This window comes from Agromyces protaetiae (genome assembly GCF_030866785.1).
In the GTDB taxonomy this organism is placed as follows: domain Bacteria; phylum Actinomycetota; class Actinomycetes; order Actinomycetales; family Microbacteriaceae; genus Agromyces; species Agromyces silvae.
In genome coordinates, this window is the sequence record NZ_CP133018.1 from 2,623,881 (window position 1) to 2,854,566 (window position 230,686).

Sequence of the window (230,686 nt, forward strand, 5' to 3'; positions counted from 1 at the left end):
GGCGTGAGGCTCGGCGCGGCGGCGACCACGCCGGCCAGCAGGAGCCCGGCGGCCGCCGCGGACGCCCAGCTCGAGGCCGCGCCGATCGCGGCGAAGGCGAGCCAGCCGAGCAGGGCGTGTGCGATCACGGCGCCGGGCCGGCCGTCGGAGAGCGCGAGGATGAACGGGGGTGCGACGGCCCACGCGGCGGCGGCGAGGGCACGGAGCGAGCCGCGCTCGGTGAGCCGGGACGCCGTGAACCAGGCGCCCAGGGCGGCGACCGGCAGGGCGACCAGCCAGAGCAGCACGAGCGCGAACGAGGGCGACCAGAACGTGATCGAACCGAGCACCGCGAGCACGCCCGAGAACGGGTCGGCCGGTCCGACGAAACCGGTGCCCACGTCGCGCCAGCCGAACGCGGCGTTGCGCCAGAGTTCGTCGAGGCGGTCGGACAGCGGCAGCAGCGCGCCGCCGCCGATGCCCGGGGCGCTGAACAGCCACGAGGTGAGGGCGAGCGACACCGCGATCGAGGCCAGCAGCACCCAGCCGCCGCCGGTGCCGAGGAACTGCAGCTCCTCGGTCCGGCCCCGAGCGCGCGCCCGGCGGGCTTCTGCGGCGGCACGGCGGCGCCGACGCATCTCATCCGGTTGGACGCGGAGCGGGGCGATCGCCGACCAGCCCATGCTCTTCGCCCCGCGGAGGGTGCGCCGCGCGTGCGCGACGTGGCCGAGGCCGAACATGGCCTGCAGTGCCGCGGCGAACTCTCCGCCGATCGCGCCGGGGGCCTTCGTCAGCAACAACCAGATCGCACGCGCCACCGCGAGCGGGAGGAGGGCGAGCCAGTGCAGCGGCACCGTGGCTGCCGGTGCGTAGACGAGCCGCCGGTGCAGCTCAGCGGCACGCTCGAGCCGGTGCCGCCTGCGAGCGCGCCGGCCCCGGCCGGCTTCGGGCCCGGCGACGCCGCCCTCGCCGACCACGACGCGGGCGTGGGGCACCACACTCACGCGGTGTCCGGCGAGGCGCGCGCGGATGGAGAAGTCGAGGGCGTCGTCGACGACGGGCAGCCCCGGGTCGAACCCGTCGAGCGCCCGCCACACCGGGTGCCGCACCAGCAGGCCGGCCGGGTCGACGCCGAGCACGTCGCTGAGCTCGTCGTGCTGGCCCTGGTCGAGTTCGTCGGCGACGAGGTCGACGGCGCGGCCGAACCTCGTGATCGACCGGCCGAGGGCGACGATCCGGTCCGGTGCATCCCACGCCATGAGCTTGGGGCCGGCGATCGCGACGGACCGCTCGGTCTCGAGCGTGGCCCTCAGCCGCGCCAGCGTGTCGGGGGCGGGCGCCGAGTCCTCGGCCAGCAGCCAGAGCGCGTCGTCGTCACTGCTCGGCGGGGGCAGCACGCCCTCGGCGGAGCGGACGGCCTCGCCGAACGACACCCTGGTGGACAGGGAGACGATGTGGCTCGGCGCCGCGGCGGCGGCCTGGTCGCGTGCGGCAGCGTCGGCGTCGGTCAGGACGATGATGAGCTCGTCGGGCGCGCGGTGCTGCGCACGGATCGCCGCGAGCGTGCGGCTGAGGCGGTCGCCGCCGCGGTGCACGACGAGGACGGCGGTGACTCGAGGGAACATCGGGGACAGCCTAGGCTCCGCGTGCTGCGCAGGCCGTCACTGCGTCGGGCGTGCCGCGAACCTCGTCGTCTCGCGCGCCCATGGGCTCAGGAGGCTGTGCGGGTCAGCCTGCGCGCTTGCGGAGCTTGCGGCGCTCGCGTTCGGACAGCCCGCCCCAGATGCCGAAGCGCTCATCGTTCGCGAGGGCGTACTCGAGGCACTGGGCGCGGACCTCGCAGCCGGTGCAGATCTTCTTCGCGTCGCGCGTCGATCCGCCCTTCTCGGGGAAGAACGCTTCCGGATCGGTCTGCGCGCACAGCGCATCGCTCTGCCAGGCCAGTGCATCGTCGTCGTCGGCGTTCCCCCGAACGCCCGGCATGCCCAGTTCCGTCGGCTGACCCAGACGCACCGGATCGACGAACCAGTCCTCAGGTACGCCAGAACGATATTCGAGGTTTCCCATATCGTCTCCCACCCAGTTGTACCGACCGCCTCTCCGGCGTGTCAGCACAATTACACCGGTGTAATTCCGGTGCGTCAAGTCGCGGCGACCAAACTCTCAATCATGGCCTGAGGCTTCTGGCCAGGAACGACACGCCGGACGCGTGTCGCGGAAGCCGAAGTGTTACACCGGATCGGCTGCGTCGGCAGCGCGTCGTGCACGCCACGCACTCTCGACCATGTCGGCGATCGAATGCCGCATCCGCCAGTCGAGGTCACGCGCAGCGCGGTCGCCCGATGCGACGATGCGGGCCGGGTCGCCCGCCCGCCGCGGCGCGATCTCGGGCGTGAAGGCGATGCCGGTGACCTCGGCGATCGTCCGCATGATCTCACCGACCGAGACCCCCTCGCCCGATCCGAGGTTGTAGACGGGCGCGAGCCTGGCCTCGGCCATCAGCCGCTCGGCAGCGACGACGTGCGCGGCGGCGAGGTCCGAGACGTGGATGTAGTCGCGGACGCAGGTGCCGTCGGGCGTCGGGTAGTCCGCGCCGTTGATCCGCGGGGTCCGCCCGTCGAGCAGGGCGTCGAACACGAGCGGGAAGAGATTGTGCGGACTGACGTCGTACACGTCCTCGGTACCCGAACCGACCACGTTGAAGTAGCGCAGCGACGTGTGCGCGAGGCCGCTCGCGATGCCCTGGTCGGCGATCAGCCACTCCCCGACCAGCTTGGACTCGCCGTAGGGCGACTCCGGATGCTTCGGGGTGTCCTCGGTCACGAGATCGACGTCGGGCGTCCCGTAGACGGCCGCGCTCGAGGAGAAGACGAGGCGCGGCACGCCCGCGCTCTCCATCGCCGCGAGCAGGGTCGCGGTCGCGGTCACGTTCTGCTGGTAGGTGTGCAGCGGGCGGCCGACGGAGACCCCTGCGTACTTGAATCCGGCGAGATGCACGACGCCCTGCACGTTGTAGCGGGCGAGCGTCTCCTGCACGAGCCTGCCGTCAAGGAGCGAGCCGTGCACGAAGGTCGTTCCGGCCGGGACGAATCCACGACGGCCCGACGACAGGTCGTCGATGACGACGGTGTCAATGCCCTTGGCCTCGAATGCGCGGACGACGTGGGCCCCGATGTAGCCCGCTCCCCCGGTGACCAGCCAGCTCATCGGCAACCCTTCCGGCGCACAGACGGTCCGCACGCCTCCCCGATGGTACCGGGGAGGCGTGGGATCCGGATCAGGCCTGTGCGATGGGCGGTCCGCCCGCGTGCCTGACGCGGGCGGCGATCTCGGGACGGCCGTACCCGTCCCGGGCGAGGAGGCGAATCGTGCCGGCGATCCCCCAGAAGATGAGGGCGGCGACGAGGAGCAGCAGCAGGATGGTGGTCATGGCAGAAAATCTATGCCTTGCCATATCCTGCCGAAAGTGGCAGAGTTGCCATCAAACGACGCGTTCCTGCCAACGACGTACACGCCCATCGGAGGTCGCCATGCTGCACACCATCGCCTGCCTCGCCCTGCCCCAGATGGCCCCGTTCGAGTTCGGCGTGATCTGCGAGGTGTTCGGCATCGACCGCAGCGAGCAGGGCGGCCCGACGTTCGACTTCCACGTCATCACCGCCGACCCCGGCCCGGTCCGCACGAAGCTCGGGTTCGACCTGATGATCACCGAGGGCCTCGACGCCGCGGCCCACGCCGACCTCATCGCGGTGCCCGCGTCGCTCATCGACGAGGCACCCGACGAGCGCGTGCTCGATGTGATCCGCGATGCCGTGGCGCGTGGCGCCTGGGTGCTCAGCGTCTGCTCCGGGGCGTTCACCCTGGGCCGGGCCGGCGTGCTCGACGGGCGCAGGGCGACGACGCACTGGATGTACACCGATCGCATGGCCGAGATGTTCCCGGACACCGAAGTCGACCCCGACGTCTTGTTCGTGCAGGACGGCAAGGTCGTCACCGGCGCGGGCACCGCGGCCGGCATCGATGCCGCACTGCACGTCGTTCGCACGGAGCTGGGGCAGTCCGCCGCGAACATCATCGCGCGCCGCATGGTCGTCCCGCCGCAGCGCGACGGCGGGCAGTCGCAGTTCATCCAGACCCCCGTCGTCGAAGCGCGCAGCGACTCCTTCGCGCAGATCACGGAGTGGATGATCGAGCACCTCGACGAGGAGCTGACCGTCGACCGACTGGCCAGGAAGGCGCTCATGTCACCGCGGACCTTCGCGAGGAAGTTCCGTGCCGAGACCGGCACGACCCCGAACGCCTGGCTCAACCGTCAGCGACTGCTCCGCGCGCAGCAGCTCCTGGAGGAGACCGACCTCACGCTCGAGGAGATCGCGCGGGAGACCGGGTTCGGTGCGGCAGCGGTCATGCGGCATCACTTCCTGAAGGTGCTGCAGACCACGCCCACCGCGTACCGCCGCCTCTTCGGCACACCCGGTGACGCGACCGCGGCCGCGGCCCGGTCGGTCGCCGCGGTCGGCTGAGCGCCCGCGCCCGGCACTCGGGTCAGGCGGCGGATGCCTCGGACGCGACGCCGGTCGTCGCCACCCACGCGATCCCGGGGCCGGTGATCTCGAGCGTCGCCTCCTCGGGCGTGACGTAGACCGCGGCACCGCGCGCCAGCACGGTCTCGCCGGTCACGCCCGACACCCGCACCTCGTCGCGCTCGGCGAGCACGATGGCCGGTCCGGTGAGCGTGACGCGCGAGGCATCCGCCCCCGGTTCTGCCCGGTGCAGCACGAAGTCGGGAACGTCGGGCCGGAAGGTGCGCACGCCGTCGGCCGCGACCTCGGGCTCGAGCCGCGGCGGCGGCATGGGCGTCACATCGAGTACGTCGAGCAGCTCGCCGACGTCGATGTGCTTGGGGGTGAGCCCGCCGCGAAGCACATTGTCGCTCGAGGCCATCAGCTCGATGCCGAGTCCGTCGAGGTAGGCGTGGATGTTGCCGGCGCGCAGGTACAGCGCCTCCCCGCGAGTGAGCCGCACCCGGTTCAGCAGGAGCGAGATCACGATGCCGGGATCGCCGGGATACGCCTCGGCGAGCGCGGCCACCGTGGCGAACGAACGGGCGAAACCGGACGACGCGGCGATCTCGCTGGCCGAGAGCCGGACGACGCGCTCGACGACCCACGACGCCTCGCCGGTGTCGCCGCCGCGGCCGTCCCGGAGCAGCCACTCGACGGTCTGCTCGATCCCGCCCTCGCCCGCGAGGTGCGTCTCCAGCAGATCGAGCGCGCCCGGGTCGGGCTGCACGTCGGCCGCATCGGCGGCGCGGAGCGTGGCGAGCACGTCGCGCACCTCCGCCACCGGACGGAATCCCGAGAGGGCGTCGAACGTGTCGCTCAGCGCCACGATGAGCTCGGGCTTGTGGAACGTGTCCTTGTAGTTCCGGTCGTACGCGTCGACGGGAACCCCCTCGGCCTCCTCACGCGCGAACCCGGCCCGGGCCTGCGCGGGCGTCGGGTGCGCCTGCAGCGACAGCGGGCCGCCCGCGGCGAGCAGCTTGAGGAGGAACGGGAGCCGCGCGCCCTGCGCCGCGAGGTCAGCGCCCAGCGCGGTTTCGGGGTCAGCCTCGATCCACTCGGCGAGGTCCCGCGCGCCACCGGTCGCAGCCGGGTCGTCGATCTTCGCGGGCGATCCGGCGTGCGCGCCGAGCCACAGCTCGGCCTCGGGTCCACCAGATGGCCGGGTGCCCAGGAAGGCCGCGATGTGCTCTGACGAACCCCACGCGTAATCGCGTGGAGTGTTGTGGATGCCGACAAACATGCAGGAGTGTCCTTTCGGGCGCGTTGTCTCAAGCTACCAACGGCGTTGCCGCACCACGGCCACCCGGCCATAGGCTCGGCACACCCTTGCCGGAGCCCACCCTGGAGCGCCCATGTCCTTCGAACCGCTCGCCGCCGACTTCTACTCGTACGCCGACGTGCTCACCGATCGCGAGCGCGAGGCGCTCGCCCGGCTCCGCACGTGGCTCGAGACCGAGGTGACCCCGGTCATCGGCGGGTACTGGGAGCGCGCCGAGTTCCCGATGCGGCTGATCGCCCCGCTCGCCGAGCAGGGCGTCCTCTCCTACGCGTGGGAGGAGACCCGTCCGTTCGAGAACTCGGCGGTCTTCCGCGGCTTCGTCGCACTCGAACTCGCCCGGGTGGATGCCTCGGTCGGCACGTTCGTCGGCGTCCAGAACGGGCTCGCGACCGGGTCGATCGCGGTCGCCGGATCGGACGAGCAGCGTGCCGAATGGATCCCGAAGCTCGCCTCGGGCGAGGTGCTCGGCGCCTTCGGCCTCACCGAGCCCGACTCCGGATCGGATTCGGCCCGCGGCCTGCGCACGACCGCACGACGTGACGGCGACGAGTGGGTGCTGAACGGTGCGAAGCGGTGGATCGGCAATGCGACGTTCTCGGACATCACGATCATCTGGGCGAAGGACGAGGCCGACGGCCAGGTCAAGGGGTTCATCGTGCCGACGAGCACCCCGGGGTACGCCGCGACGAAGATCGAGGGCAAGATCAGCCTGCGTCCCGTGCAGAACGCCGACATCGTGCTCACCGACGTGCGCGTCCCCGAGGGACTCCGCTTGCAGCGTGCGAACTCCTTCCGCGACACGGCCGCCGTGCTGCGCGCCACGCGCGCCGAGGTGGCCTGGTCGGCCGTCGGCACCGCGATCGGCGCGTACGAGGCCGCGCTCGCCTACACCAAGGCTCGCGTGCAGTTCGGCAAGCCCATCGCCGCGCACCAGCTGATCCAGGACCACCTGGTGAAGTGCCTCGGCAACATCACCGCATCGCTCGGCATGGTCGTACGGGTCTCCGAGCTGCAGGATCGCGGCCTGCAGCGCGACGAGCACTCCGCCCTCGCCAAGGCGTATGCCACCGCGCGCATGCGCGAGACCGTCGCGTGGGCCCGCGAGGCCTGCGGCGGCAACGGCATCGTGCTCGAGCACCGCGTCGCCCGGTACTTCGCCGACGCCGAGGCGCTGTACTCCTATGAGGGCACGCGGGAGATGAACACCCTGATCGTCGGCCGGGCGATCACGGGTGAGGCGGCGTTCGTCTGAGCGCGTGTCCGCCATGCGAGCTGGGACACACGCCTGAGGCGTGCCCGCGGCGATAGCCTTGACGGCATGAACCCAGGACGCCGCTCCGCGCTCGTCGGCGCCTACGCGACGTTCGCCGTGTTCACGGTCCTCGCCGGGCAGTTCTGGCGCAACCTGCTCGGCTGGTGGGGGTTCGGCGCCGTCGTCGCGCTCGTCGTCGCCGGTGCGATCTGGCTCATCGTCGAGACCCGGCCCACCTGGACGTGGCGTCGGGTGCCGAAGTCGACACTGGCGTTCCTCGGCATCGCGACACTGTCGATCGCGTGGTCGGCATATCCCGCGTCGTCGGCGCTCGGCGTGGCCATCGTGCTGGTCACCGCGTTCGTCGCGATCGCGCTCGCGATCTGCCTGACCTGGAGCCGGCTCGTCACCGCGATCGCCGCGGCGGTGAAATGGGTGCTCGGGCTCTCGCTGGCCTTCGAGCTCGTCGTGGCGCTCTTCGTGCGCCAGCCCGTGCAGCCGCTGTTCCCCGACTACGACCCGAGCGACTACGAGCGCCTGCCGATGGCCTTCTACTGGTCACGGGCCCTGCTCTTCGACGGCGGGCCCGTCGAGGGCATCGTCGCCAGCCGGAACCTGCTCGCCATGGTCGCCCTCCTCGGCGTGATCGTGTTCGGGGCGCTGCTCGCCTCCGGCGCCATGCGGCGCGCGTCGGGCATCGGCTGGCTGATCGTCGCCGGCCTCACGCTCGCGCTCACGCGGTCGGCCACCGTGGTCCTGGTCGCCGTGCTCGTCGCCGTCGCGGTCGCGTTCGCGCTCTGGGCGCGCCGCGTCGGCCCCGACGGCCGTCGCCCCGTCTACCTGACGGGCGTCCTCGCGCTCGTGGCATCCGTCGTCGCGCTCGTGGCCCTCTGGGGGCCGCTCACCTCCCTCTTCGGCAAGAGCCAGGACGTCACCGGTCGCTTCGACATCTGGAACGCCGTGATCGGCCTCGCGGCCGAACGGCCGCTCTTCGGCTGGGGCTGGCTCGGCTACTGGACGCCGTGGGCCGAACCGCTCAACACGCTCTACACGCGCAACGGCGTCACCTACCTGCAGGCGCACAATGCCTGGCTCGACGTGTGGCTGCAGCTCGGCGTGCTCGGGCTCATCGCGTTCGCCTCGGTAGTCGTCGGCGCGCTCTGGCGGTCCTGGTTCCTCGCGGTCGACCGGCCGATGGATGCCTCGGGGCGGCTGCGGCCCCACACCGCGGCGTCGCTCGTGCCCTTCGCGCTGGTCGTCGCACTCATCGGCCAGAGCCTCGCCGAGAGCCGGCTGCTCATCGAGGGCGGTCTGCTGCTGCTGCTCGCGGTCGCCTGGTCCACGAAGCGGTACCAGTGGGCGCCGGAACCCTTGCCCGTCGAACCCGCGCGGACCCGGTTCGACCGCCGCCCGGCCACACGGGCGGCGTCCCCGCGATGACCGCTGAGCGAGGCGGCGCCGGCGCGTGGCCTGCCGTCCGCGCGGCGGTCGGTCAGGCCCGCTTCGCGCAGGCACTCGCGCTGATCGCGATCGGCCTCGCGTTCTCGACCGAGACGATCGTCGCCCTCATGGGCTGGCCAGGGCTGCTCGCCGCACTCGGCGGGCTGATCGTGCTCGCCGGGTTCTCACTCGTCGCGAGGTGGCCGGCGGTCGAGTGGTACGGCATCCTGCCGCTCACGATCCTCGTGTTCGTCGCGTGGTGCGCCGCATCGGTGATCTGGAGCAACACCACCTGGCTCAGCGCGGGCCGGGTCGCCTACCTCGTCGCGTTCGGCGTGCTCGGCGTGTACATCGCGCTCATGCGCGACACCATCCAGATCGTCCGCGCGTTCGGCGACGTCATGCGGGTGCTCCTCGGGGTCTCGCTCGCCCTCGAGGTGCTCTCGGGGATCCTGCTCGACCTGCCCATCGCGTTCCTCGGCATCAAGGGCGACCTCGCCAGCCTCGGCCCGATCCAGGGGATCTTCGGCACGCGCAACATGCTGGGCTTCGTGGCGCTCATCGCGCTGCTGACCTTCATCGTGGAGTGGCGCACGAAGATCTCCCAGCGCGGCAAGGCCGTGGGGTCGATGACCCTCGCGGGGCTGTGTCTCATCCTCGCGGGCTCACCGACGACCTGGGCGGCGCTCGTCGCCGCGCTCGTCGCACTCGCCGCCCTGTACGGACTCCGCCGCGCCGACCCACCGAGCCGCTGGCGGTGGCAGATCGCGCTCCTCGCCGCCGGCGTCGTCGCGCTCGTGGCCGCGTGGCTGCTCCGCATCAGGATCATCGAGCTGATCGACGCGCGTGCCGAGTTCGACGTCCGGCTCGAGGTGTGGCGCGAGGCCTCGCGGTATCTCGCGTCCAATCCGCTGCAGGGGTGGGGCTTCGTCGGCGAATGGCCGAGCGAGCTGGCGCCGTACACGTGGATCGAGCAGATGACGGGGCGCGCCCACGCGTCGGCGCTCAGCGCGTTCATCGACGCGTACTTCCAGGTCGGCGTGATCGGGCTGATCCTCTTCGGCGGGCTCATCGGCGTGGCCCTCGTCCGATCGTGGCTGCTCGCGTCCTCGAGACGCAGCCCGGTGTACCTCTGGCCCGCGCTCATGCTCGTCGTCATCGCGGTCACGAGCGTCACCGAGAGCTTCGCGCTCGTCGAAGGCGGCTGGATGCTGCTCGTGGTGTGCGCCGTGAAGGCCGCGCGCGACATGAGCTGGCGCGATGCGCTCTCGAGGCCGGCGCCCGCCGCACCCTCGTCGGAACGGCTCGGTTAGCCGGCCCGGCTGCGCGGCCCGACCTGCGCGGCTCGAACCGAGCGGGCCGCGAGCCGCGTGGCTCAGGCCGTTGCGGTCGCGGCGGTCGAGCGCCGGTCGGACGCGCGGACGCGGCCGAGCATGACGAGGTGGATTGCGACGCCCAGCAGGGGCCCGGACGCGAGCGCGATCGGGATGAGCACCTCGATCGGCGCCGGCAGGACGAGCACGACGACGGTCGCGATCGACGCGACCACCCAGCCGATCGCGTAGCCGGTGTGCAGGCCCCTGGCGAGGAGCGCGGGACCCGACACACACAGCGCCCCGATGCAGCCTGCCGCGAGGACCAGCAGTGCGAGCAATGTCGCGGGCAGCGCGAAGTCGGCACCGACGAACACGTCGAGCGCCCACTCCCCCGCGAGCCAGACGACCGCCGCGACGACCGCTGCGCCCGCAGCGACGACTACGAGCCACGTCGCGAGCAGCCGGCGTTCGTCGCCGCGACGCAGCGTGAACGCCGTCACGAGATAGCTCTGCAGCGCCATCAGGGGCACGAGCAACGGCGCGCGAGTGAGCGTGATCGCGAAGATGAGCGCACCGAGCAGCGCGGCGTCGAGGTCACGCGCGACCAGCGAGAGCACGAGTGGGAACCCGTTGATGAGCACCGCGGTCGCCGACGCGGCGACGACCGTCTGGGCCGAGTTGGCGGCGAGCCGACGGTAGCTCAGCCCGACGCGCCCGTCACGGAGGAAGCGACGGCCGCCGATGACGAAGAGTCCCGCGACCACGAGCACATACGGCGCGACGACGGCCCACGCGAGCGGGGCGGGCTCGGCGAGCACCGCGAGGACCACGCCGACGCACGCGAGCCGGAGCAGGCCGTCCGCGGCGATCACCAGCCCGAGCACCCGCCAGCGCTGGCGGCCCGCGAGCATCCCGCTCGCGACCGCGACGATCGCGCTGAGTCCCGATCCGATCGCCACCTGCACCGCGAGCCCCGAGTGCTCGCCGAGCGAAGGCGGCGCCCAGAGCAGCGCGGTCGCGAGCAGCACGATCACGACGAGCGCGCCGGCGCCCGCTGCGAACAGCCAGAGTGAGCCGCCGCGGCCACTGCGCGGGCCGTGCTCGGGGCCCGGTCCGGCGCCCTGACGGTTCGGCGCGCGCGCGACGACGACGCGCGTCGCCTCCTGCTGCAGGCCGAACAGGATGCCGACCACGAGGAACAGCGCCGACCAGAACACGCCGAACACGGCGTACTCGGCGGCCCCGACCGTGCGCGCGGTGAGCCACATCACCAGGTATCCGGCGATGCCGGTGACGATCGTGGCACCGAGCATCCAGAGCACGGACTGCCGTGCCTCCGCGGCCGGTTCCTGCTGACCCTCGACCACGGCCGGCTGTCCCTTCGGTTGATACACTGTCGGACAGCTTACGCGTCGGCCGGATGTCTCGACGCGCCCCCGTCTGGAGCAGTCGTGACCGATTCCGCCGTGCCGGGCGATGGCGAGGCGCCGTTCCTCGACGTCGTCATGCCGTTCTGGGGCGACCCCCTGCAGTTCCGGCTGGCCGTCGAGAGCGTACTCGCGCAAGACTCCGGTGGATGGCGGCTCACGATCCTCGACGACGCCTACCCCGACCGCGCGCCGGGCGAGTGGGCCGCGGGCCTCGCAGACCCGCGCGTGACCTACCTGCGCAGCCCGGAGAACCGCGGCGTCAACGGCAGCTTCCGCGAGGCGGTCCGGCTCGCGACCGCGCCGTACTCGGTGATCATGGGCTGCGACGACCTCATGCTGCCGGGCTACGCCCGCCGCATCCGTCAGCTGACCCAGGCGTTCCCGACCGCATCGTACGTGCAACCCGGTGTCGAGGTGATCGACGCCGAAGGCCGCGTGGCGCGGCCGCTCGCCGATCGGGTCAAGGCCGCCCTGCGGCCACGACTCGACGGTCACACGCGCGAGCTCGGCGGCGAAGCCCTCGCCGCGAGCCTGCTGCGCGCCAACTGGACGTACTTCCCGTCGATCGCGTGGCGGACCGACGCGCTCAAGCAGTTCGACTTCCGGCCCGACTACGAGGTCGTCCTCGACCTGGCCCTGCAGATCGAGATCGTCGAGTCCGGCGGCACGATGGTGCTCGACGACGTTCCCGCGTTCCGGTACCGGCGGCACGCCGCCAGCGTGTCGTCGTGGCGTGCCGCCGAGGGCTCGCGCTTCGCCGAGGAGCGCCGCTACCTCGCCGAGGCCGCGGCCGGCATGCGCCGCCGCGGCTGGACGCGCGCCGCCCGCGAGGCGTCGCTCCGGGCCACCTCGCGGCTCAATGCGCTGTCGGTGCTGCCGCGGGCGCTCGTCTCCCGCGACGGTGCGGGCACTCGCGCCCTCATTCGTCACGGGATCGGCCGCTGAGCCCTACGAGGTGCCGTGCATCCGCGCGACCACCAGGAACTCGTTGTAGGTGAAGACCTCGCCGAACAGCCGCGGCAGCGGGAACGACGAGGCCCGCTCCACCCGCGCGCCGAGCTGTTCGGCCCGCTCGCGAAGGCCGTCGAGATCGATGTACGTGACGTGGGTGGCATCGGAGCGGTACCCGCGGGGCTGCGGCGTGATGAAGCAGAGACGCCCGTCCTCCACCAGGTAGGGCACGTACTGGCGCACGAGGTCGACGCCCGCCTCGGAGGGCAGGTGTTCGAGCACGTGCGCGAAGAGGAGTGTGTCGAACGCGCCGGGCTCGGCCTCGGGCGCCGCGAAGAACTCGTCTGGTGTGTACGCCTGCAGCCCGCGCGCACGGGCGATGCGGATCGATTCCGCGTTGTGATCGACCCCGACCGATCCCGCGTCGAGCCCGACGAGATTTCGGCCGAGGCCGCAGCCGACGTCGAGCACCCGGCCCAACCGGAGCCGGCGGAGGTTCCATCGATAGGGCGCCTGCACGTCGATGAAGCGGCGGATCCCCCGTCGTTCGAGCGTCGCCAACCGGTCGGCGTATTCGCGTTTCGCGGTGGGCGGTGCGCTGAACTCCTCGGGATCGGGTGTGCTGGCCACTGAACCACCCTAGTCCGGCGCGATCGGGCGTGACGGACTCCGGCGATCGAGCCCGAGAGAGCCTCGGGCATAGAATCGAGGTCATGTCCACCCTTCCCGGCCGAACGCTGATCATCATGCCCGCGTTCAACGAGGAGGCAGCGATCCCGGCGGTCATCGCCGAGGTCAAGCGGACCCTGCCCGACGTCGACGTGCTCGTCGTGAACGACGGATCAGCGGACGCGACCTCGCAACGCGCTCGCGGTGCCGGGGCGATCGTGCTCGACCTGCCGTTCAACCTCGGCGTCGGCGGAGCCATGCGACTCGGGTTCAGGTACGCCGTCCGGCACGGATACGCCGCCGCCGTCCAGATCGATGCGGACGGCCAGCACGATCCGGCCAGCGTCCCCGAGCTGCTCGCCGTCTTGCACGGCACCGACGGCGGCGGCGGAGCGGACCTCGTGATCGGCGCCCGATTCGCTGGCAAGGGCGAGTACGAGGTCCGCGGGCCGCGAAAGTGGGCGATGCGGATGCTCGCCGTCGTGCTGAGCCGAACGGCGAAGACGAAGCTGACGGACACCACGTCGGGGTTGAAGGCCATCAATCGGCGCACGCTCGCGCTCTTCGCGCGGCACTACCCGGCCGAATACCTCGGCGACACGATCGAGGCGCTGGTCATCGCCTCGCGTTCGGGGCGAGTCATCCGGCAGGTCCCGGTGACCATGCGCAAACGCGCCGGCGGCGTCCCGTCGCAAAATCCGTGGAAGTCGGCCGTCTACCTGGGTCGCGCCGTGCTCGCCCTCGGCTTCGCTCTGACCAGGCCCCCCGCGTTCGAGCCTCAGGAGACTGCGCCATGAGCACGACCGCCTACATCTTCGGCATCATCGCCGCGCTCGTCACGCTCGCTGTCGTGGTACAGATGCTGCGGCACCGGCGCCTGCGCGAACGGCACGCGGTGTGGTGGCTCATCGCTGGCGTGGCCGCGCTCATCGTCGGACTCTTCCCCGGACTCCTCGACGGCGCGGCTGCACTCATCGGCGTGAGCGAACCCGCCAACCTGATCTTCTTCGTGAGCATCGCGATGCTCGTGCTCGTCTGCATCCAGCTCAGCTCGGAGCTGACGCGCCAGGAGACGCAGATCCGTGCGCTCGCGGAGGACGTCGCGCTGCTCGACGAACGCGTGACCGCGCTCGGATCACCCGCCCGGCCGGGAGTCGGCAGCGACTCGCCGGCTCACGACGACACGACCACCTCGTAGCCCGCGTCCGGGCACACCGCCCCGAGCTCATCGGCCAGCAGCGGGTCACCCGTCACGAGCCGGACGCCGCCGCCCCAGAGCTGCATCGCGTCGCACACGGACGTGGCGTCGAATGTGTCGAGCCCGTACGCGTAGGCGCGCACGGGGTCCGAGCTGTCCTCGGAGTGCGCCTGCAACAGCCACGCGTTCAAGAGCGCATCAGAGGCGGGGTCACCAGTGAGACGCACCGCGATCGTCGGGCCGCCGTCGGCGATCGCGAACAGCCGGTCGGCCGCGTCACCGCGCTTCGCGTACTCGGCGTCGGTCGCGAGCGCGACGGCCGCGGGCACGCGACGGATGCCTCCGAGCGGGAGGGATCCCGAGACGACAAGGCCGACGAGCGCGAGCGCCGCGATCGACGCGAGCGCGACACGGCGCGGCGAGCGAGCCGCGGATGCCACGGCGAGCAGCAGCCCGAGCACAACGATCAGCAGCAGCACACAGAGGAGCCAGGCGAATTTTGCCGGGTAGTAGCCCCACCAGCCGAGCCCCGCGCCGAGGCGCTGCAGGACAAGATAGCCGCCGCCGACGCCTCCTGCGCCGAGCAGGGCGAGGACTCCCACGGCATCGCGCCGCAGGCCGAGCGTTCGCGCACGCCTGAGCAGCACGAGCACGGTGGTGACGAGCGCGAGGGCCACGACCAGCGCCACGTCCCGCGGTTCGACCGGCGGCGCCGCGCCGTCCGCGGCGAGCGCGCCACCGGTCGTCCGGAGGTCGCCGAGTGTCACGACCACGCCGTAGACGACGAGCTGAGCGATGCCGACCACGAACACCGCGATCGCGAGCGCACGCCTCGCGACGAGTGCCTGCCAGAAGACCGGCAGCGCCATAGCCCCCAGCGCGAGCGGGACAAGTACCACGGGCGCCCAAGTCGCGAGCAGCAACGTCGCCGCGACGAGTAGGCCGGCCGCCGCCAGGATCGGCGACCGCGGAGCATCCGTCCAGCACACCCAGCACGCCAGTAGGAGGATGACCGCGATCGGCGCGTTGAGGAAGCCGAGCTCGGCCGTGAAACCGAGGACATACCAGCCCAGCACGAACGCCGAGCCCGTGACCCCGGCGAGCACGCGCACCACCGGGTGGGCCGCGCGGACCGATCGCGCCGCGACGAGGCCCGCCAGGACTGCGGCCGCGAGCGTGACGAGCAGTACGAGCTGGGCCTCACGCGCCACGTCATGCCTGAGCATCTCGGCGGCCGCATCTCGTCCGGGGATCATCCAGCTCGCGGCAAGGGCCGCGGTCGAGGGCGCGGGGTTCGGATGGGCGGCGGGGTCGATGCCACCGTCGACGACGATGAACCGCGCAGCCATGGTGTTCCACACGGCGTCGTTCGCGAGGATCCAGCCGACGCGCATCTGCGAGCCCCAGCCGAGTGCACCCACCCAATAGAACAACGACAACACGGGCACCGACAGGACGCCGATCGAGATCGGCAGGTCGGCGGCGGCCGGCAGTCGCAAACCCCGGCCCCTGGCGAGCAGCGCCGAGACCCCGACCGCGACGAGGCCGACGACGACGACCGCCGCTGTCGCGAAAGCGCCGTACTCCAAGCCGGCGACCGGCGCGAAGCGGGCGATCAGGGTGTGCACCCCCAGCAGCGTCAGGATCGCCACCGCGAAGGACAGCGTCCAGGAGGCACGCTGCGCGAAGGCGACCGTGAGCATGGCGATCGCGGCTCCCGCGAGCAACGCGGGGCTCGCGCCTGCGACGATCGCGATGGCTCCCCCTGCGAGGGTCGCCGAGCCGAGCGCGAGCACGCCGAGATCACGCCATCGGCGTGGTGATTCCAGGGGCATCGGGCTCCAGGGTCTGGGGGGCGAAACGCGAGCCGGACGGTGGGTATGACGAAGTCTAGCTTCCGGCAGCGGGAATCAGCGTGCGAGCCGCGGTCCACTCGGATCCGTGCGGCTAAGGTGGGAGCGCCCGCCAGACGCCGACAGGAGCCTCCACCAGCGATGAGCCGCCTCGAGCCCACCCCGATCGCAGCCTCCCCGGGCGATCGTCCGCCGCGTGAGCGCGTTCCACGCCGCGTGTTCGCGATCACTTGGGCGCTGGCTTCGCTCCTCGGCATCCTCTGGGCCATCGCGACGCCGGTCGGCGCGTCGCCCGACGAGCCGGCACATCTGGTGAAAGCCGCTTCGGTCGCACGCGGACAATTCGTGGGCGAGCCGTCGAGCGCCGGCAACATCGTGTCGGTTCCCGGATATGTCGCGGCGACCCACAGCGTCGTGTGCATCGTGTTCCAGCCCAACGTTGCGGCGGACTGCATCGACGACAACCCGGCCGATCCGTCGGGTCTCGTGCTCAGCACGACGACCGCGGGACTCTACAACCCCTTCTACTACGCCGTCGTGGGCTGGCCGAGCCTGCTCTTCGGCGATGTCAGCGGCATCTACGCGATGCGCATCGCGAGCGCCGTGCTTTCAGCCCTGTTCCTCGCCTTCGCAGCGAGCTTCGCGTTCGGGCTCGGCAGGCGCGCGCTCACGCTCGCCGCGATCGGCGTCGCGACGGTGCCGACGTTGCTGTTCATGAGCGGTGCCGTGAACCCGAACGCCGTCGAGGTGACGGCCACGATGGCGGCGTTCACCGCCATGCTGGCCGTCGTGCGACGCGGCGCCGAGGGCCGAATCGGAGGACCGCTCGCAGTCGCCGCCGTCTCGGCCGCCGTGGGTGCCCAGATGCGAGGACTCTCGCCGCTCTGGATCGCGCTCGCGCTCGCGGCACCCCTGCTGCTCGTCTCGTGGGCGCAGCTGCGCGCGCTCCTCGCGCGGCGTGTCGTCTGGGTCGCGATCGGCGCGATGCTGCTCGGTGCGCTGCTCGCCGTGCTCTGGACGCTCGGCAGCAGTTCGCTCACGGGCTCGCTCAGCGACGAGGAGCACTTCCAGCAGTACCCGGGGGTGGGCACGAGCCCGCTCACGGGCTTCGTCGTCACGTTCCTCGATACGTGGGACTACGGCGCGCAGATGATCGCTTCGTTCGGCTGGCTCGACACCCCGGCGCCGGCGGTGGTCTATTTCGTCTGGTCGGCATTCATCGGCACGCTCGTGCTCGCGGCCGTCGCCGTGCTCCGTGGGCGCCGGCTCGGCTTCGCGGCGGCGCTGCTGGCGGCACTGCTCCTGTTGCCACCACTCGTCCAGGCGGCGTACGTGACCGCCGGCGGGTACATCTGGCAGGGCCGGTACACCTTGCCCCTCTTCGCGATCGCGGTCATCGGCGTGGCCGTGGTGCTCGGCGAGCGTCCGGTCGCGCGTGCACGCACGCTTGCCGAGACTGATTCCGCGGAGGTCGGCCGTGCATCGACGCGCCTGTTCGCGGTCGTCTGGTTGGCCTGGGGCGCAGCCCAGTTCTATGCCTTCGCCGTCGCGATGAAGCGATACACCGTGGGCCTCGACGGGACCTGGGGTGCCGTGCTGCGCGCACCCGAATGGGCTCCTCCCGGCGGGACCGTCCTCCTGCTGGGATCCTTCGCCGTGCTCGCGCTCGGCACGGCGTTCATCGCGTGGTGGTCGACAGCCCGGCCGGTGAGGAGGCCGGCCGTGACCGCCGAACCGCTTCAGACCGGCTGAACCAGGTCACGCAGAACGTCCTGCGCACCCCGGCCGAATGCCGAGTACCGGCCGGTGCGCAGCTCCCGCATGACCGGGGCCACCCGGCCGAGCCGGCCGGGCGGGAGCGCGCTCCTGGCCGACTCGTGCGCAAGCTTCTCCGCGGCTTGGCGCAGAGCCCACGCGTCGTCGGGAATGAGACCGGGGAGTCGCGTGGCGAGGTCCCGGGCTCGCGCGAGGAGACGCATGTTCCGCTCGGTCCGCGGCGCACGCAGGCGGCCGAGCTTTCCGCCGAGCCCGAGCTCGGTCACGCCGATCTGGTTCGCACCGTGCTGCCGGTAGTCGATCAGGGGCTCGTCGACGACGCCGACACCGCCCGTCAGCGAGGCGACGATCGCCAGCCACTCGTCATGCACCCATGACGCCGGGAAGGGGACGGCCCGCTGCACAAGCGTCCGGCGCAGCATCATCGTCGCGCCGGTGAAGAGGTTGCGCTTCAGCAGCTCAGCCGGTGCGCCGCCCGCGCTGATCCGCGCAAGCACGCCTGCCGTGATGCCGAGCGTCTCGAACAACGAGGCCGGCAGCTCGTCGCCGCGCTCGTCGACGAGGCGCGCATTCGACGCGACGAGTTGAAGCTGTGGACGTGCCGCGAACGCGCGCACCGCGCGCTCGACACGATCTACGCGCCACACATCATCCTGGTCGGAGAGCGCGACGAGGTCGCCCGACGTGGCGCGAAGCGCCTGCTCGAAGTTCGCCGTGACGCCCAGTGCGGGCGCGTTGCGCATCACCACGAGCTCGATGTGCCGACCGGCCGAGCGGTGTTCCGCCACGAGTCGTTCGGCGAGCGCCACGGTGTCGTCGGACGAGGCATCGTCGGACACCACGATCTCCCGAACCGGATACGTCTGGGCGAGCACGCTCTCGAGCTGCGCCGCGAGATAGCGCGCGCCATTGTGCGTGCCGAGCGCGACCGACACGGACGTCGTGTCCGACGCGGCCGGACTGCCGGCCGAGGCATCCGTCATGCTCGCGTCGCGATCTCGTCGCGGAGAACCCGGACCAGTCTCTCGGCCGACGCGAGCTCACCAGCGGCGTATGCGCGGTCCACGGCCTCGGCGGTCTCGGCGCGCCCGCCGAGTCGCGTGCCCCCCACGACGTTGCCGCCGCGGACGCGCGCCGGATTGCCGTATGCCTTGGCGAACGGCGGGATGTCGCGCGTCACGGTCGAACTCATACCCACCATGGCCCCGTCACCCACCGATCTACGCTGATGCACCGACGTCCCGAGCCCGAGGTTCGCATGCGACCCGATCCGGACGTGCCCCGCGAGCAACACGCTCGACGCGAGCGTGACCCCGTCGCCGAGGCTGCAGTCGTGCGCGATGTAGACCTGGTTCATGATGAACGCGTCGTCGCCCACGACCGTCGGCGCCTCGGAACCCGCGTGTACCTGCGCGTACTCGCGCACCACGTTCCGCGATCCGAGGCGTACTCCGCGCCCCGCGCCGAGGGCGTCAGCGGGATGCGGTACCGAGCGGATCTCGGGGGTCGCGCCGATCACGACGCCCGCACCGATCCAGTTGTCGTCACCGAGCTCGACCTCGCCCATGAGCACCGCGAACGGGCCGATCGTGTTCCCCGAACCGAGGCGCACGCGCTCGCCGACGATCGCCGACGGATGGACCCTGTTGCTCATCGGACCGAGTCCGGCTCGGCGTCAGCGGTCTGCGTCCCGTGCTCGTAGCGAACCTCTTCGCGGAGGTAGTCGTACTGCTCGCGGCGCAAGCGCCGACGGAGCAGCAACACGAACCCGATCGCGATGCCGGCCGCGAGCAGGTCGCCGACCGTGAACATCGCCCGCGAGGCCAGGCTGATCGCCGTGGCCTCTGGGAGCGTGATGAGCGTACCCATCGCCGCGATCAGGATCGCCTCCCGAACGCCGATGCCGGACGGGAGGAAGAAGGCGAGCAGGCCGATCGTGAAGCCCAGGGCGATCGCGCCGGTGAGCAGGATGAGCGAGCCCAGGTCGGGATCGACGAGCGAGTTGAGCAGCAGCCACAGGTGCAGCCCGTAGGCGACGTACGACAGTAGCGACCAGCCGAGCCCCCCGAGGACGGTGCCGTACGAGACCCGGTGCTCGAGGGGCGGCCGACGGAAGAGCTTGAGGACGAACGAGGCGAGCGCGGTCATGATGCGCGGGTGCAGGCATACCAGGCCGATCGGCAGGAGCAGGAACAGCCAGAGGAGCCACTCGTGCCCCTCGACCACGACGGGCAACGCGAGCGCGCCGAGCATGAGGGAGGCTACGACGCCGATGCCGGCCGCATAGAGCGCGGTCACGAGCACGCGAGCGCGCAGGATGCCGTACTGCCGCCCGAGCTCCATCTGCATCACATACGACCACACCGACCCGGGCACGTACTTGCCGAGCTGGCCGACGAGCAGCACCTGCGACCCGCGCAGCAGCGGCACCTTCGGCCCGAGCCCATTCAAGATCGTCACCCAGCTGAGCGTGCCGAATGCGAGGCCCACGAGCACCAGGATCTGGGAGAGCACGACGGACTGCCACGACATCACCGAGAGCGCGTGCACGATGTCGTCCCATTGGGTCGCGAGGTAGTAGACCGCGAACGCGACGACCACGAGGACCAGGCCGTACCTGATCAGGTGAACCACCTTCGGAGGCAACGATGGCAGCTTTTTCATACACACTCTCTAGTCGTCGCGGTCCAGCGCGCCGGCACGTCCTCGGGCATGTCGCGCATTCGGGACGTGGGCGCGCGACCCATAGAATGTTGCGGGTGCGCCGGATACATCCACATCCCGCACTCGGAGAAACAGCCTTCATGATACCAATCACCGTTGTAGAGCTCGGGCCAGAAGTCGAACGTCTCGTCGTGGAGACTCTGAGGTCGGGCGGAATCGCGCAAGGGCGCCGTGTCGCCGAGCTCGAGACCCGGTTCGCCGACCTCGTCGGGGTCGAGCACGCCATCGCCGTGAATAACGGCACCACGTCACTGGTCGCAGCCCTCAGCGTGCTCGACCTCGAGCCGGGCGACGAGGTCGTCACCAGCCCGTTCACCTTCGTCGCGACGTTGAATGCGATCCTCGAGGCCGGCGCCACCGCCCGGTTCGCCGACATCTCCGAGGACGACTTCAACGTCACGGCGGCGTCCCTCGCCGAGCGTCTCACGCCGCGCACGCGCGCCCTCATGCCCGTGCACCTGTACGGCCAGATCGCCGCTATGGACGAGATCTCAGCCATCGCCGAGGCGAACGACCTCGCCATCGTCGAAGACGCCGCGCAGGCGCACGGCGCCCGCCTCGGTGACCGTGGCGCAGGCACGTACGGCACGGGCTCGTTCTCGTTCTACGCGACGAAGAACCTCACCACGGGCGAGGGCGGCATCATCACGACGAACGACGCCGCCGTCGCCGACCGGCTGCGGGTGCTCCGCAACCAGGGCATGCGAGATCGCTACCAGTATGTGGCGGCCGGTCACAACTGGCGCATGACCGACCTGCAGGCCGCCGTCGGCATCCCGCAGCTCGCGGGCTACGACGACGTGGTGGCGCGGCGGCAGGAGCACGCACGCCGACTGAGCGAGGGCCTCAGCGGGGTTCCGGGCATCGTGGTGCCGCGCGAACTCGCCGGCCGCCGCCATGTCTGGCACCAGTACACGATCCGGGTGACGGAGGCCGCCGCCGTCGGGCGCGACGAGTTCGTCACGAAGCTCGCCGAGCGCGGCGTGGGCGCGGGCATCTATTATCCGAAGCTCGTCCACGACTACGAGCCCTACCGCGATCGGCCCGACGTGATCGTCGAGGCGACCCCGGTGGCCGAGCGAGTCGTGCAGCAGGTCGTCTCGCTGCCCGTGCACACCCACCTCAGCCCCGACGACCTCGACCGCATCGTCGACGCGGTGGCGTCCGTCGTCGAGGGGCGCTGAGCCATGGCCGCAATTCGCGTCATGCTCATCGGGGCGGGCTTCATGGGCTCGCTCCACGCCCGGGTCATCACGCAGTCCCCGCTCACCGAGCTCGCGATCGTGGTCGAGGCGAACGAAGAGACCGGCCGGGCCGTCGCCGACCGCTACGGCGCTGCCTGGCAGGCCGAGCTCGACGGGCTCGACAGCGTGGACGCGGTCGTCGTCGCCGCCTCGACCGAGGCCCACTTCGAGCTCGCGATGCGGGTCGTCGAGGCCGGGCGCCCGGTCCTCGTCGAGAAGCCGCTGGCCGACAGCCTCGAGCGCACGACCGCGATCCTCGATGCGGCGGCGCGTCGCTCGGTCCCCGTCATGTGCGGTCTGCTCGAGCGGTTCAACCCGGCCGTGCTGACCGCACAGGCGCTCATCGAGGATCCGAAGTTCGTGACGGCGACGCGGCATTCGCCGTACGTCCCCCGCATCCGCACCGGCGTCGGCTGGGACCTCCTCGTGCACGACGTCGACCTCGCGAGCCGCCTGCTCGGCGGCGAACCCACGAGCATCACCGGCGCGCTCGGGCACTTCCACCCGCTCTCGGCGCCGGGCGCCGAGGATGTCGCCGAGGCCGTGCTCACGTTCGACGGCGGTCGCGTCGCTCACGTGTCGGCGAGTCGCGTCGGTCAGCGGAAGATCCGGTCGTTGAGCGTGCACGACCTCGACAAGCTCATCGAGATCGACCTGCTCCGGCGCGACGTCACGCTGTACCGTCACATCTCCGACCAGCCCGCCGATGCCGAGGGCCGCGGGTACCGTCAGCAGACCGTGATCGAGATCCCCGAGCTCGTCACCGCGCAGGAGCCGCTCGCCGCACAGCTCGAGCACTTCGTGGGCCTCATCGAAGGCCGGGTCGACGCAGAGGCCGAGCGCCGCTCGCTGCTACCGGCGCACCGCATCGTCGAGTCGATCACGGGCGTGGGCACCGTCTGACGCGGGACTCGGGCCGCGACCTACGGCGTGTCCGCCACGTCGCGGATGGTCGTCGGATGTCTCGGATCTGACAGGTCGACCTGGCCGACCACGCGCCCAGGGACGCCGACGACGACGCTTCGCGGCGGGACATCCGCCGTCACGACCGCGCCCGCCCCGATGATGGACTCGTCACCGATGGTGACCCCCATGTTCACGACCGCGTTCGCGCCGATGAACACCCGGTCGCCGATCGTGACCGGCGCGCGGTCGACGTCGGGGTACGCGCGCCCGCTGACGCAACGCATCGCGCTGGAATGGGTGTAGATGTGCACGCCCGACGAGATGTCGCAGCCCTCGCCGATCGTCAGTCCGCCCGAGCCGTCGATGAGCGTGAACGCCCCGATCCAGGTGCCGGAGCCGATCGCGGGCTCCCCGATGATCCACGCATACGCGTTGTAGGGGTTCTCGGGGAGCCCGGCGGTCATGATCAGGAGTTCCGGACCAGCGCGGTCATGCCCTCGCGGACCGGGATCGACGCCTCGAAGCCGAGCACGTCGCGCGCGCGGGTGATGTCGGCCGCACGGCGCGTGACGAGCACGGGGCGCGGGTTGAACTGCGGCTTGACGTCGACGCCGACGGCGTCGATGAGGATCTCCGCGAGCTCGGCGACGGTCGTGTCGATGCCCGTGCCGACGTTGATCGGGACGTTCGCCTGCTCGGACGTGAGCGAGAGCACCACGGCCCGGGCGATGTCCTTGACGTGGATGAAGTCCATCGACTGCTTGCCCTCGCCGTCGATGACCGGCGCTTCGCCGTTCTTGAGGCGATTGACGAAGTGGTTGATCACCGACGTGTAGTACGCGGTGGTCTTCTGGCCCTCGCCGTAGACGTTGAAGAACCGGAGCGCGATCCAGCTGAGGCCCTTGCTGCGGCCGTAGTAGCCGAGCAGATCCTCGTTCGTGCGCTTGCCGATGCAGTATGGCGTGAGCGGGTTCAACCGGTCGTCCTCGTGCATCGGGAGCTTCTCGGGGTCGCCGTACACCGACGCGCTCGAGGCCGCGACGATGCGCTTCACGCCGAGGTCGGCGGCTGCCGCGAACACGTTGTGCGAACCGACCATGTTGATGTCGACGGACGAGTAGGGGTCGGCGACGCTCTTATTGATCGAGTCGGCTGCGAGATGGATGACGTGGTCGTACCCCTTCATCGCCGAGTACACGGCCGCACCGTTGCGCGTGTCCTGGTCGACGACGTCGACCCGGCCGGTCGCGATCAGCTCGTTCGCACGGTCGCGGTCGCCGCGCACCATGTTGTCGAAGATCCGCACGTTCCAGTCGTCGGCGAGGAGCTGTTCGACCACGTGCAGTCCGATGAAGCCGGCACCGCCGACGACGAGGACGTTCTTCTCTGCCACAGATGATTCCTTCGGTTGATGGTCGAGCCGTCGGAGCGGCGGCCCGGCTGAGCTGATCGGCGCGTCAGCCGCGAGGCTGCGCGATGGCTGCGGCGAGCGTCTCGACGACGCGGTCGACCTGGGCCTCGGTGAGGTTCGCGTGCATGGGGATGGCCAGGTGCCGGCCGAACAGGTCGGCCGAGATCGGGAGTTCGCCTTCGAAGCCGTACACGGGCTGCACGTGCGACGCGTATGTGCCGAAATTGCACTGCACGCCGTGCTGGCGGAGATACCCCGCGATCGCCCCGCGGTCCAGCTCGGGGTCGAGCGTGACGACGTACGACTGCCACGGGTGCTCGCGGTCGTCGAGCGCGACCGGTGCGGTCACCCGCTCGAGCGGCGCGAGCCGCTCCTCGTACCACCGGGCCGCGCGGCGGCGGTTCTCGAGCAGGGTGGGCAGCCGGTCGACCTGCGCGAGCATGACGCCCGCCGCGAGGTCGGAGAGGCGGTAGTTGTACCCGGCCTCGTCGAACGTCGGAATCGGTAGGTCGGTGCTGCCCTCCCGCGAGATGGCCGGCGCGATGCCGTACGTGTGCAGCTTGCGGGCGTGCTCGGCGAGCGTGGCGTCGTCGGTCGTGAGTGCACCGCCTTCACCGGCCGTGATGCCCTTGCGCCCGTGGAAGCTGAACGTCGCGACATCGGCGAGACTGCCGGCCGGCCGGCCGTGATAGCTGGCACCGGCGGAGCACGCCGCATCCTCCATCAGCCAGAGCCCGTGGCGGTCGGCGATCTGCCTGAGCTCGTCGTAGTCGGCGGGCTGCCCGAACACGTCGACGGCGAGGATGCCGACGGTGCGCGGCGTGATCGCCGCCTCGACGGCGGCCGGGTCGGCGCTCCAGATGTCGGGGCGGATGTCGGCGAACACGGGCGTCGCGCCCGTCCACATGACCGAGTGGCCCGTGGCCGGGAACGTGTAGTCGCCGACGATGACCTCGTCGCCTGGGCCGGCGCCGAGCACCTGCAGACCGAGGTGCAGGGCGGAACCGCAGTTGCTCGTCGCCAATGCGTGCGCGGTGCCGGCGACCTCGGCGAAGCGGGACTCGAACCGCTGACAGGTCGGACCTGCCCCGGAGAGCCACCCGGACGCGAACACCTCCCGGATCGCTTCGAGCTCCTCGTCGCCGACGGTGGGCTGCCCGAGTGGGATCGTGTCGAGCAAAGTGGTCCTTCCTCACGGAGGTCTCGCATCGGGGGCCGGCGAGGCCTCATCTATAGTAGCCGAGGCTGCGTAAGCGGCCTCGCCGAGCGAGGGAGAAAGAGGGACATGCCCCAGCGCGTGATCATCATCGGAGGCGGCATCGTCGGACTCGCCGTCGCCGAGCGCGCATCGCGCAACGGCCATGCCGTCACCGTCCTCGAGAAGGAATCCGGGTGGGCCCGGCACCAGACCGGCCGCAACTCGGGCGTCATCCACGCGGGGCCGTACTATCGCCCCGGATCGCTGAAGGCCCGCATGTGCACCGCGGGCAACCGCTCGATGAAGGCGTTCGCCGACGAGCACGGCGTGCCGTGGCAGCTCACCGGCAAACTCATCGTCGCGACCGCCGACCGCGAGCTGCCCGCCCTCCGCGAATTGGCCCGCCGCGCCGCGGCGAACGGCGTCCCGTTCCGGGAGCTCGACGCCGCGGGCGCCGCCGAGTTCGAGCCGAACGTCGCGGCCGTCGCCGCGCTCCGCATCGAGTCGACCGGCATCATCGACTACGGTGCCGTCAGCCGGAAGCTCGCCGAGCTCGTGGCCGAGCGGGGCGGCGAGCTCCGCCCCTCGACCGAGGTCGTCGGCATCGAGAGCCGGCCCGATCGGGTTGTGGTGACCACGACGAAGGGCGAGGCGACCGGCGATCTGCTCGTGAACTGCGCGGGCCTCTACAGCGATACCGTCGCGCGCATGGCCGGGCTGCGCCCCCAGGCCCGGATCGTGCCGTTCCGCGGCGAGTACTTCGAGCTGAGCCCCGAGCGGAGCGACCTTGTCCGCGGACTCATCTACCCCGTGCCCGACCCCGAACTGCCCTTCCTGGGGGTCCACCTGACGCGCATGATGGACGGCTCGGTCCACGCGGGCCCCAACGCGGTCACGGCCCTCGGTCGTGAAGGCTACTCCTGGCGGGACATTAAGCTCGGCGAGGCCGTCAAAGACCTGACGTACGGCGGATTCCTGCGGATGGCCGCGCGCAATGTCGGCGTCGGCGTCACCGAGGTGCGACGTTCGTTCTCGAAGGCGCTGTTCGCAGCGAGCCTGTCTCGGCTCGTGCCCGGCATCTCGGCGAACGATCTCGTCAAGGCACCCGCGGGGGTCCGCGCCCAGGCGATCCGCCGCGACGGCACGCTCGTCGACGACTTCCTCATCGAACGGGCGCCGCGGCAGGTGCACGTGCTGAACGCGCCCTCGCCCGCGGCGACCGCGTCGCTGGAGATCGCGGCACAGATCTCGGAGACCGCCGGGCTCGAGTGAGCCACCTGGGCCGAGCTCAGCGGCGTGGCTGACGGACGAGCCCCTCGAGCGTCGTGAGGTGCGCCTCGGCGACGCGCTCGATCGCGAAGTGGTCCTCGACGAACCGCTGCGCCTTCGCGGACACGCGCTCGCGGGCGTTCGGGTCTTCAAGGATGCCGAGCACAACCTCGGCGAGCGCATCGGGATCGGCCTTTTCCTCGCTCGCGCTCACGAACGGCACGATGAAGAGCTGCTCCCCATCGTCGATCCGGAACTCGAGGAAGTTGTCGGGCCGCACAGCCGCGGCTACCGGAGTGCCTGCGGCGAGGGCTTCGAGGCTCGCGGTACCGAACCCCTCGCCTTCGAGCTCGTGCACCTCAAGGTCCGCCGCTGCCAGCAGATCAGGGATCTCGCGCTGCGGTCGGGCGCCGAGCGTCACAATCGCGTGCTCCACGCCCAGGCGTTCGGCGAGCTTCAGGAACTCGTCGTGATAAATGCCACCGACCACGACGACCCGAGCCTCCGGCGAGCGTTCGAGGATCCCCGGCAGGGCGTGCACGAGCGCGATGCGGCTGCGCTGCGGGATCACATGCCCCACCGAGAGGATCAGCGGCTGGGTGGGCAGCCCGAGCCTCGAGCGAGCAGCCTCACCGTCGCCGCCTCGCATGACGGTCGGGTCGACGCCTACGGGGATCGCGACGGTCCCGCTGATCGAGCGCCGGTACCGCTTCCGGATGTATCGGTCCATTAACACGTCCATCACGACGACCTTCGGTCGGTGCAACCGCATGAGCGGGGCCACGAGCAGGGTGTCGGCCATCGCGTACACCGCCGAGTTGAAGCGGCTAAGCGGACTCTCGAGCCTCGTGTGCACGCTGAGCAGCGTCGGCACGCGCCGCGACCTCGCCCACCAACCGGTGAGCCAGGTGAGATCGAAGAACTGCCCATGCTGGTGGATCACGTCGGGCGCGAACTCGTCGAGGAGCGTGAACACCCGGCGCTTCACGCGCGGCGAGATCGTGAAGCCGATGTCGAAGTTCGCGGCGAATCGCGTCTTCGGCAGCGTCCACGCGGGAATCCGGTTGATCCGGAACCCATCGCGTTCCTCGACGGCCGGCGCGTTCTGATACATCGCGGTCAGCACAAGCACCTCGTGCCCGGCGGCCGCGTAGGCCCGCGCGAGGTGGTCGGCGAGATGCGACGACCCGCCCGGCCGTGGAGGGAAGAAGTTGTTGACGACGGCGATTCTCATGAGCGCTCCACGTACTTTCGGTCAGAGCCCGATTGCCGTCATCACGCCGACTACGCCAAGCGCGGCGAAGACAAGCCTGACGCGACGCTGCTTCACGACACAGAGCAGAAGCAGCACGATGAGCGCGGCGAACGGCATGGAATAGCGTGAGGCGATCGGATGGTCGATACCGAAGTTCAGCGCATTCGAAACGCGGAGCGCCACCGGGTACAAGACCAGGGTGATCAGCGTGCCGACGACGACGAGATATGTCGCGTCGATCGAAAGCGTACCGGTTGGCCGGCGCGGTACCTCGGACAGGGCACGAACTGCGCTTCGGCGCTGGAAGTCGGCGGCGATCGCAGTGTACAGGAGCGCACCGAACACAGCCACCGTGATCCAAAGCGGCAGTCCGATCGCGACGCTTCTGAGCAAGCGCGAGTAGAACTCGGGGCCCGAGGGCATGGCGTAGCTCCAGTCGATCCAGGGAGTGTGCAGCGCGAGGAGTTCCTGAACGGCACCGATTCCAATCGTCGACCACCCTGAGAACTGATACGGGCCGTACACCTCAGCGTTGGTGACCGTCGCGGTCGCCGAAATGTACCTCCCCCACAGCACCACAGGGAGCAGCACGATCGCGGCGAGCACGATGAGCTGCCAGAGCTTCGGCGACCATCGCTCGGCCGTCGTCCAACCGCGCTTGTTCGCGATCCAGATCACGAGGACTGCGAACAGGAATCCGCCGAGCACGAGCGAGTTCACGACCGCCGTGGTCGCCGCGAACACCGCGGCCAGCGCGAGCCAGGTGAATCCCCGCCCGCGTCGGATCCAGAGCAAGCCCGTTCCGCCGACGAGTGCGCCCGCGAGGATGGATGTGGCGTTCGGCGTGATCATGCCGCCCATGACGGTGATGCTGGTCGCAGAGACAGGGAGCGACACAGCCGCGATGAGACCGAGCCGCCGCTGCCCGAGCACGAACGCGAAGACGCCCATCACGATGACACCCAGAGTCATCAGCAGCGCGCTGAACACACGGTAGACCGTGATGTCGTGCAGCTCGAACCCGAGCGAGTCCACGACCCATCTGAATCCCTCGGCACCGAGGAAGTAGGTCGGATAGTGAATGTACCCAGTCGTGAACTCGCCCGAGGTAACGTCGCGGACGTCGAGCGCGGGATCGCCGCACCCGTGGACGAGTCCGCCGGCCTCATGGCCGATGCCGCACGCCCACTCGTCCACGACGTCTTCTTCGTAGAGGGCGCCGCGGAACGAAAGCTCGCCTTCGTGGATCTTGAGCTGGGTATCGAGGTGGACGTGCTCGTCGAGGACGGAAAGAGGATGATCGTCGGCCGCGAGGGTCACCATCGCATAGCCGAAGATGAGCACGATCACGGTCGCCACTGCGACGCAGAGCCCGGTGGCTCGCTTCATCACCCATTCGCGCGGCGCGCGCAAACCATCCAACTCGCGACCATCTCCCAGATCAGTTGTGGCTGCTCGGATCGCGGGCAGCCTGACGCCGCGAATGCGGGCCCGGATCATGCTATCCGACGCGCCGCCGCGAACCGATTCAGTAGATGACCGCTCCCCCCTGCGCCGTCCACCTGATCGACCCGAAGTCGAAACCTTGAGTGCAGGGACCCCCCGCGCCGCTGCACGCCATCGCCGTGGCGGGGAAGCCGAGATGACCCGCTGCTCCGCCGCGGGAGAAGTACGCGGTGCGGATGTCACCCGTGACCGCCTGCGCCGCGCCGCCGTTCTTGGCGAAAAGTGAGCCGTTGATGAACGCCTGCCCGTGACCACCGCCGTTCTGCGGGATCACTATTGAGTCGCTCGTGCTCGCACCGAGCACGCCGGCGGGCCCGCCCGCGGCAGCGTACGCTTCGAAGAACTGCGCAGTGGTCACGCGGGCGACGTCGCCCGGCATCGAGAACACCGTGCCACCCGCGAACGCCTGCGAGCAGCCGCCCCCGGCGAGGCCGCAGGTCTCGGCTCCAGTCGGCCAGCCCAGCGGTCCAGCTGCGCCGCCAGACGCGAAGTACCGCGTGCGGATCGCGCCCGAGACCGCGAAGGTACCGGAGCTCGACGAGTACACCGAGCCATTCTGGTAGGCACGGGCGACGCCGCCGATGCCCTCGCGCACGAAGAGGTATCCGCTCGTCGGCGCACCCAGCTTGCCGGCACCGCCGGCGGCGGTGTATGCCTCGTCGATCTGTGGCGACGACCAGGAGGCACCTTCGGGCGCTGTCCGGAGGATCGCGTTCTGGAACCGCTGCGTGCACACGTTGCCCGAGCACTCTTGCTCGGCGATCGGCCAGCCGAAGGAACCGGTCGCGCCACCGAACGAGAAGTAGTAGCTCCGCATCGCGCCGAGCACCGAGTACGCATCCCCGCCGGCGCGCTGGTACACGGAGCCGTCGGAGAAGGCCTGCCCGGTGCCTCCACTCATGGCGATCGGGTTGCTCGCCGGCCAGCCGAGCGCGCCCGTCGCGTTGCCCCGGCTGGCGTAGTAACGCTCGAATCCGAGCACCGCCCAGGTGCCGGACCTCGACGAGTAGATCGCACCAGCCTGGAACGACTGGCCGGAGCCTCCGCCCTTGACCGTCGACGTGCTCAACTCGGCGGTCGGCCAGCCCAAGGGCCCGGCCGCACCGGCGTACGCCCAGTAGGTGTCGCGAATCGGTACATCGACCCGGAACGTGCCGAACCCGGAGGTGTATACGGAGCCGCCCTGGAACACCTGACCCGCGCCGCCGCCCTGCGCCGTGATCTGCTGGGTGGAGCTCGTCGGGTACCTCAGTGGGCCCGCCGCGCCGCGCCGCGCGAAGTAGTAGTCCTTGATCGGGCCGATGACGTACTGTGCCCCGGTCGCACTGGTCCAGTAGATGGAGCCGTTCGCGAACGCTTGACCGAGACCGCCGCCATGCTCGGCAATCGTGATGAATCCGCTCGTCGCCGCGCCGAGGACCCCGCTGGCGCCGCCGGTGGCATTCCACAACGCGGTGATCTCGTTGGCGCCCGGCATCGTGGTGGGCCCAAACCAGTTGTTGTAGAACACCCAGAAGTTGCGGTTGCCGTACGCGCTGCAGCCGTCGCCGGTTCCGCCGATGTTCGCGAGCGCCGCGGCGTTCGGCGTGTAGGGCGTGTAGTAGTAGAGCGCGGCCGTCGCACGGTTCTTGATGTGCACGCCCTTGGTGCCGCAGGCGGCGTTCGGGTGGTACCGGACCTGGTTGACCTGGCCCACCTTGATCGAGGTGAACGAGCCGGCGGGGTTGGTGTACCAGGTCAGCTGACGGCCGGCGGCGAAGATCTGGTTGAAGAAGCCGTAGTACGTCGAGTCGCAGGAGGACGTGTCCGGGCAGCCGTAACCCATCGCCTTCCGCATCACACCGTCTGACGGTGCGCGGTTGGTGACGAGGCTCTGCTCTTTCTGCAGCGTCACCAGGATCACCTTCGCGCTGAGGTTGCAGGCCTGCTGCACCTTGAAGATGATCCGGGCAGCCGACTCGTTCGCGGCGCCGTGATACGTCGAGCAGGTGCCGAACGACCAGGTACGGGTCGGCGTCGCGGTCCGATACGCCGCGAGGCAGTTCGCGTTGTCGCATCGTCCGCCGACGGCGCTCTCGAGGAAGCGCTGGATCTCCGCCTCCGACATCGCCGAACCGTTGTAGAAGTTCGCGTCGGAGATGATCGCGCCGGGGTCGAAGTCAGCGCCGGAGAGCGCTTGCGCCGGAGCGGCGGCCGTTCCGACGATCGACGCCGAGATCGCGACCAGCGCGACGGCGAGAGCGCCCACGAGTCGTTGCCACATGAGTACGCCGTCCCCCCGGTTCGATTGACACGCCGGAGGCGACCGTAGTCACCCGTCTCAACCCCCGGATGTCGCCACTATACCGATGTAGCGGCTACCGCCTCGATTATCCGTGCCATCGCCGGAGAATTTCCCTCCGAAAACCGTCGCGCCGAGTGACGTCCGTTGTCGGCGAGCTCGCGGCGGATCTCACCGTCGGAGAGCACCGAGTCGAGCGCGATGCGCAACGGGTCGGACTCCCCGTCGACGGGTGTGAGCGCGTTGTATCCATCGAGCACTTCGTAGCGCAGATGGTCGTTCGCGCCGGCGATGACCGCAGCACCGCCGGCCATGAATGCAAACACCGAGAGCGGCTGTTCCTCGACGAGGGACGAAACGATCACCCCAGGCCGTTCCTCCGCAATCCGCGCGAGCACCTCGTCGTCGACCCGATTCGTGCGCAGGTGGGTGACCCGAGCGCCGTGCAGGTCGGCGACGTCGTCGACGACCTCGCACCACCCCCCGTCGCCGACACAGCACACCCGCGAGGCATCCGGTTCGCCGACCGCCTCGAACGGGGCGACGGTCAGCGCGGGCACCAATCGGTGCGCGACCTCCCACGCCGCCTCGGCGCGCACCTGGTCCGCAGTCCAGCGGTTCGGGGCCACATAGTCGAACTCGGGACGGTACCCGGCCACGATCCGTGCCTGCAGCGCCGGGTCGTCGCCGTGTGTCAGCGTCTCCATGCCAGGCAGCAGATACAGCGGCTTGCCCCGGTGCAGCGACGACACCCATACGGTCTCGGCGACACGCCGGTCGGTCGCGATCTTGACGCTCTCACGCTCGGCGAGCTCGGCGACGATCGCCTCGTCGGCGAGATCCTCGGTATCCGAGGTGTGCACCCGCGCGTCGTACCCGAGCGCGACCATCGCGTCGGCCTGCTCATGCACGTATCGCGCCCAGAGCGGCTCGGCACGCGTGGACACGACATAGTCGAGCGCGGGCCGCGCCTCGAGGCGCCGGGTGAGGAAGAGCTGCTGCCAGCGCCGCCAGAAGTACCGCATCGACGCGAGCTCACGCGCCCCCTGGCTGTAGCCCCGAGTCGCGGATTCGTGGTGCACGAGCAGCGCGGCGGGCTCGTAGTAGCAACGAACGCCCGACTGCCACGCTCGCAACCCGTAGTCGACGTCTTCGAATCCGAGCCAGAACTGCTCGTCGAGCCCGCCGAGTTCGTCGTACACCGGCTTCTTGATGTAGACGCACGCACCCGAGATCGACCGGTTGTACCCGGGCACGTTCGCGGAGGGGCGGGTCGCTGGCGAGCCGACATGGAAGTGGCCGAACCACTGCGGCGCGAGCACTCGCGCATAGTACGTACCCGCGTACTGGATGCGCCCGTCGGGATAGACGAGCTTGGGCGAGACCATGCCGATGCGCTCGCTCGAATAGGCGCGCGCTTGCAGGGCGTCGAGCCAGCCCGCCTTGGCGACGATGTCACTGTTCAGCAGGACGATGTCGTACCTCGCCTCGCGCATGCCGACGTTGACGTTCCCCGCGAAGCCGAGCCGCCGGTCTTTCAGGATGACGCGCGTCCGTTCGTCCTGCAGCTCGAGGAGGCGACGCGTGTTCTCGGGTTCGATGTAGTCGTCGACGATGAGGACCTCGTACTCGAACCCCGCGCAAGTCTCGCGAATCGAGGCGAGACACGCCGTGAGATACGGCAGGTCGTTGTAGCTCGGGATCACGATGCTCACGGGTCGACGATCTTCGAACGCCGGAGGCGTGCCAAGACCGGCCGTGTTCTGCCGGTAGAGCTGCTCGACGTTCGCGGCGCCGAGTCGCTGCCGGGCGCCCTCGGGGAGTCGGCGGACGACGCGGCGGGCCACGGGCCCCAGTAGCTTGCGTGCGGACGGCATGATCTCCCTCGGGGCGGCTGCGGGTGCCCTACATGGTATCCAGATGGATGCTCCACCGGGACGGCGCCCGATCTGGGAGGTCCGAGGTCCGACGCGTGCGCACCCGACCGGTGTTAGTCGACCGCGCGGTAGAAGTCGGCGAGCTCGTCGAGGACCACCGGCCAGGCGTACCGCTCGGCCGTCCGCAGCCCACCCGCACGAAGCCGTTCCTGCAGCGCCTCGTCGGCGAGCAGACGCCGAATGGCCCCGGCGAGCGCAACGTCGTCGTCCTGAGGCACGATGAGACAGTTTTCGCCGTCGACGCAGAAGTCACGATTGCCGTGCGCGTCCGTGGTGATCACCGGACAGCCGCAGGCCATCGCCTCGAGGATCGGCAGGCCGAATCCTTCGTGGATCGAGGTCTGCACAAAGCACGTCGCGCGGTTGTAGAGGATCTGGACGCCGGCATCGTCGGGACGTACGACGTACTCGGACGGGGATTCCTCGACCAGGTCGGGCTCGTTGCCGTACATGAGCAGTTTCGGGCGGGCATCGCCGAGCCGATCCCAAGCCCGTCGCGTCATCGCGAAGTTCTTCTGGAAGAACGACCGACCGACCGCGAGCACGACGTCCCGCTCGCGGGACACCGCCTGGTCGACGAAGAATGTGGTCGGGTCGAACCCCACGGGGATCAGCGCCGCGTCGACCCCGAGCTCTGCGAGCTCGGCGCGCTGGAACTGCGCGGTCGTGAGCGTGAGCAGCTCAGGCCGGTAGCTCGTCGCGACCGCGGAGCGACTCCAAGGCTGATCCGGATAAAACCACGTCTCGAACTCCTGGACGAAGTTCACCGGGATCCCGTGGTTGACCGACGCGAGGAAGACCGGGTCGGAGGTCTCCCACCACGTCGCGACCTTGATGGCACGCTCGTTGCGCAGCGCCAGGAGCAGATCCTCGTACCTGCGGTAGCTCGTCACCGGCACGCTCGACTCGATCCAGCCGGGCGTGCCCTGCAGCGACCAGATCTCGACGTCGAAGCCGCGGGCGGCCAATCCCGCCGCCTCCGCGAACACGACCCGGATCCCGCCGCTCACGGAGGTGGCGTTGAGCACGAAGATCACCCGGCGCCGGCCGGCCGCGTTCGTCACCGTGCGGTGTTCCAGCCAGGTCCGATGCGCGTCGGTGAACGCGGGCGACACGGGCGGCTCGGTCACCGCGAGCACGACCGGGCTGAACGCGAGCGTCCGCCGATTCTGCTGCCAGGCGCGCCTGACGACGACGTTCAGCTGGTCGGTGAACGACGCTCCCTCGAGCTCGTCAGAGGGGAGGTCGACCGCGTCGATCGCATCGGCACGGAGCAGCGTGCCGTGCACGGTCGCGCCGAGCACGTAGCGCGGGATGCGGTACTGCAGGAACCGGTCATGGCGCTGCCGACCGCTCCAGCCACCGGCGGCACGGTCGTACTCCGGGCCCTGATAGACCGCCCGACCATCGGTCAGCGCAGGTTGCACGATGCCGATGGCAGCGTCCTCGTGATACTCGTGCGCCACGTGCTGCAGGTGCACGCCGGCCCAGTGGTCGGGCAGCGGATTCTTAGTGTCGAGCAACCAGACGTCGCAGGCCCGCCAGTGCCGTCGCACCCACATGAGCAGCGCCCGCAGATCGGTCTCCTCGGCGTGCCCAAGGAAGTCGCACCGGGTCGAGACGTCGTCGTTCGGGACGGCCTCCGACGCGAGCCGCTCCGATACCAGGATGTGGGCCCGAAGCACTTCGTGTGCGCGCAGGATCCAGTCCGAGTCACGCTCCGTCACGGGTCCGAGGAGCACGATGACCACGGGCCGGACCCGCTCGAGGTGCCAGAGCTTTGCTGCGGAGAGCGTGAACGCCGTGCTCACGCCGTTCGCATACGTCGCAGTCGACTCGCGCGCCACGGCGGCGCGCAGTCGTCGCGAGCGGAGTTGCGTCCAGAGTGCGCGCGCCCCCGGCAGGTCTGCAAGCAGCGGCCGGACCGCGCGCAGCATGCTGCGGGGGGCCGATCGAACTCGCCGGGCCAATTCGTCTCGCGAAGCCATCACTCCCCCATTGTCGTCGTAGGCTCATGCCAGGGGGGCCGGATCGATGGTCCCGACACACATTGGACGAGCTGGCCTGCCCGGCGCTCAGTGTGCCAGCATGAGGGATCCCCTGTCCCCTGCCCACCGGGTCTCGTCCGCGGCGGCCGGAACGGATCGGTGCCGAGCTGTCGGCCTCGTCCCGAGCCGGCGCGGTCCTCGCCCGCCTGGAGGTTGCCCTGTGAAACTGACGATGACCCTCATGGTCCGCGACGAAGCGGACATCGTCGGTGCGATGATCCGGCATCACGCGGCGCAGGGCGTGGACGCGTTCATCGTCACCGACAACGGGTCCGTCGACGGCACGACGCAGATCCTGGAAGAGCTCGCGCACGAGCTGCCGATCCGTCTGCTCCACGACTTCGAGCACCGCAAGCAGCAGGGCGAGACAGTGACCCGGATGGCACGGTCGGCAGCTGAGGACGGCGCGACCTGGGTCCTGAACGCGGATGCCGACGAGTTCTGGGTCGCCGCCGACCCGGAACTCACGCTCCGAGACGCCTTCGAGCGCATCGACGTCGGACTCGGCTCGTTCCCCGTTCCGGTGTACGACATGATCGGCGATCCCGCCGAGGCCGGGAGCGGGCTCCAGCGCCTGGTCTACCGCGACCTCCGGCCCGTCGCCCGCATGCAGGAGCTCGGCATCAACGACCACGCGACGCACGACGCCGCGCATGTCGGCGACCCCGAGGTGACGGTCTCGCAGGGAAACCACTTCGTGAGCATCCCGTCGCAGGGCACGCCGCCCCCCGGGGTCGCCGTCGAGGTGCTGCACTTCCCCTGGCGTTCGTGGTCGCAATTCGGGGGCAAGGTCGAGCGGTCCGGTCTCGCGTACGAGAGCTCGCCCCACCTCGAACCGAGCGCGAATCATCACGGGATGCGCGACTACCGGCGCCTCCGCGACGGCGTGCTGCTCGCGTCGTACGTCGCGCGGCATCCGGATCGCGCCGAGCTCGAGGCCGGCCTGGCCTCGGGTGCGCTGGTCGAAGATCTCCGGATCTCGCTGAGCGTGTCATCGCCGGTGGACGATGTCCCGCTCCCGGCCGACTCCGTCGCGCTCGAGCGCGCGCTGTGGGCGCGGCTCCAGCCGATCGAGCGCCGGTTGATCGGCCTCGAGAACGACCACCGGCGCGAGAGCGACGATGCGCGCGGGCTCCGTCATGAACTCGAACTCCGCCGGAACGAGCTGGACGAGACGAGAGCACGACTCGAGCGCGAGCTCAGCGGAGAACGCGCGGCGCTCGCCGCCGCGGAGACCGAGCTCGCGGCGGTGCGCGCCGAGCTCACGGCCATGCACGCCCGCCGCATGGTGCGGCTCGCGGACCGACTCGCCGGCGTCGTCCGACGCGGCCCACGCTGAGCATCGGCTCATGGATCGGCGGCTATGATCGTCGAGTTATGACTGCCCCGATGGATCCTTCGGCCGTGCGCCGTGCCCGCTTCGCGCGCCTGCACGACGCACCGCTGTTGCCGATCTCCGGGACGGTCAACGGCAGAGTGGCCAGCGCGACACCGATCCGGCGCATCCTGCAACAGCGGGAGATGCTCGGCCTGCTCGTCCGCCGGGACATCAAGGCTCGATACAAGGATTCCAGCCTGGGGCTGATCTGGACGCTGGTGCGTCCACTCACCCAGTTGGTCATCTACTACGTCGTGGTCGGCCAGTTCCTCGGCGCTGCTCGAGGCATCCCCGACTTCGCGATCTACGTTTTTGCCGGACTGACCATCTACGGGCTGTTCAGCGAGATCGTCATGGGCGGCGTCGGCTCCATCGTCGGCAACAGCGGTCTCGTCAAGAAGATCAACATGCCCCGCGAGATCTTCCCGCTCGCCTCGATCGGTTCCGCGATGTTCAATTTCGGCATCCAACTGGTCGTCCTCATCCTCGCAACGGTGGTGCTCGGCGTCGCGCCGCTCCACGCCGACCTCCTCTACGCGGTGCCGTCGATCCTGCTCATCCTCGTATACGGCTGTGCGTTCGCCCTGCTCCTGTCGGCGGCGAACGTCTACCTCCGCGACATCCAGTACCTCGTCGAGGTCGCCGTGATGCTCCTCATGTGGGCCTCGCCGATCGTGTACGCGTGGACGATGGTGCGCGACACGGTGGGCAACGGTCCACTGCTCGAGGTCTACACCAACAACCCGATCACGCTCGCCGTGCTCGGCTTCCAACGCGCCTTCTGGGTGTCGGGCGATGTGGCATCGGCCTATCCCCCCTTGCTCTGGCTGCGCATGGGCATCGCCCTCGTCATCGGCCTCGTGCTCGTCGTCGTGACGCACCAGGTGTTCCGGAAGCTGCAGGGCAACTTCGCGCAGGCGCTGTGAGCGACGCGAGAGACCGGCGCACCGGCGTGATCGTCGTCACGGTGCTGTACCGCTCGGGCGATGAGCTCGCGGGCTTCGTCGACTCCGCGAGGAGCTCGGCCGGGGACGTCGAGCTCGAGATCGTGGCAGTGAACAACAGCGCCGAGGACGCCGACGACGCGCGCCGGCGCGCCGAGGCCCTCGGCGTGCGGTTCGTCCAGGCCCCTGGCAACCTGGGTTACGGCGGCGGGATCAACCACGGCCTCGCCACGGTGCCGCACGCCGGCCGGCCCGTGCTCATCGCGAACCCCGACGTCCGATTCCTCGGTGACGCCATCCCGTCGATGCTCGACGGACTCCAGCACGCGGACTCCGACGTCGCCGCCGTCGGACCGAGGATCGTCGACGCCGACGGCATCGTGTATCCCTCGGCCCGGCGGCTCCCCTCGGTTTCGACGGGCGTCGGTCACGCGCTTCTCGGCTCGATCGCGCCGTCGAACCCGTGGACGCAGCGGTACCGGGCGATCGACGACTACACACGCGACCGAGACGTCGAGTGGCTCTCCGGCGCATGCCTGCTCATACGGGCCGCATGGTTCGACACGCTCGACGGATTCGACACATCGTATTTCATGTACTTCGAGGACGTCGATCTCGGTGCCCGCATCCAGTCCAACGGCGGGCGCAATCGCTTCGTCGCGGCGGCCACGGTGCAGCACACGGGCGCGCACTCGACCTCGACCAGCGCTGACGCGATGCTCCGCGCGCATCATCGAAGCGCCGCGCTGTTCCTCAGCCGCCGATACGGCCGCTGGTATCAGGCCCCCCTGCGCGCGGCGCTCCGTTGCGGCCTGTACCTGCGTTCCACGATCCTGACCCGGCCGGGCCGCCGGACCGTCAGCCGCACGTCAAAGAAAGCATCCAGATGACCCAGTCAACCGGCGCAGCCTCCTCCGAGCCCCCCGTCGTCGTTCGGGTCGACGACGTCTCCAAGCGGTTCAGCATCCGCAAGGACAACTCGCTGAAGGAGCGCATCGTCACGTTCGGCCGAGCCGGCCGCCAGCACCGTGAAGACTTCTGGGCACTGTCCGGCGTCTCGACCGAGATCCGGGCCGGCCAGACGATCGGGCTGATCGGACACAATGGGTCCGGCAAGAGCACCCTGCTGAAGGTCATCGGCGGCATCCTCGAACCCACGAGCGGCGGGGTCGAGTCACGCGGCCGGATCGCGGCGCTACTCGAGCTCGGCGCGGGCTTCCACCCCGATCTCACCGGCCGGGAGAACGTGTTCCTCAACGCCTCCGTACTCGGGCTGTCCCAGCGCGAGACCGAAGAGCGGTTCGACGACATCGTCGCGTTCTCGGAGATCGGCGACTTCATCGACACCCAGGTGAAGTTCTATTCCTCCGGCATGTACGTTCGCCTGGCGTTCGCGGTGGCCGTGCACACCGATCCGGACATCCTGATCGTCGACGAGGTGCTCGCCGTGGGCGACGAGGCGTTCCAGCGCAAGTGCATGAACAAGATCAAGTCGTTCCAGTCCGAGGGACGCACGATCATTCTCGTCACGCACTCCATGGGCCAGGTGCAAGAGCTGTGCGACCAGGTCGTCCTCCTCCATCACGGCCAGGTCGTGCAGGCCGGCGATCCGTGGGAGGCGGTCGCGGCGTTCCGCGACCTGCTGGAGGAGCGCCGGCAGGAGCACATCCAGGAAGAGGCGGCGCCAGACCCCGCGATGCAGAACGCCCAGATCGTCGACGCCCACGTGCGCGTCATAGGCCGGGCCGATGGCGAACGGGCGCAGCCTGGTGACGACATCGAGATCACCACCACGCTCAGCCATTCGTCTGGCCTGGACGACTGGATCTGCGGCATCCAGATCGACAATGTGGCCGGCCAAGCCGTCTACGGCACGACGACCAAGCGGGTCGGTCTCGTTCCCGGCCGACTGATCGGCGAGCGAACACTCACGTTGACCGTGCGCGACGCGATGTTCTCAGGCGGCAAGTACTTCGTGAACGTGTCGCTCATGGATCTCGACGGGCGCCACCTCTTCGACCTGCCGCAGGCGGCGTCGTTCTCGGTCACCGACCAGGACGACGCCACAGGCGTCGTGTATGCCCGGCCCGAGATCCAGCTCAGCGACGGATGACCAGGTGGCGCCGCCGGCCGCGGCGCCCGCTTACGGTGCGAGCAACCGCCGCAGATACGCCCCGTACCCGCTCTTGACGAGCGGGGCCGCGAGTTCGGCCAGCTGCGCGTCGTCGATCCACCCGGCGCGCCAGGCGATCTCTTCGAGGCATCCGATCTTGAAACCCTGTCGGTCCTCGATGACGCGGACGTACTCCGACGCCTGCATCATCGATTCGAAGGTGCCGGTGTCGAGCCAGGCCGTGCCTCGGTCGAGCACCTGCACCTGCAGCCGGCCGGCGTCGAGGTACCGCTCGTTGACGGTCGAGATCTCGAGCTCGCCGCGCGCGCTGGGTTCGATCGTCTTGGCGATCTGCACGACCGTGTTGTCATAGAAGTACAGGCCGGGGACGGCATAGTTGCTCTTCGGCGTGACCGGCTTCTCCTCGATCGACACCGCTTTCATGTCGTCATCGAACTCGACGACGCCGTAGGCCGTCGGGTTGGACACGTGGTACGCGAACACGAGGCCGCCGTCGATCTCGCCGTTGGCGCGCAGCGACGACCCGAGTCCGGTGCCGTGGAAGATGTTGTCGCCGAGCACCAAGGCGACGGACTCGTCGCCGATGAACTCCTCGCCGATGATGAACGCCTGCGCGAGACCGTCGGGCGAGGGCTGCACCGCGTACTCGAGCCTGATGCCGAGCTGCGATCCGTCACCGAGCAGCGCCTTGAACTGGTCGTTGTACTCGGGCGTCGTGATCACGAGGATCTCCTTGATGCCCGCCATCATGAGCGTCGACAGCGGGTAGTAGATCATCGGCTTGTCGTAGATGGGCATGAGCTGCTTGGAGATGCCCTTGGTGATCGGCCAGAGCCGCGTGCCGGAGCCGCCGGCGAGAATGATGCCGCGCATCGTCGATCAGTGTCCTTCGTTCAGGGAGGCGTAGTACGCGCGGGCCGCGTCCCACGTCGGGAGCAGGCCGGTCTCGGCCGCCTCGGCGAGGCTCGGCGCGTCGGTGTCTTTCGGCGAGAGCAGGAGGTCGTCTCGGTCCACCGGGAACTCCAGGCCGACGGTCGGGTCGAGCGGGTCGATGCCGTGCTCGCGCTCGGCGTTGAACGTCGAGGTCACGAGGTAGCTGACCGTCGCATCGTCGCTGAGCGCGATGAAGCAGTGCCCGAGCCCTTCGGCGATGTAGATCGCGCGTCGGTCCTGGTCATCGAGGAGCACCGAGTCCCACTGGCCGAACGTGGGCGAGCCGACGCGGATGTCGATCACGAAGTCGAGCACGGCGCCGTGCGTCGCCGTCACGTACTTGGCCTGGCTCGGCGGCACGTCGGCGAAGTGGATGCCTCGCACGACGCCCCGCTTGGAGACCGAGGTGTTGCCCTGGGCGAGCTGCAGCGGGTGGCCGATGGTCTCTTCGAGCCGGTCGAACCGGTACCACTCGAGGAACACCCCGCGGTCGTCCCCGAACTGCTTGGGTGTGATCTCGTAGCTGTCGGGGATCTTCAATTCGCGGATCTGCACCCCGAGAGTGTAGCAATCCCAGGTCAGCGGCCCGCGTGCCGGGCCGGTACGCCGCGACCTTCCAGCCTCGCCTCGCTAGGATGACCGGGTGTCAAATCTCCTCGTGACCGGCGGTGCCGGCTTCATCGGCTCCAACTTCGTCCACTACGTGATCGAGCACACCGACCACACGGTGACGGTGCTCGACAAGCTGACCTACGCCGGGAACCTCGCCTCGCTCGACGGCCTCCCCGACGACCGCTTCCGCTTCGTCAAGGGCGACATCGCCGACGCCCAGCTCGTCGACGGCCTGGTCGCCGAGACCGACGCCGTCGTGCACTACGCGGCCGAGAGCCACAACGACAACTCGCTCTCCGACCCGCGCCCGTTCCTCGACACGAACATCATCGGCACCTACACGCTGATCGAGGCGGCCCGCCGGCACGGCACACGCTTCCACCACATCTCGACCGACGAGGTCTACGGCGACCTCGAGCTCGACGACCCCGAGCGGTTCACCGAGCAGACGCCCTACAACCCTTCGAGCCCGTATTCGTCCACCAAGGCGGGCAGCGATCTGCTCGTGCGCGCGTGGGTGCGCTCGTTCGGCCTGCAGGCGACCATCTCGAACTGCTCGAACAACTACGGCCCCTACCAGCACGTCGAGAAGTTCATCCCGCGCCAGATCACGAACGTGCTGCGCGGCGAACGGCCGAAGCTGTACGGCAAGGGCGAGAACGTGCGCGACTGGATCCACGCGAACGACCACTCCTCCGCCGTGCTCACGATCCTCGAGAAGGGTGAGATCGGCGAGACCTACCTGATCGGCGCCGACGGCGAGAAGAACAACAAAGAGGTGGTGGAGCTCATCCTGACCGAGCTCGGGCAGCCGGCGGACGCGTACGACCACGTCGTCGACCGCCCCGGCCACGACCTGCGCTACGCGATCGACTCCACGAAGCTGCGCACCGAGCTCGGCTGGCAGCCGCAGTTCTCCGACTTCACGTCCGGACTGGCCGACACGATCGCGTGGTACCGCGACCACGAGGCCTGGTGGGCACCGCAGAAGGATCAGACCGAGGCCCGCTACCGCGAGCAGGGGCAGTGAGCGTGCGATACCTCGTCACCGGGGCATCCGGCATGCTCGGCCGCGACCTGCAGGACGCGCTCGCGGGTCGCGAGGTGACCGCGCTCGGTCGCGCGGATCTGGACGTGACGGATGCTTCCGCGACGCGCGATGCCGTCGCGGGTCATGATGTGGTGATCAACGCGGCCGCCTACACGAAGGTCGACGACGCCGAGTCGCACGAGGACGACGCCTACGCGGTGAACGCGACGGGCGCCGCCAACCTCGCGAGTGCGGCATCGCTCGCCGGCGCCCGTCTCGTGCAGGTGTCGACCGATTACGTGTTCGACGGCAGCGCCACCTCGCCCTATGCCGAAGACGAGCCGTACGGCCCGATCTCGGCCTACGGCCGCACGAAAGCCGCGGGCGAGCGCATGGCGCTCGAGGCGAACCCGGGCGCGACGTTCGTCGTGCGCACCGCGTGGCTGTACGGAGCCCACGGCCCGAACTTCGCGAAGACCATGCTGAAGCTCGCCGAGTCGAAGGACACCTGGGCCGTCGTCGACGACCAGGTGGGGCAGCCGACCTGGACGGGCGACCTCGCGCGGCAGATCGTGACGATGATCGACGCCGACGCCCCCGCCGGGATCTATCACGGCACGAACGGCGGTCAGGTGAGCTGGTACGGGTTCGCTCGCGCCGTGCTCGAGGAGGCCGGGCTCGACCCCGAGCGGATCACCACGACGGACAGCTCAGCGTTCGTGCGGCCCGCGCCTCGACCGGCGTACTCGGTGCTCGGACACGAGGCCTGGAACCGTGCCGGCGTCGCGCCCATGCGCGACTGGCGTGACGCTCTTCGGGCCGCCTCCGCCGAGGGCGTACTCGACGCGTGACCGCGCGCGAGCGTCACATCATCCTCGAGTAGAGCTCGGTCTGCATGCGGCGCGACCATCTCGATTGCAGCGTTGCGATGTCCGAGCCGAGGATTTTCGGATCGCGGGTCTTCGACTCGAAGTGGTACAGACGTGCCCACGGGCTCACCACCGCGCTCAAGCCGCGCTCGCGGACCTTCATGTTCAGGTCCACGTCGTTGTAGTTGCCGGGCAGCTCGAGCGTGAACCCGCCGAGCTCGAGGAAGAGATCGCGCGCAATCATCGCCGCGGCCGCCGTCACGCCAGAGACCTCGTGGTCGACCTTGGTGGAGGCGATCCCGTCGTCTTGACGACCGCGCCACCCGAATCCGGCGTGGCCAGCAACGCCCTGCAGGTAAATCTGCCCGGCGTGCTGGATCGTGCTGTCCTCGAAGTGGAGCTGAGCGCCGACGATGCCGACGCCAGGCTGCTGCGCGAGCCCCAGCATGGTGTCGATCCAATCGTCGGTGACGACCTCGACGTCGTCATTGAGCAGAAGGAGGTACTCCCCGCGGGCGGCGACGGCGCCGCGGTTCATCTTGGCGCTGAAGTTGAAGGGTGCATCCCAGGCCACGAGCCGGAGACGGTCGCCGCACAGCGCCTCGAGGTCGGCGATGACCGATTCGGGGGTGTCCCGGTCGGCGACCACGACGAATTCGAGGTTCCGGTAGGTGGTGCGATCGACGATTCCGCGGACCGCCTCGGTGACGAGCACCCGATCGTAGCCGGCGATCTCGGCGACACCGCCGCGCGTCGGGATCACGATCGAGACGAGCGGCTCGCCGTCGACGGCATAACGTACGCGCCGGACGAACGGTTCGATCTCCTCGACCTCGGCCTCGATGTGCTCCGCCGCGAGGTGCTCGCGCACGACGCGGGCCTGGGCCGCGCTCATTTCGAACGCGACCTCGCCGTCGAGGTCTTCGACCAGGTCCTCAATGGCCAGCGCGTCCGGGATGAGCTCGATCTCGAGACCGTGATCCGCGGCGCGGAGGAAGAGGTCGTAGATCGACGCACCGCGCGCATCGGCACGGAAGGGACTCAGCGTCCGGAGCGCCGCCGCGCGTGCGACGACGACGGGCCCGAGGTAGTCATTGCCGCGCAGCCGGATCGGCGAGAACCGCGGGCGCAGTAACGGCGCTCCGCCGGCCGTGCTCGAGTCACCGTAGGCCAGCGCGACCTGCGGGAACCGATCGAGGAATCCGACCGTGACAGGGGCGAGGCCCGGTACGACGGCAGCACGGCGAACGACGCACACGAACTCCGCCTCGGTCTGCATGAGGCGCTCGGTGAGCGCGGCCACATCCGTGAGCGTCTCGATGCCGAACTCGGCGCCGGGCGATTCAACGCCGACCTGGTTCGCATCGGACACGAATCGGATGCGATCGGCCTCGAAGCCGGCCGTCCGCAGCGCCGAGACGATCGTCGCGGTGCGCTCGGGCGGCGTGCCGGCCAGGTCGACCCAGATCTCCATACGGTGCGCCGGCGGCACTCCCACCATCATCGGAGAATTCGCCGCTTCGCGTAACGGAGCACGCGAACCGGCAGCATGACGGCGCGCCCGGCCCGCCACGTCGCCGAGCCGCGGATGCTCGCAAGGTTCCGCTCGGCGGCTACCGTTTCACTCGGCGAGAGGATCGCTGCGGCTTGCAGCTCTCTGACCTGCTGCTCGAGACCGATGATCCGGTCCACGTACTCGAGGCGCTGCTCGGCATCGAGTTCCGTATCGCCCGGCAGTGCGGACGGCCTCGAATCGAGCCAGGAGGCGTCGCGCTCGTGCGTCACAGTCGGTCTCTTCCCTCTCATCGGCGGACCTAAACTAGCCTAATGCCCCATTCGGAACGTCGTCGCGTCGCGGAGAGTGCAGGAGGTGCGATAGGCAGCGCACGCGAAGCGGATGCCCGCCCACGGGTCGCTGCGGTCGTACCGACATATCGCCCCGATGACGACGTCGTCGACCACATGCGCTCGCTCGCCGGGCAGGTCGACGTGCTCTACGTCGTGGACGACGGCTCCGGACCCGGCGCGGACGATGTGCTCACCCGCGTCGAGGCGGTCGGCGCCCGGATCATCAAGCTTGAGCGCAACCGGGGCATCGCCGCGGCTCTGAACGCCGGAGTGCGGCGCGCGCTGGCCGAGGGCGCGGAGTACGTCGTCAACACCGATCAGGACACGCTGCTGCCCCCTGGCTACGTCGATGCGTGCCTCGCGACCTTCGCGCGCGCGAATCGGGTCACCCACCTCGGCATCGTGTGCGCCGACGCCATCAACGGTCAGCCCTCCATCCCGACCTGGGTCTCGCCAGAGGGCATCGGGCTCGTGCCCGAGGCCATCCAGTCGGGGTTCGTCATCTCACGTGAGACGTTCGAACGGGCCGGGCTCTTCGACGAGCGACTCGTCATCGACTGCGTCGACACCGAGTACTGCATCCGGGTGCGCGATCGAGGGTTCCGGATCGCGATCGCCGAAGGCACCGACATCGCGCACGAGCTCGGCGAGATGGTGCCGTTCCGGCCGTTCGGCCTACGTCTGCCGAACCGCACCGGCGCATTCGAGTACCAGTACCACTCGCCGTTCCGCCAGTACTACATCGTGCGCAACAACATCGACCTCGTGTACCGGACCGTCCGGCGTCACCCGCGATGGGCGGCCGCGGTCGTGAAGCGGCAGATCGGGCCCGCGCTCGACGCCGTCGTCAGCGGACCGCAGCGCTGGCGGCATCTCATCGCCACGCTCGTCGGCGGAGTGCACGGGTTCTTCCGCATCCGCGGGCCGATCCCGGCCAAGCTCCGTGCTTACCTGACCCGGTCCTGACCCGCCGCCGCCGCGGCGACCAGCACGGCCACGTCGGAAGCCGTGTACGTGCGCCGGATCTGCCCGTCATTGCCGCCCGAGTAGGTGTTGTTCGACATCAGCGTCACGACCTGGCTGCCCTCGATCATCGGGAAATGCTGCTGCACGGGGGTGACCTGACGCGCCGGCGCACCGGCCGCCACGGCGCAGTGGTGCAGCCACACGTCGTCCGCGGCCGGGCAGCGCTCGAGGAACGCCGTGCCCTCCGCCTTCGCCTGCCGCAGCACCGATGGCGGATAGATCACCCCCGACACCCCTGTCGGGAAGTTGAGTGAGGTGGTGACGGTGTCGAGGCACGGATGCCACGACAGATAGGGCGCGATGCGGCCGTCTTCGATGCGGATGCGGTGGGCGCGATAGCAGTGCACCTGATCCGGTGCGGCGGCGGCAGCTGCGGCGAGACCTTCGAGCCAGCTCCGTGGGTAGACGATATCGTCGTCGGCGGTGACCAGGGGCGCTGCGGGTTCAGCGACCTGCAGCAGGTACGGGTAGTACTTCGTGTGCGGCCCGTACGGATCGGATCTGCCGATCGTGAGTCCGCGCCGCTGCAGACGGCGCAGGCTCCGAGGCAGTGTGGCGAGCCGCTCCGGGTCGTCGATCCAGAGGTACAGCGCGCGCGGCTTGACCTCGCCCCGCGCGATGGACTCGATCGCCAGATGCACGGTCGAGAGACGTTCGCCATAACTGGTCAGCGAGACATCCGGCCCGCTGCCGGTGACCCGGGCCAGGCTGAACCGGTTCGCGAACCGCAGCCGGCGCTCGTCGGGGATCTCGATGTGGGGATCGACGGTAGCCCGGACCCGGTCGACGCGCCCGGAGATCCAGGCGCCCGCTGCGTGGAGCCGCGGGCGAGCCCGCCGCACAAGAGCGCGCGCAACTCGCGAAGGCGTCAGACGTCGCCAGTCCAACGGGCCCGCCTTTCGTCGTGTCGGCCGCAGGAGCGGCACGCCTGAAGATGCTACCCGAGCATCTTGGCGACGCCGGGCGACGCCGACCGCGGACCATCCCAGCCGGGTTCGTTAGGGTGTCTCCGACAGGAGCAGATGCCAGTGACCACTCTTCGTTTCATAGTCGACCCGATCGTCGCGCCCATGCCCGGCGCACTCGGCCGCTACACCGGCGATCTCGCGCGGGCGGTCGTGGCCACCGCCCCCGACGGCTGCGCCGTCGAGGGAATCGTCTCCGCGGTGCCAGGTGAAGACGACGAGCGGATCATGAACGCGGTGCCGGGGCTGGCGGAGTTGCACCGCACCGCGCTCCCCCGCCGCGAACTCGCGGCCGCGTGGCAGCTCGGGGTGCCGACGGCGGCAGCGGCGGGCTTCGTCCACGCCCCGAGCTTGCTCGCCCCGCTGCGCAAACACGACCGAGGTGAAGGCACCCAGATCGTCGTCACCGTGCACGACCTGCTCCCGTGGACGCATCCCGAGGCGTTGAGCGGCACGTCCGTCGCGTGGCACAAGGGCATGATGAAGCGTGCCAGGAAGCACGCCGACGCCGTCGTCGTCCCGACGCACGCCCTCGCCGAGCAACTCGGCATGGTCGCCGACTTCGGCGACCGCGTGCGCGTCATCCCGACCGCGCCGCGCGCGGGGCTCGAGCCCGGCGACGACGCGTCGCGTCGGCGCGAGGAACTCGGCCTGCCCTCGGACTATCTGGTGGTGTCCGGGACGCTCGAGCCCAGGAAGGGCGTCGTCGACGTGCTCGCCGCGCTCGGCCGGCCCGACGCCCCCGACCTGCCGCTCGTGGTGATCGGGCCGGAGTCGTGGGGCGAGCAGCATCTCGCCACCGCGGCCGACGAAGCCGGCGTCGCGCCTGAGCGGGTACGGCACCTCGATGACCCCGAACCCGGCCTGCTCGCCGCCGTACTCGCGGGCGCGACGGCCTTCGTGGCTCCGAGCCACGACGAGGGCTCGGGTACCTCGCTCATCGAGGCGTTCAGCCTCGGCGTGCCCGTGATCCACTCCGACATCCCGGCGTACGCCGAGGTGTCGGCGGGGGCCGGGCTGGCCGTTCCGGACGACGACGACTTCGTCGATGCGCTGCTCGCGGCGATCACCGCGGTGGTCGACGGTCCGGCGCTCGCCGAGCGGCTCGTGATCGCCGGGCACGACCGGGCGCGCGCGTTCAGCTGGACGGACTCCGCCGAGCGGGTCTGGCAGCTGCACGCCGACCTGTAGTGCCGGATCGCGGCGGCCGGCTCAGCCCTCCGCGGGCTCCTCGGTCGGCGGCGGCGCCACGGCCTGCTGCACGAGCTGCAGCGCGTACGCGTAGTCGGGATCCTCGGGGTCGAAGCCGTTGTCGGGCGTGAGCGGCACGTCGATGATCGGCAGCTCCTTGGTCTTCGAGGCGAGGTCGACGAAGTAGCCGAGCATGGACTGCGGCACATCGGTCTTCACGACCTGCGAGCCCGCGGCGGCGATCTCCTGGAACTTGGTGAGCACGTTCGCGGCATTGAACTGCGCCAGCACCGCCTCCTGGATCTGGAGCTGACGCGCCATCCGGTCGTAGTCGCTCGTGCCGTGACGCGAGCGCGCGTACCAGAGCGCGTGGTAGCCGTCCATGTGCTGCTCGCCCGCCGGGATCCACTCGGCCACGGTCGTGAAGGTCTCGTCGGCGTGGATCGGCACGTCTTCCGGCACGTTCACGGTGACCCCGCCGAGCGCATCGATGAGCTGCTGGAAGCCCGCCATGTCGATGAGGACGTAGTACTGGATCTGCAGACCGGTGATGCCCTCTGCGGCGTCGCGCATGCCCTCGATGCCGGGCTCGCTGCCGGCCGCGACGGCGTCGGGATACATCTCGGGGCTCTTCAGCTCGACCTCGGTGTAGATCGAGTTGAGCAGGCAGACGTCGACCTCGCAGCCGTCGATCGCGCCGTAGCCCTCGGGGTAGACCGCCCTCAGCGGTGAGGTGTCGTCGAACGGCACGTCCTCCATGTTGCGCGGCAGGCCGATCGTCACCGCCTGGCCGGTCTCGGCGTCGATGCTGATCACCCGGATGCTGTCGGGCCGCAGCCCGTCGCGGTCGGGCCCGGCGTCACCGCCGAGCAGGAGGATGTTGTAGCGGCCGTCGATGGGCGGCTCCGATGGGCCGGCGACGAACACCGACGCGAGGAATCCGCTCGCCGTGGTGGCGACGTACGCGCCGTAGGCGGCCGTGCCCGAGAGCCCGACCAGGACCACCGTCGTGAGGCCCGCGATCCAGGCGCGCGCCGAGGGCGCGGTCTTCACGAGCCGCACAAGCCGCAGCGTGTCGAGCGTCATCACGACCCAGAGCACCGCGTAGAACGTCAGCGCCGCGGCCACGATCCAGAGCGACCAGGACTGCGAGAACGCCGAGAGCAACACCGTGGGCCAGAGCAGCCAGACGACGATCGCGAGCACCGCGAGCGCCCAGAGCGTGAGCGTCGCACCCAGCCCGAACCGGCCGAGGCGGCGATTGCCCGCGAGCACCTGCGGCGCCCCGGGGATGAGGAAGTTGAGCACGACGAGCCACCACGCGCGACGCGTCATCAGCAGACGCGACGAGGTGTCCGGGAAACGGATCGGGCTGGCGGCGAGGGTCATCGGGACTGCTTCAACCGTTCGTTCTTCTCCTCGACCATCGTGGCGAGGTCTGCGGCATAGCCGGCGAGCGCGTCGGTGAGCCGCGTGTCAGCGGTCGCGAGGATCTTCACGGCGATCAGCCCGGCGTTGCGCGCGCCGCCGATCGACACCGTCGCGACCGGCACGCCGGCGGGCATCTGCACGATCGACAGCAGCGAGTCGAGGCCGTCGAGTCGCGCGAGCGGCACCGGCACGCCCACCACCGGGAGCGTGGTCACCGACGCGAGCATGCCCGGGAGGTGCGCCGCGCCGCCGGCGCCCGCGATCACGACCTTCAGCCCTCGGCCGGCGGCCTGCTTGCCGTAGGCGATCATCTTCTCGGGCGTGCGGTGGGCCGAGACGACCTCCACCTCATGCGGCACGCCGAACTGCTCGAGCAGCTCGGATGCCTCGCGCATGACTCCCCAATCGGAGTCGGAGCCCATCACCACGCCGACGAGCGGTGCGTTGTTCGTCTCAGTCACCCGATCGAGTGTAGAGCTGAGCGCTGTGAGAACCCCGCAGCGCCACCCGTGCGTCAGCCCTGGAATTCCGCTGCCGCGGCGCGGGCCTCGTAGACGACGTCGTCGAGGTCGGCGCCGATCGCCGTGACGTGGCCGACCTTGCGGCCCGGCCGGGGCGACTTGCCGTAGGCGTGCAGCTTGACCGTGGGGTGCCCCGCAAGCGCGGCGGGCGTGCGGTCGGCGAGCGTGCCCTCCTCGGGGCCGCCGAGGATGTTCACCATCACGGCCCACGGCGCATGCGTTCCGGTCCCGCCGAGCGGCAGATCGAGCACGGCCCGCAGGTGCTGCTCGAACTGCCCCGTCGTCGCGCCGTCCATCGACCAGTGGCCGCTGTTGTGCGGGCGCATGGCCAGCTCGTTGATGAGCACCCGGTCGTCGACCGTCTCAAACAGCTCGACCGCGAGCACCCCCGTCACCTCGAGCCCTTCGGCGACCGCGAACGCGATGTCGCCCGCGCGATCGGCGAGGCGACCCGCCGACTTCGGCGCGGGCGCGATGACCTCGCTGCAGACACCGCCGACCTGCACCGTCTCGACGAGCGGCCAGGCGACGATCTCGCCACTCGGGCGGCGCGCGACGAGCTGCGCGAGCTCTCGGCGGAACTCGACGAGCTCCTCCGCGAGCAGGGCGCCCGGCTGACCGTCTTCGGCGATCGTCGCGAACCACTCCCCGACCTCGCCGGCCGACCGGACCACGCGCACGCCCTTGCCGTCGTAGCCGCCCCGCGGGGTCTTGACCACGGCGACGCCGCCGTGCGCCGCGATGAACTCGTCGAGCTCGGCCGGCGTCTCGACCCGGGCCCAGTCGGGAACCGGGAGGCCGAGCTCGGAGAGCCGCTCACGCATGCGCAGCTTGTCCTGCGCGATCGCGAGCGCCCCGGGACCGGGACGCACCGGGACGCCCGCGTCGACGAGCGCACGCAGCACGTCCTGCGGGACATGTTCGTGGTCGAAGGTGATCACATCGACGTCGCGCGCGAACTCGAGCACCGTCGAGGCATCCGTGTAGTCGCCGACCCGGTCGGCGGCGAGTGCCGCCGACATGCCCTCGGTCTCGGCGAGGACGCGGAGCTCGACCCCGAGCTCGATCGCCGCCGGAATCATCATCCTCGCCAGCTGACCGCCACCGATCACTCCGACCCGCACCCGACCGACCCCGTTCCTGTGTCTGATTTTTCGTGTCTGAGGACCCGGCGCCACGATGACGGATCCGGGTCATCCGCGGGCGTCATCCACAGCTCCGCGACTTCCCAGTCTAGGGCGAGGTCGGCGGGACTATCCTGGCCCGGTGATGCTGCGCAGGGGCGGCCTGCTCCGGCGGGCCTGGGACGGCCTGATCACCTACGCGTTGAAGTTCGGCGTGGTGGGCCTGCTCGGTCTCGTGATCGACGTCGCGCTCTTCAATGCGCTGCGGCTCGGCCTGCTCGGCGACGACGGCTGGGCACAGTCCGCGATCGGCGCGAAGACGATCTCGACCTCGGTCGCGATCGTGTTCAACTGGATCGGCAACCGGTACTGGACCTTCCGGCATCACCGCCGGCGCAACTACCTTCGCGAGTTCGCCGAGTACGTCGCGGTCTCGCTCGGCGGAATGGCCATCTCGCTGGGCTGTCTCTGGGTCAGCCATCACGTCCTCGGCTACACGAGCCTGCTCGCCGACAACATCGCGTCGAACGTGATCGGTCTCGGCCTGGGCACCGCATTCCGGTTCCTGCTGTACCGGTACTGGGTGTTCGGGCACCATCGCGCCGACGGGCTGTCGAACCTCGCGCGCGTCGAAGAGGCGCAGCGGGCGCTGTTCGAAGAGCCGCCCGAGCCGCTGCCGGTGCACCGGGCGCCGGCGGCCGACGCCCGGGCGGATCAGGCCTCGGAGGCCTGGAACCAGGGCGGGTAGACCGCGACCCGCGTCTTCGCGCCCACGGCGGAGAGCGCGGCGCGAACGCGGTCGCGGACCCGGTCGTTCGCGACGGCGATGAGCTGGATGCGTTCGAGCGGCACGTCATCCTTGACGAGGAACTCGCCCGCGGCGAGCCCGTCGTCGTCGACCGCCATGCGGCGCAGCACCCGTTCGGCCTCGTACCAGCCGACCGCGAGCTCCGCTCCGGGAAGCGACGCGTCGGACGTCGCGGCGACGACCTGGCCTTCGAGGCCGGCGCGGGCACCCAGCGCCTGCCCGGCCGAGCTCACGAGCAGGACGAAGTCGGCCGCGGCGCGCGGCTCGCCGGCGGCCGGCGGTGCGAGCCGCGGGTCGGCCTCGCCGTCGCGGATCGCGACCCAGAAATGCGCGTCGACGCTGAGGAAGAAGGGGACGTAGCCCGCCAGCGTCGTCTCCGCGTCCTCCACGGTCGCCGCGCGGCGATAGTCGCGAGCGGCCGGAGCCGCGATGTCGACGACCGGGGCGGCCGGCGGGTCTCCGGCGTCGGCCAGCACGGCGCCGGCGCCGAGGATGCGGGCCAGGTTGTCGAGGTGCGTGAGGTGGTAGACGCGCAGCTTCGCCGGGTCGACCGCAGGTGCGTCGCTCAGCCGGGAGCCGCGCGCCGGCGTCCGTGTGGCCCGTGCGCGTGCGGCGGGGCCGGTGGTGCTCGTCGTCCGCGATGCCGCGCGTGGCGTCGCACGTGCCTTCGCCGGAGCGACGGCCGGCGGCTCAGGCGCCTTCGGCGGGAAGCAGATGGCGCACAGACCATCATCGAAACCGTGGATGCACTCGCCCAACGTGTACCTCTCTCGCGGCCCACGTCGGGTTCACGCGATCGCCGCCCGACCACTGTACGCGCTTCTGCGACCCCTCCGGCCCACGCTGGAGTCAGCGCGTGCCCCAGATCACCGTCTCGAGGTCGGGGTCCGGCGGATCGTTGCGCCGCACGGCGACCGCGTCGCGGTGCGACCGGTCGATGAGCTCGTCGAGCGCGGCCTGCACGGCCAGCGGCGCGGGCACATCATGCAGGACCAGCGGGCGCTCATGCGCCGTCGTGATGCGCACGTCGCCTGCCCCGAACATGCGCTGACCCGGCGTGCGCCGCACGGAGACCTCATGCGCACGGTGGAGCTGCAACTCCTGCCGAGAGCGCGCGAACACCCCTGAGCGCTGGATGATGCGTCGCGTCGTGAGCGTCCACCGGCGCGTGAGCCAGGCGAAGAACGGCAGCAGCGTGCCGAGCAGCACCACGAGGACCGCACCGGCCCCGACCGCGACGAGCTGCCAGACCTCCGTCAGGGTCAGCAGCGCGTAGACCGCGCCACCGGCCACGGCGATGAGCAGCAGGACCGGCAGGATCAGCACGCGGGCGTGGCGCCGGAACCGTGCGACGACACGTTCGGGAGCCGCCGGCATGGCCGTCGGGACCGACAGACCGGGCGCAGACGCGCGCGGGTCGGATGCCTCGGGTTCGGGGCGGCGGCTCATACGCCCATTAATAGCGCAGGTGGGTCACATCGCCCGCGGCGACAGCCTGGGGCTCACCGTTCTCGTGGTCTCGGACCACGAGCCGCCCGTCACGGTCGATCCGCTCGGCGGTGCCGAGCAACTCGGCTCCGCCGGGAAGCTCGATCCGCACGTCCTGCCCGAGGGTCCCGCAGAGCCCGGCGACCTGATCGGCCAGCCCGCTGCCGACCGCGTCCCCGTCATGCGCCGCGAATCGTTCGATCGCCCCGAGCAGACGTTCGAGGTAGTCCGCGAGCACCGCATCGGCATCGGGCTGCTGCCCGGTCGCGAGCAGGAGCGACGTGGAGGTGAGGGTCGGCAGGTCGTGCTCGTCGAGCGTCAGGTTGAGCCCGCTGCCGATGATCACGCCGCCGTCGGAGAGCAGCTCGGAGAGGATGCCGCAGACCTTGAACCCCGACACGAGCACGTCGTTCGGCCACTTCAGCACGACGTCGAGTCCACCGCTCCGGTCCTCGGGATCCGCCGCGGACGCCGCCCGTTCGACGACACCGCGCACCGTCTCGGTCATCGCCGCTCCGGCGAGCAGCGGCAACCAGCCATACGATGCGGTCGGCAGGGTCCCGGCGAGGTCAGCGGGACGGATGAGCACCGAGATCGCGAGCGTCTTCCCCGAGGGCGCGAGCCAGGTCCGGCCGAGCCGGCCGCGGCCGGCGACCTGATCGTCGGTCACGATGACCGAGCCATGCGGCCAGCCCGAGGCATCCGGCCCGCCTGCTGCGACACGCAGCTCGTCGTTCGTCGATCCCGCCTGCTCGAGGAACTCGAGACGGGGGACCACAGCCCGGGAGCGCTCCCAGTCCATGTCACCTCCAGAGCATGTGCCGGATTCGGCACGTGTGGGATTCAGGCTAGTGTCCGCCCTCGATTTGTAGGAAACCCTCAACGAAGGGGCGAGCAGAGGCGCCGGTAGAGTGAACCGCGTGACCGAACCGATCGACGACGGCCCCGACCTCACCACGACCGCCGGCAAGCTCGCCGACCTGAAGCGCCGCTACCACGAAGCCGTGACGGCCTCCGGAGAAGCGGCGATCGAGAAGCAGCACGCCAAGGGCAAGATGACCGCGCGCGAGCGCATCGCCGAGCTCCTCGACCCCGGTTCGTTCGTGGAGCTCGACGAGTTCGTCCGCCACCGCACGCACGCCTTCGGCATGGAGTCGCGCCGGCCGTACGGCGACGCGGTGGTCACCGGCACCGGCACGATTCACGGCCGCCAGGTCGCGGTCTACTCGCAGGACTTCACCATCTTCGGCGGATCGCTCGGCGAGGTCGCCGGCGAGAAGATCATCAAGGTCATGGAGCTCGCCCTGAAGACGGGCGTGCCGATCATCGGCATTCTCGACTCGGGGGGCGCGCGCATCCAGGAGGGCGTCGTCGCGCTCGGAAAGTACGGCGAGATCTTCCGCCGGAACACGGCTGCCTCGGGGGTCATCCCCCAGATCTCGATCATCATGGGCCCGGCCGCCGGCGGCGCGGTGTACTCCCCCGCACTGACCGACTTCGTGATCATGGTCGACAAGTCGAGCCACATGTTCGTGACCGGTCCCGACGTGATCAAGACCGTGACGGGCGAGGAAGTCGGGTTCGAGGAACTCGGCGGCGCGCTCACCCACAACACGGTCTCCGGAGTCGCGCACTACCTCGCGAACGACGAGTCGGACGCGCTCGACTATGCCCGGTCGCTGGTGTCCTACCTGCCGGACAACAATATGACCGAAGCGCCGGTCTACGAGACCGACGTCGACCTCGAGGTGACCGACGACGACCGCAGGCTCGACACGATCATCCCCGACTCGCCGAACCAGCCGTACGACATGCACCAGATCATCGAGGGCGTCGTCGACCACGGCGAGTTCCTCGAGGTGCAACCCCTCTTCGCCCCCAACATCATCGTCGGGTTCGCGCGCATCGACGGCCGCTCGGTCGGCATCATCGCAAACCAGCCGAGCCAGATGGCCGGCACGCTGAACATCGCCGCCGGCGAGAAGGCAGCCCGGTTCGTGCGCTTCTGCGACGCGTTCGGCATCCCGATCCTGACCCTCGTCGACGTCCCCGGGTACCTGCCGGGCACCGACCAGGAGTGGACCGGCGTCATCCGGCGCGGCGCGAAGCTGCTCTACGCCTACGCCGAGGCGACCGTGCCGCTCGTGACGGTGATCACGCGGAAGGCGTACGGGGGCGCCTACATCGTCATGGGCTCCAAGCAGCTCGGCGCCGACCTGAACCTCGCCTGGCCGACGGCCGAGATCGCGGTGATGGGCGGCCAGGGCGCAGTGAACATCCTCTATCGCGCCGAGATCAAGCGCGCCGAAGAGGCCGGCGAAGACGTCGCCGCGGTGCGGACGCGGCTCGCGAACGAGTACACCTACAACGTGGCCTCGCCGTTCCTGGCGGCCGAACGCGGCGAGCTCGACGGCGTCATCGAGCCGTCGGCCTCGCGCGTGGCGATCGTGAAGGCGATGCGGACGCTTCGCACCAAGCGGGCCAGTCTGCCGCCGAAGAAACACGGGAATATCCCGCTGTAGGCATGATGACCGAGCAGACGAACGAACCCGATCTGAGGTTCCTCACCGACGTCTCCGCCGAGGAGGCCGCGGCCGTGACCGCCGTCCTCGTGGCGGTCCTCGCCGATCGCGGCGCCGCGCCCGAGGCCCCGGCCAGGCCGCGCGACACCGGTCGCTGGGTGCGCGCGGCAGGCGCCACGCGCACGCCGTTCCAGCCCGGCCCCGGTCGGTGGAGTTCATGGGGACGGTGATGTCCTCATCCTGTCCCCCCAAATGACGACTATCTGCGTCGGACCAGGTGCCCCAAGATAAAGATGCAGGCTCTTCGGAGCCGACCGCGAACGCCGGACGGGTAACCGGCCTCGCGAAGAATATGGGGCGAGTCAGGGCGATATTCGGGTTGTCGCCGTGACTCGGGCTTGAAGGGGGCCGGTCATCGACCGGCCCCCTTTCTCTGTGTTGATTGTCGCGGCTTGGTGGTGGGTCACCTTCCTGCCGCGGGCGGCACGATGCACGCGGGACGCGCGGCTCGGGCACTCGTCCCGCCGCGGGCGGCACGATGCACGCGGGACGCGCGGCTCGGGCACTCGTCCCGCCGCGGGCGGCACGATGCACGCGGGACGTGCGGCTCGGGCGCTCTCCCTGCCGCGGGCGGCTGGCCGGCAACGCACTGCACCAGCGGAAACATCGGCGCGAAGGGTCAGGCCTCCCGCGGGATCTCCAGCCAGAGTTCGACCTCGGCGTCCTCGGCATCGCCGGCGACCGTCACCGGGCCGTCCGGAACCAGGAGACCGACCACGGTGACCGCGATCGCCGATCCGTCGGCGGCGGTACGGGCGATGATCCGGTCGGCGTTCGATCCCGAGATGGCCTCGGCGAGCCGGGACAGCACACGGTCGCGGGCCGGCTCCTCGAGGTCGTCGATGCCGCCCTCGTCGAGCAAGGTCACGATCGCGCCGCGTTCGCGCGCACGCTGCACCTCCAGCCGGACGACGTCGGTGAGCAGCATCCGGCCGCGGATCTCATCACGGATGGCGGCCTCCAGCATGCGACACTCGAGCCGCTGATCGTCGGTGAGCACCCCGTTCCGGTCGGCGATGCGCCGGAGCATCGGCGCCGCGATGCGATTGGTGTGCGCGAGACGCATCCGCCCCTCGAACACGTGCGCATCCTGCGCAGCCTGCCACGCGGCAGCCTCCCGCTCGGCCAGCGCGTAGCGCCTGGCGTCGCGCGCCGCATTCGCGAGCGCCGCCGTCAGCATGTGCGCGATCGCGATCCACACGATGCTGCCGACCACGCCGAGGGCCCCGAGTGCGGGAAACCCGGCCCAGATGACGGTCTGGACCGCGAGCGCCGCGACGCCGATCCACGCGATCGCGAGCTGCCGGCGAGCGGCAGCGATGGTCATGAGTGTGCCGACGGCCGCGACGTACCAGGTCGCGTACCCGTTGTCGGCCCCGGCATCGAGCTGGCTGGTCACGAGCAGCGGGATCGCGATGCTCACCCCGAGGTCGAACGCAGCCAGCCAGTCGGGCATGCGCATGCGTTCGACCGGCCAGAGGCTCAGCACCGTCGCGACCGCGTAGAGCACCAGGGCGACGATCGCCGGGCGCGGGTCTTCCGGGATCTCGAGCGATGAGACGCCGAGCACGACGTGATACGCCGAGAATGCGACGGCCAGCACGAGCATGAGCCATCGGGGGACGGTGATCATGCCTCGCCTCCCGACTCCAGATCGTCGGCGAGGTCGGCGCGAGCGCCGGCCCCCGGACCCGACACCGGACCCGGCCAGACCACGACGACGCGGGTGCCCGCACCCGGCCGGGATTCGATGTGCGCCGTGCCGCCGGCGTTCGTCATACGCTCCTCGATCGAGACGCGAAGGCCGAGCCGTTCCCGTGGCACGGTCGCGGGGTCGAACCCGGCACCGTCGTCGACGACGTCGATGCGGCACGACGCGCTCGAGAGGCCGGTCACGCGCACCTCCCGCAGCACCGTACGGCCCTCCACCTCGCCGTGTTGTGCACTGTTGACCATGGCCTGCGCGGCCGCCGTGAACAGCGCTTCGACCGCTTCGACGGGCAGCTCGACCCCATCGACGTCGGCCTCGTGCACGCGGAACGGGGCCACGAGCGTCGTCGTCGCGGCCTGCAGGCGCCTGACGAGTGCGGTCAACGGAACGCGGTCAGGCGATCTCGGCCCTGGGGTGCCGGCCTCGTCGAGCCGCTTGACCGCTTCCCTTGCCATGCGCGCAGCGAGCGACTGCTCCTGTTCCGTCTCCGCGGCGGCCGCCGAGAGCAGGGTGGTGAGCACGGAGTCGTGCACGAGCGCGTCGATGCGCACGCGCTCGATCTCGGTCGCGTGCTGCCGGGCCGCCACGTCGTAGCGCTGCAGCGCCGCTTCCTGCGCGACGTCGACGGATTCCGCGGCCTGCCTGAGCATCGTGATGATGACGAGCACGACCACGCCGAGGATCAGGGCGTACACGGCGTTCAGGCCTGCGAGCGCCGGCCCGACCTCGCCGCCGGCGGGCGTCAGCCGCACCACGCCGTACAGCAACGGCACCGCGATCGTGTACGCGATCGCCCCGCCGACCGGGAACGCGACGACCGCCGCCGCCGTGGCCACCGTGCAGATGAAGTACAACCAGGGTTGCGCGCCGCCCAGCGCGGCGGGGTCGTCGACGAGCGCGGGCCACGCCGCGAGGGCGATGACGTACAGCACGGCGTACGCCGCGGCGACGCCTCGAACGCCGATCCTGACGAGGCTCGCGAGTGCGACGATCACGGCGGCGCCGTACAGCACGGCCATGAGCGCGATGCCCGAGCCGTCGGTGAGCGCCGCGGACTGTTCGAGCGCGGCGGGCACGGTCTGTGCCGAGAACACCAGGCCGGCGATGCCGAGCGCACGCGCCGAGACCGTCTCGACCTGCGCGCGGCTCACCGCCCGGCGACGCGTCGTCGGACGCGCCACCGGCATCTCAGGTGCGGACATCTCCGGCATCGCCGTCGAGACCGGGGAGGATGCCGTCCTCGACCGCACGACGGAGGAGATCGACCTTCGTCGGCGCGGGCCGGCCGACCTCGACGTACTTCGCACGGATGCGGTCGAGGTACTCGCGAGCGGTCGAGTGCGCGATGCCGAGCTGCAGCGCGACGAGCTTGAGCGGCAGACCGGACGCGTACAGGTGCAGCACATCGCGTTCACGTCGCCCGAGTTGCGCCTTGGCGAACTCGCGGTCCGCCTCGATCGCGCTCGCCCACTCGACATTGTTGAGCGGTTCGCCGCGCGCCACGGTCGCGATCGCGGCGATCACGGCGGACATGGGCGACGCCTTCGGGATCACACCGGCCGCGCCGGCCGCCAGCGCCTCACGAACGGCGGCGACTCGGTCGGCGATGCTGTGCACGAGTACGGCGCTGCCCGTGGCGAGCACGGCGCGCACATTGTCGGTCACGGCGGTGCCGTCGCCGAGGGAGAGGTCGAGCACCACGACGTCGCATGATCCACCGTCGAGCGCGTCGATCAGCTCGGCGACGCCGGCGGCATCGGCGACGACGTCGTACCCGGCATCACGGCAGGCGGCGCGTAGCCCGAGCCGGACCGCCTCGTGGTCGTCAACGATCGCGACGGTCGCACCCTTCGATGCGTCGGCGGCTGCGGTGTCCCCGGCCAAGTGTTCCCCCTCCAACGTTCACACGATAGCGGTTAGGCGGGCCACGGCCTCGACATGGTGCGTGTTGGGAAACAGATCGTAGGCCCGGATCGCCTCCAACTCGTAGCCGTGCTCGCGGAAGATTCCGATGTCACGCGCGAGTGCGACAGGGTCGCACGCGACATAGACCAGCTGCGCGGGCCGCAGCGCCGCGAGGCGTTCGACCACCGCCCTGCCGGCGCCGGACCGCGGCGGGTCGAGCACGACGGTCGCCGCCGCGAGGCGGTCGCGCATCGCGCGATCGGCGGAGGTCTCGAGGTCGGCGAGCCAGCGGTCCACCCGGCCGGTCTCGGCGCGGGCGCCGATCCAGTCGGCGAGGTTTGCGGCCGCGTGGTCCGTGGCCCGCGGGTCCGCCTCGACGCTCGTGATCCTGACGGTCTCGCCGAACCGGTCGCCGACGGCGGCGGCGAGTAGGCCGACGCCGCCGTAGAGGTCGAGGTTCGCGGCACCGGGGTCGAACCGGGCGCCGTCGACGAGCTCTCGGACCGCGCGGCTGAGCGTCGCGGCGGCGCCCCGGTGCACCTGCCAGAAGCCCCCGCGGTCGAGCGCGAACTCGCGTCCGTCGACGACCTCGTGCACGACGGGCCCCGCGCCCTGCTGATCGACGACGGCGATGGCCTCCCCCGCACTCGGGGCGATCAGGTCGATCGAGCCCGCTCCGGGCAGGTTCGAAGCGAGTGGGGCCAGCTCGCGGAGTGCTTCGACGGCGAGCGGCAGGTCGCTGACGGGGACGACGCGATGGCTGCGGGCCGCGTACGGGCCGACCCGCCCATCGTCGTCGACATGCAGGCGGACGCGCGTACGCCAGCCCGTTCCCGCCTCGGGGTCGGCGCCCGGCGCGAGTTCGGCGGCCACCTCCTCCACCTCGACCTCGCGTTCGAGTCGCGCGAAGCGCTGCATTGCCTCGGTCAACACCTCGCCCTTGAGCGCGCGCTGGCGAGACATCCGGATGTGGCCGAACTCTGCGCCGCCGGCGCGGCGCTCCGGGGCGCGGTCGACGGATGCCTCGGCCCACACGTGTTCGCGCCGGTCTGCCGAGGCGTCGAGCACCTCGACGGTGTCGGCACGCCAGAACCGGTCCTTGCCCGCATCGGTGACGCGCGCTCGCACCCGTTCGCCCGGGATCGCATCCGCGACGAAGACCACCCGGCCGTCATGCCGCGCCACCGCGACGCCGCCGTGGGCGATGCGGTCGACCTGCAGCTCGAGCACCGGTCCGTCGAGGGCTGGTGCGGGCGCGGGACGTCGGGCGGCGGATCGTCGTGCGCGTGGGGTGCGGGGCATCCTTCGATGCTTTCATAGTCCGGCCGGGGCGCGGCAGGATGGGCTCATGCGTCTCTACCTCGCCTCGACCTCACCGGCCAGACTGCAGCTCCTGCGACAGGCGGGCATCGAACCGGTGACGCTCTCGCCGGGCGTCGACGAGGAGGCGCTCGTCGACGAGATCGAGGCCGCGCGCGGCCCGCTTGCGGCGCACGAGCTCGTGCAGGTGCTCGCGCAGGCCAAGGCTGAGGCCGTGCTGGACGCGCGGCCCGGCGGCGAACCGATCGACGGTCTCGTGCTCGGCGGAGACTCGGCGTTCCTCCTCGGCGAGCGCATCTACGGCAAGCCGCACCGTCCCGAGGTCGCCCGGGAACGGTGGCACCGGCAGAACGGGGCGACGGGCGAGCTGTGGTCGGGCCACTGGCTGATCGATCACCGCGGTGGACGGGCGCAGGGGGCGGTCGGACGTCCCGCGGTCGCCTCCGTGAGCTTCGCGAAACTCGACGAGCGCGAGATCGACGCCTACGTGGACTCCGGCGAACCGCTGAAGGTCGCCGGCGCATTCACGGTGGACAGCCTGGGAGGGCCGTTCATCCGGCGCGTCGAGGGCGACCCGTCGACGGTCGTCGGGCTCTCACTCTCGACGTTGCGCGAGCTCGTTCGCGAGCTCGGGGTCGCCTGGACCGACCTCTGGAGCGCCGCGCGCTGACGCGGGGATTGTCGCCGCCCGCAAGAGGCTCGACCGGTTTTTGTATGGGTCGTCCAAATGCGCGCCCCCGGCCGCGAATAGGCTTGGGGATCATGCCGCGCATCACCAAAGTCCTCATCGCCAACCGCGGAGAGATCGCCGTCCGCGTCGTTCGTGCGGCTCGCGACGCCGGAATCGCCTCGGTCGCCGTCTACGCCGACCAGGATCGCGACGCCCGGCACGTCAAGCTCGCCGACGAGGCCTATGCGCTCGATGGCGCCACCAGCGCCGAGACCTACCTCGTGATCGACAAGATCCTCTCGGTCGCCCGGCGCTCGGGCGCGGACGCGGTGCACCCCGGCTACGGCTTCCTCGCCGAGAACCCCGAGTTCGCGAGCGCCGTGATGGCCGCCGGCCTGATCTGGATCGGTCCGTCGCCCGAGGCGATCGAGCGGCTCGGCGACAAGGTGTCGGCGCGGCACGTGGCCGAGAAGGTGGGCGCGCCGCTCGCGCCCGGCACGCTCAACCCCGTGGCGGATGCCGCTGAGGTGCTGGAGTTCGTCGACGAGCACGGCCTTCCCGTGGCGATCAAGGCCGCCTTCGGCGGCGGCGGCCGCGGCCTCAAGGTCGCCCGCACGCGCGAGGAGGTGCCGGAGCTGTTCGACTCGGCGACCCGTGAGGCGGTCGCGGCCTTCGGCCGGGGCGAGTGCTTCGTCGAGAAGTACCTCGACAAGCCGCGCCATGTCGAGACCCAGTGTCTCGCCGACCAGCACGGCAACGTCGTCGTGGTGTCGACCCGCGACTGCTCACTGCAGCGCCGGCACCAGAAGCTCGTCGAGGAGGCGCCGGCACCGTTTCTCACCGAGGCGCAGATCACCGCGCTGTACGACGCGTCGAAGGCCATCCTCCGCGAGGTGGGCTACGTCGGCGCCGGCACCTGCGAGTTCCTGATCGGCCAGGACGGCACGGTGTCGTTCCTCGAGGTGAACACGCGCCTCCAGGTCGAGCACCCCGTCTCCGAAGAGGTCACCGGGCTCGACCTCGTACGCGAACAGTTCCGGCTCGCCGAGGGCGGCGTGCTCGACTACGACGACCCGGTCGCGACCGGGCACTCGATCGAGTTCCGGATCAACGGCGAGGACCCGGGCCGCAACTTCCTGCCCGCCCCCGGCCCAGTGCACCAGCTTCGCTTCCCCGGCGGCCCCGGCGTGCGCGTCGACTCGGGCGTGACGTCGGGCGACGAGATCTCAGGCGCGTTCGACTCGCTGCTCGCCAAGCTCATCGTGACGGGCAAGGACCGCCACGAGGCGCTCGCCCGCGCCCGCCGCGCCCTCGACGAGTTCGAGGTGACCGGCCTGCCGACGGTGCTGCCGTTCCACCGTGACATCGTGCGGAACGCCGCGTTCGCGCCCGACGGCGACACGCCGTTCTCCGTCTACACGCGCTGGATCGAGACCGAGTACGACAACCGGCTCGAACCGTGGACGGGTGAGCCGACCGACGTGCGCGGCCCGGCTGAACGCACGACCGTGGTCGTGGAGGTCGCCGGCCGCCGCATCGAGGTCTCGCTGCCCAAGAAGCTCATCGGCGAGCCCGGTGGTACCGGCACGGCGAAGGCCGCCGGCCCCGCGCCGCGACGTCGTGGGGGGTCGCACTCGGTCGACACCGCGACCGGCGACGCCGTCACCGCGCCCATGCAGGCCACCGTCGTGAAGGTCGCGGTCGCCGAGGGCGACCGGGTCGTCAAGGGCGACCTGGTGCTCGTGCTCGAGGCCATGAAGATGGAACAGCCGATCGTCGCCCACAAAGACGGCGTGATCGGCCTCGTGAACGCCGAGATGGGCGCCACCGTCTCGAGCGGCCACGTGCTGCTGTCGATCGCCGACGCGTAGCCTGACCTCCCGCACATGCGTCTTCGCGCGGTCGATGTCGTCGACGTCTTCGTCTACCTCGTCGTGCTGGCGTTGTTCGTACAGGTCTTTCCGGACATCATCGCGGAGTCGTTCGTCGTCTCGTTGTTGACGGCCGTGCTCTTCAAGGTCGCACTCGAGGTCATCGCGTTCCTGAAGTCCGGCATTCTCGCGCGCGTGCGCGCGGCCCGCACCCGCGTCGGCACGGTGCTGCATGCGGCGACGCTGCTGCTCCTCGGCGCCGGCAGCAAGTTCCTCATCCTCTGGCTCACCGATGTGCTGTTCGGCGACGCCGTGCACCTCGGCGGGTTCTTCTCGGTCACGCTGCTCATCGCCACGCTGATGCTCGCGCGCATCGGGCTGCGCCTACTCGTCGATCGAGCCTGGCCCCCCGACGGCTCCGCCTGAGGCGCCCGTGGCTCTGGCATGATCGCAAGGGCTGACGAACGGAGCACACGATGGCCGAGGCGACGTCCGACACGATGACCACGCGAGATGGAACCGACCGCCGCCCGAGCGCCCTGGCGGCCGTGGTCATCACGCTGTTGATCCTCGGATTCGGCTTCGTGGTCTTCGGGTATACGCCCGCGGTCGTCGCCACGATGTACCTCGGCATCTTCGCGTCGTATGTGGCGATCCCGTACACGGCGATCGCGCTCGTCGCGCGCGAGGTGAGCGCCAGACGCACACGACCCCACCGCGAAGGCGACCCGGCACACAGTGACGACGCGATCCGGTTCGGTCTGTTCCGGCAGCGCGCCTCGCTCGTGAACGCGATCGCGATGCTGACCTTCCTGATCGTGGTGATCGCGCTGAGCGTCCCCTGGGGTGCCGAGCGGCCGAGCGCAACGGGGCTGTCGGGGAGCCTCATGACCCTGGGTACGTTCGCATTCGTCGCGGGCACGCTCGCGATCGTGGTCAACGTGCCCTCGATCTATTCGCGCCGGGTCGTCGGATCCGAGCGGCACGCCATCCGCGAGCGCGTCGGCGCCTGGAAGCTCATCCTCGCGACGACGATCCTCACGACGGCGTCCTGGCTCGCCTACTGCGGCTTCGCGCTCTACTTCCTGACGATCTCGATGTCGCCCTGGTCGTGAACCGGCCGGGCCTGTTCGATTCCAGGCCCGTCGCGTTCGGGTCAGGCCGGTCGCGACGAACGCTGAGTGCCAGCGAGGTAGCGAGGGGGTGTTCCATCACGGACGTCCGGGTAGCCTGCGGTGATGCGGGTGCTCGAAGTGGACGAACGAGATTCGAGCTGGGAGAACTCAGCGCCTCGATTCCGGTTGTACGTCTTCGACGGTGCCGCCAATGCGGTGACCACGCTGGACTTCCTGGACGCGCAGATCCATGACGTCCTCGAGGCGGCGAACCTTGCCAGCGCCGACGGCCGGTTGTGGTCGATCGCGCTCGTGGTCGACTCCGAGAGCGATGGTCGGGGCCTGGTCTGGATCTCGGGCATGGACTACAACAGCATTCCCACAACGCCCACCGAGTGGCGGATGAGGGCCGCGATGCAGGACCGCTACCTCATGGCCAAGTCACAGCGCGGCGAGGAACCTCTGCTTCCAGACGGACGACGAGTCATCCGGGTCTTTCCGGACCATTGCCACCCGTGGCCGCTCTGGGAGAGCTTCAGCGGGAAGTACACGAAGAGTCCGGCCGATTACGGCTTGTCTTCATCGCTGACTGACGGCTTACGCCACTGGTACGACGAGTGGGAACGACGTGGCATCGACTGGCACCCGGACGACCGGTGGCTGCAGAGGGGTCATCGCCTCGTCGAGTTGATGCGCGTCGAAGTGGGCGACGTAGCCGAGATCCGTCCCGAGTTCGACCGCCGGCATGGGGACCCGGCCTGACGGGGTACCCGCGACGGGCGGCGTCAGCGGCGGATCAAGCTCTCGGCGTAACCGTCGAGCACACGAAGGATGCCGGCGTGCTGCCAAACTCGGTTGCGTCGGAAGCCGGTGGTCTCTTGGAGCACGCCGGCCTCGGTGAGCTGGCCGAGCGCACGCTGCGCGGCCGACTCGTTCATGCCGAAATGTTGGGTGAGGTACTTCGCATTGATCACTGGCTGCGCGACGAGTTGCGGAAGCACCCGCCACCCGGCGGACTGCTTGCGGAGTCCACGGAGCTGGAGTCGTGACGTTTCAAGCTCGCCCGCGAGGTCGTCGACCAGGCGCGCGCCGGTGACGGCCGCGAACCTCGCCGCGAAGGTGAAGCTTTCGACGATCGGTCGTGCATCGCCCGCCCGGTACGCGGTGAGCGCATCGAAGTAGGCACGGGTGTCGGTGAGCAGGCCCGCGGACACCGGCGCGGTCGTGCTCGTCAAGAGGCGCTTCCCGCGAAGAATGGCATGGACGAGCGCGCGACCGGTGCGGCCGTTCCCGTCCACGAACGGGTGAATCAGCTCGAACTGTGCGTGCGCGATGGCGGCCTGCAAAAGGATCGGCAGGTCCTCGCGCGCCATGAATCGAGCCAGATCGCGGATCGCCGCAGGCACGAGTTCGTGCTGTGGCCCGACGTGGGCTGCGTTCCTCGGCGAGGAGCGCGACGTACCGATCCAGACGAGCTGGTCGCGGTACCGCCCAGCATGCTGGTCCCACCCGGGCTGACCTCGAAGCAGGACATCGTGCGTCGCCAAGATGCTGCGCTCGTCGAGATGGTCCGCGAGTTCGAGCGCCGCTTCCATCGCGTGCACGTTCGCGAGCACTGTCCGGGCGTTCGAGCTTTGCGATTGATCGAGTTCGGCGAGCGCGAGCTGACGGGCGCCTACGGTGAGGTGCTCGATCTGAGACGAGGAGGCACTCTCGGTCCGGAGAAGGATCATGCTCATCGGACCAAGCGTCGGGCTGTCTGCACCGAGCGTCGCCGAACTGTGCCGGTCAAAACCCGCGAGCGCACGCGCGGCATCCTCGATATCAGCGACAAGCTCGGCGTTCAACGTCGGTGAGTAGTCCGCGATCGTTGCTGGGATGCTTGATTGATACGGACCGGAGCCGGCGAGCCGCTCGGACCTGCTGTACCCCAGGTCCGGATTGACGGTCCAGATTCGGTCTTCTCGCCCAGCCGCCGGAACCGGAAGCCGCTCCGAGGGTTGAAACGTCCCTGCAAGTGACATCACACTGCCTCCTTACTTGCAGTTTAGGAGAAACTGCACGTAAGGGCGATCCTTACCGTCACTTTCGTCGGTCAGAAGGTCTCGTGGTTGGCGAGCATCTCGATGAACTGCTGGATGCGGCGAGCGCGGGTCTCGGGCCGCTTGGCGCCCATGACGCGGAAGAGGAACGGCCAGCGCTTCGAACGGCTCAGGGTCGCCCAGAACGCGGATGCCTCGGGGTTCGCGTCGAGCGCGGCCTGGAAGTCGGGCTCGGGCTCGGCCGTGCTCATGCGGTAGGCCTCGTCCCAGCGGCCATCGGCCTTCGCGCGTTCGATCTCGGCGTGCCCCTGAGGGCGCATGCGCCCGGCGTCGATCAACCGCTGCACGTGCTCGCGATTAATCTGCGACCACGGGCTACGCGACCGTCGCGGGGTGAACGCCTGCGCCACGTAGTCGTCATCGACGCGGGCGACCTGCCCGTCGATCCAGCCGAAGCAGAGCGCCACGTCGAGCGCCTCGGCGTAGGCGATGCCCGGCGCGGACGACGTCTTCTTGCGCAGCACGAGACGCACGCCACCCTCCGGCGGGTCGTCGGCGAGGAACGTCTCCCACTCCTCGACCGTCAGGGGCCCGAGCAGCGGCTTGTCGGCGAACGAGACCATGCGTCAAGGCTAGCCCCGCCCGCCGACACCGCTCCGGGCCTCATCAGTGCGAGCCTCCGGGCCCGCTCAGCGCAACGGTCGGAACGCGGCTCGCACCTCGGACACGAACAGCTGCGGTTCCTCCCACCACCCCACCGGCACCCTCACGGGCGGCCATCACCGCGTCGGATCCGGATGCCGGCGCCGAGTCCATGACGCTCACCGAGATCGACCATCCGCACGCCGCCGAGACGATGTCATCGTCGAGGTCCACGCCGCCGGCTTCACCGCCGGCGAACTGACCTGGCCCGGCACGTGGGCCGACCGCAACGGCCACGATCGAGCGCCGAGCGTGCCCGGCCACGAGCTCGCCGGCGTCGTCGTCGAACTCGGCTACGGCACGACAGGACTCACGATCGGTCAGCGCGTGTTCGGCCTGACCGACTGGACGCGCAACGGCTCGCTCGCCGAGTACACGGCCGTCGAAGCGCGCAATCTCGCGCCATTGCCCGCACAGGTCGACTTCGTGACCGCAGCGGCCATGCCGATCTCGGGCCTCACGTCGTGGCAGAGACTGATCACCCACGGCGGGCTGCACACCGGGCAGCGCGTGCTCGTCCACGGTGCGGCCGGTGGCGTCGGTTCGATCGCCGTGCAGCTCGCACGCGAGCTCGCACGACGCCTTCTGGACCTACACCTGCGTGAACTGGTTGCGCACGCTCCCCTACCTGCGCGCGTGGCACGCGACGTACGCCGGCGCCGGGCTGTCGATCGTCGGCGTGCACACGCCCGAGTTCGGCTTCGAACGTGTGCTCGGCAACGTGACCGAGCAGACCGCGAAGCTCGGCATCGAGTACCCGGTCGCCGTCGACAGCGAGTACGCCGTCTGGCAGTCGTTCGACAATCACTTCTGGCCGGCGGTCTACCGGGCGCCGGACGCGGCACCGACGTGGCAGCCGACGGCACAGGCCTCGTCCGCGACCAGAACACGTATCAGCTGATCCGGCAGCCCGGTCCGATCGTCGACCGTCTCTTCGAGATCGAATTCCTCGATACCGGCGCCGAGGCCTACTGCGTCACGTTCGGGTGAACCATCGCAGGAGCCGAACCCGGCTGACCTCGTCGGCCGACTCGCCCCAGCCCAGGCTGGCCCAGGCCCGCCCGCGGAGGATCGGCACGACGCGACGAACGCCCCTCCCGAGGGAGGGGCGTTCGTGTCGGTGCGCAGCGACGGTCAGGCCTCGACTGACGGCTGGTCCTGCCGCTGCTCGGGCTGGACGAGCGTGCCGACCGAGTCGGCGCTCTCGACCGAGATCTTCCGTGGCTTCGCCTTCTCGCTGACCGGGATCGTGACGCTCAAGACGCCGTTGGAGTAGGTCGCGGAGATGCGGTCGGTGTCGACCCCCTGACCCAGGTTGAGCTGCCGGAGGTACGACGCCGCCTCACGCTCGCGGACGATCCACTTGACGCCCTCGCCGGCCGGCAGGCTGCGCTCGGCCCGGATCGTGAGCAGCTGACCGTCGACGTCGATATCCACCGAGCCCGGGTCGATGCCCGGCAGGTCCGCGCTCAGGACGTAGTGATCGCCGTCGCGGTACAGGTCCATCGGCATGCGTCGCGGGCCGCGGCGCGTCTCGAAGAGTGCAGACGCCATGCGGTCGAGGTCACGAAACGGGTCGTATGAGGTGGTGGCCATGAGTGCTCCCTTCATCGAAGATATTGAGTCACTTCGACTCAACTTGCTGACAGGATACCAAGTTGAGCTTCCTCGACTCAAGTCTTGCCCGTCTCGATGCTCGAGCTCCGCGGACCGCTCGTTCAGCGGAGCAGCTGAGCCGCGTACGCGGTGACCCCCCGGCGCAGCTCGAGGTAGATCTCACGGACGTCGGCCGCGACATCCGCCTCGGCGCGACGCGCCCACTCGTCGAACGCGAGCCGGAAGGTCGTGGCGACGATCGACACGAGCGCGCGCGCCGTGAGCGCGTCGCTCTCGTCGCCCGTCGCGGCGACCGCGGCGGCAGAGAGCGTGCCGACGTGCTCCTCGTCCCGCTGGAGCGCGATCGCGAGCAGCGACGGTTCGGCGGCGATCAGCCTCCTGGTGCGCAGCACCCGTTCGCGCAGGGCGTCGTCGTCGGCGAAGTCGTCGAGCAGGCGCAGCCATCCGCTCTCGAGCGCGGTACCGACCGGCGCGCCGTCGCGGATCGCGGCGAGCGTCTCGTGCATCACGAGCTCGGCCTGTTCGTCGTCGACGAAGACCGCGTGTTCCTTCGTCGCGAAGTACCTGAAGAACGTGCGCGGTGAGATACCCGCCGCATGCGCGATGTCGTCGACGGTCGTGCCGGCGACACCGCGCCGCTCGAACAGCTCGAGCGCCGCGTCGGAGATCAGGTGCAGAGTCTCCTGGCGGCGCCGTTCTCGCAGGCCGAGCGGGGCACCGGATGGGTCGTCGGGTTCGTCGTCCGCCATGGGCGAAATCCTACAGCTCGCGCCATGTTGGCACACTCTGCCATAATCGAGGACGCAGCTCGTGGGCAATGGCGCGCCCGAGACATCCGAACCCTCGAAGGACCCCCTGGTGACCACCGCCGAAGCCGCTCCCAGCGCATCCCTGCCCGCGACCGCCCCCGCGCCCCGCACCGGACCCGTGATCGCCCTGCTCGTCGCGGCCGCGTTCGTCGTCATCCTGAACGAGACGATCATGAGCGTGGCGCTGCCGCGGCTGATGGCCGACCTCGACATCACCGCCGCGACGGCGCAGTGGCTCACGACGGGCTTCATGCTGACCATGGCCGTCGTCATCCCCCTCACGGGCTGGGCGCTCGAACGCTTCAACATCCGCGCCGTGTTCTTCACCGCCATGGGTCTGTTCGCGGCCGGCACGCTGATCGCCGCGCTGGCGCCCGGCTTCGAGATCCTCCTCGCGGGCCGGATCATCCAGGCGGGAGGCACGGCGATCATGATGCCTCTCCTGTTCACGACGGTGCTGAACGTGGTGCCGCCCACGCACCGCGGCCGCATGATGGGCGTCATCTCGATCGTGATCGCGGTCGCGCCCGCGATCGGCCCGACCGTGTCCGGCGTCATCCTGTCGGCGCTCGACTGGCGCTGGATGTTCTGGATCGTGCTGCCCATCGCCGTACTGGCCATCGTGCTCGGCGCCATCTGGGTCAAGAACGTCACCGTGCCGAAGCGTGTGCGGTTCGACGTCATCTCGGTCGTCTTCTCGGCGCTCGCGTTCGGCGGGCTCATCTACGGCCTCGCCAGCATCGGCGAGGCCGCGACCGGCCACGCTCCCATCCCCGTGTGGATCCCGATCGTCGTCGGCGCCCTGGCGCTCGTGGCGTTCGTCCTCCGGCAGCTCTTCCTGCAGCGTCAGGACCGCGCCCTGCTCGACCTCCGCACCTTCACGTCGCGCTCGTTCTCACTCGCCGTCGTGCTCGTCGTCGTCGCCATGGGGGCCATGTTCGGCACGCTCGTGCTGCTGCCCATCTACCTGCAGCAGGTGCTCGGGCTCTCGACGCTCGAGACCGGGCTCATGCTGCTGCCGGGCGGCGTGCTCATGGGCGTGATCGCGCCGGTCGTCGGCTCGCTGTTCGACCGGTTCGGTCCGCGCCCCCTGGTCATCCCGGGCATGGTCGTGGCCGCGGCTGCACTGTGGGGAATGACGACCTTCGGCGTCGAGACGCCCGTCTGGTGGATCATCGCCGTGCACCTCGCGTTGAACCTCGGACTCGGCTTCGTGTTCACCCCGCTGCTCACCTCCGCGCTCGGCTCGCTCCCCCGCCCCCTGTACCCCCACGGCAGCGCGATCGTCGGCACGGTGCAGCAGCTCGCCGGGGCGGCCGGCACCGCGCTCTTCGTGACCATGATGTCCCTCGGGCTCGCGTCGGGTCTCGAGGGCGGTGTCGACGCGGTCGAGGCGACCGCGAGCGGCATCCACTCGGCATTCCTCACGGGTGCGATCATCGCGCTCGGCGCGGTCGTGCTGGCCTGCTTCGTGCGGCGGCCCGCGGCGGATGCCTCGGACGATTCGGCTGCCTCGGACGATTCGGATGCCTCGGACGAGCAGCCGATCCTCGCCCATTGACCGGGAGCGGGTGAAGCCGGCTCGCCGGCGGCATGGTCGTCGGCGTACCGGCATCGGAGGCTACGGCACGACCGGGCCGCTCGCCCGTCACACGCGTGCGGTGAGCCCCGGCCTGGTCGAGGCGTCTCGGTAGAGCCCCGCACCCCGCTCGACCGCACCGGCGACCGCAGCGGTGACGCGCTCCGCGTACGCCGGCCCGGCGACCTGCACCGAGGTGGGCACGCCATCGGCGAGGTGCCCGGTCGGCACCGCGAAGACGGGGCTCCGGCTCGCGAGGTTGAACGGGATCGTGAGCGGGATCTGCAGGTGGTGCACGAGCTCGTGGGCGGTGCCGTCGAAGACGTGCTCGGTGCTCGGGATGCGCTCGGCGTCGAGCCCGGCGACCGTGACCGTCGGCACGATCAGCACGTCGACCTCGGCGAAGATCGTGCTGAGCGTCGCCTGCAGCTCCGCCTCGGCGGCCACCGGGCCGTATGCACCGAGCTTCGCGAGCATGCGCTCGCTCGTCTCCACGAAGTCGCGCGTGTACGGTTGCGCCTCGTCGTAGCCGTCGCCGAGCTCGGCCCGGATGTACGGCGCCATGATCGTGCCGTAGTGCGCGAAGGCCGCCTCGGTGATCTCCGTCATGCTCCAGGGCAGCTCGACGGTGAGGGTCTCACCCCCGGCCGCACGCACGGAAGCGACCGCACGCTCGACGCCCGCGCTGACCGCGGCCGTGACCGGGTAGTCGCCGGGCGATGTGCAGACGCCGACGCGGAGCCCGGCGAGCGGACGCGTCGCCGCGTCGGCGAGCAGCTCACCGTCGACGCTCGCCCAGTCGTCGGGATGGCGGCCGGAGACCACGTCGTAGAGCAGGGCCGCATCGTCGACCGAGCGGGCCATCACCCCGTCGTGACAGTACGTGTCGAGGTTCGCCGGTGCGAGGCCGGGCACCCGCCCGTAGGGCGACTTGTAGCCGACCACGCCGCAGAATGCGGCCGGGATGCGGATCGATCCGGCGATGTCCGAACCGGTCGCGAGCGTCGTGAAGCCCGCGGCGAGCGCGGCACCCGAGCCGCCCGACGATCCCCCGCTCGACGTGTCGCGGTTCCACGGCGAGCGTGTCACACCCCACCGCTCGGAGAGCGTCACGCCGGCCGCGCAGAACTCGGGCGTCGTGGTGCGCGCGTGGACGATGCCCCCGGCGGCGACGATCCGTTCGATCATGGGGTGGCTGCGGTCGGGCACCACCGGCGGCACCGCGAGGGTGCCGAGGGTCAGCGGCTCGCCCGCGATGGGCTGCTCCTCCTTCGCGGCCACGGTAAGACCCTCGAGCGGGCGGGCCGTGCCGTCGCGGTAGCGACGGGTGGCCTCGTCCGCCGCGCGGACCGCGTCGTCGACGAGCGTGTCGGTGATCGCTCCGACGGCGCCGTCGAGCCGGTCGATGCGCTCGAGCTGCGCGTCGAGCACCTCGCGTGGCGTGACCCGTCCCTGTTCGAACGCCGAGCGCAGCGCCCGAGCCGAGGCGTAGGCCAGGTGCTCCGGCTCGCGGATCAGGTCGGATGCGTCGCCCTCGGCCGGTGCTCGCCAGGCCCGCGCGCTGCGCTCACCCATCTGGACCTCCTCCTCAGACGCCGCAGAGGCATCCGTCGTCGTGCTCGTGCGCTGCGATGCCCGCGCCGGCCAGGCTCTCGGCTGATCCGTCGTACAGGTTCCAGGGCAGCGGGTCGAGCCGGCCGGCGCAGGGCTGCCCGATCGCCACTCGATACCGGCCCGTGGTGAGGTCGACCAGCGATGAGGCGATCGTCATCGAGCGTACCGGTTCTGCTTCCTCCGGATCGGGGTGGCGGCACAGCCCGTGCGGATGACCGAAATGGTCGCTGAGGGCGCGCTCGACCGTGTCGGCGACCTCGCGCCCGGATCGGAGCCCGTCACGCAGCAACTCGGTCAGTCTGGGCGAGCGATACAACGAGTCGACCGCGAACGGGCGGTAGTCGTCGCCGAGCTGCTCGGGCACCCCGTACTCGTAGTGATTGGCGTGCACGAGCAGCCCCTCGTCGGGGTACCCCCAGCGGTGACGGCCCGGCGTGGTCTCGAGGTCGATCGCGAAACCGCTGCGATGGGTGAGCAGCAGGTTCGCGGCGATCTGCTGACGAAGCGCGAACGGCACCCGCAGCGCATCGTAGAAACGCGCGCTGTCGAGGATGAGCCGACGGATGATGGCCTGCGGCATGCCGACGGCAGCGCCGAACCGGCCGCCGAGCCCGTTGGCATTGAGCGCGATCCCCGCCGCGTTCGCGCCCTGGCGTCCGATCTGGCCCGCCTCGGCCTGCATGATGACCGTCGGTCTCCCGGGCTGGACGATGCGCAGGGCGATCACCGTGGGTGCGGCGGTCTCGCGCCAGTCCCAGTTCTGTCCCGCGTAGACGTGACCGTCGGGCGCCCGGGTGATCGCGAACGACGAGCACCCGTCGGCCTCGGGCGCATCGTCGGCCGACATCTTGGTGAACGTCGGGTCGTAGACGATCTCGCCGCGCGCATTCAGGGCGAGGATGTCGAGCACATCGACGCCGGCGGCGTCGGCGATGCCGGCCATCTCCTCGACCAGATGCGGGGCGAGCCCGCTGATCTGCGGCATCCAGAGCGCGGCGCGTTCGGTCACGGCCCGCCAGCTGAGCCCGTGTGTGTACGAGAACGACGCGCTGTAGGCGTCGATGGCTTCGGCGATGAGGTCGGCGGTCTGCTCGCCGTGGCTGCGCCCTCGGTCGCGAGGGGTCGCCCCCTCCGCAACGACCAGCCGTGGCCCGGTCCAGCTCCCGCTCACGCGCGCTCCCCCGCATCCTCGGCGAGGATGCCGTCGAAGTAGGTCATCGCCGGCCCGAACATCGCCGACGGGTCGTGTGCGGCGCCCGGCACGGTCGTCCGTGTGACGACCGCACCCACACGCTCCAGCGCATCGGCGAGCGAGGCCATCCGAGCGACCCGATCGCGCCCTGCGTCATCGGCACCCGGCATCCAGTACGGGCTCGCACGCAGGCGCGGATCCGAGACCTCCCACGTGTCGAGGTCGGCCTCGCCGACCAGCGCTTGGACGCGGAGCCCGCGCAGCGCCGACGGCTCGACCGCACGACCGAAACGGTCGGCCGTGTCGGCGGTGCCCACCCACCAGCCACGATGATCGCCGGGCAGGGTGACACCCCCGGGCGCGCCGACCGACACGGCTCTGACCCGCTCGGGATGCAGCAACGCGAAGCGATGGACGAACTGTCCTCCACCCGAGAACCCGAAGAGCAGGACGCGGTCGACGTCGAGGTGGAAATGCGCCGACGCCTCGTCGAGCATGGCGAGCAGCACCGAGTCGTATCGCACCCCGTGCGCATCGAGGTACTTGTACCCGTGGAGGTCGAACGGCGCACCGATGCCCGCCGGGAACAGCGGAAGCAGGAGCGCGACGCCCGTGCGCTCGGACCACTCGGCGAACGCTGCGCGGTAGCTCTCGACCGCACGCATCGTGTCGTGCACGAGCACCGCGACCTCCGTGCGACGGACCTCGGACGCGCGCGGAATGTAGAGCGAATAGCTGAACCGCTGGTCTGCCGCGGACGCGAAGGCGGCGGTGGCACCGACCTCGTAGAAGCGCTGCGGGTCGGTCGGCCGCTCCTCGGGTGCCAGGGCGGTGGCGGGGATACGCGTCATGCTGCGTCCTCCAGGTGTCGTGCCCGGCGACCGGGCGAGCGTACTGTAGTGTTCACGACAAAGCCCGATGAGGGCGGAAAGCGGGGCTGAGCATGCACGCGACCCAGGACCTGCCGGACCCGTGGCCGCTCGCCCGCGAGCGTCGCTCGGCACTGCGCGGCGCCGAACGCGCGGTGGCGGATTACATCACCGCGCACCCCGATCGAATCGTGTTCATGAGCGCGTTGCAGCTCGCCGACGCGGCCGGAGCGAGCGATGCCACGGTGATCCGTACGGCGAAGTCGCTCGGGTTCTCCGGATTCTCGGATCTCAAACACGCGGTGGGCGACTCGCTCATGCGGAACACCGATCCCGCCCTTCGGCTGGAGCGACGACTCACGGCCGACGAGGCGACTCGTCCGGGCGATGTGCTCATGACCGTGCTCGACGAACTGCGTGAACGACTGGACGAGACCGGCCGGCGCAATCCCCCGGAGTCGATCGATCGCGCTGTGCGTCTGCTCGCCGAAGCACGCCGGGTCGTGACGTTCGGCGTCGGCACGTCGCAGGTCTGCGCCGACTATCTCGCTCGCCGGCTCCGGCGCATCGGCATCCCGGCGACGACCTTCGACGGCATGGGGTTCGCGCTCGCGGACGACCTCCTCGACCTCCGCGACGGCGATGTCGCGGTCGTGTACGCGCCGGGTCGCGCCTTCCGCGAGGTCGACGTCCTCGTCGACGAGGTCGATCGGCTGGGCGGCGGCGTGCTCCTCGTGAGCGACACCCTCGACCTCGGGGAGCACGAGCGGCACGCCGTGCTGCGCGCGCCACTCTCCCCGGGCGGCCTCAGCGGCGAGCCGCTCGCCGCCATCGCCGTGACCGATGCCCTCGTGCTCGCGCTCGGGCGCGCCGATCCGACCCGTGCGACGGAGAGCTCCACCCGACTCACGGGCCTGCGCTCGGCCTTGCAGCGCGGCGGTCACGCGGGCACCCGCTCACGCGCCGACTGAGCCGCGCGCGGCACTCTCGCCCGGTCGAGCCGGCGATTCAGCACGACCGCGAGCCAGCTGAGACCGCCGTTCAGGACGATGAAGATCACCGCGATCTCGAAGTAGACCTGCAGGAAGCTGCCGCTGAGGAACTCGCCGAGCGTCTGTCCGCGGCGCAGCAGCTCCGGATAGCTCACCACGTAGCCGAGCGTGGTCTCCTTGAGCACCCGGACACTCTGGCTGATGAGTGCCGGCAGGAGCGCGCGAACGACCTGCGGGAACACGATCCGCAGCATCACCTGCGTGCGTGAGAGCCCGAGGCTCAAGCCGGCCTCGGCCTGTCCCTTCGGCAGGGCGAGGATTCCGGCGCGGAGCAGCTCGGCGAAGACACCGGAGCTGTACAGCACGATCGCGCCGACGAGCTGCCAGAAGGGCGGCATCCGAAGCCCGAGGCCGGGCAGCGCGAGGAGGAAGAAGTACACCACGAACAGCAGCGGGAGGGCGCGGAGCACCTCGACGAGCCCCGCGGCGAGGAGGGACAGCAACCGCGACCTGCTGAGACGCGCCGCGGCGAGGATCGCTCCGAGCGGGATCGAGAGCGCGATCGCCGTCGCGCCCGCGATCAGCGTGTTGCCGAGTGCGACGAGCAGGAACTGTTGTGCGCCCCAGTCGAACAGCGGCGCCCACAACGCGCCATCGAGCTGCCCGGCCGCACCGAGTCCGACGAGCAGTGCGGTGAGCGCGGCCGCGAGCACGGCCGCAGCGCTCAGGTTCACGATCCGTCGCCGGCGGGCCGCGCGTGGACCGCGCATCTCGAAGAGCTGCACCTCGGTCATCGGGTCACCCGCACCTTCCGTTCGAGCCATCCGGTCGCCCCGCCGATCGTGAGCGAGAGCACGATGTAGATCGCCGCGGTGGTGCCGAAGATGGCGATGGGCTCTGCGTACTGCACGTTCAGCAGCCTGGTCACCCCCGACAGCTCCAGCACGCCGACGATCGATCCGATCGCGGTCGACAGCAGGGTCGCGATGAACATGGTGCCGAGCGGCTGCACCATCGCAAGTGCGGCTTGCGGGGCGACGATGGTGACGGCGGCGCGCGCGTCGCTGAGTCCGAGCGCGCGCGCCGCCTCGACCTGGCCCTGGCCGACGGTCTGCACACCGGATCGCAGGATCTCGGCGATGTAGCAGGCGAAATAGACCATGAGGCTCACCGCGACGCAGACGTCGAGCGGCAGCGTGACGCCGAGCTGCGGCAGCGCGAAGACCGCGATCACCACCACGAGCAGCAGCGGCATGTTGCGGACGACCGTGATGACCGCGGTCGACGTCGCCTGCAGCACCCCGAACGGCAGCAGGCGCAGCACGCCCAGTACGGCGCCGAAGACGAGTGCGCCCGCGAAGCTCGTGACCGCGAGCACGAGCGTCACGCCGAGCCCGGCGAGGATCTGCCCGAGATGATCGAGGACGACGTCCATGCTGATGTGCCCGCCCGCGCTCAGTCGAGGAAGAGCGTGCCGACGGCCGGCGGCGTTGGCGCGGGCTCGCCCGTGATCACGCCGACATTGCGGTCCCAGGCCTGCTCCCACTGCCCGTCCGCCTCGATCTGCTCGAGGAAGTCGTTCACGACCTCGGTGAACGCCGGGTCCTCCTTCGACGTGCCGATGCCGAACAGCGCCGCGTCGAACGACCCGGCGAGCACGAGCTCGTCGTCGTCCGCGACGAGACCGATCGCGACGGCGGTGTTGTTGAGGAACACGTCGCCCCGGCCGTCCTTCAGCGCCTGGATGCACGCGGACAGGCTGTCGAACACGACGGGCGTCGCGTCGGGGGCTGCGGTGCCGAGATAGTCGGCCGCGGCACCGGCGGTCGTGATGACCTTGAGTCCCGCGAGGTCGTCTGCGGTCGCGATCTCGCCGTCCCAGTCCGGGGTAGAGATCAGGGCGGTGCCGAGCTCCATGTGCGGGCCGGCGAAGTCGATCTTCTCGAGCCGCGGCTCAGTGATCTGGTACGTGGACAGCACGACGTCGACGGTGCCGTTCTGCAGCAGCGACTCACGGGTGTCGGCGGTGACGGTCACATGGCGGACGGATGCCTCGCCCAGCAGGTATTCCGCGAGCATCGATGCGAGATCCGCCTCGAATCCGGTGTACTCGCCACTGATCGGATCGAGGAACGCGAAGCCCTTGAGGTCCTCGGGCATCCCGACGACGAGTTCGCCGTCGTTCTGGATCCGGTCCAGCACGGGGCCGCTCGGCAGGTCTTCACGCTGGGCGACGCTCGTCGAGGCGCCTTCGGGTTCGTCGGCGAGGGACTCGCCGCCCGATGCGCACGCGGCGAGGAGCAGCGTCGTGCAGGCCGCCGCCGCGGCGGCGACCAGGACACGTGGGGTGCGGTGCATGGTGACTCCTGTCTTCGTTGTGGTGGTGCAGGACGATCAGCGGCCCGGGACGATCAGTGAGGCAGGATCCGCGAGAGGAACTCTCGGGCGCGGGCGCTCTCCGGTGCTCCGAAGAACGCTTCGGGCGTCGACTGCTCGACGATCCGGCCGTCGGCCATGAATACGACACGGTCGGCCGCGCGGCGGGCGAACCCCATCTCGTGCGTGACGACGAGCATGGTCGTGCCGTCGGCGGCGAGCGCGGTCATGACGTCCAGCACTTCGTGGATGGTCTCGGGATCCAGTGCCGATGTCGGTTCGTCGAAGAGCAGCACCGTCGGCTCCATGGCGAGAGCGCGTGCGATCGCGACCCGCTGCTGCTGACCTCCCGAGAGTGCCGCCGGACGGTCATGCGCCTTCGCGGCGAGGCCGACTCGATCGAGCAGGCGCAGACCGAGTTCCTCGGTCTCCGCGGTGCGCCGACCGGACACCAGTCGGGGCGCGAGCGTCACGTTCTCGAGCACGGAGAGGTGCGGGAAGAGGTTGAACTGCTGGAAGACCATTCCGAGCCGCGCACGCAGCGCGGTGAGCTCGCGGCCATCCGTCGGGAGCGGCCGGCCCTCGACCGTGATGGATCCGCCTTCGATCGTCTCGAGGCCGTTGATGCAGCGGCAGAGTGTCGACTTGCCCGAGCCGCTCGGACCGACGACGACCACGACCTCGCCCGGCGAGATCTCGAGGCTGACGTCGTCGAGGACGGTGTGGTCGCCGAATCGTTTGACGATGCGATCGATGCTGATCACCGGTGCGGCGGCGACGGTCATCCGGCAACTCCTGTCGTTGTCACTACATCGTGGGGGTGTATGTAGTGTCCACTACAGCAGGGGCGGACGTCAACGTCAATGTACGAAATGAGATCGTAACGTCGGCGCGCCCGGCGCGTGGCGGCGCAGGCCGCCCGCCGGAACGCGCCGGCGAACTACAGGCTGCCCTGCGGCGTGGGCAGCTCGACCTCACTCACGCCACCGCCCGCGAGGCGAGAACGACGACGGCCGTAGAGCAGGTAGATGAGCACGCCGATCGCCAGCCAGACGAGGAAGCGCACCCAGGTGAGGGTCGTGAGGTTCAACATGAGCCAGAAGCACAGCACCGCGGAGAGGATCGGCAGGACGGGCGACCACGGCACCCGGAACCCGCGCTTGAGGTCCGGCCGGGTGCGGCGGAGCACGACGATGCCGAGGCTCACGAGCACGAATGCCGAGAGGGTGCCGATGTTGATCATCTCCTCGAGCAGCCCGACATCGGTGAACGCGGCGATGACCGCGACGATGAAGCCGCCGATGATCTGGATGCGCGCGGGGGTCTTCGCGTGTGACGTGGTCTTCGACAGCCATCGCGGCAACAGGCCGTCACGGCTGAGCGCGAACACGATGCGCGACAGCCCGAGCAGCAGCACCATGATCACGGTCGTGAGGCCGGCGAGTGCGCCGAGCGAGATCACCGCCGACGCCCAATCCTGGCCGACCAGGCGGAACGCGGTGGCGAGCGACGGCGTCTCCTGTTCGGCGAGCTCGCGATAGGAGACCATGCCGGTCATCACGATCGAGACGAGCACGTAGAGCACGGTCACGATGGCCAGCCCGAGGAAGATGCCCTTCGGCAGCCTTCGTTGCGGGTCCCGGACCTCTTCGGCGCTGGTCGCGACGACATCGAAGCCGATGAACGCGAAGAACACGAGGGATGCGGCGGCAAGCATGCCGAACACGCCGTACTGCGCCGACTCGGCGCCGGTCGCCCAGGAGAAGAGCGACTGCGTCCACGCGTCTTCGGCGCCGCCACCGGTCGGCACCGGGTCGGGGATGAACGGCGTGAAGTTGACGGCCCGCACGAAGAAGAAGCCCACCACGATCACGAACAGCACGATGCCGACCTTGATCAGCGTGAACACGGCGCCCACGCGCGCCGTGAGCTTCGTCCCGGCGACGAGCAGCGCGGTGAAGATCGCGACGATGAGGAATGCCGGCCAGCTGACCGTGACGCCGCCGATCTCAAGGGTCGACGGGAACGGCAGCCCGAACGCCATGAGCGCCTCGCCCAGGTAGACGCCCCAGTACTTCGCGAGCACGGCCGCGGCCGTGAACATCTCGAGGATCAGGTCCCAACCGATGATCCAGGCGAGGAGCTCGCCCATCGTCGCATACGTGAAGGTGTACGCGCTGCCCGCGACCGGCACCGTCGAGGCGAACTCGGCGTAGCACATGATCGCGAGCCCGCACGTGATCGCGGCGAGCACGAAGGAGACGATCACCGACGGCCCGGCGAAGTTCGCCGCGGCCTGCGCACCGACCGAGAAGATCCCGGCGCCCACCGCGACGGCGATGCCCATGAGCGCCAGGTCCCACGTGCCGAGCGACCGTTTGAGACTGCGCTCTTCGTCGTGTGCGTCGGCGATCGACGCCTCGACCGATTTCACTCGCAGGTTCATCGCTCCCCCTCGAACGCACCGTCGCCGGCGCGCGCCCCCGCGGCGCCGACCGTCCAAGGGTACGTCCGATATGCCCATACGGGGCAGGGATCGGCGGATCTGTGGAGAGCGGTTCGGCGAAGGGCCGGGACCTCAGCGCACGACGTGCATGGCGCGCGCGGCGTCGGTCAGCGACCCCGTGAGCGACGGGTACACCGGGAACGCCTCGGCGAACTGGTCGACCGTGAGCCGGTGCTCGACCGCGAGCGCGAGCGGGAAGATCAGTTCGGAGGCCTTGGGGGCCACGATCACCCCACCGATGATCGCACCCGACCCGCTCGAGGCGAACAGCTTCACGAACCCTTCGCGGATCCCCATCATCTTCGCGCGCGGGTTGGAGGCCAGCGGCAGCTTGTAGACGACGCCGGGGACCATGCCCTCGTCGATCTCCTTCTCGGTCCAGCCGACCGTGGCGATCTCGGGCTGCGTGAAGATGTTCGAGGTGATGTTGCGGTTCTCGGGCGGGTCGACGACGTCGCCCATGGCATGGAACACCGCCGTGCGGCCCTGCATCGACGCGACGGAGGCGAGCGGGAGGAAGGTCGTGCAGTCCCCTGCCGCGTAGATGTTCGGCATCGACGTGCGCGCGACCCGGTTCACCCGGATGTGCCCGCTCTCGGCGAGCTGCACCCCCGCCTCGGCGATCCCGAGGTCGGCCGTGTTGGGCACCGCGCCGACCGCCATGAGGCAGTGGCTGCCGCGCACCTCCCGACCATCGGTGAGCGTCGCGAGCACGCCGTCGCCGTCGCGCACGACGGACTCGGCGCGTGACTTGTTCAGCACCTTCATGCCGTTGCGCTTGAAGACCCGCTCGATCACCGCAGCCGCGTCCGCATCCTCGCCCGGCAGCACCTGATCGCGGCTGGAGATGAGCGTGACCGCCGCACCGAGCGCGCGATACGCCGACGCGAACTCGGCCCCGGTGACGCCCGAGCCGACGACGATCAGGTGCTCGGGGATCTCCTGCAGCTCGTACAGCTGCTTCCACGTGAGGATCCGCTCGCCGTCGGGGACCGCGGTCGGCAGCACCCGCGGCGTGGCGCCCACCGAGATCACGAGCGTGTCTGCTTCGATGCGGTCGAAGTCGGTCCCGCCCTTCGCGGTCGACACGATGATCGCGTTCGGTCCGTCGAGCCGCCCTTCGCCCTGCACGAGGTTGACGCCCGCCTCGAGCAGGTTCTGACGCATGTCCTGCGACTGCTGCGCGGCGAGGCCCAGGAGTCGCTTGTTGACCGCGGCGAGGTTGATCGCGACCTGCGGCTTCATGGCCTTCGCGTGCTCGGCGTCGCCCTTCGCGTAGAACTGCACGCCGAGATCGGCGGCCTCCTTCACGGCGTTGGATGCCTCGGCGGTCGCGATCAGCGATTTCGAGGGGACCACATCGGTGAGCACGGCCGAACCACCGACGCCCGAGCGCTCGACGAGGGTGACCTCTGCACCCAATTGGGCGCCGGCGAGCGCGGCCTCGTACCCACCCGGACCGCCTCCGAGGACGGCGATTCTCTGGGTGCGCTCGAACTCGTAGGCCATGCTCACATTCTGTCTCAGCGGGCGATGGGCCACCAAACGAGCAGGGCCGCCCGAGGCATCCGCCGCCTCACTAGCATGGGGGGATGCAGGATCAGAACCCGCTCGACGACCCGGCCGCCGACCCCTTCGTCATCGCTCAAGAAGCGGCCGACCGGATCGCCGAGCTCACCGGCGTCGCTCGCCACGACGTGGCGCTCACGCTCGGCTCGGGCTGGGGCAAGGCCGCCGATCTCATCGGTGAGACCACGCACACGATCCCGGCGACCGACGTGCCCGGCTTCTCGAAGCCGGCACTCGAAGGGCACGTCGGCACGCTGCGCTCGGTGCTGCTGCCGAACGGCAGGCGTGCGCTCGTCATCGGTGCCCGCACCCACTACTACGAGGGCCACGGCGTGCGCCGGGTGGTGCATTCGGTGCGCACGGCGGCCGCCACCGGGGCCTCGGTGATGATCCTGACCAACGGCGCCGGGGGCATCAAGGCGCATTGGACGCCGGGGACGCCCGTGCTCATCAGCGACCACCTCAACCTCACGGCCGACTCGCCCCTCGAGGGCGCGACCTTCATCGACCTCACCGACCTGTATTCCGCGCGACTGCGCGACCTGGCGCGATCGATCGACCCCTCGCTCGACGAGGGCGTGTACTGCCAGTTCCGCGGCCCCCACTACGAGACGCCCGCCGAGGTGCAGATGGCGAAGACCATCGGAGGTCACATCGTCGGAATGTCCACGGCGCTCGAGGCCATCGCCGCGCGCGAGGCCGGCATGGAGATCCTCGGCATGTCGCTCGTGACCAACCTCGCCGCGGGCATCCAGAAGACCCCGCTCAGTCATGAGGAGGTCATCGAGGCCGGCCGCACGGCCGAGCCCGTGATCTCCAAGCTGCTCGCCGACATCGTCGACGCGCTGTAGCACGACCGGCACGAGGGAATCGCTCACCTGGAGGAGGCACCGATGGTGGACGTCAAGCTGTCCGAGGACGACGCGCGGCGCATCGCGCTCGCGGCATCGTGGATCGCGCAGGATCCCGATCCCGAGACGCGCGACGAGCTCGGCGGCCTCGTCGAGGCCGGTCGCGCCGGCGATCAGGCCGCGCTGACCGAACTCGCGGATCGTTTCGACCGCAGGCTCGAGTTCGGCACCGCAGGGCTCCGCGGCGAGATCGCGGCCGGGCCGAACCGCATGAATCGGGTGCTCGTCTCGCAGGCCGCGGCCGGCCTCGCGGCGTACCTCGTCGAGCACGCCCGGCCCGGCACCACCCCGTCGGTCGTCATCGGGTACGACGGGCGCAAGAACTCGGACGTGTTCGCACGGGACTCCGCCGAGATCATGGCCGGCGCGGGCGTGCGCGCCATCCTGCTCCCCCGGCTGCTGCCGACCCCCGTGCTCGCGTTCGCGGTACGGCACCTCGACGCGAGCGCGGGCGTCATGGTCACGGCGAGCCATAACCCGCCGAACGACAACGGCTACAAGGTGTACCTCGGCGGCGAGCACGGCGGGTCGCAGATCGTCGCGCCGGTCGACGCCGAGATCGCGGCGCACATCCAGCGGGTCGCCGACGGCGGCTCGGTGGGCGACCTGCCACGCGGGGGGTTCGAGACCGCCCCGGAGTCGGTCGTGGACGCCTACGTGCGTGAGACCGCGCAGGTGGCCTCGAACGCCGCATCGGCCGGCGCGAGCCAGCCGAACACCGTCTACACCGCGATGCACGGCGTCGGGTGGGAGACGTTCGCCCGCGTGCTCGAGGCCGCGGGCTTCGCCCCGCCGGTCGTGGTCGACGCGCAGATCGCGCCCGACGCGGCGTTCCCGACGGTGTCGTTCCCGAACCCCGAGGAGCCTGGGGCCATGGACCTCTCGTTCGCCCGGGCACGTGAGGTCGGCGCCGAGCTGATCATCGCCAACGACCCCGACGCCGATCGGCTCGCCGTCGCGATCCCCGACGCGTCCACCGACGATGGCTACCGGCGGCTCACCGGCAACGAGGTCGGCCTGCTGCTCGGCTGGCGGGCCGCCGAGCTCGCCGCGGGCCCCGACGGCGGGGGCGACGGCACCCTCGCCTGCTCGATCGTCTCGTCGCCCGGTCTCCAGACGATCGCTGACGCCTACGGGCTCGATTTCCGCGCCACCCTGACGGGATTCAAGTGGATCTCGCGCGCTCCCGGCATCGTGTTCGGCTTCGAGGAGGCGCTCGGATACCTCGTGAACGCGCACACCGTGCGCGACAAAGACGGCATCTCGGCGGCGCTCGCGTTCCTCGATCTCGCGACAGGGCTCAGGGCAGCGGGGCGCACGGTGGCCGATCACCTCGACGACTTCGTCGCGCGATTCGGATGCTTCGCCTCGGCGCAGATCTCGATTCGGGTGACCGACCTCTCGCGCATCGCCGCGGTCATGGCCGAGCTCCGGAAGCACCCGCCGGCCTCGCTCGGCGAGCACCGGGTCGAGCGCATCGACGACCTCGCCGACGGGTTCGAAGATCTGCCGCCGTCTGATGTGCTGCGGATCGTGCTCGAGGGCGGCAGCCGGGTCATGGTGCGCCCGAGCGGCACCGAGCCGAAGCTCAAGATCTACATCGATGCCGTCTCGGCGGAGGGATCCGTGGCCGAACGCCGCTCCGCGGCATCCGCCACCGTCGCCGAGCTGGAAGCCGCGCTCCGCACCCTGGTCGCCTGACCCCGCCCCGGCCGGCGCCGAGTGTTGACGATATGCGCCAGGCGCACCCTCAGATCGTCATCACTCGAGACAGATCGACATCACTCGGCGAAGGGGTGGGGTGGGTCAGGCGAGCGAACGGGCGAGGTGGCGGGCGATCTCGTCGACGTCGAAGTAGTTGCCGACCTCGATGATCTCGGACGACGTGCGGCCGAGCGCGGCGCGCACCTGGGCCGACAGCTCGGTCGACGTCAGCACGATCTGCGCGTCGGACGCGGCCCCGGCGACCTCGCCGAGTCCGCTCGCCGTGACCTCGGCCTCGAGGTCCAGCCGGTCGAGCGCGCGTTCGGCGTTCGCCTTGAGGATCGCGGACGTCCCGACGCCCACCCCGCACACCGCGACGATCTTCATGCCCCCACCTCTGCGGCACCCACGCCGAGCACCTCGCGCACCTCGTCGGCCGTGGACGCGGCGGCGACGCGGGGCACCGCGCCTGGATCGTTGAAGGCGTTCGCGAGTGCGGCGACGAAGGCGACGTGCGCCTCGGCGTTCGACACCGCGACGCCGAGCACGACGCGCACAGGGTCGTTGTGCGGGTGCCCGAACGCCACCGGCGTCGCGAGCGTCACCACGGCGAGGCCGTCACGTCGCACATCGGGGCCGGGCCGCGCGTGCGCGAGCGCGAGACCCGGCGCGATCACGATGTACGCGCCGAACTCCTCCACGACCGCGATCATGCGTTCGGCGTAGTCCGAGCTCGTGGCACCCGACCGCGTGAGCGCCCGGCCGACGAGCCGCACCGCGGCGCGCCAGTCGGCAGCCTCTGCGCCGAGCACGATGGCTGCGTCGGGTACGGGTGGGAGCACGGTCATCGGGTCACGCGGCGTCGAAGCCGTCTTCGATCTGCTCGGCGAGCTCTTCGCGGTCGTCGAGCGGCAGGAACGCCGCGGCGGCCGCATTGAGCTGGAACGCCTCGAGGTCGTCGAGGTCGTAGCCGAACGCGTCGGAGAGCAGGGCGAGCTCCCGCGTGAGGGTGGTGCCCGATTGCAGCCGGTTGTCGGTGTTCACGGTGACCCGGAAGCCGAGCTGGTAAAGCAGATCGAACGGGTGGTCGACGAGCTCGTCGCCCCAGGCCGCGATGGCACCCGTCTGCAGGTTCGACGACGGACTCGTCTCAAGCGCGATCTCACGATCGCGCACCCACTGCGCGACCGGGCCGAGCGACACGTAGGTGTTCTCGTCGTCTTGGCGTTCGATGACGAGGTCTTCGGCGAGGCGCACACCGTGGCCGAGCCGGAGCGCCCGGCCGTCGACGAGCGCGCCACGGATCGACTCGATGCCGTCGGCCTCGCCCGCGTGCACGGTGACCGGGAGGAACTGGCCGGCGAGGTAGTCGAACGCGGTGCGGTGCCGGCTCGCCGGGAAGCCGGCTTCAGCGCCGGCGATGTCGAACCCGACGACGCCGCGTTCGCGGTGGCGCACCGCGAGCTCCGCGATCTCGAGGCCGCGATCGGCGTGCCGCATGGCGGTGATCAGCTGGCCGGTGCGGATGCTCCGCCCCTGATGCCGCACGTCGTCGGCGCCCTGTTCGAGGCCGGCCTGCACGGCTTCGACGGCCTCGTCGAGCGTGAGTCCGCGGGTGAGATGCTGCTCGGGCGCCCAGCGCACCTCGCCGTAGATCACGCCGTCGGCAGCCAGGTCGTGCACGAACTCGCGAGCGACGCGGGTGAGGCCCTCGCGGGTCTGCATGACCGCGGTCGTCAGGTCGAACGTCTTCAGGTACTCGACCAGCGAGCCCGAGTTGGACTGCACCGAGAACCACTCGGTCAGCGACTCGACGTCGGAGGCCGGCACCTCGAGCCCGACCGCGTCGCCGAGCTCGATGAGGGTCTGAGGTCGCACGCCGCCGTCGAGGTGGTCGTGTAGCGAGATCTTGGGCAGGGCCCACAGGTCAGCGCCGTCGCCCTCGAGTCGGTACACCGGATTCGTCTCCACGGGGTCAACGATAGTGTGCGGTGCCGTCCACGAGTCTCGGCAATCTCAAAGCTGCGCCCGCGCGTCGCGGCTCGCGGGCGGTGAACGCCGCTCGACCGGCGGCGCTATCTGCCGATGCGCTCCACGATCAGCGCGCCGCCGTCTTCGATCGCGTCGCCCTCGTCGCCGATGCGCCACGCGCCCTCGACCGATTCGAGTGCGCGAGCGAAGCGCGCGGGCTCGTCGGCGTGCAGCGTGAACAGCGGTTGCCCGGCGCGCACCTGGTCGCCCGGCTTGGCGTGCAGGTCGATGCCGGCGGCGTGCTGCACCGGGTCCTCTTTGCGTGCGCGCCCGGCCCCGAGGCGCCAAGCGGCGATGCCGAACGGCAGCGCTTCCTGCGCGACGAGCACCCCGTCGCGGTCGGCCGTGACGACGTGCTGTTCGCGCGACACCGGCAGCGGGGCATCCGGATCGCCGCCCTGGGCGCGCACCGTGGCGCGCCAGACGTCCATGGCCCGGCCGTCGTCGAGTGCCGCCTCGACGTCGGCGTCGGGCTGCCCGGCGAGCGCGAGCATCTCGCGCGCGAGCGCGAGGGTGAGCTCGCGGACGTCGGCCGGTCCGCCTCCGCCGAGCACCTCGACCGACTCGCGGACCTCGTTCGCATTGCCGATGGTGAGCCCGAGCGGCACGTTCATGTTCGTGATCAGCGCGCTCGTCGCGACGCCCGCGTCTTCGCCGAGCTCGACCATCGTCCGCGCGAGCTCGCGCGAACGCTCGATGTCTTGCAGGAACGCGCCCGACCCGAACTTCACGTCGAGGACGAGCGCACCCGTGCCCTCCGCGATCTTCTTCGACATGATCGACGACGCGATCAGCGGGATCGCCTCGACGGTGCCGGTGATGTCCCGGAGCGCGTAGAGCTTCTTGTCGGCCGGCGCGAGACCGGCGCCCGCGGCGCAGATCACGCCGCCGTGGTCGCGCAGCTGCGTCATGATCTCGTCGTTGGTGAGCTCGGCGCGCCACCCGGGAATCGACTCGAGCTTGTCGAGCGTGCCGCCCGTGTGGCCGAGGCCGCGCCCGGAGAGCTGCGGGACGGCGACGCCGAAGACCGCGACGAGCGGCATGAGCGGCAACGTGATCTTGTCGCCGACGCCGCCCGTCGAGTGCTTGTCGGCGGTCGGCTTGCCGAGCCCCGAGAAGTCCATGCGCTCGCCCGACGCGATCATCGCCATCGTGAGGTCGCGGATCTCGCGGCGCGCCATGCCGTTCAGGAAGATCGCCATGGTCATCGCCGACATCTGCTCGTCGGCGACGTACCCGCGGGTGTACGCGTCGATCAGCCACTGGATCTCGGCGGTGCCGAGCTCGCGGCCGTCGCGCTTCGCGCGGATGAGATCGACGGCGTCGAACGCTTCCACAGTGCTCACGCGGACTCCCCCTCGACGGGTGCGCCGCGGTAGGCGGCGAGCGTGCGCGGGCCGAACGCGTCGGGCAGCACCTCGTCGATCGTCTTGATGCCCGAGACCGTCTCGAGCAGCATGCCCTCTGCGGAGTGCTCGTACAGCAGCTGCCGGCATCGCCCGCACGGCATGAGCGTCTGACCGTGCCCGTCGACGCACGAGAACGCCACGAGCTTGCCGCCGCCCGACATGATGAGCGCCGACACGAGCGAGCATTCGGCGCAGAGGGTCACGCCGTACGACGCGTTCTCGACGTTCGCGCCGGTGACGACGCGTCCGTCGTCGACGATCGCCGCGGCGCCGACGGGGAACTGCGAGTACGGCACGTACGCCTTGGCCATGGCCTCGCTGGCGAGCTCACGCAGGTGCGGCCAGTCGATGGTCGCCGATTCGGTCATGGTGTTCCCCCGTCTCGGGTGGTTCGGTCGGTCGGTTCCGGATGCCTCGGCGGCACGCCCGGCTCAGGCTTCGCCGGCCTCAGGACTTGATGTAGGGCTTGCCCGCCGCGGCGGGGCCGCGGACCTTGCCCACGAGCCCGGCGACGGCGAAGATCGTGATCACGTAGGGCAGCATGAGCAGGAACTCGCTGGGCACGGGCGAGCCGATCACGCCGAGGGTGTTCTGCAGGTTCGACGCGAAGCCGAACAGCAGCGCGGCGAGCGTCGCCTTGATCGGGTCCCACTGGCCGAAGATCACCGCGGCGAGGGCGATGAACCCGGCGCCCGCGGTCATCTCCTTGTTGAAGGCACCCACCGAGCCGAGGGTGAAGAACGCCCCGCCCAGGCCCGCGATCGCGCCCGCGAGCGAGACGTTCCAGAACCTCGTGCGCGGCACGTTGATGCCCACGGTGTCGGCCGCCTGCGGGTGCTCGCCCACCGCGCGCAGGCGGAGGCCCCACTTGGTGTGGAACAGCCCGATGTAGACGGCGATCACGGCGATGTACATCAGGTACACGATGATCGTCTGCCGGAAGAAGGTGGGCCCGATGATCGGGATGTCGGCCAGGATCGGGATGTTGATCCGCTCGAACCGGGGCGGCGAGTTCAGCGCCGCCGCGTTCGGAGCGAGCACCTGCGAGAACAGGAAGCTGGTGAACCCGATGACCAGCACGTTCAACACGACACCGACGATGACCTGGTCGACGAAGTACTTGATGGAGAACGCGGCGAGCACGAACGAGACCAGCACGCCGGCGACCGCCGCGGCGAGCAGGCCGAGGTACGGGTTGCCGGTCGCGGACGCGACGATCGCGGACGTGAACGCGCCCGCGAGCAACTGCCCCTCGATCGCGATGTTGATGACGCCGACGCGCTCGGAGATCACGCCGGAGAGCGAACCGAAGATCAGCGGCACCGAGAGGCTGAGCGCGCCCGCGAGCAGACCCGCCAGCGGGATCACGTTCGTCGACGCCCCTGCCGCGGCCCAGGTGAGGAAGCCGATGACGAACACCACGGCGAAGACCGCCATGAGCCAGATCGGCACCTTGCGGCGTGCTCGGACCATGAACGCAGACGCGGCCGTGATCGCCGCGAGCAGCGCCAGGACCACCCAGGTGGTGATCGTCGCGTTCAGCACGACCTCGGGCAGCTGCACCGCGTCGCCCGCGGCCGAGATGCGGAACGTGGCCTCGCCGCCGTGCGGCGCGAGCAGGAACAGCAGTGCCGCGAGCACGGTCACGATGCCGAACGCGATCGGCGCCTTCCAGCTGACGACCACGGTCTTCGCGAGCACGGGCTCCTGCGGCGAGACCGCCTGGTGCTGAGGTGCGATGGTCATTTGGCCGCCACCTCCTTCGTCACGATCGGCCTGGGTCGCTTCGGGCCGGCGCCGGGGGCCGGCAGCCGGAAGATGGCCCGCACCAGCGGCGGTGCGGCGATGAAGAGGACGATGAGCGACTGCACGACGAGGACGATGTCGATCGGCACGCCCTCGGCGGCCTGCATCGAGAATCCGCCCGCCTTGAACGCGCCGAACAGGATGCCGGCGGCGAGCACGCCCCAGGGCGTGGAGCGGCCGAGCAGCGCGACCGTGATCGCGTCGAACCCGATACCCGCGTCGATGCCCGACGAGAAGCCGGTCGTGACGGTGCCGAGCACCTGGCTCACACCGGCGAGGCCGACGAGCGCGCCCGAGATGAGCATCGCGTAGACGTACATCGCCTTGACGTTGATGCCCGCGACCCTGGCGGCGTTCGGGTTCTCACCGACCGCACGGAACTGGAAGCCCAGCGCCGATCGGTCGAGGATCCACCACACCAGCACCACCGCGGCGATCGAGAGCACGAAGCCGAAGTGCAGGTTGTACTGCGGGCCGAGCAGGTCGAAGAACACCGCCGTGTCTTTCATCGGCGGCGTCTTCGGGTTGTTGGAGCCGGGTGCCTGCAGCAGGCCGGGGGTGCGGAGCATCCACGTGACCAGATACAGCGCGACGTAGTTGAGCATGATCGTGACGATCACCTCGTGCGCGCCGGTGCGCGCCTTCAGCAACCCGGCGATGCCGGCCCACAGTGCACCGGCGAGCATGCCGACGAGCAGCGCGACGACCATGTGCAGCACGGGCGGGAGGTCGAACGAGAATGCGACCCAGCCGGCACCCGCCGCGGCCATGAGCATCTGGCCGCGGCCACCGATGTTGAACATGCCGACGCGGAAGGCGAGCGCGACGCCGAGGCCGGCTGCGATCAAGGGGGTCGCGAAGGTGAGCGTCTCCGTGAGTGGACGGATGCCGGTCACGAAGTCGGGTCGGCGGAAGTTGTACACCGCGCCCTGGAAGAAGGCAGTGTAGGCGCCGGCGACCGAGTCCCAGATCGCGACGAGCGTGTCGCCCGGCCGCGCGAAGAAGTACGCCGAAGTCTCTTGCACGCGCTCGTCGGTGAACGCGATCATGATCGCGCCGACGATGAGCGCCAGCACGACGGCGAGCACCGAGATGATCGCATTGCCGGTCGCGATCTCGCGGAACGCGCGATGCCAGCGCCCCTCGGGCTCAGGCTCGGGCTCGGGCTTCGTCACCGGGGTCTCCGGCGGAACCTGCGAGCCCGTCTCGAGTGCGACGTCGGGATCGTTGGGGCTGCTCACGCGGCGGCTCCTTCGTGGTCGGGCGACTCGCCGGCCATCATGAGGCCGAGCGTGTCGCGGGACGTATCTCCCGGAACGATGCCGACGACCCGGCCCCGGTACATCACCATGATCCGGTCGGCGAGCGCCGTGACCTCGTCGAGCTCGGTCGACACGACCACGACCGGCACACCCGCGTCGCGGGACTCCACGATGCGCTTGTGGATGAACTCGATCGAACCGACGTCGACGCCGCGCGTGGGCTGCGCCGCGACCAGCAGTCGAAGCTCACGGCTGAGCTCGCGCGCCAGGACGACCTTCTGCTGGTTGCCGCCGGAGAGCCGGCCGACCTTCGTCTCGATCGAGGGCGTGCGCACGTCGTACTCCGCGACCTTCTCGCGGGCGAAGTCGGCCAGCGCGCCGCGCTGCAGGTTGCCGCCCTTCACGAACGGCGCGCCGTCGGAACGGTCGAGCATGAGGTTCTCGGCGATCGTGAACTCGGCGACGAGCCCGTCTTCCTTTCGGTCTTCGGGCACGAACCCGACGCCCGCGTTGAGGATCTTGCGCACGGTGTCGCCGTTCAGCTCGTTGCCGTCCAGCCGGATCGAGCCGCGCACGCGCTCCTGCAGGCCCACCAGGGCCTCGGTGAGCTCCGTCTGCCCGTTGCCCTGCACGCCGGCGACCGCGAGGACCTCACCGCGGCGGACCTCGAACGACACATCGTTGACCACGAGCTGCCCGATCGGATCGATCACCGTGAGCCCGTCGACCACCAGTGCCGGCTCGCCGAGCTTCGGCGCACCCTTCTGCACCGTCAGTTCGACTGCACGGCCCACCATCAGCGAGGCCAGCTCGGCGTTCGACGCGGTCGGCGCCGCCTCACCGACGACCTTGCCGAGCCGGATCACCGTGATGCGGTCGGCGACCTCGCGGACCTCGCGCAGCTTGTGCGTGATGAACACGATCGACGTGCCACTCGCCTTGAGCTGGCGCATGATCGCCATCAGCTCATCGGTCTCCTGGGGGGTGAGGACCGCCGTCGGCTCGTCGAACACGAGCACCTTCGCGTCGCGCGAGAGCGCCTTGATGATCTCGACCCGCTGCTGCACACCCACGGGCAGGTCGTCGACCAGCGCGTCGGGATCGACATCGAACCCGAACCGGTCGGAGATCTCGCGCACGCGCGCCCGCGCGGCCTGCAGGTCGAGCCGGCCACCGAGCTTGGTCTCTTCATGGCCGAGCATGACGTTCTCGGCGACCGTGAAGACCGGGATCAGCATGAAGTGCTGGTGCACCATGCCGATGCCCGCGCGCATGGCGTCGCCGGGACCGGCGAAGTGCTGGACCTCGTCGTTCAGCAGGATCTCGCCGGAGTCGGCCTGATAGAGGCCGTAGAGCACGTTCATGAGGGTGGACTTGCCCGCGCCGTTCTCGCCGAGCAGACAGTGGATCTCGCCGGCCTCGACAGTGAGGTCGATGTGGTCGTTGGCCACGAGCGTCCCGAACGTTTTCGTGATGCCTCGGAGCTCGAGTTTCATGTCACCGATCCTAGTGTTGGGGCTGCGAATGCAGGAGGGCGTGCGCAAATGTCGGCGGGCGCGGGCCTCGGTGCGCAGATGTTGCGGATGTCGCGCATCCGCGCCGCACGGAAACACGAGGCGGGGAGGCCGGCGCACGCCGGCCTCCCCGCCTGTCAGCTGTCAGTGCCGCACTGCCGCCTTATCCGGCGAGGTACGACTCGACCGTGATGTCGCCGGCGATGATCGCGTCGCGCAGCTCCTGGATCTTCGCGTCGAGCTCGGCCGGAACGCGGTCGGTCCAGTCGTGGTAGTCCGCGAGACCGACGCCCTCGTTCTCGAGCGTGCCGACGAACGGCGTCGTGTCGAACTCGTCGTTGCCGGCCTCGACGATCGCCTCGTGGACACCCACGTCGATGCCCTTGGTGATCGAGGTCAGCAGCAGGTCACCGACCGACGGGTCGGTCTCGAACACGTCGGCGTCGACACCGAGCAGCGCGATCTCGCGACCCGAGTCGCGGATGGCGACCGCGGCCGACTGGTAGATCGGGCCGCCGACGGGCAGCAGCACGTCGACGTTCTGGTCGATGATGCCCTGCGCGACCTGACGTGCGCCGTCGTTGGCCTCGAAGCCGCCCGTGAAGGAGCCGTCCTGCGCTGCGGTGTCCCAGCCGATGACCTTGACGTCGGTGCCGTTCTCTTCGTTGTAGTGGCTCACGCCCTGCGCGAAGCCGTCCATGAAGATGGTCACCGTCGGAATGTTCATGCCGCCGAAGGTGCCCACGGCACCGGTCTGCGAGACACCGGCCGAGAGGTAGCCCGCGAGGAACGCGGCCTGGGCGGTGTCGAAGATGATCGGCTTGATGTTGTCGGCGTCGGTGGTGCCGTCGAAGTCCTGGTCCACCGGGTCGTCGATCGAGACGTAGTCGATGTCGGGGTTCGCGGTGGCCGACTCGAGCGCGGCGGGCGCGAGCAGGAAGCCGACCGTGACGATGGCGTTGCAGCCCTGGTCGACGAGGCTCGTCAGGTTCGCGTTGTAGTCGGTCTCAGCGGCCGACTCGACCTTGATCGGCTCGACGCCGAGCTCTTCGGCCGCCGCGTCGAGGCCCTCGGCGCCGAGCTGGTTGAAGGACTTGTCGTCGAACCCGCCCGCGTCGGAGACCATGCAGGGCAGGAAGTCGCTGGCCGCCTCGGTGCCGCCGTCACCCGAATCCTCGGGAGCGGATGCGCAACCGGCGAGCAGCACCGCACTGCCGAGCAGGGCGAACCCGCCGAGCGCGGCCTTCTTCGTCGTGATCCTCACTGTGTCCTCCAAAAGACTGCTCCCCGAACGTCGTATGCGGGGGTGGTGCACTCACGTTACCCAATGTGTCGCGCGGCTCCGCGGCCCGATGCGCACGCGACATCCAATGGTTATCAAGAAGCGACAATCTGCTCATATGAGCAGGTGATCCTCCGCTCGCGACCGCCCGGATCAGGGTGCGCTCGGCGACTCGACGACGAGCTCACCGGAGATGATCTGCTGCCGCAGACCGTCGATCTCCGCCTCGAGCTCGGGCGTGACGAGGCTCGCCAGGTCGTGGAACGGCGCGATCTCGACGCCGCCGTTCTCGAGCGTGCCCACGTAGGGCTCGTTCGTGAACGTCTCATCGACCACGTCGCCGACGATCTCCACCATGGCCTGCTGGGTGTTCTTCAGCACGCTCGTGAGCAGCACCGGACGGTACTCGGCGGGGAGCGTCTCGTAGCCGTCGCTGTCGACCCAGATGACCGAGACGCCGTCGCGCTCGACGGCGGCGGCGGTCGCGCCCTCGCCGACCTGCCCGGCGACCGGGAGCAGCACGTCGGCGCCCTGATCGATGAACCCCTCGGCGAGCACCTTGCCCTTGTTGATGTCCTCGAAGTCCCCCGTGAACGAGCCGTCCTGCGCCGCCTTGTCCCAGCCCAGCGCCCGGACCGCCGTACCGTGCGCGGCATTGTAGGCAGCCACCCCGTCGACGAACCCGTCCATGAACAGCGTGACCGGCGGCTGGTTCCCGCCGCCGAACGTGGCGACCACACCGGTCGTACTCACGCCCGCGGCCAGGTACCCGGCGAGGAACGCCGCCTGCGCCGTGTCGAAGACGACCGGCTTGACGTTGTCGGCCTCGACCGTCTCGTCGACGATCGCGAACGCGAGGTCGGGATTGGCCTCGGCCTGCTCGCTCGTCGCCTCCGCGAGCTCCCAGCCGACCGTGACGATGAGCTGACACCCCGAGTCGACGGCCTGTTGCACATTGGGGGCGAGGTCGGTCTCACCCGTCGACACCAGCGCCTCGGACTCGACCCCGAGCTCTTCCTCGGCGAGCTGCAGGCCCTCCCAGCTCGACTGGTTGAACGAGCGGTCCTCGAGACCGCCCGAGTTGGTCACCATCCGCGCGCAGACCTCGCTGCCGGCGGCCTCGCCGCCCGACTCGGGCGCGCTCGCGCACGCGACCAGGACGAGGGATGCCGCGGCCACGGCCCCCAGGGCGGTGAGACGTCGTGTCCGAAGCATCCGTCGCTCCTCTCTCTACAGCACGTCGCTCTACAGCACGTCGCTCGATCCGCCCAGCCGGAGGGCGTCGACGACGGCCTTCACGCGCTGAGCGTGCTCGCTCGTGGTCACGAGCAGCGCATCGGGCGTGTCGACGACCACGATGTCGTGCACGCCGATGAGGCTGATGACGCGGTTCGCGCGACTCACCACGATGCCGCTCGACGCGTCGGCGAGCACGCGCGCGTTCTCACCGAGGATGGCGAGCTCGCCCGAGCGCCCGGCCGTGTTGAGTTTGGCCAGCGACGCGAAGTCCCCGACGTCGTCCCATTGGAAGTGCCCGCGCACGACCGCGAGCCGCCCGGCTGCGGCCGCGGGCTCGGCGACGGCATAGTCGATCGCGATCTTCTCGAGCGTGGGCCAGATGCGATCGACCGCTGGGCCGCGCGTGCCCGGGTCGTCCCACGCCTCGGCGAGTTCGATGAGCCCGGCGTGCAGGTCGGGCTTGGTGCGGGCGATCTCTTCGAGGAGCCGGTCGGCGCGCGCGATGAACATGCCCGCATTCCAGAGGTGGCGGCCGCTCGCGAGGTAGCGCCTCGCCGTCTCGAGGTCGGGCTTCTCGACGAAGCTCGCGACCGATTCGACGTGGTCGGCACCGCTCACCTCGAGGTCGTCGCCGGTCTCGATGTAGCCGAACCCGACCGCCGGCTCGGTCGGCGTGATGCCGATGGTCACGATGTAGCCGTCGTCGGCGGCCGCGATCGCCTCGACGACCGCCTGCCGGAAGAGGGCATTGCCCGAGATCACGTGGTCGGCCGCGAAGGAGCCGATGATCACGCCGGGCTCCCGGCGCTCGAGGATCGCCGCGGCGAGGCCGATCGCCGCGGTCGAATCGCGCGGCTCGCTCTCCAGCACGATGTTGCGGTCGTGCAGGTCGGGCAGTTGGGTCTCCACCGCGGCGCGGTGCGCCCGGCCGGTGACGACCATGATGCGCTGCTCGCCCGAGATGGGCGAGAGCCGGTCCCACGTGTCCTTGAGGAGCGTCTGCCCCGACCCGGTGAGGTCGTGCAGGAACTTGGGGGCGTCGGCGCGCGAGAGCGGCCAGAGGCGCGATCCCACGCCGCCGGCGGGGATCACGCTGTAGAACCGCTCGAGAGGTGCATCCTGCATCAGGCCAGCGTATCCGCGACCGCCCACCACCCGAAGCGGCGCAGACCCGGGTGTCACGGCGGGTGTCTCGACGTCGAGACAGTTAGGGCGGCCTAAGGGGCGGGCGCCGAGACGCCGGGCTAGACTCGCATGCGGGCCGACGCGCCCGCCTGCCCGCCGTTCCGAGCGGGCTCGCACAGCCATGGAGGGGTGTTCATGCCAGAGACGCAGGCAGGAACCCTGACCACACCTCAGCCGGTCAAAGAGCGACCGGGCGGCACGCTGTATCGCGGCCGCGAGGGCATGTGGTCGTGGGTGCTGCACCGGATCACCGGGGTCGCGATCTTCTTCTTCCTCCTCGTGCACATCCTCGACACCGCACTGGTGCGGGTGAGTCCCGAGGCGTACAACGCGGTCATCCACACCTACCAGACGCCCATCATGGGCATCGGCGAGGTCGCACTCGTAGGCGCCATCGTGTTCCACGCGTTCAACGGCCTGCGCATCATCCTCGTGGACTTCTGGGCCTGGGCGACCCGGCACCAGAAGCTGCTGTTCTGGATCGTGATCGGCCTGTGGGTCATCGCGATGATCGGCTTCACGCCGCGCCACCTCATCAACGTCTTCAGCCACTAAGGGAGCGCCGAGTGTCTGTCATCGAAGCGCCGCGGACCCCGGTCCGCCCCGCACCCAAGCGCGGCCCCAACCTCGAGAAGTGGGGCTGGATCTACATGCGCGTCTCGGGCGTGGTGCTGATCGTGCTGATCTTCACCCACCTGTTCGTCAACCTCCTGGTCGGCGAGGGCGTCAGCGCCATCAACTTCGGGTTCGTCGCCGGCAAGTGGGCCGACCCGTTCTGGCAGTGGTGGGACGTCGCCATGCTCTGGCTGGCGCTGATCCACGGCTCGAACGGCATGCGCACGATCGTGAACGACTACACCAACCCGGGCACCGTGCAGAAGATCCTGAAGGGCGCGCTCTTCGGCTCGGCCGTGGTGCTGATCGTGCTCGGCACCCTCGTCGTCTTCACCTTCGACCCGTGCCCGGCCGGCTCCCCCGCCGACCTGCTGCCCTCGTTCTGTTCCGCCCAATAGGAGATTCGTGACCACGGAGAAGCACGTCGAGACGAAGGTCGTCGACGGAGTCCACTATCACCAGTACGACATCGTCATCGTCGGCGCCGGTGGCGCGGGCATGCGCGCGGCGATCGAAGCCGGTCCGGGTGCGAAGACCGCGGTCATCTCCAAGCTGTACCCGACGCGCTCGCACACGGGCGCCGCGCAGGGCGGCATGGCCGCCGCGCTCGCGAACGTCGAGGAAGACAGCTGGGAGTGGCACACGTTCGACACCGTCAAGGGCGGCGATTACCTCGTCGACCAGGACGCGGCGGAGATCCTCGCGAAAGAGGCGATCGACGCGGTCATCGACCTCGAGAACATGGGCCTGCCGTTCAACCGCACGCCCGACGGCAAGATCGACCAGCGCCGGTTCGGCGGGCACACGCGCGATCACGGCAAGGCGCCGGTGCGCCGGGCCTGCTACGCCGCCGACCGCACGGGCCACATGATCCTGCAGACGCTGTTCCAGAACTGCGTCAGGCTCGGCATCGAATTCTACAACGAGTACTACGCGCTCGACCTCGTGATGACCGACGTCGTCGGCGAAGACGGCACCGTCACGAAGAAGCCCTCCGGCGTGGTGGCCTACGAGCTCGCCACGGGCGAGCTGCACGTCTTCCAGGCCAAGGCCGTGATCTTCGCGACGGGCGGCTTCGGCAAGATCTACAAGACCACGTCGAACGCGCACACCCTCACGGGTGACGGCGTCGGCATCATCTGGCGCAAGGGCCTGCCGCTCGAGGACATGGAGTTCTTCCAGTTTCACCCGACCGGCCTCGCGGGCCTCGGCATCCTGCTCACCGAGGGTGCACGCGGTGAGGGCGCGATCCTCCGCAACGCCTCCGGCGAGCGGTTCATGGAGCGCTACGCGCCGACCATCAAAGACCTCGCGCCGCGCGACATCGTCGCGCGCTGCATGGTGCAAGAGGTGGCCGAGGGCCGCGGTGCCGGCCCGCACAAGGATTACGTGCTGCTCGACTGCACGCACCTCGGTGCAGAGGTGCTCGAGACCAAGCTCCCCGACATCACCGAGTTCGCGCGCACCTACCTCGGCGTCGACCCGGTCTACGAGCCCGTGCCGGTCATGCCGACCGCGCACTACGCCATGGGCGGCATCCCGACGAACGTGAACGCCGAGGTCCTCTCCGACAACACCACGGTCGTGCCCGGCCTCTACGCCGCAGGCGAGTGCGCGTGCGTCTCGGTGCACGGCTCGAACCGCCTCGGCACGAACTCGCTGCTCGACATCAACGTGTTCGGCAAGCGCGCGGGCCGCAACGCGGTCGAGTACGTCAAGACCGCGGACTTCACGCCGCTTCCGGATGACCCGGCGCACGAGATCCGCGAGCTGCTGTCGCAGCTCAGCGCATCCACCGGCACCGAGCGGATCGCCGCGATCCGCAAGGAGCTCCAGGACGAGATGGACAAGGGCGCGCAGGTGTTCCGCACCGACGAGTCCCTGGCCCACGTGACGAAGGTCATCGCGGGCCTCCGCGAGCGGTACAAGCAGATCTCCGTGCAAGATAAGGGCAAGCGGTTCAACACCGACCTGCTCGAGGCGGTCGAGCTCGGGTTCCTGCTCGACCTCGCCGAGGTCGTCGTGTACTCCGCGCGGAACCGTGAAGAGAGCCGCGGCGGGCACATGCGCGACGACTTCCCCAACCGCGACGACGAGAACTACATGCAGCACACGATGGCCTACCTCACGGGCGACCCGCACTCGTCCGAGGCATCCGATCACATCCAGCTCGACTGGAAGCCGGTCACCGTGACGCGCTACCAGCCCATGGAGAGGAAGTACTGACGTGAGCACCGCCACGCTGGAACAGCCGCAGGCCCCAGAGGCCCCCGCCGAGGCCCCCATCCAGTCCTTCACCGTCACGTTCCTGATCCGCCGGTTCGACCCCGACGTGGACACCGAGCCGCGCTGGCAGGACTTCGACGTCGAGATGTTCCCGACCGACCGCGTGCTCGACGCGCTGCACAAGATCAAGTGGGAACAGGACGGCTCGCTGACCTTCCGCCGGTCGTGTGCGCACGGCATCTGCGGGTCCGACGCGATGCGCATCAACGGCCGGAACCGGCTCGCCTGCAAGACGCTGATCAAGGACCTCGACATCTCGAAGCCGATCTACGTCGAGGCGATCAAGGGCCTGCCGCTCGAGAAGGACCTCATCGTCGACATGGAGCCGTTCTTCGCGAGCTACCGCGAGGTGCAGCCGTTCCTGCAGCCGAAGACCGCGGCCGAGCCCGGCAAGGAGCGCGTGCAGTCGGTCGCCGAGCGGGCGATCTTCGACGACACCACCAAGTGCATCCTGTGCGCCGCGTGCACGTCGAGCTGCCCCGTGTTCTGGACCGACGGCCAGTACTTCGGCCCGGCGGCGATCGTGAACGCGCACCGGTTCATCTTCGACTCGCGTGACGACGAGGCGAAGGTCCGCCTCGACATCCTGAACGACAAGGAGGGCGTGTGGCGCTGCCGCACGACCTTCAACTGCACCGAGGCGTGCCCCCGCGGCATCGAGGTCACGAAGGCGATCGCCGAGGTCAAGCAGGCCGTGATGCGCGGCCGCCCGTAACCGGCGCCCGACGGTCGAAACGGCCGCCCGCTCTCTGAGCGGGCGGCCGTTTTCGTGTTGCTCCGCGACCGGGCGCCCTCCCGCTCCCGGGACGGGAACACGCGGGCAGACGCGGAGCAAGGGACAGGCCCCGGCGTTTCGGGAGACGCCGAGGCCTGTCGTGCGGGAGCCGCAGGGGGGGTTTAGCTCGCCGCGCTGTTCCGGCGGCGGCGCAGGTGCAGCGCCAGCAGGAACATCAGGCCGGCGAACACGAGGCCGCCGCCCATGAATGCAAACCAGCCGCCGTCGAAGCCCGTGGAGGGCAGTTTGCCCGACGGAGCGGGATTGCAGCCGATCGTGGCCGGGGGGTAGGCCTCGATCGAGTCGGTGGTCGGGTTCATGCGGACCTCGAGCACCGCGTCGCCGCGCAGGTCGTAGAACGGCGCCTGCGGCGTCAGGATCCACTGACCGGTCGGCAGCTGGAGCCAGCCGGGCCACGCGATGCCGTTGCCGGCGTCGTCCACGACCGCGCCGGGCCAGAGCGCCGACCCGGTGAGGGCCTCACCGCCGACCGCGGTGCCTGGCGGCACGATCGAGTCCACGCGGGCCGCACCGTCGGCGAGGATCGCCGCCCGGTCGCTCGCGGGGATCGAGGCGTCACGTGCGGCGTAGGCCGCCTTGGTCCACCAGATCAGCACGATGGTCGGCGTCTCGACCCCGTCGATGTTGTAGGGCGTGACGTTCCAGTCGATGTAGGGCGCGTTGGCCCGGCACATCGGCTGCAGCGCGATCTGGATCGACTTCACGGGCGTGATCTCGGTCGAGGTGTTGTCCTCGGGTGTCGACTCCACGCCGTCGCTGGTCACGGTCGCCGTGTTCTCGATGTCGAGGATCTTCGCCGTCGGGTCGCCGCCCGCACGCGGGAGGTCGGCCGCGGTCTTCACGCGGAGCGTGAACACCGCCTCCTCGCCCACCGCGAACGCGCCGTCCTTCGTGAACGTGAGCGTCCCGCCGAAGCCGGCCTCGCTCTCGCCCGTGAGCGAGACCGTCCAGCCCTCGAGCTCGGGGAGCGTGACCACCGCGATCGTCTCGGGTAGCTCGTCGGTGACGACCACTCCGGTCGCCGCCGGGGTGCCCTCGGCCGAGTTGTTCCGCACCGTGAAGGTGTAGTCGTACTCGGCGTCCTCGTCGGTCGGCACGGCCGGCCCGCCCTCGAACTCGCCGCCGTCCAGCTTCTCGATCGCGAGATCGACCGGCTGCGCCGTGTTCGTGATGCGGCAGGTGACCTCGCCGCCCGCGACGACCGTCGCGGCCGTGACCGGGTCGGTGCCCGCGTCGCAGGTCCACTCCCCCGCTGCATAGAAGGTCAGCAGCGGGTTCTCGACCGGCTCGGTGAGCGACTCGGCAAGCGTGTACTGGCCGGCCGGGACGAGACGCGTGGTGCCGTCCTCCGCGCCCGGCGTGACGAACTCGTCGCCCTCGCCGGTGGCCGCGAGCGTCCAGTCCGGCGCCGTGCCGAGCGTCTTGCCCTCGAGGTCGAGTCCGTCGAACGGCGTGTTGTCGACGTGCTTGATCAGCGTCAGGCGACCCATCGGGATCTCGGCGCAGGCCTCGACCTCGGTGTCCACCGTGCCGCTCGTCAGCAGGCCGCCGTTCAGGAAGCCGCCCGGGCCGCCCTCCGGGTCGCAGACCAGGTCGCCGGTCGCGGTCTCCTGGGAGACCGCGGCGATGACCGTCACCGTGTAGGTGTGGGTGGTCTCGATCGGCAGCTGCACGTCGTCGGCGAGGACGGTGTCCTCACCCAGGCCGGTCCACGAGGAGGGGTCCACGTCCGGAGCATCCGTGGTCGCGCTCGAGCTGACCACCTCGACGCCCGCGGGGTACTCGAGCGTGTCGGCCAGGTCGTAGTACAGGTCGTGCGCCGACCCGTTCTCGACCGTCAGCCGGTATTGCACCTGCCACGTGCCGTCGGCCTGCAGCTCGGGCGAGCCGACCACCGTCTTCACGATGTCGGGCATGCCCGGCACGTCGCACGCGGTCGCCGAGATCGGCTCCTCGCCGTCCACGGTCGCCGTGGCGACGTTGCGGAAGCCACCGGAGACGTAGCCGTCGCCGCCCGGCTCGCACTGGGTGGTCTCGTCGGTCCACGCCGCCCCGGTCACCGTCGCGTTGACCGTCACCGTGTAGACGTGGGGCTCCGAACCGCCCTCGATGACCTCGTCGGTCGCGAGCGTGGCGGTGTCGCCCGAGAACTCACCGGAGCGGCCTTCGCCGGACCAGGATGCCTCGTTCACGTCGATGCCCTCGCCGAAGTACTCCAGGGTGTCGTCGAGGTCGTACTCGATCTCGATCACGGGGCTGTCGTTGGCCACGGAGACCTCGTACACGAGGTCCCAGGTGCCGTCGGCGAGCTGAGCCGTCGAGACGACGCGCTTGTCGATGGAGAGGTTCGCCTCGCAGTCGACCGGGTTCACGACCGTGAACTCGTTGACCGACGCGTCGAGCGTGACCGTGCCGAGGCCGGTCGGCTCGCCGAGCACGCAGCCCGAGGGCAGCTGCTCGATGACGTCCTCACCGATCGTGAGCTCGTCGCCGGCCGCGTACGGTGCGTAGGTCGTGCCCCACACCTTGACATCGCCGTCGAGCGTGAGCGTCGCCGCGTCCTGCAGGAACTCGGGCGCCTCGGCGACCGGGTACTCGATGCCGTTCAGCACCCAGACCTTGTCGACCGTGACCGACACGGGGACCTCGGCGCACGCCTCGGCCTCGTAGTCGTCGGCTCCCGACGAGACGGATGCCCCGTTGAACAGGCCGTTCCCGGGCTCACCCGTGCAGGTGAACTCGGACACGTCGTCGGTGTCCGCGACGGAGAAGCGGACCGTGATGACGTAGTCCTCGGTCGCGCCGCCCGCGAGGGTGCGGTCGGTCGCGAGCGTCGTCTCGCCCTGCCCGTTCCAGCCGGCGATCGTCGTGCCGCCGCGCGTGGCGGTGGCCTGCTCGATCGTGACGCCGTTCCCGAAGTCGAGGGTGTCCTCGAGGCTGTACACGAGCGCCTGGCCGGCGCTGGTGTTCGTCACGCGGACCCGGTACTCGATCGTCCAGTCGTCGCCGTCCTGCGTCGGGCTCGAGGTCACCGTCTTGGAGATCTCGGGCGTCGCGGGCTGCGAGCACGCGTCGACGTGCTGGTCGGCGGCCTTGCCCGAGCTGAGGACAGCCCGGTTCAGGAACCCGGTGCCCTCGCCTTCGGGCTGGTCGGCCGCGCACACGAGCTCGCTCGGGTCGTCCTGGAAGGCTCCGGCGGCGACCGTGGCGACGACCGAGACCACGTACTCGTGGGTCTTCGTCGCGCCGATCGTACGATCCGTCGCGAACTCGGCGGTGCCCGAGCCGAGGTCGAACTCGCCGCTGGTCTCACCGCTCCACTCGGCGGAGACCACCGTGATCGGGCCGCCGAAGTCGAGCGTGTCGGTGAGCGAGTACTTCGTCGTGTAGTCGGCGTTGCCGGTCACCACGACGCGGTACTCGATGGCCCAGCTCCCGTCGGGCTGCTGCGTCGTCGAGGTCACGGTCTTCGCCACGCTCGGCACGCCGCCGTCCGTGATCGGACCGCACGCGTCGTCGGTGACCCGGTCGTTGCCCGCGGTGAGCACGGCCGTGTTGAAGAAGCCGTTGCCCGGCTCACCCGTGCACGCCGCATCGGCGACGCCCGCGGGGACCCGGACTTCGAAGACGACCGTGTAGACGTCGGTCGCACCGGCCGCGATCGCGCGCTGCGCATCCGCCGGCACGATCACGCCGTCACCGAAGGGGCCGGTGACGACCGTCGCGCCGTCGAGGCTCACGGTCCAGCCGAGCACCTCGGCGTCGGCCGCGAACGCCGTCTCGTCGGAGAGCGCGTAGTACGCGTCCCGGGCGCCGGCCGAGGTGTTGTCGACCGTGATCGTGTAGGTGACGTCCCACGTGCCGTCCGTCGCGTCCTGCGCCGAGGACACGAAGTCCTTCGCGATCGCGGGGCGCGTCGGCGCGGCGCACGCCGCGTCGTCGGCCTCGGTGCCGCCGCTGATCAGCGTCGCCACGTTGTTGAACGCGCCGTCGGCGGTCGAGCCGTCGGCCGGGCAGGCGCCGGCGGGCGTGCTGCCCACGACCCCTTCCGCGACCGTGACGTTGCGCACGGTCACCTCGTAGACGGCCGATTCGTCCGCGGCGAGCGGCTGGTCGGCGGCGACGAGGGTGTCGGCGTCGCCGTTCCACTCGGCGCGCGCGCCGGGGCCGGTCACGGTGGCGTCGGCGGCGTCATAGGTGATGCCCGCGCCGAAGGCGGTGGCATCCCGCAGCGTGTAGACGCCGGGGACGTCGCCGTCGTTCGTGACCTCGATGCCGTACACGATCGTCCAGCGGCCGTCGGCCTGCTGGCTCGCACTCGACACGGTCTTCTCGTGCGACAGCACAGGGAGCTCGATCGTGACGCACGCGTCATCCGTGCGCTCCTGGCCGCTCGACACGATACGGCCGACGTTGCGGATGCCGCCGTCCTCCGTCGTGCACTCGAGTGCCTCGCCGTCGGCCTCGGCCGTCACCTGCACGCGCACGACCACCTGGTAGCTGAAGGTGGTGTTCGCGGGCAGTGCGACGCCCGTGAGGTTCGCGGGGGCGGGTGCGACCGGGGTGATCGTCGGTTCGCCGACGACCGTGACGCCCGCCGGCACGGCCGGCGTGTCCGTCAGGTCGAAGTAGACCGGCGTCGACGTGCCGTTGGTGACGGCGATCGTGTATGCCGCGTCCCACTGACCGGGCTGACCGTCGACCGGCGTCGAGCCGACCGCGGTCTTGGTGACCGTCGGCAGCGCCGGCTCGGCGCACGCGGTGCGGTCGGTGGTGCCGTTGAGCGTCGCGACGTTCGAGAACGCGGTCGACGAGCCGGGCTCACCGCACTCGAGGCTCGCTTCGCCGGCTCCGGGCTTGAGCGACGTGTTCACCGTGATCGTGAACGTGTGCGTCGTGTTCGCGGCGATCGCCGTGCCCGAGGGGGCGAGGGTCGTCGCGCTCACACCGTTCCACGAGGTCGTGTCGAGCCCGGCGTCGTTCGTCGCGACGGCGCTGCCGTCCGTGATCACCACGTCCGGGCCGAAGCGGAACGCGTCGGTCAGCGAGTAGGCGCCCGCGATCGCGCGGCTGGCGTTGGTCACCTTCACGTCGTAGGTGACGTTCCAGGTGCCGTCGGCCTGCGCCTCGGCGCTGGTGACCGCCTTGGTGTGGGTCACCTGGGCCGGCTTGGCCGTGTTCGTGATCGAGCAGGTCACGTGCTGGCCGAGCTTGATCGGCGTCAGCGTGACCGCCGAGCCGTTCGAGCCCTGCACGAGGACGTTGCTGTCACAGCTCCAGCTGCCGTTGGTGAACTCGTCACCGTACTGCGCGGCGACCTCGGTGAGCGAGAACGTCTCGCCCGCGAGCACGTTCACCGGGCCGGCGCCGCCGGGGCCGGTGACGACCGAGCCCTTGTCGCCGGTCGCGGTGAGCGTCCAGTTCGAGGCGGGCACGGCCGAGCCGGAGACCGTCTTGACGAGCGTCAGGGTCGGCGCGAGGTCGCGGTTCGTGAAGGTACACGTCGCGGCCTGCTGGCCGGTGAGGGTCACCGAACCGGTGTCACCGTTGTAGGTGGCACCGACGCACTGCACGCCGACGAGCTCGTAGCCCTCGCGCTGGGTCTCGCTCAGCGCGTAGGTGCCCGGCGCGACGCGCTTGGTCTCACCCGTGTTGAAGGCGGTCTGGTTCGCGCGCAGGTTGCCGTTCCAGTCGGATGCCACGGCGGTGCCGCCGTGCGCGTTCTCGACCTTCTTCACGAGCGTGAGGCTCGCGTCGCAGGTCACGGTGTTCGTGACGGTGTACTCGTTCGCGCCTCCGGCGAGCGCGTTCACGACTCCGGCTGCGGTGATGTCGCCGCCTGCGACCTTCGAGAAGGTCGCACCCGTGAGCGTGCAGAGAGCCGGAACCGTGACGTTCTTCTCGCCGAGCGTGACCTTCTGGCCCTGCGCGTAGCCGCCGACCACCGTGTCCCACGCGATGGCCGTGGAGCCCGCGGGCGTCGCCGTCGGAGCGGCCTGGAAGCCGGCCGGGAACTGGTTGAGCGGTGAGGCGACACCGTTCACGACCCACTGCTTGTTCAGCTCGACCGTCGAGGGTGCTTGCACGTTGGTGACGGTGCACTCGAGCTTGTCGCCGGGCTCGACGCCCGGGATCTGGAACGTCGTGCCCTGCACCGAGGCCGGCACGTTCGCGCCATTGCTCGTGCAGACGACGCTCTCGAGCGACCAGCCCGGCTTCGCCGTCTCGGTGAAGCTCAGGTTCGTGCTCTGGGCGCGGTCGGAGAACTGGAGGTTCCAGTTGGCGACACCCTGCGCGTTCGTCGACTGCGCGCCCGGGGTGAGCGTTCCGGCGCTCGGCGTCGCCGGGGTGAACGTCCAGTTCGCCCCGGCCGAGGTGCTGCCGTTGAGCGCCTTCTCGACCTTCTTGACCGTGACCGGCACGTTGCAGGTGACGGACTTGGCGAAGTCCGCGAGCAGCGGCTCGAGGTCTTCCCAGTCGGTGTTGAAGTAGTCGGCGTCGTTCAGCGTGTCGCCGGTCTGGTAGCCGCGCGGGCCCGAGATCGCGCTCAGGTTCGACGGCGCGAGCCCCGAGCCGATGCCGACGGTGATGACGCGCTTGCTTTGGTTCTTGATGGCGTTGGCCGAGAAGACGGCCTGCTCGAGCTCACGGAAGTACGTGCTGCTGCCGGGTCCGGTCGGGCCCGTGCCCGAGAACGTCGGGTTGCCGTCGGTGAGCACGACCACGAGGTCGTACTGGCTCGCGTTCTGGGCGACGGCCCAGAGGCCGCGGTCCCAGTTGGTGCCGTTGGAGTCGTAGCCAGGAGCGGTGAACGAGGCGATGTATCCGTCGATGCGGCTCTTGAGCGTGTTCTGGTTGTTGCCCGAGTCGATGGCGAGCGCCGTGCCGTAGTTCGACGTCGTGGCACGCGGCGAGAGGTCGCCGAACGAGTAGAGCGCGACCGACGAGCTCGTACCCGCGAGCGCGTCGACGAATCCCTTGCCCGCCTGGCCGAGGGTGCCGGCTGCGCCGGCGTTCTTCACCGAGCCGGAGAGGTCGAAGAGGAGCGCGACGCGCACACCCGCGGTGCACTGCTGCGGCAGCTCGGGGTTCTTGAGCTTGTTCGCCCACATCCCGCTGGTCGTGTAGGCGCTGCTGTCTGCGACCTCGTCGGTCGGCATGTTCACCGTGTTGTTCGCCTGGAGTTGCGGCGTGAGGTACGCGTAGGCGCGCTCGGTGCCCGAGTTGCCGGCCCCGCCCGTGCGGAACGTCGTCACGATGTCGTAGTTCTGCGCCGCAGGCGTGCCCGGCGCGGGAGCGATCTCCTGCACCCAGAGCCGCTCATTGCGGTTCGCACCGCTCGAGTTGGTGCCCGGAACCGAGAAGTAACAGAAGCCGTCGTCACCCGCGACGATGGTGCACTGCGCCCACGGCTCGTTGATCACGGCGCCGGGGCTGCCACCGGTGCCGCCCGAGGTGTTACGGAGGAGCTGGAACCGCGCGCCCTCGGCGTAGGTGTACGCGACGGCGCTGGCACCCGAAGCGGTGCGCACGTCACGCTTGGCGACCTTGATGATCGTCGTCGTGCTGGTCGGCGTCTTCGCGACCGTCTGCCCGGCGCCGTTCACGCTGAACGGCGTCATCAGGCCGGCCGGCGGTCCGGTCGAGTCGGGGTTCGCCGGGGCATCCGTCGCCGGTTCCTCCGCCGCGGGCGCCTCGGGCGCCGGCGCATCCGGCGCGGGCGCCTCGGGCGCCGGCGTCTCGGTCGCGGGCGTCTCGCTCTCAGGAGCCTCGGGCGCCGTCGTCTCAGGCGACGACGTCGTCGGCGGCGTGCTCGGGTCGACCGGCGCGGCGACGGCGACCGACGGCACGCCGACGGTCAGCAGGGCGCCGATCGTGAGGGCCGCGAGGGTCGAGCCGAGCCGGCCGATGCGGAGCATTCCGCGACGTCCGGGAGGGGTCGAGAGGGCAGGGGTGAGCGCGCGCGAACGATCGCGCCGCCGTTTCGGGTTCGGCAACGTCTCGTAACTTTCGGGTAATTGGTGCTGGGGTGGGGCTTGGGTGTGTGCTTCGCGGTTCCGGCAGAATTCGGGGTAATGCCGGACGGGTATCCGCGAATCCCTGGCAGTCAAGCAGGTGGAGTCGGTCCTCCGGAAGGGGGACATGACCCCAATGCGGGGGTCATTTCTACGTTTCTTTGCGCGGGCTATGAACGGCGTCGGGCAAGGGGACGGCGGTCGAGCCGCCGCCGCCCCCAGGCTTCACGACCGGTCAGATCCGCCCGTTCCGGCGCCGGATTGCGAGCGCCGTGGCGAGTCCGCCCACGAGGAGCAACGCGCCTCCCGCCCAGAGCAGGGGGCCTCCGTCGAAGCCGCTCTTCGCGAGCGCCTTCCCACCACCGCCACCGGCCGGCGTGGCCGCGTGCTGCGGCACGGTGATCGTCACGGAGTCCTCCTCGCACTGCACCACACCGGGCTCGTCGTCACCGGGCGCCGCATCCCAGCACACCTCCCCGGTGTTGACCACACTCGTCGCGGTCGTACTCTCGTTGAGATGCACGCCGAGTGTGACCGGTGGCGCTGCGGTCAAGTTCGGCCCGAGCACGCCGAGCAGGTCGCACCGCAGCGTACCGCCATAGCCCGCGCTGTTCTGCCCGGTCACCGTGCAGTTCTCCCAGCGCGGGAACGCCGGCTCGGGTGCGGTCGCGATCGAGTCGACCCGCAGGTCTGACGGGATCTCGTCGATCAGCTCGACGGGCTCCGCCGCACCGGTGCCGACCGACGAGACCTGCAGCGTGTACGAGAAGTTCGACCCGGGCGCCGCGTTCGTGACGTTCGACGTCTTGTCGATGACGAGCTCGTCGGGACGCTCGATCTCGCAGCTCGGCATGGCCATTGGATACACGGCGAGCACCGTCTGCGACGGGTTGACCGAGAACGTGATCTGCGCCGGCGTCTCCATGTCGCGCCATGGATAGGTCGGGACGGTCTCGTCGAGGATCAGGTCGAGGAACCGCTCACCGGGAACGGGCGGGTTGGTGAGGTCCTCCTCGGTGAGCGGCCGCCAGCCCGGCCACTGGTACGGGATGCCGTCGGCGTCGACCGCGGCGCCGGGCCAGAGGAGCCGGCCCGTGAGCCCGTCGACCGGGATCGGCTCCGTCGTGAGCGTGCCGTCGCCCGACGTCCAGGTCACCGTCACGGGACCGGGCGGCACCGAGTCCGTCGTCTGGATCGAGTAGTACAGCCACGGCACGTCGTTCACGCACCGCACGTAGGCACCCGCGTCGATGCGCTTCACCGGGATCTCGTCGTCGTCGCAGACGGGTGCGGCGACCCAGCCCGGCACGGTCACGCAGGCCTCGTTCGGCAGCGGGGACTCATCGAGCGGCGGCAGCACGGGCGCCGGGTCGTCCGGCCCGACCGCGGGCGGCGTCTCCGCCGGCTCCGGATCGAGCATCCGAACCGGGATGAAGATCGTCGCAACCGCTCCGGTGTCGAACACGCCGCTGAACGTCGCCAGGAAGTTCGGATCGGAGACGTCGGAGAGCTGCGTCCAGCCTTCGGCCGGCTCGAAGGTCGCCGGACCGGTCTGCTCGAGCTGCTCGTCGATCAGGTCGCTGACATCGAGGCCGGCCAGCGGCATGCCGGTGTTGGTGACCGTCACCTGCCAGGCGAACGAGTCGCCGGCCTCGACGGCGTCGCCACTCCCGGGCGGCAGCTGGTGGCTCTTCACGAGCTCGAGCGAGACATCCGGCTCGGCCGTGTTGGTGATCTCGCAGCTCACGCGATGGCCGGCTTTGAGCCGGACGGATGCCCCATCGACCTGGGCCCGCCCACACGACCAGTCGGATGCCGCGTACCAGTCGGGCACGAGCGGGTTCGTCGACACGGGCGAGACGATCTCATGCAGGTTCCAGGTGTCGGCCGGGACGATGAGGCTCACACCATCCTCATTGCCGGTCGCCTCGAACCTTTGCGGGTTCAGGCCGACGGTCTCGGCGACGAGCAGCCAGTCGGCGGCGTCGGCCGGGTCGACCGCGAGTCCCTCGATCGGGGTGTTGTCGACGTGCTTGATCAACGTGAGCTCGGCGACCTCGGGCGTGGCGCAGTCGCTCGCGGTGCGCCACCCACCGGCGAACTCGAGGATCGCGGTGTTGCGGAAGCCACCGGCGGACTTCTCATGCCTCTGGCACTTCCAGGTGCGCCCGTCGAACGACTCCTGGGTCACCGTGGCGAACACGCGAACCGTGTACTCGTGACTCGTGCCGGATGCGATCTGCACGTCGTCCGCGAGCTCGGTCTCGAGCTCGTTCGGCAGGTTCGTCCACTCGCCACTGGTGCCGTTCGGGCCGGTCCACTCCGCAGCCTCGAACCCGATGTCGTCGCCGAAACGCGCCAGTGAGTCCGAGAGATCGTACTTCGCGGCGTACCACCCGTTGTTCTCCACGGTCACGGTGTACTCGACGCGCCATCCGGCATCGCCGAGCGGTACGAGGTCTGCCACCTCCTTGAGCACCGCGAGGTTCGCCTTCGAGCCGTGACCATCGTCGTCGTCATCGTCGTCGTCGTCGTGCCCGCCCCCTCGTGGCTCGGAGCCGGTTCGAGCGGTGTCCCCGCTCGGCGCAGGCTCGGCGGGCACGTCGGCCGGCGGCGATACCTCTTCGGCCGGCGGCACCTCGTCGGCCGGCGGCGGTGCGGCCGGCGCCTCGGCCGGCGGAGTCTCGGACGCGGGCGCCGCCGGCGGCTCGCCGGCGGCCTCCGCGCCCGCGGCGCTGCCTGCGGGGGTCGCCGGCTCCGCCTCGGCCGGTGGGGCTTCCGGCGGCGGGCTCGGCGTCTCCTCGGCACCGGCGTCGGCGCCGGTGGCATCCGCCTGCGTCGCGGCGACGCTCGCGGGCTCGACGGGCACCTCCTCGGCCGCGGCCAGCGTCGGGAGGCCGAGCACGAGCAACGCACCGGCGGTGGCCGCGGCGAGCGCTGGTACCAGGCCGGTTCGGCGACGCCGGGGTCGGGTCGGGTCGGTCGGGTCTGAGGTGGAAAGGGTCCGTGTACGGAGGAACATCGTCGAACTTTCTGCGATCGGGATGGACACACCGGCACTCTCAGGGGCATTTCGGGTGCTCAGCATCGTCGAGTCAACTCCTCAGCGCCGAAACCCGACAGATCCTCACTGTCACCAGTACGGGGGGCAAGCCGCGTGAGGAACTCCACCCTGATCTGGGGTTCCCAGATGCATGTCCCTCGAAGTGGGGGTACACCTTAGTCGGGCTCGCCCCGAGCGCCCCTCACGTTCTCATCCCACCGGGCGTCCTCGATAGGGTGACGGTGTGGGCGATCCGGCACCTGGCTCCGACCGACGCGACGGCACCGACGACGTCGGCGATCGCGAGCACGCCACACCGACCGGCCGGGTGCGCGACCAGCTCAACGACGCAGGCCGCGACGCGAAGGACCGCATCGACGACCTCCGTGAACGGTTCGACCCGCAGATCCAGCGGGTGGCCTCGCTCACGGAGCGCACGCTCGCGTTCTTCCCGGTGCGGGTGTGGCGGCGGTTCCTCGCCCAGAACGGGTTCATCCTCTCCGCCGGGATGAGCTATCAGGCGCTGTTCGCGGTGTTCGCCGCGGTCTACGTCATCTTCGCCGTCGCCGGCATCTGGCTGACCGGCAACGCCGATGCGATGCAGGCGTTCATCGCCCTCGTGAACACCTACGCGCCCGGGCTGATCGGTGAGGACGGCGTCATCACCGACCAGGACCTGCAAGAGGTCGCGACGGCGTCGACGAGCCTGTTCGGGCTCACCGGCGCCGTCGCGCTCGGCGGCCTGATCTGGACCGCGATCAGCTGGATCACCTATGCGCGCATGGCGGTGCGGTCGATGTTCGGCCTCCCCAAAGACATGCGCAACTACGTGCTGCTGAAGACGCGCGACTTCCTCGCGGGGTTCGCCTTCGGTCTGGTACTCCTGCTCGCCGCCGTGCTCTCGATCGCGACGACGTCGTTCCTCGACTGGCTCGTGGGATTGCTCGGCTGGGACCTCAGCTCGAGCTGGTCGAACGCCCTGGTGCAGTTCGGCGCGCTCCTCGTCGTGTTCATCATCGACACACTCGCGCTCGCGGTGATGTTCCGGTTCCTCTCGAACGCGGCCATGGCCTGGCGACGCATGTGGGTGGGCTCCCTGCTCGGCTCGGCAGGTCTCTCGGTGCTGCAGATCTTCGGCGGGCTCCTGCTCACCGGCGCCGGCAAGAACCCGTTGCTCGCGACGTTCGCGGTCTTCATCGGTCTGCTGCTCTGGTTCCGCCTGACCAGCATCGTGATCCTCGTCGCCGCCGCCTGGATCGCGGTCGAGGCCGCCGACGCGAACGAGTCGCTCCGGCGCCTCACACCGGAGCAGCGCGAGGCCGAGCGTCGCCGGCGCGAGCAGGAGGCGCTGCTGGTCGCCGCGAAGGTCAGGGTGCGGATGTCTCGCGAGGAGCTGGACAGCGCGAACTGGTTCGAACGCCCGCTCGCCAAACGCCGTCTCGCCAAGGCGGAGAGCGAACTCGCGAAGATCGAGGCGGCCCAAGCCGCGCAGGTCGAGCGGACGGGCGCGTCGGGCGCCGCACGGAACGGACGCAAGCCTGCGCCCGACCGGCAGGAGCATGTCGGCGGGCTCCCCTAGGATCGAATCCATGCCGACCAAGCCCCTCCGCATCGCCACCGCCAATGTGAACGGGGTCCGCGCGGCGTTCCGGCGGGGCATGGGCGAGTGGCTCGCGACCCGCGACATCGACATCCTTGCGCTGCAAGAGGTCCGCGCCTCGACCGACGACCTCACCGCCCTGCTCGGTGACGAGTGGGATGTGCTGCACGACCCCGCCACCGCGAAGGGGCGGGCGGGCGTCGCGATCGCGAGCCGCAACGCGGCGCACATCCACCGGGTCGAGCTCGGTGCCACCGACTTCGACACGGCGGGCCGCTGGCTCGAGGCCGATTACGAGGTCGGCGACCGCATCGTCACGGTGGTGAGCGCCTACGTGCACTCCGGCGAGGCCGACACTCCGAAGCAGGTCGACAAGTACCGTTTCCTGGACGCCTTCGAGGCTCGTCTGCCGCAGCTGGCCGAGCACAGCGAGCTCGCGGTCGTCATGGGCGACCTGAACGTCGGGCACCGCACGCTCGACATCAAGAACTGGAAGGGCAACGTCAAGCGCGCCGGCTTCCTCCCGGAAGAGCGCGCGTACTTCGATCGCTTCGTGGGCGCAGAGGGCGACGAGCGGGCGAACGCCGGTGCGGGGCTCGGCTGGGTCGACGTGGGTCGCCGGGCCGCGGGCGACGTGCCCGGTCCGTACACGTGGTGGTCGTGGCGAGGCAAGGCCTTCGACAACGACGCGGGGTGGCGCATCGATTACCAGCTCGCGACGCCGGCGCTCGCCGACACGGTGGTGTCCTATCAGGTCGACCGCGCCGCGGCGTACGACGAGCGATGGTCCGACCATGCTCCCGTCGTCGTCGACTACGCCATCTGACCCCGAAGGACTCCCCCCGACCATGAATGCTCACCGTCCCGTCGTCTTCTCGGGCATGCAGCCCTCGAGCGACTCGCTCCATCTCGGCAACTACCTCGGCGCGCTCGTGAACTGGGTCGCACTGCAAGACGAGGTCGACCCCGTCTACTGCGTCGTCGACCTGCATGCGATCACCGTCGCGCAAGACCCGGCGGCCCTGCGTGAGAGCACCCGCCGCACGGCCGCACAGTACCTCGCGGCAGGCATCGACCCCGAGAAGTCGACGCTGTTCGTGCAGTCCCACGTGCCCGCACACGCCGAGCTGGCCTGGGTACTCGGCACCATGACGGGGTTCGGCGAGGCGAGCCGCATGACGCAGTTCAAGGACAAGTCGCAGCGGTTCGGTGCCGAGGCGACCACGGTCGGCCTGTTCACCTACCCGGTGCTCATGGCCGCCGACATCCTGCTCTACGACACGAACCTCGTGCCCGTCGGCGACGACCAGCGACAGCACCTCGAGCTGACCCGCGACCTCGCCGGCCGGTTCAACTCACGGTTCGGCGACACCTTCCGCATCCCCGAGGCCTTCATCCCGAACGAGGCCGCGCGCATCTACGACCTGCAGGACCCGACCGCGAAGATGTCGAAGTCGGCCGCCTCCGACGCGGGGCTCGTCCGCGTGCTCGACGACCCGAAGGTGACCGCGAAGAAGTTCCGCAGCGCCGTGACCGACGCCGAGCGCGAGATCCGATACGACCTGCAGGCCAAGCCCGGCATCTCGAACCTCCTCGACATCTACGCGACCGTGTCGGGCAAGAGCATCGCCGAGCTCGAGGCCGAGTACGTCGGCCGCGGCTACGGCGATCTCAAGAAGGACCTGGCCGAGGCCGTCGTCGACCGGCTCGCACCGATCCGCGAGCGCACGCTCGAGCTCATGCAAGACCCGGCTGAGCTCGATCGGATCCTCGCATTCGGGGCCGAGAAGGCGTCCGAGCGGGCGGAGCGCAAGCTCGCCGAGGTGTACGAGCGCGTCGGCTTCGTCCGCCGCGGCCGCTGACATGCCGCGCGTCGATCCGGTGCAGGCGGATGTGCCTTCCCCGGTCGTGCTGTTCGACCTCGACGACACGCTCATGGCGCACCGCGAGGCGGTCGAGGCGGGCATCGTCCAGCACATGCGCGCGCTCGCGTACGAGGGCGATGAGGCCGAGGCCCGGCGGTTGTGGCACGCCCTCGAGGAGGAGCACTATCACGCATACCTCGCGGGTGAGCTGACCTTCGAGGGTCAGCGCCGGGCTCGGGCCGCCGCCTTCGCCGCGGCGCACGGTCACGAGCTCGCCGACGATGCGTCCGGCGACTGGTTCGCCCGCTACTTGGAGCACTACCGGGCGTCGTGGGCGCTGCACGCCGACACGCTGCCCGCGCTCGACGAGCTCGCGCGCGTCGTGCCGGGCGTACGGTTCGGCATCATCACGAACGGCGAGCTCGACTTCCAGACCGCGAAGCTCGTCCAACTCGAGCTCCCCGGCCGGTTCGCTCACGTGATCGCCTCGGGCGCCGTCGGCTCGACGAAACCCGACGCGGCCATCTTCCGGCACGCGCTCGACGTGTTCGAGGCCGACGCCCCGGTCCGCGCCTCCGTGTACATTGGCGACCGCCTACGCACCGACGCGATCGGCGCCGCCCGGGCCGGGCTCATCGGCGTATGGCTGAACCGCCGCGGCGACACCCCAACGCCCGACGACGACGCTGACGCCGAGGCGGCCGGCGTCATCGAGATCACCAGCCTCGCTCAGCTCCCCGCGCTCCTCGCGCCTCGCCTCTGAGTTCATCCGGTGCCGCGGTGTCGCGCATCCGGCTCGCAACGCGCCCAAGCGACGACCGTTCACGACACCCCGGTCGATGAGGTCGCTCATACGAACGCCGGCCGCCCTGGCAGCCATCCGTTCCCGGCACACCGCGACGCAGCGTCGCGCGAATGCCCACCGCTTGGTCTGGATATTGGAATACGCGCTCCTGAGCGAATGGTCCGCGCAGTGCAGCAGGAGGATGCGGGTCGGGCCCGGATGGCGCACGAAGGACCCGGTCAGGCGGCGATGCCGGTCACGCCGATGAGCAGCAGGAAGCCGAGGAATCCGACGTAAATGATGCGCTCGGCCAGGCCGAACAGCGCGAAGCGCTTGGTCACGACGCAGATCAGCACGCCGACCGATCCGATCGCGGCGATCACCCCGAACACGGTGGACCAGGTCGCCGCATCGGGATGCCCGCCGTCGTGCAGCGCACCTCCAGTGACGAAGGCCGCCGCGGTCGCCGCCCCGAACGCGAGGAACGCGAGCACGTTGTGAATGCGCCCGACCGCCGTGACTGGTGTCCCCGGGGCATCCATCCGGAGGAAAGGGATGAGCAGGCGCGCGGCAGCGAAGATCGCGAGCAGCACGGCCGGGACGACGACACGATCCCCGACGAGGCCCGCCAGTGCAATGATCGCCGCGATGCCGGCGAGGCCGGCCGCGATCGTCGAGACGGCGATCCACGGCCGATATCGCGTCAGGTGATACTGACTGACCGGGTCGCGCAGCGGATTGAGTCCGGTCGGCGCAACGTGGACGACCACGAGCCCGACGATCGTCACCGCCGTCAGCGCGAGGGTGAGCCACCCTCCCGCGATCTCGAGGCTCACGCGGCCGGATCCAATGCCTGGCTCACGCTGCGCGGCACACCACCAGTCTTCACACGACCCTCCAGATCGGACCGTCGAACGACCCGCGACCATTCACGCACGAAACGGAGACTCGCCGCAACTACATGCCGTCCGGCCACGCGGCCTACCCGGCGACGGATACCTCGGTGAGGCGCATGCCGTGCCACTCGCTCAGCACACGCGCGGTCTCGGCGACCTCGGCCGCGCGACGCTCGGCATCCCAGCCGAGCTCGTCGCCCGCGATCTCGGCGAGCTCAGCGAGCAGGGGCGCACTCACCGCGCCCGTGAAGGCGAGGCTCGTCCGGCGCTGCACCACGTCGAGCAGGTGCACGACGCGCTCGTGGCGCACGAGCCAGGCGATCTCGCCGCGCGTGTACCCGTCGTGGTGCGCCAGCACCGGGTCATCCGTGCCCTCGAGGTCCGCGATGATCGTCTCGGCGCGCGTGCCGTAGCGCTTGAGCAGCACCTCGGCGCGCTCACGGCCGATCTCGTCGCGGTGCGCGACGACCCAGACGCGGCGCGCGTCGTCGGTCGCCGGGTAGCCGGCTCCGCCGCCGATCGCGAGGCCCGCGGTCGAGCGCACACGCTCGCGACCGAGTAGGCCGAGCACGTCGTTCGTGAGGTGCTCGGCGAGCGCGCGGAACGTCGTCCACTTGCCGCCAACGAGGCTGAGCAGCTTCGTGCCGGGGCGCTCCGGGACATCCGTCTCTTCGATGCGGTAGTCCCGCGAGACGAACCCGGGCTGCGTGTCGTCGTGCCGTGGCAGCGGCCGCACCCCCGAGAACCGGTAGACGATCTGCGACCGGTCGACGTGGATGTCGGGGAAGACGTGCCGCACGAGGTCGAAGAAGTAGTCGACCTCCGCCTCGGTGCAGACCGCCGGCTCGCGCATGTCGTGCTCGAGGTCGGTCGTGCCGACCATGACCCGCCCCTTGAGCGGGTAGATCAGCACGATACGGCCGTCCTCGTGCTCGAAGAAGATCTCGCGGCCGTCGGTCGCGGCGAGCAGCTCGGGGTGGTCGAGCACGATGTGCGAACCCTTCGTGCCGCCCATGAACTGCGAGGGCCGGCCGAGCTCGGCGTTCGTGAGGTCGGTCCAGGGCCCCGACGTGTTCACGACCACGTCGGCGGCGAGGTCGAACTCGGCGCCCGTCTCGCGGTCGCGCACGCGTACTCCGGCCGCCCCGAGGCCGATCGCCTCGACGAAGTTCACGGCGCGCGCGTGCGGCCCGGCGGCGAGCCCGTCGTGCAGCACGTCGAGGGCGAGTCGCTCGGGGTCGTGCATGCTCGCGTCGTAGTACGTCGCGGTGTACTTCACGCCCGGGTTGAGCGCGGGCAGCTCGGCGCGGGATCGATTCGCACCGAGGAACCGGTGCCGCGGCACGCTGCCGCCGTCGCGCGAGAACGAGTCGTAGATCGTGAGCCCGGTCTTGATGAGCAGCGCCCCGCGCTCGGTCGGCTTGCCCTGCTTGTGGGTGAGGAACCGCAACGGCGCCGACAGGATGCCGGAGAACGTCGAGAAGATCGGCACGGTCGTGCGCAGCGGCTTCACGTAGTGCGGGGCGATCTTGATGAGCGCGTTGCGCTCGGTGACCGATTCCTGCACGAGCCGGAACTCGCCGTTCTCGAGGTAGCGCACGCCGCCGTGGATCATGTGCGACGACGCGGCGGATGCCCCGGAGACGAAGTCGTTTCGCTCGACGAGCACGACGGGCACGCCCTGGAGCGCGAGATCCCGGAATGTCGCGATGCCGTTGATGCCGCCACCGATGATGACGACGGAGGCCGAGGGTTCGGCGCGGAGCGCGGTGACCTCGGCGCGTTCGCCGGCGGGTGCGACGCCGTCGCCGGCGAGGGGCATCGTGGAGGACATGGATCGTCCTTTCGCAAGGGCTCGGCCGGGTCAGGGCGCGGTTGCGACGATGGTCCCGGATGTGGATGAATACATGGTGAACCGAGCCGAACACTCTTTCAAGCCAGTTGCACATACGTGCAGGCGCACGCAGGGGATGCACCCATGACCGATCGTCAGGCCGACCGCGAGGCACTCGATCCGAAGACCCGCGAGGCGCTCCGCGCCGCGCAGCTCTACTACATGCAGGACCTCACGATGGATGCGATCGCGAAGGAGCTCGGCACGTCGCGCTCCTCGGTCTCACGCCTCCTCAGCCGTGCGCGCGAGAGCGGACTGGTCGAGATCACCATCCACTCGCCGCTCGACTCCCCCGGCCGGCTCGAGCACGACCTGCTGCAGGCCCACGGCATCACGGCACACGTCGTGCCGGTCCCCGATCACATCACCGACATCGACCGGCTCGAGCGCGTCGCCCTCTCGGCTGCACGGATTCTCGGGCGCTTCGTCGACTCGAACCAGGCGGTCGGGGTCGCGTGGGGATCGACGATGGGGGCGCTGAGCCGGCACCTCGTGCCGAAACCCACGCACAACACGGAGATCGTGCAGCTGAACGGCGCGGGCAACGTGCGCACGACCGGCATCGTCTATGCAAGCGAGATCCTGCGCCGGTTCGGCGACGCGTTCGGCGCGCACGTGCAACAGTTCCCGGTGCCCGCGTTCTTCGACGACCCGGCGACGAAGGAGGCGTTCTGGCGCGAGCGCAGCACCCGGCGCCTGCTCGCGCTGCAGGCACGGCTCGATCTCGCGGTGTTCGGTCTCGGTTCTCCGTTCGCCGAGGTGCCGAGTCACGTCTACCAGGGCGGGTATCTCGAGCGCGCCGACTATCAGGCGCTGAGCCGCGACGGCGTCGTCGGCGACGTCGCGACGGTGTTCTTCCGGGCGGACGGGTCCACCGACGGCATCGCACTGAACGCCCGGGCGACCGGCCCCGACTTCCGCGTGCTGCGCCGGGCGCCCCGGCGCATCTGCGTGGTGTCGGGTCCCGCGAAGCTCGCGAGCCTGCGCGGCGCGCTCGCCGCAGACCTCATCACCGACCTCATCGTCGATGAGAGCACCGCACGCGCCCTCGTGGACGCGCCCTGACGGATGCCTCATCCGGACCCCGCCCGCGTCGAGTCGTGAACGCGCGGACGACGGGGAAACCGGGAAGCGTCGCCGGATGACACGGGGAATACCACGCCGGTTCGCGCGTTGACCTAGAATCGACACGACAACGTGCTCCGGGGTCGGTGAAAATCCGAGCCGGCGGTGACAGTCCGCGAGCCGGGAAGTCGCGACCGCAGGTCGCGAACGAACGGTTGAGCCGGTGAAATTCCGGCACCGACGGTGAAAGTCCGGATGGGAGGCGGCACGTGTCGGCGATGCTCGGCGTCGCCGACGTCCGGCGTAGCCGGAGCCATCCCCGGAGCCTTACGACAGGACCTTCGGATGACCCCGAGCACCGCACGCACGGCCACGGCGCCCACGGCCGATGGCGACGCGATGCGCCGCGCACTCGAGCTCGCCGCGCTCGGGCCGGCGCGCGGGGTGAACCCCCGCGTCGGCTGTGTCCTGCTCGGCCCCGACGGCACCACGCTCGCCGAAGGCTGGCACCGCGGCGCCGGCACCGCGCACGCCGAGGTCGACGCGCTGAGCAAGCTCGCCCCCGGCGAGGCGATCGGTGCGACCGCCGTCGTGACGCTCGAACCGTGCAACCACACCGGGCGCACGGGGCCATGCTCGGAGGCGCTGATCGACGCGGGCGTCGCGCGCGTCGTGTACGGCGTCTCGGACCCGGGTGACCGATCGGCCGGCGGCGCCGAGCGGCTGCGTGCCGCGGGCGTCGAGGTCGTGCCGCTCCACGACCTCGACCAGGCGCTCGCCAACGAGGTCGAGGCCTTCCTCGCCGACTGGCTCTTCACGGTCCGCCACGCCCGCCCGCGAGTCGTCGTCAAGTGGGCGTCGACGCTCGACGGCCGCGCCGCGGCGGCCGATGGCAGCTCGCAATGGATCACGGGCGCGGCGGCCCGCGCCGACGTGCACCGCCGGCGCGCAGACGCCGACGCGATCGCGGTCGGCACCGGCACGCTCCTCGCCGACGACCCCGCGCTCACCGCGCGCGCCACCGACGGCGACCTGCTCGCGCACCAGCCGGTGCCGGTCGTGTTCGGACGACGTCATGTGCCGGCCGACGCGCGCGTGACGAGGCATCCGGAGTCCGTGATCCAGCTCGACGGACGCGACCTCGCCGCCGACCTCGCGCTCCTCGCCCGGCGGGGCGTCCGCTCCCTCTTCGTCGAGGGCGGCCCGACGCTCGCGAGCGCCTTCCTCGCCGCCGGGTTCGCCGACGAGCTGCTCGTCTACCTCGCGCCCGCCCTCCTCGGTGGACCGCGCCTCGCACTCGGCGACCTCGGCGTGCCGACCATCGCCGAGGCTCTCAGATTCGACTTCGCCGCCATCGAGCGGCTGGGCGACGACCTGCTGGTCGTCGCCAACCCGGTCGCGGCCCGCGCCACGCGCGACGCGACCGACCCTACGGAAGGGAACTGACATGTTCACCGGAATCATCGAGGAGCTCGGCGTCGTCACGCGCGTCGAGCGCAGCGCCGACGCGGCCCGGCTCACCGTGCGCGGCCCGCTCGCGGTCGAGGGCGTCCGCCACGGCGACTCGATCGCCGTCTCCGGAGTGTGCCTCACGGTCGTCGACTCCGACGCCGAGTCCTTCACCGCGGACGTCATGGCACAGACCCTGACCATGTCCACGCTGGATGCGGCGCGCGAGGGACTCGCGGTGAACCTCGAGCGCGCGGCGCTCGTCGGCGACCGCCTCGGCGGCCATATCGTCCAGGGTCACATCGACGGCACCGCGCGTGTGCTCGAGGTCCGCCCCGGCGAGGCATGGCGGGTGCTGCGCTTCTCGCTCGACGACGCGCACGCGGCGCTCGTGGTCGACAAGGGCTCGATCGCGGTCGACGGCGTCTCGCTCACGGTCAGCGCGATCGGCGACGAGCTCGACGGCTCCTGGTTCGAGGTGTCGCTCATCCCCGAGACGCTCGCCGCGACGACGCTCGGCGAGCGCGTCGTGGGTGACCAGGTCAACATCGAGACCGACATCCTGGCCAGGCACGTCGAGCGGATGCTCCGGCTCGAGGGGCACCGGTCGCTGCCTTCGTCCGTCGCCGAGCCGGCGATCGCCGCGGCGGGAGGTGCGGCGTGAGTCTCGCGGGCATGCCTGAGGTGCTCGACGCGCTCCGCGCCGGCAAGCCGGTGATCGTGGCCGACGACGAGGCGCGTGAGAACGAGGGCGACGCGATCATGGCCGCCCAGTTCGCGACCCAGGAATGGATCGCGTGGATGGTGCGGCACACGAGCGGCTACCTCTGCGCGCCCATGCCGAACGCCCTCGCCGACCGGCTCGAGCTGCCGATCATGGTCGAGCGCAGTGAAGACGTGCGCGGCACCGCGTACACGATCTCGGTCGACGCCGCCGATCGCACGTCCACCGGTATCTCCGCGGCCGACCGGGCGCACACGCTGCGCGTGCTCGCCGACCCGACGGCGACGCCCGACCGGCTCATCCGCCCCGGCCACATCCTGCCGCTGCGCGCGGTCGACGGCGGCGTCGTCGAACGTGCGGGGCACACCGAGGCCGCGGTCGACCTGATGCGCCTCGCGGGGCTCGCGCCCGTCGGCGTCATCGGCGAGATCGTCGCCGACGACGGCGAGATGATGCGCCTGCCCGGCCTGATCGAGCTCGGCGAGCGCGACGGACTGCCCGTGACGACCGTCGCGGCCCTCGTCGACTGGATCCGCGAGCACGGCATCGCCGGCGAGGCATCCGGTGCCGCGGCGGCGAACGCCGCCCCCACGATCGACGAGTCCTCCCCCGTGCGGTTCGAGGTCGAGACCAGGCTGCCGACCGAGCACGGCTCGTTCCGGGTGCGGGCCTACCGCGACCGGCAGACCGGTGCCGACCACGTCGCGATCATCGCGGGCCACCCCGAGGCCGACCCCGAAGGCGCGGTCGTCCGTGTGCACTCCGAGTGCCTGACCGGCGAGGCGTTCGGCTCCCTGAAGTGCGAGTGCGGGCCGCAGCTCGACACCGCGCTGGAGCAGATCCAGCGCACGGGCGGCGTCGTCGTCTACCTGCGCGGGCACGAGGGCCGCGGCATCGGGCTCATCAACAAGCTGCGCGCGTACCGGCTGCAGGAGGGCGGCCTCGACACGCTCGACGCGAACCTCGCCCTCGGCCTGCCGATCGACAGCCGCGACTACGGCGCGGCGAGCGCGATCCTCGCCGACCTCGGCATCCGCCGGGTGCGGCTGCTCACCAACAACCCTGAGAAGGTCGCCGGACTCGAAGCGCACGGCATCGAGGTGGCCGAGCGGCTGCCGCTCGTCGTCGGCGTCGGTGCCGGGAACCAGGGCTACCTCGAGACCAAGCGTCGCCGCATGGGCCACGCGATCGATGACGGTCAGCTGGCGGATGCCTCGGCCGCGACCCTGCTGGAAGGACACGCCTCATGAGCGGAACAGGCTCCCCCACCCTCGACGTCGACGGCACCGGGCTCGAGGTGGTGATCGTCGCCGGCAGCTGGCACGACGAGATCACCGACGGCCTCATCGCCGGCGCGACGACCACGCTCGACGAGGCGGGTGCGTCACACACGCTCGTGCGCGTGCCCGGCAGCTTCGAGCTGCCCGTTGTGGCGAAGGCCGCACTCGAGGCGGGGGCCGACGCGGTCGTCGCGCTGGGCGTGATCATCCGCGGCGGCACGCCGCACTTCGAGTACGTGTCGTCCGCGGCGACCGACGGGCTCACGCGGGTCGCGCTGGACACCGGCAAGCCGGTCGGGTTCGGCGTGCTCACGCTGGACGACGAACAGCAGGGCCTCGACCGCGCCGGCCTCCCCGGCTCGAAGGAGGACAAGGGCCGTGAGGCGGCCGAGGCCGCGGTGGCCACCGTGCGCGCGCTTCGCGCGCTGCGCGCGTAGCATCCGCCGCTCGTCGCAGCATCCGTACCGCTCGTCGCGCCAGGCTCGCCGGCCGGGCGCGACGCGCGTAGGGTGATGCGGTTGCCACAAGCGACGATTCCTTCGCTCCGCTGCCCGGACCACGCCTGACCGACGTTCCCCGCGGCGGGCACGTCCCACCAGCACCACGGAGTCATTGCAGGCGATGTCCTCACCCACCACCGCGGCCACGGCCGCGAGCACCGGTTCCGCCCCGGCCAACCCGCGCAGCCGGGTCATCCTGGCCAGCCTCATCGGCACGACGATCGAGTTCTACGACTTCTACGTCTATGCCACGGCGGCGGTTCTCGTCTTCCCGCACCTGTTCTTCCCGACCGGTGACGCCACCACGGCGCTGCTGTCGTCGTTCGCCGTGTTCGGCGCGGCGATGGTCGCGCGCCCGCTCGGCGCCGTCATCTTCGGGCACCTCGGTGACAAGCACGGCCGCAAGGCGACGCTCGTCGGCGCACTGCTCACGATGGGCATCGCGACGTTCCTGATCGGCGTCCTGCCGACCTATCAGCTCGTGGGCTGGTTCGCCCCGCTGCTGCTCGTGATCCTGCGCATCGGCCAGGGCTTCGCGCTGGGCGGCGAGTGGTCGGGTGCGGCGCTCGTCGCGACCGAGAACGCGCCGAAGGGCAAGCGTGCCTGGTACGGCACGTTCCCGCAGCTGGGGGCGCCGATCGGCTTCATCATCGCGAACGGGCTGTTCCTCATCATCGCGGCACTGTTGCCCTCGGACGACCCGTCGATGCCGTCGCAGGCATTCCTCGACTGGGGCTGGCGCATCCCGTTCCTGTTCTCGATCGTCATGGTCGCCGTCGGCCTGTGGGTGCGGTTGCGCCTCGTCGAGTCGACCGCGTTCTCGAAGGCGACGAAGCAGGGCAAGATCCAGCGTCTGCCGCTCGCGACCGTGTTCAAGGGGTACTGGAAGCAGCTCATCCTCGGCACGTTCTTCATGCTCGCGACGTACGTGCTCTTCTACCTGATGACCACGTTCTCGCTCTCGTACGGCCGCGCGCCGGTCGAGGCCGCCGAGGGCGCGCTGCCGGGCCTCGGCTACTCGTACAACACGTTCGTGCTCATGCTCATCGGCGGCGTGGTGTTCTTCGGCATCTTCACGCTGCTGTCCGGCCCGTGGGCCGACCGCTGGGGCCGTCGCCGCACGCTCATCTGGGTCACGCTCGGCATCATCGTGTTCGGGCTCGTCTGGGTGCCGATGCTCGGCGCCGGGTTCTGGGGCGTCATGGCGTGGCTCATCGTGGGCTTCGCGCTCATGGGCATGACCTTCGGCCCGATGGGCGCGCTGCTGCCCGAGCTGTTCCCGACGAACGTGCGCTACACGGGCTCGGGCATCTCATACAACGTGTCGTCGATCCTCGGCGCCGCGGTCGCGCCGTTCATCGCGGTCGCGCTGTGGCAGGCCGGCGGCGGCAGCCCGTTCTGGGTCGGCATCTATCTGTCGTCCATGGCCGTGCTCACCCTCATCGCGCTCTTCGTCTCCAAGGAGACGAAGGACGTCGACATGGACGCGTAACGCACCTCACCTCTTGACGACGGGGAGCGGATGCCACGAGGCATCCGCTCCCCGTTCGTGTGCTCGATGGCGTCAACCTCGAATGCGGGGGATGTCGCTGAGCCCGACTGCGAGGCTGGGTGGGCTCGGGAAGTTGTCGGCAAAACCGACCACAGTCACGACGTCGCCGAGCCTGTACTGGGCCGCGCGGATATCCCCGAGCGCCAGCGTCCCCGCAGATCGCCCCGGCCGCTGCAGCGCTTCTGTGATTTCGGCAACGCCGTACTCGAAGTCGAAGTCGCCGCCCTTCCGTTCGAACATGAAATCGTGGACATGAGGAGCGAGATACGGCTCTGCGGCGAACGCGACGCGTGCCAGGGGCGCGCGTAGCCAGGTACGCACGGCGACATCGGCGTATCCGATCGGCCGAACAGAACGTCGGTACAGGGTGTCGATGTAACGCTCGTAAGGCGGCGAGCCCGGATCATTCGAACTCGCCCAAGCGAGACCGACGAACTCCATACCTGCGAAGGCGTTAAGGCCAGCGATGCGGTCGCGGTACTTTGCGATCAGCCGGGATTCGCGACCCGATGCATCGTCGGCTGGATCCATATCCGCCCGTGTCTCCATTATCCGCCCCACCCTATGAGCCTGCTGTCGGTCCACCTGAAAAGCACACCGCGCCATTGACCAAGGTCGCGTAGGAGCCAGGCGTCACCTGAGCGCTCACTCCATGACTACTTCGTATGTACTTCTCGTGTGTGGCATCCCAGGTACCGGTCGTTGGGCCACCATCGAAATTCTCGTTCCAGCCGCCGTAGGAGTTGACGAGGGAGACGTTCCAGACATGCCAGAGAGTCGGCGCGTATACGCGGAACGCGGTGCCGATCCGTACCGCTTCGGGGCCATTTCGCGCGAGCAGAAGCGTCGATGTTCCACACGGTCCCTTGACCGTGCCCATCGTCCTGACCTCACCGCTCGCAGCACCAGCGCTCGTTTTCGCAGCTTCCGTGACCGGAACCGAGTACTCGCGACCCGAGTCATCGATTCGAATCTCGAAGCCGTGGGCAGCAGCGACATCATGATCGAAGTATGCAATGGTCATCGGCGCACTGATGCTGACTTCCTGCGACAGCTCATCATCGGGAGACGCGATAGCGGGTGTACCTCCACTCATGACGGCCAGTATTGAGGCACAGAGGATGGTGGCCCCCGTGATCCGCGCGGCTCGTCCGGTACTGATCATGTGCCGATTCCTTTCACTTAGCTACACGCACGCGTCGACCTGCGGGAGCGTGCGCCCGTGGGACATGAGCTTTCACGCGCTACAGGCGCCACACCAGTCGGCATTTTGCAGGACTAATATTTTGCTGGAGTCATTGTGTCGTCGATCCTCGGCGCCGCGGTCGCGCCGTTCATCGCGGTCGCGCTGTGGCAGGCCGGCGGCGGCAGCCCGTTCTGGGTCGGCATCTACCTCTCGGCCATGGCCGTGCTCACCCTCATCGCGCTCATCGTCTCCAAGGAGACGAAAGACGTGGACATGGACGCGTAAGCGAGCCGCACGGACCAGTTGCGGGGACGCAGACGGGTCGCGCCGCCACGGCGGGAGCGACCGTCTGCGTCCCCGCGGCGCATCATTTGGTATATCGGAAGTGCGGTGTATCAGTATGGATGGCTACGATACTTTGCGGTCGGCCAACGGCGCCGGCCGCGAAGGAGAGCACACCATGCAACGTTCCAGCCCACGTGTCTTGAGCGGCCTGTGCGCCGTGGCCTTGAGCGCAGCTGCGCTCGGCGCGGCCACCCCCGCGCTGGCGAGCGAGACGATGCCGGCCACCCCGCAGGCGGACATCCTGATCGTCGAGGATGCCGTCGCCTATAGCTCGCCCCGCCTGGACACCGCCGTCGCCGCGGAACTCCAGGCCGGTGACGTGGCCCCGGCGTACTGCGTCTTCACGAACGCCGGCCTCGAGTGGGTGAAGATCTTCGCCGACGACGTGTTCGGCTACGTGCAGAGCACGAGCGTGGAGGACGGAGTCGGCTTCTTCCTCCCCCGCCAGTGCGCGAGCGAGATCGAGACGTTCACCCTCCCCGCACCCGGCATGACCTTCGCGACGCCGGCGTGGGGCGTGCCACTCGAAGGATTCACCTGCCCTCCATCCTTCCCCTTCCTCGACGGTCGGGTGAGATTCCGCTGGACTCCGTTCGTTGACTTCATCAACAACTGGAACATCCCGGGCGTGCAGGCCCAGCGACCGGACTCGATCGGCATCGATCTCGGCACTCCCGTTGCCGTCGACGACCCGCACGGATCAGGCAGCTACATCGGCGGGTACACCGGCGGGTCGATGACCAACTCCGTGCTGTGGTCGGCGAGCGCCAAGCTCACGGCGACCTGCACGAACAATGCGACGTTCGCCGTTCTCGCCCCGAACTAGTGCGTGCGCGGGCGGGGAGCGGATGCCGCGGAGGCGCGAACGATTCAGGGCTCCCAGGTGAGGACGGCGTCTCGGAGCTCTGCAGGCGACCTGCTGCTGTCGAGCCGAAGTACGGGTTGTTCGAGTTGCGCGAGCCACGCTTCATGCCCGGCGCGGCTTCTGCCAGTGAACTCGGGATCGTCGTAGCTGCTCGCCCACGCCATGAACGCGCCCCAAGCCGCTTCGTCGATGGCCTCGCCCGATCGCCGCTGGGCCTCGCGTGCTTCCAGCCGGCGCAACCGTTCCGTCTGGTCCAGGGTCAGGAAGACCACCGCATCGCAGTCCGCGACGATGGCCTCACCCCAGCCGAGCATCGAACCGGATAGCACCCACGCTTCTCGCGGGACGAACACCTCACGCATCAGCGTCAGCCGGGCGCTTTGCGGGCGTTTGGTGACGTACGGCGGGATGGACGGGGTCCAGAAGTAGTCGTCCGCATCGGCGTGCGGTACCGCCCAGTGGTCAGCGAGTGCTCGGGCGAGCGTCGTCGTGCCGCTGCCACTCGCGCCCATCACGTGCAGTCTGGAACGTCGCATCCATCAATGATGGCCTGAACCGGAGGCCGCGCGAGATCGCAGACGTCGTGTCAGGCTGTGGCCGCGGCCCTTCCCGTTTCGCATGCGGTCGCACAGTTCCGGTCGGCGACCGTGTGAACATGCTAATATACCTATCTCCGTCGGCCACCCCGGCCGCCTGGGGCGTGCCACTGCGGGGGTTCGCGTGCCCCGCGGCCTTCCCGTTCCTACCGGATGCAGCCGGGAGTGCACACTTCGCGCTCGCCGCAACAACAACCAAGGAGGACACCCCATGCAGCGTCGGATCACCACACGGGTCTTGCCCGGCCTGTGCGCCGTCGTCCTGGGTGCATGTGCGCTCGGGTCGGCGGCGCCGGCACAGGCTGCCGAAACCACCCCGCCGGCGCCGCCACGGGTGGCCACCGTCAATGCAGCCGGGCCGGCATACAGTTCGCCGCGCCTGAACACGGCAGTGGCGGCGCAGCTTCAGGCTGGCGAACTGGTCTCGGTATTCTGCGGATTCACGAACGCGGGTCTCGAGTGGGTGAAGATCTTCGCACATGACTCGTTCGGTTTCGTTCAGAGTTCACGCGTGGCCGGCGGCGCCTCCGGTCTTCCCGGCGAGTGCCCGAACGAGATCGAGTCGATCGACCTCCCGGCGCCCGGCATGAGCTTCGGCTCACCGGCGTGGGGGGTCCCTCTTGAGGGTTTCACCTGTCCGTCGTCCTACCCGTTCCTCGACAACCGCCCACACACGCCGCCCGAGTTCTTGGACGGCGTGCTCACGACCTTCCTCCGAGGTGTGCAAATCGAACGAACGACCGGGGTCGCCGTCGACCTCGGTCGCGTGGTACCGGTGAACGACCCTCTGGGAACCGGCGAATACGTCGGCGGCTACACCGGAGGGTCGATCACCAACTATGTGGCCTGGGTGGCAAGCGCCAAGATCACGGCGACCTGCACGAAGAACGTGATCCACGCGCAGCGCGCGTGAGCTGTCCCACTCTCGTTTCTTCGCGAGGAGCGGGGCGGATGCTGCAGCATCCGCCCCGCTTCTGCGCGTCGCGGGCAGTCGTGGCGCAGCCCGTGCAGGATCGAAGCGACGCTTCTCGCATTCTCATATTCTGAGCGAGCCGACCACCTGCCCCGCGTCATTCCCATGCCATGGGGTATCCGCCGCCTGTTCGGGTGTGGCAACCCCTTCAGGACGCGCGACCGCGCGCCTAACATGGCTCGCGGAGGGGTGGCCGAGTCGCAGTCGGCATCGTCGACGCTCGTCACCCGGTGTGGGAGTGCGCGGATGATGAACACCACGATGGACATGATGAAGGACGCCATGTCGACGACCCAGATGAAGGGCATGGACATGGCGATGATGCAGGAGTGTATCGAGGCCCTCTCCGCGTGCGAGCAGGCGTGCGTCATGTGCGCCGACGCCGATGCGGGCGAGGGCATGGCGCGCTGCGCCGGCATGTGCGCGAACTGCGCCGACCTCTGCGGCACCATGATGCGCATGATGCTCCGGCCGAACGGCTGGGACATGGCCGTCATGATGTCGACCATGGAGAGCACCATGGCCATGTGCCGTGCGTGCTCGGCCGAGTGCATGATGCACGCGGAGATGAGCGAGCACTGCCGCATGTGCGCGATGGCCTGCGACCAGGCCGCCATGGCGCTCGAGAAGATGCTCGGCTCCATGCGTGGGATGATGCCCGCGATGTGACGCGCCTTGGAGAGCCGGTTCGGTTCCCGACGTTCAGGCGTCGGCGACGCTGAACCGGCTCTCGGCGTGCGCGAGCACGCCGTAGACACCGTGCACCGCGACCGGATCGCCGACGGTGAGCACGTCGTCGAGCGGCGCGTGATGCCAGAGGCGACGGATGCCTCCCCCGAGGTCGGCCACGGTGACGAAGCCCGCCCGGTCCACGTCGACGACGATCGCGTCGACCCACTTGCTCGGGGTTGCGTGCGCGAGGCGCGCCTGCACCGCATTCACGCCGTGCCCGGGCCGGTCGCTCACGCACGCCTCGTGCGACTCGCACCCGCGCATGACCATGACCCGGCCGGCGTGCGGCTGGGTGGCGGCGTGCGGTTCGGGGTGCGACATGAGAGCTCCTTGGATCGGTGCGAGCGACGATACGCCTGCCGCGCCGGCATGTCGCCGTGCGGCGTCACACACGGCAACACACCGGCCATCGGTGAGATCAGCGCCATGCATTTCCCTATCTAGTATACTGTTATGGTTATACTGCTTCGTCCACGAAACCCGATGTTCATGATCGCGAAGCGACGTTCGAGCAAGAAGGGCACCTGTATGAATCGCACCATCCGCCGCACCATCACCGGCCTGTGCGCAGCACTCGTCGGCGCGACCGTGTTCGCGGCCGCGGCACCGGCGAACGCCGCCGACTCCGCGTTCGAAGGGCCGGCGGGCCAGCTCCGCGCGGTCGTCGAGCGTGGGGACCTCTTCCCTACACCGCGCCCCGTCGGCGCGATCGGTGCGGTCGACGCGGGCACGTCGGTCGAGGCCTACTGCGGGTTCGTCAACGACGGCGCCGAATGGGTCAAGGTGAACCAGGGGGGCAAGATCGGCTTCATCAGAAGCAACGCGCTGGACACGCGTGCGCGCGGCCTGCCGACGACCTGCCCGAGCGAGGTCGAAACCGTACAGATCCCGACATTCGGGTACGACTTCGAGGTCACGGAGTCACTGGTCCCGGTGCCGGGGTTCACCTGCCCGGCCGGGTACCCCTACCTCCGCGACTTCCAGGCGCACGACACCCTCGAGCGCATCACACCCGGCGTGACGGTCAAACGCGATGAGGGCCGGGGCATCATCGTCGACACCGGGCTTCCGATCCACACCGTCGGAAACGGGTGGCGAATCCTCGGCTACACGGGTGGTTCGATGAGCAACTATGGCGGGGCGCAAACCGCCGGATTGATCGCCAGCTGCACAAGCAACCCTGACAAGGCCGCCACGTTTTGGTGAGCAGAGCCTGGTGAGCAGACCTGGTGAGCAGAGCCTGGTGAGCAGAGCCTGGTGACCTGACCGTCGCCACCGGTGCCCGGCGTCCCGCAGCGTGCGGGGCGCCGGGCACCGTCGCGTTTCGCGCCGACTCGGCCCTCCGCCGTCAATATCAGTTGACGATCGGATCCGCGTCAACTACGGTTGACGCATGGACTCGACGATCCGCACCGCGATCGCCGCCGCCGACGGCGACGACCCGTACCGCGCCCTCCGCCAGCTGCACCACGCCCGAATCGAGCTCACGCGCGAGCTCGACCGCGCTGAAGCCCTCGCCGTGCGTCGCGCCCGCACCGCGGGCGCGAGCTGGCAGGTCATCGCCATGGCCCTCGAGGTCAGCAAGCAGGCCGTGCACAAGAAGTACGGGCGCGGCTGACCCCGCACATCGTCGCACAACATTCTGGTATACTGGGAGGCCATCGGCTCCGATCGGGCCGAGACGCACCGTTCCGGGCGAACCACGCTCGGTTCAGAAAGGGCATCCAGTGCAGTCACTCGCGCATCGCGCACTCATCGGGCTCTCCGTCGCGGCCATCGGGGCCGGCGTGCTCACCGCGGGCACGCCGGCGTTCGCCGCCACCTCCGAATCCGTCGCCTCAGTGCAGGAGAGCGAAGTCCAGACCACGGGTCAATGGCGGAAGGCCTTGCACGACGTCGGACTGGTGAACACCCCGCGTCGCGGCGTCCCGCCCGTCGCCCAGATCCCGGCCGGATCCCCACTCGAGGCGTTCTGCGCCTTCGCGCACGACGGGCAAGAGTGGGTGAAGGTTCAGCACGTCGGTCAGTTCGGGTTCGTGCCGAATACCTCGATCACGGGCGGCAGCGCCGGACTCCCCCGCGAGTGCCCGAGCGAGATCGAGACCATCGACATCCCCGTGTTCAACCACGACTTTGCGTGGGGTGAGCACGGGGTGCCGCTCACGGGATTCACCTGCCCCACGAGCCAGCCCTTCCTTCTGGATCACAAATACCACCTCAACCCGTTCATGCTCGTGCCGAAGGGCGTCCGCGTGACGAACGAGGACAAGCTCATCCACGCGAACGCCGGCAACCCGACGTCGACCACGCACCACGGGGTCCAGTTCATCAACGGATTCGAGGGCGGCAGCGTCAGCCACTGGGGCAGCATGCTGCAGCAGAACGGCCAGGTCTGGGTCAGCTGCACCAACAACGTCGACAAGGCGTACCAGCACTGATCGTCGGTCACCCCGGGCGCCGCCCAGCCACGGCGCGTATGCTGCATGGCGGCGCCCGAGGCATCCGCACCTGTCCTTTCCGGCGCCGCGCCCCCAGGAAGAGGACATGACCGACAGCTCGACCCCCGCCGCCCGCCGTTCCCTGTTCCCGCGTCGCGACCGGACCGCGCCCACCGGGCCGCGTGCGACCGTGCGCCAGCTCGTGCCCTACCTGCTCGAGCACAAGGGCGTCATCGCGTTCGTGATCGTGCTGAGCCTGCTGCTGGCCGCCGCGAGCCTCGCGCAGCCACTCGTCGTCGGCCAGGTCATCTCGCTCGTCGAAGACGGGCAGCCGCTCGACGGGCTCATCTGGCTGCTCGTCATCCTCGTCATCGCGCAGGGCGTGATCAGCGGGTATCAGCACTACCTCTTGCAGCGCACGGGTGAGGGCATCGTGCTCGCGAGCCGCAAGCGGCTCATCGCGCGCATCTTGAACCTCCCGATCGCCGAGTTCGACACCCGCCGCACCGGCGACCTCGTCTCGCGCGTCGGCAGCGACACGACCCTGCTGCGCGCGGTGCTCACCCAGGGCGGCGTCGAAGCGATCGGCGGCATCGTCACCTTCGTCGGCGCGCTCGTCGCGATGCTCATCCTCGACGCCGTGCTGCTCGGGCTCACCGTGCTCGTGGTCGCGATCGCGCTCGGCACGGCGACCGTGCTCTCGATGCGGATCCGGGAGGCCTCGCAGCAGGCGCAGACCAAGGTCGGCGCGCTCGCGTCGTCGGTCGAGCGCGCGATCAGCTCGGTGCGCACCATCCGCGCGGCGGGTGCGACCAAGCGCGAGATCGAGGCCACCAACGCCGACGCCGAGGGCGCGTGGCAGCTCGGCGTGCGCGTCGCGAAGATCTCGGCGCTCGTGGTGCCCGTCGCAGGCATCGCCATGCAGGTGTCGTTCCTCGTCGTGCTCGGCGTCGGCGGGTACCGCGTCGCCGACGGGTCGACCTCGATCGCGAACCTCGTCGCGTTCATCCTGTTCCTGTTCCTCATGATCATGCCGCTCGGTCAGATCCTCGGCGCGCTCATGGCGATCAACCAGGCGCTCGGCGCGCTCGGCCGCATCCAAGAGGTGCTCGACCTGCCCGACGAGCAGCAGCACGACCGTGAGCTCGCCCCGCTCGCCGTCATCGTGGGCCCCGCGAACGAGGGCCTGCTGCCCGACGCACCCGCGCTCGCGTTCGACGACGTGTCGTTCGCGTACGCGAAGACCACGCCGAACGATCCGGCGGATCCCGGCAACGAGTCGGCCGACGAGCACGAGCCCGAACCGAACGTGACCGACACGCAGCCGGTGCTGCGCGGGGTGTCGTTCGAGGTGCCGCGCGGCGAGCGCGTCGCGCTCGTCGGGCCATCGGGTGCGGGCAAGTCCACGATCCTCGCGCTCATCGAGCGCTTCTACGACCCGAGCGTCGGCGCGGTGCGCCTCGGCGGGCTGGACCTGCGCTCGCTCGACCGCGACGATCTGCGCGCCCAGATCGGCTACGTCGAGCAGGATGCCCCGGTGCTGGCCGGGACCATCCGCGACAACCTCAAGCTGGGCAGCCCCGACGCGTCCGACGACGAGTGCGAGCACGTGCTCCGCACGGTCAACCTCGACCGGGTGCTCGACCGCGACCCCGCAGGGCTCGACGCGCAGGTCGGTGAAGACGGCATCATGCTCTCCGGCGGTGAGCGTCAGCGGCTCGCGATCGCACGGGCGCTGCTCGCCGCACCGCCGATCCTGCTGCTCGACGAGTCCACGTCGTCGCTCGACGGTGTGAACGAGCGGCTCATGCGTGAGGCGATCGACGCCGTCTCGGCCGGGCGGACCCTGATCGTGATCGCGCACCGCTTGTCGACCGTCATCGACTCCGACCGCATCATCGTGCTCGACGAGGGTCGTGTCATCGGCGAGGGCACGCACGCCCAACTCGTCGAGACCGTGCCGCTGTACCGTTCGCTCGCGGAGCACCAGCTGCTCGTCTGAGGCGGCTCTGCCTGCTCATCTGAGCACGGCGCTGGTCAGTTGGCTTTTTCTGCGGAATGTCCTGAGCACTTCTCAGGGATGATACGGATGTCGCATCGGCGCCGCATCCGTACCGTGGCGTCATCCGTTTGATCCCTGCCGGTCGCGCTGCGTCCGGCCGAACGAAGGCCCAGCCCATGACCCTCATCCACGCCGAACCCCAGACCGCGGTGGCGCAGACCGCGGAGGTGCAGACCGCGGAGGCGCAGACCACCGAGGCGCAGACCTCCGATCTCGACCACGCCCAGCCCGAGGCGTCCGGCATCGCCCAGCCCGAGGCATCCGGCACCGCCGTCATCACCGACACCGACCGTACCGAGGCGACCCGCGTCGCGACCTTCGCGGTCGAGCCGCCGTACGCCGTGATCGCGGCACTCGGCCGGCCCGACCAGATCGCGGCGACCGACACCCTTCCGGCCGAGACCCTCGGCGACGGGTTCGACGGCATGGGCCGTCGGATGCGTGCGTGGTTGCGGCAGTGGGAGCCCGTCGCGGTGCCCGCGTTCGAGGCGGTCCGCGATGCGTACCCGGAGGCGGAGCGCCGCAGCTCGCTGCGCTCCCCCGAGTGTCGCCCCGACGGTGCCGTGCGCGTGACCGCGAGCCTGTACGACCCGCCGACCCGCACCGGTGCGCCGCTCGCCTGGTCGCGCAATTGGGTGAGCGTCGTGACCCTCCCCCGGGTCACCGAGCCCGGCCGGCTGCACTACCGGTTCAGTGTCGGCAGCCGGCTCGTGCTCGACGGCCAGGCCGAGACCAGCCTCGTCTCGACGAGCCTCAACTTCGGCATCGTGGCCGATGTCGCCACGGCGAGCCCGTTCGACGCGCCTGGCTTCGCGACGCCGATCGCGCGCCCGCTCGTCGCCGTGCAGTGCCGTGAGGACGCCGACGTCGGTGCCGCCCAGGAGTTCGAGGGATCGATCGACGTCGAAGCCGGCGACACGCCCGCCATGGCGTTCGTGATCGGCACCGACCTGCTCTTCCGCGACGGCTGGGTGCGCGTGCACGAAGGGTCGAGCTCGTGGGTCGGCCCGGCCGGCGCCGGCGCCTCGGGCACGGTCGAGACCCGCTTCACGCCCACCGCCCTGCTCGCCATGTTCGGCGAGCAGGCCTGATTCTTCCGCCCCGGTTACCCGAAACGAAGTACCCGTTCCACCGCACCACCCCCAGACGCGGCCCGGCGACCCGAACGCCGGGCCGCGTCGTCGCGCGCATCCGCTCGGCCCTTTCGCCGAACGGTCGCAGATGGCGGGTGCTGCGCTCGGACGCACCATCTGCGACCGCTCGGCGGGTGTGATGCCGGGGTTGCGGCGGGCCGGGCGGATGCCTCGGGCGCATACACTCGCGACATGGCGAGGTACGTCGTGGTTCTGCCGCTCGCCGCGCTCGAGCGCGGCGACGAGTTCACGGTCGCGGACTGGCCGCTGCACGTGACCGTGGTCGAGCCGTTCGAATCGGACGCACCCCCCGGCGAGTTGGTGGCTGCATTGGCGCCCGTCGCCGCCGGTGCGCACGTGGTGCGCACCACCGCGGGCGAGGATGCCATGTTCGGGCGGCGACGGGACGTGACCGTCAGCCTGATCCGCGACGGCGGTGAGATCACCGCGCTCCGCGACGCAGCGCTGACCGCGCTCGCGCCCACGGGACTCGACCTCCGGCGCGTGCGGCCAGACTTTCGCCCGCACGTGACCGAGAAACGCCACGGCCGGCTGTATGCGGGCGATCATGTGACGTTCGACCGACTGGCGCTGATCGACATGCGCCCGCCCGCCGGCTCACATCACCGCGCGGTGGTCGGGGTGCTCGGGCTCGGGGCGCCCGAGTCTCGTTGAGCATCTGTGGCGGCGGGCTCGGCGAGGACACCCTCGTCCGATTCGTCTGCGCGCCCGCCGCGCCACTTCTGCCACGGCCACCGGCCCGTGATCTCGAGCTCGAGCGACCAGCTCAGGAACGTCCGGATGAGCACGATGATCCCGAGCACCGCGACCGACTCGAGCGTCGGCGTGACCGCGACCGTCTTGATGATGTCGGCGGCGACGAGCAGTTCCAGGCCGAGCAGGATGGCCCGGCCGAGCACCCGCCGGAACCGTGTGTAGAGCGGACCGGACCGACGCAGGCGCCGCACCGCGGCGTCGCCGAGCGCGAAGAGCACGCCGATGACGATCGCGATGACGCCGATCACATCGATGACCGTGCCGACCGTCTCGATCGTCCGCCCGAAGTCCATGCCGCCGCCCCTCGTCGTTCGCGCTCACGTTAGCGCTGCGAACCCGCCGCTCCGCGGCAACCCGCCGCAACGGCCCACGAGACGACGCCGCTCACCGCGCACACCGATGCGTCGCGGCGGTCGCCGCGACGCATCGGCGTGCGAGTGACATCGTGCATGCCTCACACCCTCGAACCGCCCGCCGATCTCAGGCGGGCATGCGCTCCAGGTGGTAGCGCAGGCTCGCGAGCTCGGCGTTCAGCGCGGCGGGCACCCGGTCGCCGAACTGGGCGAAGTACTCCTCGGTGAGGCGGCACTCGTCGAGCCAGGAGTCGCGGTCGACGTCGAAGAGGTGCGCCACGGTCTCGTCGCTGAGCTCGAGCCCGTCGAGGTCGAGCGATCCGGTGGCGGGAAGCATCCCGATCGGCGTCTCCACCGCGGCCGATTCGCCCTCGAGCCGCCCGACGATCCACTCGAGCACGCGCGAGTTCTCGCCGAAGCCGGGCCAGAGGAACGAGCCGTCCGCGCCCTTCCGGAACCAGTTGACCTGGAAGATCCGCGGCGCCCGCTCACCGAGCACTCGACCCATCTTGACCCAGTGACCCCAGTAGTCGGCCATGTTGTAGCCGCAGAACGGCAGCATCGCGAACGGGTCGCGACGGAGTTCCCCGACGGTCCCTTCGGCGGCCGCGGTCTGCTCCGACGAGATTGTCGCGCCCATGAACACGCCGTGCTTCCAGGAGCGCGCCTCGGCTACCAGAGGGACGTTCGTGGCCCGTCGGCCGCCGAACAGGATCGCGTCGATGGGCACGCCGTCGTGGGCGTCCCAGTCGTCCGAGATCTGCGGGCACTGGTCGGCCGCGACGGTGAAGCGCGAGTTCGGGTGCGCGGCAGGCCGGCCGGACTCCGGCGTCCACGGGTTGCCCTCCCAGTCGGTCAGCTCGGCGGGCGGCGTGTCGGTGAGGCCCTCCCACCACACGTCGCCATCGGGCCGCAGCGCCACATTGGTGAAGATCGTGTTGCCCCAGAGCGTCTGCACGGCGGTCGGGTTCGTCGTCTCGCCGGTGCCCGGCGCGACGCCGAAGAATCCCGCCTCCGGATTGATCGCGTACAGCCGGCCATCGTCGCCGGGACGCATCCAGGCGATGTCGTCGCCGATCGTCTCGACGGCCCATCCCGGGATGGTCGGCTGCAGCATCGCGAGGTTGGTCTTGCCGCACGCGGACGGGAAGGCCGCGGCGACGTGGTACGCCTTGCCGGTCGGCGCGGTGATCTTGATGAGCAGCATGTGCTCGGCGAGCCAGCCCTCGTCGCGAGCCATGACGCTCGCGATGCGCAGCGCGAAGCACTTCTTCGCGAGCAGCGCATTGCCGCCGTAGCCCGAGCCGTACGACCAGATCTCACGCGAGTCCGGGAACTGCACGATGTACTTCGTGTCACTGCACGGCCAGTCGACCTCGGCGCGAGGATGGCCGACGCCGTCGACGAGTGGGTAGCCGACGGAGTGCACGGTGCGCACCCACGGCTCGCCGGCCTCGATGAGTCGCAGCACCTGTTCGCCCATGCGGGTCATGATCCCCATGGACAGCACGACGTACGGCGAGTCCGTGATCTCGACGCCGAGCTGCGAGATGGGCCCGCCGAGCGGCCCCATCGAGAACGGCACGACGTACATCGTGCGGCCCTTCATCGAACCGTCGAACACGTCGGTGAGCTCTTCGCGCATCTCGCGCGGGTCGCGCCAGTTGTTCGTGGGGCCGGCATCCTCTTCGTAGGTCGAGCAGATGAACGTGCGGTCTTCGACGCGCGCGACGTCGGACGGGTCGGTGCGCGCGAGGTAGCTGTTCGGGCGCCACTCGGGATTCAGCTTGATGAGCTTGCCTTCGGCGACGAGCTGTTTGGTCAGGAGGTCGGCCTCGTGGCGCGATCCGTCGCACCAGACGATCTCGTCGGGCTTCGTGAGCGCGGCGATGTCGGCGACCCAGGCGGCGAGCGCAGGATCGGTCGTGCCGCGACGAGCGGCGCCGGAGTCGGTCGGAGTCGAGAGCTCGGAAAGGGTCATCGTCGTCCTGTTTCGTCTGTCCGGCGGCACCGGATGCGTGGTGGTGGTCCCAGGCTGTGTTAACAGCATGCGCCGGTTCGAGGCATCCGCACCACGAAATAAGCCGTTAAGAACCGGAATTCTTTCGCTATGTTTAAACCATGAAGGCCGGTAGCGCAGATCTCGCCATCCTCGGACAACGCATCCGCCACTTCCGCGGCGAGCGTGGCTTGACCCTCGACCAGGTCGGCGAGGCGGTCGGCCTGGCGGGCAGCCAGCTCTCCCTGATCGAGAACGGCAAACGCGAACCGAAGCTGTCGGTGCTCGACGCACTTGCGGCCGCACTCGGTGTCGAGCTGTCGGCGCTGCTTGCGCGCGAGGCGCCGAGCCCGCGCGCGGCGCTCGAGCTCGAGCTCGCGCGCGCCCAGGCCAGCCCCCTGTACGCGAGCCTCGGCCTGCCGTCGATCAAGCCCGGCCGCGGCGTGGGCGATGAGACGCTGCGCGTGATCGTCGGACTCCATCACGAGCTGCAACGCCGGGCGAGCGAGGCGATCGCCACGCCCGAGGAGGCGCGTCGTGCCAACACCGAGCTCCGCGAACGGCTGCGTGCACGCGACAACTACCTTCCGCACATCGAGCAACTCGCCGAGGATCGCGTGCGCGCCTCAGGCCACCGCGTCGGCGCGCTCACGCACCGCGAGGTGAGCGTCATGGCCGAGCAGCTCGGGTTCCAGCTCATCTACGTGAACGACCTGCCCGATTCGACGCGTTCGATCACGGACCTCGCGAACGGACGGATCTACCTGCCGCCGGCGTCGATCCCCGGCGGTCACGGCCTACGCGCCATGGCCCTGCAGGCCCTCGCGCACCGGCTGCTCGGGCACACGCCGCCCGCGAGCTACGACGAGTTCCTGCAGCAGCGCCTCGAGATCAACTACTTCGCGGCCGCGTGCCTCATGCCTCGCGAGGCATCCGTCGCCTTCCTCCAGGAGGCGAAGAAAGAGAAGCGGCTCGCCATCGAGGACTTCCGCGACGCCTTCGGCGTCACCCATGAGGCCGCCGCACTGCGGTTCACGAACCTCGCGACGAGCCACCTCGACATGACGCTGCACTTCCTCCGCGTCAACGGTGACGGTGCGCTGCTGAAGGGGTACGAGAACGACGGGCTGCCACTGCCGACCGATGTCACCGGCTCGATCGAGGGTCAGTGGGTCTGCAAGAGGTGGAGCGCCCGGACGGCGTTCGAGCACACGAACCGCACGACCGAGAACTACCAGTACACGGACACGCCGGCCGGCACGTTCTGGTGCGCCACGCAGACGGGCCGGGCGGAGCCTTCCGAGTTCTCCATCACGGTCGGCGTGCCGTTCAACCAGGCCAAGTGGTTCCGCGGGCGCGAGACGAACGTCCGGGTGTCGTCCACGTGCCCGGATGACGCGTGCTGTCGCCGCGCGCCGGCCGATCTGTCCGAACGCTGGGCGGGGCAGGCATGGCCGAGCGCGCGCCTGCACGCGCACGTGCTGTCGCCGTTGCCGTCAGGCACGTTCCCGGGCGTGGACGACGTCGAGGTCTACAGCTTCCTGGAGGCGCACGCGGGCGAGTAGCGCATGCGACCGCCGTCCCGGGTCGACGAGTCGTCGGTGATCCTCGGCGACTCGCCGTGCTCGGGCGCCGTTACTCGGCGTGTCGCTCGGAATTGCCGACGACTCGCATCGGGCTGCGCTCACACGATGACGTGCGTGTTGCAATAGTGTGTGTCACACAGTATCGTGTGTGCCATGAGCGCGGATGAGATCACCGGCGGACATCAGCAGGAGCTGCGTCGCGGCACCGCGGTACTGGCCTGCCTGATCCGGCTTCGCACGCCCGACTACGGGTATGCGCTGCTGGAGTCGCTGAACGGGCTCGGCATCGCCGTCGATGCGAACACGCTCTACCCGCTGCTGCGCCGACTCGAGAAGCAGGGGCTCCTCACGAGCGAGTGGAACACCGACGAGGCACGGCCCCGCAAGTTCTACCGCACGAGCCCCGACGGCGAACGCCTTGCCGGCGTGCTGACCGCGGACTGGAAGCTGATCGACCAGGCGCTCACGCGCCTCACCGAGGGAGACGAACGATGACCACGGCATCTCTGACCGACCGTTACGTGTACGCGGCCGCGCGCACGGTTCCCGAGGCGCAGCGCGCCGAGGTCGAGCGCGAGCTCCGTGAACGTATCGGCGACGAGACCGACGCACTGATCGAGACCGGCCACGCGCCCGACGAGGCGGAGCGCGCCGCGCTCACCGAGCTCGGCGACCCGCTGGTCGTGGCAGCCGACTACGTCGACCGGCCCTTGCGACTCATCGGCCCGCGGTACTACCCCATGTGGCTGAGGCTGCTCAAGCTGCTGTACGCCATCGTGCTGCCGATCGCGGCCGGCGGCGTGCTGCTCGGGCAGATCATCTCGGGGGCGCCGATCGGTGCCGCCATCGGCACGACGGTCGTCACCGCGATCCAGGTCACGGTGAACATCGGGTTCTGGACGACGCTCGTGTTCGCGGTTCTGGAGCGAACGACGAGCGGGCACGACCTCACGCTCACGTGGACACCCGACCAGTTGCCCGAGCTGCCGCACCCGACGAGCGGGAACCGGTCGAACCGGCTCAGCGAGCTCATCGGGTCGCTGGTGTTCCTCGGGCTCTTCGCGGTCGCGCTCGTCGTACAGCAGTTCGGCATGGCCTTCCGCGGCGGCCCCGACGGCGGCGCCGTCCCGGTGCTGAACCCCGAGCTGTGGAGCTTCTGGATTCCGTTCTTCCTCGCGCTGATCGCGCTCGAGATCCTGTTCGCCGTCGCGGTGTACGCGTGGGGCTGGAACTGGTGGCTCGTCGCCGGGAACCTCGCGCTCAACGTCGCGTTCACGGTTCCCGCGCTCTGGCTCCTGCTCACCGGGCAGCTCTTCAGCGACGCATTCATCGAGCTCATCCGCTGGCCGTGGGGCGACGCGGGCCCGATCGTGATCGCGTTCGTCGTCGTCGCGACGATCGGCGTCGCGATCTGGGACGTGGTCGACGGTGCCATCAAGGCGTACCGCGCGTCCCGCGCCCGCACGCGCACTGCCTGACCCCCTCCCGTCCTCCCGTCCGTCCTCCCTCCCCGCCTCCGTCCCCCCATCCCCCCATCTCTCCTCCCTCCCCGAGTGTTAACGAAACGGCTCGGATGCACCGCCGAATCGTCATCACTCGGAGCGTTTCGTCATCACTCGACGGGGTCGGTGGGGTGGGGTGGGGTGGGTGGGGTGGGGTGGGTGGGTGGGTGGGCGGGCGGGCGGGGGCGGGGTTACTTGGGTTGCATGCGGATGGCGCCGTCGAGGCGGATGGTCTCGCCGTTCAGCATCGGGTTGGCGATGATCGAGCGGACCAGCGCGGCGTACTCGGTCGGGTGCCCGAGGCGGGACGGATGCGGCACCTGGGCACCGAGCGAGTCCTGCAGCTCCTGCGGCATCCCGGCCATCATCGGAGTCTCGAAGATGCCCGGCGCGATCGTGACCACGCGGATCAACAGCTTCGACAGGTCCCGCGCGAGCGGGAGCGTCATGCCGACCACGCCGGCCTTGGACGCGGCGTAGGCCGCCTGCCCGATCTGCCCGTCGAACGCCGCGACCGATGCGGTGTTCACAATGACCCCGCGCTCGGCGGTGGCGGGTCCGCCCGGCAGGGCGGCCGTGACGGGTTCGGTCTCGGCGATGGCCGCGGCGGCGAGCCTGGTCACGTTGAACGTGCCGACGAGGTTCACCCGGATGGTCCGCTCGAACGCCTCCAGCGGCGCCGGCCCCTCACGGCCGACCGTGCGGTTCGCCGTCACGATGCCCGCACAGTTCACCACCACGCGGAGCGGCCCGAGTGCGGCCGCGGCCTCGATCGCCGTGCGCACCTGTGCCTCATCCGAGACATCCGCCCCGACGAAGCGCGCCCGCTCGCCGAGCTCCCGCGCCGCCGTCTCACCGCGATCGCCGGGCAGATCCACGAGCACGACGCTCGCGCCGCCCTCGACGAGCGCCGCCGCCGTCGCGCGGCCCAGCCCTGACGCCGCGCCCGTGACGATCGCCGATACCCCGCTCAGATCCATGCACGTTCTCCTTGTCTGGGTGCCGCTCGTCGAGGAACGGTCGCGGTCACACGCGCTCGATGATGGTCGCGTTGGCCATGCCGCCGCCCTCACACATGGTCTGCAGACCGTACCGGCCGCCGGTCGCCTCGAGCTGCGCGACCAGTGTGGTCAAGAGGCGGGTGCCGCTCGACCCGAGCGCGTGCCCGAGCGCGATGGCGCCGCCGCGCGGGTTCAGCTTGGCTTCGTCGGCGCCGGTCTCGGCGAGCCAGGCGAGCGGGACCGACGCGAACGCCTCGTTGACCTCGTACGCGTCGATGTCGTCGTGGCCGAGGCCGGCGCGCGCCAGCACGCGCTCGGTCGCCGGGATGACGCCGGTCAGCATCAGCATCGGGTCGCTGCCGACGACCGCGAACGAGCGGAAGCGGGCGCGCGGTTCGAGGCCGAGTCGCTCAGCGGCCTCGGCGCTCATGATCAAGGCGGCGGATGCCCCGTCGGTGAGCGGTGACGACGACCCCGCCGTGATCCGCCACTCGAGCTCAGGGAACCGGGCTGCGAGCTCGTCGGTGCGGAACGCCGGCGGGAGCTCGGCGAGCCCGTCGACCGTGGTGCCGGGCCGCACCGTCTCGTCGGTGAGCGAGTCGACGCCGGGCACCGGGATGACCTCGGCCGCGAATGCGCCCGCCTCCGCCGCGTCCGCCGCGAGGCGATGCGACCGGGCCGCGAACGCATCGAGCACCTCGCGCGTGAGCCCCCACTTCGCGGCGATGAGCTCGGCCGAGACACCCTGCCCGACCAGTCCGTCGGGGTACCGGCCGCGCAGCCGCGCGCCGTACGGATCGGCACCGGCGAGGCTCGATCCGAGCGGGACCCGGCTCATCGACTCGACGCCGCACGCGATCACGATGTCGGCCTGCCCGGCCAGCACGGCCTGGGCCGCGAACGTCGCGGTCTGCTGACTCGAGCCGCACTGCCGGTCGACCGTCGTGCCCGGCACCGTCTCGGGGAAGCCGGCGGCGAGCACGGCGTTCCTCGTCACGTTGAACGACTGCTCGCCGACCTGGCTGACGCAGCCGCCGATGACGTCGTCGATCAGTCCGGGGTCGAGGTCGTTGCGGTTGACGATCGTGTCGAGCACGCTCGCGAGCAGGTCGACCGGGTGGGTGCCGGACAGCCTGCCGCCGGGCTTCCCGCGCCCGACCGGCGTGCGCACGACGTCGACGATGACGGCTTCGGTGCTCATACCTCAACCCTACGAGGCTCCGCACTCCGCTGGTCGGGAAGCGCCCGACAAAGAGGACGGGTATCGGGTCTCGAGACGCTCCCTCCTCGACCGGCGAGGACGCTACTCGACCAACGAGGCGCGCTCGACCCGCACGGGTTCGCGCTCGGGCAGCACCATCGGGTGCGCGCCCGCCATCGCCTCGAGGACGCGGACGACCTGGCACGAGTAGCCGAACTCGTTGTCGTACCAGACGTAGAGCACGACATCGGTGCCGTCGGCGATGGTCGCGAGCCCGTCGACGATGCCCGCACGGTTCGAGCCGACGAAGTCGGTCGAGACGACATCGGCCGACTCGATGTAGTCGACCTGCTGCCGCAGCGGCGACGTCAGCGAGACGCGGCGCAGGTAGCCGTTCAGCTCCGACTTCTCGGTGGGCCGCTCGAGCTGCAGGTTCAAGATCGCGAGCGAGACATCCGGCGTCGGAACACGGATCGCGCTCCCCGTGAGCCGGCCGGCGAGCTGCGGCAGCGCCTTCGCGACCGCCTTCGCCGCCCCGGTCTCGGCGATCACCATGTTCAGCACCGCGGACCGGCCACGGCGGTCGCCCTTGTGGAAGTTGTCGATCAGGTTCTGGTCGTTCGTGAACGAGTGCACGGTCTCGACATGCCCACGGACGACGCCGTAGGCGTCGTCGATCGCGGCCAGCACGGGCGTGATCGCGTTCGTCGTGCACGACGCCGCCGACAGGATCGCATCGCCCGGCGTGATGGCATCGTGGTTGATGCCGTGCACGATGTTCTTGATCGCGCCCTTGCCGGGCGCCGTGAGCAGCACGCGGGCGACGCCCGGCGCCCGCAGGTGCTGCGAGAGCCCCGCCTCGTCACGCCACCGACCCGTGTTGTCGACCACGATCGCGTCGCTGATGCCGTACGCCGTGTAGTCGACCGAGGCCGGGTCGTCGGAGTAGATGACCTGGATCAGCGTGCCGTTCGCGAGGATCGTGTTCCGCTCCTCGTCGACCTCGATCGTGCCGGCGAACGGCCCGTGCACCGAATCACGGCGCAGCAGACTCGCGCGCTTCTGCAGGTCGTTCTCGGCCCCCCGGCGCACGACGATCGCGCGCAGCCGCAGGCCGTGCCCGTTGCCCGCATGCGCGATCAGGATGCGCGCGAGCAGCCGGCCGATGCGGCCGAACCCGTAGAGCACGACGTCGGCGCCCGCCGGCGCCGCGTCGCCATCGGCGTCAGCGACGAGCACCGGCGCGAGCTCACTGCGCAGGAAGTCCACGAGATCGGATGCCCCGCCCGCGGCCACGGTGTCACGGTACCGCTGCACGAGCCGCGCCACATCGATCGAGGCCGGCCCCGGGCCCACCTCGCGCAGCGCCTCGAGGAGGCGGATCGTGTCTTCCGGGTCGAGCTCGACGTCCTCGGCCTGCCGGGCGAAGCGATGCGCCTTCAGCAGGTCGACCGGCGACCGGTTGATCAGCCGGCGACCGTGGATCGAGGTCACCACCCCGAACTCGCGGTACAGACCGCCGATCAGCGGGATCATGCGCTCGGCGAGTTCCTCCCGGGCGATCCAGTCTCGGCGTCGGGCATCGAACTCGTCATTCACGTGCGCGTCCTCTCAGCCGAGCCACCGGTGGGCAGCGTCGACCACACTCGTTGAAGGGATGCTTCGATCCTAGAGGGACGCGTCAGGCCGGGGCGACCTCAGCGTCGACGGCGACGTCGTCCACGAACGAGATGTTGTAGACCGCGATGCGCTGCGGCACACCGTCGAAGGCGGCCGCTCGCGCGTCGGATGCGAGGTAGGCCTGCTCGAGCTCGGCGAACCGCTCACGGTCGCCCTCGGCGCTGACGGCCCACACGAACTCGTTCGTCTCACGGAGTCCGTACGCGAACTCGATCGCGAAGCCCGCCGCGGGCCGCACGGTGGGCATGGTGCCGTCGAACCAGGCGAGGAAGGCGTCGTATTCCCCGTCGACGAGCGTGTACCGGCGCAGCTGAATCGTCTTCACGCGGTCCATCTTGCCAGGAGCGCGCGGGGCCTCCGTGCCAGACGATAGGCAGGACGAGCGCGCCGCGGTCAGTTCAGTGCGCCGGGCACCGCGAGGGCGTCGATCCACTCGAGCAGGCGTGGCACGGCACGGTACCCGATCGCGCCGTGGTCGATGTCGGGATACTCGACGTACTCGACGGCGTTGCCGTTCGCCGCGAGCCCGTCGGCGTACGCCTTCGTCTCGGCCGGGTCGATGAGCTCGTCGGCGAGGCCCTGCGCGACGAAGACCGGCAGGTCGGCGGGCACCGCGTCGGGCACGTTCTCGGCGAGCAACGTCGCCCATGGCTCGGTCGCCGCCGGGTCCGCGGTCATGAACCCTCCGACGAGCGGCCGGGCGAGATCGTGCAGCTCGGTCGATTGCGTGGCGAGGCACAGGTCGTTCATGGCCGGCACGGCGGCGACGCCCGCGGGCGAGAGGATCGACTCGAGCGTCGCACCCGGCGTGGTCGGCCCGTAGACCTCGGCGTATGCGGCGAACGCGTAGGCGCCGATCGTGACGCCCGAGATATCGTCGAGGTGCGCATCGATGAGCTTCGGCAGGTTCGCGGCGGGCGCGGCGACCGCCACCCCGTGCACCTCGAGCTCGGGCGCGTACGAGGACGCGGCGGATGCGGCGAAGAGCGCCGCCTGCCCGCCCTGCGAGTGGCCCCACGTGACGAGGTCGTCACCCGCGTCGGTCTCGGGCAGGTGCTGCGCCGCGCGCACGGCGTCGAGCACCGCGGTGGCCGCCGTCGCGCCGACGAGGTAGGAGTTCGGGCCGTCGACACCGCCGCCGACGTAGTCGGTCGCGGCCACCACGAAGCCGCGGTCGAGCAGGTCGCCGAGCCCCTCCATGAGCAGGAACGGGTCGATCCACCTGGACGGGGCGCAGTCGGGCGCGGTGCCGGTCGTGGGGTGGCCCCAACCGACGACCGGTCGACCGCCGTCGGGCGCCGAGCCGGTCGGGGCGACGACCAGGCCCGAGGAGAGCACGGGATCGCCGGCCTGATCGGTCGTGTGATAGATCACACGCCAGGCGCGCGCATCGTCGGGCGCGCCGACGATCTCCTGCGAGCGCACGAGCGTGCCGGGGTCGCCGGATGCCACGTCGTCGGGCAGCTCGTAGAAGCCCTCGATCGTGGGCTCCTCGACCTCGTCCTCGATGAGCCGGTCGGCGAAGCTGCAGCCGCCGAGCAGCACCGCGAGGCATCCGGCCGCGATCGCGGTGCCGAGCCGGCGCCCACGGCGCGAGGCAGCGTGGGACGCGGGGGGAACCGACGACCACGCGTCACCGCGGTCGATGACCCGCGGGACGGGATCGGGTGCGGTCACGGCGGTCCCTTTCATGCTGCTCTCACTGTGCCACACGTGGCCCGCGTCACTCCGTCTCGACGGGACGCAGAACGCCGGGGCCGACGTGTGCGTCGGCCCCGGCGTCCGGAGTGCGGAAAGCGCGGTGCGGGGATCAGCCCGCGGCGCACACCTCGCCGATGGCGGTGAGCTCGGTCTGCACATTCTGGGTGGTCTCCATGAACGCGTTCATGTCGAGCGCGGCCGGATCGGCGGCGGCGGCCTGGGCCTGCGCGACGAGCTCCTCGAACGCGACGCCTGCCGAGTCGGCCTGCGCCTTCACCTCGGCGTTGCCGAGGCCGTTGCGGACCTCGGCGAACTCGACGACGAACGCGTTGAGCTTCTCGACGGCGGCATTCGGATCGGCGCTGAGCTCGGACACACCCTCCTGGAGCGCGCTGGTGGATGCCGAGAGCCCCTCCTGCAGGTCGGCGCACGCCTCGGCGACGGTCTGGTCGGTGGCGGTGTTCATGTCACGCGAGTTCGAGTCGGAGCCGGAGCTGCCGGACTCGTCGGGCCCGCCGGAGGACGAGGAGTCCGCAGCGCAGCCGGTGAGCAGAAGCCCACCGAGCGCGAGCACGGCGAGCGCGGATACGTGGCGGCGAGAAGGCATAGGGAAGCGTCTCCTTGACGGTGAGGTGGGTTGGACAGCGATGCTGCGCTTCCACGCTACCGATGAGGACTGCGGATTCCGATTCGGAGCCCCGGGGTTGATTTTGTGCCGCGCGTGAGGGTCAGATCTGCACGGCCGTCACGTGCGCTCGTCAGGCGAGGAAGCCGAGGGCGGCGGCCTTGAACTCGCGGCTCGTGAGCGTTGAGACGTGGTCGCGGCCGGCGATGCGCAGGACGTCGCTGCCCCGCGCCGCAGCGAACTCCTCCACGCCGTCGGGCACAGGGTCGAGCTCGCCGGCCACGAAGAGCACGGGCACCTCGGCCGGGATGACCAGCGGCGCCCCCGCGACGCCCTCGATGCACGCGAGCAATGCGGCCCGGTCGGCGCCGGCGTCCACGGCCGGGCGGAGGACCTGCTCGATGACCGGGTTCCTCGCCGGCTCGCCGCGCAGCAGCACGCCGCGCGCGTCATCGAGATCCCACGACGCGAACAGCTCGTTCGGCCCGGCTCCGCCCACGATCGCGCGGCGCAGCCGCCCCGGTGCCGCCGTCGCGAACGCCGACAGCGCGCGATTGCCCATCGAGTAGGCGACGAGGTCGACCCGGTCGACTCCGGCCGAGTCGAGCACGGCGACGAGGTCGTCGCCGAACCGCTCCGGGAGATAGGCGGATGCCTCGGCCGGCTTGTCGCTCTCGCCGTGCCCACGCAGATCGACGGTCAGCACGGCGTGCCCAGCCGCCTGCAGCGCGTTCACCCACCCGGTGCCCTCCCAGGTGATCCGCGCGTTCGACGCGAAGCCGTGCACGAGCAGCACCGGCACCGTCAGAATGTCCGCGGACTCCGAGGCATCCGCCCCGCCCGAGGCATCCGCCCCACCCTGCGTCGCCGCCTCGAAGACGCGGTACGCGATCAACGCGCCGTCGGGGCTGTCGGCGTACAGGACCGGCGCCTCGGGCGCCGACGCCTGCCTCACTCGCGGGCCTCGCCGAGGCTGCTGGAGTCGGCCAGCACGGCGCCCGCATGCGCGAGCTCGGCGAGCGCCGCCTCGCTGGACTCGGGCGCCACGCCCGCGATGAGGTCGGTGAAGATCCGCACGTGACGGCCGTGTTCGACGGCGTCGAGGCCACTCGCCCGCACGCAGTAGTCGGTCGCGATGCCGACGAGGTCGACCTCGGTCACGCCGTGGTCGTCGAGGATCTGGGCGACGGTCCGGCCGTCGTCGGCGACGCCCTCGAAGGCCGAGTACGCGGCCTCGCCCTGCCCCTTGCGGATGTGCACGTCGACGCCGCTGTGGTCGAAGTCTGGGTGGTACTCGGCGCCCGGGGTGCCGGCGACGCAGTGGTCGGGCCAGGTCTCGACGAAGTCGGGGTCGCCGTCTTCACCCGCGAAATGGCCGCCATTGTCGTTGTCGGCGTCGTGCCAGTCTCGGGAGGCGATGACGACGCCGTAGGCGTCGCGGTGCTCGGCGAGCAGCTTCGAGACACCCTGAGCAACCGCATTCCCGCCTGCGACCCCGAGCGCGCCGCCCTCGGTGAAGTCGTTCTGCACGTCGACGATCATAAGCGCCCGGGTCATGTGGACCACCCTTCCCTCACCCCCATTCTCATCCCAAATCCGTCGCGTCTGGGGTGGTTCTCTGCGGTTCGGGTCGAGGCGCGCGTGCGCCGGGTGGGCAGAACCGGCCGGATGTCTCCGGCCAGCGGGTCACGCGTTGCCGAGGTTGTCCCCGCAGAGGAAGAACCCCGTCGTGAGCGTGTCGATCGCCTGCTTCGCGGCATCCGTGACGTCGCCGAGCGCGTAGATCGCGAACGTGAGGGTCGAGCCGTCCTGGGCCCGGATGACACCGGAGAGGGTGTACCCGGTCTCGATCCAGCCGGTCTTGGCGGAGACCGCCCCGTCGGCGACGGCGTTGTCGCCTGCGAACCGATCGCTGTACGACAGCGAGCCGCGTTGCCCGGAGACGGGCAGTCCGTCCATGAGGACGCCGAGGTTGGCCTCGCGGGCGTTGATCTTGACGAAGAGGCGCGTGAGGTACGACGGCGGGACCGCATTGAAGTCGGAGAGACCGGAGCCGTCGACGACGTGGATGCCGGCCGGGTCGACGCCGTACGCGGCGAGGCCCTGGAGCACCCCCGCGTTGATCGCGTCGAACGAGTTGCCGGCGCCGGTGCGGATCGCGACCAGGCGCGCCAGCATCTCGGCCGCGGTGTTGTCGGAGACGATCAATGACTTGTCGACCAGTTGCGCGACGGTCGGCGAGCCGACCTGGCCGAGCTGCGCGGCTCCCGCGGGCGCCGTGCCGCGTTCGATGGCCGCGATGCCGCCGAGCTCCCCCGCGAACGCCTCACCGGCCCGGCCGATCGGATCGGTGCTGCGGGCCGAGGTGTTCGCGGTGGGATCGTCGCGGTCGCCGTCGACCATGAGCGCGGTGATGTGGGACATGTATCCGAGGTCGCGCTCGACGGTATCCCAGCTGTCGTGCCATTCGGGCCCGCCGAAGTAGCTCGCGTCGAGGATGAGCTTGGTGAGCGGAGGGTTCGACGGGTCGGCGTTCCAGGCCGCGCGGACCTGCGCGGCGAGGTCGTCGAGGTGCGCGGCGCCCGGGTAGACGGTCTCGGTGCCGCTCGGTGTGCGCGAGAGCGTCACGTCGCCGCCCCCGACGAGCACGGCCGAGCCCGGTTCAGCACCCTTCACGACCGTGGTCGTCGCTCGGTACTCGGGTCCGAGCACATTGAGCGCGGCGGCCGCGGTGAGCACCTTCATGACGCTCGCCGTGCGCGACGGCGTGGTGCCACCTCGGTCGTAGAGCACCTCGCCGGTCGCGGTGTTCATCACCTGGGCCTGCAGGTTCGCGAGCCGCGGATCGGCGGCCCTCTCCGCCACCGAGCAGGTACGGACCCGACTCGCGGCGACCGCCGCGGCCGGCGCCGGGCGGGCGGGATCGACCGTCGGAACCGGTGCGGCGGTCGCCGCCGCCGTCGTCGTGTCGTCCGGGCGCGGCGGGGCGGACTGGGTTCCCGCGAAGACGGCACCCGTGCCGAGCAGCACGAACGCGAGGCTCGCGCCGACGATGGTCAGCGGCAGCCGATGCCGGCGTGCGCTCCGGGTCAGGCGGGAGACGAACGTGCCGTGACGGGTCGCGTGGCCGGCACGGTCGCCGGGCGTCGGGTCGGCGGTCGTCGGGTCGGCGGTCGTCGGGTCGGCGGTCGTCGGGTCGGCAGCCGTCGGCTCGGCGTCCGTGAGCTCGGCGTCCACGAACTCGCCGTCCATGCGCTCGCTGCCCATGGACCCGTCATTCTCGTCACCCCGCACCACCCGGGCATTGTACGAGCCGATTCCGGGCGGAGACCGGGCGGCGCCTGATCATCCGCCTCACTCGCCGGGGTACCGCAGGCCGATCTGCTCGCGGATGGCGTCGAGCGTGCCCATGATCGCGACGGTCTCCTCGATGGGCAGGATGTCGCCCGCGAGGTTGCCCTCGGCAACGAGCCGTTCGAGCGCCTCGGCCTGGAAGTACATGCCTCGGCCGTTCACCTCCGAGCGGTATTCCTCGAGCACGCTGCCGTCGTGCGACACCACCCGGAACGTCGTCGGCGTGTACCAGACGTCGTCGATGTCGATGCGGGCCTCCGTGCCGACGACCGTGGCGGTGTCGGGACCTCGCGCATCGCTCGCGGAGAGGGTCAGGGCGATGCGCGAGCCCTCGTACCCGAAGATGGTCGCGACCTGCGCGTCGGCCCCCGTGGGCTTGAAGGTCGCCGTCGCCTGAATGGTCGAGGGCGCACCGAACAGGTCCCACGCGAACGAGATCGGGTAGATGCCGAGGTCGAGCAGCGCCCCTCCCCCGAGCTCGAGCGCGTTGAGGCGGTGCGACGGGTCATCGGGGAGCTTCTGCGTATGATCGGCGATCAACGTGCGCAGATCGCCGATCGTGCCCTCCGCGATGATCTCGCGGATGCGGACCATATGCGGCAGATACCGCGTCCACATCGCCTCGAGCACCAGCAGCCCCTTCGCCGCCGCAAGGTCGGCGACCCGGCGTGCCTCGGCCTGGTTGAGCGTGAACGCCTTCTCGACGAGCACGTGCTTGCCGCCCTCGAGCGCCAGCATCGCGCCCTCGGCGTGGAACGGATGCGGCGTCGAGATGTAGATCACATCGATCTCGGGATCGGCCGCGAGCTGTTCATAGCTGCCGTATGCCGTCGGGATGCCGAACTCGGCCGCGAACGCGTCCGCCGATCGCTGATTCCGAGAGCCCACCGCGCGAACATCGAATCCGTTGAGCGTGAGGTCGCTGGTGAACGCGTGGGCGATGCCGCCGGTCGCGAGGATGCCCCATCGCAGTCGTTCCGTCATACAGGCCAGCCTAGGGGCCGCGACCGAGACCTCGCGGCCGTCAGGCATACGAGTCGTTGACGTCGGAGGTGCAGTGCACGTCCACGCGGTAGGACACGGCACCGTCGCCACTGCCGCCGCCCTCGCCCTCGCTGGTCAGCGTCACCCGATTCAGACCGTACGGGCCGAGGCCGACCGCCGTCTTGTCCTCGAGCCTCGTGAGCACCGCACGGATGTCGACGGCGAGCTCACCGGGACCGCCCGCCCCGATCGTCACCTCCACTCCCGGCGTGAGCCGCCAGGGAGGACCCCCGTACATCTCGTTGAACACAAACGGATGCGACTCGGGGCATCGCACCTCCTCGACGAGCTGGGTCTCGCCGGCCCCGATCGTTCGCCAGTGCCCCTCGATCGTGATGCGTTCGGACGTCGACGGTGCGATGGCGACCGAAGCCGCAGCGGCACCGCCGCCACCGATGCCCACTCCGCCGAACAGCAGGGTCGTGGTCGCGGCTGCCGCCGCGACCGTTCTCGCCGTCGCCAGACACCGTGCCCACATCGTCAGACCTTCCCCTCCAGAGCAGACGGGGTGCCCGCCCGGAACGAACGTAGGCCGCCGACGTCGTCGCCCTCGCGTCGATGGGCGGATCCGTGGACGAGTGACGCGCCGCTCGACCTGGGGAGAGAGCTTCGGCGGCCGGCGCGAAACAGCGAACGCCCCTCCCGAAAGGAGGGGCGTTCACACTCGGAGCCGCCTGTCGGAATCGAACCGACGACCTATTCATTACGAGTGAATCGCTCTACCGACTGAGCTAAGGCGGCGTGTCCCGGGCGCTGAGGCGTCCGCGGCACGAGCACCAATACTAGCGGGTTTTCGGCGAACGAATGACCACTCGCCGAGCGGTCAGCAGTTCGTCTCGCCCTCGGGCACGACGCCGTCGATGAGATAGCGCTCGACCGCGTCGGACACGCACTGATTCGACTTGTTGTACGCGGTGTGCCCCTCGCCGTCGTACGTCACGAGCACGCCGGAGTCGAGCTGTTCGGCGAGCGCGACGGACCATTCATAGGGCGTCGCCGGGTCGCCGGTCGTGCCGACCACGAGGATCGGGGCGGCGCCCTCGGCGTGGATCGGCGCGCGCTCCGCCTCACTCGGCACCGGCCAGTCGAGACAGCCGAGGTCGCCGTAGCCGAAGTACGGCCCGATGATGGGGGCCGCCTCCGCGATGCCGGCCGCCTTCTCGCGCATGACGGCGACGTCGGACTGGTACTCGTAGTCGAGGCAGTTGATCGCGCTGAACGCCTCCGTCGAGTTGTCGAGGTAGCTGCCGTCGGGGTTCCGGCCGTTGTACCCGTCGGCGAGCTGCAGCGCGAGGTCGGCGTCGCCGAACTGCACGGACGTGAAGAGCTGGTCCAGCGCCGGCCAGCTCTGCTGAGAGTAGAGCGGATAGATGATCGCCGTGATCAGCGTGTCGGCGCCGACCTGACGGCCGTCGGTGCCACGCAACGGGCTCGCCTCGACCGACGCGAGCAGCTCTGCGATCTCCGCCAGCGCGTCGTCGGCCGTGCCCGAGAAGGGGCATTCCTCGCCGGTCAGACAGTTCTCGAGGTACGCGCGGAGCGCGCGCTCGAACCCGACGGCCTGCGCCGACGTGACGTCGCTCTCGCTGGACGACGGGTCGAGTGCGCCGTCGAGGACCAACCGCCCCACGTGCTCGGGGTAGAGCCCGGCGAAGGTCGCGCCGAGGAGCGTGCCGTACGAGAAGCCGAGATAGTTGAGCTTCTCGTCGCCGAGGACCGCTCGCAACAGGTCGAGGTCGCGTGCCGCGCTGACCGTGTCGACATTCGCCAGCAACTCCCCGGTCTTCGACTCGCACGCCGCGCCGAACGCCGCCCGAGCCTCCCGCACCTCCTGCATCCATGCGTCACTGCCGCGCGGCGACTCGGGCAGCGAGTAGAGGTACTCGTCCATCTGCGCGGGGTCGTAGCAGGCGACGGCCGACGACCGCCCGACCCCACGAGGATCGAAGCCGACGACGTCGAATCGTTCCTGCAGCGGCGCGCCAACCGCGAAGTCGAGCGAGTTCGCCACGAAGTCGTAGCCCGATCCGCCGGGGCCGCCCGGGTTCACGAGCAAGGAACCGATGCGGTCACCGGTCGCCGCGTGGCGGACAAGCGCGAGCTCGGCCTCGCCGGCCGGCGGGTCGTCCCAGTCGAGCGGAGCGGTCGCCGTGGCGCACTGCATGCCGTCGCCGCAGCTCTCCCACTCGAGCACCTGCGAGTAGAAGGGCTCGAGTTCGGGCGAGACCGACTCACCGGTCGGCGTCGAGGTCGGCGACGGTTGCGATCCGGGCACGCACCCGGCCAGCAGGAGGGCGCTCGCCGCCACGGTCGCGAGCACCGAGCCCAACGTCGATCGCCGGCTCATGCGGCCCCCCGTTCGTGATCTGGTCGTCGGATGGCGGAGACGAGCATCGCCTCGAGCGCCAGCACCGGCTGGACATTGCCCTCGATGCGGGTGCGCGCCTCTTGGATGGCGTCGAGCGTCGCGAGCGAGTCCGAGGGCGTGGCGGATGCCGCGGAGACCCGCAGCTCGGGCTCGAGCTCGCGGTTGACCAGCGGGACGCCCGCATCGAGCTGCAGCACGAGCAGATCCCGGAACAGGGAGGCGAGGTCGACGAGGATCCGGTCGATGCCGTCACGCAGACTCCTGGTCGCGCGCCGTTTCTGGTCGTCTTCGAGCGCCTTCAGCTGGGCACGGAGCGCCGGCGGGACCGCCTGGCCCGGGCTCAGCCCGAGGGAACGGAGCGCGTGCTCGCGCTCTTCGGTGTCACGCAGTTCGGTGATCGCCTTCGCGTCTTCGCCCGCGATCTCGAGGAGCCGGGCGGCGGTACGCACCGCGCCCGACGCCGAACGCACCCCCAGGGTGAGCCTGAGGGTCTCTTCGCGGCGGCTCCGGGCCTCGTCGCTGGTCGCGAGCCGGTGCGCCATGCCGATGTGGCTCTGCGCCTCGCGCGCCGCGCGTTCCGCCAGGACCGGGTCGACCCCGTCGCGCCGAATGAGCAGGGCGGCCACATCGTCGATCGACGGCACCTGCAGGCGCACCGTGCGCACCCGGGATCGGATCGTGGGGATCAGGTCGGCGTCGCTCGGTGCGCAGAGCAGCCAGACCGTGCGCTCGGGGGGCTCTTCGAGCTCCTTGAGCAGCACATTGGAGGTGTGCTCGGTCATGCGGTCGGCGTCTTCGACGATGATGACGCGGTGCCGGCCGACCGAGGGTGCGTAGTGCGACCGCCGGACGATCTCGCGCACGTCGTGCACACGGATGATGACGCCTTCGGTCGAGAGCACGTGGAGATCGGGGTGGCTGCGCGCCTCGACCTGGGTGCGCGTCGCCTCGTCGCCGTCGGGATCGCCCGAGATGAGCGCGGTCGCGAAGGCGTAGGCGAGATTGGAGCGCCCCGACCCGGGCGGACCCGTGATCAGCCACGAATGCGTCATCTGCTGCGCCGACGGCGCCGCCGAGGCATCCGTCTGGGTGCCGGGCGCGCCCGTCGCGCCAGTCGCGACCGACGCCGCGGCAGCGTGCCGCAACATCGCGATCGCCGCGTCTTGCCCGGTCAGCTCACTCCACGCCGTCACGTCCATCACGCTACCCGGCTCCCCTGACGCGAAGCTCAGAGGAGCCCGCGAACCCGCTCGCGGATCGCCGCGGCGATCTCCTCGACCGGGCGGGTCGCATCGATCACGAGGAACCGGTCGGGCTCGGCCGCGGCCAGGTCGAGGTACGCGCCGCGCACGCGGTCGTGGAATGCGGATGCCTCGGCCTCGAGCCGGTCGTACCGCGTGCGTGCGACGTCGAGTCGGGCGCGCGCCGCGGCCGAGTCGAGATCGAGCAGCACGGTCAGGTCGGGCAGCAGCCCCTCGGCCGCCCAGTCGGAGAGGCGTCGCACCTCGCCGGGGTCGAGCACGCGACCGGCACCCTGGTACGCGACGGATGAATCGAGGTAGCGGTCTTGCACGACCACCTCGCCGCGCGTGAGCGCGGGGCGCACGAGGGTGGCCACGTGGTGGGCGCGATCGGCGGCGTAGAGCAGCGCTTCGGCCCGCGGCGAGATGTCGCCCCGATGGTGCAGCACGAGCTCGCGGATCTCGACGCCCACCTCGGTGCCGCCCGGCTCGCGCGTGCGCACGACGGTGCGCCCCTCGCCGGTGAGCCATTCGCGGAGCAGCTCGGCTTGCGTCGATTTGCCGGACCCGTCGCCGCCCTCGAGGGTGATGAAGAGCCCGCGCGTCACGCGGAGCTCTTCTTCGGGGTCGTCTTCTTCGCTGCGGGCTTCTTGGCCGTGGTCTTCTTGGCCGTGGTCTTCGCCGCGCCGCGCTTCGCGCGGGGAGCGGCCGGGCCCTTGTCGCGCTTGATCTGCAGGAGCTCGATCGCACGCTCGAACGTGAGCTCCTCGACGTTCTCACTGCGTGGGATCGTCGCGTTCGTGGTGCCGTCGGTGACGTACGGGCCGAAGCGGCCGTCTTTCACCTTGACCGGCTTGCCGCTCACGGGGTCGGCCTCGAACTCTTTCAACGCGCTCGACTCGCGTCGCCCACCGTACTTCGGCTGGCTGAGCAGCTCGAGCGCACCGGGGAGGTCGATCTCGAAGATCGCATCCTCGCTCGGCAGCGTACGCGTCTCGGTGCCCTTCTTCAGGTAAGGGCCGTACCGGCCGTTCTGCGCGGTGATCTCGGTGCCCGACTCGGGGTCGAGGCCGACGACGCGCGGAAGGTCGAGGAGCTGCAGCGCGATCTGCAGGTCGACCTCTTCGGGCTGCATGGTCTTGAACAGCGAGGCCGTGCGCGGCTTGGGTGCTGCGGCCTTCTTGGTCCCGCGCTTCGGCTTCGCCGGCTCGACGACCTCGCCGGTCGCAACGTCGACGGATGCTTCGGGCTCGGGGTCGACCTCGGTCACGTACGGGCCGAACCGGCCGTCTTTCAGGACGATCTGCTTGCCGTTCTCGGGGTGGCTGCCGAGTACGCGGTCGCTCTGCACGGGCGCCTCGACGAGCTCGATCGCCTTCTCCGCGGTGAGCTCGTCGGGCGCGAGGCCCTCGGGGAGGTTCACGCGCTTGGGCGGGGCATCCGGCCCGGCGGCCTCGTCGACCTGCTCGAGGTAGGGGCCGTACTTGCCGATGCGCAGCGTGATACCGGGCGCGACCTCGACCGAGTTGATCTCGCGCGCATCGATCTCGCCCAGGTTGTCGACGATCTGTCGCAGGCCCTTGTGCTTGTCGCCGCCGAAGTAGAACTCGTTGAGCCAGTCGACCCGGTCGGCCTCGCCCGAGGCGATGCGGTCGAGGTCATCTTCCATCTCGGCGGTGAAGTCGTACTGGACGAGGTCGCCGAAGTGCTCCTCGAGCAGCCGCACGACCGAGAACGCGGTCCAGCTCGGGACGAGCGCCTGGCCGCGCTGCGACACGTACCCACGGTCGAGGATCGTGGAGATGATCGAGGCGAACGTCGACGGGCGGCCGATGCCGAGCTCTTCGAGGCGCTTCACGAGGCTCGCCTCGGTGTACCGCGGCGGCGGGCTGGTCTCGTGGCCCTTGGCCTCGAGCTCGTCGAGCGAGACCGTCTGGCCCTCTTCGAGCGGCGGCAGCTTGGCCTCGCCGGGCGAGTCGTCGGCGTTGCGCTCTTCGTCACGACCCTCTTCGTACGCGGCGAGGAAGCCGCGGAACGTGATGACCGTGCCGCTCGCCGTGAACTCCGCGGTCGTGTTCGCGACCGGAGCGGTGGCCTGCTCGGGCGCCGCGGCGTCGGCGGCGGTCGGCCCGACCGCGATCGTGACGGTCGCGGTCTGCCCCTTCGCGTCGGCCATCTGCGACGCGACCGTGCGCTTCCAGATGAGGTCGTAGAGCTTGAACTCGCTGCCGCGCAGCTGCCCCTCGACCGACGCGGGCGTGCGGAAGACCTCGCCCGACGGGCGGATGGCCTCGTGCGCCTCCTGGGCGTTCTTCGACTTGCCCGCGTAGCTGCGCGGCTTCTCGGGGATCGAATCGGCGCCGTAGAGCTTCGTGGCCTGGTCGCGCGCCGCCTTGATCGCCTGCTGCGAGAGCGACGACGAGTCGGTTCGCATATAGGTGATGTACCCGTTCTCATACAGCGACTGCGCGACGCGCATGGTGTCCCGGGCCGAGAGCCGGAGCTTGCGCGCCGCCTCCTGCTGGAGCGTCGAGGTCGTGAACGGCGCGGCGGGACGCCTGGAGTACGGCTTGGACTCGACCTTGGACACGCGGCGGGCGACGGTATCGTCGCGCAGCGCTGCGGTGAGCGCGTTGGCGGTCGCCTCGTCGAGGACCGCGGCCGTGCCCTTCAGCCGGCCGCTGTCGTCGAAGTCACGGCCGGTGGCGACGCGCTCGCCGCCGACGCGGACGAGGCGTGCCTCGAACGACGTGCCGGCGCCCGCGAACCGCGCGATGAGGTCCCAGTAGGACGCGGCGACGAAGGCGAGCCGCTCGCGCTCGCGGTCGACGACGAGCCGGGTCGCGGCGGACTGCACCCGACCTGCGGACAGGCCGGGGCCGACCTTGCGCCAGAGCACGGGCGACACCTCGTAGCCGTAGAGGCGGTCGAGGATGCGGCGCGTCTCCTGCGCGTCGACGAGGGAGGTGTCGAGTTCGCGCGTGTGGTCTTTCGCGGCGAGGATCGCGTCTTTGGTGATCTCGTGGAAGACCATGCGGCGCACGGGCACCTTGGGCTTCAGCTCCTGCAGCAGGTGCCACGCGATGGCTTCGCCCTCGCGGTCTTCATCGGTGGCGAGGAGGAGTTCGTCGGCGTCTTTGAGTGCGCGCTTGAGCTCAGCGACGGTCTTCTTCTTCGCGTCGGACACGACGTAGTACGGCTCGAAGCCGTTCTCGACATCGACCGAGAACTTGCCGAGCGAGCCCTTCTTGAGCTCGGGTGGAAGGTTCTTGGGCTCGATCAGATCACGGATGTGCCCCACGGAGGACAGCACCTGATAGCCGTCGCCGAGGTATTGCGCGATCGACTTCATCTTCGTCGGCGACTCGACGATGACCAACTTCTTCGTGCCTGCCACAGGCTCCTCAAATTCTTCAACGCGTCGGATGCACGTGAACCGCGCCCCGAGCGGCGTGCCGTCACCGTACGACGTGCCGGTGACAGCCACACGATACACATATGAACCGGGATCGCGCCTGTCGGGCGCTGGACGGTGGTGTGCGAGACGCGCGCGCGGAGGGGTCGACGCCGGTCGACGAGAGCCATTCATATTCATTGACTTGTGGCTCTAATCAATAGACAATCAGCCTATGAAATTTCTTGTGTGGTGGTTTCGCATCGTCGGCATCGTCAACATCACCCTCGGGGTGATGTGGCTGCCGTTCCTCAACGCCGCTCGCCTCGAGCTGAGCGTGCCCGGATGGGACGCGCCGATCGGCGGCGCGGCCTACCGCGGCTTTCTGGACTACATGCTGCTGTTCGGCTTGGACCTGATCGTCCTCGGCGTCTTCCTGGTGATCGCGTCGTTCCGCCCTGAGCAGAGCCGTATCCTCGCCTGGCTCGCGATCGGGCTCTCCGCCGTACGCGGGGTCCTCGATGACGTCTACATGATCGCGGCGGGCTATCCGCTCGGTGCCATGCTCGCGTTCATCGCCGTGCACCTCACGATCATCGCCACCGGGATCCTCGCCTTGCGCTCCGCGTCGCGCGCCGCAGTCGGCCCGACGCGGGCGCGCGCAACGCACGCGCCGCAGCCGACCGTCTGAGACGAGCGCGGTGGAGCGCACTGGAGGCCGCCGCTCCGCCGGGCCGCTCCGCCGGGCCGCGCCGCCGGGCCGCTCCGCGCCACTTACGCAGCTCCGCGCCAGCAAAGGTGGCGCGCAGCTGCGCCAAGTGGCGCGGAGCCGGGAGCGGTGGCCATCGCACGGCAGCGCCCGGTCAGTGCGCGTGAGCGGCGGTGCGCGCGGGCGCCTCGGTACCCGCGCGGACTGCCGCTCCGACCCTCCGCGCGCTCCGCGCCAGTTCGGCAGCTCCGCGCCAGCAAAGGTGGCGCGCAGCTGCGCCAAGTGGCGCGGAGCCGGGAGCGGTGGCCATCGCACGGCAGCGCCCGGTCAGTGCGCGTGAGCGGCGGTGCGCGCGGGCGCCTCGGTGCCCGCGCGGACTGCCGCTCCGACCCTCCGCGCGCTCCGCGCCAGTTCGGCAGCTCCGCGCCAGCAAAGGTGGCGCGCAGCTGCGCCAAGTGGCGCGGAGCCGGGAGCGGTGGTCATCGCACGGGAGCGATGGCCGGTGCGCGGTCAGCGCGCTGGCGACCTGACGGATGCCTCGGCCAGATGCCGCGCGATCTCGCCCAGCGCGTCGTGGCCGGCGACGTCCGCCGCGATGCGGCGGGCGTTGGCGCGATACCCGGGATCGGTGAGGACGGAATCGACAGCACGGCGTACGGCATCCGCGTCAGGCGTCCCCGTCGCGAGGTCGATGCCGGCGCCCGACCACGCGACGCGGGCGGCGACCTCTGGCTTGTCCTCGGTGTCCCCGGCCACGACGACCGGCACGCCCGCGGCGAGCGCCGCCTGAACGCCGCCGAACCCGCCGTTGGTGACGAACACGTCGGTACGCGGCAGCAGCTCGTCGTAAGAGAGGAAACTCGCGACTCTCGCGTTCTCGGGAACCGGGCCGACCGCCTCGGCCGGTCGGCCGCCGGCGGTGACGACGACGATCACGTCGCGGTCGGCGAGCGCCTGGAGCGTAGGCCGGACGAGACGCCCGAAGTCGTGGTTGTCGATGGTGCCCTGCGTGACGTGCACGACCGGCCGGCGGCCGTCGAGCTCGTGCCACCACGCCGGAGGCGGGCCGGCCGCGCCCGCCTGGGGAAGCACGCCGACGAAGTGCGTGTTCGCGTCGAGATCGGGGCGCGGATACTCCATGCTGGCGGGCCCCGTCTGCAGGAAGCGGTCGAACCGTCGCGAGGCGTCCATGACGAAGCCGTCGAGCCGGGCGCCGCTCTCCGCGAACGCCCTGGCGCCGGCACGTTGGGTGGGCCGGAAGATCAGCTGCTTGGCGATGACGTTCATCGCGGCGTACCGCGCCCGGGTGTACGCGTCGCTCGCGGGCGGAAGCGACAGGCCGTGCGGGCCGAGGACCCGTGAAGACTGGGTGAGCGGGGTGACGCCGAGCGCGAGGATCGGCGGCCGGTTCGTCGTCTGCGCGATGAGCGGCAGCGCACCGCCGAACGCACTGTCCACGAGCACAGTGTCGGGATCCACGGCGTCGATCGTCTCCCGCAGGGTGCGGTACTGATCGGGGATGGTCTCGACGAAGATCGTGCGGATGTCGTACTGCGCCCGGCGGACGCCGCGGAAGCGGTGGCGGTCGGGAAGGTAGGTGTCGGGCAGGCGGTCGTCGTAGTCGGCTGCACCCCGCAAGGAAACGAAGTCGGCGCCTGCGGCCTCGACCCGCGCCCGGAAACGGCTGCCCGTCATGACCGTCACGCGATGGCCCTCGCCCACCAGATGCGCGGCGACCTGCGTGACCGGGCCGGCATGCCCGTGGATCGGGTTCGAGGCGAGGAGGTAGGTGGCCACGGGCGCATCCATTCGTTAGATTTGAACTCTAACCATAGTGGGAAGGATCCTGTGACCCCGCGAAGCTACTCATCTCCCTTGCGTCAGGCGGAGGCCGAGCGCACCCGTTCGGCGATCCTGGATGCGGCCGCGGTCCGGTTCTCCCGCGAGGGGTATCCGGCGACGACGATGAAGGACATCGCCCTCGAGGCGGGCGTGTCGGTGCAGTCAGTCCACCTCGCCGGCCCGAAAGCCGCACTGCTGATCTCCGCCTTCGAGCGCGCGTTCGCCGGCGACGAAGGACGGCACAGCCTCAGCGAGCGCCCCGCGATGGCCGAGATCATGTCCCGCGCCGACCCACTGGATGCGATGCGTGGATGGCTCGACTACGTCACACACGCCAATACCCGCACCGCTGGGCTCGTCCGCGCCATGACCGTCGCTGCGGAGACGGACACGATCGCCGCCGACGCCGTGGCCGATCTGGATCGTCGCCGTCGATCCGACATCCGCATCGCCGCGCAGTGGCTCGTCGAACGTGGGATGCTCCGCCAGGAGGGGATCGAACAGGCCACCGACGAGCTCAACCATCTCGTCGGGCCCGAGACCTATGCGTTCTTCGTGATGCGGTCGGGATGGAGCGAGGCGACGTACCGCCAGTGGCTCGAGACCACGATGCTCGGGCTTCTGGAACGATGGCGCTCGGAGCTCACCGACTGAAGGACGCCCCGGTGCTGAGATCGCTTGCGATTGCGCGGCAGCGGAGGAGAATGACCGCATGGACACGTCATCCGCCGGCTCCTACACGGCCAAGTTGATCGACGGACCGCTCGAGGGCAAGACCGTCGCGACCAGCTTCCTCGATTCGGGCGACCCGCAACCGCGCATCTCGCTCACCGCAGAAGCGGGCAAACGCTACATCTATTCGCGGGGCGGGGGCCTCGAGTTCGAGAGCGCGGGCTCGTCGAAGCCGAGCGCGGTGGAGTATCGCTTCATCGAGACCGTCTTCGACTGACCCGCCGCCCGGCGGCGCAGGTCGGCGGGCGGTCAGGTGCGCCGAAATCCGGTAGGACCGCGCCCACGTCGGCACCATCCAAGCTTCGCTGATACCGGGCGAGTGCCGTGCTGCGCAGACGCAGACACAGGCACAGGCACAGGCACAGGCACAGGCACAGGCACAGACACAGACGCCAACGCCGACACCCGCCGCAGCCGAGGGGACGGGCGGCGGCAGGTCGCGTTCATGATGCACTGCAGCATGCCACGGGCCGGGCCGACTATTTCGCGGGGGTAACAAGTCAGTTTCAGGCTTGTCGTAGACAGCCCTGTTCACGTAGGGTCGTGCAAAGCGATTTGGCAAAGCGCTTTGGAGGGAACGACATGGTCTCGATTGCGGACGTTGCGGCGCGCGCCGGAGTGAGTCCCACCACGGTCTCGCACGCTCTCAGCGGAAAGCGCAAGGTGAGCGACGAGGTGCGTGCGCGGGTGCAGACGGCCATGTCCGAGCTCGGCTATGTGCCCAGCCGGTCGGCGCAGAGTCTGGCAAGCGGTCGCACGCGCATCATCGGACTCATCGTGCCCGACATCAGCAACGAATTCTTCGCCGAACTCACCCGCGGCGTCGAAGAGGCCGCGGTCGATCGTGGCTACAACGTCATCCTCTGCACGACCGGATTCGACCACGCTCGCGAGGTGCACTACCTCACGATGATCCGATCGCGCGCCGTCGACGGCCTCGTCTATGCGGCGGGCTCGCCACCCACGACGTCCGAGCTCGGAGACATCCTCGGCGACCTCCCCCTCGTGCTCGTCGACGAAGAGGTGCCCGGCTCATCCGCCCCCTCGTTCGTCTCCGACAACGTCGCCGGCGGCCGCCTCGTCGCCGAACACCTGCTCGAGCTCGGGCACCGTGATGCGGTCGTGCTGGCGGCCGAGGGCGACCTCGTCAGCAGCGCCCAGCGCGTCGAGGGGTTCCGCGAGACCTGGGCCGGCACGACCGGTGTCGTCCCGGCCGTGTACACCGGCGCGTTCACCGCAGAAGGTGGGCGCACGGCGATCGCAGGCCACCTGCCTCAGCTGCTCGACTCAGGGGCCACGGCGGTGTTCGCCGCGAACGACCTCATGGCCCTGGGCGCGATCGAGGAGCTCGAGCGCGCCGGTGCACGCGTCCCCGATGACGTCTCGGTCGTCGGTTTCGACGACATCACCGCCGGCCGGTTCGCCCGCCCGCGTCTCACGACTGTTCGCCAGAACATCGCGGAGCTCGGTGCCCGTGCCGTCGAGTCCCTCGTCGCTGCACTCGAGGACGAGACGGCGATCGACCCGCCTTCCCCATCGCAGTCATCCCGCAGCGTGCTCCCCGTCACGCTGACCGTCCGCGAATCGACAGCGCCGGCCCGGCGCGGAAAGGAGCGATGACATGTCCGAGATCATCGTCGACCAGGTCTCGAAGGTCTTCGCAACCGCTCGCAAGCGCACCGTAGCGCTCAACGAGACCACGCTCACGATCAAGACCAACGAGACGGTCTGCATCGTCGGCCCGAGCGGCTGCGGCAAGACCACACTGCTCAACCTGATTGCAGGATTCCTCGCACCCACGAGCGGCACCATCCAGGTCGGCGGCCGGGCCGTCGACGGCCCGGGGGCAGATCGTGCGGTCGTGTTCCAGGCCGACGCGGTGTTCCCCTGGCTGACCGTCGCCGACAACGTCGCCTACGGCATGCGCATGCAGCGCGTCGCCGGCGCCGAACGGCGCGAACGCGTCGAGCACTACCTCGAACTCGTCGGCCTCGCCGACTTCCGCAAGGCGTACCCCAAAGAGCTGTCCGGCGGCATGCGCAAGCGCGTCGACCTCGCGCGCGCGTACGCGAGCGGGCCCGGTGTGCTACTCCTCGACGAGCCGTTCGGCGCGCTCGACCTCTTCACCAAGGAGGCGATGTGGCTCGCGCTCGCCGGCGTCGTCGCTGCCGAACCGAAGACCAGCGTGTTCGTCACGCATGACATCGAGGAGGCGCTCTTCCTCGGCGACCGCGTCATCGTCATGACCCCGCGGCCCGCGCGCGTCCACAGCATCCTCGAGGTGCCGTTCGGCGCGAACCGCGGCCTCGATCTCCGCGCCACTCCTGCATTCCAGTCCTTGCGCAACGAGATCGCGCACACCCTTCGGGAGGTCCACGATGACGCAGCTTGAATCGCCGGTCACGCCCACGGGAGCGATGCCGTCACCGGATGCCTCGCCGGCCAGCGCCGGCCGCAACCGCAACTTCGGGCCACTGCTGAGTGTGCTCTCGGTCGTCGTGCTGCTCGTTCTGTGGTGGGTCTTCACCACCGGCACAGGCACCATCCGTGAGCTGTACTTCCCCAGCCCCGAGTCGCTCTGGTCGGCGGTCACCACGCTGAACACGCAACTCGCGAGCGACGCACTCGCAACGCTCGTGCGCGTGCTCGTATCGTGGATCGGCGGTTCGGCGCTCGGCGTAGTGGTCGGTCTCCTCATGGCCCGAAGCCGCTGGTTCTTCTACATCGTCAACCCGATCATCGAGGCCGTGCGCCCGGTGCCGCCGGTCGCGCTCATCCCGTTCGTCATCCTCTGGTTCGGCATCGGGGACGACGGCAAGATCTTCCTCGGAGCGCTCGCCTGCTTCATGGTCATGGTCGTCAACACCACGGTCGCCTGCGGCAACGTCCCGCCGGTGTACATCCAGGCCGCGGCGTCCCTCGGCGCAGGCCGCAACCAGGTGTACCGCACCGTCGTGCTGCCGGCGATCGTGCCCGAGATCCTCTCTGGCTTCCGGATCGGCAGCGCGCTTGCCTTCGCCGTCGTCGTCGCGGCCGAGTTCCAGGGCGCCGATGTCGGAATCGGCCGACTGATCATGCAGGCCAGCCGCACATTGAACACCCCGGTCGTGCTGCTCGGCACCGTCGTGATCGCCATCATGGCCGTGCTCCTCGATGTCGCCATCTCGCGTCTCAGCGCCTACATCACGCGATGGTCGGCGCAGCGCTGACCGCGCCCAAGAACCCACTCCACTCCCCTGCACCACTCGCGCACCACTCGACACCACCTCGCGACCGCATCCAGGAGCGGAAGCATGGAAGGACACGAAATGAAGAAGACGCAGATCGCGGCTGCCGTTCCGGCTGCCGTGCTCGTCGTCGCGCTGGCCGGTTGCGCCGGCGGCGACGCAGACTCCGGCACCGGCGCCGGGGGGCTCACCAAGCTCGCCGTCGGCATCTCGCCGTTCCAGGACACCTACCTGCCGATCATCGGCCAGGAAAAGGGCTGGTTCGAAGAGGCCGGCCTCGACGTGCAACTCCGTTCGCTCGCCTGGAACGCGACGATGCCCGCGCTCATCTCGGGCGACGTCGACATCGTGGTCAACAACACGACCGGCGTGGTCTCGGTCGCGAACGCCGAGCCCGACGTCGTCTACGCCTACGGCTGGAACCCGTTCACCGAAGGCTCGGCGCTCATGATCCGACCCGACGGCGATCTCGAGACGATCGACGATCTCGAAGAGGCATCCGGCGACCGCGAAGCGGCCCGCACTGAGGTGATCGAGTCACTCGCGGGCAAGACGATCGTGACGACCTTGTCGACCGACATGGGCAAGCAGATCGTCGACGCGCTCGCATCGGTCGGCATGGACGAAAGCGACGTGACCTTCGTCGACATGGACCCCGACGCCGGGCTCGCCGCGTTCATCACCGGCACCGGCGACGCCTATCTTGGCGGTATCCCGCAACGCGCCAAGGCGCTCGATGAAGGCATGCTCATCGGGCTCTCCGGCCCCGACCTCGCTGCGCCGCCCATCAACGGTGCCGTCACGACGCGGACGTTCGTCGACGAGCACGAGGACGCGATGCTGTCGTTCATCGACGTCATGCACCGGATCATCCGATACTGCGACGCAGAGACCGAGGCGTGCGGTCAGACCATCACGGATCGCCTCAACGAGGAGACCGCAGCCGGACTCACCGTCGACGGCTTCATGGACTACTGGCAGAACATCGAGCTGTACGCCCCGAACGCGCACGCGGCCGACGAGATGATCCTCGCCGAGGACGGTGTCTCCTATTGGAAGACCACGTGGGACAGCGACAACGCCTATCTGTTCGGTTCGGGCGAGATCCCGGCCGAGGTCCCGTCGGACGATCACTTCCTGATGCCTCAGATCTGGGAGGCGTACGTCGCGAAGTACGGCGCCGACCAGACCGACTACTGATCCCGTCGAAAGGAGCGTGTGATGAGCGTCAAGATCCACCACATCGTCACGGGTGAGCTCGAGAGCTCACTGCCGGTCTCGCTGCTCAACTCGGGCATCCACCCGGATGTCCCGCATGAGCACCGTTTGCCCTTCGGGTTCCGCGACGACATCGTCCGCAAAGACGGTTCGGTGCACGAGGGGGTGATGGTGCCCGTGCCCGTGTGGCTCATCCAAGGCACCGAGCAGACCATCCTCATCGACACCGGCCTGGGCGACATCGACGAGGTGTCCGAGATGCAGAGCCGCTACGGCGTGGACTTCGTCGCCTCACGCTCCGAAGATCAGGATCTGGTGGCTGGGTTGGCCAGACACGGTGTCCGGCCGGAAGACGTCGACGTCGTCGTACTGACCCACCTGCACTTCGACCATGTGGGCAACAACGAGCTCTTCCCGAACGCCACGTTCATCGTGCAGAAGGACGAGCTGCCGCAGGCCACCCAGCCACCGCACTTCTGCATGTTCTACTACCCCGAGTACGCCTACAAGGTCGACGCCGTGCGCGACCGCCTGCAGGTGATCGACGGTGACGTGGAGATCGACCCGGCCGTGCGGCTGGTGAAGATCGGCGGGCACACGCCCGGCTGCATGGTGGTCATGGTCAAGACCGACGTCGGCACCGTCTGCTTGACCAGCGACGTGATGTACAACTACCGAAATCTCGAGCTCAACTGGCCAATGGGCTCGTTCTGGGACCTCCCCGACCTGATGTCGGGGTACGACCGCCTTCACCGCGAGGCGGACCTCATCATCCCTGAGCACGACTGGCAGTTCCTCCAGGAACACCCCAGCGGAACGATCGGCTGAAAGGCAACATATGAAGAAGGCACTGCTGCTCGGTGAGTCCTGGACGACTCACATGATCCACCAGAAGGGATTCGACAGCTTCACCACCACCGAGTACGTCGAAGGCGGACGCGAGTTCTCCGACGCGCTCGAGAGCGACGGCTGGACGGTGACTCACGTTCAGGCGCACGCCATCGAGACACACTTTCCGCAGAGCGACGAGGAGCTCGCCGCGTACGACCTCGTCGTGATCAGCGACGTCGGCGCGAACACATTCCTCCTGACCCGCGCGGTGTTCGGCCGGAGCGTGTCCGAACCCAACAAGCTCGAGCGCATCCGCGCCTACGTCGAGAACGGCGGCGGCCTCCTGATGGTCGGCGGCTACCTGTCGTTCTCGGGCGTCGACGCGAAGGCGAACTACGCCTCGAGCGCGATCGGCGACATCCTGCCGGTCGACGTGCTCGAGATCGACGACCGCGCCGAGCACCCGGAGGGCACGGCCATCTCCGTGCTCGCTGCCGAGCACCCCGCGGTCGGCGGCGTGGGCACCGAGTGGCCGCCCCTGCTCGGCTACAACCGCACTCGTCCCCGCGAGGATGCGGAACTGCTCGTCCAGGTGAATGGGGACCCGCTGGTCGCCGTCCGCCAGGTCGGATCCGGGCGAACGGGCGTGTTCACGTCCGACATGTCGCCCCACTGGGCTCCTCCCCCGTTCATGGAGTGGGCGGGATACGCGCCGTTGTGGCGCGCACTGGCGACCTGGACCGCCGGTGAGTGATGGAGAACGCGCCGTGGCCGGGGACTCGCTCCCCGGCCACGGCCGCACCCCGGTACACACGGCCGTCGCCGTCGTCGGCTCCCTGAATCTCGACCTCATCGCCCGGGTGCCGCACATGGTCGCGCCCGGCGAGACCATCCTTGCCGAGGAGTTCGGCGAGCACCCAGGCGGGAAAGGCCTCAACCAGGCGGTGGCCGCCGCGCGATTCGGCCCGACCGCGCTGGTCGGCGCGGTCGGCGACGACGACAGCGGCCGCACCTTGCTCGACTACGCCCGATCTCGCGGGGTCGACGTCACGGCCGTCGAGCGGTCCCGCACGACGACCGGCCGCGCGCTCATCACGCTGACACCAGACGGGGAGAACTCGATCGTCGTCGCGCCCCTCGCCAATATGTCGATCCAGCCCGACGAAGCCGTCGCCGCGCTCGCCAGGCTGGCGCCATCGGTCGTGCTCATCCAGTTCGAGATCCCCGTCGCGGTCGTCGACGCGGTCGCCGCATGGACCTCGTCGTCCACGAGCCGCCTCGTCGTGAACCCGAGCCCGATCCGCGCCATGAGCGTCGATGCCCTCGCCTCGGCCGACCCCCTCCTCGTGAACGTCGGAGAGGCCCGAGACATCCTGACCACGATCCCGCCGTCGACCATTGCGGCGGCCGGGGCATCCTCGTCAGAACTTGCACGAGCACTTTCCATACACTGCCGCTCGGTCGTCGTCACCGCCGGTCCCGACGGCGCCGTCGTCGGCATCGATGGCGAGATTGCGGTCGTGCCGGCCCCGCGCGTTGACGACGTCCGCGACAGCTCGGGCGCGGGCGACGCGTTCGCGGGCACGCTGTGCGTGCAGCTCGCCCACGGGAAGTCCCTGCACGACGCAACCCGCGTCGCTGTCGAGGAGGCCGCTCGTATCGTCGCCGCCACGCGCGACGACCGCTGACCCAGCACGTCGCGCCCGACCGCGCCGCCGGCTCAGCGGCAGCCGGGGTCGTCGCGGTACTGGAGGCAGCCGCCGCGGGTGAGGTGAGTCCCACCCGTGACGACCGTGACGCGGTAGGGATCGGTGGCAATACCGACGGGCCCCTCGAGCGGGACCCACCCGGAGCGGTCGAACTGGTACTCCGCGGTGTAGGTCACGATGGGCTGCGCATCGAAACAGCCGCGCTCCGGGTAACGGTGGCTGGTGGCGGTGTCCGAGAGATCGTGCTGATCGAGCTGCTTCCAGGTCGCGCCGGGCGTCGAGGACTCGACCCGGCCACCGTCGCCTGTGTCCCAGACGACAAAAATCCTGTGACCCCGCGAACCTTCATCTCCCTCTCGTCAGGCGGAGGCCGAGCGAACCCGGACGGCGATCCTGGATGCGCCAGCGGTCCGGTTCTCCCGCATGGGGTATCCGAGCGACGGCGGCGCTCGCGACCGGGTGAGGGTCCGGCGCGGGCTCGCGCCGTGATCGCGAACCCGAACGAGCCCACCGCGACCGAGACGGACGCCTCCAGGCCGTCGCCGCCGCAGGAGACCAGTCGGGCCCCGTTCCGACGGGCGACCTGCTCGGCGAGCGCGCACGGCGTGCCCGGCACCGCACCGGTGAGCGCGTCGGCCGCGCCGAGCGCCGCGGCATCGGCGGCGTTGGCCGCGACCTGGGTCTGCACGAAGACGCTGAGCAGCGGGAGCAGTCCCGCCGTCAGTGCGAGCACCGATCCCACGATCGCGAGCACGAGCACGCTGCCCGAACCACGATCGGAGCGGAGATCGGCGCGACGCGCACGCGTCCGGTGGCGCCCGCACACGCTCAGCCACCCCCGGCGACGGCGCACGATTCCGCGCGGAGCTGGATCGCACCGAGCAGACCGGCGCCGCCGCTCGCGGTGAGCGTCGCGCAGATCAGCGGCGGCTCTTCGCTCGTCGCCAGCCCGGTGCCGCCACCGGCCACCCGGTCGGCGATGGCGTGCGCGACCGCCTCGCTCTCGCCGCGGCCGAGCGCGCGGGCCGCGTCGGCTGCGGCGTCGGTCAACCGCACCTGACGTCCGACGACGACCACCGCACCGAGGCAGAGCGCGAGCACGAGCGTCACCGCGGGAAGTGCGACCGCAAGCTCTGCGGTCACACTCCCCTGTTCGCGGTCAGCCGACCGTGAGCGCATTCCGCACGAGTTCGGTGAGGATGCCGCGCACCTCGTCGCCGCGGAGCAGGACGACGAGCAACCCGGCGAAGCCGACGGCGGCCATGGTCGCGACGGCGTACTCCGCGGTCGCGGCGCCCCGCTCGCCGGCGAGCCGTCGGAGGCAGCGCCGGACGGCGGTGTCTCGGATCGGAGCGCCTGGCGGGGCGGGCGCAGTGAGTTCGGGCATGTGCAGTGTTCCTTTCGGTTGTGGCCGCGCAGCGGCCGGGAGAACGGCACGAGCCGGGAGATCGTCATCGGACACCGCCGAGGGTGCCGGTGACGACCGAGATCATGAGCGGGGCGACGCCCAGCAGGACGAACGCGGGGAGGATGCACACCCCGAGCGGCACCATGAGGCGAACGCTGAGCGCGGCGGCCCGCACCGCACCCTCGGCCCGCGCTGCGCGTCGGTGACGGTGCGCCTCAGCCCGCAGCAGCTCGGCGACCGGGGCGCCCGCCTGGGTGGCGATTCGTACCGTCGCCGCGATGTCGTGCTCGGCCGTGGCGACGCCCGGGAGATGCGCGGCGACAGCCCGAGCGGTCACGGCGATGGCAGCCTCGATGGACGCCCCGCTCGCCATCGCGATGGCCAGCAGGTCGAGTTCGAGACCCGGCGACGCGGTCGGCGGTGCGGCGCGCGCCGCCAGCGACCGGTTCCAGCGGGCGCCTGCCCACAGGAGCGCCGAGCCGACCACGACGCACGCCCAGCCGAGCGGATTACCGAGCAGCACCGTCGCGGTGTCGAACCCCAGCAGCAGGCCGAAGCCCACGGCGACCACCGGAAGGAGCGTCACGAGCTTCGCGCTCGCCCTGGGCCCGGCGAGCGCGGCCCGCACCTCCCGGCGCAGCTGCGCATCGTCGCGCAGTGCACCCGCGAGCTCGCGGAGGCTTGCCGCGAGCGGCGCGCCGGTCTCGCTGGCCACGGCCCACGCCGCGGCGAGCGCCGACCATGCCGCGCCCGACGCGGCTTCGATCGTCGGACGCGCCACACGGCGACGCACCCGGGGGCTGAGCGTTCTGCCGCTTCGACCCGACACAGTGCGCTCGGCCGACACAGTGCGCTCGGCCGACACCGCGTGCTCGCCTGGTCGAGTGCGGTCATCCGGCTCGGCTTGGTCGAGCCGCGCCGCGTGGTCGTCGGACGTGACGGGCGCGCTCGGCACGATGCGCCCGCCCGCCGAGGTCGCTTCGGCGAGCGCGCGCATGAGCGCAGGGGCGATCGGCTCGCCTTCCTCCGCCGCCCGGGCGGCGGCATCGAGCACCGGATCCGCCGGAGCATCCGACGACAGGTGGTGCCATGCGGCCGGCGCGGCGACGCCGGCGGACATGAGCACCGCGAGGCGTTCGGCGACCCCGGCCACCCTGTCGACCGCGGTCACGTCGTCACGGACCCGGCGCGCGGCCGCGAGCGCACGGATGCCACCGCGGATCACAGCTCCTCCACCGCGAGCCGGTCGCGCTCGAGCCGGAAACGCCCGAGCCCGGCGAGCCGCCGCACACCGTCGCGGCGCTCGAGATGCGCGACGAGGTCGAACGCACTCACCGCCTGCCTGGCCACGGCGTCGGCGGACATGCCGGCGACCGAGCCGAGCGCCTCGAGCCGAGCCGGCACATCCTCGACCGAGTTGGCGTGCAGCGTACCCGCCCCGCCGTCGTGCCCGGTGTTGAGCGCCGCGAGCAGCTCGCGGAGCTCGGCCCCGCGGCATTCACCCACGACGAGACGGTCGGGCCGCATGCGGAGCGCCTCACGGAGCAGGGTGTCGAGGCCCACCCGGCCCGTGCCCTCGAGGTTCGGCTGGCGCGCCTCGAGGCGCACGACATGCGGGTGCGCGAGGTCGAGCTCGGCGACGTCTTCGATCACGATGATGCGCTCGCTCGGCGAGGCCTCGCCGAGCAGGGCGGCGAGCAGTGTGGTCTTGCCGGTGCCGCCCGCGCCCGTCACGAGCAGGTTGCGCCGCTCGGCGACCGCCTCGCGAAGCGCGCGTTCGTGATCGCCCGTGCACATGCCCGCCCGCGCGAGCGCCGTGAGCGAGAAGCCACCGGGCCGCGGGATGCGGATCGAGATGACGGTGCCCGCCGCCGAGATCGGCGGGAGCACCGCATGCACCCGGATGCCTCGGCCCAATCGCACGTCGACGGCCGGTGTCGCCTCGTCGATGTGCCGGCCGCCGCGAGCGATGAGCTTCACCGCGAGCTGGCGCACCTCGGCCTCGGTCGCCGCCCAGCCCGTCGCGAGCTCGGGCCCTGTGCCCCGATCGACCCAGAGCCCGGCGTCCCCGTTGATGAACAGGTCGGTGACGGGGCCGGATGCCGCGTATGGCGCGAGCGGCCCGAGTGCCTCGTACTCGGCGGGGCGGGCGCCCGTGCCGCGAGCCGTCGCCGAGACGGGAGCGAGCGAGGCGCCCGCGCGCGGCTCGGGGAGCGGCGTCTCCCACGACGGGGTGGCGACGAACGGGGTGGTCATGCCGAGCGAGCCTAGGTCGGCGCCTCTGCGCGGCAGCCGCCGGAAGGCCGATCCTGAAGAGTCGGCATGCGACTGCGCCTGTGGAGGAGGACTCCCCGGCCGAGATCATGCCGCCCGCGGGGTCACCGGGCGGTCCATCCCCGTCCATCGACCCTGATCCACCTGATCACCGGCAGCCCGGGTCGTTCGGGTACTGGATGCAGTCGCCGCGGGTGAGGCGCGTCTCGACCGTCACCACCCGAACGCGGTAGGCCTCCCCTGCGACGTCGAGCGTGCCCTCGATCGGGATCCACCCCGACCCGTCGAACTGATACTCCGCCGAGTAGGTCACGGTCGGTTGCACGTCGTAGAACCCGCGCTCCGCGTACCGATGGCTGGTGGCCGTGTCGCTGAGTTCCTGCTGCTTCAGGTGCTTCCAGGTCGCACCGGATGTCTCGGCGTCGATGCGGCCGCCATCGCCGGTCATCCAGCTGAATGCCACCGGTGTGAAGCGCACCGCCGCCGGCCGGCCCAACAGTGTTCCGCTCACGACCTGCTCGGTCGCCCGGCTGATGAAGTTCGCCGGCAGCTTGCGCACCGCGATCCGCGGCCCGGGCTCCATCGCATCCGCCTGCGCCTCCGGCGCGAACGACGCCACGTCATCGATACGAACGCTCTCGTCTTCGCTGCCGTCGTCTTCTGTTGCCGCCGGTGGCTGGCACGCGCCCACCACCGCCCTCCCGAGCCCGCAAGAACGGTCGCCCTGCGCATAACGTTGCCGGTGACGCCAGATGTACTCGTCCAGTGCCGTGCCTCCGTTAACTGAATCGCCACTCCGAGTACCCGGCGAATCATATCCAGCCCGTTGGTCCACGCCCCGGAGTTCTGCGCCTCGGCCGCCGATTCGGCCGCCGACTGTTGGTGAACAGGCTCCCGCTGCTTGCACCTCGGGAAGGCATGCCGCAGCCTGAACCGGCGTCGCAACGGGGAACGATAGTGCGCCGCCGAGGAGGAAGGCGATCAGCAAATGTCGTTGTCGGGCCATGGCCACTGCTCGCTTTGAGAGATGAGAAGAGTGCCGGAATCCCCTGGCTGTAGGTTCACGACGAGGGGCGTTTCGATCTGACGATCCGCAGTCGTTACATCTGCGCCAGTGCGATCGATCAATCGTGTTGAGCCCGCCTGAAGGCAGGCGTACACCTGGACGAGGTCCGCGTTCTGCTGAACGAGCCTGACACCCCGGACCGTACTCGACCCTTCGAGACGAAGCCCATCCCGTTGCATACGCTGAAAGTTTGCGATGGACTCCTCAGCGAGTTCGGGGGTGAGCGCCTCGTACAGTCGTTCGGGTTCGGCGCCACCAGCCGCGCCGATCTGATTGGCGAGCTCCACGTACCGCTCAAACGCGACAACCGCCGCGTCGAGTGCTTCCTTGTTCGACAGCGCGAACTGAGAGACCTTCGACCTCTCTGTCGCGGATGGCAGCGTCGTGGAGCGACTCGCCGGCGGGTCAGTGCACCCCGCGACACCCGCAAGTATCAGGACGACTCCGCTCGCAGCCGCGAGCACCCCACCTCGAGAACGCATGGCGGCACGGTACGCCGCACGGTGCGAGGGCGTTCCAAGTTATCCACACGTGCACGCCTCACCCCACGCGGTTCGTCCACGGCCACGCGTTGGAGGACGAATTTCGCGGTGGAGGACGGTCGATTCGGACCTCCGACGCGAAATCCGTCCTCCAACGCGCAAGCGACGTCCCGCTCGGCACATCCCGCGCGTGGCCCGCGCGGCACGACCCGCGCGTTAAAAGAAGGGGGCGGCACCCATTGGGGGGAACAGGTGCCGCCTCGGCAACGGCGGATTGGGGGGAACCCACGCGCTGCAAGCCTCGAAACGAGTGTTCGGGCGGTACTCAGTGTAGGGGTTCCATTTCTATGCGCAAGTACTTTTTGTCCTCATTTGTGTGGACACACAGTTTTCTCCCTGGAATTGCTCAGAAGCCGGGCGAAAGTCCACACGATCCTGGGCATGAGAGCGGTTGCTCGAAAGCCTCGCGTCGCCGCGCGACGACCTCGAATGGGTGATGTCGGGCGACAGCGCTACAGTGCTCATGGGCAGGCGAACCCAATTGATCCATACGCGCGAAGGAGCGACCGGACCACGATGAACGTTCAGATCGATCACGCCCTCGAAGAGATCAGGCGGTTCCGCCCGAGCCCAGAGTTCGCCGCCCAGGCGGTGGCCGGCGAGCAGCTCTACGACGAGGCATCCGCCGACCGGCTCGGGTTCTGGGCCGACCAGGCGCGCTCCCTCCTCACCTGGACGAAGCCCTTCACCCAGACGCTCGACTGGTCGAACCCGCCGTTCGCGAAGTGGTTCCACGACGGCGAGCTCAACGTCGCGGCGAACTGCCTCGACCGGCACGTCGAGCGCGGTCTCGGCGACCGTGTCGCGATCCACTGGGAGGGTGAGCCCGGCGACTCCCGCGACATCACCTACGCCGAGCTCACCGACGAGGTCAAGCGCGCCGCCAACGTGCTGACCGACCTCGGCATCGGCGAGGGCGACCGGGTCGCCATCTACCTGCCGATGATCCCCGAGGCCGTCGTGTCGATGCTCGCGGTCGCGCGCATCGGCGCGATCCACTCGGTCGTCTTCGGCGGCTTCAGCGCCGACAGCCTCGCGAGCCGCATCGACGACGCCGAGGCCTCCCTCGTCATCACGGCCGACGGCGGCTACCGCAAAGGCAAGGTGTTCCCGCTCAAGCCGGTCGTCGACGACGCGCTCGAGAAGAGCGAGGGCAAGACGGTGCGCAACGTGCTCGTCGTCAAGCGCGGTGAGAACGACATCGCCTGGACCGACGGCCGCGACCGGTGGTGGCACGACACCGTCGCGACGGCGAGCAACGAGCACGAGGCACAGGGCTTCAACGCCGAGAACCCGCTGTTCATCCTGTACACGAGCGGCACGACGGGCAAGCCCAAGGGCATCCTGCACACGAGCGCCGGCTACCTGACGCAGACCGCGTTCACCCATAAGAACGTGTTCGACCTGCACCCCGAGACCGACGTCTACTGGTGCACCGCCGACGTCGGCTGGATCACGGGCCACTCCTACGTCGTCTACGGTCCGCTCGCGAACGGCGCCACGCAGGTGCTGTACGAGGGCACACCCGACACGCCGCACCCCGGCCGGTGGTGGGAGCTCGTCGAGAAGTACAAGGTGACGATCCTGTACACCGCGCCGACCGCGATCCGTTCCTTCATGAAGGCCGGCCGGCAGATCCCGCACGAGTTCAACCTGCGGTCGCTGCGGCTGCTCGGCTCGGTCGGCGAACCCATCAACCCAGAGGCGTGGATCTGGTACCGCCATGTCATCGGCGGCGGGTCGATCCCGGTGGTCGACACGTGGTGGCAGACCGAGACCGGCGCGATCATGATCTCCGCCCTGCCCGGCGTGACCGACCTCAAGCCCGGCAGCGCGCAGGTGCCGATCCCGGGCGTGAACGTCGACATCCTCACCGATGAGGGCGAGCACGTCGAGGGCGAGGGCGGCGGCCTGCTGGTCATCACCGAGCCGTGGCCGTCGATGCTGCGTGGCATCTGGGGCGACCCCGAGCGCTTCAAGGAGACCTACTGGGAGAAGTTCGGCGACAAGTACTTCGCCGGCGACGGCGCCCGTCGCGACGAAGACGGCGACATCTGGCTGCTCGGCCGTGTCGACGACGTCATGAACGTCTCGGGCCACCGCCTGTCGACGGCGGAGATCGAGTCGTCGCTCGTCGCCCACCCCTGGACCGCTGAGGCCGCGGTCGTCGGCGCCGCCGACGAGACCACCGGGCAGGCGGTCGTCGCCTTCGTCATCCTGAAGTCCAGCCAGGCCGCCCGGGTCAGCGACCCGAGCGAGGCATCCGACGAGCTGCGCCGCCACGTCGCGGCGCAGATCGGCGCGATCGCCCGCCCGCGTCAGGTCTTCATCGTGAACGAACTGCCCAAGACGCGCAGCGGCAAGATCATGCGGCGCCTGCTGCGCGACCTCGCCGAGGGTCGCCAGGTGGGCGACACCACGACGCTCGCCGACACCTCGGTCATGACGGCGATCACCGAGCAGGTCCGGTAGCCTCAGCCTCAGGTGGCGGATGCCACGAACGATCGGATGCCTCGGCGAGCAGCAGCTCGCCGAGGCATCCGTCGTTCACGCCGGTGTGCGTTGCGTGTGACGCCCCATTGGACCCCTCAGCTCACCAGAGGACGACAGAGCTCGAAGCGCCTCAAATGCCGTATGCCAGTTCCCCCTCATTCGATGAGGGGGAACTTGCATACGCGTTTTCCGCACATTCCCTCGATGCTTGGGCACATGGACGCTCGCCGAGGGTGCGCGTGAGCAGCGTTCCGTGCCGGAAGGACGAGGCTCGGGCGCCCGCGCTGCTTGACAACGGATGCCTCGGCGAGCAGCAGCTCGCCGAGGCATCCGGTGGGGTGAGCGGTGCGCGAGCCGCTAGGCGAACTCGACGACGAGCTCGACCTCGACCGGGGCGTCGAGCGGGAGCACCGCGACGCCGACCGCGCTGCGCGCGTGCCGGCCGGTGTCGCCGAAGATCTCACCGAGCAGCTCCGAAGCGCCGTTGATGACGCCGGGCTGGCCCGTGAACGCCGGGTCGGAGGCGACGAAGCCGACGACCTTCACGACCCGCGTGATCCGATCGAGCGAGCCGATCTCGGCGCGGATCGCCGCGAGCGCGTTGAGCACCGCGGTGCGGGCGTACTCCTTCGCGTCGTCGGCGGGCACGAGACCATGGCCGTCGCCGACCTTGCCGGTCGCGGGCAGCGCGCCCGAGACGAACGGCAGCTGGCCTGACGTATAGACGTAGGAGCCGGTCGCGACCGTCGGCACGTACGCGGCAACCGGCGCCGCCACCTGGGGCAGCTCGATGCCGAGCTCAGCGAGGCGCGACTCGAACGAGCCGCCCGCGCCGCCGCCCGCGCTCACTGCTCCCCCTCGAACTGCTTGGCGGCCTGCGCCGCTGCCGCGGCACCCGCGGCAGCGGCGGTCGACGACTCGCCGCCGACCGGGCGCTTCAGGTAGGCGACGAGCCCACCCTCGGGGCCCTGCACGATCTGCACGAGCTCCCACCCCTCCGAGCCCCAGTTGTTGAGGATCGCGGCGGTGTTGTGGATGAGCAGTGGGGTGGTGATGTACTCCCAGGCCTGCATGGGCTCCCTCGTCTCGGGCGGTGCGTCGGAGCGACAGAAGTGTCGCGCTGGAATCGGACGATTCCGGCAGGAAACGGCGTGTCGGCGCGGGATTTCGGCCCCCACCCGCTTCACGGGTTTCCTCAGCCTTCTCCGTTAGGCTCCATCCTATGTCTGCCCAGAAACGTTCGATGAGTGCTGCCGCGACGGGCTTCTTCGGCTTCGTCGGCATGAGCGCTCTCGCCGGCGTGCTCGTCACCGCCGCGGTGACGCCGGCCCTTGCCGTCACCGGCATGGCCGCGAGCAACAGCATCACCATGTTCGAGAACCTGCCCGGCTACCTCGACATCAGTGAACTCTCCGAGAAGACCGACATCTACGCGACCAACTCCGACGGGTCGCCGGTCCACCTCGCGTCCTTCTTCAGTGAGAACCGCGAAGCCGTCCCGTGGGACCGCATCAGCCAGTACGTGAAAGACAGCGCGATCGCGGGTGAGGACCCGCGCTTCTACGAGCACGGCGGCGTCGACATCCAGGGCACCATGCGAGGCTTCCTGACCGAGTACGTCATCGGCGGCTCCACCCAGGGTGGGTCGTCGATCACGCAGCAGTACGTGAAGAACGTGCTCATCAACAACGGCGTGCGCGAGGCGCAGACCGAAGAAGAGAAGCAGCTCGCGTATGACGAGGCGACCGCGGTCACCCCCGAGCGCAAGCTGAAAGAGATGCGCTACGCGATCGCCCTCGAGAAGAAGTATTCGAAGGACGACATCCTCCTCGGCTACCTGAACATCGCCGCCTTCGGCGGTCGCGTGTACGGCATCGAGGCCGCGGCGCAGTATTACTTCAGCAAGCCCGCTGCGGATGTCTCGCTGCCCGAGGCCGCAAGCCTCATCGCGATCGTGAACCATCCCGAGAAGTTCCGCCTCGACATGCCCGATGACCCCGAGAACGGGGCCGCCACGGTGAACGAGGCCGGCGAACCGGTGCCGTACGCGGCGAACAAGACCCGTCGCGACTACATCCTCAACGAGATGCTGAAGTACGGCAAGATCACGCAAGAGGAGTACGACGGGGCGGTCGCGACCCCGGTCGCGCCGGTGATCCAGCCGCCGAGCACCGGGTGCCAGACCGCTGGCGGTAGCGCCTTCTTCTGCGACTACGTGCGTACGACGATCCTGAACCACTACGACGACCCGGCAACCGAAGACGTCAACGAAGGCCTCGCCCTGCTCAATGAGGGCGGACTGCAGGTGTTCACCACGCTCGACCTCGATCTGCAGATCAAGACCGAGAACGCGATCCGCGAGAACGTGCCGTTCTCCGACCCCCGCTTCGACGTCGGTTCGGTCGCCGTGAGCGTGCAACCCGGCACGGGCCGTGTGCTCGCCATGTCGCAGAACAAGAACTACACCGCCGACCCCGAGGTCGCGGCGACGAGCCCCGAGTACACCTCGGTCAACTACAGCACCGATTTCGAGAACGGCGGTTCGAGCGGTCTGCAGCCCGGCTCGACGTACAAGGTGTTCACGCTCGCCGAGTGGCTGAACGAGGGGCACTCGCTGCTCGAGTCGTTCAACGGCTCACGCCGCGCGTTCACCTCGTTCACCGACAGCTGCACCGGCAACTGGACGGGCAACTACAACCCGCGCAACGACGACGGCCGCATCGCCAACAACGCCGTCAACGCGACCGCGTGGTCGGTGAACACGAGCTTCATGGCCATGGCGCAGCAGCTCGACCTCTGCGGCATCAAGCAAACCGCTCAGGCGTTCGGCATCCACCGCGCCGACGGCAACGAGCTGCAGATGAACCCCTCTGACGTGCTCGGCACGCAGGAGGTCGCCCCGGTGACGATGGCCGCGGCGTTCGCGGGCATCGCGAACAACGGCATGACCTGCACGCCGATCGTGATCGACCGCATCGTGAAGGCCGACGGCACCGAGATCCAGCCGCCGCAGTCGTCGTGCACGCAGTCGGTGACGCCAGAGGTCTCGCACGCGATGGCGTACGCCATGCAGCAGACCTTCTCGGGTGGCGGCACGGCGACGGCGTCGAACACGGGCACGGGCATCGACCACATCGGTAAGACGGGCACGACCGACGGCGCCAAGGACACGTGGATGATCGGCTCCAGCACCAAGGTCGCGACCGCGGTCTGGGTGGGCAACGTCGTCGGCGATGCGAACCTGCGAAGCCTCTCGTTCGACAGCGGGGCCGCCGCCACGGCACGTCACCGCATGTGGAGCTCGATCATGGAGCTCGCCGACACCAAGTACGGTGGCGACGCCTTCACCGAGCCCGACTCGACGGCGTTCCGTCAGGTGCTGGTCGACATCCCGCAGGTCACCGGACTCTCGTTCGACGCCGCGAAGCAGGCGCTCGAAGAGGCCGGCTTCCAGGTCGAAGACGGCGGCCAGCAGGACTCGAGCCAGCCGGCCGGCACCGTCTCGGGCACCGACCCGAGCGGTCAGGCGGGCCGCGGCGCGTTGATCCGCGTGTTCACCAGTAACGGCCAGGGCACCACGGTGCCGGACCTCACCGGAATGACGCAGCAGCAGGCGAACGCCGCGCTCGGTCAGGCCGGTCTGAGGCTGCAGGGCAACGGCCAGGGCAATCAGGTCGTCACCGCACAGGATCCCGCTCCGAACACGCCGGTGCGCCGCGACACGGCCGTCACGGTCACGTTCGGCGGCGGTCAGAACGGTAACGGCGGCGATTGAGCACCGGTAGCTTCTCCCCCGTCGCGCGGATCGCGATCGCGATCGGCGCGGCGGGGGCTGCCGCGTTCGCGTACGGTTCGTTCATCGAGCGCACCCGTTGGACCCTGCGCGAGGTCGAGGTGCCGGTGCTGCCGGCAGGTGCCGAGCCGATCCGGGTGCTGCACCTCTCCGATCTGCACATGGCGCCCTGGCAGCGCAGCAAGCAGGAGTGGGTGCGCGCCCTCGCCGACCTGCAGCCCGACCTCATCGTGGACACCGGGGACAATCTCGGCCATGAGCGCGGGCTCGATGGCATCCGTCGCGCATTCGACCGGTTCGAGGGCGTGCCCGGCGTCTTCGTGAACGGCTCCAACGACTACTTCGGCCCCGTGCTGAAGAACCCGTTCCTCTACTTCGGCGGCCCTTCGGGCCATGTGCCGCGGTCGAAGAAGCTCGACATCGACGCGCTGCACGCGTACTTCGACGAGCTCGGCTGGATCGACCTCGACAATGCCGCCGCCGCACTCACGATCAACGGCACGCGCCTCGAGTTCTTCGGCGTCGACGACCCGCACAAGGGCTACGACCGGCTCGACCTCATCACGGCCGCCATTGACGAGTTGCGAGCGAACGATCCGCTGGGCGACGAGTCGTGGCTCGACGAGGCATCCGTCGCCGACAAGCGACCGACCGTCACCATCGGGGTCGCGCACGCGCCCTATCAGCGCGTGCTGAACTCGTTCCTGAATCACGGCGCGCAGCTCATGCTCGCGGGTCACACGCACGGTGGACAGGTGTGCGTGCCCGGCTTCGGTGCGCTGGTCACGAACTGCGACATCCCGCGCGACCAGGTGCAGGGGCTCAGCGTCTGGCAGCACGGCCTGCGGTCCGCGTTCCTCAACGTGTCGGCCGGCCTCGGCACGTCCATCTTCGCGCCGGTGCGCTTCGCATGCCCGCCCGAGGCGACGCTGCTCACGCTGGTTCCGGCGCCCTAGCGGGCTGACCACCCGGGCGGATGCCTCGGGCCGACGTGGTCGGGAGCACCGCGGTTTATGGGCTATTCTTGTTGAGGCCTCCGGGCCGGGGCCTTCGGGCCACCGGGGTGTGGCGCAGCTTGGTAGCGCGCTTCGTTCGGGACGAAGAGGTCGCAGGTTCAAATCCTGTCACCCCGACCAATGTGATTGCATGAAAAGCCCCTCCTCGCGGAGGGGCTTTTCGCGTGTCCGGGTGTCGTCGCCGCCCAGGGTCAGAGCTCTTCGTTGATCACCTCGAGCACGACAGGCTCGTTTTTCGTCGGCAGTGTGGGTGCGCTGTGGCTGTGGAGCCCGCCACTGCGATTCTTCGGGAACACGCGTTTGAGATACCCGTAGCGGTCGGAATAGGCCAGGTTCTTCTCGGGGTCCAAGAGCCACATTCGTGCGGTGTACCCGTTCGGGTGGGCCTTGAAGAATTCCGGTCGATACACCTTCCGCTGCTTGCTGAGCATTGGTTGGATCGTTCCAGGGAACACGTAGGGCGCGTATCGTTCGGCGTTCTCGAGCGGGCGAAGCTTCGTCGCGAAGGTCTCGTCGACGTCGGCGAAGCTTCCTCGTCGCGTTGGCACGTCCTCCAGAAGCTCATTGAGCACCGTGTGGTGTGCGTGCGCGTCCCAGGCCTGTTCGGAGGACAGGTCGCTCGAGTACTTGGGCGCCATCGAAGCGGCCTTCACGTTGACATGCAGGTTCTGTCGAATCGCGTTCACGTCGTAGTGCAGACCGAATTCCGCGTAGGCCGCTTGCGCCTGCTTCGCGATCCGCTTCTCCTTGGCGATGATGTAGCTCGCCAACGCCGGACCGGCCCCCTCCTCGACGTATGCGTCGATCTCGAGCCGGTTCATGGCGCGCACGCCGAAGCCCGCGACCGCGGTCAAGACACCCACCATCGCGCCGGCGACGCCGAGCCCGAATGCGACGTCGGTATTGAGGAAGTCGGGTTTGTAGTGGTGGGCGGTGGTCAGTGCGGTCACGCCGAGATCGACGGTCGCGGCCGCGATCGTGGAGAACAGCCCCACCTTGGCCCCGATCGTGGGCGCGGCCGTCGCTACGGCCGCGGCGACCCCGAGCCCGGCCACGGCCACACCCACCAGCGACAGTCCGAGACCGATGCCCGCGAGCACGGCGTAGGCCCAGGCCGGGAGGTCGGAGATGCGGCCCGTGGGGTCGGCGAGCGTGATGGGGTTGAGCGCGGCGTAGTGGTAGCGGTTGTGCTGCGGTTCGGGGTCGACGCTGGTCAGCCGCATGGTCGTGGGGTCGTAGGTGCGGACCTGCAGGTGTTGGGTGCCGGTGGGGTTGGTGTACTCACCCGCGTATTGGAACGGGTTGCGGTGCGCGTCGCCGACCAGCGGTCCGGCGTCGGGCTCGTCGTCGGTGTGCTGCCTCGTCGTGGTGGCGCCGTAGTCGGTGTAGTCGTAGCTGGTCGTCACGTTCGCGTCGGGGCCGGTCAGCTCGGTGACGTTGCCGTGGAAGTCGGCCTCGGAGAACACGGTCGACGCTGGGCTGCCGAGGGTGCGGGCATGCCGGCCGACACCGAGCAGGTAGGCGGCGGTGCCGGATGCCTCGGGGCTGGTGTGCGTGTCGTTGAGGAGGGTGGTGCCGTCCCAGTGGAACACCGTCGCCGCGGTGGTGTCGTCTTGGGTGTGGGTGGCGCGTTGGCCGCTGGCCCAGTAGCCGGTGCGGATCGTGACCCCGTCGGGGGTGGTCTCGGTGACGGGCTGGTTGGTCGCGTCGTACGTGTACCGGGTGCCGTCCAGCGCGAGCGTCACGCGACCCAGCTCGTCGGACGCGAACGTCACCCGCTCGGTGCGCTGCGCGCCGCTCGCGTCGAAGTGCGTCACGGTCGCCTCGGTCGGCTGGCCCGACTGCGCGGGCATCTCGCCGCCGCCATCCCGTTCCGGATACGTGTAGGTCTGCCGCTGCACGACCAGCGCGCCGCCTCGCGCGGTCACCGTCATGTCACGCTCGAGCACCCGGTGCGCCGCGTCGAACGCCGTGCCGATCGACGTCGAGCCGTCGGTCACCGTGGTCAGGTATCCATCGGCGGTGTCGTCGCGGAGTGTCGCGCCCGCCGCCTCGCCGAGGCTCGGCCACCCGGAGGCCGAACCGGCACGCGCCTCCCACCGCCGAGCCGACAGCTCGGCGCCGGTCGACGCGTCGACGACGCGCACGCGGTCGACCGCGCTGCGGCCGTCATCGAGCCGCTGCCACGTGACCTCGGTGTTCGCACCCGAGCCCGCGCTGAGCCGTTCGACCAGCCCGGTACCCGTGTACCCGACGTGCACTCGACCGCCTGAGGCATCCGTCACCGTCACCAGGCGACCGCCGTCGAGCTCGAGCGTCGCGGTCACCGCCCAGGCATGCCCAGCACCGGTGGTCACCTCGACCCGACCCGGGTCGGACCAGTCGAGCGCGCTCACGAGGCCGGTGTGGTCGATCGCCCGCACCAACCGATGGCCTGGCCGCCACTCCCAGTCAGCGCGATTGCCGTTCGCGTCGAACCTGACCACCGGGTCGCCCGCCGCACTGAAGTAGGTGCGCACGCCGCCGAGCTCCAAGAGCTCGAAGGCGGCCGCCTGCTCGCCGCGCTGCCCGTCGGCGCGGGCCGGCACCGTCTTCGGGTGCTGCGCGAACACCAGATCGCGGGGCAGGTAGCCGGCGAGACCGCTCGGCGCGGTCGCATCCGCCGCGTAGACGCCGCCCGACGCCGGCGTGACCTGCACGCCGCCCTGGGTGCTCACGTGCGCGACCCCGGCGATGGACCAGCCGCCGCCGAGTCCCGCGCGATCGACGCCGCTCGCCCGGGAATCCCAGCTCACGGCCAATCCGGCGGCCGGCAGCGTGAACGAGAACGCGCCGGCGCCGGGATCGACCAGGCCCTCGAGCCCGTCGCCGAGGGCGAACCCGCCGAGCGCCGCGGGTTCGGATGTGTGCGCCGAGCCCGCCCACGACGGTTCGGTCGCGACCTCCGCGAGTAGCGTGCCGGACAACGCGGTCGCTAAAACGACCATTGCGGCCCGGCGCGGCAGCCGGCCGACGTCGGCCGAGTGAGCAACCTTCGACTGCCACTTCATGAAATTGCAGTATATGGTATGCATTGCTCCGGTCAACAGGGCGATCATCGACGATCACACGCCTCGGCCGATGTCGATCATCTCGGCGCCGGGTGCGCGTGAGTAGAATCCGCCACGCCTGGCGCTCGCGCGGGCACGCCGGCGTACCCTGACAGAGGTGGCAACGGCGTCGGCGCCGAGGTGAGCCATAAAAACGGAGATCATCCCCCGTTTTGGGGTGATGTGCTCGCCCAGCGCGGTGCATACCGTTGCCTGCGTGCCTCCGTCCTCGCTCACCCGCGCTCGCTCTCGCTCCCGCCGCCGCCAAGTGCTCGAGCCCGCCCGCTACCTCCGGCTGAAGCTCGCGCTGCTCGCGCTGCTCGCGGCCGGCGCGGTCTGCCTGGTGGTGCTCGCGCTCGGCTCCTGAGGCGCGCGCGACGCGCCCGCCCGGCGCGCGCACCGCGCGGGACCCGCCCGCCCGGCGCGCGCACCGCGCGCGGGACCCGCCCGCCCCTACCCGAGCTCGCGCGAGATCTGCGCGGCAGTCTGCTGCAGTACCGGCAGATAGGTCGTGAGCCGGTTGAGATCCTCGACCATGCGGATGGCAGTGACCGAGAGCGCCCCGACGATGCCGGCCGAGCTGCGCACCGGCACGGCGATGCAGTTCACGAAGTCCTCGTGTTCGCCGTCGTCGGCCGCCCAGCCCTGCTCGCTGATGCGATCCAGTTCGGCGTCGAGCGCGGCGCGCGTGAGGATCGTGGCCTCGGTGTGCTTGACCCAGTCGGCGCCGGCGAGCACGCGGTCGCGGGCCGCCTCGTCGAGGTCGGCGAGGATCGCCTTGCCGACCGCGCTGCAGTACGGCCGCACCGCGGCCCCGACACGCGAGTACATGCGGACCCCGCCGGCGTCTTCGACCTTGTCCACGTAGATGATGCTGTGCTCCATGAGCGCGGCGACGTGCACGGTGTTGCCCACGGCCTTGTGCAGGCGCCGGACGTGCGCCCCGGCCGCCTCGCGCAGGTCGATCGTGTCGAGCGCGGTCTGCGACAGCGAGATGAGGCGGAATCCCAGCGCATAGGTGCCGTTGCGACGGCGGCGCACGTAGCCCACCTGTTCGAGCGCCTGGAGCTCGCGGAACATGGTCGACCGGTGCAGGTCGAACTCGGTGGCGAGCTCGATGACCGTCTTCGGTTCGGCCGCGACGGAGTCGATGATCCGTGCGGCGCGCGTGACGCTCTGCGACATTGGGGCGGCCCTCCTCGAACCACACGCTACGCCCGGTTCAGCAGTGGTTGCAATAGATGCAACGTCATTTGCGCTCACTGCACATGCTCAGGCAGAGTCGTCTCATGGATGATGCGCCCCCTCCGCGGCTGATCGCGATCGGCGAGGCGATGATGCTCGTGACGCCGACCCACGCCGAGCCCCTGGTGGCGGCCGAGACCTTCCGGCTCGACGTCGCCGGCGCCGAGCTGAACGTGGCGCGCCACGTCGCGCACCTCGGCGTGCCCGTCGCGTGGGTCGGCGCGGTCGGCGCCGACGCGCTCGGGGAGCGTCTGAAGCGGGCCATCCGGGCCCCGAAGCTCGACCTGCGCTGGGTGGCCCCCGATGCCGCGGCGCCCACCGGCGTCTACTTCAAAGACCCCGGCGCGGGCGTGCTCTACTACCGGGCCGGCTCCGCGGCGTCGCGCATGGGACCTGAGAGCATCGCCGACGTCCCCCTCGAGTCAGCGGACCTCGTGCACGTCTCCGGCATCACGCCGTCGCTGTCGGCGACGTGCGCCGAGCTCATCGAGTCCGTCTTCGAGCGGGTGGCGGGCTCGGGCGCGCAGCTCAGCTTCGACGTGAACTACCGGCCGGCGCTGTGGGAGGTCTCGGACGCCGCCCCAGTGCTCCTCGAGCTCAGCCGGCGTGCCGACCTCGTCCTCGTCGGCCTCGACGAGGCGCAGACGCTGTGGGGCACCGAGACCGCCGAAGACGTGCGCGCGCTCATCCCCGAGCCCAGGCGACTCGTCGTCAAAGACGGAGACGTCGGCGCCACCGAGTTCGACGGCGCCGACCAGACGTTCGCGCCGACGACGCCGACCGAGGTCGTCGAGGTCGTCGGCGCCGGCGACGCCTTCGCGGCGGGGTACCTCGTCGCGGCGATGCGCGGGGCGCCTGCGATCGACCGCCTCCGCGCGGGACACGACCGAGCGGCACTCGTTCTGAAGTCGACCAGCGACTTCATCGACGTCAGCACCCATGGAGGACACGCATGAGCGGCAACACCGGATTCGACGAGCTCTTCGCGGAGGCACCGCTCATGGTGATCCTGCGCGGCCTGGGCGCCGAGCGCAGCCTCGAGCTCGCCCACAAGGCCTGGGATCTGGGGATCACGTCCGTCGAGCTGCCGATCCAGACCCCGGCCGATGTCGAGGCGCTGCGCGTCGTCGCCGACGCGGGCCGCGCGCAGGGCAAGGCGGTCGGCGCGGGCACCGTCATCACGCCCGAGCATGTGCGCCAGGCGAAGGAGGCCGGCGCCGCGTTCACCGTGAGCCCGGGGTACGACCGCGAGATCGTCGGCGCCTCGATCGCGGCGGGCCTGCCGCCGCTCCCCGGCGTCGCCACGGCGACCGATGTGCAGCTCGCGCTCCGCGACGGCCTCACGTGGCTCAAGGCGTTCCCGGCGTCGGTGCTCGGCACCGGCTGGTTCACCGCCATGCGCGGCCCGTTCCCGCAGGTGCGGTTCGTCGCGACGGGCGGCATGGATGCCTCGAATGCGCAGCCGTTCCTCGACGCCGGGGTCCGGGTGGTCGCCGTCGGCTCCGCGCTCGCGGACGAGACGCAGGTCGATCGGCTGGCGGCCCTGCTGAAGCCGGCGCCGCGTCCGGGCCGGTAACGCCGTCCGGCAATACGGGCGTTCTTCTCCGTTCATCTCGCGGCGCGCGACGTTCACCCGTCGTCCCTACGGTCGTGTCGGTCACCCCCAGACCCCGACAGAGGAGACGACATGGCGGACACTCCAGCGCACCGAGCGAGTCCAGTGATACGGCGAGGAACGGCGCTCGGCGTCGCGACGATCCTCGGCGCGGCGGTGGCCCTCTCCGGCGGCACAGCCGCGGCTGCGGCACCCGCCGGAACGGTCGCCGCGAAGCCGCTCGTCGCCGAGCAGTCCGCGCTCCGCGCGACCGGCATCACGACCGGCCAGGTGGCGCAGCTGCTGTCGCCCGAGCTCGACGAGCGCATCGGCGCATACGCTCGCCACGCGGTGCCCGGCGTCGGCACCCCGATCCCCGCTCCGGGCGAGGCCGAGGCGACCCTCGAGCGGATCACGCCCGCCGGCCCCGTGGCCGGCGAGGTCTGCGACGACGACCTCGAGGACTGCCAGACCCCGGGCGAATGGGAGCCGACGTCCGGCGCGATCACCGCCGGCCCCGCCACCGCCCGCACCACGGCGACCGCCGCCGGCTTCGCGGCGACGTCGTCGATCGACGGGGTCAGCCTCGATCTCGCCGCCCTGTTCCCCGAGCTCGCGGCCGTCACCGGCGTCGGCGAGCTCGCCACGGTCGGCACCGCGACGTCGGAGGTCACGACGGGCGCCGACCCGATCGGCACGGTCACCGGGCTGACGATCCTGGGCGAGTCGGTCGACACCGCGTCCGGCGTGCCGGTCACGACGCGCACGGCGCCGTTCTCGGTGACCGATCCTGCCGCGGTGCTGAGCTCGCTGGTCGGCCCCGAAGACGGCGCCGCCTATGCCGGGTACGTCACCGATGCGCTGCTCGCGGGCGAGCTCACCGTCACCGCCGAGCGGCCGGCTGACGCCGTGTCCGGCGCCGCGCTGCGCCTCACCGTTGACGCCGAGTGGGACGTCGACATCCAGAGCGTCATCGGCACCATCGATGCATCCGTCTCGGGAACGCTGCTGGTCGCGGACCTGGGCGCCTACGAGCTCGATGCGGATGCCGCGCCCGCCGTCGACCTGCAGGCGGTGTCGTCCGCGGTCGTCGTGGAGCACCGCGAGGTGCCCGCATCCGGATCGATCACGGGCGGCGCCTTCGCCGACCTGTTCAACGCCGAGCTCGAGCAGACCGAGATCGGCGGCGATGACCGCGTCGTCTACGCCGAGCACGGCACGCCCGAGACCGACCCCGGCGTGACCGGGCGTTTCGTCGAGGAGGAAGAGCCGCTCGACGGCCTGTCGTTCCTGCGACTGGGCGTGACGAACGAGCTCGAGGCCGCCGGTGCGAGCGCGACCGTCGAGGCCGAAGGCCTGTCGATCGGCGCGCCGCTGGTCGCCGAGGACGGCATCGCGGGCGCGGTCTTCGGGCTCGACGAGGTCGTGCGCCTCGACGCGATCAGCGCGAGCGCGACCGCGCCGCGCGCGCTCGACGCCGCGGCCGGCGCCGAGCTGACGGCAGACGGCCTCACCGTGCTCGGCCAGCCGGTCGACGTCGGCGCGGCCGGCACCGAGCCGGTCGTTATCACGACCGAGACCGAGGCGACCGACATGGACGCCCTCATCGGCGCACTGTTCGGCGAGGAGCTGTTCGACCAGGCGCCCGGCCTGCGCGGCAACCTCGCGGGCACCGCCACCAGCACGGTCACGGCGACCGTCTCCCCGATCACGTCGATCGCCGGCGGCAGCGCCTCGACCGCGCTCGAGATCGTACTGAGCGCCGAGACGACGTTCGCGGCGACCGCGAGCGGCGCCGCCACGATGTACCTCGGCAGCATGGAGTTCGAGGCCGCGGGCGAGTTCGCGCGCGTGGTCGTCGCCTCGGTCGCGGCCGGCCGCGACGGCAGCCTCGCCGAGCCGGTCGTCCCGCAGGAGCCGGGCGAGCAGCCGGACACCACGTGGGCGATCCCGACGGCCACCCCGTCGCGCGTGATCCTGAGCGCGACCGAGACGCCCGAGGCATCCGTCGCCGTGACCTGGCGCACCGATGCCGCCGTCGGGAGCGGCGCGGTCGAGGTGCGGCAGTCCGGCGGCGCCGCGCGCAGCGTGGCCGCCGTCACGAGCGACCCGATCACGTTCGCGTCATGGGCGTACGCCTCGCGCGCGCACTCGGCGACGATCGACGGCCTATCGGCGGCGACCGAGTACGAGTACCGGGTCGGCGCCGGCGAGCACTGGAGCGACTGGTTCGCCTTCACGACCGCCGCCGAGGGCGGCGCGTTCACCTTCCTCGGGTTCGGCGACGCGCAGAACAACCTGACCGAGGGCTTCACGCCGGTGGCGCAGATGGCGTTCGAGGACGTGCCGGAGGCGGCGTTCGCGCTGCACGCGGGCGACCTGATCAACAACTCCGACCGCGATGTCGAGTGGGCCGAGTGGTTCCGGGCGCAGGAGCCGTTCACGGCGACCGTGCCGACGATCACGACGCCGGGCAACCACGAGTACTCGGGCGACCAGGCGCTCACGCAGTACCGTTCACACGTCGAGCAGCCGCGCAACGGCCCGGTCGCGACCGCCGAGGACGCGTACACGCGCGCGTTCGAGGAGAAGATCGCCGCGCACCTCGTCGAGTCGGCCTACTACCTCGACTTCCAGGGCGTGCGTGTGATCTCGCTCGACGACAACCCGGGTTCGGGTGTGGCGCAGTTCATCCCGGACGTGGTGCCCGCGTGCGAGCTGGAGCGTTGCGAGTCGGCGATCGAGATCTTCCTGCGCATGCAGGGCGACTGGCTCGGCACCGTGCTCGACGAGAACCCGCACCACTGGTCGATCGTGACGTTCCACCAGCCGGTGTTCTCGACCTCGGCCGGCCGCGACAACGCGCTCGTGCGCAACGCGTGGCTGCCCATCCTCGAGGAGCACGACGTCGACCTCGTGCTCAACGGCCACGACCACAGCTATGGTCGCGGGCATCTCATCGAGAACGAGACCGACGTCGACGGGCTCTCGACCGGGCCGGTGTACGCCGTCTCGGTGTCGGGGCCGAAGATGTACGAGCTCAGTGCCGCCGACGACAATGTGTGGACGCAGAACGGCGCCCGCCAGGTGACCCGCGCGGGCTACACGCAGGGCTATCAGGTGATCGACGTGACCGAGGAGCGCATCCGGTACCGGGCTGTGGTGGCGCTGAAGCAGGACCGGGCGACCGTCACGGAAGAGGTCGGCGAGGTGTTCGACGAGTTCACGATCACGAAGTACGCCGACGGCACCAAGTGGGTCACCGAGCCGGGAGTCGCAGTGCCCGCCGACACCAGCGGGCCGGGTGGACCCGGCACGCCGGGTGGGCCGGGCACGCCGGGTGGGCCGGGCACGCCGGGTGGGCCGGGTGGGCCGGGTGGGCCGGCTGGTCAGGCTCCGGATGCCTCGGGCGGACTCGCGGCCACGGGTCTGGACCTCGCGGGCCTCGCCGGCATCGTCGCGGCCGCCCTGGCGCTGCTCGGCGGTGGCGCGCTGCTGGTCATGCGCCGGCGGCGTCAGCAGGTCTGACGCTTCCGACCGCACGGTCCAGGGCCGGGCACCCTTCGGGTGTCCGGCCCTTCGCGTCCCTGTCAATGACTACTGTCATGTCAGTTGACGTCTGTCGATGAGAGCAAACCCGCCGACCCATACGTCGATGGTGTGCATGCGTTGGGCTCAAGCGCGGGCCGCACCCTCAAGGGAGGGGTCGGCGGATCCGAGCGCGGGGTCGGGGTCGAAGCGGGCTCGACCTCCGAGCCGGGGTACTTGGTCGGGGTCGAGATGCGGGGGCGGGATGAACCAGACGCTCCCGCGTCGGTCTCTGCCGATGATGTGCACCTGCCAGCCTTGATCGTGGATCTGGTGGTGACAGTTCGCGCACAACATCACGCCGTTGGCGAGATCGGTCGGGCCTCCCGCGCTCCACCAGTCCATGTGGTGTGCTTCAGCGTAGGTGATGTTCGCTCCGCACGACGCGCACCCGCCATCGCGTTCCATCAACGCCAATCGCTGCGATCGGCTGAACAGCCGCGTGCCGCGGCCGAGATCGAGCGGGACGCTGTCGCCGCCGAGCACCGCCGGAACGAGTTCGGCGTCCGCGGCGAGCTTGCGCACGGTGCCGGCCGCGAGGGGCCGGTCGATGCCGTCGATCTCGGCCACGCCGACGCCGTCGCGCAACGCGTCGAGGCTCATCCGGACCACGATCGTGGTCGCCGGCACCGATCCGGGTGCCGCCTGACACCCCAGCGCGTGCCGCGCGAGCTCGGCCAGCGCATCGGCCTGGATCTGCGGAATGGACCGCCGGTCCTCGATCACGGCGTTCGCCCTCGAGGAACTGCCGGACCCGCTGCGGCGCAGCGCATCGCTCACCATCGCGCCGAGTGCGGCCTTGATCGGGGCAGCGGTCATCGGATCCAGCCGGCCCCGCACCTGGAATACTCCGTCGGCGCCCTCCCTGAAGATCAGCGACCGCTCCTGATGCATCCGCTCGTCGGCCGGCAGCAGGCCGTCAGGATCCAGCCTGGCCTCGGCGCTCTTTACCGCCCGCGCGACGAATGACAGGGGCTGCCCAGCGGCCATCTCAACGAGCTTCTGCTCGTACGCGCCCAGCACGTTCGGATTCACACGCATCTCGACCCGGGTCAGCATGCCGGTGATCAGCTGGGCCGCCTCGAGACTCAATCCGCCTTGGTCGAGCCCTGCACGGACGTGCTCGAACTTCGCCGGTAACGCCTGCCCGGTGAACGACGAACGCGTACGCGTCACCGCGCCGACCGACAGCAACCGGGCGGCTTCGCCCTGCCCGCCGCCGGTCGCTGCCGCGACGAGGCGTGCCGGACTCGAATGGCCGTGTTGTTTCGCCAGCCCCTGAGCACCGAACTCACCGGCGGACCGCTTCGCCACCTCGTCACCGGCATGGGCCAGGAATACCTCCGCTGCGCGCTTCACGCGGGCTGCGCGCTCGAGGACCCGCACCAGCCCGGGCCCACTCAGCTCTTCGAAGGCCCGATCACCCGTGGCCTCCGCCGCCGGCGCGCCGAAGGCCGGCTGCGCGAGCGCCCATACCGCGGCAAGCTCACCCACCTCGGTCTGCAACCGGCCCAACGGCGAAGTGTTCATGCGAGCCAGTCTGCCCCCACCCACCGACATCGGCGCACACCATGAAACATCCGCTGACCTGGGTTTTAACCTGTGGATAATGTGCCAACCGTGCCAGCTGTGGAGGAACCGTCTCGCTTCGCACCGGGCGCGATCGACGCGCAATCCCACCTCGCTGGTCGAGTCGCAGCGCCAGCGAACGTATCGAGACCGCCTCAGGTCAACGCGCCGCGTTCAGGTCTTGAACGAGTCGAGGCGTTCGCCACTGTCCGACCGCGGACGGCATACTTCGCTCGCCGTTCATCGAACACGTCGGCACCCACCGACTGCCCTACCCGCCGACCTCGTCTTCAGGCGATGACGGTCGCGAGCGTGCAGCCACGAGCAGCCCGCTTCCCCCGAGCAACAACCCGAGCGCCACGATCGTGACGAACGGGAACTCCCCGAGCACGGGAAACTCCGCCTCCAGCACCCACCGGAACGCATACACGGCCAGCCCGGCGACGATCAGCGCAATACCGGCGACCAGCCGCCACGGATGCCAGGAGCGAGTCGACGTCACGGCCGCCCGAGCCCGCGGTACTCCCAACCTGCGGCACGCCATGCGGTGGGGTCGAGCACGTTGCGGCCGTCGATGATGCGCGGGCTCGCGACGCGGGCCGCGGTCGCGGCCGGGTCGAGGGCGCGATACTCGCGCCATTCGGTCACGAGCACCACGAGATCGGCGCCCTGGAGCGCCTCTTCGGTCGAGCTGGTGTAGGCGAGCTGCGGATGTCTCCCCCGGGCGTTCTCGATGCCCTCGGGGTCCGTGGCGATGACATCGGCGCCGAGCCCCTTCAGCTGCACCGCGACGTCGAGCGCGGGCGAGTCGCGCACGTCGTCGGAGTCGGGCTTGAACGTGACGCCGAGCACCGCGACGCGCTTGCGGTACGCGGACCCGCCGAGTGCCTCGATCGCGAGGTCGACGACCCGCTGCCGCTGACGGAGGTTGATCTGGTCGACTTCCTTCAGGAAGGCGACGGACTCCCCCACGCCGAGCTCTTCGGCGCGGGCGGTGAACGCGCGAATGTCCTTGGGGAGGCATCCGCCACCGAAGCCGACGCCCGCGTTCAGGAACTTCCGGCCGATGCGCACATCGTGCCCGATCGCGTCGGCGAGCGCGGTGACGTCGGCGCCCGAGACATCCGCGATCTCGCTCATTGCGTTGATGAAACTGATCTTGGTCGCGAGGAACGCGTTCGCGGCGACCTTGACGAGTTCGGCGGTCGCGTAGTCGGTGACCACGCGGGGCGTACCGGCCTCGATCGCGGCGCGGTAGACCTGATCGAGCGTCGCGGTCGCGTCGTCACTGTCGACGCCGTACACGAGACGGTCAGGCTCGAGCGTGTCTTTCACCGCGAATCCCTCGCGCAGGAACTCGGGGTTCCAGGCCAGCGACGCGTGCGGGGCGACCCCGGCGAGGCGCGTAGCGAGGCGTGACGCGGTGCCGACGGGAACCGTGCTCTTGCCGACGATGAGCGCGCCGTCCTTCAGGTGTGGGACGAGCGCCTCGAAGGCCGCGTCGACGTACCTGAGATCGGCGGAGTGACCGCCGGGCGCCTGCGGCGTGCCGACCGCGATGAAGTGCACCTCGGCGTCGGCTGCGTCGGCAATGTCCGTGCTGAACCGGAGCCGGCCGCTCGCGGTGGCGGTCGCGAGGATCTCGGGGAGGCCCGGCTCGAAGAACGGCGGCTGCGCCGCGGCGAGCTGGGCGATCTTCCGCTCGTCCACATCGATGCCGACGACCTCATGGCCGAGCTCGGCCATCGCCGACGCGTGCACCGCGCCCAAGTAGCCGCAGCCGATCACCGAGATTCGCATGTAACTTTCCCCCCTGCGCGCGTGGGGGTACGCGCGCGGATTCCATTCTGGCAGGCGGAAGTTGCGTGCTTGTGAATGCGAGTCAGTCCGAATGCAGGTGCCTACGATGCGAAGTCACGGATACCTACCGGCGCAGCGAAGCTACGCGAATCAACCGCCTCCCATGCGCCCCGGCGCTCGAGCCCGACCCGCCCGAGCACATGCTGTACGTACTGATCCACTCTCGGCAAGCTCGAGCCAGACCCCGCCGGTCGCTCGACTCGAAACGCATCCGAGGCCATTGGGGCGTTTCCCGCGAGGCTCACCAGGTCGAGATCCCATGTCTCGACATCTCTCCCCTTTTTAACACACCGGGCGACCGCTCGCTCGACCTTCGCTGCATCTGAAGCGTTCAAGAGCTCGATAGGTTTGGACATGCGGCCCCCTCCGAAGACCACGACAGTGTAGTGCCCGCACCCGGCGGACTCTCGAGCTACAGTTCGTACCCCAGGGCCCGTGCACGATTCACCGCGCGCAGGGATGGGATGGCACCGTCCGGGGCTATACGACGCCCTCCGGCCGCCATGACGGGTGCCGGACCGGCTCACGCGCGCGGCCGATCCAGAAGTCAGCCCGGTGCCATTGTGCCCGCTCCTCAGGCCTCGCATTCGGATACCAGTCGACAGTCACGAGTGTAGCGTCGATGGCACGAGCGACTCTGCCGCGAGTGCCGCTGGGGCAGGTCAGGCGTACCAGTCCTCGGTTCTCCCGTGAGCACTCACGCCTTTGTACGGTCCCTGCCGCTCGCGAACCGCATTCCCATCTCGCACATCGCGGCAAACGGATGAGCAGTCCCCCAAACACGTGCAACGAGCCATGGTGCGTCATTTGGGCACCCGAAGGAGATGGGCCAGCGAACTCCGGTTGGACCTATGCACGCGTCGCCACGGCAACCAGCACCGAACAGTGCCTGTCCTACGCGCCACGTCGTTACCGTCTCGCAGTTCATCTGAGGTACGACGGTGGTCGCCTCGACTACGGCGTCGCTCGCAGTTTCGCCTACAACGACGTAACCTGCGACGTGTGAGTGGCGAGATCCAGATCGGCGTCGGCGACCTTTGGACTCGACAGCTCGAGCCCACGGCCGGCCTTGTGGCAGTGATCAGTGCGCAGAAGCGTCTGCCCGGTCAGATTGAAACCTTCCTCCTGATCGCTGAAGCGGAGGCACACAACGGCGCGCTGGCTGCGCCTGTGATCGAAGCTTTCGCCAGGAACGAAGCAGTGAACGCCATCGGCTACGAACCGGCGTTCGAGCTTGAAGGTCAATGGGCGCGTGCGCCTCGGACGTTGAAACAAGGCGCACGTGCGGTGTGGTATCGCCAGTTGTACTCGCATCACCCGCGGACGCTCATCGTCACGCTTCGACATGTACTTCCCACGGAGGAAATTCCGCTTCCCGACGATCTCCCCATGGAATCGAGCATCGCCGCAGGAGCAACGAGCGGCGTGCTGCGAGCCGGCTCCGCGTGCCTGCTGCGGGTCTCCACCGCTGCACGCGAAGCTGATCATCGTTCCGCGTTCTCTCCCATCGCGGTACACGAAGAGGCGAGGCGCCTGAGCATGCTCTACACCAACGGCCCGTTGGGTTGGATGGACACGATCATGTGCTTCGACGGCAGCAGCGAGGTGCTCACGGTCGGCGTCCGCGATCGCTAGGCGGTTTCCCGTTCCTCCACCTCGGCGCGGGTCCGGCCGCTCACAAGCCGCATCCCCATCTCGAGCGGCCCGCGCCCCACGAACCGGCGTCAGCACCAGGCGAACACCATCGACCCCACGATGAGTCCGATCGTGAGCGGCCACGAGTCATCGGTCTTGAAGCCGTTCTCGACGCGGATCGCGGCCGCAAGTACAAGGAGGTGGACGGTGTAGATCGTGAACGGCATCGCGCCCATCGCGGTGATCGGCGAGAGCAGAGCGGATGCCACGCGGCGAACCGGTTCACGCGCGAGGCCGGTGAGCGTCACGGTCGCGGCGACGACGAGCGCCCCTACACCCACGTTGCCGAGCGCTTGCAGCGACTCTCCCACAGCTGGTGACCGATGGAGAACTACGGCGTCTACGGGCGCCGCAAGATGCAGGCGCTGATGTGTCGGCAAGGCTGGGACATCGGCCGCGACCAGCCGAACGGCTCATGCGCCTGGCCGGAGTGCGCGGGGTGAGGAAGTCGAAGCGGGTGTTCACGACCCGCTCCGACCGGACGCTGTCGTTCCCGAAGGATCTCGTCAATCGGCGATTCACCGCGCCGGCGCCTCGGCGACTGTGGGTGTGTGACGTGACCTATGTCGCGACGTGGTCCGGGTTTGCGTATGTCGCCTTCGTCACCGATGTCTACTCCAGACGCATCGTCGGGTGGAACGTCGCTGCCACGCTGCGGTCGGAGATCCTGCCGATGCAGGCGCTCGATATGGCCGCGTGGGGCGCCGGCGGCCGGCTGGACGGGTTGGTCCATCACGCGGACCACGGGTCGAACTACACCGCGATGGTCTACACCGACCGGATCGTCGAGCTCGGCGCGATCCCGTCCACCGGGACCGTCGGCGACAGCTTTGATAACGCGATGGCGGAGGCGGTGAACAACCTCTACAAGACCGAGCTGATCCGCCAGCGAGGGCCGTGGCGGACGGTCGAGCAGGTCGAGCTCGCGACGCTGGAGTGGGTGTGGTGGTGGAACAACCAGCGCCTGCACGGCGAGCTCGACATGCGCACCCCCATCGAGGTCGAGAACGCGTACTTCGCTGACCTGAAATCAGCCCACCCGGCACCTGCCGGACAAGCAATCCAATAGGAACGAAAGTCCGGCCGATTCATTACGACACGCCCGCCCAGGGCCGGAGGCGGACTGAACAGGGGCTGGGCTAACGTGTCGCCAACCCGACCCAACCCAAACCCAACCGAGCAGCGCAAAACGTAACGGCTGCGCAATAACCGTCGGCTAAGGTCGGCCTGTGCCAACTTTGTTCCGGGGGGACATTCAAGGCCTCCGCGCACTCGCCGTCCTGCTCGTTTTGCTCTACCACAGTGGTGTTTCTGTGCTGAGCGGCGGCTACGTCGGGGTCGATGTGTTCTTCGTGATCAGCGGGTTCCTGATCACGAGCCATATCTGGCGCGAGATCGACCAAACCGGTCGGCTACGGTTCGCTCAGTTCTATGCGCGACGCGCGCGACGAATCCTGCCCGCATCGTTCGCGGTACTCATCCTCTCAGTCGCAGCAGCACTTATCTGGCTACCACCGTTGCAGCACCCGGCGATGCTTCAAGCTGCTGCCGCCACCGCCGCATACGTACCCAACGTGCTCTTCGCTGCGCAAGGAACTAACTACCTCGCGGAGACGGCGCCGTCTGTCTTCCAGCACTATTGGTCGCTGGGCATTGAAGAGCAGTTCTATCTGATCTGGCCGCTTCTCATGCTTGCGGCGTTCGTGCTCACCCGCCGGTCATATCGCGGCCTGCTCATCACATTGGTCATTCTCGTCATCGGGTCTTTCGCCTTGTCGATCATCGCCACCGGCGTTTCACAGCCCATCGCCTTCTTCATGTTGCCGACGCGGGCCTGGGAACTCGGCGTGGGCGGTTTGCTTGCGCTCCTGGTCGCGCGCGCGCCGCACTGGCTTTCGCTGCCCGGCGTTCCTCTGGTTGGCTGGCTCGGCCTCGGGATGATCGCGGCGTCGGCACTCGTCTTCACGTCATCGACGCCCTTCCCGGGCTGGCAGGCGGCGATCCCCGTTCTTGGGACCGCGCTCGTCATCCTCGCGGGAAGCGGGAGAAGCACGCGGCTGGGCCCGGCGAGGTCGCTGTCGGTGCGACCGGCGCTGTTTCTCGGCGCGATCTCCTACTCGCTGTATCTCGTCCATTGGCCCCTGCTCGTCATTCCCCAGGAGGCGATCGGACTGTCGGCGCCCCTGCCCTCGTGGCTAACCCTCTCGCTTGGCGCTCTTGCCATTCCACTGGCTTGGCTGTCGTGGCGATTCATCGAGGAACCATTCAGGAAGAGCGGCCGGGCCGCAAAGCGCCCGGCCCGGCATTCCCTGCTGACCGCACTCGGTGCCTCAGCCGGCGTTGTCGTGCTTGCGCTCGGAGGAGCGGTCGCAGCCCAGGGCCAGCCGCTCACTTCGGGCAGCGTGGCACCGGCAGCTGAGGTCACGACCCAACCAGACGGGACTGATCACGTCCCGGCGAACATGCGACCAACTCTGCGTAGCGCAGAGCACGACAATCCAGTGGTGTACGAGAACGGATGCCACCGCGAATCGGGCTCAAGCGATCCCGCAGGTTGCATGGTCGGCGACAATGGGGATGCTCCCTTGGTGGCGCTCTTCGGCGACTCACACGCGGCACAGTGGTACCCGGCCCTGGCGCGCCTCGCTGAGAGTGGCACCATCAGACTCGACAGTAACTCCAAGAGTCGCTGCGCATCCGCGTCACTTCCTGAACCGGCGTACGCCTCGTGCTCAACGTGGCGCCAAGGCGTCATTGATCGCCTCGCGGATACCGCGCCGGACATCGTCATCCTCGCGAATTATGCGTCGGCGCAAGTCGCGGGCAGCCCTGATCCGGGCACTGAATGGCGGGACGCACTGGCGACAACAGTTGGCAAACTGCATGAGTCTTCTCACGTTGTTGTGATGGCTGATAGCCCTCACGGGCGAGCGACACCCGCGATATGCCTTTCGGCTCACCTCGACAACGCCTCAGCCTGCGCGCTCCCCCGATCAGATGCTCTGGACGAGGCTACCCGAGCCGCCGAAGCGTCAGTCCCAGAAACGACCTATGTGGACCTCACGGAGTACTTCTGCAACGAGGACGTGTGCCCGACAGTCATCGGGGACACCCTCGTCTATCGCGACGCGCACCACCTGACGGCAACGTTCTCCGCGTCCTTGTCGGCCGTGCTCGAGGAAGCGATCGAGCCGATTCTGGAGAGATCTGCCCTGGCTGAATGACATCGGCGGCGCTCCGTGGCGAACTGCGCCGAGAATCGCGGGCCCGAAAGCCAGGAACAAGTCTTACGTTGCGCGCGGTCCGCCATTGCGGGTCCGCCCACTCACGAACCGCATCCCCATCTCGAGCGGCCCGCGCCCCACGAACCGGCGCCAGCACCAGGCGAACACCATCGACCCCACGATGAGTCCGATCGTGAGCGGCCACGAGTCATCGGTCTTGAAGCCGTTCTCGACGCGGATCGCGGCCGCAAGTACAAGGAGGTGCACGGTGTAGATCGTGAACGGCATCGCGCCCATCGCGGTGATCGGCGAGAGCAGAGCGGATGCCACGCGGCGAACCCGTTCGCGCGCGAGGCCGGTGAGCGTCACGGTCGCGGCGACGACGAGCGCCCCCACACCGACGTTGCCGAGCGCTTGCAGCGACTCTCCCACCGCGAAGCTGGTGACCGACGAGGCCGCGATGGACGGGTCGAGTTGCTGCTGTGCTCCGAGCTCGAGCAGAGCGACACCGGCGGGTAGGAAGACGATTGCCGCAGCGGTGCCGATCAACGCCGTCCACGCGATGACGTCCGGCCTGGTCATTCCGTATCGCGCGAGGGCGAGGCCGATGAGCATGACGGGGACCCACTCGATCACCGGGTAGGCACCAGAGATGAACCAATCGACGGGCAGATTAACCCGCGCGAGACGTGCGTCGGCGACCCATTGCTCTCGGCTCAGCACAACGGCGAGCCCCGGAGCGATCGCGAGACCGACGATGCCGACACCGAGCGCGACCTGCTTCGGCAGGAACAGGAGTGGCAGCAGCACGAGGAAGGCGACCCCGTAGACGTCGAGGATGATGAATACGAGCGGCGCGACGGTCGCCGTGATGATCAGACCCAGCGCGATGAGGATGACCGCGCGGATGCCGATCTGGATACGGAGGCGCCTGCGCGCGGGCCCGCCGGCGAACCCTCGGGCGGCCGGCGTCGGGCGTGTGCCACCGCTGATGAATCCCAGTGCGAGCCCTGCGGTGAGCGCGAACAGCAGGCGCGGCCGTTCGTCGGCGATCGCGAGCAATTCGGCGCCTTCGAGCGTTGCCGCAACCGGAGCCGCGTGCGCGATGAACATGCCGATGAGGGCAAGCCCGCGCGCGGTGTCGACGCCGTCGACGCGGCTGCGCGTCGCGCTCCGCGGCTCGGCGACCTTCGTCATGCGGGTCAGCGCACTACGACCGTGGGCGCTTCGAGGTGCGAGAGCACGCCGTGGCTCACCGACCCGAGGAGGAAGCGTGCAAGCGGGCCACGGCCGTGGCTGCCGACGATGAGCATCTTCGCGTCGACGGCTTCATCGGCGAGTGCTGTGACTGGGTCGCCCGTGATGACCCGGCGAACGATCTCGACATTCGGGTGCGTGCTGACGATCGACTCGAGCGCCTCATCGAGCAGCTCCTCGGCCGCCTGGCTGAGTTCGTCGGTGCCGACCATCGCGACGCCGTACCCGTATTCGCCGCCGGCGATGACCGCGATGTCCCACGCGTGCACGGCGATGAGCGGCTCACCGATACGTTCCGCCTCGTGCACGGCGAATTCGAGCGCGCGTGCCCCCTCGGGAGACCCGTCGACGCCCACTACGACGCCGTTTCGGGCAGTGAGGTCGACGTCCGGGATGACCGCCACCGGCGCGTGGCTCGCTGCGGCGATGCGGAGGCTGTGCACGCCGCGGCGGCTGGGTCGTCGCCCGCCGTGCCAGTCCGTTGCGACGACGAGCAGCTCGACGGACTTTGAGATACGCTCGAAGACCTCCTCGGCGCGACCCTGCTGAAGGTCGGTGACGATCTCGATCCCCGGGGCGGCGGAGTCAGCGGTCACGCGGGCAGCTTCAAGGGAGTCGCGAGCACCCGTCTGCGCGGCGAGGAGCAGCTCGGCGTCGCCGGTCGCTTCGATCGCCCGGTCGACCACGTGAACGAGCCGGAGACGAGCGCCTCGGGCCCCTGCGTGTTCGGCCGCCCACCGCACGGCTCGCTCGCTCGCCGCTCCGGCGTTGCTGACTCCGACCGCGATCTCTGTCATCCGACCCTCCCCGTGTGACCTAACTCCATCCTCACGTGTGCTCGGTGTGGAAACCAGTGCCCGACACGCTGCGACGCACAACCGTCACACGGCATCCATAGTGTGGAGGCATGCCTCGCCCCGTGCTCCGACCGAAGCCTGTCCTTGCGGCGCTCGGCGGCTATGTGGGCGGGGTGGCACTCATCGCGTTCTGGCCGACACCGGTAGACCGGCCCGTGTCAGGAGCATTGCGCGGTGTGCTGAACCGGTTGCACGAGATCGGCGTTCCGGCGTGGTTCAACTACGCCTTCGTCGAGTTCGCTGCGAACGTGATGCTGTTCGTGCCGCTGGGGTTCCTGGTCGCCGCGCTGCTTGGCCGACGGCGTGCGTGGGTCGCGATCATCGTCGGCGCGCTTGCGAGCATCGCGATCGAGTGCGTGCAGTGGCTGATGCTGCCCGAACGCTATCCGTCGGCGGGCGACGTGCTCGCGAACACCATCGGTGCAGGCATTGGCGCCGCCGTCCTCGCCGTGGTGGTGTCCTGGCCGTCGCATTCGCGCTCGGCGTAGCTCCTCAGGCAACGAACCCGCAGACGCAGTGATGCCCGGGTCCGTAGACCCGGGCATCACTCGGAGCTCTATCGGAGACTCAGGCCTGGTTGCGCGAGCGGCGGACCGTCGAGAGCACGACGACCAGTGCGGCACCGAGCAGCAGGGCGCCACCACCGATCCACATGAACAGGACCGTGTCCACACCGGTGCTGGGGAGACCGCTGTCAGGGCCCGCGCCCGGGCCGGTGCCAGGGCCCGTGCCGGGGCCGCTGCCGTCAGCCGGGACGACCGTCAGCGTCGCCGTGGCGACGCTCTGGCCCGCGGTGACCGTGATCGTGTAGGTGCCCGGCTGGGTAGCCGATGCTGTGTAGGTGACCGAGCCGTTCGCGTCGGTCGGCTTCGAAGCCGTGCCCGCCTTCAGGATGGCGAGCGTGACGGCGTCAGGTGCAACGGCGGTGGAGGGCGTGTTCGGCGGCAGACCCGTAAACGTGAGTGCGACCGCCTCGCCCGCCTGGACGGTCTCCGCGATTGGCGGCTGTTCGCCGTACGCGTTCGCCGCGGCCGGTGCCGCGAACAGGGCGACGACCGCGACGGCCGCGCCAGCAAAGAGCTTTCTAAGCATGGATGTACCCCTCATGTTTCCCCCGTACTGTGCCTGAGAAAGTGATGTCAGATCCCCGAATGGACACCACAACCTCAGCTTATAGAGAAGTCACAGGAAAGCGCGAGTCCAGACACTTCATTTTTGTAAATCATCGGTGTCGATTGAATTACGGGAGTGCGCGTTTCCGGCGCGTCGCCGAGGAAGCTGAAGCGCCACGAGGTGCTCTCCCCCGGGGCGAGCGTCGCCTCGACTTTGCTCAGCGTATAGCCGGCGTCGGAGGTCGGATGATACGCGGCGGTCTCCCCGTTCTGTGTCACGCCCAGGTTGAACGTGCCGGGCTCGGAGTACACGTGCACCGACGTCGCGATCTGGCCCGGCTCGTATTTGGATCCGCCGCCGAGCACGTACGACGGCAGAATTGCAGCCGCATCGCCCGGTGCGGTGTTCGTAAGCGTGACCTCGACCTCGTATTGCGGAACCCCGTCGTCACGGCACACCTGCACGCCCGAGCCGATCTGCACATCGAGATATGCGTCCATCTTCGACATGGTCATGTCGTTCAGATACACACCGAAGGCTTGATCGCCGTCGCCCGACGTGGGCAGGCCGCCCGCGAGCGTGGTGTCCTCGAGGATCGCCTGCTCGGCAGGATCAGCGTTCCAGATCAAGATTCGCTGTTCGTCGCCCGCCTGCGCGAGCGCTTCGATAAGCATGCGCGGGTCGATCCCGCCGTTACTCACCGCCTCGAACACCGCGGCGGCCGCCGTGGCGAAGAACACATCTTGATCAGACGGATCCGGGAATTCGGCATAGACGTCAGTCAGCAAGAGCTGCACCGCGTTGTCGGCTGTGAGTTCATGACCCGAGGGAAGCGAGACCGGCCCAGTGGCACGAAGCAGATAGCTCAGGGCAATCGGATCGACGGCAACGACGGAGGCGGGAGCACTGCCGAACTGGCGCGCCCACATTTCCCGCGCCACCGACGCACCGATCTGGAATTGGGGCGTGAACGTCACGTTCTGGATATATCTGGCGGTGTTCTCTCCCCAGAGTGCCCGGGTCTCGAGGGGTAGATCGACCACCGGCGGATCGAACGGAGCGAAGTCGCTCGTGCTCGCTTGCTGCACGAGGTCGAAACCGCCGCCGTCCGTGCGGAGCAGCGCGAGAGCTCCCGGGATGCCGCCCGTCGATCGCAGCTCGGCGTTGTTCTGGAAAAGCAACAGAACGTCGCGGGGCCCTTCGGCGCCTAGCATCGCAGGCGCCAGTCGACTCGCGCGGTCGAGCGAGGCGATGAGGGGCGCCGCCTCTTCCAACACCTCCCTCAGACGGTGGCGCGCATCCGCGAGCGGAGCGATCAGAGCCGCGGTGTCGACGCCCTCGTCGATGATCATGCGGTCCGCACGCTCGAATGCGGTTGCTGCGTCCCGGATCGGAGCCTGCAGATCGACGATCGGCTGCAGATCGATGCGTCCTCCAACGGGAGCGAACGCAGCGAGATCGAGTGAGGCGGAGGCCTCGGCGAGGGGCAAGACCGCTCCCGCGGCAACACGGTCGGCTGCGGCGGCAAGAACCCGCATGCCACGAAGGTTTTCTCCGGCCCAGGGCAGGACCTCCATGGCCCGCCATATGGGGTCGCTCGTGAGTGCGGCGGCCTCCGCGGAGTGTTGCGCCAAGAGATCGGCCGTCGCCACCGCAGCCTCGACGTCCTGCGCGATCACCTCCGCCTGCGCTTGCGAGGCGAGCGGCACCGCAGCCTCGAGCTCGCCCTTGGCGAGGAGCGCCCGGACGCCGACCCACGCAACTGCGAGCACGAGGAGGAGCGCGACCGAACCGACGCTCCACCAGACGATCCGACGGGCGCGTCGACGGCGGCGAGCAGACCGAGACCCGGACCGTGAAGAGTGAGTCGAACGGGAACAGGGCGATCGCGAGGAACGTGCGGACCTCGAGGAGCGCTCTAGGCCGCTCGAGCTCGTGGTGCCTGCGCGCGTGCCCTCAGTCATTCATACAGGTTAACCATTCTCGAGGCGCGAGATAGACTGCCCGCACTGGCTTGCAACGAGCTAATGGGGGGCGTGCGTGCGAGACCGGCAGACGGGCTTTGCCGCGCCGAACAACTCGTCCCTTCGGCCGTCGCTGACGTGTTACAGCTGGATGAACGTATTGATTGATCGGTTCGTCCTCCGGCTGTCTCCAGGCACAGTAGAAGCGAATGCCGACCGTACGGGCGCGTCGGATGAGTCTTGCGGAAGAGGGGCATGAGAATCATTCACGCAGCCAGGCGGGTTCTGAACGCGGCCAAGGCCCGCCTCGTCGGCAACTGGGCAGAACTCGTGCTTCGTCGGCACCTTCAACGACACCCGAGTGCAGTTCGAAGCGGCATCGTGTTGATCGCTGCACCAGGTGGCGGCAACCTCGGCGACCAGGCGATGCTCGAGACCTTCCTCGATCAGACGAGAGGAACGACGGTATCCATCGTCGTCCCATCGGCATCGTCGATCTCCCTTGACCGCCCCGACGCGACGTTGATCGAGTTGCCTCACCTCACGCACGGGCGAGGCATCGGTCACATCCGTGACATGCGCGCCTTCGGTCGGGTGCTGGAGACCGCTGCCCAGGTGTTCATGGTCGGGGCCGACGTGATGGACGGAGCCTACAGCCCGCACGCTTCGGTAGTTCGCTGGCGGATCCTTCGCGCAGCTTCCGATCATGGCGTTTCGGCTCGCGTGCTCGGATTCAGCTGGAACAGTGCTCCCACCCGGAGCGCACTCAAGCAGATGCAGTTGGCCTCAAACTCTGGCGTCACGATGTGCGCCCGAGATCCGATGTCTGCGGAACGGCTGCGTAGAGCGGGATCGCGGACGGTGGAAGATGTCGCTGACATCGTCTTCCTTCTCCGTCGCGAGGACGATGACGCTTCCGCGGTTCAAGAGGCGCGCCGTCTCCGCGACCAACACCGAAAGATCGCGCTCGTCAACGCGAGTGGACTCGTCGGCTCGCGAATGGACCAAGTGCCCGCCTACCGGGAAGCGATCGCTTGGCTCCACGCAAGGGGCTATGCGATCGTGATGCTCCCCCACGTCGATCGCGGGGCGAAGGGTGACGAGTGGGCGATCTCAGAAGTCCTCGCCGGCCTCGACGAGACAATTCCGGTCCACCGATTGGGAATGCTGAGTCCAGCTGCCGTTCGATCGCTCACGCAGGTCGCGGACATCGTGATCAGCGGTCGCATGCATCTGGCCATCATGTCACTTTCGAACTCGACACTGCCCGTCGTGATCGCAACTCAAGGCAAGGTCCTCGGGCTCCTGACCCTGTTCGGGCTCGAACGACTCAGCGTCGAGCCGGACACATCGCTGAGCCGGAAACTACTGGAGGCAATCGAGTACCTGGACGCTCACGCTGCGCGCCTGCAGGATACTGCCGACGCCGCCCTCCCAGCCGTGATCGATCTCGCCCGCAGGAACTTCGAGTCCGTGCCCGTTCTCGCTGAAGGCGAATGATGCCGACCAAGTACCTGTTTGCTGCGTCGACGGGCGGCCACCTCGCGCAACTGCATCGTCTGGCCGAGCATCTCGACGGCTCCGAAGACTCCTTGTGGGTCACGTTCCGTTCGCCGCAAAGCGAATCGCTCCTCCACGACCGGCGCGTCATGTACATCCCGTACATTCGCCCCAGAGACGCGAGAGGCGTCGCGCGTGGAATGGCCAGCATCGGCCGACTCCTCCGGCAGGAACGCTTCGACCGAGTCATGAGCACAGGTGCGGGGATCGCGCTCGCGGTGTTCCCCTTGACTCGACTTCGGCGTATTCCAAACGACTACGTCGAGAGCGTCTCGCGCGTACAGGGTCCGTCGCTCACCGGACGGATCGTCGCCGCAAGTTCGCTCGCGTCGACCTGGACTCAGCACGCATCATGGGCCTCGAAGCGATGGAAGCTTCGTTCGAGTGTTCTGGCGGGGTTTCGTTCGGTGCCGAAGCAAGCTCCCCCTGCGGATCGAGCGCCACTTCGTGTGTTCTGCACGCTCGGCACCATCGAGGGCTATCGCTTCGACTCGCTGATCGACCGTCTGATCGATGTCAGCGGCCCCGGAGCGCACCTCGTGTGGCAGCTCGGCTACTCCGCACGAGACGGACTACCTGGAACCACGCACTCGCTGATGTCGAATGCCGCCTTCGAGGATGCCGCGCTCACAGCAGATGTCGTCGTCACGCACTCGGGGGTCGGGACCATCTTGAAACTGCTCGACCTGGGCATACGCCCCGTCGTCGTGCCGCGCCGATCCGCGAGGAACGAACACGTGGACGACCATCAGGAGCAGATCGCCGCGCTTGTCGAACGTGAGGGACTCGCCGTCGTCCGCGAGTCGGATGAATTGAAACAGGATGATCTCCGGCTCGCGAGCCGGCTTGCGGTGGAACCGCTGATCGGCCGTCACGACGATGCCCGCTGACCATGAGGGACGAATGAAGGTCGACTATCTGATCGGGGGCTTCCGGATTTCCGTCGGCCCGACGAGCACGACCCCTGGGCCACGAACCCACATCCTGGGGTTCACCGACGCACTCAAGCGATCCGGGGCAGACGTGCGTATCCTGCTCGCGTCCTCTTTCCCGGGCATGGGCCGGTTCACGACGGTTCGGCAAGCCGATTATCAGGCGGTCTCTCGCTCAAAGCTCAAAGTAATGGCGGCCGATCTGATCCGCATCACCGCGGGGCTCTGGAGCGGACTCAATGTGTTCGCGCGATCCCTGTCCCGAAGCTCTCGCGCGGACGTGTTGTATGAACGCGTGGCCGTGTTCCAGAGTCTCTCATCGTTTCACCGAGCGAAGCGTCGCGCATTTCGAATCGTCGAGGCCAACGGCGTCCTCGCTCGCGAGACCGCACGGGATCGGAAGATTCTCGCGTTCGAAGGGCTGGCAACGTGGCTCGAGCGGAGGACGCTGCGCCGGGCCGACCTTGTCATCGCGGTGAGTGCTGCGCTGGCGGCCGAGCTGCAGGTGTACGCGGGCCTGAAGTCGTCATCGATCCTCGTGCTTCCGAACGGTGCCGACCCGTCGACCGTGAACCTGGAGGACAAGTCGACTCCAGACGATCCGATCCTCGGATTCGTCGGCTCGGTTGTGGCTTGGCACCGCCTGGATGCTTTGCTGGAGACCATTGCGGAGCTGCGACGTGCTGACCCTGACATCGCAGGCGGAATGCGTGTCGAGATTATCGGCGACGGTCCCGAAATTCAACGCCTGACGGGTGACGCCGGGCGGCTCGGCCTCGCCGACGTCGTCACCTTCGTCGGCCCTCTCGCGCATGATGCTGCTCTCGACCGTATGCAGGCTTGGTCGATCGGCTTCGCCGGTCACGAAAAGTCGTCGAGTTCGGTCATGTATCACAGTCCGCTGAAGCTGTACGAGTACGCAGCACTGGGGCTGATCGTCGCGTGCTCACCCTCTGCAGATGCGCATGCTCTTCGCGCAGCTGGGGCAGACGTACACATGTACGATTCGTCAGGCGACGCGACAATGGCTCAGGTGGTTCGCGATGCGCTTCGAGCGGCGAAGTCGGACAGCCGGCAAGCCCGAGCTGAGCGGCGAGCGTCGGTCGAGCGAGAACACAGTTGGGACGCTCGCGTGAACGAGATGATGGGGGCGCTTGCGATGGGGGAAACCAGATGAAGGCGGCGCTGGTTCGTGCGCGGTCGAGATACCGTCTGTTCCGCGATTTCTTAAGAGACTGGCGTCGGTATCAGCGTTTTGCCACGCCGCTCGTATCCGAACTCACCGACCGCAGCGACCCGCGGCATCTCGAGACGCACTTGACCAAGGACTATCACCGGGTCGAGAAAGGGCTGACGCTTCCCACACCGAAGCGTCCGTTCGGTTCTGACCTGCTCGTTCGCCTCGACAAGGTGGGCACACTCGCCGACCGTATGGAAGCCCAGTATCCGGCTCGAGAATACGCACGAGAGGCCACCTCGGCACTTTGTGCCTGGAATGGTGGGGGTGACCAGGATTCGACCCTTGCTCCCGTCCTCGGTACAGCCGGAGGCGCACTCGACCCCGAAACTGCACGGCGATTCTTCACCACGCGCCGGAGCGTTCGACATTTCGATGTCGCGCGCGAGGTACCGCGCGCCGTTCTCGACAGCGCGGTCGAGCTCGCTGCGACGGCGCCGTCGGTCTGCAACCGGCAGCCCTGGAAGGTGCGATTCTTCGAGGGAGCAGCAGCGTCGGCGAAGGCGCTCGCCTATCAGAACGGGAATCGAGGTTTCGGAGAGAGCGTTCCGGTCACCGCTGTGATCTCAGTCGATCTCCGGCTGTTCGGGCAGGCCGGCGAACGCAATCAGGCATGGATCGATGGCGGCATCTTCCTGATGAACTTCGTCTCCGCACTCCACGCGCTCGGCGTGACGTCGTGCATGCTGAACCTGTCTCTCACGAGCGCGAAGGCCGACCGTCTGAGGGACGGCCTCGGGCTGGCGGCTCATGAGGTTCCGATCGCGATGGTCGCGATCGGGTATCCAGCAACCGGCGCACGGGTGGCACGTTCGCCACGACGGCTTGCGAGCGATGTCGCAACGTACGTTTCGGGTTGACGGCGGCGTGACGAGCAACGCCCGACTACTCGACGTCGCGGTCGTCCGCGACGTCCACTCGCGACGCACCGTCTGGATCGGGCTGCTACTCGGCTTCGCGGCGGCCGGAAGCGGGCTCGCATCGCCAATTGCGGCGCTGGGTGTGCGCCCCTGGCACATGTTCGTCGCCTTGGCGGCGCTCATCGCATTGACCTCGATTCCACCGCGGGACCTGCTTGCGACGCGTGTCCGGGGGGTAGACATCGCGACGGCGGCCTTCGTCGTCGTGCTGGTGATCGTCGAGCTGGTGAACAGCGTCGAACTCTCGTTCAACGTCGACTACGTCGGTATGCTCTCTCCACTGTTCTACTTCGCCGGATACTTGGCGGCCCGTGGGGCCGTGCGCACCGCTATGGATGCGCTGAGATTTCTGCGCTCGTTCGTGTTGCCGATCTTCGTGATCGCTCCGCTCGCGATCGGTCAGTCCCTCGGGGTTCCTGCCATCACGAATTTCGTCCTGACGATTGCGCCTGGAGCCGGCGCCCTCCGACGCCTCGAGAATGACGGACTCACCCGAGCGACCGGTCTCGTCGGTCATTGGACGGGATTCGGCGGCTATCTGATCATCGTCGTCGCTGCAGCACTGGCGATCCTCATCATCACCGCCAGACACACACCAAAGGCAGGGAAGGCAACGGAACTGCGGCTTGAGAAGTCCAACTTCCGACCGCTCGCGATCTGGGCCCTCCTCTTCGCCTTCGTCTGCCTGGTAACCACCCTCACCTTCTCGGTAGTGCTTACAGCCGCGGTGACGGTGCTCCTCTGCGCGCGCGCTGCTGGCTTCGGGAGGCAAGTGATCCTGCTCTTCGGCGCGGTCGGAGTCGTCGGCGCGGTCGCCTTCGGCGCGCTCATCGAAGTGCGGCTCAACCAGCAATTCGCCGGACGAGGGGGTACTGCACTTCCCGGACTACCGGAATGGCTGCCGAGCACGCTCAACTATCGACTCCGTATCTGGCTCGAGCAGACCATCCCGATGATTTCGGATCGCCCGATAACCGGATGGGGTAACGGAACCTATGAGGCCGTCTTCGGCGGACGAGAACCCGGAAGGGTCTACCCGGCTCAGTTGAGTTGGCATTCACCGGAGTCGCAATGGTTCGGCACCGCGATGACTTACGGCGTCACCGGACTCGTCGCTCAGGTGATCCTCCTCACCGCAGTGTGCGTTCTCCTCGTGCGAGCCGCCCGACAGGCATCTGTGCGGGCTGCTGCCCTCCCACTCCTTGTGACCTTCGTGTGCGCGGTCGCGACGTCGATTACCGTTCCGCTCTTCACCAACCGCGGCTTCCCGGTCGCCTTCTGGATCCTGGTCGGCGTGGTCGCGGGCTTGCAGGCGGGCGCCCAATCCAAATCTGGGGTGACCACGGCTACGCCCCAATCGGACAGACCGCGACCGATGCGTCCCACGATGGCCACGGTGCCTCGGTCCCTCGAGTAGGTACGACCGCGCTGGGCGGCTCGACCGACGGAATACGTCCTCCCCGGATCAGAACTTCCGGCGGGCTCCACGAAGGTGCATCACCAAAGAAAGGTCGGCACGGAACCTCGGCCACACCAGCGCCGCGATCGCGACCACCGCGGCGAACGCAGTCGTGCTGACGACCAGCTGAATCCACAACTCGCTGTCGGCGAGGACCCTGTACACAGCTGCCGCAGCGCCACCCGCGGCTCCATAGGCGATCGTCGCTCGCAGCCCGTTCAAGAACATCGCGAGCGCCGGAGCTTTCGCTGCGGCACGAATCCACAGGAGCCCGGCCGGCCAGACCAGAGCGGTCGACACGGTGTATCCCCAGGCGACGCCCTCCAGCCCCCAGAACGAGCCGATCACCACGCCGAGGATGATGAATGGCCTGGAGACCAATGCCCAGTACAGCTGAGACTTCGTGAGTCCATGCGCGAGGAAGACCCAGTAGCTCGCGTACGCGGCGGCTTGGAAGATGCCCGAGATGGCGAGGATCTGGAAAATCGGAACCGCACCGCTCCATCCCTCACCGAGAACAATCCGAATCAACGGCTCTGCGAGTGCAGCCCCGAGCGCGAAGCCGGCGGCAACTGGCTGCAACAGGATCGATTGTGCCGTGAGGAGATACTTCTCGAAGCGCGCGCGTTCGTCCTGGAGACGTGCCAAGACCGGCAATGCCACCCGCGTCGCCGGCGCATTGATCTGGTTCAGCGGAAGCACGAGGATCTGAAAAGCGCGGTTGTACAACCCGAGGTCTGTCGCGCCGAGACGCGCACCGATGATCACCGAATCCACGTTCTTACTGGCGTACGTGATAACCTGCGCGACCGCGAGGAACCCCCCGAACCTGAGGAACGCCATCGTGCCGACTCCGCGATAGAAACGTCCGGGGAGCCACCGTGTGACGATCAACAACAGGACGAGCGCCAGCAGAGCGGCGGCGACTTGCTGGACGGCGAGGGCCCAGTACGAGCCACCCCCTATCGCCACGATGACGGCGGCGCCGAGCGCAATGACCTGCGCCACGAGCTCGATGGCGGCGAGCGAGAAGAATCGGAGTTCTCGCGTGAGCTGAGCGCGGTACTGGGTGCCGAGGCCGTTCACCAGGAACACGATCGATACCGCTTGTGTCAGCAGGATGAGCCGCGGATCGTCGTAGAGTGCAGCAATCGGCCAGGAGGCGAGGAACGCCACCACGCTTAGTGCGAGTCCAATTCCCGTGTTGAGCCAGAAGAGATTCGATTGCTGCTCTCGGGACAGCGTCCGGGCCTGCACCGCCGCCTGTGTGAGGCCGAAGTCCCTGAACACCTCGCCGACACCAATCACTGCGATCACCATCGCGAACAGCCCGAAGTCGGAAGGATCGAGCAGACGAGAGAGCAGAACGACGGATACCAGTTGAACGAGGATGCGGCCGATCTGGCCGAGCATCGTGTATTTCGCACCTCGGGAGGCGGCCGCTCCCAGTCCGTCGGTGCTGGTCATTCAGCCCCTCCGGTTCATCGCTGCAAGATACACACGCCGGTGCGCGGTGCGTACCGATTCCCAGGTTCGGGCCGAGAGATCGGGACGTTGGCCCTCGGGTCGTCGACGAATGCCGTCGAGCGCATCAGAGAGGTCACTCGGCGAGAGGGGCGGCTGGAACAGATGCACCCATGCGTCTCCGACCTCCTCTCGGAGCGCGCGACTCGTCGGACCGCTCGGAACGAGCACAGGCCGTCCCACGGAAAGCGCGACCAGCACCGCGCCCGAACTGTGCAACTCCTTGTATGGCAGCACGACGAGTTCGCTGCTCGAGATCTCCTCGACCAGCTGAGCGTCGGGAACGAAAGCGAGCTCGACGGTGATTCTCTTGTCGCGATCGGCTGCAGCCTTCGCCGTGCGCGCCGTGTCTCCGTCGATCGGCTTGCCCACGATACGAAGCTGCAGATTGGGCTCGTCGAGTTCGTCGAACGCGGCGAGCAAGGCTTCGACGCCTTTGTACTTTTTGAGGAGGCCGAAGTGTATCAAGCGGCCGAGAACCGGGTCCGCGTGCGGGTGGGCCCCGAACACCTCGACGTACGAGCCGTGCGGGATATAGAACGTCTGCGCGGCATCCCGCTCGCCGGCCTCATCGACGAGGTGGATCTCCACCTCGGTCAGCGCTTCGAAACGTCGCGTCACTTCCCGAACCCTGGGGTTCGTCTTGTCGTCATGTGGCACCAGATTGTGCAGCGTGCGCACCACGGGCGTCCGTCGCAACCGGAGCCGAAGGAACAGCAGCCGAAGCAGAAGGTACCGCAGCCGTGCGCGCGGCCCGTCGCTCACACCGACGAGGTGCTCAGGCCAATGGAGATGGAAGACGTCGTACCCGCCGAGGAGCGCGGCCTGCCAGGAGAAGAACCGGACCTCGACACCCTCACCCGCCGTTCCCTGCATATGCGTGGCATAGCGTGTCTCAGAACCGGGGGCGGCAATCGAGTGCAGCACCGTCAGCGGTCTTCCGGTCGCCGGGTTCCCGGTCAATGCGCGGATCTTGGCGACGACACCGCTCAGCGCCCCCCGGGCACGATCGAGCGCTGACAAGTCTTCTGCTGCAAGCACCTGGAGATCGTCGACGTTTGGGCGCTTCAGGCGATATGACAGGCCCGCGGGTTCCAGGGTACGGGCGAGCTTCGCTCCCCGATCTGGAGCCCAAGGGAGAATCGCCGCTCCCTCCGTTAGCGCAGCGATGAGTACATGCAACCGATCCGACACCACCCATGTGGCCCTCGAATATCGCGCACGGAGGATCGCTTCCTGTTCCAGGTGCGTCGTCTCCTCCGCCCAATGCACATATTCAGCGCCGAGCCTGTTTGCCAACCACCGCGAGCGAGCTTCGTCTCGTCGCACCTGGCAGACGATGATGGGGGTCGCCTTCACGGCCGACAGCGCGTCTCGAACCGCCTCGAGCCAGTCAGCATCGGGTTCTGGTCGGTCACCGCGCAGGCTCAGGATCACCGTCCGTTCGTCACGCGATGCGCGTCGATTCGCCAGAACCTCGGTCGGCGCTCCTTCCCGGAATGCCCAATCCGGCTGCACTTGGCCAATCCGAGCGGAGTTTCGGGACACCCCGTCACGCCACGTCAGCAGGGCCGTCAGTCGCAGGAGAGGGCGGGCCGGCCGCGTCCAACGGCTGTCGGTCCGACGCAATCCCACCCCCGTCTGGATGACTCGGCCACCGCGCACGCGCAGGAGAATGAAGATCGGGAGGAGCACCAGGCGATCGCCCACGTATCGGGCGTTGAGGGTCGCTTCTCCGGCATTCAGCATCAGGTGAGTGCGACGGCTGAACGCGGACTTGGCCAGCGCGATCAGCCACGCCCGGCGGTCGGTGTACAGGACGTCGCTGTCGACCAGTCCGAGGTTGGATGCGTAGTCCTCTGCGCCGTCCCCGACGAGCACATGACGGGTACTCGTCGGGTCGGTCGCTGCGAGCATGGGACGGCGAAGCAACGAATCACCGATATTATCCCGCTGTCCCGTGACTGCAACGAAGATCGTTCCCATATGCGTACTTTCCAATCTCGTTGCGGAACGTGGTGTTTCTGAGGACGACGCGATGTCAGAACGCCCCATCCTTCGCGACCACGGCCTTCGCCGTCCGCCAAAGGATCACGATGTCCCCCGTCAACGACCAGTTCTCCACGTAATACAGGTCCAGTCGCACGGTCTCTTCCCACGGAAGGCTCGATCGCCCGCTCACCTGCCACAGCCCGGTGATCCCCGGCTTCACCAGGAACCGCCGGTTCACGTGCTGGTCGTACGCGTCGACTTCGCGCGGCAGCGGCGGCCTCGGCCCGACAAGACTCATGGACCCGAGCAGCACGTTGATCAGCTGCGGCAGTTCATCCAAGCTGTACCGCCGAAGCACCCGCCCGACCTTCGTCACTCGCGGGTCATCCTTCATCTTGAACATGACCGTGTTGCCCGCGTCGCGCTGCGCCTGCAGCGCCGCGAGTCGCGCTTCGGCATCCACGACCATGCTGCGAAACTTGAGCATCTTGAACGGCTTGCCCTTGATGCCGACGCGCTCCTGCTTGAACAGCACCGGCCCCTTCGACGTGAGTTTCACGGCGAGCGCCACCACGATCAGCACCGGCGACAGCACGAGCAACAACCCGGCCGATGCGATGAGGTCGAACACGCGCTTGGCGACGAGCTTCCGACCCTCGAACTTGGGCGTCTCCACATGGATGAGCGGCAGGTTCGCGACCGGGCGGGTCCGAATTCGCGGACCGCCGACGTCGATCAGGCTGGGTGCGACGACGAGGTGCTCGGCGCCCGGAGTCAGCCCCCAGCTCAGGCGACGTACGCGTTCCGGGTCCATCTCGTCGCTCGACGTGATGATCACCGTGTCGGCGCCGAGGTCCCGCATGGTCGCGAGCGCCTGGTCCGCGCCCGCATACACCGGCACGTTCGTGTTCGGCAGGTGCGTCATCAGCGACGAGCCCTGGGTGACGCATGCGCCGACGACCTGGTAGCCGGCCTCCTTGTGCTTGAGGAGCTCGCGCGCGATCACCGTCGCCGATTCCGGCGAGCCGACGAGGAGGGTGCGCGACGAGAAATCCCCTCGCTGCCGCCACATGGCAAGCCACTGGCGCCACATCCATCGCGAGAAGATCAGGGTGACGATCCCGAGCGGGAACGCCATCAGGATGTATCCGCGCGCCACGTCGATCTTGAACAGGAACGCGATGATCGCGATGAGGCCGAACAATCGCAGCGCCGAGTCGGCGATGCCCTTGTACTCCTGCGTGCCGACGCCGAGCACCCTGACGGATCGGGTGTCGTACAACTCGAGCGCGATCATCCAGGCCACGACGATCGCGAGCGACACGAGCGTATAGCTGATCTCGATGTCACCGCGCGAGCCGCTGAACCCCATCACGGACGAGTCGAGTCGCACCCAGCCGATCTGCGTCCCGAAGACGACCCAGACGAGGATCAGCCCGTCGGTGAACCGGACACGAGCCGCGAGCCGCGTCGACCACTCGCTGGTCGACCCTCGGCCGGCCTTCGCCCGTGCACTCACCGGTCGCCCGGCACGACCCGGCTCCGCCGCACGCCCAGCCGGTTCCCCACGCACCTCGGTCGTCACCACGACTGCCCCCCGTCAACGGACCGCGCCACCACACCGTTCGACCACAGCCACACCATCGCGCCATCGTTCGACACCGTGAGTGCCGTGTGCCCGTCGGTGGGTTCGGTCGTGATGCAGGCTCCTGCGCCACCGAGGGCGAGCCCGGCGGATGCGTCGAGCGACGCAACCTGCAGGCCCGGGCACTCGCCTTGACGTTCGAGGGCGACGAGCAGCGTGTCCTCGCGGGCGGCGATCGCCGCGGCGCCCGAGATCGGCGATGAGCTCGTCCACGTGGCTCCGGCATCGGAGGTCACGTGCACCACGGCGTCGGCGCACAGCACCGCTGCGCGGACGGGCGAGATCGGAGCGACCTGCACCGGCGCCTCGCACGGGGTCGTCGTCACGGGCCCCGGGGCGATCACCGAACCCGAGTCGAGCCGCCACCGCGCGTCGAGCTCAGCCGCACTGGTCCAGCCGGCGCCCTGCACGAAGCTGCGGTACACGCCAGGCTCGCACCCGGTGCTGTCTCGGGCGATCACACTCAGCGTGTTCGCGCCCTCGGGCGTGATGGCATAGATCGACGAGGCATCCGTCACGCCCACCGGGTTCCAGCTCACGCCGCCGTCGGTCGTGACCTCGATCTCGGGCGGGGCGACCGGGCACTCCCCCGTGATCGCGCGGTACGCGGTGAGAGCATCGTAGGCGGCGATCAGCGCGACCGGTCGGGCGACGGTGAGGTCCTGCGGGGTGGCCGGCGGCTCGGACTCGATGCCCGGGTCGACCTCGACCTCGATAGGCGTCGCCACACGCTCGGTTGGCGGTGGCGGCGTGCGCGCCGACACGATCGCGGCCCAGACGAGCAGCACATCGGCCACGACGAACAGCGCGATGCCGATCAGCATCCACGGCGCAATGCGGTTGGGCCGACGGGGCCCACTCGGCCTACGCGGCGCCACGACCGGCTCGTTCCGCGGTGGCGAACGCGGCGACGACGGATGCGGTGGCTGAATCGATCAGCCTGCCCGCCTCCTCGTAAACCTCGGACGGCCTGCGGTACGGGTCGACGACGTTGTCAGATTCGGGTGTTTCGGGTGGTGGGGCGAACCCGCGCGACATGGACGCGGTCTCGAGCAGCGGGGTTGGGGTTTCCCCCGCAACGGGTGCGAACTCGGCGGCCTCCTCGGTGGCGAGGAACTCGGCGATCCGAGCGAACTCGCGCAGCGTATAGGCCTTGCGCGCGGCCTTCGGCAGCGTCGAGGCGACCTCGGCGCGGTGCGCCCGCGTCGCGGTGAGCACCAGGTCGGCGTTCTCGAGCAGAGCCGGCGTGAGCTGGCGTGCCGCATGCCCGGCCGGATCGGCCCCGTACCGCTGCGCGAGCGCCGCGGCCTCGGGCGTCATCGGCTCACCGACGAGCGCCCCCGTGCCCGCACTCGACACCACCGCGTCGACCCCCGCTGCGGCGAAGCGCGCGCGAAGCAGCCTCTCCGCGAGCGGAGACCGGGCGATGTTGCCGGTGCAGACGACGAGGACATGCAGGGTCATGACCTGACGGCCTCTTCCTGCGGTTGCGACGTGTAGCCGTAGCCGTACCCGTACCCGTACCGGCCGTAGCCGTACGCGTCGGGGCCCTTGGTCGGTAGCATCGTGAGCACCACACCCGAGATCGGCGCATCGACGTTCTCGAGCGCCGCGATCGCGCCGCGCAGGTGCTGCTTGTGCGCACGGCCGGCGGCGACCACGATGATCGCGCCGCCGACGCTGCGCGCCAGCACCGCCGCGTCCGTCACCGGCAGCAACGGCGGTGCATCGAACAGCACGACGTCGAACGTGTTCTTGAGCTCTTCGAGGACCTTCACCATCTGCGCCGAGCCGAGCAGTTCGCTCGGGTTCGGCGGGATCCGGCCCGCGGGCAGCACGTACAGGTGGTTGCGGCCCCAGCGCTGCACCACGTCGGCCAGGTCCGCCTTGCCGATGAGCAGGTCGGTGAGCCCGACCGCGCCCTCGATGCCGAGGTAGGTGTCGACCTTCGGCCGCCGCAGGTCGGCGTCGACGAGCAGCACCCGTGCACCCGAGTCGGCGAGCGCGATCGCGAGGTTCGCGGCCGTCGTCGACTTGCCCTCGGACTCGATCGAGCTGGTCACGACGAACGCACGGTCACCACGGCCCGGCTCCAGGTACTGCAGGTTCGTGCGCAGCGTGCGGAACGACTCGGCCCGCGGCGACTGCGGGTCGGCGTGCACGATGAGCGGCCGTTCCTTGGCCTTCGGGTCGAACACGATGCCGCCGATGATCGGCGTCTCGGTCACGAGCTCGACATCGCGCTCGTTGCGGATGCGCGTGTCGAGCGTCGCGCGCAGCACCGCGATGCCGACGCCCAGCGCGAGACCCACGAGCGCGCCGAGGGCGATGTTCAGCGGCACGTTCGGGCTGATCGGCGATTGCGGCACGGCGGCGTGCTGCACGAGCGTCAGCCGCACCGGGCTCTGCCGCGAGGCATCCGATTCCTCGCTCGCGGCCGAGGGTGTCGTCTCGATGTTGCTGACCACCTGCGTGAGGCTCTGCGATACCGCGGTGGCGATCGCTGCGGCGGCCGCTGGGTCGTTGTCGGTCGCGGTGATCTGGATGAGCGTCGTGTCGAGCGGCGCGGACGCCGACACCTGGCCGGCGAGCCGCTCACCGGTGGTCTCGAGTCCGAGCTCGTTGATGACGGGAAGGAGCACGATCGGCGTCGACACCAGATCGGCATAGGTCTTCACGCGCTGCTGCGTGAAGGAGTTGCCCTGCTGCAATTCGCTGACGGATGCTCCGCCAGACGTCGACACGAAAACCTTCGCCGACGAGCTGTACTGCGGCGTCTGCAGGATCGAGTACCCGGCGGCGGCGGCGACGCCGAGCAGAGTGAGCGCCACGATCAGCACCCAGTGCTGACGCAACACGCGCACATAGTCACGCAGTTCCACGGAACCCCACCCTTACCCGCGATGAACAAGCGAGGCTCGCCCCACCCGAAATGACGGCACCTTCGCCGTTGTTATCGTGCCACACCTGAGAAGGCGATGTACTCATGCCGACCTCCGGGCACGACCGAACTCTGCCGTTCATCCCACCCCTGTTTTCCCCGCTGCGAAGTCTGCACACCCCCGGTGAACCAAGGATGAACGCCCCCACCGATACGCTCGGAGCCATGCCCCAGGAAAAGCCTATCCCCCGAACTGGGACAGACCCGGCCCCGGAAACGAGATCGCAACATCGTGTCATGCTCGCGGCCACGGGCATCGTCGTCGCGGTGCTCGCGATGCTCGCCTGGACGTGGCTCGTGCGCACCGTGATCGTGCCGGCGTGGCTGCAAGCGCTCGGCGCATACCTCGTGGTCTGGGTGCCGCTCGGCGTGGTGCTCATCGTCGCGGCGCGGGCGTTGCGACGCCGCGACGGTGGGCCGCTGTTCGCGCGCCCGCTGTTCCAGCCCATCGACCTGCTCTGGGGTGTCGGTGCCGGGTTCATGATGCGCGGGGTCTCGGCAGTCATCGAGCTCGCGATCCTCGGCCGCATGTCGGGCACCGGCCTGCAGCTCGAGATCGACCCGACCATGGCGTGGTTCACGCTGCTGCTCGCACCCGTGCTGCTCGGCCCGGTCATCGAGGAGCTCTTCTTCCGCGGCTTCACCCTGCCCGCACTGCGTGACGCGACGGATGCCTCGGGCGCATCCCGCACGACCTCCACGGTGATCGCCGTGCTGGCGAGCTCCGCGCTCTTCGCGCTCCTGCACACGCTCGAGTCGCCCAGCCCGACGCTCGCGCTCGTCACCGGCCTCTCGACCTTCGCCTTCGGCCTCGCCGCCGCCCTCATCGTCGTCTTCACCGGCCGCATCGGCGGCGCGATCATCGCCCACATCGTCTACAACGCCATGCTCATCCTGCTCCTCGTGCTGTAGCGGCGCCCGCCCGCCCGCCCGCCCGCGACCAGTCGTCGGGATGCCTCGCCGACACGCCGCCACACACCGCATCGTCCTCGGCGTGGCATCCAAAACTCCCGACGACTCGCACGCCACTCGACCACCCACGCTTGTCATTTTGGACATCAGTATGCATAATAGAAAAGTACTCGCTACTTTTTTCTGGAGGGCCCGTGGACTTCTTGCCGAACTCCGGCGCGCTGGGATCGCGGCGGACCTCGGCGGTGGACCAGGTGTACGACCTCCTGCTCACCGCGATCGTCGAGGGCAATCTCGCTGCAGGCCACGAGCTGCGCGACCAGGTGCTCGCCGAGCATTTCGGGTTGTCGAGGACGCCGATCCGCGAAGCGATCAAACGACTCGAGCACCAGGGCATCGTCGCCGTGGCCGCTGCGCGATACACGCGCCTCGTCTCGTTCACGATCGAACAGGCCGAGCACGTGGTTCGCGATTGGGCGGCCGCCCATCTCACCCTCGTGGAGTCACTCGTGCACGCAGCCGACCGCGACACGCTCTCCGCGATGCACACGCACCACCGCACATGTCGCGCCGGTCCCGAAGCGCGGCACATCGAATCGAGCTTCCGGTTCTTCGAGCATCTGCGCTCGGCGTCGCACAGCTTCAGCATCTGCCTGACCGCGTCGACCGCCGCCTATCGGCACCGGCTCGCGGCCCCGCTTCTGCCCGACCCTCGCGACGCCGACCTCGACCTGCACACCCACATCCTGTCGGCGCTTCATGAGCACGATGCGGCCGACCTGGCCTCGGCGTTCGCGGGCTGGCAGCACGCCATGCGGCATCCGCAGCCCGTGGGCGGCTAGCTCGTCGAGACCACCTACCGCGACCTGCGCAACCAGTCGTCGGCATGTGTCGCAGACACGCCGCCGACGAGGGCAAGGCCGCCGGCGTGGCATCCGATTATGCCGACGATTCGCGACACAGCCTTCGCGAGCCGACTGCGCAGGAACGCTCCCGGACACGAAAACGCCCGGAGGAGCCAGAACTGGCTCCTCCGGGCGAGGGGTGCCCGGCGGAGCTCAGGCACAGGCTCCGCCGGGCGGATCGCGTCACGCAGGGGTGGCGTGGGTCGCGTCGTTACGCAGTCTGACGACGGCGGATCATGAACGTCGCGCCGAGGCCGATCAGCAGCGCGGCGAGGAGCGCCGAACCGCCGAGCAGGCCGGCGTCGACACCGGTCGAGGCCAGGCCGGCCTTCGCCGCAGCGACGGTGACCTTGACGGCCTCCGACTTCGACGAGGCGAACTCGGGCACCGAGCTGACGAAGTGCGCGACAACCTCGTGAGTACCCGAGGCGAGCGACGCGGTCTCGAACACCGCGGTGCCGTTGGCGCTGAGCGCGACCTCACCGAGGACCTTGTCGCCCGCGACGAAGCGCACGACACCGGCCGGGGCGACCGGGGTGGCAGCAGCGGCGACGTCCACCGCGGCAGCCGTCACGACGACGTCATCGCCGCCGGGCAGGTCGCCGCCCGTCTCGGGCAGGTCGCTCTCGAGCGGCGCCGGCAGGTTCGCGACCACAGCGGCCTCGAACTTCACCTTGCCGCCGTGCGCGACCTCCTTCGAGGACGCCTTGAGCGTCGTGGTCGTCGACGCGGCGTGTGCGTTGTACGTGACCAGGTCATCGCTGTTGTTGAGGAGCACGTCGTCGCCGTAGTACGCCACGACATTGGTCTCGCCGACCTCGGTGACGGTGAAGTCGACGAACGCCTCGCCCGTCACGGGGTCCACCGCGACGATGCCGACGAGGTCCTCGCCGTTGAAGAAGGCGACGTAGCCACTCAGGGGTGCCACTGCCGGCTCGACGACCGAGACGGTCGCGGTCGCACGCACGTGGTGGAAGTAGGCCGGGTCGGTCGGCTTCACATCGAGCACAGTGAGCGTGTCACCCTTCTCGACCGTGAACTCGGTGCCGCCCTCAGCCGGGGCGAAGGGCGAGCCCTCGGTCGGCGTGTAGGACGCCGAGACCGACTGCGTGCCGAGCGCGACCGCGGTGCGCTCGACCGTGGCCGATGCGAGGTTCGGGGTACCGGTCGCCTCGAGCGGCGCCGTCACGACGTCGCCGTTGCCGAAGTCGAGGGTCACGTCGCCGACGGGCGATGCGTCCGTGGTCTCGGTGTTCTCGACGAGGACCGTGTACGACACGGTCTCACCGATGACGCTGGGCTCCGGGGAGGCATTGACCTCGAGGGCGGTCGTGTACGCGACCTCCCACTCGAGCGAGACCGAGCCGTTGCCCGCCGCGGCCGCGACACCCACGGTGTCGCCGAGGCTCGCGCCACCGCCGCCACCGCCGCCGCCGGCGGTCCGGATGAGGCCGCTGGTCTGCTGGGCACCGGCCGCGCCGGCGCCCGCGCCACCGCCGCCCGAGCCGCCGAGCGTGCGCTGCAGATTCGGGAGCTCGACGTTCGACGCGTTCCCGCCGGCGCCGTAGGCGTCGGCGCCTGCAGCGCCGCCGGCCTGGTCGGAGCAACCCGGGTTGTTGGTCGTCCAGCTGGCCGCACCGGCCGAGCCGGCCGCGCCACCCGCGCCGCCGTAGCAGGCGTCGAAGAAGATAGAGTCGTCGGCACCGCGACCGCCGCCGCCGCCACCGCCGCCGGCGATGACGAGCACCTCGTCGTTGACCGCCACGGCGCTCGCGCCACCGCCACCGGCACCCGGGCGGGCGCTGGCGCCACTGCTGGCGCCGTTTCCGCCGGCCACGAATCCGGTGCCGCCGGCGCCGTTCTCGGTGCGGCCACCTCCGGCGTTGCCGCCGGCCTGCCCGGCCCAGATGTCGAGCACGTCGCCGGGCTCGACGGCGAGGACGCTCTCGACCGAGGCGCCGACACCGCCCACGCCACCGTGCTGGCCGGCCGCGTTGCCGCCCGAGCCACCGATCGCGGTCACGATGACCTCGCGGACACCGGCCGGAACGGTCCACTCCGAGACAGAGGCGGAGGTGAAGGTCGCCGATCCGGGCTCAGCCGCGTGAGCGGGCGTGGCCAGGATCAGCGACGCCGGAACGGCGAGCAGCGTCGCGGCGCCGATGCCGATCAGGCGCCGTGAGCGCGGGGGTCGAGGGCTGGAAGCCGTCATGCGTGGGGGGCTCCTTCTCCGGGCGCGCAACAGCGTCACGCCGGTAGTCGAGGGAAACCGCATGCCAGGATGACAGACGGTCCCCGTCACGCTACCGAGCACGCGGAGCAGATTCTCACCATTTTCGAAGAATGTCCCCCGTATTGGGGACAGTTCATAGGTGAAAACTCTCACGCCTCCGCCCCGAGGCATCCGCCCGAGGCATCCGCCCCGAGGCATCCGCCCCGAGGCATCCGCCCGATCTTGTCAGCGACGCCCGTCCAGCACGCCGCCCGATTCCTGCAGATAGCAGACACCGCAGAGCGACTCGTACGTGACCTCGTGCACCGCACCCTCGTCGACCTCGACCGACTCGTCGATGGCGACCTGGTCGCCGTCGAAGACGAAGACGCCGTCGATCTTGCGCGCGTTGAAGATCGCCTTGCGGCCGCAGCGACAGATGGTCTTCAGCTCCTCGAGGCTGTGCGCGACCTCGAGGAGGCGCCGGCTGCCGGGGAACGCCGTCGTCTGGAAGTCGGTGCGGATACCGTACGCGAGCACGGGCACGTCGTCGAGCAACGCGATGCGCAACAGGTCGTCGACCTGCGGCTTGCTGAGGAACTGCGCCTCGTCGATGAGCAGACTGCTCACGTCCCGCCCGGTCGCCTCGATCACCCGGTTGCGATGCCGCTGGAACGTGTCGAGCACGTCCTCGTCGGGCGCGATCGTGAAGTCGACCTCGCGGGTGACCCCCAGACGAGACACGATCTCGCGATCGCCCTTCGTGTCGACCGAGGGCTTCGCGAGCAGCACCCGATGCCCGCGCTCCTCGTAGTTGAACGCGGCCTGCAGCAGCGCCGTCGACTTGCCCGAGTTCATCGCACCGTAACGGAAGTACAGCTTCGCCATCAGGCGCCCGGCTCAGTCGATGGCATATTCGATCTCCACCGTCACATTCTGCCCCGTCGCGATCGCGCGTGCGCGAAGCCCCACGACACGCGCGAGCGCCACGAACCGATCGAGCTCACGCCGGCGCGGACGCCACGCCTCGTGCGCCTCGGCGGCCACCGTGATCCGGCCGTGCGGCGCCCCGGCCGCCCGCGCCACCTCCACACCCACCCCCGTCGCCCGGCGCGGATCGCCGATCCACGTGAGAGCAGCGCGGTGATCGCGGCACGCTGATGATCGTCGAGCCGTCGCGCATCGCCGGCGTGGTCGGCAACCCGCATGGCGGTGCCGTGCGCGCGACGCACCGACGCGGCGAGGTCGTCGAGCCAGGTCGCCTCGACGCCCGCGCGGAGCGCGCGGCCCAGCGCCTCGGCCAGCTCACGGGCACGATCGACATCCGCACGGGAGAGGTGTTCGGCGGTCGTCACCCGCGCGAGGAACGGCAGCACCTCGCTGCGCAGCACCGACACCCGCGACGGCGGCGCGCTCGCCAGGCCGGGCCGGACGGCGTCTCGCCGGAGCATCGCTGCATTGCTCTCACGCTGCCACGCGAGCACTTCGCGCACGACGGTCGCCGAGTACACGGCGGCCGCCGCGGTCAACGCCAGGATGAAGGCCGCGTTCACAGCGACCAGCGAGATGACCGGCGCGTGCGTCGCCGTCGTCGGCGCGGTACCCAGTACCAGAATCGTGCTGACGCCCGTGGCGAGCACGCCCGCGACGACGAGCGAGACCCACGTGCAGTAGGGCGCGAGCGACAGGATCAGCAGGCCAACGACGAGTGCGCCGAAGTCGTCATAGAGGAACCGGTTCGCGCCTGCCGTCGAGACGTACTCGGCGACGGCAGCGCCGACCGCGAGGGTCACGATGAGCCCGAGCCGCTCGGGCGTGAACGGCGCCCGGGCCGGCACGGTCGCCGCGAGCATCGCGATCGCGGCCGCCAGGACGAGCACCAGCCCGAGCCCCGCCGCGACCGGGAGGCGAACCTCGCCCCAGTGCAGGGCGGTCAGCGTGACGGCGAGCACCGTGGCGAGCGCGGCACCGACCGCCACGATCGGCACGTCGACGACCCCGCCGACCGGATCGACCACCTGCGGCGACAGGTGCAGCGGGCGCCGCCTCACGCCGAGGTGCCAGTCGGCACGCTGAGCACGACGGTGGTCCCGACGTTCCTGATGGACCAGACCTCGACGGTGCCGCCGACGTGTTCGACGCGTCCGCGGATCGAGGTCCGCAACCCGATGCGGTCGGCCGGCACCGCGGCCTCATCGAATCCGACGCCGGCATCCATGACCGCGATGGTCAGTTCGCGGTCGTCGGCCCCGATCGCGACCTCGGCGACGCTCACGCCCGCATGCCGGCGCACGTTGACGAGGCACTGCGCGACGGCCGCGTCGAGCGCCGCGGCCCGCGCGGGCGTGACCGCGCTCAGCGCCGACACGTCGCCGGTGAGGCGGACCTCGAGTCCCACGTGCTCGGCCGCGGTCATCGACTGGTCGAGGTACAGCCAGGTTGCGGATGCCTCGGGCCGAGCGGATGCCCCAGGCTGAGCGGATGCCCCGGGGTGGCCGGATGCCCCGGGGCGGTCGGATGTGCCGGGGCGGTCCGATGTGCCGGCGTGGGCCGATGCCGCGGGCCGAGCGGGTGCCCCGGGGCGGCCGGATGCCCCGGGGCGGTCGGATGTCCCGGGGCGGTCGGATGCCTCGGAGCGGCCGATCGCCCAATCGGGACCCGCGATCAGCGCGAGGTCCTGCCGGATCGCAGTACGCAGCCGATCCTCGACCGGGCCCGAACCGGCCGACGCGATCGCGACCAGGTGCATGAGCGCGGTGTCGTGCAGTCGCGCCGTGGCCCGCAGCTCGCGATGCGCGAGGGGGTCGAGTTCCCGCGCCCGCCGGTCGGCCGGCTGCTCTTCGCTGGTGACTCCCCACACGCCGGCACGCTCACGTCGCGCGCGCCGGCCGGCGCGGTCGACGACGATGATCGCCACGATCACCGCCGTCGCGAACGCGGCCGCGGTGTTCGGCGCCCAGGTCGCCCCGACGAGCCCCGTGCCGATCACGACGGCGAGCTCGCCGAGCACGAAGCCCAACACCGCCCAGGTGACCGCGATCGCGGTGGTGGCGCCCGCCCCGCCGACGAGCACGAGCGCGACCCGCGGCATCGCGAGCACGACGTTGTTCGACGTCGCGAACGGCGAGTCGCCCGACATCACGAGCACCGTCGCGAGCAGCACGGTGCCCGTGCCGCCCGCGAGGTAGAGCACCGTGGACGCCACGGTGGGGCGCAGGGTGACGAGCGCGAGCGCGGCCGCCATGACGACGAGCGCCGCGACCGCGGACCAGGAATCCGGGCGACCCCCGCTGACGGCGCTCGCGACGGCGACGACGATCGCCGCCGTGAGGCAGACGAACGCTGCGGCGTGTGCGGCACGTTGCAGCGCACGCCGGAGGGCGTCGCGAGCGAGCTGCTCTGGGAGGCCAACGGCCATGCGTCCTCCGGGGGAATCCGTCCACGGGATTATCGCACCCGCGCTGCCCCCGCTCCGACACGGCCCACGGAACGGCGCGCCGCCTCAGAACAGCGCGGCGGGATCGGGCGGCGGCGCGAACTCGGGCGCGACGAGACCGCGCCGCGCGCGGTCGGCCCCCGCGGCCGCGCGGGCCGGAACACCGACGGGCGGAGCATCCACCCCCGGGGTCTGACCGGGCCGGGCGCCGAACCGGAACGCGCTCGAGCGCACGCCGCCGGTCGCCGGGTCGGCCGCGCGCGTCGGCAGACCGTGCGCGCGAAGAATCGGCCGCATGCGCTCGGCGAGCCACGCCCGGTACGCCTTCGGCGCGTACGCGTTGCGGCCGTAGTACATCGACCGGTACTTCGGCTCGAGTTCGGGGTGCTCGCGCTCGAGCCACTGCATGAACCAGGGTTTGACCGAGCCGCGCAGGTGCAGCGCGGCCCAGGTGACGCTCGTCGCGCCGGCCGCCTTCGCCTGCCGGACGGCGTCGTCGAGGTGGGCTCGCGTGTCGGTCAGGTAGGGCAGGATCGGCATCATGAACACCCCGCAGTCGAAGCCGGCCTCGCGCACCGCGGTGACCGTGGCGAGCCGCGCCTTCGTACTGGGCGTACCGGGCTCGACGGACTGCTGCAGCTCGTGGTCGTACACCGCGATGGACATGGCGAGGTCGACCGGCACGTGCTCGGCCGCCCGTCGCAGCAGCGGCAGGTCGCGGCGCAGCAGCGTGCCCTTCGTCAGGATGCTGAGCGGCGTGCCGGAGGTGGCGAGGGCGTCGATGACACCCGGCATGAGCGCGTAGCGCCCCTCTGCTCGCTGATACGGGTCGGTGTTCGTGCCGAGCGCGACGTGGTCACGTCGCCACGACGCCTTCGCGAGCTCTTTACGCAGCACGTCGACGACGTTGACCTTCACGATGATCTGCCGGTCGAAGTCGTCGCCGGCGTCGAGGTCGAGGTACTCGTGCGTGGGGCGTGCGAAGCAATAGCTGCAGGCGTGCGAACACCCGCGATACGGGTTGATCGTCCACGCGAACGGCATGGCCGACGCGCCGGGCACGTGGTTGAGAGCGGACTTGGCGAGCACCTCGTGAAAGGTCACCCCGGCGAAGTCGGGCGTCTGCACCGACCGCACCAGGTTGTTCAACCGAGCGAGCCCTGGCAGCGTGTCCGTCTGCTCGACCCCGAGTTCCTGCCCACTCCACCGCACTCCCTCATTCGAACATATGTTCGAACGTCACGCAACTCGCCGCGCCGGCACGCTCTCGCACGAGACATCCACTCACCGTCCAACCCACCCAACGCCGCACACACCCCCTGCCACACATGCCCCACTTTCCCAACTCAGGAACAACGGCCGTGCCGACGGCGTGTCGTCGCCGCCGGCACGGCGCGCCGCGCGGAAATTCCTGAGCAAGGAAAGAGCGAACCGCACTCAGACGGTCAGGCCGCCGGCTGCGGAGCGAGCACGCGCCCGCCCGCGAGCCGCAGCTCCGGCCCCGACCAGCGGGCGCGCAGCCAGCGGTCGTGGCTGGCGATCACGACCGCGCCCGGGTAGGCGCCGAGCGCCTCCTCGAGCTCGGTCGCGAGCGCGAGCGACAGGTGGTTCGTCGGCTCGTCGAGCAGGAACACGTGCGGCGGCCGGGCGATCACGAGCGCCAGCGCGAGCCGGCGCTGCTGCCCGACCGACAACGCCCCGACCGGCCGGTCGAGGTCGCGCCGCGCGAGCAGCCCGAGCCCCGACAGCGGCACCTGCTCGGCCCGCCGCTCCCCCAGCGTCCGCTCGTACAGCGCCCGCGCCGAGGCATCCGGATCGGCGAACCGCACATCCTGCTCGAGCAGCCCGACCCGCAACCCGCGCCGACGGTGCACGACGCCGCCGTCAGGCGCCACACGCCCGGCGAGCAGGCCGAGCAGCGTCGACTTGCCGGCGCCGTTCGCGCCCGTGACGAGCAGCCGCGCCGTCGGCGTGAGCTGCAGCGTCTCGAGGTGCAGCCGGTCCCCGACCGAGACATCCGCCACCTGGATCAGCAGGCCCGCCTCGTCGGCGAGCGCGTGCGACCCCGACGGGATGCCCGCGAACGCGAGCGGCGCGGGAGGCTTGCGCACCTGCTCGCGTTCGAGCGTGTCGAGACGCAGCTGCGCGTTGCGCACCCGGCGACTCACCTGCGATTCGACGCGATTGCCGATATTGCCATAGGACATCTTGTTCCGGTCGCGCATCGGTGCATTGTGCGAGACGTTCCGCGCGGTCTCGACGACCGAGACGCGCAGGTTCCGAAGCTCGTCCTGCTCGTCCTCGTACTGCCGCCGCCAGCGTTCGCGCTCGGCGCGTTTGACGTCGAGGAACTCGGAGAACGTGCCGCCGAACACCTGCCCGCCGGCGCTCGCGAGACCCGCGTCGCGGGCCCCCGCGCCGGACGCCCCGTCCCCGGCGAGCGCGAGCGCGCCCTGCCGACCGGGATCGAGGTCGAGCAGTCCGGTCGCCACCCGGTCGAGGAACGCCCGGTCGTGGCTCGCGAAGAGCACCGGCCCGCGCCACGCGCGAAGCCGCTCCTCGAGGAACGCCGCAGCGGCGTCGTCGAGGTGGTTCGTCGGCTCGTCGAGCAGCAGCGCGTCGGGCGCGCGCAGCAGCAGGGCCGCGAGCGCGAACCGGCTGCGCTGGCCGCCCGACACCTCGCCGATGCGCCGGTCGAGGGCCAACTCACCCACACCGAGCCCCTGCAGGAGCTCGTCGCGTCGCGCCTCGGCCGCCCAGATCTCGGCGCGTTCGGCCGCGTCGAGCGCGGCCGCATAGCGAGCGGATGCCTCGTCGGCGGACCGTTCGTCGGCGCCCTCGACCGCCAGACCGGCGGCGGCCGCGTCGAGCTCGCGCTCGATCGCACGCACCTCGGCGAGCGCATCCTCGAGGATGTCGCCGACGAGGTCGTGATCCGCGAACGGCACCTCCTGCAGGAGCAGGCCGATGCGCGCCGGGCGCGAGAGGGCGCCGTCGACGAGGGCGCCGTCGACGAGGGCGCCGTCGACGGTCGAGTCACCCGCTGGTCGGGTGGCGACCGACGAACGAGGACGCGTATCGAGACCCGTGCCCGCCAGGGTGCGCAGCAGCGTGGACTTGCCGACGCCGTTCTCGCCGATGAGACCGATGCGGTCGCCCGGCGAGACGGTGAAGGAGAGATCGGCGAACACAATGCGTTCGCCGTAGGCGACGGAGAGCCCGTCGGCCCGGAGATAGGGAGAGATCGAAGAACGTACAGCCATGGGGAACCCCATTTCGCGAAGGGCTCCCGGGGGCGCGCACAGCGCGCGACGGCGCAACGGTGCACCGGGCGGCGTGCAGGCGATGGCGCGCGCCCCGGGAGCAAAGGATGAATCCCGCCGGGCATTCGCCGTCGGCCGAT

Annotated in this window: 202 protein-coding genes, 2 tRNA genes, 2 pseudogenes and 1 riboswitch (1 of these 207 running past the window's edge); of the genes and pseudogenes, 90 read left to right on the forward strand and 116 right to left on the reverse strand. The window is 69.7% G+C overall.

Translation table 11 applies throughout. The features are described 5' to 3' along the window. The 4 genes from QU602_RS12100 to QU602_RS12115 form a co-directional block, all read right to left on the reverse strand. A protein-coding gene (locus tag QU602_RS12100) for a glycosyltransferase family 2 protein (protein ID WP_308796709.1) crosses the window boundary here: on the reverse strand, positions 1-1,604 show its 5' portion. Its footprint begins 1,525 nt before the window's first position; only the first 1,604 of its 3,129 coding nucleotides appear in the window; the start codon lies at positions 1,602-1,604; its stop codon lies off the left edge, out of view. Positions 1,605-1,707: 103 nt separating this feature from the next. Next, a complete protein-coding gene (locus QU602_RS12105) occupies positions 1,708-1,962 on the reverse strand; it encodes a WhiB family transcriptional regulator (protein WP_308800165.1) in 255 nt (84 codons plus the stop codon). Positions 1,963-2,208: 246 nt separating this feature from the next. After that, a complete protein-coding gene (gene galE / locus QU602_RS12110) occupies positions 2,209-3,186 on the reverse strand; it encodes a UDP-glucose 4-epimerase GalE (RefSeq protein ID WP_308796710.1) in 978 nt (325 codons plus the stop codon). A gap of 70 nt (positions 3,187-3,256) precedes the next feature. Beyond that, entirely contained in the window at positions 3,257-3,409 is a 153-nt protein-coding gene (locus tag QU602_RS12115) for a hypothetical protein (protein ID WP_308796711.1), read from the reverse strand. 100 nt (positions 3,410-3,509) lie between these two features. On the opposite strand from QU602_RS12115, the gene QU602_RS12120 reads away from it, so the two are divergent. After that, entirely contained in the window at positions 3,510-4,502 is a 993-nt protein-coding gene (locus QU602_RS12120) for a GlxA family transcriptional regulator (RefSeq protein ID WP_308796712.1), read from the forward strand. Between the two features lie 22 nt (positions 4,503-4,524). Here the strand turns inward: QU602_RS12120 and manA are convergent, their stop codons facing one another. After that, a complete protein-coding gene (gene manA, locus QU602_RS12125; protein ID WP_308796713.1) occupies positions 4,525-5,784 on the reverse strand; it encodes a mannose-6-phosphate isomerase, class I in 1,260 nt (419 codons plus the stop codon). Between the two features lie 112 nt (positions 5,785-5,896). Between manA and QU602_RS12130 the strand changes: the two genes are divergently transcribed. From QU602_RS12130 to QU602_RS12140, 3 genes are all read left to right on the forward strand, one after another. Then, positions 5,897-7,075: an acyl-CoA dehydrogenase family protein gene (locus tag QU602_RS12130; protein WP_308796714.1), complete on the forward strand. Its 1,179-nt coding sequence runs from the start codon at positions 5,897-5,899 to the stop codon at positions 7,073-7,075. 66 nt (positions 7,076-7,141) lie between these two features. Continuing rightward, entirely contained in the window at positions 7,142-8,515 is a 1,374-nt protein-coding gene (locus tag QU602_RS12135; protein ID WP_308796715.1) for an O-antigen ligase family protein, read from the forward strand. Continuing rightward, complete coding sequence (locus QU602_RS12140; protein WP_308796716.1) at positions 8,512-9,828, forward strand: O-antigen ligase family protein; 1,317 nt, start codon at positions 8,512-8,514, stop codon at positions 9,826-9,828. Before QU602_RS12135 ends, QU602_RS12140 begins: the two co-directional genes overlap by 4 nt. Before the next feature lie 62 nt (positions 9,829-9,890). Here the strand turns inward: QU602_RS12140 and QU602_RS12145 are convergent, their stop codons facing one another. After that, a complete protein-coding gene (locus QU602_RS12145) occupies positions 9,891-11,225 on the reverse strand; it encodes a polysaccharide biosynthesis protein (protein WP_308796717.1) in 1,335 nt (444 codons plus the stop codon). A 57-nt stretch (positions 11,226-11,282) separates the two neighbouring features. Between QU602_RS12145 and QU602_RS12150 the strand changes: the two genes are divergently transcribed. Continuing rightward, complete coding sequence (locus QU602_RS12150; protein ID WP_308796718.1) at positions 11,283-12,206, forward strand: glycosyltransferase family 2 protein; 924 nt, start codon at positions 11,283-11,285, stop codon at positions 12,204-12,206. Between the two features lie 3 nt (positions 12,207-12,209). On the opposite strand, the gene QU602_RS12155 is transcribed toward QU602_RS12150, so the two are convergent. Next, positions 12,210-12,842: a class I SAM-dependent methyltransferase gene (locus QU602_RS12155; protein WP_308796719.1), complete on the reverse strand. Its 633-nt coding sequence runs from the start codon at positions 12,840-12,842 to the stop codon at positions 12,210-12,212. Positions 12,843-12,925: 83 nt separating this feature from the next. Here QU602_RS12155 and QU602_RS12160 point away from each other — a divergent pair, with 83 nt between their 5' ends. Further along, positions 12,926-13,678, forward strand: a complete 753-nt coding sequence (locus QU602_RS12160; RefSeq protein ID WP_308796720.1) for a glycosyltransferase family 2 protein — start codon at positions 12,926-12,928, stop codon at positions 13,676-13,678. Next, positions 13,675-14,079, forward strand: a complete 405-nt coding sequence (locus QU602_RS12165; RefSeq protein WP_308796721.1) for a DUF2304 domain-containing protein — start codon at positions 13,675-13,677, stop codon at positions 14,077-14,079. The genes QU602_RS12160 and QU602_RS12165 overlap by 4 nt, the downstream gene beginning before the upstream one ends. On the opposite strand, the gene QU602_RS12170 is transcribed toward QU602_RS12165, so the two are convergent. Then, complete coding sequence (locus tag QU602_RS12170) at positions 14,055-15,914, reverse strand: hypothetical protein (RefSeq protein WP_308796722.1); 1,860 nt, start codon at positions 15,912-15,914, stop codon at positions 14,055-14,057. The genes QU602_RS12165 and QU602_RS12170 overlap by 25 nt on opposite strands. 159 nt (positions 15,915-16,073) lie before the next feature. Between QU602_RS12170 and QU602_RS12175 the strand changes: the two genes are divergently transcribed. Further along, a complete protein-coding gene (locus QU602_RS12175) occupies positions 16,074-17,684 on the forward strand; it encodes a DUF2142 domain-containing protein (RefSeq protein ID WP_308796723.1) in 1,611 nt (536 codons plus the stop codon). On the opposite strand, the gene QU602_RS12180 is transcribed toward QU602_RS12175, so the two are convergent. The 3 genes from QU602_RS12180 to QU602_RS12190 are packed head-to-tail and all read right to left on the reverse strand — an operon-like array spanning position 17,672 to position 20,342. After that, a complete protein-coding gene (locus QU602_RS12180) occupies positions 17,672-18,691 on the reverse strand; it encodes a glycosyltransferase family 2 protein (RefSeq protein WP_308796724.1) in 1,020 nt (339 codons plus the stop codon). The two genes, QU602_RS12175 and QU602_RS12180, sit on opposite strands and share 13 nt — an antisense overlap. Beyond that, positions 18,688-19,362, reverse strand: coding sequence for an acyl-ACP--UDP-N-acetylglucosamine O-acyltransferase family protein (locus QU602_RS12185; RefSeq protein ID WP_308796725.1), 675 nt, complete (start codon positions 19,360-19,362; stop codon positions 18,688-18,690). The genes QU602_RS12180 and QU602_RS12185 overlap by 4 nt, the downstream gene beginning before the upstream one ends. Beyond that, on the reverse strand, positions 19,359-20,342 hold the full coding sequence (locus QU602_RS12190) for a lysylphosphatidylglycerol synthase domain-containing protein (protein ID WP_308796726.1): 984 nt from the start codon (positions 20,340-20,342) through the stop codon (positions 19,359-19,361). The genes QU602_RS12185 and QU602_RS12190 overlap by 4 nt, the downstream gene beginning before the upstream one ends. Before the next feature lie 221 nt (positions 20,343-20,563). On the opposite strand from QU602_RS12190, the gene QU602_RS12195 reads away from it, so the two are divergent. Then, positions 20,564-21,616 (forward strand): DegT/DnrJ/EryC1/StrS family aminotransferase, encoded by a 1,053-nt coding sequence (locus tag QU602_RS12195; RefSeq protein ID WP_373692810.1) that lies wholly within the window; start codon positions 20,564-20,566, stop codon positions 21,614-21,616. A 3-nt stretch (positions 21,617-21,619) separates the two neighbouring features. Beyond that, positions 21,620-22,579 (forward strand): Gfo/Idh/MocA family oxidoreductase, encoded by a 960-nt coding sequence (locus QU602_RS12200; protein ID WP_308796728.1) that lies wholly within the window; start codon positions 21,620-21,622, stop codon positions 22,577-22,579. 20 nt (positions 22,580-22,599) lie between these two features. On the opposite strand, the gene QU602_RS12205 is transcribed toward QU602_RS12200, so the two are convergent. From QU602_RS12205 to QU602_RS12215, 3 genes are all read right to left on the reverse strand, one after another. After that, positions 22,600-23,046 carry an acyltransferase gene (locus QU602_RS12205; protein ID WP_308796729.1) on the reverse strand — a complete coding sequence of 149 codons (447 nt, stop codon included), beginning with the start codon at positions 23,044-23,046 and terminating at the stop codon, positions 22,600-22,602. Between the two features lie 2 nt (positions 23,047-23,048). Then, positions 23,049-23,975 (reverse strand): NAD-dependent epimerase/dehydratase family protein, encoded by a 927-nt coding sequence (locus tag QU602_RS12210; protein WP_308796730.1) that lies wholly within the window; start codon positions 23,973-23,975, stop codon positions 23,049-23,051. Positions 23,976-24,039: 64 nt separating this feature from the next. Continuing rightward, positions 24,040-25,173: a DegT/DnrJ/EryC1/StrS family aminotransferase gene (locus QU602_RS12215; protein ID WP_308796731.1), complete on the reverse strand. Its 1,134-nt coding sequence runs from the start codon at positions 25,171-25,173 to the stop codon at positions 24,040-24,042. Positions 25,174-25,278: 105 nt separating this feature from the next. Between QU602_RS12215 and lhgO the strand changes: the two genes are divergently transcribed. Further along, positions 25,279-26,463, forward strand: coding sequence for an L-2-hydroxyglutarate oxidase (gene lhgO / locus QU602_RS12220; RefSeq protein WP_308796732.1), 1,185 nt, complete (start codon positions 25,279-25,281; stop codon positions 26,461-26,463). A 16-nt stretch (positions 26,464-26,479) separates the two neighbouring features. Here lhgO and QU602_RS12225 read toward each other — a convergent pair whose 3' ends face one another. The 4 genes from QU602_RS12225 to QU602_RS12240 all read right to left on the reverse strand — a co-directional run bounded on the left by QU602_RS12225 (position 26,480) and on the right by QU602_RS12240 (position 35,376). After that, positions 26,480-27,694, reverse strand: coding sequence for a glycosyltransferase family 4 protein (locus QU602_RS12225; RefSeq protein ID WP_308796733.1), 1,215 nt, complete (start codon positions 27,692-27,694; stop codon positions 26,480-26,482). Positions 27,695-29,243: 1,549 nt separating this feature from the next. Next, a complete protein-coding gene (locus QU602_RS12230) occupies positions 29,244-31,484 on the reverse strand; it encodes an LGFP repeat-containing protein (RefSeq protein WP_308796734.1) in 2,241 nt (746 codons plus the stop codon). 77 nt (positions 31,485-31,561) lie between these two features. Then, entirely contained in the window at positions 31,562-33,379 is a 1,818-nt protein-coding gene (locus QU602_RS12235; RefSeq protein ID WP_308796735.1) for a glycosyltransferase family 2 protein, read from the reverse strand. Positions 33,380-33,492: 113 nt separating this feature from the next. After that, a complete protein-coding gene (locus tag QU602_RS12240; protein ID WP_308796736.1) occupies positions 33,493-35,376 on the reverse strand; it encodes a glycosyltransferase family 4 protein in 1,884 nt (627 codons plus the stop codon). Positions 35,377-35,647: 271 nt separating this feature from the next. On the opposite strand from QU602_RS12240, the gene QU602_RS12245 reads away from it, so the two are divergent. The 4 genes from QU602_RS12245 to QU602_RS12260 are packed head-to-tail and all read left to right on the forward strand — an operon-like array spanning position 35,648 to position 39,922. Continuing rightward, entirely contained in the window at positions 35,648-36,826 is a 1,179-nt protein-coding gene (locus QU602_RS12245; RefSeq protein ID WP_308796737.1) for a glycosyltransferase family 2 protein, read from the forward strand. A 38-nt stretch (positions 36,827-36,864) separates the two neighbouring features. Continuing rightward, positions 36,865-37,791, forward strand: a complete 927-nt coding sequence (locus tag QU602_RS12250; protein WP_308796738.1) for an ABC transporter permease — start codon at positions 36,865-36,867, stop codon at positions 37,789-37,791. Continuing rightward, complete coding sequence (locus tag QU602_RS12255; RefSeq protein ID WP_308796739.1) at positions 37,788-38,699, forward strand: glycosyltransferase family 2 protein; 912 nt, start codon at positions 37,788-37,790, stop codon at positions 38,697-38,699. The genes QU602_RS12250 and QU602_RS12255 overlap by 4 nt, the downstream gene beginning before the upstream one ends. After that, positions 38,696-39,922 (forward strand): ABC transporter ATP-binding protein, encoded by a 1,227-nt coding sequence (locus tag QU602_RS12260; protein WP_308796740.1) that lies wholly within the window; start codon positions 38,696-38,698, stop codon positions 39,920-39,922. Before QU602_RS12255 ends, QU602_RS12260 begins: the two co-directional genes overlap by 4 nt. 30 nt (positions 39,923-39,952) lie before the next feature. On the opposite strand, the gene rfbA is transcribed toward QU602_RS12260, so the two are convergent. Further along, positions 39,953-40,816 carry a glucose-1-phosphate thymidylyltransferase RfbA gene (rfbA, locus tag QU602_RS12265; protein ID WP_308796741.1) on the reverse strand — a complete coding sequence of 288 codons (864 nt, stop codon included), beginning with the start codon at positions 40,814-40,816 and terminating at the stop codon, positions 39,953-39,955. A gap of 6 nt (positions 40,817-40,822) precedes the next feature. Beyond that, the gene (gene rfbC / locus QU602_RS12270; RefSeq protein ID WP_308796742.1) at positions 40,823-41,431 is read right to left on the reverse strand and encodes a dTDP-4-dehydrorhamnose 3,5-epimerase; all 609 of its coding nucleotides are present in this window, start codon (positions 41,429-41,431) and stop codon (positions 40,823-40,825) included. An 88-nt stretch (positions 41,432-41,519) separates the two neighbouring features. Between rfbC and rfbB the strand changes: the two genes are divergently transcribed. Together rfbB and rfbD are read left to right on the forward strand one after the other, a co-directional pair. Continuing rightward, positions 41,520-42,518, forward strand: a complete 999-nt coding sequence (gene rfbB, locus QU602_RS12275) for a dTDP-glucose 4,6-dehydratase (RefSeq protein WP_308796743.1) — start codon at positions 41,520-41,522, stop codon at positions 42,516-42,518. 32 nt (positions 42,519-42,550) lie between these two features. Beyond that, positions 42,551-43,369 (forward strand): dTDP-4-dehydrorhamnose reductase, encoded by an 819-nt coding sequence (gene rfbD, locus QU602_RS12280; protein WP_373692933.1) that lies wholly within the window; start codon positions 42,551-42,553, stop codon positions 43,367-43,369. Positions 43,370-43,382: 13 nt separating this feature from the next. On the opposite strand, the gene QU602_RS12285 is transcribed toward rfbD, so the two are convergent. Then, positions 43,383-44,891: a glycosyltransferase family 2 protein gene (locus QU602_RS12285; RefSeq protein ID WP_308796744.1), complete on the reverse strand. Its 1,509-nt coding sequence runs from the start codon at positions 44,889-44,891 to the stop codon at positions 43,383-43,385. Continuing rightward, positions 44,888-45,172: a hypothetical protein gene (locus QU602_RS12290; protein WP_308796745.1), complete on the reverse strand. Its 285-nt coding sequence runs from the start codon at positions 45,170-45,172 to the stop codon at positions 44,888-44,890. The genes QU602_RS12285 and QU602_RS12290 overlap by 4 nt, the downstream gene beginning before the upstream one ends. Positions 45,173-45,214: 42 nt before the next feature. Here QU602_RS12290 and QU602_RS12295 point away from each other — a divergent pair, with 42 nt between their 5' ends. Then, positions 45,215-46,201 carry a glycosyltransferase gene (locus QU602_RS12295; protein WP_308796746.1) on the forward strand — a complete coding sequence of 329 codons (987 nt, stop codon included), beginning with the start codon at positions 45,215-45,217 and terminating at the stop codon, positions 46,199-46,201. On the opposite strand, the gene QU602_RS12300 is transcribed toward QU602_RS12295, so the two are convergent. Then, positions 46,183-47,148, reverse strand: a complete 966-nt coding sequence (locus QU602_RS12300) for a hypothetical protein (protein WP_308796747.1) — start codon at positions 47,146-47,148, stop codon at positions 46,183-46,185. The two genes, QU602_RS12295 and QU602_RS12300, sit on opposite strands and share 19 nt — an antisense overlap. Before the next feature lie 135 nt (positions 47,149-47,283). Between QU602_RS12300 and QU602_RS12305 the strand changes: the two genes are divergently transcribed. Then, on the forward strand, positions 47,284-48,417 hold the full coding sequence (locus tag QU602_RS12305; RefSeq protein WP_308796748.1) for a glycosyltransferase family 4 protein: 1,134 nt from the start codon (positions 47,284-47,286) through the stop codon (positions 48,415-48,417). 21 nt (positions 48,418-48,438) lie between these two features. Here the strand turns inward: QU602_RS12305 and QU602_RS12310 are convergent, their stop codons facing one another. The 3 genes from QU602_RS12310 to QU602_RS12320 all read right to left on the reverse strand — a co-directional run bounded on the left by QU602_RS12310 (position 48,439) and on the right by QU602_RS12320 (position 51,454). Beyond that, positions 48,439-49,806 (reverse strand): LCP family protein, encoded by a 1,368-nt coding sequence (locus QU602_RS12310; RefSeq protein WP_308796749.1) that lies wholly within the window; start codon positions 49,804-49,806, stop codon positions 48,439-48,441. Further along, positions 49,803-50,270 (reverse strand): 5-(carboxyamino)imidazole ribonucleotide mutase, encoded by a 468-nt coding sequence (gene purE / locus QU602_RS12315; protein WP_308800167.1) that lies wholly within the window; start codon positions 50,268-50,270, stop codon positions 49,803-49,805. Before purE ends, QU602_RS12310 begins: the two co-directional genes overlap by 4 nt. Before the next feature lie 92 nt (positions 50,271-50,362). Next, a complete protein-coding gene (locus QU602_RS12320; protein ID WP_373692811.1) occupies positions 50,363-51,454 on the reverse strand; it encodes a 5-(carboxyamino)imidazole ribonucleotide synthase in 1,092 nt (363 codons plus the stop codon). 184 nt (positions 51,455-51,638) lie between these two features. Between QU602_RS12320 and QU602_RS12325 the strand changes: the two genes are divergently transcribed. After that, positions 51,639-52,241 (forward strand): GtrA family protein, encoded by a 603-nt coding sequence (locus tag QU602_RS12325; protein ID WP_308800168.1) that lies wholly within the window; start codon positions 51,639-51,641, stop codon positions 52,239-52,241. On the opposite strand, the gene QU602_RS12330 is transcribed toward QU602_RS12325, so the two are convergent. From QU602_RS12330 to QU602_RS12340, 3 genes are all read right to left on the reverse strand, one after another. Continuing rightward, the gene (locus QU602_RS12330) at positions 52,208-53,059 is read right to left on the reverse strand and encodes a DarT ssDNA thymidine ADP-ribosyltransferase family protein (protein WP_308796751.1); all 852 of its coding nucleotides are present in this window, start codon (positions 53,057-53,059) and stop codon (positions 52,208-52,210) included. The two genes, QU602_RS12325 and QU602_RS12330, sit on opposite strands and share 34 nt — an antisense overlap. Positions 53,060-53,150: 91 nt before the next feature. Then, positions 53,151-53,750: a PH domain-containing protein gene (locus QU602_RS12335; RefSeq protein ID WP_308796752.1), complete on the reverse strand. Its 600-nt coding sequence runs from the start codon at positions 53,748-53,750 to the stop codon at positions 53,151-53,153. Positions 53,751-53,757: 7 nt separating this feature from the next. Beyond that, the gene (locus tag QU602_RS12340) at positions 53,758-54,591 is read right to left on the reverse strand and encodes a biotin--[acetyl-CoA-carboxylase] ligase (protein WP_308796753.1); all 834 of its coding nucleotides are present in this window, start codon (positions 54,589-54,591) and stop codon (positions 53,758-53,760) included. Positions 54,592-54,721: 130 nt separating this feature from the next. On the opposite strand from QU602_RS12340, the gene QU602_RS12345 reads away from it, so the two are divergent. Beyond that, positions 54,722-56,311, forward strand: coding sequence for an acyl-CoA carboxylase subunit beta (locus tag QU602_RS12345; RefSeq protein WP_373692934.1), 1,590 nt, complete (start codon positions 54,722-54,724; stop codon positions 56,309-56,311). A gap of 2 nt (positions 56,312-56,313) precedes the next feature. After that, positions 56,314-56,541, forward strand: a complete 228-nt coding sequence (locus QU602_RS12350) for an acyl-CoA carboxylase epsilon subunit (RefSeq protein ID WP_308796756.1) — start codon at positions 56,314-56,316, stop codon at positions 56,539-56,541. A 449-nt stretch (positions 56,542-56,990) separates the two neighbouring features. Here the strand turns inward: QU602_RS12350 and QU602_RS12355 are convergent, their stop codons facing one another. Genes QU602_RS12355 through QU602_RS12370 form a run of 4 tightly spaced genes read right to left on the reverse strand, consistent with a single transcriptional unit; the run spans position 56,991 to position 61,289 of the window. Next, positions 56,991-58,004 carry a hypothetical protein gene (locus tag QU602_RS12355; RefSeq protein ID WP_308796757.1) on the reverse strand — a complete coding sequence of 338 codons (1,014 nt, stop codon included), beginning with the start codon at positions 58,002-58,004 and terminating at the stop codon, positions 56,991-56,993. Beyond that, positions 58,001-59,284: a sensor histidine kinase gene (locus QU602_RS12360; protein ID WP_308796758.1), complete on the reverse strand. Its 1,284-nt coding sequence runs from the start codon at positions 59,282-59,284 to the stop codon at positions 58,001-58,003. The genes QU602_RS12355 and QU602_RS12360 overlap by 4 nt, the downstream gene beginning before the upstream one ends. After that, on the reverse strand, positions 59,271-59,966 hold the full coding sequence (locus QU602_RS12365; RefSeq protein WP_308796759.1) for a response regulator transcription factor: 696 nt from the start codon (positions 59,964-59,966) through the stop codon (positions 59,271-59,273). The genes QU602_RS12360 and QU602_RS12365 overlap by 14 nt, the downstream gene beginning before the upstream one ends. 18 nt (positions 59,967-59,984) lie before the next feature. Then, positions 59,985-61,289, reverse strand: a complete 1,305-nt coding sequence (locus tag QU602_RS12370; RefSeq protein ID WP_308796760.1) for a class I SAM-dependent RNA methyltransferase — start codon at positions 61,287-61,289, stop codon at positions 59,985-59,987. Positions 61,290-61,335: 46 nt separating this feature from the next. Here QU602_RS12370 and QU602_RS12375 point away from each other — a divergent pair, with 46 nt between their 5' ends. The 5 genes from QU602_RS12375 to QU602_RS12395 all read left to right on the forward strand — a co-directional run bounded on the left by QU602_RS12375 (position 61,336) and on the right by QU602_RS12395 (position 65,725). After that, the gene (locus tag QU602_RS12375; protein WP_308796761.1) at positions 61,336-61,977 is read left to right on the forward strand and encodes a Maf family protein; all 642 of its coding nucleotides are present in this window, start codon (positions 61,336-61,338) and stop codon (positions 61,975-61,977) included. Between the two features lie 92 nt (positions 61,978-62,069). Beyond that, entirely contained in the window at positions 62,070-63,848 is a 1,779-nt protein-coding gene (locus QU602_RS12380; protein ID WP_308796762.1) for an acetyl/propionyl/methylcrotonyl-CoA carboxylase subunit alpha, read from the forward strand. Positions 63,849-63,863: 15 nt separating this feature from the next. Beyond that, complete coding sequence (locus QU602_RS12385) at positions 63,864-64,274, forward strand: hypothetical protein (protein WP_308796764.1); 411 nt, start codon at positions 63,864-63,866, stop codon at positions 64,272-64,274. Positions 64,275-64,324: 50 nt separating this feature from the next. Then, positions 64,325-64,963, forward strand: coding sequence for a hypothetical protein (locus QU602_RS12390; protein WP_308796765.1), 639 nt, complete (start codon positions 64,325-64,327; stop codon positions 64,961-64,963). A 123-nt stretch (positions 64,964-65,086) separates the two neighbouring features. After that, positions 65,087-65,725, forward strand: coding sequence for a hypothetical protein (locus QU602_RS12395; protein WP_308796766.1), 639 nt, complete (start codon positions 65,087-65,089; stop codon positions 65,723-65,725). A gap of 23 nt (positions 65,726-65,748) precedes the next feature. Here QU602_RS12395 and QU602_RS12400 read toward each other — a convergent pair whose 3' ends face one another. Both QU602_RS12400 and QU602_RS12405 read right to left on the reverse strand, forming a co-directional pair. Then, positions 65,749-66,987, reverse strand: coding sequence for a Fic family protein (locus QU602_RS12400; RefSeq protein WP_308796767.1), 1,239 nt, complete (start codon positions 66,985-66,987; stop codon positions 65,749-65,751). Between the two features lie 71 nt (positions 66,988-67,058). After that, positions 67,059-67,628: a YdeI/OmpD-associated family protein gene (locus QU602_RS12405; RefSeq protein ID WP_308796768.1), complete on the reverse strand. Its 570-nt coding sequence runs from the start codon at positions 67,626-67,628 to the stop codon at positions 67,059-67,061. 46 nt (positions 67,629-67,674) lie between these two features. Here QU602_RS12405 and QU602_RS12410 point away from each other — a divergent pair. The 3 genes and pseudogenes from QU602_RS12410 to QU602_RS19135 all read left to right on the forward strand — a co-directional run. Beyond that, a pseudogene (locus QU602_RS12410) lies at positions 67,675-68,058 on the forward strand (alcohol dehydrogenase catalytic domain-containing protein); the annotation flags it as partial. Positions 68,059-68,239: 181 nt separating this feature from the next. After that, positions 68,240-68,608 carry a thioredoxin domain-containing protein gene (locus QU602_RS12415; protein ID WP_308800271.1) on the forward strand — a complete coding sequence of 123 codons (369 nt, stop codon included), beginning with the start codon at positions 68,240-68,242 and terminating at the stop codon, positions 68,606-68,608. After that, positions 68,557-68,697, forward strand: coding sequence for a hypothetical protein (locus QU602_RS19135; protein ID WP_373692935.1), 141 nt, complete (start codon positions 68,557-68,559; stop codon positions 68,695-68,697). Before QU602_RS12415 ends, QU602_RS19135 begins: the two co-directional genes overlap by 52 nt. A 144-nt stretch (positions 68,698-68,841) precedes the next feature. On the opposite strand, the gene QU602_RS12420 is transcribed toward QU602_RS19135, so the two are convergent. Together QU602_RS12420 and QU602_RS12425 are read right to left on the reverse strand one after the other, a co-directional pair. After that, a complete protein-coding gene (locus QU602_RS12420; RefSeq protein ID WP_308796769.1) occupies positions 68,842-69,303 on the reverse strand; it encodes an Hsp20/alpha crystallin family protein in 462 nt (153 codons plus the stop codon). A gap of 122 nt (positions 69,304-69,425) precedes the next feature. Beyond that, positions 69,426-70,073 (reverse strand): TetR family transcriptional regulator, encoded by a 648-nt coding sequence (locus QU602_RS12425; RefSeq protein WP_308796770.1) that lies wholly within the window; start codon positions 70,071-70,073, stop codon positions 69,426-69,428. A gap of 109 nt (positions 70,074-70,182) precedes the next feature. Here QU602_RS12425 and QU602_RS12430 point away from each other — a divergent pair, with 109 nt between their 5' ends. Then, positions 70,183-71,694: a DHA2 family efflux MFS transporter permease subunit gene (locus QU602_RS12430; protein ID WP_308796771.1), complete on the forward strand. Its 1,512-nt coding sequence runs from the start codon at positions 70,183-70,185 to the stop codon at positions 71,692-71,694. 87 nt (positions 71,695-71,781) lie between these two features. Here the strand turns inward: QU602_RS12430 and QU602_RS12435 are convergent, their stop codons facing one another. Genes QU602_RS12435 through QU602_RS12445 form a run of 3 tightly spaced genes read right to left on the reverse strand, consistent with a single transcriptional unit; the run spans position 71,782 to position 75,369 of the window. Next, a complete protein-coding gene (locus tag QU602_RS12435; RefSeq protein ID WP_308796772.1) occupies positions 71,782-73,287 on the reverse strand; it encodes an amidase in 1,506 nt (501 codons plus the stop codon). Positions 73,288-73,300: 13 nt separating this feature from the next. Next, on the reverse strand, positions 73,301-74,497 hold the full coding sequence (locus QU602_RS12440; RefSeq protein WP_308796774.1) for a C45 family peptidase: 1,197 nt from the start codon (positions 74,495-74,497) through the stop codon (positions 73,301-73,303). Continuing rightward, a complete protein-coding gene (locus QU602_RS12445; RefSeq protein WP_308796775.1) occupies positions 74,494-75,369 on the reverse strand; it encodes a PHB depolymerase family esterase in 876 nt (291 codons plus the stop codon). Before QU602_RS12445 ends, QU602_RS12440 begins: the two co-directional genes overlap by 4 nt. Positions 75,370-75,461: 92 nt before the next feature. On the opposite strand from QU602_RS12445, the gene QU602_RS12450 reads away from it, so the two are divergent. Beyond that, a complete protein-coding gene (locus QU602_RS12450; protein ID WP_308796776.1) occupies positions 75,462-76,358 on the forward strand; it encodes a MurR/RpiR family transcriptional regulator in 897 nt (298 codons plus the stop codon). Here QU602_RS12450 and QU602_RS12455 read toward each other — a convergent pair. From QU602_RS12455 to QU602_RS12480, 6 genes are all read right to left on the reverse strand, one after another. Next, entirely contained in the window at positions 76,328-77,173 is an 846-nt protein-coding gene (locus QU602_RS12455; RefSeq protein WP_308796777.1) for an amino acid ABC transporter permease, read from the reverse strand. The genes QU602_RS12450 and QU602_RS12455 overlap by 31 nt on opposite strands. Continuing rightward, entirely contained in the window at positions 77,170-77,814 is a 645-nt protein-coding gene (locus tag QU602_RS12460) for an amino acid ABC transporter permease (protein WP_308796778.1), read from the reverse strand. Before QU602_RS12460 ends, QU602_RS12455 begins: the two co-directional genes overlap by 4 nt. 20 nt (positions 77,815-77,834) lie before the next feature. Then, positions 77,835-78,737, reverse strand: a complete 903-nt coding sequence (locus tag QU602_RS12465) for a transporter substrate-binding domain-containing protein (RefSeq protein WP_308796779.1) — start codon at positions 78,735-78,737, stop codon at positions 77,835-77,837. 53 nt (positions 78,738-78,790) lie between these two features. Further along, the gene (locus tag QU602_RS12470) at positions 78,791-79,540 is read right to left on the reverse strand and encodes an amino acid ABC transporter ATP-binding protein (protein ID WP_308796780.1); all 750 of its coding nucleotides are present in this window, start codon (positions 79,538-79,540) and stop codon (positions 78,791-78,793) included. Between the two features lie 155 nt (positions 79,541-79,695). Next, on the reverse strand, positions 79,696-81,201 hold the full coding sequence (locus tag QU602_RS12475) for an APC family permease (RefSeq protein ID WP_308796781.1): 1,506 nt from the start codon (positions 81,199-81,201) through the stop codon (positions 79,696-79,698). A gap of 132 nt (positions 81,202-81,333) precedes the next feature. Next, positions 81,334-82,770, reverse strand: a complete 1,437-nt coding sequence (locus QU602_RS12480; RefSeq protein WP_308796782.1) for an NAD(P)H-quinone dehydrogenase — start codon at positions 82,768-82,770, stop codon at positions 81,334-81,336. An 83-nt stretch (positions 82,771-82,853) separates the two neighbouring features. Here QU602_RS12480 and QU602_RS12485 point away from each other — a divergent pair, with 83 nt between their 5' ends. Together QU602_RS12485 and QU602_RS12490 are read left to right on the forward strand one after the other, a co-directional pair. Beyond that, positions 82,854-83,681, forward strand: coding sequence for a purine-nucleoside phosphorylase (locus QU602_RS12485; protein ID WP_308796783.1), 828 nt, complete (start codon positions 82,854-82,856; stop codon positions 83,679-83,681). Positions 83,682-83,723: 42 nt separating this feature from the next. Then, positions 83,724-85,442: a phospho-sugar mutase gene (locus tag QU602_RS12490; protein WP_308796784.1), complete on the forward strand. Its 1,719-nt coding sequence runs from the start codon at positions 83,724-83,726 to the stop codon at positions 85,440-85,442. Between the two features lie 105 nt (positions 85,443-85,547). Here the strand turns inward: QU602_RS12490 and QU602_RS12495 are convergent, their stop codons facing one another. The 11 genes from QU602_RS12495 to QU602_RS12545 form a co-directional block, all read right to left on the reverse strand. Then, positions 85,548-85,832 carry a PTS sugar transporter subunit IIB gene (locus QU602_RS12495; protein ID WP_308796785.1) on the reverse strand — a complete coding sequence of 95 codons (285 nt, stop codon included), beginning with the start codon at positions 85,830-85,832 and terminating at the stop codon, positions 85,548-85,550. Further along, complete coding sequence (locus tag QU602_RS12500; protein ID WP_308796786.1) at positions 85,829-86,293, reverse strand: PTS sugar transporter subunit IIA; 465 nt, start codon at positions 86,291-86,293, stop codon at positions 85,829-85,831. Before QU602_RS12500 ends, QU602_RS12495 begins: the two co-directional genes overlap by 4 nt. Before the next feature lie 4 nt (positions 86,294-86,297). Next, positions 86,298-87,416 (reverse strand): adenosine deaminase, encoded by a 1,119-nt coding sequence (locus tag QU602_RS12505; protein ID WP_308796787.1) that lies wholly within the window; start codon positions 87,414-87,416, stop codon positions 86,298-86,300. A gap of 104 nt (positions 87,417-87,520) precedes the next feature. Then, positions 87,521-88,822 (reverse strand): thymidine phosphorylase, encoded by a 1,302-nt coding sequence (locus QU602_RS12510; protein WP_308796788.1) that lies wholly within the window; start codon positions 88,820-88,822, stop codon positions 87,521-87,523. Beyond that, positions 88,819-89,253: a cytidine deaminase gene (locus QU602_RS12515; RefSeq protein WP_308796789.1), complete on the reverse strand. Its 435-nt coding sequence runs from the start codon at positions 89,251-89,253 to the stop codon at positions 88,819-88,821. Before QU602_RS12515 ends, QU602_RS12510 begins: the two co-directional genes overlap by 4 nt. A gap of 79 nt (positions 89,254-89,332) precedes the next feature. Continuing rightward, the gene (locus tag QU602_RS12520) at positions 89,333-90,631 is read right to left on the reverse strand and encodes an ABC transporter permease (RefSeq protein ID WP_308796790.1); all 1,299 of its coding nucleotides are present in this window, start codon (positions 90,629-90,631) and stop codon (positions 89,333-89,335) included. Then, the gene (locus QU602_RS12525; protein ID WP_373692812.1) at positions 90,628-91,932 is read right to left on the reverse strand and encodes an ABC transporter permease; all 1,305 of its coding nucleotides are present in this window, start codon (positions 91,930-91,932) and stop codon (positions 90,628-90,630) included. Before QU602_RS12525 ends, QU602_RS12520 begins: the two co-directional genes overlap by 4 nt. Beyond that, a complete protein-coding gene (locus QU602_RS12530; RefSeq protein ID WP_308796791.1) occupies positions 91,929-93,449 on the reverse strand; it encodes an ABC transporter ATP-binding protein in 1,521 nt (506 codons plus the stop codon). Before QU602_RS12530 ends, QU602_RS12525 begins: the two co-directional genes overlap by 4 nt. Positions 93,450-93,630: 181 nt before the next feature. Next, entirely contained in the window at positions 93,631-94,731 is a 1,101-nt protein-coding gene (locus QU602_RS12535) for a BMP family lipoprotein (protein WP_308796792.1), read from the reverse strand. Between the two features lie 171 nt (positions 94,732-94,902). Next, positions 94,903-95,964, reverse strand: a complete 1,062-nt coding sequence (locus QU602_RS12540; RefSeq protein WP_308796793.1) for a BMP family lipoprotein — start codon at positions 95,962-95,964, stop codon at positions 94,903-94,905. Between the two features lie 30 nt (positions 95,965-95,994). Beyond that, the gene (locus QU602_RS12545; protein ID WP_308796794.1) at positions 95,995-97,113 is read right to left on the reverse strand and encodes a mannose-1-phosphate guanylyltransferase; all 1,119 of its coding nucleotides are present in this window, start codon (positions 97,111-97,113) and stop codon (positions 95,995-95,997) included. Positions 97,114-97,308: 195 nt separating this feature from the next. On the opposite strand from QU602_RS12545, the gene sdhC reads away from it, so the two are divergent. From sdhC to QU602_RS12565, 4 genes are read left to right on the forward strand one after another with little or no spacing between them, the layout of a single operon-like run. Next, positions 97,309-97,728: a succinate dehydrogenase, cytochrome b556 subunit gene (sdhC, locus tag QU602_RS12550; RefSeq protein WP_308796795.1), complete on the forward strand. Its 420-nt coding sequence runs from the start codon at positions 97,309-97,311 to the stop codon at positions 97,726-97,728. Between the two features lie 11 nt (positions 97,729-97,739). Continuing rightward, positions 97,740-98,186: a succinate dehydrogenase hydrophobic membrane anchor subunit gene (locus QU602_RS12555; RefSeq protein ID WP_308796796.1), complete on the forward strand. Its 447-nt coding sequence runs from the start codon at positions 97,740-97,742 to the stop codon at positions 98,184-98,186. A gap of 7 nt (positions 98,187-98,193) precedes the next feature. Then, entirely contained in the window at positions 98,194-100,014 is a 1,821-nt protein-coding gene (gene sdhA, locus QU602_RS12560; protein WP_308796797.1) for a succinate dehydrogenase flavoprotein subunit, read from the forward strand. A 1-nt stretch (position 100,015) separates the two neighbouring features. Beyond that, positions 100,016-100,789 (forward strand): succinate dehydrogenase iron-sulfur subunit, encoded by a 774-nt coding sequence (locus QU602_RS12565; protein ID WP_308796798.1) that lies wholly within the window; start codon positions 100,016-100,018, stop codon positions 100,787-100,789. Between the two features lie 182 nt (positions 100,790-100,971). Here the strand turns inward: QU602_RS12565 and QU602_RS12570 are convergent, their stop codons facing one another. Continuing rightward, the gene (locus QU602_RS12570) at positions 100,972-108,789 is read right to left on the reverse strand and encodes a prealbumin-like fold domain-containing protein (protein ID WP_308796799.1); all 7,818 of its coding nucleotides are present in this window, start codon (positions 108,787-108,789) and stop codon (positions 100,972-100,974) included. A gap of 331 nt (positions 108,790-109,120) precedes the next feature. After that, positions 109,121-111,937, reverse strand: a complete 2,817-nt coding sequence (locus QU602_RS12575) for a hypothetical protein (protein WP_308796800.1) — start codon at positions 111,935-111,937, stop codon at positions 109,121-109,123. A gap of 235 nt (positions 111,938-112,172) precedes the next feature. Between QU602_RS12575 and QU602_RS12580 the strand changes: the two genes are divergently transcribed. The 4 genes from QU602_RS12580 to QU602_RS12595 are packed head-to-tail and all read left to right on the forward strand — an operon-like array spanning position 112,173 to position 116,156. After that, positions 112,173-113,507: a YihY/virulence factor BrkB family protein gene (locus QU602_RS12580; protein ID WP_308796801.1), complete on the forward strand. Its 1,335-nt coding sequence runs from the start codon at positions 112,173-112,175 to the stop codon at positions 113,505-113,507. A gap of 10 nt (positions 113,508-113,517) precedes the next feature. After that, positions 113,518-114,354: an exodeoxyribonuclease III gene (locus QU602_RS12585; RefSeq protein ID WP_308796802.1), complete on the forward strand. Its 837-nt coding sequence runs from the start codon at positions 113,518-113,520 to the stop codon at positions 114,352-114,354. A 22-nt stretch (positions 114,355-114,376) separates the two neighbouring features. After that, a complete protein-coding gene (trpS, locus tag QU602_RS12590) occupies positions 114,377-115,390 on the forward strand; it encodes a tryptophan--tRNA ligase (RefSeq protein WP_308796803.1) in 1,014 nt (337 codons plus the stop codon). A gap of 31 nt (positions 115,391-115,421) precedes the next feature. After that, positions 115,422-116,156 (forward strand): HAD family hydrolase, encoded by a 735-nt coding sequence (locus QU602_RS12595; RefSeq protein WP_308796804.1) that lies wholly within the window; start codon positions 115,422-115,424, stop codon positions 116,154-116,156. A gap of 260 nt (positions 116,157-116,416) precedes the next feature. On the opposite strand, the gene QU602_RS12600 is transcribed toward QU602_RS12595, so the two are convergent. After that, complete coding sequence (locus QU602_RS12600) at positions 116,417-117,013, reverse strand: DUF998 domain-containing protein (RefSeq protein WP_308796805.1); 597 nt, start codon at positions 117,011-117,013, stop codon at positions 116,417-116,419. 145 nt (positions 117,014-117,158) lie between these two features. Continuing rightward, complete coding sequence (locus QU602_RS12605) at positions 117,159-118,907, reverse strand: glycerol-3-phosphate dehydrogenase/oxidase (RefSeq protein ID WP_308796806.1); 1,749 nt, start codon at positions 118,905-118,907, stop codon at positions 117,159-117,161. Between the two features lie 144 nt (positions 118,908-119,051). On the opposite strand from QU602_RS12605, the gene QU602_RS12610 reads away from it, so the two are divergent. From QU602_RS12610 to QU602_RS12635, 6 genes are all read left to right on the forward strand, one after another. Beyond that, complete coding sequence (locus QU602_RS12610) at positions 119,052-120,032, forward strand: sugar-binding transcriptional regulator (RefSeq protein WP_308796807.1); 981 nt, start codon at positions 119,052-119,054, stop codon at positions 120,030-120,032. A gap of 128 nt (positions 120,033-120,160) precedes the next feature. Continuing rightward, positions 120,161-120,305, forward strand: a riboswitch (FMN riboswitch). A gap of 72 nt (positions 120,306-120,377) precedes the next feature. Then, positions 120,378-121,478, forward strand: a complete 1,101-nt coding sequence (gene ribD, locus QU602_RS12615; protein WP_308796808.1) for a bifunctional diaminohydroxyphosphoribosylaminopyrimidine deaminase/5-amino-6-(5-phosphoribosylamino)uracil reductase RibD — start codon at positions 120,378-120,380, stop codon at positions 121,476-121,478. A gap of 1 nt (position 121,479) precedes the next feature. Then, positions 121,480-122,145, forward strand: coding sequence for a riboflavin synthase (locus QU602_RS12620; RefSeq protein WP_308796809.1), 666 nt, complete (start codon positions 121,480-121,482; stop codon positions 122,143-122,145). Further along, positions 122,142-123,455, forward strand: coding sequence for a GTP cyclohydrolase II (ribA, locus tag QU602_RS12625; protein WP_308796810.1), 1,314 nt, complete (start codon positions 122,142-122,144; stop codon positions 123,453-123,455). Before QU602_RS12620 ends, ribA begins: the two co-directional genes overlap by 4 nt. Next, complete coding sequence (gene ribH, locus QU602_RS12630; RefSeq protein WP_308796811.1) at positions 123,452-123,922, forward strand: 6,7-dimethyl-8-ribityllumazine synthase; 471 nt, start codon at positions 123,452-123,454, stop codon at positions 123,920-123,922. Before ribA ends, ribH begins: the two co-directional genes overlap by 4 nt. A 184-nt stretch (positions 123,923-124,106) precedes the next feature. Next, complete coding sequence (locus QU602_RS12635) at positions 124,107-125,477, forward strand: MFS transporter (protein WP_308796812.1); 1,371 nt, start codon at positions 124,107-124,109, stop codon at positions 125,475-125,477. Between the two features lie 72 nt (positions 125,478-125,549). Here QU602_RS12635 and QU602_RS12640 read toward each other — a convergent pair whose 3' ends face one another. Continuing rightward, positions 125,550-126,068: a hypothetical protein gene (locus QU602_RS12640; protein ID WP_308796813.1), complete on the reverse strand. Its 519-nt coding sequence runs from the start codon at positions 126,066-126,068 to the stop codon at positions 125,550-125,552. 31 nt (positions 126,069-126,099) lie between these two features. After that, positions 126,100-126,702, reverse strand: coding sequence for a hypothetical protein (locus QU602_RS12645; RefSeq protein WP_308796814.1), 603 nt, complete (start codon positions 126,700-126,702; stop codon positions 126,100-126,102). Between the two features lie 135 nt (positions 126,703-126,837). On the opposite strand from QU602_RS12645, the pseudogene QU602_RS12650 reads away from it, so the two are divergent. Both QU602_RS12650 and QU602_RS12655 read left to right on the forward strand, forming a co-directional pair. Continuing rightward, positions 126,838-127,008 (forward strand): annotated as a pseudogene (locus tag QU602_RS12650) (MFS transporter); the annotation flags it as partial. 175 nt (positions 127,009-127,183) lie between these two features. Further along, positions 127,184-127,894, forward strand: coding sequence for a hypothetical protein (locus QU602_RS12655; protein ID WP_308796815.1), 711 nt, complete (start codon positions 127,184-127,186; stop codon positions 127,892-127,894). Between the two features lie 44 nt (positions 127,895-127,938). Here the strand turns inward: QU602_RS12655 and QU602_RS12660 are convergent, their stop codons facing one another. Then, complete coding sequence (locus QU602_RS12660) at positions 127,939-128,445, reverse strand: P-loop NTPase family protein (protein ID WP_373692813.1); 507 nt, start codon at positions 128,443-128,445, stop codon at positions 127,939-127,941. Positions 128,446-128,740: 295 nt separating this feature from the next. Here QU602_RS12660 and QU602_RS12665 point away from each other — a divergent pair, with 295 nt between their 5' ends. Together QU602_RS12665 and QU602_RS12670 are read left to right on the forward strand one after the other, a co-directional pair. Further along, positions 128,741-129,442, forward strand: a complete 702-nt coding sequence (locus QU602_RS12665) for a hypothetical protein (protein ID WP_308796817.1) — start codon at positions 128,741-128,743, stop codon at positions 129,440-129,442. 306 nt (positions 129,443-129,748) lie between these two features. Further along, positions 129,749-130,171: a hypothetical protein gene (locus tag QU602_RS12670; protein WP_308796818.1), complete on the forward strand. Its 423-nt coding sequence runs from the start codon at positions 129,749-129,751 to the stop codon at positions 130,169-130,171. Between the two features lie 33 nt (positions 130,172-130,204). On the opposite strand, the gene QU602_RS12675 is transcribed toward QU602_RS12670, so the two are convergent. Next, positions 130,205-130,555 carry a hypothetical protein gene (locus QU602_RS12675; RefSeq protein WP_308796819.1) on the reverse strand — a complete coding sequence of 117 codons (351 nt, stop codon included), beginning with the start codon at positions 130,553-130,555 and terminating at the stop codon, positions 130,205-130,207. 207 nt (positions 130,556-130,762) lie between these two features. Between QU602_RS12675 and QU602_RS12680 the strand changes: the two genes are divergently transcribed. From QU602_RS12680 to QU602_RS12705, 6 genes are all read left to right on the forward strand, one after another. Then, positions 130,763-131,440 (forward strand): hypothetical protein, encoded by a 678-nt coding sequence (locus tag QU602_RS12680; protein ID WP_308796820.1) that lies wholly within the window; start codon positions 130,763-130,765, stop codon positions 131,438-131,440. Between the two features lie 187 nt (positions 131,441-131,627). Continuing rightward, positions 131,628-131,852 carry a hypothetical protein gene (locus QU602_RS12685; protein ID WP_308796822.1) on the forward strand — a complete coding sequence of 75 codons (225 nt, stop codon included), beginning with the start codon at positions 131,628-131,630 and terminating at the stop codon, positions 131,850-131,852. Between the two features lie 109 nt (positions 131,853-131,961). Continuing rightward, positions 131,962-132,672, forward strand: a complete 711-nt coding sequence (locus QU602_RS12690) for a hypothetical protein (protein ID WP_308796823.1) — start codon at positions 131,962-131,964, stop codon at positions 132,670-132,672. A gap of 106 nt (positions 132,673-132,778) precedes the next feature. Next, positions 132,779-134,674, forward strand: a complete 1,896-nt coding sequence (locus QU602_RS12695; protein ID WP_308796824.1) for an ABC transporter ATP-binding protein — start codon at positions 132,779-132,781, stop codon at positions 134,672-134,674. Positions 134,675-134,850: 176 nt separating this feature from the next. Beyond that, positions 134,851-135,825, forward strand: coding sequence for a hypothetical protein (locus QU602_RS12700; protein WP_308796825.1), 975 nt, complete (start codon positions 134,851-134,853; stop codon positions 135,823-135,825). A gap of 234 nt (positions 135,826-136,059) precedes the next feature. Beyond that, positions 136,060-136,542 (forward strand): 2'-5' RNA ligase family protein, encoded by a 483-nt coding sequence (locus QU602_RS12705; protein ID WP_308796826.1) that lies wholly within the window; start codon positions 136,060-136,062, stop codon positions 136,540-136,542. Here QU602_RS12705 and QU602_RS12710 read toward each other — a convergent pair. Then, positions 136,491-136,937, reverse strand: coding sequence for a DUF1622 domain-containing protein (locus QU602_RS12710; RefSeq protein ID WP_308796827.1), 447 nt, complete (start codon positions 136,935-136,937; stop codon positions 136,491-136,493). The two genes, QU602_RS12705 and QU602_RS12710, sit on opposite strands and share 52 nt — an antisense overlap. Before the next feature lie 187 nt (positions 136,938-137,124). Further along, positions 137,125-138,978 carry a phosphoenolpyruvate carboxykinase (GTP) gene (locus QU602_RS12715; RefSeq protein WP_308796828.1) on the reverse strand — a complete coding sequence of 618 codons (1,854 nt, stop codon included), beginning with the start codon at positions 138,976-138,978 and terminating at the stop codon, positions 137,125-137,127. A gap of 140 nt (positions 138,979-139,118) precedes the next feature. On the opposite strand from QU602_RS12715, the gene QU602_RS12720 reads away from it, so the two are divergent. The 3 genes from QU602_RS12720 to QU602_RS12730 all read left to right on the forward strand — a co-directional run bounded on the left by QU602_RS12720 (position 139,119) and on the right by QU602_RS12730 (position 142,060). Next, the gene (locus tag QU602_RS12720) at positions 139,119-140,561 is read left to right on the forward strand and encodes a helix-turn-helix domain-containing protein (RefSeq protein WP_308796829.1); all 1,443 of its coding nucleotides are present in this window, start codon (positions 139,119-139,121) and stop codon (positions 140,559-140,561) included. Between the two features lie 174 nt (positions 140,562-140,735). Beyond that, positions 140,736-141,077 carry a PadR family transcriptional regulator gene (locus QU602_RS12725; protein WP_308796830.1) on the forward strand — a complete coding sequence of 114 codons (342 nt, stop codon included), beginning with the start codon at positions 140,736-140,738 and terminating at the stop codon, positions 141,075-141,077. Further along, entirely contained in the window at positions 141,074-142,060 is a 987-nt protein-coding gene (locus tag QU602_RS12730; protein ID WP_308796831.1) for a permease prefix domain 1-containing protein, read from the forward strand. Before QU602_RS12725 ends, QU602_RS12730 begins: the two co-directional genes overlap by 4 nt. A gap of 215 nt (positions 142,061-142,275) precedes the next feature. Here QU602_RS12730 and QU602_RS12735 read toward each other — a convergent pair whose 3' ends face one another. From QU602_RS12735 to topA, 16 genes are all read right to left on the reverse strand, one after another. Then, positions 142,276-143,064 carry a 3-hydroxyacyl-CoA dehydrogenase gene (locus QU602_RS12735; protein ID WP_308796832.1) on the reverse strand — a complete coding sequence of 263 codons (789 nt, stop codon included), beginning with the start codon at positions 143,062-143,064 and terminating at the stop codon, positions 142,276-142,278. A 46-nt stretch (positions 143,065-143,110) separates the two neighbouring features. Next, the gene (locus QU602_RS12740) at positions 143,111-144,286 is read right to left on the reverse strand and encodes a thiolase family protein (RefSeq protein WP_308796833.1); all 1,176 of its coding nucleotides are present in this window, start codon (positions 144,284-144,286) and stop codon (positions 143,111-143,113) included. A gap of 102 nt (positions 144,287-144,388) precedes the next feature. Next, entirely contained in the window at positions 144,389-145,885 is a 1,497-nt protein-coding gene (locus QU602_RS12745) for a glyceraldehyde-3-phosphate dehydrogenase (protein ID WP_308796834.1), read from the reverse strand. A gap of 82 nt (positions 145,886-145,967) precedes the next feature. Next, positions 145,968-146,291, reverse strand: coding sequence for a hypothetical protein (locus tag QU602_RS12750; RefSeq protein WP_308796835.1), 324 nt, complete (start codon positions 146,289-146,291; stop codon positions 145,968-145,970). A gap of 68 nt (positions 146,292-146,359) precedes the next feature. Continuing rightward, a complete protein-coding gene (locus tag QU602_RS12755) occupies positions 146,360-147,643 on the reverse strand; it encodes a lipase family protein (protein WP_308796836.1) in 1,284 nt (427 codons plus the stop codon). Between the two features lie 133 nt (positions 147,644-147,776). Further along, on the reverse strand, positions 147,777-148,274 hold the full coding sequence (locus tag QU602_RS12760) for a hypothetical protein (RefSeq protein WP_308796837.1): 498 nt from the start codon (positions 148,272-148,274) through the stop codon (positions 147,777-147,779). 151 nt (positions 148,275-148,425) lie between these two features. Further along, a complete protein-coding gene (locus QU602_RS12765; protein ID WP_308796838.1) occupies positions 148,426-149,247 on the reverse strand; it encodes an alpha/beta fold hydrolase in 822 nt (273 codons plus the stop codon). Continuing rightward, positions 149,244-149,849, reverse strand: a complete 606-nt coding sequence (locus QU602_RS12770; RefSeq protein ID WP_308796839.1) for an isochorismatase family protein — start codon at positions 149,847-149,849, stop codon at positions 149,244-149,246. Before QU602_RS12770 ends, QU602_RS12765 begins: the two co-directional genes overlap by 4 nt. A gap of 129 nt (positions 149,850-149,978) precedes the next feature. Further along, complete coding sequence (locus tag QU602_RS12775) at positions 149,979-151,589, reverse strand: D-alanyl-D-alanine carboxypeptidase/D-alanyl-D-alanine-endopeptidase (RefSeq protein WP_308796840.1); 1,611 nt, start codon at positions 151,587-151,589, stop codon at positions 149,979-149,981. Positions 151,590-151,646: 57 nt separating this feature from the next. Continuing rightward, positions 151,647-152,630 carry a Gfo/Idh/MocA family protein gene (locus QU602_RS12780; protein ID WP_308796841.1) on the reverse strand — a complete coding sequence of 328 codons (984 nt, stop codon included), beginning with the start codon at positions 152,628-152,630 and terminating at the stop codon, positions 151,647-151,649. A gap of 40 nt (positions 152,631-152,670) precedes the next feature. Beyond that, the gene (locus QU602_RS12785; RefSeq protein ID WP_308796842.1) at positions 152,671-153,168 is read right to left on the reverse strand and encodes a hypothetical protein; all 498 of its coding nucleotides are present in this window, start codon (positions 153,166-153,168) and stop codon (positions 152,671-152,673) included. Positions 153,169-153,358: 190 nt separating this feature from the next. Beyond that, positions 153,359-153,431: transfer RNA gene (locus QU602_RS12790), tRNA-Thr, on the reverse strand. Between the two features lie 82 nt (positions 153,432-153,513). Continuing rightward, positions 153,514-155,037 (reverse strand): alpha/beta hydrolase, encoded by a 1,524-nt coding sequence (locus QU602_RS12795; protein WP_308796843.1) that lies wholly within the window; start codon positions 155,035-155,037, stop codon positions 153,514-153,516. Then, entirely contained in the window at positions 155,034-156,251 is a 1,218-nt protein-coding gene (locus QU602_RS12800; RefSeq protein ID WP_308796844.1) for a DNA polymerase III subunit delta', read from the reverse strand. The genes QU602_RS12795 and QU602_RS12800 overlap by 4 nt, the downstream gene beginning before the upstream one ends. Positions 156,252-156,286: 35 nt before the next feature. After that, a complete protein-coding gene (gene tmk, locus QU602_RS12805) occupies positions 156,287-156,907 on the reverse strand; it encodes a dTMP kinase (RefSeq protein WP_308796845.1) in 621 nt (206 codons plus the stop codon). After that, on the reverse strand, positions 156,904-159,696 hold the full coding sequence (topA, locus tag QU602_RS12810) for a type I DNA topoisomerase (RefSeq protein ID WP_308796846.1): 2,793 nt from the start codon (positions 159,694-159,696) through the stop codon (positions 156,904-156,906). Before topA ends, tmk begins: the two co-directional genes overlap by 4 nt. A gap of 232 nt (positions 159,697-159,928) precedes the next feature. Here topA and QU602_RS12815 point away from each other — a divergent pair, with 232 nt between their 5' ends. After that, the gene (locus QU602_RS12815; protein WP_308796847.1) at positions 159,929-160,384 is read left to right on the forward strand and encodes a BphX family protein; all 456 of its coding nucleotides are present in this window, start codon (positions 159,929-159,931) and stop codon (positions 160,382-160,384) included. A gap of 528 nt (positions 160,385-160,912) precedes the next feature. Here the strand turns inward: QU602_RS12815 and QU602_RS12820 are convergent. Further along, entirely contained in the window at positions 160,913-162,097 is a 1,185-nt protein-coding gene (locus tag QU602_RS12820; RefSeq protein WP_373692814.1) for a glycosyltransferase, read from the reverse strand. A 12-nt stretch (positions 162,098-162,109) separates the two neighbouring features. On the opposite strand from QU602_RS12820, the gene QU602_RS12825 reads away from it, so the two are divergent. From QU602_RS12825 to QU602_RS12865, 9 genes are all read left to right on the forward strand, one after another. After that, entirely contained in the window at positions 162,110-162,898 is a 789-nt protein-coding gene (locus QU602_RS12825; RefSeq protein ID WP_308796849.1) for a TetR/AcrR family transcriptional regulator, read from the forward strand. 58 nt (positions 162,899-162,956) lie between these two features. After that, a complete protein-coding gene (locus tag QU602_RS12830) occupies positions 162,957-163,193 on the forward strand; it encodes a hypothetical protein (protein ID WP_308796850.1) in 237 nt (78 codons plus the stop codon). Between the two features lie 365 nt (positions 163,194-163,558). Next, positions 163,559-164,596, forward strand: a complete 1,038-nt coding sequence (locus QU602_RS12835) for a LacI family DNA-binding transcriptional regulator (protein WP_308796851.1) — start codon at positions 163,559-163,561, stop codon at positions 164,594-164,596. Between the two features lies 1 nt (position 164,597). After that, positions 164,598-165,368 carry an ABC transporter ATP-binding protein gene (locus tag QU602_RS12840; RefSeq protein ID WP_308796852.1) on the forward strand — a complete coding sequence of 257 codons (771 nt, stop codon included), beginning with the start codon at positions 164,598-164,600 and terminating at the stop codon, positions 165,366-165,368. After that, on the forward strand, positions 165,355-166,185 hold the full coding sequence (locus tag QU602_RS12845) for an ABC transporter permease (RefSeq protein ID WP_308796853.1): 831 nt from the start codon (positions 165,355-165,357) through the stop codon (positions 166,183-166,185). Before QU602_RS12840 ends, QU602_RS12845 begins: the two co-directional genes overlap by 14 nt. Positions 166,186-166,269: 84 nt before the next feature. Continuing rightward, positions 166,270-167,403: an ABC transporter substrate-binding protein gene (locus tag QU602_RS12850; RefSeq protein ID WP_308796854.1), complete on the forward strand. Its 1,134-nt coding sequence runs from the start codon at positions 166,270-166,272 to the stop codon at positions 167,401-167,403. A 21-nt stretch (positions 167,404-167,424) separates the two neighbouring features. Further along, complete coding sequence (locus QU602_RS12855) at positions 167,425-168,249, forward strand: N-acyl homoserine lactonase family protein (RefSeq protein ID WP_308796856.1); 825 nt, start codon at positions 167,425-167,427, stop codon at positions 168,247-168,249. Between the two features lie 10 nt (positions 168,250-168,259). Then, the gene (locus tag QU602_RS12860) at positions 168,260-169,006 is read left to right on the forward strand and encodes a glutamine amidotransferase (RefSeq protein ID WP_308796858.1); all 747 of its coding nucleotides are present in this window, start codon (positions 168,260-168,262) and stop codon (positions 169,004-169,006) included. Between the two features lie 13 nt (positions 169,007-169,019). Next, the gene (locus QU602_RS12865) at positions 169,020-169,940 is read left to right on the forward strand and encodes a ribokinase (protein WP_308796859.1); all 921 of its coding nucleotides are present in this window, start codon (positions 169,020-169,022) and stop codon (positions 169,938-169,940) included. A gap of 32 nt (positions 169,941-169,972) precedes the next feature. On the opposite strand, the gene QU602_RS12870 is transcribed toward QU602_RS12865, so the two are convergent. The 8 genes from QU602_RS12870 to QU602_RS12900 all read right to left on the reverse strand — a co-directional run bounded on the left by QU602_RS12870 (position 169,973) and on the right by QU602_RS12900 (position 175,191). Next, positions 169,973-170,137 carry a hypothetical protein gene (locus QU602_RS12870; protein WP_308796860.1) on the reverse strand — a complete coding sequence of 55 codons (165 nt, stop codon included), beginning with the start codon at positions 170,135-170,137 and terminating at the stop codon, positions 169,973-169,975. Continuing rightward, positions 170,134-170,814: an Rv3654c family TadE-like protein gene (locus tag QU602_RS19140; protein ID WP_373692815.1), complete on the reverse strand. Its 681-nt coding sequence runs from the start codon at positions 170,812-170,814 to the stop codon at positions 170,134-170,136. Before QU602_RS19140 ends, QU602_RS12870 begins: the two co-directional genes overlap by 4 nt. After that, positions 170,790-171,104, reverse strand: coding sequence for a TadE family type IV pilus minor pilin (locus tag QU602_RS12875; protein WP_308796861.1), 315 nt, complete (start codon positions 171,102-171,104; stop codon positions 170,790-170,792). The genes QU602_RS19140 and QU602_RS12875 overlap by 25 nt, the downstream gene beginning before the upstream one ends. A gap of 16 nt (positions 171,105-171,120) precedes the next feature. Continuing rightward, a complete protein-coding gene (locus QU602_RS12880; RefSeq protein ID WP_308796862.1) occupies positions 171,121-171,348 on the reverse strand; it encodes a DUF4244 domain-containing protein in 228 nt (75 codons plus the stop codon). A 64-nt stretch (positions 171,349-171,412) separates the two neighbouring features. Continuing rightward, entirely contained in the window at positions 171,413-172,594 is a 1,182-nt protein-coding gene (locus tag QU602_RS12885) for a type II secretion system F family protein (protein ID WP_308796864.1), read from the reverse strand. Continuing rightward, positions 172,591-173,625 carry a TadA family conjugal transfer-associated ATPase gene (locus tag QU602_RS12890; protein ID WP_308796865.1) on the reverse strand — a complete coding sequence of 345 codons (1,035 nt, stop codon included), beginning with the start codon at positions 173,623-173,625 and terminating at the stop codon, positions 172,591-172,593. Before QU602_RS12890 ends, QU602_RS12885 begins: the two co-directional genes overlap by 4 nt. A 166-nt stretch (positions 173,626-173,791) precedes the next feature. Further along, positions 173,792-174,262, reverse strand: a complete 471-nt coding sequence (locus QU602_RS12895) for a hypothetical protein (protein ID WP_308796866.1) — start codon at positions 174,260-174,262, stop codon at positions 173,792-173,794. A 362-nt stretch (positions 174,263-174,624) separates the two neighbouring features. Continuing rightward, positions 174,625-175,191: a hypothetical protein gene (locus tag QU602_RS12900; protein ID WP_308796867.1), complete on the reverse strand. Its 567-nt coding sequence runs from the start codon at positions 175,189-175,191 to the stop codon at positions 174,625-174,627. Between the two features lie 576 nt (positions 175,192-175,767). Between QU602_RS12900 and acs the strand changes: the two genes are divergently transcribed. Next, positions 175,768-177,723, forward strand: coding sequence for an acetate--CoA ligase (acs, locus tag QU602_RS12905; RefSeq protein ID WP_308796868.1), 1,956 nt, complete (start codon positions 175,768-175,770; stop codon positions 177,721-177,723). Positions 177,724-178,101: 378 nt separating this feature from the next. Here acs and QU602_RS12910 read toward each other — a convergent pair whose 3' ends face one another. Together QU602_RS12910 and QU602_RS12915 are read right to left on the reverse strand one after the other, a co-directional pair. Then, the gene (locus QU602_RS12910; protein ID WP_308796869.1) at positions 178,102-178,593 is read right to left on the reverse strand and encodes a RidA family protein; all 492 of its coding nucleotides are present in this window, start codon (positions 178,591-178,593) and stop codon (positions 178,102-178,104) included. Beyond that, on the reverse strand, positions 178,590-178,817 hold the full coding sequence (locus QU602_RS12915) for a hypothetical protein (RefSeq protein WP_308796870.1): 228 nt from the start codon (positions 178,815-178,817) through the stop codon (positions 178,590-178,592). Before QU602_RS12915 ends, QU602_RS12910 begins: the two co-directional genes overlap by 4 nt. 149 nt (positions 178,818-178,966) lie before the next feature. Between QU602_RS12915 and QU602_RS12920 the strand changes: the two genes are divergently transcribed. The 3 genes from QU602_RS12920 to QU602_RS12930 all read left to right on the forward strand — a co-directional run bounded on the left by QU602_RS12920 (position 178,967) and on the right by QU602_RS12930 (position 182,673). Continuing rightward, a complete protein-coding gene (locus QU602_RS12920; RefSeq protein WP_308796871.1) occupies positions 178,967-181,519 on the forward strand; it encodes a transglycosylase domain-containing protein in 2,553 nt (850 codons plus the stop codon). Then, entirely contained in the window at positions 181,516-182,493 is a 978-nt protein-coding gene (locus QU602_RS12925) for a metallophosphoesterase (RefSeq protein ID WP_308796872.1), read from the forward strand. Before QU602_RS12920 ends, QU602_RS12925 begins: the two co-directional genes overlap by 4 nt. Before the next feature lie 103 nt (positions 182,494-182,596). Further along, positions 182,597-182,673 (forward strand) — tRNA-Pro (locus tag QU602_RS12930). 71 nt (positions 182,674-182,744) lie between these two features. On the opposite strand, the gene QU602_RS12935 is transcribed toward QU602_RS12930, so the two are convergent. Then, on the reverse strand, positions 182,745-185,603 hold the full coding sequence (locus tag QU602_RS12935; RefSeq protein ID WP_308796873.1) for an RHS repeat domain-containing protein: 2,859 nt from the start codon (positions 185,601-185,603) through the stop codon (positions 182,745-182,747). Between the two features lie 256 nt (positions 185,604-185,859). Here QU602_RS12935 and QU602_RS12940 point away from each other — a divergent pair, with 256 nt between their 5' ends. Next, a complete protein-coding gene (locus tag QU602_RS12940) occupies positions 185,860-186,009 on the forward strand; it encodes a hypothetical protein (RefSeq protein ID WP_308796874.1) in 150 nt (49 codons plus the stop codon). A gap of 86 nt (positions 186,010-186,095) precedes the next feature. On the opposite strand, the gene QU602_RS12945 is transcribed toward QU602_RS12940, so the two are convergent. Continuing rightward, positions 186,096-186,827, reverse strand: coding sequence for an IclR family transcriptional regulator (locus QU602_RS12945; protein WP_308796875.1), 732 nt, complete (start codon positions 186,825-186,827; stop codon positions 186,096-186,098). A 104-nt stretch (positions 186,828-186,931) separates the two neighbouring features. Between QU602_RS12945 and QU602_RS12950 the strand changes: the two genes are divergently transcribed. The 3 genes from QU602_RS12950 to QU602_RS12960 all read left to right on the forward strand — a co-directional run bounded on the left by QU602_RS12950 (position 186,932) and on the right by QU602_RS12960 (position 192,009). Then, positions 186,932-187,843 carry a sugar kinase gene (locus QU602_RS12950; protein WP_308796876.1) on the forward strand — a complete coding sequence of 304 codons (912 nt, stop codon included), beginning with the start codon at positions 186,932-186,934 and terminating at the stop codon, positions 187,841-187,843. After that, positions 187,840-188,463: a bifunctional 4-hydroxy-2-oxoglutarate aldolase/2-dehydro-3-deoxy-phosphogluconate aldolase gene (locus QU602_RS12955; RefSeq protein ID WP_308796877.1), complete on the forward strand. Its 624-nt coding sequence runs from the start codon at positions 187,840-187,842 to the stop codon at positions 188,461-188,463. The genes QU602_RS12950 and QU602_RS12955 overlap by 4 nt, the downstream gene beginning before the upstream one ends. Positions 188,464-188,607: 144 nt before the next feature. Then, positions 188,608-192,009: a fibronectin type III domain-containing protein gene (locus QU602_RS12960; protein ID WP_308796878.1), complete on the forward strand. Its 3,402-nt coding sequence runs from the start codon at positions 188,608-188,610 to the stop codon at positions 192,007-192,009. 147 nt (positions 192,010-192,156) lie between these two features. Here QU602_RS12960 and QU602_RS12965 read toward each other — a convergent pair whose 3' ends face one another. The 3 genes from QU602_RS12965 to QU602_RS12975 form a co-directional block, all read right to left on the reverse strand. Then, the gene (locus tag QU602_RS12965) at positions 192,157-193,599 is read right to left on the reverse strand and encodes an HNH endonuclease (RefSeq protein ID WP_308796879.1); all 1,443 of its coding nucleotides are present in this window, start codon (positions 193,597-193,599) and stop codon (positions 192,157-192,159) included. Positions 193,600-193,909: 310 nt separating this feature from the next. Continuing rightward, positions 193,910-194,140, reverse strand: coding sequence for a hypothetical protein (locus QU602_RS12970; RefSeq protein ID WP_308796880.1), 231 nt, complete (start codon positions 194,138-194,140; stop codon positions 193,910-193,912). Next, positions 194,137-195,438, reverse strand: coding sequence for a UDP-glucose dehydrogenase family protein (locus QU602_RS12975; RefSeq protein WP_308796881.1), 1,302 nt, complete (start codon positions 195,436-195,438; stop codon positions 194,137-194,139). Before QU602_RS12975 ends, QU602_RS12970 begins: the two co-directional genes overlap by 4 nt. Before the next feature lie 1,062 nt (positions 195,439-196,500). Between QU602_RS12975 and QU602_RS12980 the strand changes: the two genes are divergently transcribed. Further along, on the forward strand, positions 196,501-197,133 hold the full coding sequence (locus QU602_RS12980) for a hypothetical protein (protein ID WP_308796882.1): 633 nt from the start codon (positions 196,501-196,503) through the stop codon (positions 197,131-197,133). 89 nt (positions 197,134-197,222) lie between these two features. Here the strand turns inward: QU602_RS12980 and QU602_RS12985 are convergent, their stop codons facing one another. Next, positions 197,223-197,504 (reverse strand): hypothetical protein, encoded by a 282-nt coding sequence (locus tag QU602_RS12985; RefSeq protein ID WP_308796883.1) that lies wholly within the window; start codon positions 197,502-197,504, stop codon positions 197,223-197,225. Positions 197,505-197,608: 104 nt separating this feature from the next. Between QU602_RS12985 and QU602_RS12990 the strand changes: the two genes are divergently transcribed. Both QU602_RS12990 and QU602_RS12995 read left to right on the forward strand, forming a co-directional pair. Further along, positions 197,609-198,262 carry an IS3 family transposase gene (locus QU602_RS12990; RefSeq protein WP_308800172.1) on the forward strand — a complete coding sequence of 218 codons (654 nt, stop codon included), beginning with the start codon at positions 197,609-197,611 and terminating at the stop codon, positions 198,260-198,262. Positions 198,263-198,422: 160 nt separating this feature from the next. Continuing rightward, positions 198,423-200,417 carry an acyltransferase family protein gene (locus QU602_RS12995; RefSeq protein ID WP_308796884.1) on the forward strand — a complete coding sequence of 665 codons (1,995 nt, stop codon included), beginning with the start codon at positions 198,423-198,425 and terminating at the stop codon, positions 200,415-200,417. A gap of 63 nt (positions 200,418-200,480) precedes the next feature. Here the strand turns inward: QU602_RS12995 and QU602_RS13000 are convergent, their stop codons facing one another. Both QU602_RS13000 and QU602_RS13005 read right to left on the reverse strand, forming a co-directional pair. Beyond that, positions 200,481-201,614, reverse strand: a complete 1,134-nt coding sequence (locus QU602_RS13000) for a heparan-alpha-glucosaminide N-acetyltransferase domain-containing protein (RefSeq protein ID WP_308796885.1) — start codon at positions 201,612-201,614, stop codon at positions 200,481-200,483. A gap of 5 nt (positions 201,615-201,619) precedes the next feature. Continuing rightward, positions 201,620-202,471: a universal stress protein gene (locus QU602_RS13005; protein WP_308796886.1), complete on the reverse strand. Its 852-nt coding sequence runs from the start codon at positions 202,469-202,471 to the stop codon at positions 201,620-201,622. Between the two features lie 110 nt (positions 202,472-202,581). Here QU602_RS13005 and QU602_RS13010 point away from each other — a divergent pair, with 110 nt between their 5' ends. Next, complete coding sequence (locus QU602_RS13010) at positions 202,582-203,019, forward strand: VanZ family protein (RefSeq protein ID WP_308796888.1); 438 nt, start codon at positions 202,582-202,584, stop codon at positions 203,017-203,019. 79 nt (positions 203,020-203,098) lie between these two features. Here the strand turns inward: QU602_RS13010 and QU602_RS13015 are convergent, their stop codons facing one another. Together QU602_RS13015 and QU602_RS13020 are read right to left on the reverse strand one after the other, a co-directional pair. Then, on the reverse strand, positions 203,099-203,623 hold the full coding sequence (locus tag QU602_RS13015) for an LPXTG cell wall anchor domain-containing protein (protein ID WP_308796889.1): 525 nt from the start codon (positions 203,621-203,623) through the stop codon (positions 203,099-203,101). 74 nt (positions 203,624-203,697) lie between these two features. Then, complete coding sequence (locus QU602_RS13020; protein ID WP_308796891.1) at positions 203,698-205,416, reverse strand: DUF4012 domain-containing protein; 1,719 nt, start codon at positions 205,414-205,416, stop codon at positions 203,698-203,700. A 447-nt stretch (positions 205,417-205,863) separates the two neighbouring features. Between QU602_RS13020 and QU602_RS13025 the strand changes: the two genes are divergently transcribed. From QU602_RS13025 to QU602_RS13045, 5 genes are read left to right on the forward strand one after another with little or no spacing between them, the layout of a single operon-like run. Further along, a complete protein-coding gene (locus QU602_RS13025; protein WP_308796892.1) occupies positions 205,864-207,108 on the forward strand; it encodes a polysaccharide pyruvyl transferase family protein in 1,245 nt (414 codons plus the stop codon). Next, positions 207,108-208,058: a glycosyltransferase gene (locus QU602_RS13030; protein WP_308796893.1), complete on the forward strand. Its 951-nt coding sequence runs from the start codon at positions 207,108-207,110 to the stop codon at positions 208,056-208,058. The genes QU602_RS13025 and QU602_RS13030 overlap by 1 nt, the downstream gene beginning before the upstream one ends. A 13-nt stretch (positions 208,059-208,071) precedes the next feature. Then, a complete protein-coding gene (locus QU602_RS13035) occupies positions 208,072-209,277 on the forward strand; it encodes a glycosyltransferase (RefSeq protein WP_308796894.1) in 1,206 nt (401 codons plus the stop codon). Continuing rightward, positions 209,274-210,197, forward strand: coding sequence for a nitroreductase family protein (locus tag QU602_RS13040; protein WP_308796895.1), 924 nt, complete (start codon positions 209,274-209,276; stop codon positions 210,195-210,197). Before QU602_RS13035 ends, QU602_RS13040 begins: the two co-directional genes overlap by 4 nt. A gap of 7 nt (positions 210,198-210,204) precedes the next feature. After that, entirely contained in the window at positions 210,205-211,674 is a 1,470-nt protein-coding gene (locus QU602_RS13045) for an O-antigen ligase family protein (protein ID WP_308796896.1), read from the forward strand. 48 nt (positions 211,675-211,722) lie between these two features. On the opposite strand, the gene QU602_RS13050 is transcribed toward QU602_RS13045, so the two are convergent. From QU602_RS13050 to QU602_RS13075, 6 genes are all read right to left on the reverse strand, one after another. Then, positions 211,723-213,183 carry a lipopolysaccharide biosynthesis protein gene (locus QU602_RS13050; protein WP_308796897.1) on the reverse strand — a complete coding sequence of 487 codons (1,461 nt, stop codon included), beginning with the start codon at positions 213,181-213,183 and terminating at the stop codon, positions 211,723-211,725. After that, complete coding sequence (locus QU602_RS13055) at positions 213,184-215,226, reverse strand: glycosyltransferase (RefSeq protein ID WP_308796898.1); 2,043 nt, start codon at positions 215,224-215,226, stop codon at positions 213,184-213,186. 55 nt (positions 215,227-215,281) lie between these two features. Beyond that, on the reverse strand, positions 215,282-216,751 hold the full coding sequence (locus tag QU602_RS13060; protein ID WP_308796899.1) for a sugar transferase: 1,470 nt from the start codon (positions 216,749-216,751) through the stop codon (positions 215,282-215,284). Positions 216,752-216,813: 62 nt separating this feature from the next. Continuing rightward, positions 216,814-217,701: a beta propeller repeat protein gene (locus QU602_RS13065; protein WP_308796900.1), complete on the reverse strand. Its 888-nt coding sequence runs from the start codon at positions 217,699-217,701 to the stop codon at positions 216,814-216,816. A gap of 40 nt (positions 217,702-217,741) precedes the next feature. Then, positions 217,742-218,341: an arsenate reductase/protein-tyrosine-phosphatase family protein gene (locus QU602_RS13070; RefSeq protein ID WP_308796901.1), complete on the reverse strand. Its 600-nt coding sequence runs from the start codon at positions 218,339-218,341 to the stop codon at positions 217,742-217,744. Then, positions 218,338-219,759, reverse strand: coding sequence for a polysaccharide biosynthesis tyrosine autokinase (locus QU602_RS13075; RefSeq protein WP_308796902.1), 1,422 nt, complete (start codon positions 219,757-219,759; stop codon positions 218,338-218,340). The genes QU602_RS13070 and QU602_RS13075 overlap by 4 nt, the downstream gene beginning before the upstream one ends. Positions 219,760-220,055: 296 nt before the next feature. Here QU602_RS13075 and QU602_RS13080 point away from each other — a divergent pair, with 296 nt between their 5' ends. Further along, complete coding sequence (locus QU602_RS13080) at positions 220,056-220,730, forward strand: CPBP family intramembrane glutamic endopeptidase (protein WP_308796903.1); 675 nt, start codon at positions 220,056-220,058, stop codon at positions 220,728-220,730. A gap of 194 nt (positions 220,731-220,924) precedes the next feature. Continuing rightward, complete coding sequence (locus tag QU602_RS13085; RefSeq protein ID WP_308796904.1) at positions 220,925-221,572, forward strand: GntR family transcriptional regulator; 648 nt, start codon at positions 220,925-220,927, stop codon at positions 221,570-221,572. Positions 221,573-221,846: 274 nt separating this feature from the next. Here the strand turns inward: QU602_RS13085 and QU602_RS13090 are convergent, their stop codons facing one another. From QU602_RS13090 to QU602_RS13115, 6 genes are all read right to left on the reverse strand, one after another. Next, the gene (locus QU602_RS13090; RefSeq protein ID WP_308796905.1) at positions 221,847-223,847 is read right to left on the reverse strand and encodes an Ig-like domain-containing protein; all 2,001 of its coding nucleotides are present in this window, start codon (positions 223,845-223,847) and stop codon (positions 221,847-221,849) included. A 246-nt stretch (positions 223,848-224,093) separates the two neighbouring features. Beyond that, positions 224,094-224,735: a thymidine kinase gene (locus QU602_RS13095; protein ID WP_308796906.1), complete on the reverse strand. Its 642-nt coding sequence runs from the start codon at positions 224,733-224,735 to the stop codon at positions 224,094-224,096. Between the two features lie 41 nt (positions 224,736-224,776). Beyond that, positions 224,777-225,898: a hypothetical protein gene (locus QU602_RS13100; RefSeq protein ID WP_308796907.1), complete on the reverse strand. Its 1,122-nt coding sequence runs from the start codon at positions 225,896-225,898 to the stop codon at positions 224,777-224,779. Beyond that, a complete protein-coding gene (locus QU602_RS13105; RefSeq protein WP_308796908.1) occupies positions 225,895-227,265 on the reverse strand; it encodes a sensor histidine kinase in 1,371 nt (456 codons plus the stop codon). Before QU602_RS13105 ends, QU602_RS13100 begins: the two co-directional genes overlap by 4 nt. A gap of 84 nt (positions 227,266-227,349) precedes the next feature. Further along, complete coding sequence (locus QU602_RS13110) at positions 227,350-228,495, reverse strand: Rv2578c family radical SAM protein (RefSeq protein ID WP_308796909.1); 1,146 nt, start codon at positions 228,493-228,495, stop codon at positions 227,350-227,352. A gap of 233 nt (positions 228,496-228,728) precedes the next feature. Next, complete coding sequence (locus QU602_RS13115) at positions 228,729-230,546, reverse strand: ABC-F family ATP-binding cassette domain-containing protein (RefSeq protein ID WP_308796910.1); 1,818 nt, start codon at positions 230,544-230,546, stop codon at positions 228,729-228,731. Between the last annotated feature and the right edge of the window lie 140 nt (positions 230,547-230,686).

Coding starts and splice junctions, on each gene's coding strand:
- QU602_RS12480 (WP_308796782.1), bottom strand. CDS start 82,770: ATGGCCTACGAGTTCGAGCGCACCCAGAGAATCGCCGTCCTCGGAGGC.
- QU602_RS12695 (WP_308796824.1), top strand. CDS start 132,779: ATGACCGACAGCTCGACCCCCGCCGCCCGCCGTTCCCTGTTCCCGCGT.
- QU602_RS12435 (WP_308796772.1), bottom strand. CDS start 73,287: ATGGGTGAGCGCAGCGCGCGGGCCTGGCGAGCACCGGCCGAGGGCGAC.
- QU602_RS12635 (WP_308796812.1), top strand. CDS start 124,107: ATGTCCTCACCCACCACCGCGGCCACGGCCGCGAGCACCGGTTCCGCC.
- QU602_RS12685 (WP_308796822.1), top strand. CDS start 131,628: ATGGACTCGACGATCCGCACCGCGATCGCCGCCGCCGACGGCGACGAC.
- QU602_RS12135 (WP_308796715.1), top strand. CDS start 7,142: ATGAACCCAGGACGCCGCTCCGCGCTCGTCGGCGCCTACGCGACGTTC.
- QU602_RS12740 (WP_308796833.1), bottom strand. CDS start 144,286: ATGAGCACCGAAGCCGTCATCGTCGACGTCGTGCGCACGCCGGTCGGG.
- QU602_RS12420 (WP_308796769.1), bottom strand. CDS start 69,303: ATGGCCACCACCTCATACGACCCGTTTCGTGACCTCGACCGCATGGCG.
- QU602_RS12950 (WP_308796876.1), top strand. CDS start 186,932: ATGGATGATGCGCCCCCTCCGCGGCTGATCGCGATCGGCGAGGCGATG.
- sdhC (WP_308796795.1), top strand. CDS start 97,309: ATGCCAGAGACGCAGGCAGGAACCCTGACCACACCTCAGCCGGTCAAA.
- QU602_RS13105 (WP_308796908.1), bottom strand. CDS start 227,265: ATGGCCGTTGGCCTCCCAGAGCAGCTCGCTCGCGACGCCCTCCGGCGT.
- QU602_RS12935 (WP_308796873.1), bottom strand. CDS start 185,603: ATGAAGTGGCAGTCGAAGGTTGCTCACTCGGCCGACGTCGGCCGGCTG.
- QU602_RS12180 (WP_308796724.1), bottom strand. CDS start 18,691: ATGACGGATGCCTCGGCCGGCAGTCCGGCCGCGTCGGACACGACGTCC.
- QU602_RS12515 (WP_308796789.1), bottom strand. CDS start 89,253: ATGACCGAATCGGCGACCATCGACTGGCCGCACCTGCGTGAGCTCGCC.
- QU602_RS12170 (WP_308796722.1), bottom strand. CDS start 15,914: ATGCCCCTGGAATCACCACGCCGATGGCGTGATCTCGGCGTGCTCGCG.
- QU602_RS12730 (WP_308796831.1), top strand. CDS start 141,074: ATGACCACGGCATCTCTGACCGACCGTTACGTGTACGCGGCCGCGCGC.
- QU602_RS12965 (WP_308796879.1), bottom strand. CDS start 193,599: ATGAACACTTCGCCGTTGGGCCGGTTGCAGACCGAGGTGGGTGAGCTT.
- QU602_RS13005 (WP_308796886.1), bottom strand. CDS start 202,471: ATGACAGAGATCGCGGTCGGAGTCAGCAACGCCGGAGCGGCGAGCGAG.
- QU602_RS12640 (WP_308796813.1), bottom strand. CDS start 126,068: ATGGATCCAGCCGACGATGCATCGGGTCGCGAATCCCGGCTGATCGCA.
- QU602_RS12795 (WP_308796843.1), bottom strand. CDS start 155,037: ATGAGCCGGCGATCGACGTTGGGCTCGGTGCTCGCGACCGTGGCGGCG.
- QU602_RS12350 (WP_308796756.1), top strand. CDS start 56,314: ATGATGACCGAGCAGACGAACGAACCCGATCTGAGGTTCCTCACCGAC.
- QU602_RS12665 (WP_308796817.1), top strand. CDS start 128,741: ATGCAGCGTCGGATCACCACACGGGTCTTGCCCGGCCTGTGCGCCGTC.
- rfbD (WP_373692933.1), top strand. CDS start 42,551: ATGCTCGGCCGCGACCTGCAGGACGCGCTCGCGGGTCGCGAGGTGACC.
- QU602_RS13040 (WP_308796895.1), top strand. CDS start 209,274: ATGAAGGCGGCGCTGGTTCGTGCGCGGTCGAGATACCGTCTGTTCCGC.
- QU602_RS12915 (WP_308796870.1), bottom strand. CDS start 178,817: ATGCAGGCCTGGGAGTACATCACCACCCCACTGCTCATCCACAACACC.
- QU602_RS12165 (WP_308796721.1), top strand. CDS start 13,675: ATGAGCACGACCGCCTACATCTTCGGCATCATCGCCGCGCTCGTCACG.
- QU602_RS12815 (WP_308796847.1), top strand. CDS start 159,929: ATGAAATTTCTTGTGTGGTGGTTTCGCATCGTCGGCATCGTCAACATC.
- QU602_RS13035 (WP_308796894.1), top strand. CDS start 208,072: ATGAAGGTCGACTATCTGATCGGGGGCTTCCGGATTTCCGTCGGCCCG.
- QU602_RS12355 (WP_308796757.1), bottom strand. CDS start 58,004: ATGATCACCGTCCCCCGATGGCTCATGCTCGTGCTGGCCGTCGCATTC.
- QU602_RS13010 (WP_308796888.1), top strand. CDS start 202,582: ATGCCTCGCCCCGTGCTCCGACCGAAGCCTGTCCTTGCGGCGCTCGGC.
- QU602_RS12450 (WP_308796776.1), top strand. CDS start 75,462: ATGCACGCGACCCAGGACCTGCCGGACCCGTGGCCGCTCGCCCGCGAG.
- QU602_RS12655 (WP_308796815.1), top strand. CDS start 127,184: ATGCAACGTTCCAGCCCACGTGTCTTGAGCGGCCTGTGCGCCGTGGCC.
- QU602_RS12400 (WP_308796767.1), bottom strand. CDS start 66,987: ATGTCACTTGCAGGGACGTTTCAACCCTCGGAGCGGCTTCCGGTTCCG.
- QU602_RS12605 (WP_308796806.1), bottom strand. CDS start 118,907: ATGTCCTCCACGATGCCCCTCGCCGGCGACGGCGTCGCACCCGCCGGC.
- QU602_RS12140 (WP_308796716.1), top strand. CDS start 8,512: ATGACCGCTGAGCGAGGCGGCGCCGGCGCGTGGCCTGCCGTCCGCGCG.
- QU602_RS12390 (WP_308796765.1), top strand. CDS start 64,325: ATGGCCGAGGCGACGTCCGACACGATGACCACGCGAGATGGAACCGAC.
- ribD (WP_308796808.1), top strand. CDS start 120,378: ATGACCCCGAGCACCGCACGCACGGCCACGGCGCCCACGGCCGATGGC.
- QU602_RS12325 (WP_308800168.1), top strand. CDS start 51,639: ATGCTGCGCAGGGGCGGCCTGCTCCGGCGGGCCTGGGACGGCCTGATC.
- QU602_RS12105 (WP_308800165.1), bottom strand. CDS start 1,962: ATGCCGGGCGTTCGGGGGAACGCCGACGACGACGATGCACTGGCCTGG.
- QU602_RS12385 (WP_308796764.1), top strand. CDS start 63,864: ATGCGTCTTCGCGCGGTCGATGTCGTCGACGTCTTCGTCTACCTCGTC.
- QU602_RS12710 (WP_308796827.1), bottom strand. CDS start 136,937: ATGGACTTCGGGCGGACGATCGAGACGGTCGGCACGGTCATCGATGTG.
- QU602_RS12160 (WP_308796720.1), top strand. CDS start 12,926: ATGTCCACCCTTCCCGGCCGAACGCTGATCATCATGCCCGCGTTCAAC.
- QU602_RS12920 (WP_308796871.1), top strand. CDS start 178,967: ATGTCTGCCCAGAAACGTTCGATGAGTGCTGCCGCGACGGGCTTCTTC.
- QU602_RS12475 (WP_308796781.1), bottom strand. CDS start 81,201: ATGAACCTGCGAGTGAAATCGGTCGAGGCGTCGATCGCCGACGCACAC.
- QU602_RS12670 (WP_308796818.1), top strand. CDS start 129,749: ATGATGAACACCACGATGGACATGATGAAGGACGCCATGTCGACGACC.
- QU602_RS12230 (WP_308796734.1), bottom strand. CDS start 31,484: ATGTGGCAACGACTCGTGGGCGCTCTCGCCGTCGCGCTGGTCGCGATC.
- QU602_RS12380 (WP_308796762.1), top strand. CDS start 62,070: ATGCCGCGCATCACCAAAGTCCTCATCGCCAACCGCGGAGAGATCGCC.
- QU602_RS12830 (WP_308796850.1), top strand. CDS start 162,957: ATGGACACGTCATCCGCCGGCTCCTACACGGCCAAGTTGATCGACGGA.
- QU602_RS13030 (WP_308796893.1), top strand. CDS start 207,108: ATGCCGACCAAGTACCTGTTTGCTGCGTCGACGGGCGGCCACCTCGCG.
- QU602_RS12825 (WP_308796849.1), top strand. CDS start 162,110: ATGGCCCTCGCCCACCAGATGCGCGGCGACCTGCGTGACCGGGCCGGC.
- QU602_RS13025 (WP_308796892.1), top strand. CDS start 205,864: ATGAGAATCATTCACGCAGCCAGGCGGGTTCTGAACGCGGCCAAGGCC.
- QU602_RS12700 (WP_308796825.1), top strand. CDS start 134,851: ATGACCCTCATCCACGCCGAACCCCAGACCGCGGTGGCGCAGACCGCG.
- QU602_RS13090 (WP_308796905.1), bottom strand. CDS start 223,847: ATGACGGCTTCCAGCCCTCGACCCCCGCGCTCACGGCGCCTGATCGGC.
- QU602_RS12260 (WP_308796740.1), top strand. CDS start 38,696: ATGACCCAGTCAACCGGCGCAGCCTCCTCCGAGCCCCCCGTCGTCGTT.
- QU602_RS12470 (WP_308796780.1), bottom strand. CDS start 79,540: ATGACCGTCGCCGCCGCACCGGTGATCAGCATCGATCGCATCGTCAAA.
- QU602_RS12855 (WP_308796856.1), top strand. CDS start 167,425: ATGAGCGTCAAGATCCACCACATCGTCACGGGTGAGCTCGAGAGCTCA.
- QU602_RS12770 (WP_308796839.1), bottom strand. CDS start 149,849: ATGACCCGGGCGCTTATGATCGTCGACGTGCAGAACGACTTCACCGAG.
- lhgO (WP_308796732.1), top strand. CDS start 25,279: ATGCCCCAGCGCGTGATCATCATCGGAGGCGGCATCGTCGGACTCGCC.
- QU602_RS12520 (WP_308796790.1), bottom strand. CDS start 90,631: ATGACCATCGCACCTCAGCACCAGGCGGTCTCGCCGCAGGAGCCCGTG.
- QU602_RS12490 (WP_308796784.1), top strand. CDS start 83,724: ATGGTGGACGTCAAGCTGTCCGAGGACGACGCGCGGCGCATCGCGCTC.
- QU602_RS12360 (WP_308796758.1), bottom strand. CDS start 59,284: ATGTCCGCACCTGAGATGCCGGTGGCGCGTCCGACGACGCGTCGCCGG.
- QU602_RS13050 (WP_308796897.1), bottom strand. CDS start 213,183: ATGACCAGCACCGACGGACTGGGAGCGGCCGCCTCCCGAGGTGCGAAA.
- QU602_RS12880 (WP_308796862.1), bottom strand. CDS start 171,348: ATGCCCGAACTCACTGCGCCCGCCCCGCCAGGCGCTCCGATCCGAGAC.
- QU602_RS12405 (WP_308796768.1), bottom strand. CDS start 67,628: ATGGTCTCGTTCGCCGACAAGCCGCTGCTCGGGCCCCTGACGGTCGAG.
- manA (WP_308796713.1), bottom strand. CDS start 5,784: ATGTTTGTCGGCATCCACAACACTCCACGCGATTACGCGTGGGGTTCG.
- QU602_RS12495 (WP_308796785.1), bottom strand. CDS start 85,832: ATGAAGATCGTCGCGGTGTGCGGGGTGGGCGTCGGGACGTCCGCGATC.
- QU602_RS13070 (WP_308796901.1), bottom strand. CDS start 218,341: ATGACCCTGCATGTCCTCGTCGTCTGCACCGGCAACATCGCCCGGTCT.
- QU602_RS13000 (WP_308796885.1), bottom strand. CDS start 201,614: ATGACGAAGGTCGCCGAGCCGCGGAGCGCGACGCGCAGCCGCGTCGAC.
- QU602_RS12720 (WP_308796829.1), top strand. CDS start 139,119: ATGAAGGCCGGTAGCGCAGATCTCGCCATCCTCGGACAACGCATCCGC.
- QU602_RS12840 (WP_308796852.1), top strand. CDS start 164,598: ATGTCCGAGATCATCGTCGACCAGGTCTCGAAGGTCTTCGCAACCGCT.
- QU602_RS12235 (WP_308796735.1), bottom strand. CDS start 33,379: ATGCCGTCCGCACGCAAGCTACTGGGGCCCGTGGCCCGCCGCGTCGTC.
- QU602_RS12375 (WP_308796761.1), top strand. CDS start 61,336: ATGCGTCTCTACCTCGCCTCGACCTCACCGGCCAGACTGCAGCTCCTG.
- purE (WP_308800167.1), bottom strand. CDS start 50,270: ATGGGCTCCGACTCCGATTGGGGAGTCATGCGCGAGGCATCCGAGCTG.
- QU602_RS12705 (WP_308796826.1), top strand. CDS start 136,060: ATGGCGAGGTACGTCGTGGTTCTGCCGCTCGCCGCGCTCGAGCGCGGC.
- QU602_RS13015 (WP_308796889.1), bottom strand. CDS start 203,623: ATGCTTAGAAAGCTCTTTGCTGGCGCGGCCGTCGCGGTCGTCGCCCTG.
- rfbA (WP_308796741.1), bottom strand. CDS start 40,816: ATGCGCGGCATCATTCTCGCCGGCGGCTCCGGCACGCGGCTCTGGCCG.
- QU602_RS12945 (WP_308796875.1), bottom strand. CDS start 186,827: ATGTCGCAGAGCGTCACGCGCGCCGCACGGATCATCGACTCCGTCGCG.
- QU602_RS12850 (WP_308796854.1), top strand. CDS start 166,270: ATGGAAGGACACGAAATGAAGAAGACGCAGATCGCGGCTGCCGTTCCG.
- acs (WP_308796868.1), top strand. CDS start 175,768: ATGAACGTTCAGATCGATCACGCCCTCGAAGAGATCAGGCGGTTCCGC.
- QU602_RS12660 (WP_373692813.1), bottom strand. CDS start 128,445: ATGGGCGCGAGTGGCAGCGGCACGACGACGCTCGCCCGAGCACTCGCT.
- QU602_RS13080 (WP_308796903.1), top strand. CDS start 220,056: ATGCTCGCGGCCACGGGCATCGTCGTCGCGGTGCTCGCGATGCTCGCC.
- QU602_RS12610 (WP_308796807.1), top strand. CDS start 119,052: ATGACCGATCGTCAGGCCGACCGCGAGGCACTCGATCCGAAGACCCGC.
- QU602_RS12620 (WP_308796809.1), top strand. CDS start 121,480: ATGTTCACCGGAATCATCGAGGAGCTCGGCGTCGTCACGCGCGTCGAG.
- QU602_RS12370 (WP_308796760.1), bottom strand. CDS start 61,289: ATGCCCCGCACCCCACGCGCACGACGATCCGCCGCCCGACGTCCCGCG.
- QU602_RS12485 (WP_308796783.1), top strand. CDS start 82,854: ATGCAGGATCAGAACCCGCTCGACGACCCGGCCGCCGACCCCTTCGTC.
- QU602_RS12465 (WP_308796779.1), bottom strand. CDS start 78,737: ATGCACCGCACCCCACGTGTCCTGGTCGCCGCCGCGGCGGCGGCCTGC.
- QU602_RS12975 (WP_308796881.1), bottom strand. CDS start 195,438: ATGCGAATCTCGGTGATCGGCTGCGGCTACTTGGGCGCGGTGCACGCG.
- QU602_RS12715 (WP_308796828.1), bottom strand. CDS start 138,978: ATGACCCTTTCCGAGCTCTCGACTCCGACCGACTCCGGCGCCGCTCGT.
- QU602_RS12310 (WP_308796749.1), bottom strand. CDS start 49,806: ATGACCCTCGCCGCCAGCCCGATCCGTTTCCCGGACACCTCGTCGCGT.
- QU602_RS12200 (WP_308796728.1), top strand. CDS start 21,620: ATGGCCGCAATTCGCGTCATGCTCATCGGGGCGGGCTTCATGGGCTCG.
- QU602_RS12175 (WP_308796723.1), top strand. CDS start 16,074: ATGAGCCGCCTCGAGCCCACCCCGATCGCAGCCTCCCCGGGCGATCGT.
- QU602_RS12545 (WP_308796794.1), bottom strand. CDS start 97,113: ATGCAGGATGCACCTCTCGAGCGGTTCTACAGCGTGATCCCCGCCGGC.
- QU602_RS12335 (WP_308796752.1), bottom strand. CDS start 53,750: ATGAGCCGCCGCCCCGAACCCGAGGCATCCGACCCGCGCGCGTCTGCG.
- QU602_RS12295 (WP_308796746.1), top strand. CDS start 45,215: ATGCCCCATTCGGAACGTCGTCGCGTCGCGGAGAGTGCAGGAGGTGCG.
- QU602_RS12675 (WP_308796819.1), bottom strand. CDS start 130,555: ATGTCGCACCCCGAACCGCACGCCGCCACCCAGCCGCACGCCGGCCGG.
- QU602_RS12540 (WP_308796793.1), bottom strand. CDS start 95,964: ATGCTTCGGACACGACGTCTCACCGCCCTGGGGGCCGTGGCCGCGGCA.
- QU602_RS13055 (WP_308796898.1), bottom strand. CDS start 215,226: ATGGGAACGATCTTCGTTGCAGTCACGGGACAGCGGGATAATATCGGT.
- trpS (WP_308796803.1), top strand. CDS start 114,377: ATGAATGCTCACCGTCCCGTCGTCTTCTCGGGCATGCAGCCCTCGAGC.
- QU602_RS12890 (WP_308796865.1), bottom strand. CDS start 173,625: ATGACCACCCCGTTCGTCGCCACCCCGTCGTGGGAGACGCCGCTCCCC.
- QU602_RS12645 (WP_308796814.1), bottom strand. CDS start 126,702: ATGATCAGTACCGGACGAGCCGCGCGGATCACGGGGGCCACCATCCTC.
- QU602_RS12185 (WP_308796725.1), bottom strand. CDS start 19,362: ATGAGCAACAGGGTCCATCCGTCGGCGATCGTCGGCGAGCGCGTGCGC.
- QU602_RS12395 (WP_308796766.1), top strand. CDS start 65,087: ATGCGGGTGCTCGAAGTGGACGAACGAGATTCGAGCTGGGAGAACTCA.
- QU602_RS12130 (WP_308796714.1), top strand. CDS start 5,897: ATGTCCTTCGAACCGCTCGCCGCCGACTTCTACTCGTACGCCGACGTG.
- QU602_RS12250 (WP_308796738.1), top strand. CDS start 36,865: ATGACTGCCCCGATGGATCCTTCGGCCGTGCGCCGTGCCCGCTTCGCG.
- QU602_RS12500 (WP_308796786.1), bottom strand. CDS start 86,293: ATGACCGTGCTCCCACCCGTACCCGACGCAGCCATCGTGCTCGGCGCA.
- QU602_RS12240 (WP_308796736.1), bottom strand. CDS start 35,376: ATGCTGCGCGCGGTCCGGCCGCTGCTTGCAGACCTGCCGGGGGCGCGC.
- QU602_RS12900 (WP_308796867.1), bottom strand. CDS start 175,191: ATGCGTTCTCGAGGTGGGGTGCTCGCGGCTGCGAGCGGAGTCGTCCTG.
- QU602_RS12115 (WP_308796711.1), bottom strand. CDS start 3,409: ATGACCACCATCCTGCTGCTGCTCCTCGTCGCCGCCCTCATCTTCTGG.
- QU602_RS13095 (WP_308796906.1), bottom strand. CDS start 224,735: ATGGCGAAGCTGTACTTCCGTTACGGTGCGATGAACTCGGGCAAGTCG.
- QU602_RS12225 (WP_308796733.1), bottom strand. CDS start 27,694: ATGAGAATCGCCGTCGTCAACAACTTCTTCCCTCCACGGCCGGGCGGG.
- QU602_RS12735 (WP_308796832.1), bottom strand. CDS start 143,064: ATGGATCTGAGCGGGGTATCGGCGATCGTCACGGGCGCGGCGTCAGGG.
- QU602_RS12585 (WP_308796802.1), top strand. CDS start 113,518: ATGCCGACCAAGCCCCTCCGCATCGCCACCGCCAATGTGAACGGGGTC.
- ribH (WP_308796811.1), top strand. CDS start 123,452: ATGAGCGGAACAGGCTCCCCCACCCTCGACGTCGACGGCACCGGGCTC.
- QU602_RS12845 (WP_308796853.1), top strand. CDS start 165,355: ATGACGCAGCTTGAATCGCCGGTCACGCCCACGGGAGCGATGCCGTCA.
- QU602_RS12205 (WP_308796729.1), bottom strand. CDS start 23,046: ATGACCGCCGGGCTCCCCGAGAACCCCTACAACGCGTATGCGTGGATC.
- galE (WP_308796710.1), bottom strand. CDS start 3,186: ATGAGCTGGCTGGTCACCGGGGGAGCGGGCTACATCGGGGCCCACGTC.
- QU602_RS12425 (WP_308796770.1), bottom strand. CDS start 70,073: ATGGCGGACGACGAACCCGACGACCCATCCGGTGCCCCGCTCGGCCTG.
- QU602_RS13115 (WP_308796910.1), bottom strand. CDS start 230,546: ATGGCTGTACGTTCTTCGATCTCTCCCTATCTCCGGGCCGACGGGCTC.
- QU602_RS12120 (WP_308796712.1), top strand. CDS start 3,510: ATGCTGCACACCATCGCCTGCCTCGCCCTGCCCCAGATGGCCCCGTTC.
- QU602_RS12530 (WP_308796791.1), bottom strand. CDS start 93,449: ATGAAACTCGAGCTCCGAGGCATCACGAAAACGTTCGGGACGCTCGTG.
- QU602_RS12445 (WP_308796775.1), bottom strand. CDS start 75,369: ATGACGCGTATCCCCGCCACCGCCCTGGCACCCGAGGAGCGGCCGACC.
- QU602_RS12820 (WP_373692814.1), bottom strand. CDS start 162,097: ATGACGGGCAGCCGTTTCCGGGCGCGGGTCGAGGCCGCAGGCGCCGAC.
- QU602_RS12990 (WP_308800172.1), top strand. CDS start 197,609: ATGCGCCTGGCCGGAGTGCGCGGGGTGAGGAAGTCGAAGCGGGTGTTC.
- QU602_RS12785 (WP_308796842.1), bottom strand. CDS start 153,168: ATGTGGGCACGGTGTCTGGCGACGGCGAGAACGGTCGCGGCGGCAGCC.
- QU602_RS12340 (WP_308796753.1), bottom strand. CDS start 54,591: ATGGACTGGGAGCGCTCCCGGGCTGTGGTCCCCCGTCTCGAGTTCCTC.
- QU602_RS12285 (WP_308796744.1), bottom strand. CDS start 44,891: ATGATGGTGGGAGTGCCGCCGGCGCACCGTATGGAGATCTGGGTCGAC.
- QU602_RS13065 (WP_308796900.1), bottom strand. CDS start 217,701: ATGCTGATCGGCATCGCGCTGTTCGTCGTGGCCGATGTGCTGCTCGTC.
- QU602_RS12455 (WP_308796777.1), bottom strand. CDS start 77,173: ATGACCGAGGTGCAGCTCTTCGAGATGCGCGGTCCACGCGCGGCCCGC.
- QU602_RS12780 (WP_308796841.1), bottom strand. CDS start 152,630: ATGACGGAACGACTGCGATGGGGCATCCTCGCGACCGGCGGCATCGCC.
- QU602_RS12680 (WP_308796820.1), top strand. CDS start 130,763: ATGAATCGCACCATCCGCCGCACCATCACCGGCCTGTGCGCAGCACTC.
- QU602_RS12725 (WP_308796830.1), top strand. CDS start 140,736: ATGAGCGCGGATGAGATCACCGGCGGACATCAGCAGGAGCTGCGTCGC.
- QU602_RS12955 (WP_308796877.1), top strand. CDS start 187,840: ATGAGCGGCAACACCGGATTCGACGAGCTCTTCGCGGAGGCACCGCTC.
- QU602_RS12570 (WP_308796799.1), bottom strand. CDS start 108,789: ATGCTCCGCATCGGCCGGCTCGGCTCGACCCTCGCGGCCCTCACGATC.
- QU602_RS12835 (WP_308796851.1), top strand. CDS start 163,559: ATGGTCTCGATTGCGGACGTTGCGGCGCGCGCCGGAGTGAGTCCCACC.
- QU602_RS12860 (WP_308796858.1), top strand. CDS start 168,260: ATGAAGAAGGCACTGCTGCTCGGTGAGTCCTGGACGACTCACATGATC.
- QU602_RS12760 (WP_308796837.1), bottom strand. CDS start 148,274: ATGCCTTCTCGCCGCCACGTATCCGCGCTCGCCGTGCTCGCGCTCGGT.
- QU602_RS12305 (WP_308796748.1), top strand. CDS start 47,284: ATGCCAGTGACCACTCTTCGTTTCATAGTCGACCCGATCGTCGCGCCC.
- QU602_RS12320 (WP_373692811.1), bottom strand. CDS start 51,454: ATGATGATTCCGGCGGCGATCGAGCTCGGGGTCGAGCTCCGCGTCCTC.
- QU602_RS12460 (WP_308796778.1), bottom strand. CDS start 77,814: ATGGACGTCGTCCTCGATCATCTCGGGCAGATCCTCGCCGGGCTCGGC.